Raw genomic sequence first — 225631 nt, forward strand, 5'->3', positions numbered from 1 at the left:
GCGCTCCAGCTGGTAATGGCAAAATCGCCAACATGTTGAAAGCGGTTTCTGACCCCCGCCTGTCTCGTTTGATCGGTAAAGTATCCGCTCAAGCTGCAAAAAGCGGTAACGTGATTGTTTCTAACGGTGTGAAAGCCGGCGCTGGTGCCAGTGGTCGTGCCTTGGCTGCTGTTGGTAACATCGACCGCTCTGGCCGTGACTACGGTACAGACTCTACAGCTCAAGGTGTGATGATCTCCACTGCGGGCCGTGGTGGCGGTAAGAACACTTCTGGTATCGGTGGCCTCGGCGCAGGTAACACTGGTAACGGGGGCGTTGGTTTGATCGAGGAAGAAAGTGAAATTGTCGGCGGTCTCGACCGCGAAGTGATCGCTCAGTACATCAAGTCCCAATTGGGTCAGATCTTGTACTGCTATGAGCGCCAACTCAGTGCTCACCCAGATTTGTTTGGTAAGGTAGCTGTTAAATTTACTATTGCTGGAACTGGATCGGTAGAAACACAGGCCATTGGTGATACCACACTTAAAAATGCGACCGTCGAAGGATGTATCTTGAATAAGGTTGCTAAATGGAAGTTCCCTGCCCCAGCCGGAGGGACGAAAGTGCTCGTCACTTATCCATTCTTATTCAAGAGTACTAACTAAGACGGAGGAACTAAAATCATGAAAACTCTCACGCTCACGTTGATGCTATTAGGGAGTTCCTTAGCATACGCACAAACAACCGCCCCTGCTGCTCCTAAAGCGGCCGCTCCTGCTAACTCAGGCAGCGACAAGCTTGATATTAAAAAGCTTGAGCAAAAATATTGGTCTGCAAAAGACGACGACTTCGCAGTCGTACAGAACCGCCGCTATACAAAAGCCGGCCGTTTCTTCTTGAGCGCCAACGGTGGTGTTCCATTCAATGACCCATTCTCTTCAGGTAATATCTATGGTGGTACTTTCGGTTACTTCTTCAACGAACGTTGGGGTATCGATGTAGACTATAAATCTGGCAGCTTGCATGATAATGATGCAACTTCGCAGTTCATCAATCAATATGGTACTTACCCAGACCATAACGTATTTAAATCTTCAATGATCGCTTCTGTGACGCTGGTTCCGTTCTACGCAAAAATGAGCTTCATGGATAATTCAATCATTTACTTCGACATGGGCTTCTCACTTGGCGCCGGTACTTTGGCTTACGTTGTTAAGCAAAAAGAAGGCGATTTGAACGAGAACGCAGCCGTTGCAAAACTCTCTGTATTCCAGCAGATCTTCTTCACAGAGCACTTCGCTTTGAGAGCAGATCTTTCAAATACATGGGCCAATGAAAAACGCATGAAATACTACACACCTGGTGACGCGCAACATGGTTACTCTGGTGACCGTGATCTCGGCACTAAAATGACCAACGATACTTCACTTTTGTTAGGTGTGACTTACTGGTTCTAAGGATTCTAGGTAGCTGTAAACGTTATTTCTAATTCTGAGCTACTTTAGGGGGACGTATGAAGACAAATAAAATGGTACTAGCTTTATTGGCCGCGAGCGTGTCTGCAGGGACTACGGCTCATGCGCAAAAAGCAAAAACGTACATGAAAAGTAGTAACGTCCCTGCTTACAATCTCGTTAAAGCAAAAAAAACAAACGAAGTTCCTCGTTTGACCATTGGCGCTGAAAGAGAAGTCACGGCGAACATTAAGCCTTTGAACCTCCCGGAAGCAGGTCAAGTGAACCTCACTCCTGTTTCTAGAAAAGCTTCAGCTCCCGTTTTGCAATTTCCAATGGACTACGGCAAAATCCTTCCGGCAGAAGCTGCAAAGGCTGTGACTGGTAAAAATGCTATTGCCAACGTTCCAGAGCTCAAGGTTCTGAACGAAGTTGGCGAACCTAATCTTGAAACAGTGGAAGCAAAACCTGCATTGCAACCAATGATCGAGATGCAACCTAACGATTACAAAATGCTTCAAGCTTTGATCTTCCTTGAATACCAAAAAAACTACGAATTGGCTCTAGGCCTTTTCTCTGAGTTGATGGAAGACCCTGAATATCGCACAGAAGCTTGGTACAACTATGCTTTGACTGCAAAGGGCCTCGGTATCAACTCTGAGTTCCGTATGGGGATGATCAAAGTTGCGACGGATGCAAAATCTAAAGAATGGCAGGAAAAAGCTGTTCACAACCTGATTGATAATATCGGTATCCTCAAAGTATCTGACGTAAAATACATTGATCCATTGATTACTAAATATGACATCGACACTACTCAGAACGAAACATACCAAATGTACCGCGCTAAATACTATCTTGAAGCCGGTCAGTTGGGCCAAGTTGAAGATGCTTTGATCTTCATTGGTGAAAAATCTAAAAACTATCCTGAAGCGACAATGATCAGCGCTCTTTCTCTTTACCGCCAAGGTAAAGTAGATGATGCAATCATGACTTTGAACCGCTTGATGGAAATCACTGATGGCGACAGAAAAGGCACTATCCGTAACGTAGGCGCTTTGACTCTCGGCCGCATGTACTTCCAAAAAGGTGCTTACAAAGACTCGTTCCAGGCATACTTGAAAGTCGACAAGACAAACCCTATGTGGTTACAAGCAATGACTGAGCAAGCTTGGACACAGATCATGGCTGAAGACTATGAAGGTGCTTCTGGTAACATGTTCTCATTGCACACAGACTTCTTTAAAAACGCCTTTGCTCCAGAGTCTTACACAGTTCGCACTGTGGGTTACTTGAACCTTTGCCAATACGGTGACGGTATCCAGGTATTGACTGAAATGAAAAAGAAGTTTGGTCCTTTAAAGACAAAACTCTCTGCTTACCAGGCGGCAAACGACAAGGCTCCTCTCCACTACTATGACACAATCAAAACGTGGATGAAGAACAGTGATCGTAAGGAAGTTGATGGCATCCCACGCGCCTTCATCGTCGAAATGGCCCGCCATCCTTCATTCACAGTTCCACAAACTGAGATCAACACAACTGAAGACGAAATTGCTCGCTTCAACAAAGTCACTTTGACATTGCTTGAGCGTGAAAAATCAACAATGAAAAAAGCCAACGAAGCCGGCAAAGAAATCAGCGAGATCCGTAAAAAGTTGATTGATAACAAGAAATCAACATCTTTGACGGAAGCTTTGGCTAAAGCTGAGAAACGCCAAATGAGCTTCAAGATCCAGCAATTCATCGCTCAAAAAGCTCGTACATCTATCAAAAAACTCCGTGAAATGGGTATCGCCCGCATGGAGAAAGAAAAAGCTGATCTTCGCATGGAAGCCGGCAATGCATTGAAAAACCGTATGACTCAATTGGCAGGCGGTTTGAATCGCGTGCTTGAGCAAAATGAAGTGCTTGCTTACGAACTTTACTCTGGCGCCGGTGAACACATCCGCTATCAAATGGCTGGTGGTGAAATCACCGAGAAGGAACGTCCGGAATTGAAAGTTGAAGCTAAAAAGAGCCTCAACTGGAAATTCCAGGGTGAAATCTGGGAGGACGAAGTGGGTCACTACCGCTCTTCTCTCAAGAACGTATGCCCTCAGGACGACAAAGTAACTAGCTTGGATCAAAACTAAAAGGAGACGACCATGAAGAACGTAATGAAATCCAACAAATTAATCGTGAGCTTCCTGATTGGCGGCTCTTTGGTAATGGGCCTCACTGCTTCTGCTGAAACAACAGCAAAAGAAGGTTTGGCTAAGATTAAGTCTAACGTAGACAACTCAAAGGCCAATTTGGGCGAATATAAGCGCAATTTGGGCACCGTTGATAAAAACATCGGTGAAATTCAAAAGGCAAAATCTCAAGTCGATGAACAACGTAAAGCTGTTCAAGCTTCTTATGAAGAAAATAAAAAGTCGATGATCAAAGTTGACGCTCAAGAGAAGGAAATCCAAGGCTTGATCGCTGATGAGAAAAACAAAAAAGCTCAGGAAGAAAAGAAACTTCAAGAGCTTCAAGCGATGGCTCAGAAGCTTCAAGAAAATATCGCAAAACGTGATGCAAATATCACGGATTACGAGACTCAATTGAGCTCAGTCCAGGAAGAAAAGAAAATCTGGGCGTCTCGTGGCGACCAAATCAAGCAACAAGGCGCGCTTGTAGACCAGCGCACTCGTTCTTTGGCAACATCTGAGAACGATTGGAAGAACAAGAAAAAAGGCTACGAAGCTGAAGTGAACCGTTGGACTAAAGAAGTTGACCGCCAGCAGAAACTCCAAGACAATTATACTTCATTAACAGAAGTGAGAGACTAATTCTTGGTTTCATAGAACTTTCTAAGAAAGCTCTCCTTCGGGAGGGCTTTTTTTATGTCCGAAACGCGCGCACCTATCAGCAGTCTTAAAGCGAATCTCTTCTTGAAAGCCTACGGCCTGTTTAAAATCCCTCTGCTCGCCTATGTCGGCCCGAAGTGCCTCGAGCTTTCCCCTACTCGCAGCGTGATTCGAATCAAACTCCGCCGTCGCACCAAGAATCATCTGAATGTGATGTACTTTGGCGCCCTCGGCATCGGTGCGGAGCTTTCCATTGCGATCACGGCTGTGGCCTCCATCTACGAAAGTGGCCAGCGCATTGATTTCATCTTTAAAGACTTTAAAGCGAACTTCCTCAAACGCTGCGACGGCGACGTGCACTTTATCTGCGATGAAGCCGACAAAGTCCGTGCACTGATTGAAAAAGCCACAAAAACCGGCGAGCGCCTCGAAGGAACTTTCAAAGCTTATTCGACTGTGCCATCGACAAGTGAAACTGACAAAGTGGCGACGTATGAGCTGACATTGTCAGTGAAGAATCGCTCAATGAAGTCTTAAGTTTCTAAAGATGTTCTAAAATATTTACTAAACGGCCAAAGGGATCGCGGACAAAAAATCTTCGCACACCCCAAGGCTCTTCCGTTAACGGATACTCGATTTTAAAGCGGCCTTTTTTCATTCGCCGAAAAGCTTCATCGACGTCGTCGACTTCGATGGACAAATCAGGAACCGGAGTTTTAGATCCGCCCTGAGAAGCAAAGCTCATTTGCACCTGCATTTTGGCTGAAGATCCATAGGTCACAAGCCATCCATGATCCATCAGAATTTCCATCTCGAGAATGGAGCCATAGAATCGTTTGGCAGCTGATATCTTCTTGGTCTCGATATTGGCGATGATGCGTTTTACTTTCATAGATTCTCAAAACCTAAGGCAGACTCGCCTTAGCCGTCTGGTACTCACTGATCAGTTTTTGATAAATCTCAGCCGTCGTCAGGATATCATCTACAAGCCCCACAGACTGCCCCGCACTCCAGACGGTTTTCCAAGAAGGTTTATTCGCAGACTCTTCGAGCGATTTCATTCCCATCAAGTGAATCAAAGGAACGACGTATTTTTTGGTTGCAGGATTGTCTTTCAATGTTTTCAAAATCCACGGCAAATCTGTGCCGAGCTTTTTAACATAGTCTGTGTTAATAACTGCTGCAGGAGTGCCCGACACCCGCGTTGTCATCACAATGTCTTCTGGAGTTGAGTTCACAACCGCATTCTTATAAGACGCATCGACACTAGCTTCTTTTGAAGCGATAAAGCGCGTCCCCACACTGACACCCGCCGCTCCGAGAGCAAGACATGCAGCGATTTGCGAACCATGCGAAATACCACCAGCTGCAATGATGGGGATTTGCAACTGAGTTTTCAGCCACGGTACCAGCACCAGCGGCGAAATCGGTCCTGCATGGCCACCGGCTCCTGCCCCCACGGCAATGACACCATCCGCGCCGAGATCTTGAACCTTTTTAGCGAATTCCAAATTCGTCACGTCACAAAGAACCTTCGCACCATTTTTGTGCGCCTCTTCAATCACATGCTTTGGACTTCCCAAAGAAGTAATGAATAGGTCCACTCCGGCATCCAGTGCAATCTTGAGATCGCCTTCAGCACGGTTGTTACTTTTGTTGACGATGATATTTACGCCAACAGGTTTCTTTGTGCGTTTTTTGATATTTTCGATGGCTTCTTTGAATTTCTCTGGCGGACGGTAATTGAGTGACGGAACCGTCCCGATACCGCCGGCTTCGCTAGCGGCGACGACAAGGTCTTCATTGCTCACCAAAAACATAGGCGCGGCAATGATCGGATTCTGAATCCCCATCAAACGAGTAAATGATGTTTCAATGGATTTGTTATCAGCCATAAATCCTCCGGATGTTCTCTAACTCTAGAGGATTTTTTATGCTTATTGAAGCTTTTTGCACTGACGCGCATAACTGCGGTCACATTCAAGAGTGTCATCGCTTTGGCAGGACTCCGCCTGGTCGGTCTTCCACAGAATCGCATTTTGGCATTCACCGGCGATTTTTCCAACCTCTGCACTTTGCACATAAGAACTGAATCTTTGATTTTCAAATGAATCTGCGATCGGAGTCGGTGTCGGCGCAATCACCTCTGCCGGAGCCGAAACTGGAGTCGCAACCACTGCAACTTGTGGAGCCGGTGTTGGTGAAGGAGTGGCCACCACGGCCTCCGTCGTTGCCGCGGGCTCCTCCTCCGCCGTGACCATTTCAACCCCTGAGGTCGACTCATCCCCAGAAAGCACCTGCTGAGCGTCGACTCTTTGCTCTACTGGAGCAATCACTGGCGAATTGAGAAGCTTTTGAGTTTCAGTAAAGGTCTCAACAAGGTCTGCTGTAAACTTCGCAATATCGGTCACGCCCAAGGACTTCCACTCATCCAAAAGAACCTGCGGATCTTCGCCGTACTGAAAGCGATCCATTTCATCTTTGGTCGCCTGAAGAACGCGCATCACGATTTCTTTCTTGTTCTGATAATCAAGTGGAGCTCTTTGCACTTGTTCAAAGTAGCGGGCGCCATCCAAAAGCAAAACCATGCGCTCCACAGAACCCTTCACAGAGATCCCGAGTTGCTTGTTCACTTGTGTTTCCGGAAGAGAGCTTTGATAGAGGTTGTAAACTTCTGCTTGGCTCATCTGCTGAGCCTCGGTGATTTTACCGAACCAACGGAGGCTGCGCGGGAGATCCTTCTGTAACACCTGTGAGGCATACTGGTCTGGCGTGTAAGCCAAAGCCACCGCCATAGTCCCCAAAGAAATCATCCAAGCTGCAAGGAAAAGTACCACCCGTTTCATAGCGCTCATGTATATCACAGAAGCACCGCAATCTCTGTCACTCGAGAGCGCGAATGAAACCTCTTCCCGACTGTCAAAACTATTGACGCCATACAGGCCGCTTCAAACGCCTAACTATTGTTTTCAGAGCTAAAAACATGCTATCTAGAGGCTATGAAAGTGCTCCGCTGGGTCCTTATTAACTTTGGCGTTCTAATTCTATTCCAGGCAACCAAGTATTTCTTGGGCCTGCAATGGGCAATAGGGGTCTCTATGGCTTATGCCATTGGCGAGATCCTTTGGCTGAAAATTCGCAGAAGAACCATCTCACCGTTTATGCTCTTTTCCCTTGCCGTAGTTTTACTATTTGGAGTTCTCGATCTGTGGCTCACCAATGACTTCTTTATGAAGCTCGAATCTGCAGTGATGAATCTCATGATGGCTGGATTATTTGGTTTATCGTTATTCCGCGAGAAAACCATCGTCGAAGAGCTTGCAGAAAATCAGGGCCGTATTACGAAAGAAAAGACGCCTGACAAAACTTTCTTTTTCCACTTCGTCACTGCTATCTGGTTTTTGTATTACATTCTTCGCGCCTTTGCCTTTACCTGGATGAACTTCGCAATGGCAGATGGCGAGTCCTTTATTCTCAAGACCTTCCTTGGCACAGCCAGTTTTTATATCTTACTAGCTGCTTCCATAGGACTGAGCCAACAGCTTTGGAACTTGCTTCTTAAGCTCCGCCTTATGCCATCTACGCGCAAAAATCCAATGACGGAAACTTCCATGCAACGGCCTTGCATCGGAACTCAGAATTTGGAATCCTAAGTAGGAGCAGACGGGCTCATACGGATACTTTTGAGCCTACGGAGGGGGGAAGGCCGCGCTTGGTTGCTATGAGCACCAGGAGCGAGCGCCCCGCTGCTATAAATCAGTTTCGCCAAATAAAAAAAGCCAAGGTTTCCCTTGGCTTTTCATTTCTATTTTCAAAATTTATCTTAGTGCGTGTTGTTTTCGATCACAGAAGCTGGAGCACGTGAATTTGGGTTTTCCATTGAACCACTGCGCACAGAATTTGGTGCTGCCACTGTCGTGGAAACATTGGCTTTCACTTTAGCACCCTTCACACCGCACTTGCCGTCTTTACCTTTTGTGTAACCATCGGCACATTCCTTTGTCGCTTCAGACTTAGCCTTCTTTGAATAGCCAGCCAAAGCAGATCCAGAGATTGCACAAACAAACGTGAGTAATGCTGTTGCCAATAGTTTCACAAATGCCTCCTGAGGTCACATGTCAGTGATTTCAGAATATCATCGAGTTTTTGAAGGACCTAGGGAAAATCTCAAAATGGGATCTCAGGAACCGATCTAAGGTCTAGCCAGGCGCTTAGCAAAGGCTTTAAGAGCCTCTCCGTACTCGCCGAGGTCCTTGATAATCGTCTGAGCATGCCATTTAGAGGGCTCAACGAACTGGTTATGCATGGGGCGTACCTGAAGCTCAAACTGCTTCTTTACGCCGTCAGCCGTGCGTCCGCGCTCATGCACATCGCGCTCAAGGCGGCGGCTAAAACGGAGCTCTTCCGGAGTGTCAAAGAAGACAGCCTCATCCAGCACTGCACGCACTTCAAGGGAGTGAAGGATCAAGATGCCGTCCACCAGAATCACTGGTTTTGGCGGGCTCACGAGAACTTCTTTTTTGCGGGAATGGGTCACGAAGTCATAGATCGGAACATCGATGGTTGCGCCGGTTTTTAATTGGCGCAGACCTTTTGCCATTAACGGAAAGTCCAAAGAATCCGGGTGATCGAAGTTCACCGAGCCCCCATCACCATCAAACTTTGCCGATTGATCAATGTAGTAGTTGTCTTGATAGAGGATCATACAATGCTCATCGCCGAGAGTCTTTTGCAGCTCTTTTGCGAAGTGGGTCTTACCCGAACCACTTCCTCCAGCGACACCAATAATATGAGGCCTCATCATGCAGTCACCTACTTGGTTTGGAATAAACGATCCCCGGCATCGCCGAGGCCTGGTACTAGATAGCCACTCTCGTTTATCTCATTTTCGATATTTACAGTATAAACTTCGACGTCCGGATGGAAGTATTGAACTTTTTCCAGACCGGTTTTGCTCGCCAAAATGCTGATCACTTTTACTTTGCCCGCACCATAGTTTTTAAGGCGGTCGATGGCAGCGATGATCGTGTCCGCCGTCGCAATCAAAGGATCGCAGAGCAGAACCTCACGGCCGGCGATATCCTTAGGCATTTTGAAATAGTACTCCACCGTGTTGTGGATAAACTTATCGCGATAGATACCGATAAAGCCCGTGCTTGCAAACGGAATCATCGATAGAGCCGCATCGAGCATCCCATTCCCCGCGCGCATGATCGACACCACCACCGGCGGATGAACGATTCTCTCTACTGTTGTCTTCGCAATCGGTGTCTCGACAGAGATTTGCTCCAGCTGTGTCCAATCCTTCATCGCTTCATACACGAGGATTTTTGAAATCTCTTTCACGATCTCGCGGAAATCCTGAGAGTACGTGTTTTTATCACGGAGGTATCCGAGTTTATGTTTCAAAAGCGGGTTTGTAATAACTTTGATATTTTTATTCATAAGTAATTCTCTTTTTCTACTTCAGTTCTAGAAAACCGTTCCATCGCTATCAATTTTCAAAGGCGGCGACGAGTCCGCGCGCAAAGCCTTCGCCGCTTTACGGCCGGCCCACCAAGTGCCACCTTCCAAAACTTTCGCGAGAGGAAATTCCGACGCTGACTTGCCTAATTTCTTCTGAACTTCCGCACCGATGCGGTCGAGCAATGAAATTGTCAACCCCCGCCATTCAATAATGAGTTCCGAATCAGGGCGATGGCTCAACGCCGCCATTCCTGGGTCTCGCAAAGTGATCAAACCACGATCCAGTAACAATCCGCCATTACGGTACTCTGCAAGTCCTGTCAGTTTTTCAACATCGGCGATCTCAAAACCAGCCTCAGCAATCGGTTCCATCAGAGAATAAGTCATCCACTGCGAAAGCTTGTGGAAAGCTGCAAGGCCCCCTGGTACTTTCGAGTAATTCCAAATATCGCCCAAGTTCACACCAGCCACGCGCACGCGCCCTGGCCAGATTTCACCAAGGCCATCGAGCACCGCACGCAAAACCTGCGGCCCTGTCAGTTTTTTGCCGTGACGTTTTTGCAAGTAATCAATGATGCTGCCAGGTCGACCTCCCGGGAAAATATCTTTCTTCGCTTCAATGGTTTTTCCCAAATTGCGCAGCAAAGACAAACGTCCCTCCACACCGATCAGCGGATTTTCTGCTGTGACTTGGAACGCACTAGAAAGCTTTTCAGCTGTGAGGTTTTGCAAACCCTTCGCCGTTGCACGCAGTGGATGAGCGTTGTCATCCGAAAGCGCTCCCTCCATGAAAAGATAAAAACTCGCAACGCCTAAGCCCTCAGAACGGCCAAAGCTTTTGCCGGTGCTCTTTTCTTTATAAGACCAAACATTGCCAGCACCCGCATCCAACAAAACCGAAGTGATCACAAGATCCAGTTTCGTGCGTGCTTTTTCCATCGCATCCATACCGGACATTTTAGCTTCTAAAGCCTGTACACGGTCCACGCCGCCGACACGGAAGTGCCCCCAGCGGGAGTGAAACGGAATATTCAATGTTGGATAATTTTCGCGAATCACTTCCACAACGTAATCTACCACCGGAGTTAATTTCTCGGGGTGGTAATTGAAGTGTGTCTCGCCTTTTTGCGTGAGTTCTAAAATCTTCTCGGCACTTTGGCGAATCGCCACAGGTGACAAAAGAAAATCCAGATCTTTTTCAGTATAAGAATTATTCATCGATCGGTCTTCCTTTCACTTTATCGAGCTGCTCGGCACTTTTCTTTTCGCCAGGATTGAAATAACCCGCGGCTTTCTTCGCTTCGATTTCAACTTGTGCGTCGGCCGGGATCAGTTCCGCTGGAATTGAAATACGGTTCACGACTTCAATACCGCTCTTCACGATGGCATCGTATTTCATATTCGACATCGAATGCAGGTTATGGATCTTCGTAATACCGAAGAAATGGAGGATATCCGGCATAAGCTCTTGGAAACGAGCATCTTCAACCCCCGCCACACACTCCGTGCGGTGGAAATAAGTTGCGGCAGAGTCCCCGCCTTTTTGGCGCTTACGAGCGTTGTAAACCAAGAACTTCGTTACTTCGCCAAGCGCGCGGCCCTCTTTACGGTAGTAAGCGATAAAACCAACGCCCCCACGCTGAGCCGTTCTAGCCGCATCTTCAATACCGTAAATCAAGTAAGGACGGCATGTGCAGATGTCAGAACCAAACACGTCAGAACCATTACACTCATCATGCACGCGGCAAGTAAGTTCAACATCTGGCTTTGATAGATCGTGCAAGTCACCAAAAATATAAACCGTCGTGCTGCCAATAGGTGGAAGCATCACTTTGATATCCGGACGAGTCACAAGCTCAGGGAACATCCCTCCGGTTTCTTGGAATAAGATCTTACGAAGCTCCCCTTCATCAACACCGAGACGTTTCGCAATCCCCGGCAAGTACCATACAGGCTCCAGCGCCACTTTCGTAACACGGATATCGCGGTTTTCTTTGATGATCTTCCCATCAATGTGCAGACGGCCGGCATCGATCGCATCGTGAATTTCAGGAATCTGCAAATGCGCCTGAGTCACTGCGATCGTCGGACGAACATCGTAGCCTTCGTCGTAGAATTTTTTAAAGTGAATTGGAACGTCCAAGCCCCATGGATCGATCGAAACCATTTTATCTGGATCAGACCATGATGGGAATGGACCGACTTTCACCGGGCTTTCCGTATTATTCAAATCCGGCTTATGACGAGTGGAGTACTTACCTTGAGCAATCGAAAGTGCGCGATAAACCGCGTAGCTTCCACTGTGCGTGCCGATGGCGTTGCGTTTTTTCGTGTCCGTCAAAGAACCGATGATCGGTCCACGCTCTGTAGGATTTTTTGCGCCCCAATGAATTGGCAAACTGTCTTTGAAAACATGTTGCGAATGCGACGTCAGAATAACATGTGCTGATCTTTTCATCTCGCTCATAAGTGAACCTCTTACGACATCCAGTTGTTGTCGTCTTGTTTTTCCCATTTAACTGTGACTTTTTTAATATTGCTCCAGAAATCCAAAGAGTGGTGGCCGGTGATATCACCGTGACCAAACTTGGAGGCGTTCACGCCGCCGAACGAGAACGGCTCGCGCGGCACTGGAACGCCGACGTTCACGCCGACCATTCCTGTGGATGCCATACGAATGACCTTCTCAGCGAGATTTCCGCTGGAAGTAAATACCGAGCAGGCATTGCCGTACTCGACACTGTTTTCGATTTCCATGGCGTGTGAAATGTCTTTGCAACGAACGATGCTGAGAACCGGACCAAAAAGTTCCAGCGTCGCAGCCTCACTGCCCGGAGTGACATTGTCGATCACTGTGGGACCGATCCAGTTCCCGCCTTCGAGTCCCGCCGGCGCTTTCGCCTTGCGGCCGTCCACCAGAATTTTAGCGCCGTTCTTCTCGGCATTGCCGATGGCTTTAGTTAAGAACTCCACTTGAGACTTGGTGATGATGGCACCCATGTCTTCGCCCAAAACCAAAGACTGCGCCCGTTCAACGATTTTTGCGATGTGTTTATCAACGTCACCGACAGCGAGCAAAACGGCTGCGGCCATACAACGCTGACCCGCGCAGCCCGTGAAGGAGTCGCTGATCCCCATACCAGAAAGTTCCGGATTCGCATCCGGCAAAAGAACGATGTGATTTTTTGCGCCTCCCAAAGCCAGCACGCGCTTGCCTTGGCGAGTCCCCCGTTCATAAACAGCCTTTGCCACCGGAGTCGAGCCGACGAAGCCGATCGCCTTGACGTCTTTGTGATCAATGATGGCTTCCACAGTTTCGCGGCCGCCTTGCAGAACTTGGAACAAACCATCCGGCAAACCAGCTTCTTTCAAAGCCGCCGCAATTCGCATAGACGTGAGAGGAGTTTTTTCAGACGGCTTCCAGATGTAAGCATTTCCCAAAGTCAACGCGATCGGAATCGTCCACATCGGCACCATCGCCGGGAAGTTGAACGGCGTGATATTCGCAATCACACCAAGAGGCTCACGGCGGTATTCACAGGAAACCCCGCGAGAGACTTCGACTTTGCCACCGAGATCCATGTTCTGAAGTGCAATCGCAAACTCCAAAACTTCGATCCCCTTCATCAGGCCGGCTTTGCCTTCAGCAAAACTTTTTCCAGACTCAGAACTTTTTAAGTGAGAGATTTCATCAAGATCGCGCAGCAAAATTTGGCGGAAGTTGAACATCACTTTCGTGCGTTCTTTGAGTGGCACGTTCGCCCACTCTGCTTGGGCTTTTTTGGCGGCTTTTGCGGCCGTATCAACTTCAGCTGCTGTGGTTGCATTCATCTCGCCAATGACTTTGCCGTTGTAGGGGCTCAGAACCGTCATCGCGGTGCCCGATGCTTTTTGGAATTTCCCATTCACGAAGTTTTCAACTTGAATTGGTGTCCCTGGAATCTTCACGCTCATACGAACCTCTTTGCTTTCACGAAGGAAAACAAAAAGTGTATTTATACTGCTTCATATTTGCCAACGAAAAAGAGCAATTATACTATTACGTAACACTCCCTGACGTGACGCCACAAAATAACTAAATGTTCGTTACTTCTCCCATAGTTTTTTCAAGCAGTTCAAGGCCCTTGTAGTCGTTCTTAACGATGGTGTTAGCATGGATAACGACCGCATTCATGAGCTCGCTTTCTCTTGCTCCTCAATCCAGGCGTTATAGGACGCGCGACTGATCTTGCAAGACTGAACGCCAAACTTGGCAGAGGCCTTTTCCTTCGTTTCATCTACTTGCTGAACTCTTGAACCGTGGCTTTAATCCAATCAGTGTAAGCATTCACCTTGGTGTAAATGCCGTACTCTTCGCAATTATCACTCCCGCGGCTAGTAACACCGGCGACGACGTACTTTTCACCCAAGCGCAAGAACACGGGTCCGCCGGAGTCCCCTTCGCATGTACCGGTATTCACCTCATTGGTAGCAAACTCGGAGCGACCATAGTAAGGCTCATCGATCACCACATGGGTTTTACGAAGTGGCCCAAGGCCCGATTTTTTCTTCATATTGGTAAAGCCATAGCCATAGGGAATAACCACCGTGCCCTTATCAAGCTCTGGCGGGTGAATGCTCGGCGCTTCGAACAACTCAGCCGGTACGTACCCTTCCGGAGTGCCGCCATCAAACTTCACGATCATGAGATCCAAAGCGTCGGTTTCCACTGTGAAGTTATTATCTTTATCAACCTTAAAACCATCGGGTCTCTTTGTCGCGGTAATCAAATGGCGACGTAACTTAGGAACATTCTTATCGGTGCCATCAATACTGAAGCCAACATAGAGCTTGCCATCGCCAGCTTGCATACAGTGCCCCGCCGTTAAAACGATGTCCTTCGCAATCAGAGTTCCCGTGCAAAAAGCAACCTTGCCGTCAGTAAGCATCACGATACTTTTCGCGAGAGGGTCGTCTTGCTTCACGTCGATGCCATTGACAATCCCCTGCCCTTCGCTCGTTGACAGAACGTTCGAGGTGTTTTTAGGGCTGCATTGAACTAATAGGAATGAACAAAGGATCGCAAAAGATGCTAGGAATGATTTCATCGGCTCTCTCAAAGGGTTTAGAATTTCGTTAGGAACGAGGTTCTAAACCACCTTGAGCGAGAGGACCACGGGATTTTGTAAACTCGGTAAACTTTACTTCTTGTCAATCTCAACTTGGTCTTCTTTGAACACGAACTGACCGAAGTTATTGTCTGTGCTCATGATTCTGCGGACATCTTTAATATACTTGGCTGGATTTTCGTTGTAGCTCGAAGCTAAAGCTTCTAGTAAGACATCGCTATTTAAAGCTTTTCTCTCCGCACGCATTTTTGCACGAGCGTCACGGAACTTCTGATAAGGGCCGCGATTCAAGAGCTCAATATAGGCAGCAACGTTATCGCTGATGGTATCAAACTTCCTCATGCAGGCATGGTCGTAACCGTATTCGCACGGCTGAGTCTTTGGGTTCCCGTGCATGCCAAAAAGATTCTTAAGCTTGCGAGCCACGGTGCTGCGGCCCCAGCCACTTTCCAGTGCAGCCATCGTCAAAAGCAATGGCAATGGGACGATATCAACGCGGGCCAAGATGTCGGCATAGCTGCCCTTCTCATCGACGTAGTAGTCTTCCTTGATTTTCTTCAGCCAAGCCTGATCTTCGGCTGTCAACTGAACATTATCCGCCTGCTTTTTTTGAAGACGGAGGACTTCTCGGCGTTGTTTGTAAACGGCTTCTTCCATGCGGATCGCGATCGGGAGCAAAACGCAAACGAAGCGGTTCTTCTTTTCTTCAGAGCGTAAATTCTCAAGCTCTGCTGTTGGCATGGACTTCGCCAACGCTGAGTCATCATTGTAAAGCTCTTTCAAATCCATTTCGCCTTTACCAGTAACGACTTTCAAGCGACGGCAGAAATCACCCGCCGCGGGCGCCTGTTCAGCCGGAGCTGGCGGCTGAGCCGGTTGCTGGGGCTTCTTGGCTGGTGCCGCCGGAGCGCCGCCCTCTTTTGGAGTGGTCGGCGTCACCGGAGCTTCCGGTTTTTGCGGAGTCTTCGGCTTCGGCTTTGCTGGAGTTACAGGCTGAGACGGTTTCTCAGGCTGGTAACCAGTGCCATGACCATTTTTACCAGATTTTGCAGGTTCAGGTTGCTCATCGGGCTCTTGCTGCTCACTCGGCTGACCGCTCTGCTTCTGGTGCTCATGCTTTTTCTTTTCTTCACGCTGTTTTTCGAGCTGTTTTTGATATTGATCTTCGGCATCTTGGGCAATCTCCTCATCACTGTAAGTTGGGTTTTGTTCTGTTAAGTCATTCATGAAGCTGTCACGCTCAACCGGCGTTTCAAGCTGAGAGTATTGCGAAGACTGGGGGTTTTGCAGCTTTTGCAGGTCGTTTGCGACCTTCGGATTCGCAGATGTCGGCGGGCGAAGAATCTCCGCCCCGTTCGTGTTAAAGCCGCCGCCTTGGCAGGCTGAAAGCACGAGGCTTCCGGTGACAAGAGCCGTTGTTAAGAGACTCAAAGATTTGTTATTACGTGCCGCCAGTCTTTTCATAGTGGCTTCCACAGTTGCAACGCTTATGCCGCAATCGGCACTGTCAAACTATCAGACAGCCCCGCGAAAAAGCCCTCACTAACAACCTGAAACCCTTGCAGCTTTTGCTTTGTGAAAATTCTTTCCGGTGAGCAATTCCCCTCTGAAAATGCCGAAATCCCCGCCCATTCTCGGCGCTCGAGTAACGTTTCTGGGCGACTCTCTCGAGGTAGATTTTATTTTTTAATTTTCTTCAGGGCTTGCAACTCTTCAAGTTTGAGCACAAAGCTCATCCCACCATAGGTTGCAGCGCCCAACGCGATGGTCACCGCAAGAATCACGATCTTTGCCATCACAGCTTCTCCGACCTGCGCCTGTAGCAAAGGGTGAAGTTGTAGCACCACAGCCATCACAACAGCCGCGAGAGTAAATTTAAATACTTGCTGAATGAACTTACTAAAATCAAAAACTCCGATGTACTTGCCATAAGCACCGAGCAAGGCCGCCATATTCACAGCCGCACTGACAAACGAAGAGATCACAAGACCCTCAAGACCCCAGCTTTTCATTAAGACCGGCGCCAGCACAATATGCAACAAGAGCGCGGTCCCTGCTGCGATGGCCGGGAACCAGGTATTTTGAATCGCATAGTAAGCCGGCACTAGCACACGCACACCGCTCGTCGCGACTAAAAGCCACGCATAGACGCGCAAAACAGTGGCCGTCGCCTCCGCATCAGCGGTATTAAACTGCCCACGCATAAAAAGAACTTCAACAATCGGACGCGCGAGAAAGAAAAGCCCCAGCGCCGCTGGAATCGCAATAAAAAGATTCAGTCTTAAATAGTAATTCACCGTCTCGGACATCTGCTCGCGCTGACCTTTGCTCCACAACGCTGCGAGTGTCGGCAACAGCGCCGTCCCCAGGCTCACCGAAACCAGCGACAACGGCAGCTCCAGCAATCGGTCCGCCCAATAGATGTAAGAAATCGCCCCATCCCCCAGGCCGCTTGCGTACTTCAGATTCACAATCGTCACAAATTGCAGAAGCCCCATTCCTAAAAGCCCCGGCACCATATTGCGCAAGACCTTGCGGATATCAGCACTCATCCCGGTCCACTGAAACCGCGGCAGAGCCCCCAGCCGTCGCAATGCCGGGATCAAGATCCCCATCTGCAAAGCCCCGCCGATTAAAACACCCCAAGCAAGGCCATCGCCTTCAAAGGCAAACGCCGAACCCGGAATCAGTGTCGATAGGATCATGGAAATATTAAAAAGCGTCGGCGCCATCGCCGGCAGAGCAAACTTTCCGAGGGCGTTCAAAATCCCCATAAAGTAGGCATAAGTAGTGATGAAGAAGACGAAGCTAAACATGATCCGCGCCATGCGGACCGTGATCACGAGCTTTTCGGGCCCATAATCTGCGTCTAAAAGCAGCCGCATGATGGGATCCGCGAGCAAAATCCCCAAAGCCGTTAAAATCGCCAAGAAAACCAGCAAAAGCGTGTAAAAGCCATTGGCCAGGTTATGCGCCCGCGCGGGGGACTCCATACGGGCCTCTACAAAGACCGGAATGAAGCTGACGGACAGCGAGCCCTCCCCGAAAAGGCGTCTAAAGAGATTTGGCAGGCGAAAAGCCGCCGTCCACGCGTCTGTAATCCCCCTGGAAAACAGGGCCGCCAGCGCCATATCCCTAATAAGACCGAGGATTCGGCTCGAAAAAGTCCCCAAAGACATGGATAAAGCCTGTCGAATGATACTTTTAGGAACTTCTTTGCTTGAAACGCCGGGGGCCATGTGTTATCACCTGTGTTCGTTTAAAAAAGCTTAGTGTGGAGGTTATCCCTTGGCAAATCATAAGTCTGCAGCAAAAAGAGCTCGTCAAGCTACTCGTAGAACAGCAGTTAACAGCAAACGTAAAGGTGCAGTTCGCACTGAAGAAAAAAAGCTTGTTAAAGCTTTGGAAGCTAAAAATGTAAAAGAACTTCCAGCATTATTGAGCGCTTTGACTAGCAAATTGACTCGCGCAGCTCAAAAAGGCGTCTTCGGCAAGAACACAGCTTCTCGCAAAATCGGTCGTCTTTCTGCACGCGTTCACGCTTTGATCGGTACTAAGTAATTAGCCGACGGCCGCAGAGCATAGCCCGGTTCCGGTTAATACCCGCCGACGCTAAAGCAGCACCGTTCTAATTATTAAATTTACGATTGAAATCTCGACGTCATCCGAGCTGATACAAAGGCTCGGATTTGTCGTTTAAAGGCCAATGGAATTTGATCAAATGCAATTCCATGGGTGACCAACCCGTCTTTGGCTACAACAGATTTAATCTGCCCCCGCAAAGTCACAAATGTTCCATCAGGAATTTGAAAGCTGAGAACCAGGTCGCGGCCTTCCGTGAGTGCATACTCACTCAGGATCGACATTCCACCCTCGCCGATTTCTCCGGAATTACAAATAAAGTATTGGCCGTCGAATAATACGCCGACCTTCTTCGCCAATGCCCGGCGAGGAAACTTTCGTCTGTAAAAACCTTTGTCTTCGTGAGCGTTCATATTGAAGGTATCGGAATTTTGACGCTTTTCTTGATGGCCCGGCCCTTCGCCCGGCGCAAAACCCGCCCTAGGCCTAAGAAAGCTCGACCTTCAGCGATTCCAAGAAGCCTTCCATGACTTGGAGGCGTCTCTGCCCCTCCGCCTTTGCTGACTTCGTGTTCAGGGCCTCATGCAAGCGCAGGAGCTTTACATAGAAGTGATCCAGAGTGTTCGTACTGTCATCCGGAGTGCGTGTTTCACAGAAGGGATCTTCAGGCCAATAAAGCGCCCGGCGCGAAAGACCACTGAAAGCAAAAACACGGAAAATACCAACGGCCCCCATGGCATCGAGGCGATCCGCATCTTGTACAACTTTGGCTTCGATGGTTTCCACAGGAATCTTCGCCGAAAAACTATGAGCGGCAATCGCATGGTGAATCGCCGGTAAAAACTCCGCCGGATAATTCCAGCCTTTTAGTAACTCCATCGCATGATCCGCAGAAAGGCGCGAAGCCTGCGTACGGCGTGCATCGGCTTTTGAAATGTACACACAGTCATGCAAATACGCCGCAGGAATGACGACCTCAAGCTTCGCACCCTCTTCGTGCGCGAGCTTTTTTGCGACCTTCACGACACGTTCAACGTGCAAAATATCGTGCGACGGATCCGGATTTTCGACACAGACTTGTTTCATGTAATCATGAAATAATTTTTCGAAGGATTTCATAAGAAACTCCCTAGCACAAAGCGCTTTCGCAAGAAACGTCTTTCTAAACTCTCTCGGCTCGGGATAATCAGTCCTTATCCCTGGACCTTAGTAACTAAGTCACTTAAGACACAAAAGCCATTTTACAGATCTCTAAACTATTGCAGCTCTTTGAGTATTTTCAGAATAAGCAGGATTAAACTCAAAATGCCTTTAATAATTACTAAGAAACGCCGATATGATGCTTGTCGTAGCTTCATACGGACCTCCTTTGAGTTTTGAGCTCAAGAGGTTCATCCAGGGCGATCTTGCGAAAGCAAAATCGCTCTTTGCATTTCTGGCACCAAATTATTCTCTTTGTATTTTAATTCTGACGTCCGAAATCATCGGATGTTTCGGAAGTCCGGCGGATCTAGGCGTGAGCGTGTTGGGATTGACTGCAAGTTTTGAGAACCAAATTCTCAAGCCAGATGTGCGAAGACAATGGTGATGACTTCAACGCCTTGTCGGTTTCAGCCAGAACAACCAAAGTTTGCTCCAACTTCTTCACCGTCCAAAGACGGCTTTGCATAACGTAGTTATCTAAGAAATATGGTGGGACCTGCGCTGCGTGCGCGAGCTTGGCCCCGCTCAAGCCTTGTTCAAGACCGCGCTTCACCGTCAGCAACAAACGAATGTGACGAGCGAGCAAAGACACGATCCCGATTTCGCTTTGGCCTTGATCAAGCAAATGAACCAGATGTTCCAGTGCACGCACACGGTCGCTTTCGCCAATCGCACGCGTGAAATCAAAAACGTTTTCTTCTTTCGAGCGAGAAACCACTTGAGCCACATCGCTGACTTCGATGCGTTTGCGATCTCCGACGAAATCCGCGAGCTTCTTCAGTTCAGCTTCGATCTCAGAAAGGTGACTGCCGACGAGTTTTGCCAAAAGCAAAATCGCATCGTCTGCGATATCCAAACCCAAAGTGCCGGCGATGTATTTCACCCAGCCTGGAATTTGGTTGTCGTAAGGTTTTTTGAACTCCACACAATCAGCTGTTTCCAGCATCAGGCGGATTTGCTTTTTACGTTTATCCACGCGAGACGCGAGGATCACGAACACGGTGCTATCCACAGGGGTCGTGATCAACGTCTCAAGCTCAGCCCATTCACGATCCGAAAGCTCTTGCGCTTCTTTCAAAATCACCAAGCGCTTTGGCGCCATCATTGGCAGAGTTTCAACCGCATCACGCACCGTGGAGATGTCAGCATCAGACGCATAGAAAAGAGAATAGTTAAAATCGACCGCACCCTCAGTGAGAACGGCGTACTTAAAACGTTCAATGCTCTGATTTAAAAGATAAGGTTCTTCACCAAACAAGAAATACAACGGAGATAGATCGCCCTTTTCCAAGTCGCGATAAAACTTTTGAGCATCGATCAGTGCCACTCAATTTGCTCCGTGAATCTTAGTTCGTTAAACAACTCAGTCATCCGTTAGAAATTTTCCGTAATACGATCGTGGGCTTCGGCCATCATGTCGTTCGCAACGGAATCAATGTTTTGCCTGCGCGCAGAAAGATTGTAAAGTGGATTCACGGAATTGACACCAGCTAGCGTGACCTGAGGAGCATTGTACGTGCGCTCCCCTGAGAACGATCCGCTCCAAATTGAAGTGTTATCGGCTTGTCGAATAATACTCACTGTGACTGTGACAAGAATACGATAGTCCGACGCTAAAACAGCTCCTTGAGAAAGATATGGAGCAGCTTCAGAACCTGAAGTGAGTTTTGACCCTGGCAAATATTGAACGGAAGTCACAACTCCCACAATTTTCACATCGGATAAATTCTCAGAGGTCACTTTTCCCACTTGAGAACGTTCGAACTCTTGAATCAAAGCGTTGGTGAAACCAACCTCAATGCCTGTTTCCTGCGTGGAGTTTTTAAACACCGGAATCGAGAGATATTTGTATCCCCCCGGAAGGCTGCGGCTTGACATGCCAACGCGATAAGCACAACTGCTTAACGTAGAGGCAATTAATAGTAAACTCAGAGCCAAAAATCTTGAAGTCTTCACGGGATTAGTTGAGTATAGCAAGGTGGAACTTTCAAGGAAGAAATGACCGAAAAGAGCGAAAATGCAGCCTAATGACCGAGCACAACAAAACAATGATTACAGTCTCCTTGCTCCAGGCCCGGTGAGCCTCCATCCTGAGGTGCGAAAAGCCCTGGCGTTGCCAATGATTCATCACCGCACCCCGGAATTCGATAAAATTTTGGCGCGGGTTTTAACGGGACTGAAACAAATCTTCCAGACCACGCAAAGCGTTTACATGCACTCCTCCACAGGCAGCGGCGGAATGGAGTCTTTACTCGTGAACGTTCTCAGTCCCGGTGACACCGTCATCGCTGTTGTCTCCGGAAAATTCGGAGAGCGCTGGGCGCAAATGGCCGAAGTTTTCGGCACGAAAGTCATCACCCACAACGTCCCGTGGGGAGAGGCCGTGAAGGTTTCTGATGTGAAAGCCCTGCTTGAAAAACATCCTGAAACTCGCGCGGTTCTCTGCCAAGCTTGCGAAACAAGCACCGCGGTCGTTCACCCGATCCGCGAGTTGGGAGCGCTCACCGCGAATTTGCCAAACACCTTGTTGCTCGTTGATGCGATCACCGCACTGGGGGCATTTCCACTGCCAATGGATGAATGGAAAATAGACGGCATTGTCGCAGGCTCGCAAAAAGCTCTGATGCTGCCCACAGGCCTTAGCTTCGTTGCATTTTCAAAGAAAGCTGAAGCGTTTTTTGAAAAGGCCAGTTGCCCACGATACTACTTTGATATCCGCCGCGAGAAAAAAGCCAACGCCAGCGGTGAAACCTTCTTTAGTTCGTCTGTGACCCTGGTTCGCGCGCTGGATGTGGTGCTGGAACTGATGGGCAAACAAGGCGTGGAAAAACTTTTTGCCGCCAATCACCGCCGCGCTGAAGCCACTCGCATTTTCGCTCAGAAACTGGGTTTTGGCTTGTATGCAAAAGCGCCGAGTGATTCCGTGACAGCACTGACCGTGCCCGCTGGAATGGACGGACAAAAAATTCGCAGCTATCTCGAAGAAAAATACAATATCACTATCATGGGCGGACAGGATCAGGCCAAGGGCAAAATCATCCGCGTCGGCCACATGGGATACATTCAGGATCACGAGATGGTTCGCCTGATCGAGTGCTTGGGCTTGACGCTTCAACACTTTGATGCGACATCCGTGTCCAGCGAGAAAATTCAGGCGACAGTCTCTGAACTCAAACGCTGGCTGGAGTCTCACTAATGAAGAAAAAAATCCTCATCACCGATCGATTTGCTCAGGATGTTTACCTCTATTTGCAGCAACAGCCGCAATTCGAAGTCGTGCGTGCGGATTCACCTAAACACTTGCCGCTGGAGCACATTATCGATGCGCACGCGCTCATCATTCGTAGCCGTACGCCTGTGAATGAGGAGTTGCTTAAAAAAGCGCGCAACCTGCAAGTGATTATCACAGCGACCAGCGGCTTTGATCACATTGATCTTGCCGCCACCCAAAAGTGGGGCGTCACAGTAATGCACACTCCGTCTGCAAATATCGAAAGTGCTGCCCAACTCACATTAGGTTTAGTGATTTCTTGTTCTAATAATTTGGTTCAGGCTCACAAGATGATGAAGGCCGGCGACTGGAACCGCGATCAACTCATTGGTATTGAGTTGAGTGGTCGCACTTATGGCATCATCGGCCTTGGTCGCATCGGCACTCGCGTGGCTCAGCTGGCGCAGGCCTTCGGTATGAACGTGATTTCATTTGATCCCTACCAAGAAGATGAACACTTTGAGAAACACAAAGTCGCACGCCTCAGCTACGAAGAAGTTTTAAAGACCGCGGATATTTTGAGCTTCCATGTCCCGAAAACTCTTGAAACCGACTACATGCTGAACCGCTCACATTTTGAATACATCCATCGTGGGATTACTTTGATCAATACTTCGCGTGGCTCCGTGATCCATGAACTGGATTTGTGTGAGGCGCTTGAGAACGGCTGGATCCGGGCTGTCGGCCTCGATGTCTTTGAAAAAGAACCTTTGCCACGGACCTCCAAGTTGCTGAGTTATCCCAATGTTGTTTTAACGCCTCACATTGGAGCCACCACAGAGGATGCTTTTTATAAGGCCTCGAATATCGCTGCTCAAAAACTAGTCGGTTTTTTCCTCGACGGCTCTACATCAGACACTTTACCCCCGCAAGTTCCCTGGTATGGTGCAACACCTTTCAAATCTGACACTTAGATTTCTTGCCAAGACTGCAGCGATAAGCGAACCTTTTTGCGAATCCCAAACAGTTAAAGAGGTATCAAGTGTCTGGAACAGTCGTAGTCGGTGCTCAATGGGGCGACGAAGGCAAAGGAAAGCTCGTCGACGTCTTTGCAGCTAACGCTGATTTTGTAGTTCGTTATCAAGGCGGCGCCAACGCCGGTCACACGCTGGTTGTTAACGGCGTAAAGACTGTCTTGCACCTTGTACCTTCCGGCATTCTTCACCCTGAAACAACGTGCATCGTTACATCCGGTGTTGTTGTCGATGTTTTCGGCATCCTCGATGAAATCAAAAAATTAAAGGCAAATGGTCACCTGCAAAATCCAAAGCAGTTACTTATTTCTGATTCTGCAACGATCATTCTTCCGTATCACAAAGCCATCGACGCTGCTCGCGAAGATGCCCTTGAAGACGAAAAAATCGGAACCACAGGCCGTGGCATCGGTCCTGCTTACGAAGACCGTGCTTCTCGCCGCGCGATCTTGCTCGGGGATCTTTATGACCGCGCTTCATTGAAGAAAAAACTCGAGCTCGGTCTGCGCGAGAAGAACTTCCTCATCGAAAATTACTACAAAGGCACTCCGGTTAAGATTGATGACTTGATGGCGCAGCTTGAACAAGTGGCGCTGGATCTTGAACCTTACCGTTGCCGTGATACTTCTTCAGTGATCGCAAAAGCCCTCAAGGGTGGCAAACGCGTTTTGTTTGAAGGCGCACAAGGCACGATGCTCGATTTGATGCACGGAACTTATCCGTACGTCACAAGCTCTTCAACTCTTGCAGGTTCTGCTTGCGTGGGCGCAGGGATTGGTCCGACTCATATTCAAAAAGTTATCGGCGTGTTTAAGGCTTACACGACTCGCGTCGGTTCTGGTCCATTCCCGACAGAACTCAAAGACGAAGTGGGTAAGAAAATCCAAATGGATGGTAACGAGTTCGGCTCGACAACAGGCCGTTCACGTCGCTGTGGTTGGTTGGACTTAGTAGCACTGAAGTACGCAATCCGCGTCAATGGCGTGACAAACTTGGCATTGATGAAATTGGATGTGCTTTCAGGCCACGAGCGTGTGGGCGTCTGCACAGGATACAAAATCAACGGCGAAACGATCAGCGAGCTTCCACCGAATTCTTATGAACTTGAAAAAGTGGAGCCAGTAATCGAGTATCTTCCAGGCTGGAAAGAAGACATTTCTAAGCTGACTACTTTGAAAGATCTGCCTCGCGCGACGATGAACTTCATCGACTACATCAACACTCAGTTAGGAACTCCGGTCGATGTGATCTCCATCGGTCCAGGCCGCGATCAAACACTTTGGGTGAAGCCTCTGTTCACAAAATAGTTTTTAAGCAAAAAGGATTTTGCCTATGAAACAGCTCTCTTTATTTTTTTGCGCAGCACTCCCGTTCCTGTTGAGTGCCTGCGCTGGAATGACAGTCATTAATCCCAACGAAAAAAGCAACAAAGGTACCCTTGCTCTGGATACAAGTGGCGGCCAAGTAAGACTGGTTGAGACTTACACCTGCAAACTCGATTCCATGGGTAAGCACTATCAAGCCGTTGGCAAATCAGAATCTGAAGCACGTGATGAAGTATTAGCAAAATGCCGCGACAATGCAGTTCTTTCCTTCTGTAAACCTGAGAAAACCACCTGCGCAAAAAACTAAAACTCCGACCTAGGTTGGGGCCAAACTGACTTCGGAATTTCCTGAGAAAAATCGGGATGTTCCTACATGTCTTCGGACCAAGGTCTTTGGTCCAAATCACGAATGACAGGACTCTTCCCTTCGATGGTTTTTATTTAGACTGAGAGACATAGAAAACAACTCAAAGGAGTTCCGCTTGAAACTAGTTTCGTTACTTGCTATCGCCCTTTTCCTCGCGTCGTGCGCGACGAATCCAAACTCGGCTACAACAACAGCCAGAAATACTGAAACCACTTCAGGTGTGCGCTCTCCTTCAGCAGCTACCGACCTGTCCGGTACATACTTGGGTGAAGGTCTTTATCAAAACCGCACTCAGGGCCTGCGTCGTCCCGCAATGCGCATCTATTTTGATCGCGTGCCTGGTGAGTCTGATAGCTACTACAGCGTGCTTGTTGAGTACGATCAGTTGTTCAGCATGGCGGCGCCATACCTTGCAAGCCAAAAACTTCCAATCGCAAATCATGTGATTGGTTATTTGAATAATATCTCCACCCGCATCTCTGCTTACAAAGTAGTACCGAGTCAGAAAGCCGGCTCCTACGAATTCCACAACCTTGAAGTACAAAATGGCCAGATCGTTCCTGCTGCAGCGGCAACGATGGTGTTGAACCTTGATCCTAAAAACAACAGCGCCAATGTTCTTGCGGGCGCAAACATCACCGGCAATGTTGATGGCCTTATCGTCTTCCCTTCTGCAGAGCCCGCAAAAAAAGGTTTGATAGGCAGCATTGGTGACGCTTTAAACTTAACTCAGCTAGAACTTGCGACGACGGTTTATAAGTTAGGCCACTTGGCTTCTACTTGGCGCGGAAACTGGAATGACCTCGAAGGTTCTTACTTATCTGAGTATGGTAAATTCAAAGACGGTGTTCTTGAGTTGTACTCAGCGAACGGTCAAAAGAAAATGCGCTTCTTGAAAAGCAACGTGACTCTCGCGAAGCACTTCACAAATCCAAAATCGGCACCTATCGAAGGCGACTTTGTTTCGACAGAGCCGGTTCCTAAAATGTACGTCTTGGTGCCAGCAGTTCGCAAGAACACCCCTAGCGAAAAAGAAATGGGCGGCCGTATCGGTCTCTTCTTGGACGTTTTCGACGGCTCAGCTCCTGAAGCTGGCAGCCACTTGGTGACGGAACTTGCGTTCACGAACCCAGCGGATCCAGAAGACTTCATGATGTACTACGAACACCCACAGCATTTGAAAAATGTGGGCGTAGAACCTGCAAAAGCTAAAAAGTAATCCACACACTCTGCGGTAAATTCAAAGCCCTCAGGAGAAATCCTGGGGGCTTTTTCTTTTTGTCACAAAATCTTCACCATTCCCCTCACGGCCTTCATGATAGGCTTTTTCTTTGGAGGGGTGACATGTGTTTTTCAGCCGAAGTCAGTTACGGCTCAGCCGCATTGCTTGTGACAACGGGGGCTGTCGCTACCATCGGAAATAATAAATCTTCTCAGCGTATGATCGCTGCGATTCCTTTTCTTTTTGGGCTGCAACAGGCGGCCGAGGGCATCGTCTGGCAGACCATGGGACCTGATCCTTCTGAGTCTCTGCGCCGGGTCGGCGTTGTGATATTTCTGACCTTTGCTTACCTCATATGGCCGAGCTGGATCCCCTGGTCTTTTTACTTCATTGAGACCGGAGAACGGCGACGAAAAATCCTGATGGCGATTGGCGGTTTAGGGCTCGTGGTTTCAGCCCTCGTCGCTTCCATACTGTATGGCTTGAAAGTCGACGTCTATGTTTCGGGTCACAGCCTTGCTTATGTGTTTCCAGATTACAACAGGCACTGGCCCGCAAATTTAGAGGCCCTGCTGTACTTCACGCCAACAGTGATCCCCTTTTTCATCTCAAGCTCCCGCACAATAAAACAAGCCGGTCTCCTGATCTTTGCCGCCATGTTGCTCGCAAAATACATCAACCGCGAAACAGAAGCCTCTGTCTGGTGTTTCTTTGCGGCCGTGATCAGTTTCTATATCGCTGTGAATGTCCTGTGGCTTAAAAAAGGCGAGCTTCGTTAAACTCAATAATATTTAAAAGCCGGTCCTCTTTGTTTTGTCATTCACGATTTTCCGCAGTATCCTCGAGGGATATTTTAATTTACGTTTAAATTTTGTAACACGGATGGAACAAATGGTTTACGACGTTATTATTTCCGGCGCGGGCCCCGTGGGACTTTTCCTTGCTTGCGAACTTGCATTAGCAAAGTGCTCGGTCCTCATTCTTGAAAAAGCAGAAACTCCCCAGGCACCGACGAAACAAATTCCTTTTGGCATCCGCGGTCTTTCAGCTCCGACGATTGAAGCTTTTTACCGCCGTGGACTCCTCAGTGAATTAGAAATTCACAAGCGCATGAAAAATCCTCATCAAAACAGCGGCGAAGGGGCTCGCCGTCAGGTGGGACATTTCGCCGGCATTCCATTTCACGAGGGCGATGTCGACGTGACTCAATGGAAATACCGCCTACCAAGCTCGCCTGAAGCAAGTTTGATTTCTGAAATGGCAGAACTGGAAACGGTCCTTGCCCGCCGTGCAGAATCCTTAGGAGTCCAAATCAAGCGCGGAGTCAGCGTCACGGGTCTTCAGCAAGATGCTGATGGAGTCACCGTCTACGCTGGTGATTTGTCTTTTAAAGCGCAATGGCTCGTCGGCTGTGATGGTGCTCGCAGCGCGGTTCGCAAAGCCGGCGGCTTTGAGTTCGCCGGCACCGAGCCCGAGTTCACCGGCTACTCTACGAAGATCGACATCGCCAATCCCGAAGTCCTCCGTCCTGGCAGAAATTTGACGGACAAAGGCATGTACATGCAATCGCAGCCAGGCTTTGTTGTCATTCAAGAATTCGATGGTGGAGCTTTTCATAATTCCGGCGCCCCTCTCACAGCAGAGCACGTGCAAGGGGCTCTCCGTCGCATTTCAAACACCGACGTGAAAGTCACAGCCCTGCATTTTGCCACAACGTGGACCGATCGTGCCCGTCAAGCGACTCAGTATCGTAATGGCCGCGTTCTTCTTGCCGGAGATGCTGCTCATATTCATTCTCCCCTTGGCGGCCAAGGCCTTAACCTGGGCTTGGGAGATGCGATGAACTTAGGGTGGAAGCTCGCGGCGACGATTCATAAGAAAGCGCCTGCAGGCCTATTAGACACTTACCAAACGGAGCGCCACCCGATCGGCGCGCAAGTGCTGGATTGGTCGCGGGCGCAGGTTTCTGTGATGAAACCAGATCCGGCAGCACGTGCGATGAACACCATTCTTCGCGACATCATGAACACACGCGATGGCGCAACCTACTTCGCAAGCCGAGTTTGGGGCATCCATACGCACTACGATATGGGCAGCGAACATCCTCTCGTAGGCTACAGCGTTCCGAATTTTGAATTCGAAGACGGCTCAACTCTCGGCGAACTCATGCGTGACGGCCGCGGCATTCTGTTGGATTTTAGCACGAATGGCGCCCTTGAAGGCATGACCAACGAGTACGGTGAACAGATGAAATACGTTTGGGGAAAAGCCGCCGAGCAATTGGGTCTGAGTGCTGTCTTGATTCGTCCTGATGGAATCGTGGCATGGGCCTCAGATGAGGAGCTTGATAAGTCTTCCATCCAGCAAGCAATGAATGAGTGGTTCACGAATTGAGAAAATAAAAACCCGATCTTTTGGATCGGGTTGAAATATCAGAAAAAATTTGGCGTTCCCAAGGGGATTTGAACCCCTGTATCCTCCGTGAAAGGGAGGTGTCCTAGGCCCCTAGACGATGGGAACGTGCTTAGGAAAAATACAGTCTTGTCTTACCTACTTCGGCGAAGCCGAAGTGTATAAAATGGTGGCTCGCGATGGATTCGAACCATCGACCCCTTCATTAAAAGTGAAGTGCTCTACCAGCTGAGCTAGCGAACCACGTCCGTTACAAGGATTGCTAATCTCTTAGAAACTGCTCTTTATGTCAACCCGAATTATTGAAGAAAATTAAAAAACTTCCAGAAAAATTCATGAACTTTGCCGTTCACCCATAAAGTGCCTAGGAAAAGAGCTAAGTGTGCTTAATTAGCGAGCTTTCATAAACAGCCGACGCCACACTTTTGTGTAAAACCTCCCCGGCTGCCCACCTTTCTAGCAACCCTTCGAAGACAAGATCCCCCACTTGCCTACCGACAAGAGACTTCTTAAGCTAACAACTATGAAAACGGTTCTTCACGAGCAAGGTAGCAAACGCATTGTCGAAATCATCGCTGACGGAGTTGTTATCAACAACGCGCAGGATGCATTGGATTTGCTCTACAATCTGCCAAGTCCTGAAGACCGTCAGATTATTTTTCATAAAGCCAATATCACTCCGGCGTTTTTTGATCTTAAGACAGGGATCGCCGGAGAGATTTTGCAGAAGTTTGTAAATTATAAAATTCGATTCGCCGTCGTTGGCGATTTTCAAAACATCAAGAGCGAAGCCCTGCGAGCTTTCGTGATTGAAAGCAATCGCGGCCGCCAGGCCTTCTTCGTTGAAGACCTCGAGACGGCTAAGCAAAAGCTTTTTGCAATTTAGCTAACGATTTTCACATCCAGAGCGTCGAGTTTCTGACGGTCCATCACTATTTCGATATCGACGACTTTGCCGTCTTCCACTTTAAAGCAGAACGCAACCACCGGCTTTCCACCCGGAGCCCATGTCATGCCCGCCATGCCATTGATCAGTGCTAATTGCGCGGCCGCCGCTTTGCCTTTAAGCGTATTCGCCACGTCTTTCGCACCACGGATTTCACGTTGGAACTGCGGAGCCCCTTTGTCTTTGTTCGCTTGCGCCACTTTAATCGCCGTTTCATCCGCACGCAGAGTCGCATCCGGGTGAAGCAAGTGCATCAGCGCTTCGAAATTGCCCTCGCGCGAAGCCGATAGGAAAGCTGCAACGATTTCATTGCGGCGCTCGAGATTTTCTTCAGGGGTCTCTGCCCCACGCACACGGCGACGCGCGCGGCTTGCAAGCTGGCGCGTGGCCTCTTCGGTACGGTCGATGATCGGCGCAATTTCTTCAAACGACAAATCAAACAGATCATGCAGAACAAAAGCGATGCGTTCCGCGGGTGTGAGTAAATCTAAAACGACGAGCAATGCCGGGCCCACGGCATCTGCAATCATATAGTCCGCTTCGGGATTGCCTTCTTTAGCGGACTCAGAGCTTTGATCACTGAGAGGAGCTTCCCCTCGGGACTTACGCGTACGAAGCATATCAAGGCAGACGCGCGAAACCACCGTCGTCAGCCAGCCGTTGAGATTTTCAATTTTCTCAGATTCGGAGTGATTCAAGCGAATCCAAGCCTCTTGAACGGCGTCTTCGGCTTCGCCCACGGAGCCCAGCATTCGATAGGCCACTGATTTGAGGTGACCACGGGTCTCTTCGAAATTTTTGGCAAGCCAGTCTTTCTTTTCCATCTCTTTATGATCCATTCGTTGAGTTGAGGTCTATCCCCGGTATGACGTTTGCGACCCCTCGCCTGTGACAGGAAATCTCAATTATTTTAGTGACCATCCTAAGCTGTTGAAAAGACAAAATAATCAAGCCTGGCCGTTTTTTCATGATTTTTTCGGTCACAAAAGCAAAGTCCGTTTCGTCATATCCACAAAAAAGGAGCTCGTATGAAATTCGTTCTACTTATATACCAAGGCACAACTCCCCTTCCAGAATCAGATCGTTGGAAAGCGATGCCTGAAGCTGAACAAAAAAGAATTTATATGGAGTATGCCGAGTTCAACAAAACTCCGGGACTGTCCGCCGGACTTCCCTTGGGCTTACCAAAAGCCGCTCACACCGTTCAAGTCAAAGATGGCAAAGCCGTTGTCAAAGAGGGAACATACTTGCCTGAAGGCGTTGGTGGGTATTGCGTGCTCGAAGCTGACAATATCGAAGCCGCGATTGCAGTGGCGGCGAAAATTCCAGCTGCACGTCTCGGTGGCGCGATCGAAATTCGTCCGGCCGACAAATATTGGTAAATTGGCGCTTTTAAAAATTAAGACTTACTTATTAGGAGGCCTTTATGAATATCTTCTTATGGATCGTACAAGTTTTGCTCGCCTTGCACACAGCGATGGGGGCCATCTGGAAGTTTTCTCGCTCTGCAGAGCAGACGATGCCGTCTCTGAAAGCCATTCCGCACGGTGCTTGGCTTACGCTGTCCGTGATTGAATTGATTTGCGCGATCGCACTGGTGATTCCAGCACTCAGCAATCATCTTGCGATGCTGACTCCGGTTGCGGCGATCCTCATTGCCGGCGAGATGCTGCTCTTTTGTGGTTTGCACATGGCCGCCGGTGAAGGCAGCAACATCGGTCCGATGATTTACTGGCTCGTCGTCGCCGTGGTTTGTGCTTTTGTCGCTTACGGCAGATACGCCCTGAGCCCACTCACCTAGCACGCGGGACTTAAGGCAGCTCGTAGTTGAAAGTGTAAAAGTGTTTTCCGTCGATGATATCAATCACCATATCACCCGAAAGTCCCTGCAGCTGTTCTGTGCCGCTGTCTGGGACAACGGTGATGATCTGCGACGGAGTCCCGCGCTTCATGGTGGAGCTATGCTGCATGCAGAAGCTGCCACTATGGCCCTCAAGAACGCCGGTGATTTTTTCCATTGCGACATAACCGCCGGACCCCAAAGACTGATTCATCATCCCCATCATCGAAACGAGACTCTCGGCCGCGAGAGGACCAACGAACCGTTTTTCAAATTTCATTCGCATGGCCCCGACGGCCTGGCTGGTTTCATCCACTGGCAGGGGTTTGCTTTTAACTTCAAAAAATCCTTTGATGGTTTTCTTCATAGAAACTCCAATTTTTATGTCCGAACTATCGCTTGGTTTTTCCCGCGAAAGATGCTGCAATGAGCTCATGCAAAAACTAACGACTTTCTTGATGTTTGAAGGAAAAGCCGAAGAAGCCATGAACTTCTATATTTCCCTTTTTAAAAACTCGAAAATCAACTCAATTTCGCGTTATGGGGCGCAGGGCCCAGGCCCCGAAGGCAGTGTGATCCACGCCGTTTTTAGCCTCAACGGCCAGGATTTCATGGCGATTGATAGTCACGTAAAGCACGCATTCACATTCACTCCGGCAATGTCGATCTATGTTCAATGCGAAAACCATGATGAGCTGGAATCCCTTTATGGCAAGCTCAGCGAAGGCGGCAAGGCCCTAATGCCTCTCGGTGACTATGGCTTTAGCAAAAAATTCGGCTGGGTGAATGACCGCTTCGGTGTCTCTTGGCAATTGAATTTGGCATAGGATCAGCGCCTCTGGGAGCACCCAAGAACGCTCACTTCTTTGACATAAAACTAGCATTCCATATTTGAACTTCTGAAATTTCGTCAGAATCATTACATCTGCTGAAGGACCTCTGCCTTTGATAAAATAGAGGCATGAAGTGGCTTCTCTTTTGGATGATTCTTCTAGTTTTTGTAAGCCCCCTAAGAGCGCAGCAAAACCTTGCTGGCGTTAAGATTCGTGCTTTCACAACCGACGGCTGCAGCATGTCCCCTGATGGGAATTTTCGCAGCGATTGGACTGAGTGCTGCGTGGATCACGACTTTGCTTATTGGCTCGGCGGCACCAAGGCGGAGCGCGCAGACGCGGACCAACACTTGATGGCTTGTATTACAGAAAAATCAGATGCCGTGACTGCTGAAATTTATTTTGCCGGCGTGCGCGTCGGCGGGACCGCCTACTCTATCACGTCGTATCGCTGGGGTTATGGCTGGAATTATCTGCGCAGCTATCGCCCCATTACCGACCAGGAGCTTGAGCTGATTAAAACTCAGTTAGGACAAAGTCTCGAAGAGCTTCGCAAGACTTATCGTAATACACCTATTACGCGATCGCTGTTTTGATTTCTTACGAAGTCCCGTCGAGCCGCTAGATCTTACTTAGAGAATATTGGAATGCCGTCGAACATGAAACCAATCAGCAAATAAGACCCTGAAAGATCGATTGCTGTCACATTGCCGTTGATGTTGCCGGAGCTTTTAAAATCATTGATTTTATTGCTCTCATACCCGCCTTCCATAAAGAAGAAGTACTTGCTATAACCGAAAGCCACCGAAGCACCCGCTGCCATATTTGGCGTCGCGCTCTTTTCAAGCGTTCCGTCCTGACCAGCTGTTTTTATTTTGTAAGTCGTCGTCGCAACACCGACGCCGGCAAAAACGTCTGCTTTCACATAATCTGACTTGAAGAAAGGAACGCGCGCAATCCCCATCATGCTCTGTTGAGTCAGTCCCGCGGTGTAGTCCGTCGCTGAGTTCGATGGATCTTCATCTTGGCTGATGAGATTGTACGTGTAACGAAGACCTAATTGAAGATACTGAAACGTCGGGAAAGTAATCTCGATCCCGAAGTGGTTGTTCAGTTTTACGTTTTTAATACCTTGAGTGGTCAGCTCGGTGTTGAGCTCTTTAGGATCTGCTGTTGTCGAACCCAAAAACAAGCGGCCTTGCCCCAAGCCCATGTCGCCTGCATAAGTCACAGAAGCCGAAATAATCAATACGAATCCCAATAGAAGCTGACTGCCTAAGCCCATCGCGCCCTTCCTTTTGTGTGGTGTACAAACAGCTTAAGGGATCGCGTTGGACCTCACAAGATGGGCGCTTTAATTTCCGACTTAAAACCTGATCGCGTGCGCTTTGTTCTTACGACGGTCGATCACAACCGAGATTAAAACAGAGCTTCCAATCAAGAAAGCGATGATTCCCAATGACCAACTGATCGGGAATTTTCCGCCGAACAGGTGGTTTAGGTAAACCATCTTTAGGCCTACAAACAAGAGGACCGATGCTAAACCGTATTTTATGTAGGCAAAGCGATCCATCACCCCGGCCAGCATAAAGTACATTGAACGTAAGCCCAGGATTGCAAAGATATTCGAAGTGAACACGATCAAAGGTTCTTTCGTAATCGCAAAGATCGCGGGCACTGAGTCCACGGCAAAGATGATGTCACTGAGTTCTAAGAAAACCAGAGCTAAAAACAGCGGCGTTACAAAGAGCATGTTGCTTTTCTTGATGAAGAACTGCTGCCCTTCGATCTTCGGATGAATCCGGAAGATCTTTTGTAAGCCGCGAATAATAATATTCTTACTCAGGTCTTTTTCTTCAGTCCCGGCAAAGAACATCTTAATCCCCGTTAAGATTAATAAACCGCCGAAGAACATGACGACCCATTCGTATTCCATCAGCACCGAGCCCAGGGCGATGAAAATTGCACGGAATAGGAGGGCGCCAAGAATGCCCCAGAAAAGGACTCGGTGCTGATAGATTTTAGGAATACCAAAATAAGCAAAAACGACGGCAAAAACGAAGATGTTGTCGATCGCAAGTGACTTCTCGACCACAAAGCCCGTCAAAAATTCTAAAGCAGAGTTTTTCGCCTGTAAGCCAGGATCAAATCCTGGAATCTCGAGATACCGTGGATCGGTTGAAAACTTATAGAGCGCAAATTGATAAAACAGATAACTAAAAACAAAGGCCATGCTGATCCAGATCGTCGTCCAGATCGAAGACTCTTTAAAACTCACCTCGTGAGCCTTCTTGTGAAAGACTCCCAAATCCAATGCCAGCACGGCTAAAACGAATACGATAAAGCCGACGTAAAAATACCAGTAATCAGCAAATGGGAAGAGTAACATTGTAAAGCTCCTTGCTTCTCCTCCTTTATCGCCGTATTTTCAATATTGCTCAAATCGATAAAAATATTGAGTAGTATCGTTTTATTAGATACAAACGCATCGACTGATTTCTGTGAGGTTTTTATGACTCCGTGGATTAACTATCACCATTTATTCTATTTTATGACGATCGCTGAAGAAGGATCTGTCTCAAAAGCCGCTGAAAAACTGCGTGTGGGCCAACCGACTCTGTCCGCGCAACTTAAACAATTTGAAGACACTTTAGGTGTGCAACTCTTTGAGCGGCAGCACAAAAAACTCATTTTAAGCGAACAAGGCAAGGTGGCTCTCGATTATTCTAAAAATATCTTTCGCATGGGTTCTGAGATGTACGAGGTTTTGCACGATCAGTTAAAACCCCTCAAACCATCTTTACACCTCGGCGCCATCGACAGCGTGCCAAAGCAAATCGTTTTGCAGCTGGTGCAAGAGGCCTTTAAGATTTCACCGTGCCAGATCACTTTGTCCGAAGGAAAGTCCGATGAACTTTTACGCGAGCTCACGTCTCATCGTATGGACCTCATGGTCACGAACTTTATGCCAACGGGAGTGGATGCCAAGGGACTCTATCCCCGCTCCATCCTCAAAAAGAATGTTTCTTTTTATGGCGCGCCGAAATTTAAATCTTTAAAGAAAAACTTTCCGAAATCTCTTTCGGGCGAGCCGTTAATTTTACCAACATACGATAGCAAACTTCGTCAAGATCTGGATCATTGGGCGAAACTGCATAGTGTTGACTTAAATATCATCATCGAAAGCCAGGATGTCTCCGTGAAAGAATTAATGGCGATGAACGAAATGGGATTGATGCCGGCGGCCCCTCACACGGTGGCAGATCAGGTATCGCGCGGCGAACTGGTCGAGATCGGAAAGCTTCCTGGAGTCTACGAGGAGTTCTTCTTGGTTTCTGCTCAGCGCCGCATTGAAAACCCGATAGCCTCAAAGCTGAAAAACTCTTTCGTGGTTTAACCTAGACCTGACATTTTTTGATTTATATTCCTGGCGGGACCAAGTAAATTCGAAGAAGCCAAACATCCTTCTTGAAATGGTCCCCCTATGAAACAAAATAATGCTCTTCTGATTCTGACTCTCGGCATTTTCAATGCGCTGACTCCCTTTTCCATTGATATGTACCTGTCGTCATTTCCAAGCATCGCCAAAGATCTCGGCGTGCCGGTAGCGCAAATGGCGCTCTCAGTGTCTTTCTATTTTATCGGGTTTGCCTTAGGCCAAGTTCTGTACGGTCCGTTCTTAGATCGCTTCGGCAGAAAAAAGCCACTCTACATTGGCCTGGCGCTTTATATAGTAGCCACGTTTGGCTGTATGACAGCTCAATCCTTTGATGCTCTTTTACTTTTCCGCTTCTTGTCTGCCTTGGGCGGCTGTGCCGCGGGAGTTGCTGCAACGACCATGGTGCGTGATTTTTTCCCGCCAGAGCAAACAGCGAAAGTGTTCTCGCTATTAATGCTGGTTTTGAGTGTTTCACCACTGCTCGCCCCTACGATCGGAAGTCTGCTTGTCGCCGTTGCGAGCTGGCGAACGATCTTTGCTGTTCTCGCCGGCCTTGGAATTTTAAACGTCTTTCTTCTTGCGACGGTGATTCCGAACACTTACGCTCCAGATGAAACAGTGGAGATCAAACTCAAACCGATTTTGCAAAACTTTAAGAAAGTCTTTTTGCAACCTCAATTTTTTACTTACACACTTGCAGGCTCATTGGGCTTTGCCGGGCTGTTCGTTTATGTTGCGGCTTCACCGGCAATATTTATGGAAGGCTTTGGCCTGTCCGCGCAAGGATTCGGCGTCGTCTTCGGAGTGCTGGTTTTTGGCATGATCGGCGGCGGCCAAGTGAATTTGCTGATGGTAAAACGACACGGCGAGCGGCAAGTATTTAAAACATTCCTGACAGCCGAAGTGATTATTAGTGCCCTCTTCCTCGCAGGAACAGCAACGAATACTTTAGGTCTTTATGGCACCGTTGCGATGATGTTCGTGATTCTCTTCTGTGTCGGCGCAACTTACCCCAATGCGGCAGCGCTTGCTTTGGAACCTTTTACGAGCAACGTCGGCAGCGCCTCGGCCCTGCTCGGCTTTATTCAGCTTGGAATCGGCTCGATTGTTTCGGCGGGTGTCGGCATGCTCGATATGAAAGGCAGTCTGCCAACGGCCTTAGCAACTTTCGTTGCGTCGACTCTTGGTTTAATGCTTTTACTCAGCCGTCATAAGTTGCATCTCTCAGAAAAACAGCTATCCTCTTAAACAAGAGGAGGCTCTTCATGAGCGGTAGAAATACTCTTATAGCCATCGCTGTGATTCTTTTAGGTATCTTTTTGGGCGGAGTGATTTATTTAAAATCAAAAATCCACGCTGTGACAGAGGCCACAGCCCCTCTGTTTATTGGGCCAACACCGACGGCCGGAGCAAAAAATCCCGGATCACCGGTTACAGCTCCCCACGAGATCACCTTTTCAAAAACTCTTGTATTGCGTGAAAAAACCATGTCTGTCGACGGCGGCGATTTTATGCCGATTGCCTGCTCGTCGGGATCTAACGAACCGGTGATCTTTGGTTACATTCAGCTGACAGAACAACACCGCGCGGACCTCACCTGTGCTGAGGAGTACATGGGCGGCGTTGGCATGACCTTTATCGATCCTGATGGAAAACAAAAAACTCTGAAATTAGTTTCCAGTGACGGAGATGCGGGCGATGCTTGGGAGTCCCGCTCATGGATCATCAAAGACGGCGGCAGTGTGAAAATCAGAACCGTCAGTCTTTCAAGCTCTAATGACACTGAAAGTGGCGAGCTGCTTAAGTGCGACACTTCAAAAGTTTTTCTTGCGTGGGACGCAAAAACTCAGGACTTCGCTCAGTCCGTGGATGCTCCCGATTGGAGTCTTTCGGCCTTCACTCCGCCGATTGGAATTTCAAAGGACTGTCTAAATCCTGACGGCACTTGGAAAGGCAAATAGAGATGACAAACACGGATCCCAATTTACTGATCAACGATGTGACAGATACGGCTCTGTGGGTCGCGACCTATCGTGCGATTGAGAGCGAAAGACCGGATGCCATTTTCCACGATCCTTACGCTGCAAAACTGAGTGGCGACAAAGGCCGTCAAATTGCCGAAGCCATGCATAAGCGCCTCCCGAGCATGAAATACACTTCGTGGTCGGTGGTGCTTCGCACTTACATCATTGATAACTTTATCAAAGAATTAATTGCTCAAGGAGTTGATACGATTGTCAACCTCGGTGCGGGCCTCGATGCCCGACCTTATCGCATGGACTTGCCTGCAACTTTGCGTTGGATTGAAGTCGACTACCCGTCGATGATTGAGCGTAAGCAGAATATTCTGTCAGGTGACCAGCCGAGATGTCAGTTGGAACGCGTATCGATGGATCTCGCCGACCGCCCCCTTCGCAAAAAACTTTTTAGCGATATCAATTCAAAGTCACAGAAAGTGGCGATCCTTACCGAGGGCGTTGTGCCTTATCTGACAGAAGAACAAACCGCCACACTGGCTGAAGATCTTCGCGAGCAAAGTCATTTTGATTTCTGGATCGTCGATTATTTTTCGCCAAAAGTTTACAAGTACATGCAATCGGCGCAACGCCAGCGCCAAATGAAAAATGCGCCGGTGGTTTTCTATCCGCAGGATTGGTTTGGTTTCTTTAAAGGTAACGGCTGGGTGCCGAAAGAGATCCGCTATCAAACGGTGGAGTCAATCAAGCTCGGCCGCGCAACCCCGAATCCTTGGTGGGCAAAGCTATTAAGTTTTTTGATGCCGGCCGCTCAGCGCGAAGAGATGAAGAAGTTCACAGGCTATGTTCTACTCACGCCGGCGCCTAAAACCTAGAAGGTCACGATCATGACGAAGGCCGGATCCAGTTTGTCTTCGACGTATTTCACGCCCATGGCGGCGCCATTGGCTTTATCGTAAGTGATGTTTCTTTTACTCAACTGAAACCCGAAGGCAATTCTGCGAACGGCGAACTTGTAGCCGACATCCAAACCAAAACCGGATCCTTCCATCGGATCCATCTTCGCTGTATAGAAGTAAGTCGCCATAATGTAAGGGCCGTTATCTTTGTTGCTGATCCAACCGATGGAGGGACCCATCGCCGTGCGATTCAGTGAGCCCCCACCGGATGAAGTTGAATCCGTCGAATACAGCACTCCGTACATCCAGCCTTTGGGATCCAAATATCCGGCCGCAAAATCTATCACTTGCCGAACAGTGCTCCCTTGCGACCCTTCAGATCCGCTCTTGTTATTCTGGTATAAAAGGGCCCCTTTAAAGTAGCCGTCGGCAAAAGCAGAGGTCGTAGAAAAAAATGCGACAAGGAACGCGAAGGTTAATTTCTTTGGCATAAGACTATTTTAGGGCCCTGAAAGTCGTTTTCAAGTTCTAAAAGGTCGGGTTCTACCTACGCCGATTCTAAAATCGCTGCGATTCCCATGCCGCCCGCCGTACAAATAGAAATAAGCCCGCGTTTTTTGCCGTTTTGAGAAATCAGTTTCGCAAGAGTTCCCACAATGCGAGCTCCCGTTGCTGCAAACGGATGACCTAAAGACAAACTGCTACCGACAGTATTCATTTTATTCCGGTCGAGCACTCCGATGGCCGATGATAAACCCAACACCTCTTTGCAGTATTTCTCATCTTCAAGGGCTTTCAGATTGCAAAGCACTTGCCCCGCAAAAGCCTCGTGCAACTCGAAATAATCAAAATCCGCGGGAGTTAGTTTATTCCTTATCAATAACTGAGCAATTGCTTTGGTGGGGGCCATTAAAAGGCCCGCACCATAAACAAAGTCCACGGCTGCAACTTGAACATCCACAAGTTTTGCTAAAGGTTTCGCACCGATTTGTGCGGCACCGTCTGCATTTCCTAATAAAACACTGGCGGCGCCGTCAGTCAGTGGTGAACTGTTTCCGGCAGTCAATGAACCCGCGACCGGATCAAATGATGGCTTTAGCTTCGCCAGTTTTTCCAATGAGGTGTCCCCGCGAAGCGGGCCATCGCGTTTTAGGCCGTGGAACGGAACTACCAAGTCTTCATAAAATCCCGTTTCATAGGCTTTGGCGCCGTTTTTGTGGCTCGCAAATGCAAACTCATCTTGTTCTGCGCGAGAAATTTTCCACTCTTTCACCATGATTTCACAGTGCTCGCCCATGGACATGAGCGTGCGCGGCTCATTCACGTTCGGAACCACCGGTTTTAAGTCACCCAGTGAAACACGGCTAAAGACTTTCATCTTGTCGCCAAAAGACTTTGCTTTATTCGCATCGAGCAAAGCTCGTTGTAATTTCGGAGACACTTCAATTGGAATGTCGCTATTAGTATCCACTCCGCCTGCAATCCCAAGATCAATCGCTCCCGTATGTGCTTTCAAAGCAATTTGCCAGGCCGCCTCAAGGCCCGTACCGCATGCACGTTGCGTATTATAGGCCGGAGTTTCAGGATGAAGGGCCGTTGATAAAATCGCCTCACGGGCGAGATTAAAATCTTTTGAGCTGTTCATCACAGCGCCAAGTGAAACATCGCCGATTAGCTTTCCTTGAAGCTGGTGACGATCGACCAATCCGTTCAACGCGGCCACCATTAAGTCTTTACGGGTGACGTCATTGTAAGCCGTCTGGCTTTTGACAAAAGGAATTCTGCTGCTACCTAGAATGTAGACATCTTGAGCTTTTGATCTCATAACAACCTCTTTGTTAGATCATTTTGAGTAACTGATTTTTGGTTGTACTTAATATTGCATGGACAGCTTCGGGAGTTTTCAGTGTACGGGCAAAAGTCATGGCTCCGACCATTGCTGAAAAAGCAAAGCGGGCTTTCGCCAACTTCTCTTCTCGGCTGCCGGAAGAGAAGCCTTCAGCGATGGTTGCAAACAACGCTTCAATCTTCTCTTCGTACATGGAGCGAATGCCCGCTTTTTGACGATGCATATCCGCCCCCAAGGCTGCAAAGACACAACCCTGTCCGACGGCATTCACGTGTTTATCAGAAAGATATCTTTCGATAAATTTCGGGAATGCCTGCGCCCCATATTTTTCAATTTCCTGACGATGCACTTCGCGCTGAAAATCTAATTCGCGCAAAAGCACTTGAACAAAGAAATCTTCCTTCGATTTAAAGTGACTGTAGAGCGCACCGGAGGTGAGCCCCACATTCTTCATAATCTCATCCACTGGCGCCCCGCTGCTGCCTGTTTTTTTCAGAAACGGAATCGCTTCGGTCAGAATTTTTTCACGGAGTTTTTCTTTTTCCTCAGCACTAATGCGCATAAATTATTCCTATAGCTGGTTAAAACCGCCATCGACAAAGAGCTCAGAACCTAAAACATAGCTGGACTCTGACGATAACAGGAAAGTCACCGCAGCTGAAACTTCTTCTGGCCTGCCGTAGCGTTTCATTGGATTGGCTTCAGCGATCGCCGATTTCATGCTCTCTGCACTGCCCGTAGGAGTGCCGTCTTTGCGGCTCCAGATCGGAGTTTCAATCGGACCAGGACTGACAGCATTAAAGCGCAGACCTTGAGCGACATACGAAGTCGAGAATGTTCTTGCCATGGATCTAACCGCGGCTTTGCTGGCTGCGTACACGCTGTTATAAGCGCCACCTCGGCTTGCAACCACTGAAGCGTTCAGAACCACGGAGCTACCGGGCTTCAACAAAGGCACTGCTTTTTGCAAAGTGAAAAACACGCCTTTGACGTTCACATCAAAGACCGAGTCGAACTCTTCTTCTGTGACCATTTCAACCGGCGCGAACTTCGCAATCCCGGCGTTGGCAAAAAGCCCGTCGATCTGACCGTGTTTCTGTTTTACCTGTTCAAACAAAGACGTGATGTCTTTGAGATTTGCAGAGTCCGAGCGAATCGCTTCGGAATTGGGACCCAATTCCATCTGCGCACGGCGGAGACTTTCTTGATCGCGGCCTGTGATAATCACTTTGCCGCCTTCGTTGATGATTTGTTTTGCGACGGCGTAGCCGATACCGCTGTTACCGCCTGTCACTAAGATGATTTTATTTGAGAAACGTGCTGCCATGGTGGCCTCCATATTATTAATAACGATCGTTATTAATAATAACAGGCTCCGCGGGATTGTCAATGGGGCCCCCTCTGGCCTAAATATTAAGCCCCTATTTAATTGATTTTATTAAAGTTTTAAACCTACCGCCCAGCTTCACGGTGCCTAAAAATGACATCTTTGTCAGCAGGGCTTGCTTAAAAGCAAACAGAAGCCTCCCCACTTTGGAATACTCTTCGCAAGGAAGAACCACTATGAGATTCACCCTTTGCCTGCTCTTTTTAGTCTTATTAGGCCATCAAACGATGGCGGCAGAGGCGCTTTGCAGTCAGGTTTTTAAAATCAACCTCACTCCAGCGGAGCGCCTGTCGAACCTCGAGAAAAAATTCAGCACGGAAATCAAAGTCGTGCTTGATGAAAAAGGCCACAAAGAAGACGCCAAGGAATATAAAATCCGTCTCAAACATGCTGATGGCTATACGATGGGATATGTGCTGTTTCTCTACAACCCGAAAAAGCATCTGCTTGATATTGAATCCATGGATGTGCTGACCGACTTTAAAAAATCTGGCGTGGGCGAAGTCTTAATGGATCAGGCGCTTCTGCGGTTTGAAACAGAACAAATCGCCGTGGAAAGCCTTGCCTCAGACAACGACGCAATTTTGCAGCATGGACTGATGCACGGCCTTTCTCCGATGGAGGCGATCCAGCAAACTCCCGCCTATAAGATCCGTCAAAAATTGGGCTTCACAGAGATCATTCCAGAATCCATCAACGCTCACTTTGGATTTATCGTCCGCCGCCGATAAGACCCAAACCTTTATGCTGCCAAAGCGAACTATTTCGTCCAAGGGGTTTGCGCAAGGCCCCGCACCGCTATTGTTTGCTGACGGGGCCCGTCGTTGCTAAGATGGGTCTCACTTAAAGGAGACTCTTATGGTTTTGCTAAAGGTCTTCAACTCCCGTCAGGAAGCTGAACTCGTTAAATCCCTTCTCGAATCTGAAAACATCTGGGCGTTCGTCGCTGCCGATGATCAAGCAGGACTTGTCCCTGCGACGGCTCTCACATTGGGCGTGAAGCTCATGGTGCAGCCTGAAGACTTCGAAAAAGCTCAGAAACTCATCATTCCAGTAGAAAACGAAAAATCCTCTTGAGTCTCACACTGTGTGAGGTCCGATCCTAAGGACAGGAGGACTTATGTACATTGGACAGATTTCAGAACTGAGCGGCTATAGCCAGCGCATGATTCGTTACCTTGAGGATCAGGGACTTGTGGTTCCTGATCGCTCCGATTCCAACTTGCGGCGTTTTTCTGACCAAGATCTCACACGCATTCTTAAAATTAAAAAACTCAAAGAACTCGGCTTCACTTATCCCGAGATCAAAGACCTCATCGACAAGGACGAGCATGTTCTTGCAGGAAAAGGCGGCGAACTTTTAAAACGCCACCATGCCGAAGCTCAGGAGCTGCTTGAAAAAATCCAGCAGCTCGAGATGATCTGCTATGGAGAAACAAAAACGGCGGTTCCGCCGGAAATAGTCCATACCCTCGTTCCTCCGACAAGGACCGCTTACAGAATTAAAAAACTCGAAGCCGTCGCCGGGCAACTAGAAGCCCTCGCTCCTGAACTGAAGTGTGAAGTCGTTCTTTGGAAGTTCGGGTCCTTTCTGAGTATGCAGGAGTTTCAATCAGGACAAAATGTAAAGATCGTAGAAATTTTTAGAGGCTCGAGCCAAATCGCCATTTTGGTGGGCGAATGCCGGTTTCACCTGTACGAAAAAGCTTGGACAGAAAACTCACTCCCTTTTAATTCGAATCCTTTGGGAACTTTTGCGGCTCAAGAGCTTGAGTTGTTCTTCGGTAAATATGAAATCGTTATAGAACACAAGCTGCTAGCGCCGACAGGAGAACTCCTCTTCCATGCCCTGCTCCCATATCAGGCGATCTACATCGCATCTGGAGAAAGTCTCGCATAATTAGCGGCGTCATCCCGGCCGCACTGACACCGGTTTTTGCGGCACGAATCTTGTAATAGCTTCGATATCCGACAACCGGGCTTGCAATCCGGTGTCGATATGATACTTGCTTCAGCAGTTCTGAGGGGGACCATGAAAAATCAGCTTTCTTCGATCGTACTTTCTTCTTTGCTTTTCGCAGCCTGCACAGGTTCCAAAGCTCCACAAAATCAGTTCGAAAATCATGGGTTCATGGACGGCATTTACAGCACGCGTCCTCAGACGTCCCACCCGGTTATTGCCATCATTAAACTTAAAAACCCGGCTTTGCTTGAAACAGCGACTCGCGATAACGGCGTCCTTAAGATCGATCAGGATCTTTTGACGGCGATCCAAGACGAGCAAACTTCAACGATTGCTGAACTCCAAAAAATCAGCCCTGATATCCGCATCCTTTTGCGCTACCGCTTGGTGCTGAACGCCCTGACAATCTATGCCCCCCAAGAGGTGCTTGAAAAAATCCAGGCTTTGCCAAACGTGATCACAGCAGAACGCTCTGCAAACTTTGCCCGTCCTCGTCCTTTAGATACTGATAAAAAAGCCGGCCTCGTGGGCACTCACACTTCTGTGAACTTTATCGGAGCCGATGCGGCTTACGCTGAAGGCTTCCATGGCGAAGGCATGCGCGTGGGTATCATTGATACGGGCGTTGACTACACTCACAAGATGTTTAACGGCGAAGGCACGGAAGAGGCTTACAAAGCCAATGATCCGGCTCAAGCCAATGCCGCTTTCCCGAACAAAAAAGTTGTGGGTGGTTTGGATCTCGTGGGAACTGCGTTTGACTCGGCTTCTCCGAACTTCGACAAACACATCCCGGTTCCTGATGTGAATCCACTCGATGAAGCTGGTCACGGGACACACGTTGCCGGTACGGTTGCGGGTCTGGGCGATGGCGTAAATACATACAGCGGTGTCGCTCCTGAAGCTTCTCTTTACGCAATTAAAGTTTTCGGCGCGAACGGTTCAACAAGTGATGAAGTTGTGATCGCAGCCCTTGAATACGCGGCAGATCCATCAGGTGACTTGAGCTTTAAAGAACAGCTCGATGTCGTGAACCTTTCTTTGGGAAGCGGTTACGGCTCTGCTCACAATATGTATAACCACGCCATCAAAAATCTTTCTCGTGGTGGCACTGTTGTTGTGGCTTCTGCCGGCAACTCAGGTGATAAACCCTACATCACGGGTTCACCAGCAGTGAGCGACGATGCCATCTCGGTTGCTTCAAGCGTTGATAACCAAGATCAAAACATTCTTTTCCCGACTGTTCAGTTTGCGGCGGGCGGTGAAACTATCACAACAGAGATGATGGAAGCGGCGGTTTCTAAACCTCTCGCGGACGTTGCTGATGCTAAAGGTGAAATCGTTTTCGCAGGCCTTGGCGATGCGGACTTCGAACAACCACTCAAAGATCAAATCACCGGCAAAGTGGCTTTGATTGATCGTGGCAAGGTCAACTTCTCTGAAAAAATCCGCCGTGCACAAGAAGCTGGCGCGATCGCAGTCATTGTTGCAAACAACGCTGACGGCGACCCGTTCACAATGGGTGGCGACGGGCACTACGACATTCCTGCCGTGATGATCTCTAAAGATGCCGGCGCTAAAATTAAAGCGAAGCTTGCTTTGGGTGCCGTGGTTGCAGACCTTAAAACAACTGCGAAGTTGGATAAGCCTTGGTTGATCGATACAATTTCTGACTTCTCTTCTCGGGGTCCTCGTTCTGAAGACGGCTTGATCAAACCAGAAATCTCAGCTCCAGGCTCTAACATCATCTCTGCTGGAGTGGGTGGCGGCGCGAAGGGCGTTTTGATGTCTGGTACTTCTATGGCGGGCCCTCACATCACGGGTGTCATGACACTTTTGAAACAGAAATTCAAAACTTTGAACTCTCAAGAGCTCAAGTCCATTGCCATGAGTCACGCGAAAGTGATCACTGATGGCAAAAAGAACATCTATCCAGTGGCTCGCCAGGGTTCTGGTCGCGTGCAAATCGCGGACTCTTTGGATGCCAAAATCGTGACAGTCCCTGCCGCATTGTCTTTCGGAATCACTGACAGTGAAAAACAAAAGACTCTGAGCCAAAAAATCACAGTTAAAAACTTAAGCACTGACACGGTAAATTTAAAAGCAGAGTGGAGCGGCTCGAGTGCCCTTCAGTTCTCCGTTCCAAGCATCAGCCTTGCTGCGGGTGAAACGAAGACGGTGACAATCACTGTCAAAGTTTCGGCGGCACAAATGACAGCGGCGAACCAAGAGCTCGATGGCTTCTTGAAGCTTTCGACTGATAAAGAAACTCTGGCTCACTTGCCGGCTCTGGTGGTGGCTCGTCAGATTTCAAACATCAGTGCTCAGTCTTTGAAAGTACACGCAACGTCTGCAGCAGATGCTGCCGGGAGCGATGCGGATGTTGTTTTGCAGAACGCTTCTGCCAACAAAGGCTCTGCATACCTTTTCAACTCTTTGGGGATCGATGGCCGTAAGAAAGATGCAAAACCTGATTTGGCTCACAACCGTAACTGCGACCTGCAGTCTGCCGGTTACCGCATCGTTGAAAAAGACGGCGCGCGCATCTTGCAAGTGGCTGTGAAGCTCTATGAGCGCATGACGACTTGGAACAGCTGTGAATTGAACGTCCAAATCGACTCTAACGGTGACAACCTCCCGGACCAAGAGATCGCTGGCGTTCCCAAAGAAAGCCTTCCAGGTTTGACAGGGGATGCTTTCGTAAGTCTTTTGCTTGATGGCAATAAGGCCCGCGATTTGCGCCATCAGTACGAAGCAGATCTTGCGGCAAACAAGAAAGACGCCAAAGAAGATTACACTTCGGCTCTTGTTGATATGCGTGGCATGCAGGTGTTTGACGGTTCGACTCTGGCGATTGTGGAGGCCGATGTTTCTGCTCTAGCGATTGCCGACTCTGGCGAATTGAATATCAAGATCTCGACAACTCACCAGTCCGACAATGCAGTTGAGTACGACGATTACCTCGGCAAACAAGAAACTGAGTGGAAGAAGATCTCTTTGGGTGCTCAGGCCGCGGGCTACGTGAACCTTCCTGAGGTGGTAGACCTCGGCGCTCAAGAAACTCAGACCGTCAGCATTCAAAAAGGCTACGGCGCTGAAGACCTGATCATCTATGCTCCGCAGAACCGTTCCGTGGTAGACGTTTTGCTTGAAGATTCACAATCTCAAGTGATTGCTCCTGCCTTCGGCGACTAAAAGACAACGCCCAAAGTAAAATGATTTTCGATTTATCTTTGGGCGTTTTCCCTCTGACCTCAGCAGCATAATTGATATTGCAAATGTATTTAGTCTAAAAAAAGAGCGATTTCCTGCTCTATATTCGTTCTCGGGGCTCGAGCGTCGATGAGTATTTGACGATCCGTGTTTGATTCGATACTCCGTTATGTATGAACATTCAAAAAACTTTGACCACGTCTCCGAAGACCCTTCCTCCTTCTGATAAATTAGGTTTTGGTAACTTCTTTACCGACCACATGTTTGTTGCGAAGTATCGTGAAGGCAAGGGCTGGTATGATGCGCACATTACTCCGTATGGTCCGATCAGCATCGACCCGGGAGCTTCTGTGTTCCATTACGGTCAGGCGCTTTTTGAAGGGATGAAGGCCTTCCGTCAAAGCGACGGCCGTGTTGTCTTCTTCCGCCCTGAGTTCAATCACACGCGCCTTGCAGAAGGTGCGGCTCGTATGTGCCTTGAAGCTCCCCCAAAAGAGCTTTTCATGGAAGGCATGAAGGAGCTTGTGAAAGTGGATCAGCGCTGGATCCCGAATGAGCCAAATACATCTCTGTATATCCGCCCGACTCTGATCGGCACGGAAGCCTTCCTCGGTGTTCGTCCGTCGCAAGAAACGACCTTCTTTATTTTGCTTTCACCTGTGGGCTCGTACTACAGCGAAGGGACAAAGCCGATCAAAATTTGGACTGAAGAAAAATACCTGCGTGCAGCTCCTGGTGGCCTTGGTCACGTGAAAGCCGGCGCGAACTATGCTTCCAGTTTGAAAGCGGCTTACGAGAGCAAACAAAAAGGCTATGCCCAAGTTTTGTGGCTCGATGTGGAGCGCCAAGGAATTGAAGAAGTCGGCACCATGAACGTGTTCTTCGTCTTTGATAACGAGATCGTGACTCCGGCTTTGAACGGCAGCATTTTGTCTGGCGGAACTCGCGATGCGATCATTCAAGTTTTGAAATCTAAAAACTTACCCATCGTAGAACGTAAGCTCACGATCACAGAAGTGATTGAGAAACTTCAAGCTGGTAAACTGCGCGAAGCTTTCGGCACGGGAACTGCCGCAGTGATTTCACCGATCGGCGTTCTTGCTTACAAAGGCAAAGAATTTGTTATCAATGGTAACGAAAATGGTCCTCTTAGCAATGAGCTTTATAAAGAAATCACCGAAATCCAGCGCGGTGCTCAGCCAGATAAATTTAATTGGATCACGCCATTGGCGTAATGCCGTTCTCGGCGAGAGTTTTCCACTCTTGCAAAGTTCTAACGTAAATCATTTTGTTTTTGAGATTGTCCCGGGCGAAAATTCTTAAGAGCTCCGGGCGCATCTTCGTGTGCATTTGCCACAAAGTTTTATAAAGCTTTACGGTGTGCTCATACGTCAGCTCGTTACAACCTTCGGGTAATTCTTGGCGGCGGCTCCAGAGATTCTTGATTTGGCGTTTGGTGCACCACCAGTAGTGACGCCAAATCGGAAAATCAACAAACACCACATAGTCTGAAGCCTGAAAACGTTTTTCAATCAGATCGAGCGGACCATAGCCGTCAATCAGCCAGTGCTCCTGACTAGTGACACTAGCAAGAGCAGCACGAGTCTCAGGCATCGGACGGATTTTCATTCCCGGAAGAAACTGCAGAGAATCCACGTGAGTTGCGGGAACACCGTGAACACGACTCAAGTGTCGGCAGAGCTCTGTCTTTCCTCCAGCAATGTTCCCTACTACGGCAATCTTCATAAGATTCATCTTTCCAAGTTTCTGTGAAGCTATTATCCTGCAAATCAGATGATGAAACTACTTAAAAGTACGTCCTATCAAGTGATGCCATGGAAAAACGGCTTGGGCTCAACGGCTCAAATCGCCATACATCCTGCAGACGCTGATTTTTCATCAGGAGATTATCTTTGGCGCGTAAGCTCCGCAACCGTTCGCACGGAGAGTCCTTTCTCGCAATTTCCAGGATGTGACCGCTGGCTCACTGTTTTGAGTGGCGAAGGATTGCTGATCAATGGTTTTCCGCTTTTGCCGCTGAGTCCATTTCACTTTTCCGGAGATGAACTCATTCACTCGGAGCTGATTGATGATGCGGTCACGGATCTCGGCATTATTTATCGCCGCGACAAGGTTCAGGCGAGCATGATGCTCAATGATTTGAAGGGCACACAGACTTTAGCACTCACCAAAGGCCGTCATTTTTTGTTCTGCGTTCAAGGTGGTTTTGAAGCAGGAAGCCTCACCGTTTCTGAAGGTGATACACTCCAAGCCGATGGGCCGGTGATGTTGGAATTAAAAACCGCAAAAGATGCCTCTGCAAAGTACCTTCATCTGAAACTCAGTGAGTTTTAAATCCAAAAGCTCGACCTAAGATTTGTCGAAAGTTTTCACAGGACTTACGTCAGACAAACCCATAAAGATTCTGTTAAGTACTGGTAAACACGGGCCGATAAGTGGCTCATGGTATCTCTCTGGATTGTCATCGGACTCATACTTGCGACCGTCAGTGTTTCTACACTTGGCGCCGGCTTCTCCGTGGTGGGGCTTGCAGCTCTGTTCTCGGGAGCTGCTGTTGCGGTTATGGCGATGGCGGGATCTCTGGAGCTTGCAAAGTTTGTCCTAGCGGCTTACTTGCACCAGCGCTGGCAACAGCTCAACGCCATTTACAAATACTACCTGGTTGCAGCGATTGTGATTTTGAGCTGTATCACGAGCTTGGGGATCTTTGGTTTCTTGTCCGATGCCTACCAAGGTGCGACGGCCGCGCTTGCGACGGAGGGCGTGAAACAAGATTCTTTGAAGAAGCAGCAAAATAGCGCACGGGCGGAGATCGATCGCTTAAATAAATCCGTTGAAGAGATTCCTGCAACCCGTATCACCAAGCGTATCGAAGCCCGCAAACAAGTCGAGCCTGAGATCGCCCGTCTGACAAAACAAATTGAAACTCTCGAATTGCAGGTGACGGATTCCAACTTGCATGTGCTCGAGCTTCAGAAAAAAGTCGGACCGCTCGTATATATTTCAAAAGCTTTCAATGTCGACATCGATACTGTGGTGAAATACCTGATCCTTCTTTTGGTGACGGTGTTTGACCCTCTCGCGATCTGTCTTGTGATTGCGACAACCGGTGCTCTTGAGACTCGCCGCCAAGCCAAAGAACAAACTGCCGCCGCCGGCCCTGCTCCGGATCTCGCGAACCACCCGCATGGTGGCACAGATGAGGTTCTGCAAATGCGCTTCGTGGATGATAATAACGATTCTGCGGGGTAGCCATGTTTTTGGTGAAAGTCCTCGAGAAAAAAGGCGTCATCCAAACATTCGGGCTCGCTCTTGTTTTAGCTCCTATCGTGAACACTCTGGTGAAAATGGCGATGCTGACAGGCATTCCCAATCGCTGGTCGTTTGCGATGTTCTGGCGAATCATTGCTGTGGGCTCAGTACCAAATCAAATTCTGTACGTAGCCACGATCATCATCGGAATTCTTATGTTGCGTGGAACCACGACGGTATGGAAATACGCACTCATGCTTCTCGGGGGTTATATCCTCTTGCAGCTCTCGGATTTTAAACATGTGAAATCAAGCGCTGTAACGTGGATGTTCTTTATCACAAATATCTTGGCTTTTATGTTCGTCGCCGACCAGTTGGTTTGGAAGGTCAAGGCGTCGGCTCCGAAGAAGAAGGCCAATCCGAACAAGGATTTTGTCGCTCCGAAAGCTCCGGCTCCAGCTATGAAAGCGGCTCCGAAGCCAGCCTATCGTGTGATTCCAAAAGTTCGTAAGAAGATTCTTTTTCAATTTGCCGGCCGTGGTCCCTGGGGACAGCTCATGGGAATTTCAAGCCAGGGCATTCACGTGCGTGGTTTAGCAGAGCCGCCGCCTGATATTGCCACTCGCGAGATTGAAATTTCACTCAATAATGGACTGACCTTACGCACACGTCTTGCACGCCGCAAAGAACATGATTACTATTTCGACTATACAAGTTTGTCGTCGGAAGAAATCAAGTCTCTGAACAAGTGGCTGCACTCACTTTCTGACGTCGCTTAGAAAGTGATTTCATCATGGGAAAAGGAAGACTCGAGGCATTCAGTGACGGCGTGATCGCCATCATCATCACGATCATGGTTTTGGAGCTGAAAGTTCCCCATGGCCACGATCTCGAAGCTATTAAACCACTCCTTCCCGTTTTCTGTAGCTATGTTTTGAGCTTCATCTACGTTGGCATCTATTGGAACAATCACCACCACATGCTGCATGTGATTCAAAAAGTGAACGGCAAAATCCTGTGGGCAAATTTGTTTTTGCTCTTCTGGCTGTCACTGATTCCGGTCACGACTGCCTGGATGGGTGAAAATCCGACTGAACCGTGGCCGTTGGCATTGTATGGTTTCGTATTAATGTGTGCGGGTATCGCCTACTTTATTCTGACAAAGGCGCTGATTCACCTTCACGGCAAAGAATCGACGCTAGCAAAAGCCCTCGGCGCGGATTTCAAAGGAAAGATCTCTGTGATTATTTATGCGGTGGCCATCGCCTGCGCTTTTGTCCACGTCGGAATCTCCTACGCATGTTACATCGGCGTTGCAATTATGTGGCTCGTCCCCGACACCCGCATCGAACACGTCGCCGAGAAAAAGTAATTGAAACTGGCCAAACTCGAGCCCTCTGATTATGGTCAACCTATAAGTTGACCATAATCAGAGGGAAAAAGATAACGTGAGTGATTCCGTTATTTTGATTTATTTTGGGAGTTTTGCTCTTTGCGACTCCAGCGCCCGCGCGCTCAAGGCGCGAACGCTTCATCCGGCAAATCGCGCGAAGTATCGCGGCCCGGAAGCTTCTCGGCGAGCACGTCGATTTTCACGATCTCAGGCTCCCGCGCCAGCAGATCCAGATCCTTTGCAAACAGCGCTTCGGCGACTTTCCCAGTGAGATGCGCTTTTCTACCCGACTCATCCGGAAACGCATCGAAAATCCCAAACTCATGCGGGCCGATTTTCAGAGCGAACCACGCGGTTGTTTCAGGCTCATCCTCGACCATTGCTAAAGCACTTTGCAGAAACGCTTCGACTTCTTGTTCTTTTCCTGGTTTGGCTTCGAGCCGCACCATCAATGCACAGCGAACCATAAACTTCTCCTTAGTATTCTTGGATTCTAAATTTAAATCCCAGAAAAGTGGTAATTTCTGATCCACGACATTGTTAAGACTCAATCGCGAAATCCACGTCGTCATTTCCCGATTTTTTCTTCATGGACACTCGATAGCAGACCGCAAACCAATACCTCATACTGGCGACGGAGGTTTTTATGAATGCAATATACTATTCCGACAGTCCTCGAAGCGGGTCTTCGCGAATTATTTTTTTAGGCAGTGTCTATGTTCTGCTCGGCATCTTGGCCCTTGCGTTTGCCTCGGCAACAACTCTTGCCGCGATCGTCACACTAGGCGTTGTTCTTCTCTGCGCCGGTGTCGCTGAGATCATCTACGGCATTCAAGGGAGAAACAGAGGGCAGCTTTGGCCTCACTTGGCGTTTGGCTGTCTGGCTCTTATTTGCGGCGGGCTCGTCCTTGCCAATCCGATTGAAAACACACTCGGGTTCACGCTCATTGCAGGCTTTTTGCTCATCGCAAGTGGCCTTGCTAAAACCATCGGCGCCATTGCTGAGCGCTCTGCCGGCTGGGGTTGGTTCTGTGCCAATGGTATCATCTCCATTATTTTGGGCGGCATGATCCTCAGAGCCTTCCCAGTTTCGGCATTTTGGACGATCGGTGTCTTTGTCGGAGTGGACTTGATGGTGGCAGGCGCCACTCTGATCGGCTTGGGAGTGTCTGCGAAACGCGCAAGACGCGAACTCGTGGGTCAAATGTATTCCACATTAAATCCAGAGCCCGAAAATCGCGAAATTCATCGCGAAGACAGACCGCTTCATTAAGACGCGAGCTTCCTTTGGGAGCATTCCTTTGTTATAAAAGGGTATGGCTCCAAAGATATTATTACTTTCTCTGATGCTGACTTCCGGAGCGGCCTTGGCCGCTCTGCCGGCGGAACTTTCTGGTTCTAACTTGATGCCCACTCCAGTGGACGTCAAAATCGCAACGGCGAATAAAGAAAACAAAGGCACCGTGGTTGTTTTTCTTTCGGCGAAGTGCCCTTGCTCTGACAGCCACATCACCGAGCTCAAAAGTCTTTTCGAGAAATACAAAGACTTCAAATTTGTCGGGATTCACTCGAACGTCGATGAGGACCTCGAATTCAGCAAGAAGTATTTCGTAGCTCAAGCGCTTCCGTTCCCAGTTTTACAGGACGAAAAAGCCACACTGGCAGACACTTTCAAGGCGTTTAAAACGCCACATGCCTATGTTCTTTCACCTGAGGGCGAGATCGTCTTTCAAGGCGGCATCACCAATAGCGCCAATGGAAAGGACGCTAAAGTTCACTACTTAGCGGATGCCTTGGAAGACATTCAGCAAGGCCACAAAATCAAAACAGCCTCCGTTCGTACCTTGGGATGCGTGATTTTGCGCGAGAAAAATACTTGGTAGCAAACCATTCTCTGACAAAACCCTGACTTCTCTTTGGGTGGGATTCCGTTATATTGCCTCCAAAACACCCCCTAAGGAGTCTTTCATGAAAACAGTTTTCACTATTGCCGCTTTGACTTTGGTTTCTGCAACGTCGTTTGCAGTGGATTGCCTGACTCAAGATGGCCTTGTTATCGCTCACGGCACAAGCGCCGTTATGTACCACACACAATCTCCACGCACTGAGTTCGGCCCAATGTATGATTGCGCGCGCTCTTCACGGGTCAGAACCTGCAACAATGGTCAGTTGTCTGTGATTCCTCGCGAGTGTTCGCAATACGATTCTGGCGGTTGCGTTGACAGCTGGGAGGAGAGTCTTGAAGACACTCAGTTTATTTTCGCCACTTGCAAGGACTAAGATCCAGAAAGTAAAGACTTAGGTCCGGGGCTTGCCTTGGTTTTTGTGCCGATCCTTCCTACAATGGACGCATGAGAAACATAGCAAGCCTTTTTATTTTAGTAGCAGCGGTTCTTTCTTTTAACTCTGCCCAGGCGTTCGTCTCTCCAGTTTCAGTTTCCGTGATTCCGCCTGTCCAGTTCCCACCGAACGACTTTACTGTCACCGGAGTTCGCGCCAGCGTCGGCTGGGGCCAGCACCGCAATATGTACGGGATCGACCTCGGTCTCTTGGGAAATATCACAGAGCAAGACTTTACCGGTATCGCGGTTTCAGGGATTTTCAATAACACCCGTGGCACAACCAATATCATTGGTCTTCAGTTCGCCGGTATCACGAACATCAACACCAACAAAACAAGAGTCATCGGTCTCCAAGCGGCTCTCGGAGCGAACTACCAAGCCGCAGCGAGCACTGTTGCCGGTGTTCAGTTGGCTTTGCTTGCCAACGTGGCGCCATTTACAGATATCTACGGTCTTCAGCTCGGTCTTTATAACCGTGCAAAAGAAGTTTACGGTTTCCAGATTGGCCTCGTGAACATTGCTGACAATCTTCACGGTATCCAGATCGGTCTTGCGAACTTCAACCACAAAGGTCCGTTCGCAATTTCTCCGATCATCAACGTTGGTTTCTAGTTTTTAAATTTTAAGACAAATTAAAAAGGACGCCTCGACAGCGTCCTTTTTTTATTTCTGGGAGCTTCAGATTACTGGCACTCGATACTGAAAGAATCGTACTCACCTTTGCCGATGTAAACCGTGCCGCCAACGATGTTACCGTCGCCGATTTTTCCGTAGAACGAAGACGATTTGCCGGTGTCTTTGCTGATAATATTCACCACACCGTAGCCGCGGCTCACAGCCACAAAGCCCGTCGCATAGGCGCTGCTGAACTGAGTAAAGCTATGCGATGATGTATCGTCGTAATTGTGCTGAACTTTGGTTTCTTGTTTGGTCGTGCCGCCTTCCTGGATCGTGCAGTTCATTGTTCCTGCTGTTGCCTGTGAAAGACCTGCTGCAAAAGTCAAAAGTGCCAATGTCGTTTTCATTTAAACCTCCTGGTTTGAATGCCGAAAATCCTATTCCATCAGGGTCCCAAGTCCACCCACTTTTCCTTCACATAAGGCACCGAGTCCCATGAAAAAGGACCCACGGAAGCCCCCGGGAGCAAAGTCGGAGTTAATCAAGCGCTTGAACCCCCCTCGAGTTCCATGGTTTTTCCGCGTTTTGGTCTCCTTTTGACGCTGAAAACGGCCGCTTTTGCCCTCGAAAGAGGCGTTGAAGCTTGCAACTGCAAGTGAGTCGATTTGAAGCTTGAAAAGTTTACCCTTTTTGAGGAATGATGTCCCCGCAGCAGCCGGCCTGATTTATAGTGCCGACACAGAATCACATATGGGAAATGCTATGAAACACTTCATCAAGTCTTTGAAAGTCGCAGTACTCAGTTTCGCACTCATCACTTCACCAACATTCGCACAAGGTCCGACAAACGCTTTCGTTTTAAACCAAAGCACTTTGCAATCTCAATTGCTGAGCGGAAACCTTGAGGTGCTTAAAGCCCTCTACGCTGTTCACGATGCAAAAGATCAAGTGAACATCGCCCGCGCGAATCTTCTTCCGTCTTTGAACTTGGGCGCGATGCTCAGCTTCTCTGGTGGTGGCTTCATCATTTCTTCTGTCGACATCTTGATGCCGTTCTTATTGCCATCAAACTGGTACAACTACTTCTCTGAGAAAAATCTCTTTGAAGCTGAAAAGATCTCTTACAACACGGTTCAGTTGAATCTTGTGAGCTCTGCGGTTTCTGTTTACTTCACGATGATCGCGGACCGTCAGATCTACGGAATTTTCCAGCAGCAATATCAAGACTTGCAAGACATCTATGAAATGCAAAAAAAGCGTGCGGCTGTTGGTTTGATCCCGGTTTCAGATGTGATGCAAACTCAAGCGCAAGCCCAAATGGCCGGCGTGAAGGCTTCTCAATTGGCTGAGCTTAGCAAGCAAGAGATCGCGACAATCCGTAAGGCTTTGAACTTGCCTTTGGAAACTCTGATCCAGCTTGAGAACTCGACAATGGTGAACTCACCATTCGAGTTCCAACCAATGCAAACAACGATCTCTAAAGCCAATGCGGTGTCTTTGGAAAGACAACAGATCAAGTACATGGTGAAAGCTGCGACAGATGTTAAGTGGTCGAAAGTTTTTGCTTTCATCAACAGCGCGTCTGTGGGTAGCCGTGGTACGACTGGCAACGCCAGCTTCGATAATATGCAAGCTTCTGGCAGCATGAACTTAGGCTTTGCCCAAGTTCCAACTTACGAGTTGAACGAACGCCGTATTAAAGAAATCCAGTTGCAAGACACTATGCTGCAACAAGAAAACGTCCGCATCATCGAAGCGACAATCGGTAGTATTCAAGAAGCAAAAAGCCAGTTAGATTTGGCAACTCAAGCCGAAATCCAAATGGCTCAAGTTTACCAAATGCGTTTGCAAAATTACGAACAAGGCGCAGCGACTTTGATCGAAGTTCTTCAATCACGCAGCCAAATGGCGGATGCTTCTGTAGCGAAAATCAAAGCTCAGTTGGACTTAAACCTTCAACGCGTTGTTTTGCACCGTACATTGTTGTCAGCTCAGTTCGGCACAATCAAAGGTTGCAACCCTTCTCGTTTGCCACCTGAAGAAAAGAAAGTCGGCGTGATCGGCCGTCTCATCGGTAAAAAACCGTCTGAGAGCCACACGACTCTGGATCTCATCTGCCGCGGTCAGTAGTTATATCCCATCGCAAAAGCCCTGCTCTAAAATCAGGGCTTTTCTTTTTTATCGTCTCAGAGCAGGACTTCTCACTAAAAAAAATCGATACACTCAGCTAGCGCCGAGGGCCTTAAAAACCATCCGTGTTGAGTATTGGTTCATCTTCAAAGAAAAGATGGCTCATTTTCATTCACCAACCGAAACAAGTAAATATAATTTGTTTAAATTCACATGAACACTCCCTGTATTCTAAAGATGCGAAGGGGGTTCAGAGTCTATGAGCGATACAGAAAAGAACAATAAAGTACGTCCACTCAGTGTCTTTCTACGCGAGAGCCGAATGCGAGCCGGGTTGTCTCAAGCCCAGGTCGCTCGAAGGCTTAAATATGGTACCGCCCAATTTATATCGAACTGGGAACGCGGAGTCTCAGAGCCACCGCTGAAGGCTATAAAAATTCTTGCGAAAATTTATAATATTCCCGCTGAGGAAATATTTGAGGTGGTTTTACGGACTACTCTTGAAAAAGTAAAAGAGGATCTGACCGCAAAATTCAGAGACGCGAAGTAAGCAGGTTTTATCTTAAGGGGACGTCACTTTCCAAGTGCCGTCCTGCTTTTGCAATTTCATCTTATAGACGATCAACTCAAATCCCTCGGCTTGTACTTGCTGGTGAATGAGGTTCAGCGCATTTGAAACGTTGAATGTCGCCTCTTTTTTTTCATCAAGCTTTGCCATGATATCGATCAAAGCTTCGCGTTCTTTTGTAGGAACCGTTTTTAAAGCGGCTACGACATGGGCCTCTTCGCCGGTGATCTCCTGGCGCTGAATTTCGACATCCGATTTATCAACCAGAGTTTTCACGGCGATCTTTTGCAAGTTCGCTTTTCCCGTCACTGCCTTACCAATCTCTTCACGCAACTGCGTTTGATAGCGCTCTTTGGCGCCCTCGATCGAAGCATCTTTGACTTTGGATTCATCCGAGCAGCCGACAAGTGCCAGCAGCAAACCTAGAACTAATAAATATGTTTTCATGGTTTAAGCTTAACGAAGGACCTCGAGGACTTCAAGGCTCGAGCGTAAAGCTGGACGGATGCGCTTCTTGGCGTGACGGCGTTCTTTGTGGTCGGCCTTACGGACAGACTTAGGCTGATCAAAATACTCACTCAAGACTGTGAGATCGTGACTTTTACCCAATTGATCCTGCAGGCCCTTAAGCTGTTCTACCGGTATATCCATGCACTCAAATGCATAACGGATCTTCTTCGTCGAGATTCTGAGCCGATGCAGCTCTTTTGCCGAGAACTTTTTCTGCTTCAACCACGATTTAATCTGGCTTCGCATTTTCTTGAGTTGATCGGGGTGGATTTGAATCTTTTCGTTCTTGAGAGTTCGCTCAAATGCGGCAAGCTCCCTCGGCAGAGCTTTGACCTCGGCACTATGTAAAAGTCTACGGAGTTTGGCTCCCGCCTGTTTTTGATCTTCGCGAAGCCTTCCATCTTTGAGATGATACTTGTGAGCACCTTTCAAGGTAACATCCCACTGACGACGCTCGCCAAGTGCACGGGCTAACTTTTTAAGACTATTTTTAAAATTCACAAACAGATGGTGAGCCGTGTTCTGTTCAATCATCTTGATCTGCACACGCAGACGACGCGTACTCACACGAAGATCGTGTATTCCTTCGTAAGTTAAAGATTTCGATTGAGCACGCAAAAGACGACTGAAAGTTTCAATTTCGCCTTTAAATCGCGCCTCAATAAATTCCATACTACCCCAGGGAGTCTTTTTTATACCCTAAATTTTTCAGAGCTTCCTCGAGACTTGAAACTCCCTCTTTCTGACACTGACTGTCCATCCATTCTTGGTGAAGTTTCAAATGCTTGGTCACGATCTTTAAGACCTCAATACGGGCATAGTCTTTGTCATTTGCCGGAACCAAATACCACGGCGAGTACTTTTTTGAGGTCCGCTCTAGCATCTCATCGCCAGCATTGACGTAGTCTTTCCACTGAGAGCGCGCCTTCACATCGTCTTCTGTGATTTTCCATTGTTTGTAGGGATCTGTCAGACGCTCTTCGAAGCGCTTCAGTTGTTCCTTCTTGTCTATTGCCAGAAAAATCTTAACGATCTCAACCCCATCATCAACGAGCATTCTTTCAAACTCGCAAATTTCACCATAGGCGGCTTCAATACGCTTCTTCGGTGTGAGTTCATTGACTTTTTCAACAAGCACACGCCCATACCAAGAACGATCAAAAATCGCAATCGTTCCAGGGGATGGCAGGCGCTGCCAAAAGCGATAAAGATAATGTTTTTGCTGTTCATCCCCCTCTGGCGGCCCGATGGGATGAACACGGAAGCCCCGTGGATCCAGGGTTTCTACCAAGCGCCGGATCGAGCCCCCTTTGCCGGCGGCATCAAAGCCCTCAAAGACAATGATTGCGCGTTTTCTCTGATGCCAGATCCCCTGCTGAATGCGCAGCATTTGAAACTGCAGATCACGCAAGCGACCCTCTGTTTTTTTACTGTCTTTAAGTTCTGGGAAGTCTTTGTCGTGCAAAAGCTTCGAAAGTTTTCCATGCTGAGACAAGAAGTTACTCCTTTGATGAACCTAGTGGCTGTGAACGACGACGACGGGAATTTCCGCCTGTAATATGGTATCTCGAGCCGTGCTGCCAAGGAAGGCCCGAAGAAGCGCGTTACGTTTGCTGTGGGTTCCCAGCACGATCAGGCAATAGTTCTTCGCCGCCTGGATCATCAATGCTTCATTAAGCGGTTTCTTCGGATCAGCGACAATAAACTCGCAGTCCACCATGGATTTACGCATACGATCCCGCTTTGCGGCGAGGTTCTCAATAGCATCGCGCTGCATTTTTTGAAAAATGCGATCTAAGTCAAAGTTCGCAAACCCAGACATAATACTCGCCTCGTGAACTCTTTTAATTTTGTCATAGGCTGAATGAAACAACGTGACTTCAGCTCTGGTACGAGCCGCCAGTGACATGGCATATTCTTCCGCCGGCTTGCTATCCCGGCTTAGATCCGTCGCCACCAGAATTTTAAGATTCTTGGTGTCTCTAAGACGAACGAATTTTTCTTGTACGTGGGGGCCTGCCACCATGACCGGCCGTTCGGAATTGAGTAAAACTGTCTCTGCCACACTACCTTCGAGTATTCTTTCAAATCCGACATGACCTTGGGTTCCCATAATGACCATTTCCGGCCGTGGCCATTGATGAACGGCCTTAAGAATTTCATCGGCGGGACTGCCTGCACGAATTTCGAACTTCGTCTTCGGCGACACTGCTTTTGCCAGGTCCTTCAACATCCGTTCGTGCTGAATCTGCCAGGTTTTGAAGTAGGGATCGTTATGAATATTTTTATTGGGGTAGGTTTTAGGATCTTCAACGTAAACCAGCTTGAGATCTTCGTGCAATAGACGAGAGAAGTCTTGAGCCAAGCCGCGGACTGTTTTTCCGCGGCGCTGGCCTTGTTCAGAGAAGTTATCTAAATCCTCAGCTACAAGAATAGAACGAGGGATCATACAAATCTCCTTTTCAGAGACCCGGGATTTATAGAACTCGATTTATGGTCTGAGCTCAACCTCCCGCACTGACGACTTAGGCCAAAGCAAATGTGGTAATTCATGATCCGAAACATGAATCAGATCTTTGCGTAAAGTGCCGCACACAGCGTTGGCCGTTTTTTTAGACAAAGCAGCTCGCACCTTTCCTAGAAAGTTGGGTTCGCTGACCAAAATCAATTGTTCAAATAGATGTTCGTTGGATGCACGATCCAACTCTTCTGAAATGGATTTCGCAAAAATCTGCGCAACCCGGTCCGTCGGTGACTGAGGATTAATACGACTGCCTCTCCCATAACTGAAGCCTCCCGAGTACATGCCCGGGCGGTCTGCGTTAATCTCTTGATCCTTAAGTCGGCCTTTAGGGTTTTCAAGTCGCTTCACAAGTTTCAGTTTCTTGTCAAAGACTCCATTCTTATCGTTGGTTTCATAAAGTCTTGCTTCAGTTCGATTGACAACCGCTACCCAGGTTTTCATCGTGCCTCCTTTGCTTAGACTTTATTTTACCTTCGTTCTGCACTCCGAACACTTTACGTTTTGGGAATCTTGCCCTGAAACTGCATTTCCAAGCCAGTCACTAAGCAGATTGCCGTCTGATCTCGTTGTATAAAATTCGGATTTGGTGATGGAGCAGTGCTGTTTTCCTGGAGCCACGAAATAGCGGAAATTCGCAGTCCCAACTGAAATATTATCCATGCTTTGGAACATTCTCTGAGACCAATCAACTCCTGGTCCGCCAGTGGCCGCGTAAAACATCGTCTGGATACGATCTTGATCATGATTAAACTGAGAAAAGTTGGCATTCGGGTAGAAGCTTGCGATGTGCTTATAAACATCAACAAGACTGATGGTTTGCCAGTTGATCACAGCAGGATCCAGTCCTGGCACCCATGCCGGTAAATTGGCATTAATGCCCCACTGAGGGAAGAAGAGTGATTTTGCAACGCCAGCACCCGAGTCACCAAATTGAAGAATTTTTGCGGTCTTATAGGTTTCAGCGATTTTTGGCGTCCAAACAATTGAACCATAAGAGCCCGCACTACACCCATCAACATTGATATCTGTCGCTGTTGGATAATTCTGCGCCATCCACATCAGAACCGCGCGGGCATTATTACCGCCACGATGATGGATGACGAACGTGTTGCCGTTACCATCTTTATAGTTTGTGTCGGCACTGCCAAGGTGAACGTCGCCGGTGCAGTAAGGAACAAAGATATGAGTCCAATCCTTGTAAGGATTGTTCGCATTGGTCATGTCATAGATGCCCTCTTGGCTGTTGATAGGCCCGTAAGTTCTTTCAACCGTGTCAGTATAGATCTGATTGCGAGCGCAAGTGAAATCATCCCAGCACGCACCGCCACCGGCAAAGCTCACCAGGATTTTTTGCGGATCACCGGTGTGAACGAGAAATTTATAAGGTGCTCCTCGCGCACAGAGAGTGTCTCCTCCTGGGGCAATTTCTTGCCAGCCACTCGGCAGAGCGTGAGCGAATTGAAATGCAAATAAAACCGCGACCAAAGCGAAAATGCTTCTCATAATCCCCCTCCTTGGATGTGATCGAATGTGCATCAACCATATAAAGGTCCAGGCCCCGAAGCAATGACTTCGCGAAAAAGACAAAACAGAAGAAGCTAGACACCACGGTCCAGACCTTCGCCCGTTCACTGATGACTTACAAATGCCGAAATGAAAGAGGATCGTTTTGCATTTTTGTATTTAAGGAGGCTTAGCTTGAAACAATGGGTAAAAAAACTCGTTGATCAATTGGATTGGAATGAGCACGAAAAAGGCTCCGCTCCACCACATGAAGACATGACGGAAGACAGAGCTACGCTCCTCTATATTCTTGATACTTATAGCAAACATCTCTTTGAAGTGGACAAACAGCCCGTGCGCCGTGTCCGCGAAACCTTCGACAATATTGTCAAAGGACTGGTGAATCCGGAAAACTCTTCGGAAAAAATTCTTTTCCAACTTCGTCAATTTTTTTCCAGTTATCGTATTGATGAGTACACCTTCATTCAAAATACTTTCGATGATTTTAAACGCATCATCTGGGACTTTGCAGAGCAGTTGAGCGATGACATTCAGTACGAACAAGCCAAAGATGCTGAAGCTGCAAAGAGTCTTGAGCAACTCCGCGAAGCCGTCGACGCCAACTCGATTGATGCTCTTCGCTCGAAATCACGTGAGTTCATCGATTTCTATATCAAGTATCAAACGCAAAAAGACGAGCGCCGTACAAAGCGCATGTCGACTATGAAGAAGTCCCTGAGCTCAGTGAAAAAGCAGCTGATGGAAGCCAACCACAACATGCGTGTGGATCACCTCACCCAAGCCTACAACCGTAAGAGCTTCGATGAGCAGATGAAAAAGCACATGCAAATGTCGGTGATTTCTCAGTACCCTGTCACACTGATTACGCTGGACATCGATTTTTTCAAAAAGATCAACGACTCTTACGGCCATGATATCGGTGATTTCGTCCTGAAAGAGTGCGTGGCCCTGCTGAAGGAAGTCTTTCACCGCGAGGACGATTTCGTCGCCCGTATTGGCGGCGAAGAGTTCGCGGTGATTCTGCCGAGCTTCAATGTTGAAAGCGCCCTGGTGAAGGCCGAAGAGGCCATGAAGAAGATCCGCAGCGAAGTTTTCGTCCATGGCGAGCTGAAGATCAATTTTACAGTCTCAATGGGGATCGCCCAATGGACTCAAAATGAGACACTGGATCAGTGGATCAAACGTGCCGACACGGCCCTCTATACTTCGAAACAAACCGGTCGTAACAAATATACTGTGTCTACGCCCCTCGAGGCTGTGAAGAAGACGGCCTAAGCCTGTTAGAAGTCTCACACCCTGTTCTACGATTGGTGATTGCTAACCAGTGAATTGACACCACGGCGAGAGTAACATCTCGCCGCGATTTTATCGGCCCCTCATGCTGGCCCCGTGCTTGCAATGAGGTCAGGCATGAAGACTGCTCTCCTCCTCACACTCCCTCTCCTCACTACAACTCTCCAAGCAAATGCTGATGTGAATATGAAAGACGCGAGCTACTACAAGACCTGGATCGATCTTGAGATCCAGCGAGGCTCGAGGGTCTTCCAGCTACGGCGGACCTACTCGAGCCGGTCCTTGCATCAAGGACTGTTTGGCTTCGGGTGGTGCTCCGACCTCGAGAAGAGCTTGGATACCAGGAGGAAGAACGAAGAAATTGTCCTCCAAGATTGTAGACTGAATGCCCCGATAAAGTTCCGAAAAATTACACCTACCTTGTACAAATCCGCCTCCCACGAAACTCTCGAATACCGCGACCAAGAATACCTCAGAACGACTTCGAAAAAATCTCTTCAAAAATTTAATAAAAATGGAAAATTAGTGAGCCTCGTCGATGCTAGCGGAGACCGCCTGGATCTCAGCTACGATCTCACCGGCTTCTTGAGTAAGCTCCGCTACAACAACTCATCAGAGATCCTGGTGAGAGCCGACGCCACCAAGAAGCGCATTCTGCAAATCACCACTCCCCACAATCCAGGCGTCCTATATACCTACCTCGGACAGGATTTAGTCCGCGTACGTAATGCATGGAAGAATGTTTTCGACTATCAATACGATGGGCTCCACAACTTAACACGGGTGCAGTATCCAAACGAAACCCAGGAGCTCATCGTTTACAATACCGAGAAAGACTGGGTCGTGAAAGTTACCAACCGCGACCTCTGCGAAGATCGCTTTAAGTTTGAACGCCAAGGCGCAAGCGACAACTACACTGCCACTGCTGAAAAGCACTGCAAAAACAAATTAGTTACAAAGACAGTTTATGAATTCCGGCACAAGGCCCGTGCCGATGGATCAAAGTATCTGGATCAAGTGAAGTTTTCACAAGGAAACAAAGTCCAGAGAGTTTCATACAAACTTCCGGGGCCCCTCGATGTCACTCAGTAAATTTAAGTTAGCCGCTTTAGTCCTCTCTTCACTCTCTACAACCAGTTATGCAAATTCCTCACCTAAGGAGGTGCTCAACTACAGTCTGCAAATGACGGAGGCATTCCTCGCTTGGCCTCTCAGTCAAGGCAGCAAAGAGATCCTTGTCGCTGTGATCGACACCGGACTGGACACTCATCACCAGGTTCTCCGCGAAAACTTATGGACGAACCCCGGTGAAACCGGTGTCGATGCCAGCGGCCGCGACAAAGCCAGCAACGGCGTTGATGATGATGGAAACGGTTTTATTGACGACGTTCACGGCTGGAACTTTGCCGGCAATAACAACGATCTCTCGGACAATCACGGCCACGGTACTCACGTGGCTGGGATCATCGAAAGTGTGGCACCCAAAACTGGTATCATGGTTCTGAAATACTACGACCCCAACGCTAGTGGTGAAGACAATCTGACCAATACTGTAAAGGCGATCCGCTACGCCATTAAAATGAAGGCAAAGATTATTAACTACTCAGGAGGTGGCACCACCAAGTATCCCGACGAGGAGCTCGCCATTCGCGAAGCCCAACAAAAAGGAATCCTCATCGTCGCAGCAGCAGGTAATGAACGCACTAATTCCGACATCAATGGTTTCTATCCTGCCGACTACGGGCTCCCAAACATCATCTCTGTCACGGCCGTCGATGAAAACCGCAAGATACTTCCTTCCAGCAACTTCGGCGTAAGCACAGTAGACATCGCAGCACCCGGCAAAAACATCGTCTCTACACTTCCAGGGGGGAAATTCGGGACGATGACCGGGACCTCGCAGGCCACGGCCTTTGTCACCGGCACTGCGGTGCTTTTGATGGCCCAAGGTTACAAAACCCCTGAGAGCATCATCCAGCAGATCACATCCACAGGTTCTGATAACAGCTTCCTCGTCGGGAAGACTAAATATGAAACGACTTTGAATGCATACCGCTCCCTTGTCATGAAGGGGGCCGGCCTCGGAGCCTTCGGTGCTGGGGTCCTCAATAGCTCAACCGATCAAGACTTCTCCTCCAAGCTTGATCCGGACTCCGAGGACCCTGGCGCCGAAGAGCTGCCTTTTAAGCGCATCGTGCAAAATCCAAAAATGCACTAAGGCCCCGGCGGCTCTTCTAGCCTGCGGCTAACAATTTAATCTGTAAGAAAAAATAATTAATTCTCTCGGCCATCAAAAAGAAACCGTCAATCAGGCGGTCTCTGATGGTCACTTCTTCTTTGTAACGGCTCACATCCCACAAAGCATCAAAATTACGCCTGCTGAGATTTGCAAGATCGTGATCCTTTGCGATAAAACCCAGATCAACACTCCCCTGAAAGCTTCTCTGGACAAAATCGGCACTACTGCCATAGACGACGTCATCAAATAAGCCAAAGCGAGAGTGATTGTACTGGGTTTCGTTACCGTAAACACGAACGTCGATCCCGGCTTTCATCAGAGCATCGAGAAAGCGTGCATTTTTTGGAATTTCAAAATTTTTCCCCCACAGCCGTACCGGCAGTTTACCAACACATAAAACGACACGAATATCGATCTCGGGAAACTGTCGCTTTTTATCGATGAGGGTTTTTAAAATTCCGGTATCCGTCGCCTCATACGCTGAAATCAAAATCTGGCGCTGAGCCGCCCCAATCTGCTGCAGCAATAGAGATCGCAAATCCGGATACTGAGTGCCTGGGCCCACAAGTTTTACAGAATCATCTTTAAATTGGATCTCAGGGTTTTTCCGAGCTTTGTAAGCTTCGTTCTGCCAGGAGTCTAAAGCCGCATGGAAATCACTTTCAAAAACTTTTTTAAAATCAGCAGAATTCTTGGTCGGGCCGAAGTAACCCATTTCCTGATTCATGTCATAAACAGTGAAATTGGAACTCCCGATATAAAAATATTTATTATCCACCAAAATCAATTTGCGATGAAATACCGCGCCCGGAAATCCTCGCGCCTTGATCAAGGCCTCTTTGTCAGAAATCGCGTATTCAACACCTAGAGATCTTAGCTCAGCGAGAACTGCGTCCCAGGTCGCACGATGCTTTTCAGACTTATTGGCGCTGCGATTATCAAGAACGACTCGGATCTTCACTCCTTGCTCACGTTTACGGCGGAAGAGGTCAAAAAGTTCCTTATTCGGAGCCAAGGACATTTCCATATCGATGGATTCTTGGGAGCGCTCTAGGATAGCCACTAAGTGAGGACGAATGCTGTCGCCCATATACATATAACCGGCCTCAAGACTCTGCGGATTTTCATGGAATACCGAGGAGCATACGGGAGCATCTGCACGGCTCGAAATCGCCGCCAGCAATAGACCTGCTATCAAAAGAAAAGGGCGCGCAAAATTGTCACGTAGCTGTTTAAGCCATGACATTCTATTCCTCAATAACCTCGAAAGAGAGATTCTCAAACTAAAGCTGCAAGGCCGGAGCCATCCAAGACTATTCCTCGAGCTCCGGAATGCGCGAGAAGGCAATTGCTGACGGAGCTGCATCGATCTTATCCTGAAGCACGGCAAGGTACACAGTGTCCTTGCCGAATTTTTCGTTGATCTTATCAACCACACCAAAGAGCTGCTCACGCTTGGTGTTCTCAAAGAACGAAAACTGATGATTTTCAGCTTTTCTAAAATCAGACAAAACCACCGAAACCATGAACGGCTTATAGGTCTTCGGCATTTCTTTAAACATCTTCGTCAGGTGAGACATAAGTAATGCCGTATCCTGAGTCTCATCGAGCTTCACTGAGCGCTCAAAGCGCTCGTGATGATTCATGAACTTCACCGACACACTCATTCGCTTTGTTAGAAAGTTCTCTTTACGCAGGCGCACGGCGGTTTTTGAAAGCAGCTTCTGGCAAATACCGAAAGCCCCCTGCCAGTTGCGAGTGTCTGGCGGTAGCACGTGCTGATGACTGATACTTTGGCTTTTATTACGCGGAACCAGCAGGTTCTCGCCGCGCAGAAGATAGTAATAGCGGCTCCCGACAAGACTCCCCCACAGGCCGTGCATCTGGCGTTCGTTCATCGCCAAAAGCTGCGGCATCGACGTCACACCCTTGGCATTTAGGCGGGATTCCATCTTTGCGCCCACTCCTGGAATGTCCCGGAGTTTCAAAGCTCCCAGGCGTTCCGCGAGCTCTTCTTTTTTAAGGACGACAAAACCGTCGGGCTTTTGCATGTCGCTTGCCATTTTTCCAAGCAGCATATTTGGCGCAAGGCCGATCGACGAGGTCAAGCACTCGCCCACACGCTCGCGGATTTCCTGCTTAATCTTCATCGCAAGAGCTGTCGCCACATCAACATTCTGCTGAGAGCCTGTCAGTTCGCAGGCAAACTCGTCCACAGAGCACACCGAATGGATCGGCACGCAGCTTTCAAGCACCTCGCGAACTTTGTGGTGGTATTCAATATAAGTACGGTGGCGCGATTTCACGAGTTGCAAGCCCGGGCACATCTTTTTGGCGTCACCCACGAGTGTCCCCGTCTTTATTCCTTTGGCCTTCGCCTCATAACTTGCGGCCAAAACCGCCGTTGTGTTTGCCATCATCGGAACGACGGCCACGGGCTTTCCTCGCAGTTCAGGATTTTCCTGCTGCTCGCACGAAGCGAAGAAAGAATTTAAATCGAGGTAAAGCCATCTCACCATGTAAATTAAACTAGTCCATTCTCAGTTAGTTCTCAATCAGCTTGTAGGCTATTTTCACTTAGAATGCCTCACGTTGCCCGCTTTGACATTGCGTTCCCAGAGGCCTAGAAACGCCGGGATATCACGGAGATCCCATGAAATTTCTAGTCCTATTCGCCACACTCTTCGGCATCCAGCTCAGCACCCTGGCTTTTGCGTCCTTGGCTCAAGCGCAAGAGTATCCTTACTTCGAATACACCGCTTACGGTTACTTCACAGCTCGTCAGTACGACACTTTCAAAACGGTGCAAAACCTGAATCCCTATACCAAACGTGAAATCGATCCTACCGAGTTCTCTTTGGAAGGGAAACTTTATTTAACAAATTCCTCGGCCATCGAATTTGAAGTGGAATTTGAACACGGCGGTGCGGGCTCCGCGATGGAGTTTGATAACTTCGAAGAATTTGGCGAATTTGAAACCGAAATCGAAAGAGGCGGCGAAGTTGTTCTTCATGAGATCTATTACGAAAAGTACTTCGACAACAAAGTAGAATTGAAGGCCGGTAAAGCTCCCCTTTTCATTTCTTTGGGTTCCATCCTGACGAGTCCAAAATCCCGTCTAGCGGTGAATGCCTCTGACGCTGAACTTCGCATGCTTCCTGAAGGCTGGACCGAGCTTGGTGTCCAAGTTGAAAAGCGCTTTGGTCCGATTAAAATTGGTGCCGGTATCGTGAATGGTTTGGATTCTGAGTTCTATAACTCACCGACTTGGATCGGCAACGGTTATCAGCGTCGTTTTGAATCCACCAACACCGATGACGTTGCCGGCTTACTTAATATCGAGTACGGCTCTGTGAAAGAAGCTTACGGGATGGCGATCGCCGGTTACTACGGCGATAGCCAAAACAATCGTTACAAAAAAGACAAGCTCACAGTTCCGGCCCATGTCGGTTTGGTATCTGCCATTGTGAACTACCGTTTTGGCCGCGTGGGTATCATGGGTCAAGGCATCTGGGGTCAACTCGAGAACGCGGACAAGATTTCTGCTGCTAATAACAACATGGCCAACGTCGTGAAACCAAAGCAGCCGAACTTGGGCTCGAGAGCCGCTTTGCAAACAATTCAGTTATCTTACATGCTGACGGACGACTTGGGTGTCTACATTCAGCGTGAACACGTCAATACTTTTGAAGATGTTGTCGGTAACAATTTCGTCGATCCCCGCTATGACTCGGAGACAAACTCTATCGGTCTTTCTCAGTGGTGGGATCAGTACTGCTTCGTCAAAGTTCAGTACGGCAAAGAGAAAACTCAGCTTGTGGGCTTGCCAGAGACTTCGAATCTGCGCATCGCTTTCGGTTTCGATTTAGATCAGCTTACAGATTAATTTTTAAAACGTTTATAAAAAAACCTGACTCTGTCAGAGGAGAATAAAATGAAAAACTGGATCGTAGCATTGGTATTATCCGCGGGCGTGACTGCTCATGCGGCATCTAACCAGGAAATCATCAATAACGTCGCTGTGAACGTCATCACTCAAACTTACAAAGACTTGGCTTCACACGCAGCTGATTTGAAAGCAAAAGTAGATGCCTTTGCTCAAGCTCCAACGGAAGAAAACTTGGCAGTGGCTCGTCAAGCTTGGCGCGACACGCGCGTTCCTTGGGAAGCTTCTGAAGCTTTCTTGTTCGGTCCCGTAGAAGGTTTGGGTTTGGACCCAATGATGGATACTTGGCCTTTGAACAAATTGGATTTGGACGCCGTTTTAGCTTCTAACCGCAATTTGACGCCTGATTTCGTTCGCGGCTTGGGCACAAACGTCCAAGGCTTCCACACGATTGAGTATCTTCTCTTTGGCGATGGCGTGAACGGTCCAAATAAAGCACTTGCGGCTTTCAACGTGAAACAACTTCAGTACTTGCAAGCGACTTCAACGCTTTTGGCTGAATACACGGGCCGCTTGGCTTTTGCTTGGACAAACAACTACGATCCTGAAAATCCATCAGCCCCTGGCTACATGGAAATCATCCGCAATCCAAATATGAGAAACCCGGTTTACACTTCTGAGCGCGCCGTTCTTGAAGAGCTGATCCGCGGTATGATGGGCATCGCTGATGAAGTGGGCACAGGTAAATTATCTGATCCTATGGGTGGCGACATCCATGCCGCAAACCCTGCGTTGGTTGAGAGTCCGTTTGCTTGGAACTCTTTGACAGACTTCGCTTACAACATCCGCTCTATTAAGAGTGTCTACACTGGCGCTTATGGCACCACTCAAGGTGCGGGCATCCGCGACTTCGTTGCCGACCGCGACCCCGCTTTGGCGGCAAAAGTAGATGCGAAAATCGATTCTTGCATCGCTTTGATCTTGGATATTGCAGGCCCCAACAAAATGGATTTCCGCCAAGCGATCTCTGATCCAGCAGGCCGCGCTCGTACAAATACAGCCATCGCCGCTTTGGGTGAATTGCACTTGATGTTGCAAGACCAAGTCTTACCTCTTCTTGATCAATAGTAACGGAGAAAATATGAGAAGACTCGTCTTCCTCAGCTTGTTCATTTCTATTCCGGCGTTGTCACAGACAATGCCGGACTTCGTTTCCGTCAAAGCCCTTGGCGGCGACACCACGGTTTATTTTAAGGGACAATCGATTCAGTCCTTCAACCAGCCCGCTGCTAATCTGACTGCTGATGAAGTCGCTCGCCACGTCGATGGCGATGCTCAATTCGAGAGAAACTTTTCTGACGACCCTTCTAATTTTAATTATGGCTTAGGCCCGGTGTTTAACAACACGAGCTGTGCTTCATGCCACGCAAAAGACGGCCGCGGCGCTTTGCCGGTGGTACCAGGTGGCAACACTTGGGTGCAACTGATGCAAAATGAATCTGTCTTCTTGCGTATCAGTATTGAAGACGGCTCCGAAGCGACTCAGCAAAAAACAGCGACGAATCACTGGGGCGCTCCAAAAGCGGTTCCTGGTTTTTCGACGCAGCTGTTTCATTTAGGCTCATACGGTCTGCGTGAGGATCTTCCGGGCGTTGGCCAGGCTCAAGTGTTTATGAACTATGAAAAGTTCACGTTCACTTATCCAGATGGCCGCGCGGTTGAGCTTCGCCGCCCGATCTTCCGTATTGAAAATCCTTACGACATGGTGGTGGACCAGTACACCGGCGCAAAACGCAGCCGTATCTATGAGGCCGATGTTCGCACCGGCGCTCGGATGGGCACACCGATGATCGGTTTGGGTTTACTTGAAGCGATCAATGAATCTGACATCCTGGCTTTGGCTGCCCGTGATCTTTCAAACGAAGGCGTGCATGGAAAGCCAAACTACGTTTTAGACATTGAAAAACAAATGGCTGGCAATCCTTATCCGGTGAGCCTCGGCCGATTTGGTTTAAAAAACAATACACCTAGCGTGTTCCATCAATCTTTGGGGGCACTTCAAGGCGACATCGGTGTCACGAACTATGCTTTCCCGATCGAAAGCATTTTCAATACTCCGCTCTTTGATGCTTTCAAACAAAAGCTTGGAACTCTAAAAATTGAAGCCACTAACGAAGTTGCCGATGCGTTGGTTTTCTACTCACGCACGCTGGCTGTTCCTGGACGCCGTGACACTGAAAGCGAAATCGTTCAGCGTGGTGGTCAACTCTTTGCCGATGTCAGTTGCACAAGCTGCCATCAGCCAAGCTTCACAACCGGCAATCACAAGATCGTGGCTCTTGCGAATCAGAAGATCTATCCGTTCACGGATATGCTTTTGCATGATATGGGCGACGGACTTGCCGATGGTCGCCGTGATTTCGATGCCACTGGCCGCCAATGGAAAACTCGCCCGCTTTGGGGGATTGGGCAAACTCAGACCATCAACCCACGCGCTGGTTTCTTGCATGACGGCCGCGCTCGCACGCTGGAGGAAGCAATCCTCTGGCACGGTGGCGAAGGTGAATACTCGAAGAATAAATTCGTGAACCTGTCGCAAGACAATCGCGATGCTCTAGTGGCTTTCTTAAAGTCGCTCTAAAAGAAAAAGCGGCTTAGGCCGCTTTTTTTATTTCCCCTTGGCCGTAGACCACTTGATTCAGGTCTTTGACCACGTTTTCCATCAACACTGACTGATTATGGATCTCATCGGACGTGCTTGCAATCTGCTCGGAAGAGGCCGCGTTTGATTGCACCGACGAATCCAGCTGATTCATCGCACTGCTGATCTGACCGATGCCGTGCGATTGCTCTTCGCTCGCTGTGGCGATCTCGTCGTTGAGGTCTGCCACCTTCTTGACGGAAGACACGATGCTCTTAAGCACGGTGCCGCTGTCATTGGCTTTCTGTGAGCCATGCTCAACCTTTACAACGCTGTCCTTGATGAGGTCGCTGATATCTTTCGCAGCCACAGCACTCTTTTGTGCGAGGGCACGAACGGCGTCGGCGACAACGGCAAAGCCTTTCCCTTGCTCGCCGGCACGTGCGGCTTCAACCGCCGCGTTGAGTGCCAGCAAGTTCGTCTGGAAGGCAATATCGTCGATGACGTTAATAATTTCCTCGATCTTATGTGAAGACTCGGTGATTTCAGCCATTGAAGTCATGAGCTGCTGAATCTCGTTTTCACCTTTTTGAGCGGCATCAGAAGACTGCTTTGAAAGTGACGCGGCTTCTTTCGCATTGGCCGCGTTCATTTTCACCATGGAACTGAGCTCCTCAAGAGACGCCACGGTTTCTTCAAGCGAAGCGGCAGAGGCTGTTGACGACTCTGACAAAGACTGCCCGGCCGTCGAGAGCTGCTGGATGGCCTCGGTCACTGTGTTTGAAGACTGACTGAGCTTCTTTGAAAGAGCGCTGACTTGATTTGCAATACGGCGAGATACCAGCATCACAGTTCCCAAAAGAAGAACCAGACAAACCACAGACACTGTGACTTGGAACACCGTTGCCTTGTTCGCTTCTGCAAGAATCGCCGAGGTTGGAGTGCGGATCACAAGACCCCAGTTCTGTTCTGACTCTGCTAACTTCACGGGCACAACCACGTAGTGATAATCCGTGGAGCTCTCTGGATCTTTACCACTAACAGAGAACTCTTTACCCTCTTGAATGGATTTCATGATCTCATCCTGGCTGAAGCTGAACTTCGCAGGCTTGGTGATCAAATCTTCATTGGGATGAACGACATAATTCCCGTTGGTTGAGATCAGATAAGCTTCGCTCTCAGAGTACGGTTTGATTTTGGCTATTTGATCTTTCACTTTCAGCAGTGGAAAATCCACACCGGCAACGCCGACAAACTGGCCTTGGTAGAAAATCGGCACAACCGCCGAAGACATCAACACCATTTGGCCGTTCACAGGATACTTATATGGCTCGACCATGGTTTCTTTTTTTCGCTGGCGAGGAACAACGTAGAAGTCGCCGTCACCCGGCTTTTCGTAATCAACAAGGGCCGCGAGTGAAGGTTTCCCTTCTTTATCATAACTCCAGTACGGCACAAAACGGCCGGTGGCATCGTGACCCGGAGTGTTTGCATAACTCGCATCTTTTCCGTCGTAGGCGTTTGGCTCCCAACCTGTCCATGTGCCAATCAGAGTTTTATTACGAATTAACGTTTCGCGGAGGTCCAAGTTCATCTCTTCACGATGAGCAATGCCATTGGCTTTTTCTGCCTCTTCAATGATCGCAAATGAGCGAGCCACCGTGAACGCATGTTCAAGATCAATGCGAATTTCGTTGGCGCTGGCGACGGCTGCTTTTTCCGTAATGGTTTCAGCATCGCTCAATGATTTTTCGCGGCTGTTTTTAGTGTTGATGTACGCGTTGAATCCCATGGCGGCAGAGGCGATCAAAACGATCGGCAGGGCCATCTGCATCTGAATCGACATTTTGCTAGACATGAACTCCCCTTGTTAAAAGGACCTCTGTTTATTCGGATTTTGCGCTGCAAAGCTTCAGTGAAGGGCCGGATAAATTTCTGTCAATGTCTGAGAATGAGACGATGACTCGTGAGGACCGAACGTGGTAAACAATCCCTCGTATGTCATTAAAAATTAGAAAAGCCGAAACTACAGATTGCAGTTTGATTCTTGAATTTATCAAAGGTTTGGCCGAGTACGAAAAGCTCTCTCACGAAGTGGTGGCGACACCGGAGCTTTTGCGCGAAAACCTTTTTGGCCCGCAACCAAAGGCGGAAGTTGTAATCGCCGAATGGAATGACAAACCTGCGGGCTTTGCCCTTTTCTTTCATAACTTTTCGACCTTCCTGGGGCGCCCCGGAATTTACCTCGAAGATCTTTTTGTGCTGCCAGACCTTCGCGGCCACGGCATCGGCAAAGGCCTACTAAAGCACCTCGCCCAAATCGCCGTCGAGCGCGGCTGCGGCCGCCTTGAGTGGTCCGTCCTCGACTGGAACAAACCCGCCATTGATTTTTACGTCAGCATCGGCGCGGGCCCGATGGATGAGTGGACCATGTATCGTCTGACCGGCGACAAGCTTCGCGGCTTTGCTCAGAGTTAGGGCTGGCGGGCCGCGGCTGGGCTTCCGCAGAAAAGCGGCCCGTGCGAGCGGTAAGTCTTAGCGTGAGATAGCGGCCCCCTCTGAATAAGGTCAACCTATAAGTTGACCCTATTCAGAGGGAGGCACTGAGAACATATAAACTTACTTATTCGGTCACTTCCGCAGGGGCTTTGGTTTATTATTCGTGTGTTTTGATTTCTTCTCGGAGCTTTATGCCAGCTATAGCGGGCCGACTTCGATCGTTGCAGGGAGTCCTAGTTTTTTGGCGTCAGGGCTTTTTGTGAAATCGATCTTCACTGCTCGCAGGGCGATGCCTGGTTTTGGGAACTTCAATTTTGAGCCATAGAGATCGTCGCCAACAATCGGGAACCCATGCGAGCTCAGTTCATAACGAAGCTGATGCGGGCGTCCCGTCAGAGGATGCAACTCCCAGCGAAGCCACTCGCTGCTCGCAGGCTTGCCGCCTTCGCCCGCCGCCGCTGCGACAGGACCTAAGTAAATCGCCTCTGTCTCGCTCGGTTTTCCAGTGGCGTGATCGTAAGCACGGCGCTTGCCGCGCAAAAGACGGCTTTTCCACAGAAACCGATCCCCTGAATTCAACGACAAAGCTTTGCGGTCGTTTTTTACGTTGGCTGGAATATGATCAAAGTTTTGATCGCTCGTGAAAGCCTGATAAACTTTGAAGACGCTCTTGTGTTCAAACCAGGCGTTGGCGATCGCGTGAGCCTTTGCATTCCGCGCAAACATCACCAAGCCCGACACTTCAAAATCCAAACGATGCACCGGAAAGATCTGCTCGCCCATCTGGTTTTGCAATGCTAAGCCCAAACACTCCCGCTCATCGCGCGCGCCTTCGCGGCTCGGAGTCGTCAGCACCATCGCAGGCTTATCCAGCACCACGAAGTTTTCGTTTTGAAAAACGATTTCTAATTTCATGATTTTTTATTCAGCCCGACGAGGAAGATCTCTTTTGAAATCTTGCGCGTGCTGTCTGGCTTCACGGCTTCGAATTTTTGGAAATCTTTTTTAATTTCATCACGAAGTTTGCCGAACTCATCACTATGGAAAAGCTTGCATACAAAGTGTCCGCCCGGCTTCAAGAATCTGCGAGCCACGTCCAACGCAAGCTCACAAAGAGCCATGGAGCGCGCCTGATCCGTGAAACGATGGCCGGTGGTGTTGGGGGCCATATCTGACATCACGATTTCAAACGGCGGCTGAAAACCGTGCTCTTTGAAAATATCCTCAAGCTTCAGATCATAAAGATCGGCTTGGATAAAGACCGCGTTTTTGAGCTTCACTGTCACAGGTTTTAAATCCACACCGAGGACTTTGCCGCCGGCACCGACTTTTTGCGAAGCATACTGAGACCAGGACCCTGGAGAGGCCCCGAGATCCAAAACCACCTGATTTGGTTTAAAGATTTTGTACTTCTTGTCGATTTCTTCGAGCTTGAAGACTGAGCGGGCCGCGTAATTCTCTTCTTTGGCCTTCTTAAAGTAATGATCTCGGGGGTTGTAAGTCATGGCGCGCACTATATCAGACTCCCCGGGTTGAAAAAAGCACCCTTTAGGGCTATTCTCCCAAATGTAAGAATTATCAAGGGGTTCTCATGGAAATCGCACTGGTGATGGGTCTGTTTTTTCTGGTTTGTACGATGATCTTCGTGTTCATCGCGATTTTCTTACCAGAATGGGTCGGCATCACCGGCAAGAAAGCCCACGAGGTTATGCGCGAGCACGTTGAGTCCCCGCCCCAGGATAGCAAAGCCTCCGAAGAAGAGTCTTCCAAAGAAGAAACTCCTAAAAACTAGGCATCGAGCTCGCGGACCTTCCACAGAAGGGCCCCGCCAGCTAGGAACAGCACCAAAAGGCCCATCATGCCGTAGCGGTGCTCACCTGTCAGGTACACCGTCCAACCAACAATGAGTGGACCCAAGATCGAAGCAAACTTACCCACCAAATTGAAAAGTCCAAAGTACTCGCCGCTGGATTCGCGCGGGATCATTTGCGCAAAGAAGCTGCGGCTTAAAGACTGCATGCCCCCTTGGAACATGCCGATGAAAATCGCCAGCACATAGAAGTGCCAGTCTTTGCTCATCTGAGTCGCAAGAACCACCGTGATTGCATAGGCTCCCACGCACATCAAGATCGGCTTACGGAGGCCAAAGCGATGTGTAACCGTACCGAAAGCCCATGCGCAGGGGAATCCCACGAACTGAGTGATCAGCAACGCAATCATCAGATTCTGCGCGCCAAGGCCAATCGCCACACCATAATCCACCGCCATCGTCATCACCGTGTAAACGCCGTCGATAAAGAGCCAGTATGATAGTACGAAATAGAAAAGATTTTTGTGGCGAACGAGATCCTTCATCGTGCGCAACAAGCTTGCGAAACTCAGGCTCATCATTTGACCGAAAGAGCCTTTAAATTCTGAGCGCGGCTCTGGCACATTTTTCATGAGTGGGAAAGTAAAGATGAACCACCACACACTCACCGTTAGGAAAGAAAACTTCACAGCCCCCTCTTTGCCTTCAAACCCGAACTTCTCTGGGAAAAGGAGCATGATCACGTTGATTAAAAACAAAATCCCGCCGCCCAGGTAACCAAGGGCATAACCCACCGAAGAGGCGTAATCGAGTTTACGGCCCTCTGCCACGTAAGGCAGGAGCGAATCATAGAAAACGCAGCTCGCGTTAAAGGCCATCATCGAGATGCCATACGCAAGAATCGCCGGCCACCAGTCGCCTTGGCCGATAAAGTAAAGCCAGCCGCAACTTACCACGCCGAGGAGCATAAACAGAAAAAGATAAAGTTTTTTGTGAGATCGCAAATCTGCGACAGCCCCAAGGATGGGACTCAGCATCGCAATCACGAGACTAGAAACCGAGATCGCCGTTCCTAAACGATTGGTGGTGAGTGTAGAGTCAGCCCCTGCGCTCCAGTATTTTTGGAAGAAGAGCGGGAAGAATCCCGCCATCACTGTGGTCGCATAAGCACTATTGGCCCAGTCATACAGGGCCCAGCTAAAGACTTTTTTATCTTTGATCATGTCAAAGATCAAAACATGGAAAAGTCAGCGAATCAACCTATCGAGGCAAGTTCACGCAGCTTCCGCCGCCCTGCTTTGCAAAATAGCAGACGATGCCCTTCTCGTCGTCGATCACACGGGTGTAATCACCGCTGATCTTTACTTTGAAGCCTTTGCTTGCCGCCGCTGGCTTACGGCCATCGGCTTTCGCGTGCTTTGCTGTCTTCTTTTTATTAGCCGCATAAGTTGCCGGGGTCGCAAAGCAAAGCCCTAACGCAACGATCGCAGCCATCAACTGAGCTGTTTTCATAAAATCTCCTCACACAGCAAGCTCTTCGTCCTAAAGGCCAGATAACATTACAGCTCCATATCGTAATAATACGAATCTGATTTATTTTCTGGATAGAGCAGTCATTCCATCTCAGAAGGACACATTTTCTGTCTCAGTTTATGACGAGAACATCATTCGACTCTGCCATCTGTTTTTCTGAAAATGCTGCTATCAGGAGGATTCTTATGGAAACAACTCAAACCCCACAGACACGCAAAGCCCGCAGCGTCCCTAAAATTCCGCTGCCAAAAACATCACGACATCTCAACAATCTTCTGGAGTGGCTCGCCCATCCGACAACCCGCAATTTAAAAAACGTCCCGCACCATTATTCGCGCGATGCTTTCTTTAAAGATCCGTTCACCGAGATTTATACAGCGGCCGAAATTCAAAAATATTATGAGCACACACTGTCGCGCTTGAGCGACGTGCGCTTTGTTTTTGAAAACATCATGGAGGAAGACAAGCAAGCCTTTGTCACCTGGGTGATGACCGCACGATTTATGGGCCGTGAGTTCTCGGTTCAAGGAACTTCGCATTTGAAATTCGATGCCAGCGGCCTCTGCGAATACCATCGCGATTACTTCGATCTCTCTGAAGAGATTTATGAGCAGCTGCCGCTTTTAGGTTATTTGTTCCGCGGTCTGAAACGCGTTTTAAACTAAACGTCGTCAAAATTCTGACATCGTCAAAATTACGTCGGCAAAGACGCCAACAAACGGGTCTTTGCCGAATTTTTTTCTGAGTCATTCCCATCACTTGCGGACTGCCTCGACGCAAGTCTGCTGAGCACCGTGTTTGCTGCAAATCCCCCCTGTAAGGGGGATGAATGAATCTGAAAACCACACTGGCGACTCTCGGAGTTTTTTTACTGCTCACGGCGAATATCAGCTGCGCCAATAAACAGGAAAGCCCAAACCCAAATCAAGAACCCGCAAAATATAATGTCCTTCCCGGTTATGATGCGTATCCCCTGGCCTGGGAAAGCCAAAAGAGCGACGGCAAAGATTGGACGAATTATCTTTTCGAGCTGATCCAACAACAAGCGCCGGAGCTGATCCAAGGCGCTGACGATGTCACTCTCTTTTGCCCGCGCTACTTTAGCCTCACCACCAATGAAAGAGTCAACTTCTGGGGCCTTTTAGTTTCTGGCATCGTGAAGTACGAAAGCAGCTTTGATCCCACAAGCCGTATGCGCGAAACCACGATGGGCACGGATCCAGTCACGGGCAAACCGGTGTATAGCGAAGGTTTGATGCAGCTTTCTTATCAAGATGGCCGCAACTACGAATTCTGTGATCAGTTCGACTGGAACGCCGACAAACACCTTGATCCTGCGGATCCTCGCAAAACCATCTTAGACCCCTATAAAAACCTCCAGTGCGGAGTGAAAATTCTAGCCCTCCAAGTCCGCAACAGAAACCGCATTACCCTCTCTAAAGGGGTTTATTGGGCCGTGATCCGCACCGACGGTAAAACCAACAAGATTGCGCAAATCTCTGCGTTGACCAAAAAGATGCCTGGCTGTACAAACTAGATACTTAAAACCAGGATTTGCTATGACTAAAACGCGCCAAAAAGAACTGAAAAACTTCTCCCTCGGATCAGACAAAACGGAGTACCCACAAACGTATTCTCCAGAGCTTTTGGAAGCCTTTGATAATAAGAATCCTGGTAAAGTTGCTTGGACGAGCTTCGTCTGCACGGAGTTCACAAGCCTCTGCCCTAAAACCGGCCAGCCTGATTTTGCGAAGATCTTCATCAACTACATCGCTGATGAAAAGATGGTCGAATCTAAATCTTTGAAGCTGTATCTCTTTAGCTACCGTAATCATGGCGACTTCCACGAAGACTGCGTTCAGAAAATCTGCGACGACCTCGTGAAACTGATGAAGCCAAAGTACATCGAAGTCATCGGTGAGTTCACTCCACGTGGCGGTATTGCGATCTATCCTTTTGCGAGCTACGCGAATAAAGAGAAAACGTTCCGTTCCCTTTACGAGAACCGCCTTGCTGGGTACGCTCCTGGCAAATACAGCATGGAACTTTCAAAACTGTACTAAGTTCAAGCCTTAGGCCCAGTAAACAGCCAATTCTAGCCTTAAGACTCCCTGCAGGACACCGATGTGTACAACATGTCCTGCACCAAGATGTTATTCATTACGGCTAGCGCTCTGCTTTTCCTCTTCATTGGAAAACCGGTCGCCTTTGCACAAGATATAGAACCCGATTTCTCTAACTTCGATGATCCGAACGCAAAACCCGTGAAGAAAGCTAAATCAGTCACTGAAGCAGAACCGCCATGTCTGACTTGTAATACCAGCCATCCAAAGCCGAAGAATCTCACCGACAACGAAGCCGTCGCTAAAGCAGGAATGAATCAAAATAAAAAAACAGCGGCAAAAAAATCTCAATCACAAAGAAAGCAAGTGGAATGTATCACTTGCAATGCTGAGAAAGAGCCTGAATACCCGAAGGGGAAAGTCGATAGCTCTTGGAGCCAATTCCCTAAGATCGCCGCTTACAGCAACTCTCCGCAAGTCGCAAAGATGCTGGAGGTTGCTAAACGCAACAAATACTCGACTTCGCATAAACGCTGTTATCGTTTCGTAAAAGGGGCCCTTTGTGGTCTCGATAAGAAAACCGTCCAAGGCACCTCTACTTCAAAATGTGCTCCGGGCTCTATGGTGTCTTCTTATCCTTCAGGCAGCCGCGTTTCTACAAGCAACTCAAGCGCCATTACGACTCTTGAAAGATACGGATTTACAAACTTGCTGACGCATCCTGAAACCAAAGGCTTGATCAAAAATCCTGCGTCGGCTCCGAAGGGTGCGATCCTGATTTATAAAGGTGGTAGAAACGGCGGTCACATCGAGATCAAAACCGGTGTTGGCAGTGACCCGGATTACATTAGCGACTTTAGTGCACCGAATTCAATTCTCCGCAACGACTTGGCAGGCAGAGCCAGCAAAAATTATCAGCTCGTTGGCGTGATGGTAAAGGAAAACCTCTGATGAAAAAACTCACTTTAGTTTTTGCATTTCTGATCTCTTCTTCTGCTTTCGCAGGATTTAAAACTGTCGCTGAAGCCGAGAAAAAATTAGCGACCTATACGGTTGCTGATATTAGAGGCGATGTGAACAGATTGGCTGAGGGCAAGCCGCTAAAGATCGATGAAATCTTCGATGACTTGGACTCTACGGTAGAGCTCTTGAAGAAAGACACTCTCACTGAAGAGTTGGCTCTCCAAATGGAGCGCGCTTGTCTCCTGGCTTCTCTCCACGACCCATCAAACCATGCCATCGAAATCATTCTGCCGGTGTTCATCAAGAACAAAGCCGTCTTCGAAAAAGCGGCCGAGAGCCTCCACCCGGTGGACCGCAAGAACGTGATGGAGCCCATGAGAGATGCTGCCGTCTCTTCTCTGGCAGGCGATAACTAAGCAGAAATTCAATCCATATTAAATCCACGAAGGGCTGTCTCATATTGAGACAGCCCTTTTTTGCTAATCCGTGTACACCTCGTGCACACGCAGACCCGTTTCATTTTGATCTAAGCCCCATTCCGAGCGGCATCCCGTTTGCTTTGTAATACTTACATAGATAGGAACCCTATGAAGAAGTGGTCTGCATTTGTCATTTCATTGATTCTCGTTAGTCAGTCTTGGGCTGAGCTCCAAGGCAATGGCTATCGTGTAGAATCAAACCTCGGAAGCGAGTGTATCGACTGCCAAAATGGCGACTCTCCTATGGATGCGCTTATGCGCTTTACCCAGAATATGAGCGTTATTACTGACGGCGTTCTCGATATTGAGATCATCTCTGATAAATTCAACTACGCAGAAAAGTGCGATAATTTCGCGGCAAAAGAAAATGGCGAGCTCAATAAATGGGGCACCGTTATTACCCGTGAAATCGAAAAGGAGCGCTGCGCTCCCCTCTTAAACCAAGGCCCTCGTGATATTAAGAACTATTGCCCGAATTTCAAAAACATGGATCCGCTTGATAAAAAGGCTCTGTATGTTTTGATTATGGCGGCGATGACTCACTATGAAAGTTCTTGTAACTTCCGCGAGAAAGCTCCGGGTCCGAACGGAACGGCTGCAGGTCTCTTGCAATTGCATAAAGGCAAAGAGCAAAAATACTCTTCTGGCTGCCGTCAAAACGATTCCTTGAATGCCGAGCGCAGTCTTGCTTGCGGCGTTGCCATGGTTTGCGATCAAACGGCCGGTCGTGGAGAGAATCTCTTTAGCTCGGCATCTTATTGGGAAGTTCTCCGTCCCCGTGGTCGTTCGCAAAAAGCGAAAAAGATCATGGCGGCTATTCGTAAGTTCGGTCCTTGTGACCCGGCTTCAGCAAACGCAAAGCGTAACAACAATACAAGAGTCGCACAAAAGTAGCTTAAGCCCTTTTATTTTCATTCAGGGTTTGTTTAATTCTCGGATAGGCTCTAAGCTTAATTCTATGAAAAGCTTTGCAGAATTTTGGCCATTTTATCTTCAAGAGCATTCAAACCCAACCAATCGTAAGCTGCATTTTATCGGCACCTCGTTGGTTCACTTAATCCTTATCTATGCCGTCGTCACTCAGCAGTGGAATCTCCTCTGGATCGTACCGGTGATGGGTTATGGCTTCGCCTGGGTCGGTCATTTCATTATCGAAAAAAACCGCCCTGCGACCTTCAAGCATCCGCTCTGGAGCTTGATGGGAGATTTTAAAATGTTCTACCTCATGCTTTTCGGGAAATTGAAATAGTCATGCAAGATAAAATTCATCACGTTATCAATGAGGCCTCGCAAATTCTGCTGGATAAAAATGCCGAGATTGAAAAATCCGTGATCTGCATTCTGGCTCAAGGGCATTTGCTGATTGAAGACGTTCCTGGGGTTGGCAAAACCACGCTGGTTCAGTTGCTGTCGCGCCTGATGGGCCTGCAGAGTTCTCGCGTGCAATTCACTAACGACCTTTTGCCGGCCGATGTGCTGGGCAATATGGTTTACGATAACGATAAAAAAGATTTTAGTTTTCACAAAGGCCCTGTATTTGCGCAGCTGGTATTAGCGGATGAACTCAACCGCGCCAATCCCCGCACGCAGAGTGCTTTACTGCAAGCGATGGAAGAAAGCGAAGTCACTCTGGACGGAGAGCACTATCCCCTGCCGGAGCCCTTCTGCTTGATTGCGACGCAAAATCCGCGCTCGCAGATCGGGACCTCGCCTTTGCCGGAGAGCCAGCTCGATCGTTTTTTAATGAGCCTTGAACTTTCACACGCCAATCCCCAAGCCGAGATGAAAATCATCCAAGGCATGGATGCGCGTGAAAAACTAAAGTCCGTGAAAGCGGTTTTAAGCGCTCAGGATGTCATCGGCATCCAAAAAGCTGTGAGCGAAGTGCATGTGTCTGAGAAAGTCGCTGCTTATATCAGTGCTTTGCTACAGAAGAGCCGTCAAAAAGGCCACGTGCCGTTGTCTATTCGCGCCGGGATGGCGCTTGCGAAGGCCGGCCGTGCTTGCGCGTTCTTGGATAAACGCGATCATGTATTGCCGGATGATATTCAAAAAATCGCCATCGAGGTTCTTGCTCATCGCTTAGGAAGCATCGAAGGCGTCGCCAAAGGACGGGGGCTTGCCCATGAACTACTTCGCGAAGTTGCGGTCCTCGCCTAGATTCAGGGAAAAACACGAAAAGACCTACATCATGCCGACTCTGTACGGAGTCGCCTTTGGTTTCGTTTGCCTGTTGCTCTTTGGAATTGGTTTTGCCAGTACCAACAATGCGGTTTATTTCTTGTGCTTCTTCATGGTGGCGCTTGGTAGCCAGAGCCTTATTCTTACCAATCGCACCACTGACAAAGTGCAAATCGCGCAGAGCTCAGCTGAAGACTTTTTTGCCGATGAAACCGGCCGCCTTCGTTTAGCACTTCACAATCCGACGCAGGAGGATCTGCAGAATCTGCAATTTTCGCTGTCGAAAGAATCTGTTCTTGAGCTCGAGCGCCTTCGGGCTGGAGAACGCCGTGATGTCGGCGTGCCACTTTTTATGAAAGAGCCCGGAATTTATAAACTTCCGCGCTTAAGCATCTCGTCGGACTTTCCTTATCACTTTTCGCGCAGCTGGAAGAAGCACCAACTCGAGATTTCGGTTTGTGTCTTCCCGGCTCGCCGCGGTTCCCTGCAATTTCCGGCTGCGGCCTATACCTCGCGCAATGCAGAGAGTTTGAATCTGGATGATTTCAAAGGTCATCGCGAATACCAAGAAAGCGACTCGCCTCGGAGCATTGACTGGAAGGTCACCGCGCGCGTTCAAGAACTCATGGTGAAAGAATACGATCCGCACACATCGCGAAAACTCACTCTACGCTGGGAAGACTGTGCGCAGACTTCAGATGCTGATAAAAAATCACAGTTGAGCCTTTGGCTTGATCTCGCGGAAAAAAATAACTTTGAATATGCCTTGGAACTTCCGACTCGTTATATTGGCTATTCACGCGGACCTCAGCACCGCAGTGAATGCCTGAGGGCGCTCTTATGAATTCATGGCGCCTGCTGATCGGACTTGGCATCGGTATCTTTATGGTGGGGCTCGAGGTTGAATCCTGGGTTCTTTCGGTCTGTTTGTTTTTTCTTGCCTGGAAAAGCTCGATCGAATTGTGGCATATGCAAAAGCCACCGCGCTGGTTTATCAATGCTCTTGTGATGGTCTTTCTGTCAATTCTTTGGTTTCGCTACAAGACCATCTTCGGCCAGGATGCATCTTCAAGTTTCCTGATTATTCTAACAAGCCTCAAACTTCTTGAAGAGCGGACACTGCGTGATCAGAAGTTTTTATTTCTCTTAGGCTTCGTGCTGATCTCGGCACTGTTCTTGTTCTCGATCGAAGCGCCGTCACTCGTTGGCGGTATCGCGTGCTTCTTCTTCTTGTGGAGCGCTCAAGGCCGCGAAATCAAATATTCATCGGTGTTTTTAAAATCCCTGCCGCTGGCTCTGTTTTTATTCTTGTTTTTCCCACGCGTGCAGAATCCTTTTGGCTTGCAAGGCCTCACGTCGACTCAGGGATCCACCGGCTTTTCGGATGATTTAAATCCAGGCAGCATTTCACGCATTCAAAATTCCAAAGAAGTTGCCTTCCGTGTGCAATTTATCGGCGACAAGAAATACCGCCCGCATGATCAGTACTGGCGCGGCCAGGTTCTGACTCTATCAGACGGTTTGCGCTGGATGAAGCCGACCGTCCCGACAATTGAGCGCGTTTTCGAAAGACTGCCAAGAGCCGACTATGAGGTCGCCCTGGAACCGCAGGGCAAGCGCTGGCTTTTTGTTTGGGAACCCACCAGCGGCATTCAAACCGCGCGCACGCCCTTTGTTTTAAAACGCGGTCAGTATTATGAAAGTGTTGCACCGATCTATGAGCGCCTAACCTATCAAGGCCGTATTGGCGATGATTCAGGTATAGCGAAAGCAGAAAAATCTGATTTGCAGGTCCCACAAGTAAGCGTCAGAATTCAAGAACTTGTAAAAGAGTTTATCGCAGGCTCTCCTCATCGCGAAGCCATCAGCGAAAAGATCCTCGCCTATTTCAAGGACCAAAAGTTCACTTACACCAAATCTCCAGGAACTGCGAGCTCTTCTCTGGATGCTTTTCTTTTTGAAGGCAAGAAAGGCTACTGCGAACACTATGCCGCGACTTTTGCAACCTTGCTGAGGCTTGCCGGCGTTCCTGCCCGTGTGGTGACCGGTTATCAAGGAGGCGAGTACAACACTTACGGCCGATTCTGGAAGTTCAGTCAATCCGATGCTCATGCATGGACTGAGTACTTGAACGAAGAAGGCAAATGGGTGCGCGTCGACCCAACAAGTGCTGTCGCTCCTGAGCGCCTCGAGCTTGGTGGTGTGATGTTTGAAGACCTCCCGGAAGAGTGGATCGGTCAAAACAAAGCCCAGGACTATTTAAAGACCCGCGAGGCCTGGTGGATTCAAGCCCGTGAGACGGTTTTACAAAGTATCGAGAGCCTCAATTATGAATTGGTTTTGTTCTTGATTGATTTCAATCTCGAAAAGCAAAAAGAAATCTTCGCGGAATACCGCTTCTGGGTTCTTGGTGCCGGCGTTTTGCTGATTGGCTTATTCCTTTTCCAATCCTTCTATCGCCGCGACCGCCGCACCTATGCCGAATGGTTGCTCGACGAGCTTGAGAAAAAAGCCGCACGCACGAACTTATATCGCGAATCTTCGGAAACTCTGAGGCAGTTTGTAAATCGCTGGGAGCAATCGCGGCCAGATCTGCACGAAAACCTTGAAAAGTTACTCGCTGTTTATGAAACCAGTCAGTATGCCACCGGCACACCGAAACTTTCCGCCAAAGATGTGCGCCAGATTTTGAAAGGCCTCAAATAAAAAACCCGGATTTTCGCCGGGTTTTAGAGTTTCTATCAGAGCTTTAAACTAGTGCTTCTTCTGAGACAAGTAATAATCCCAGGTCCCATCATAAGTCGTCAGATGGCTCTTATCGACTTCAAACACCCGTGTCGTAATCTCACGTAAGAAGTGTCTATCATGGCTTACGATCATGACGGTGCCCGGGAAGGTCTTAATGGCTTCAAGTAAAACTTCGCGCGACACGATATCCAAGTGATTCGTCGGCTCATCCAGCACGAGGAAATTCACAGGCTTCGCAAGGATCGTGGCTAGAACCACGCGGCTTTTTTCACCACCCGACAAGACCGAAATCTTTTTGTCCGCCTCTTCGCCGCTGAACTTGAACGCACCGAGAAGATTTCTCACGAAACCCACTGTTGAATTTGGAATGCGCGAGTGAACTTCCTCGATGATGGTCGCATTCGGATCCAAGACATCCAGAGAGTTCTGCGAGAAATAACCCATTGAAATCGACGCTCCTAAGTTACAAACGCCGCTTGTGAGGTCCGTTTGACCTGTGATGATTTTAAGCAACGTCGATTTACCAGCACCGTTCACACCGACAACCGCCACACGGTCCAAGCGTTTTACCAGCGCGCTGGCATTTTCAAAAACCAGCTTCTCTTTGCCGTCGTCGCGTTTGTAAATCTTTGTGAGATTTTCAAACTTCACAACTTCATCCCCGCCACGAGGCGGCTCGGCCCACTCGAACTTGATGGCTTTTTCCTCAGCCGGAATTTCGATACGGTCGATCTTTTCCAATTTTTTAACACGCGACTGAACTTGTGCCGCATGCGAGGCCCGCGCTGCAAAGCGAGCGATGAACTCTTCTTCTTTCGCGAGCATGTCTTCTTGGCGTTTCGCGGCCGCAATCAACTGCTCAAGGCGAATCGCCTTTTCTTTTTCATAGAAATCGTAATTGCCACCGTAAGTCGTGATAGTTTTATTGGCAACTTCGACAACTTTGCTGACAAGTCTATTCATGAAATCGCGATCATGCGAAGTCATCATCAACGCGCCTTTAAAATTCGTCAGCCACTCTTCAAGCCAAATGATGGATTCCATGTCCAAGTGATTCGTCGGCTCATCCATCAGCAAGACATCTGGGTTCAAAGCCAGGATCTTTGCCAAAGCAATACGCATTTTCCAACCACCCGAGAAGCTCTCGGTCGGACGGTGATAGTCCTCAGGTCCAATCCCAAGGCCCGTCAGGATCTCAGCCGCTCGCGTATCGAGGTCATAACCTCCTAAACGCTCATACTCGGCCTGAACTTCGCCATAGTTTTCGAGTAATTTTGCCATGGCATCGTCATCAATCGGATTCACTGCTGAATCTTCGAGCTGACGCTCATACTCTTTGAGTTTAGCGCCCAACTCAGGGAGCTTCCCGGCAGCGGATTTAACCTCTTCCAAGGCGCTACGGCCGCGCATATCCTCGATGTTCTGAGAGAAATAACCAATCACGGTTCTATCGGACTTAGAAACCATGCCCTCATAGCCCTCTTCGCCTGTAATCACGCGGAAAATCGTGGTTTTACCGGCTCCGTTAGGGCCTACGAGACCGATTTTCTCTCCGTCGTTGATCTGGAAAGAGGCATTTTTATAGAGGATCTTACTACCGTATTGTTTAGTGATATTTGAGAGATGGATCATGGACCACAAGGTACGGGTTTTCCCGTCTATTTGCAAGACAGCCGCTGAATAAAATACAGCTTTCATTATTTTAAGGCGGAGAGCCTGAAAATAGTCTAAATTGCTGTTTTCTTTTCGAAAGGTCCCCATGCAATCTGAGTCTTCACCCGATAATTCTACTTCTACTCCTGTTGAATCCACGCCAAATTCTTTTGAAGCTTTTGGTCTCAGCTCTGACCTGATGAAGGCTATGAATGAGATGGGGTTCACTTCGGCGACTCCTATCCAGGAAAAGGCGATCCCGATGCTTTTGGGCGAAGCTCAAGACATGATCGGTTTGGCTTCTACGGGCACTGGTAAAACAGCGGCTTTCGGTATTCCTTTGATTGAAAAAATCGACGCGAGCTTGAAATCGACTCAAGGCCTTGTCTTGAGCCCGACTCGTGAGTTGGCTCTCCAAGTTGCGGATCAATTGCAAAAATTGGGTAAGTATAAAGGCGTTCGCGTTGTGACTATTTACGGTGGCTCTAGCTATCGCACTCAGATGGAGGGCGTGAAACGTGGCGCTCACATCGTGGTTGCAACTCCAGGTCGCCTTGTTGATTTCTTGGAACAAAAAGTTGTTCAACTCACCAACGTCCAAACTCTTGTTTTGGATGAAGCCGATGAGATGATCAGCATGGGTTTCAAAGATGACCTCGAGTTCATCTTAAAACACACGCACAACGAAAACGCAGCGGCTTCCGGCCGTGCTGCCTGCAAGACTTGGCTCTTCTCTGCAACTATGAGCCGCGATATCCGCCGTGTTGCTGATGCTTACCTTGAAAATCCTGAAACGATTGAGATCGCGAAATCCCAAGGGATGTCTGATCTCGTGAAGCAGCTTTACTACACAGTTAAGGACGAACACAAAAACGAGGTGATCAGTCGCTTGCTGCAAATGTACGACGATTTCCACGGCATCATCTTCTGCCAAACTAAAATGGAAGTGATCGAGCTTGAAGCAAAACTTCAACAACGTGGTTATGCCGTCGCTTCTTTGCACGGTGATAAACAACAACGTGAGCGTGAAATCACTCTTAAGAAATTCCGTTCTGGGGAAGCCAAAGTGTTGGTTGCGACTGACGTTGCAGCTCGTGGTTTGGACGTAAAAGATCTTACTCACGTTATCAATCACTCGTTGCCATGGGATGTGGAATCTTACGTTCACCGCATCGGTCGTACAGGCCGTAACGGTAAAGAAGGGATCGCGATCAGCTTGATCAACCCACGCCAAGTAAGCTCTCTCCGCCGTTTGCAAAACGTGACGAAGAAGACTTTGGAAAAGGGCAAGATCCCGACTGCAGACGAAGTAGCACTCACTCGCTTGCAGAAATTCATGGGTCAGTTGACGGGCGTGCCGACTGAAGGCCGCAAGTATCAATTGGCTTTGGAAATGTTTAAAGAATTAGTTCAGAAAGATGAAACGGGTTTGATGACTTTGGCTTCGCCGGAGTTATTGGCTCGTGTAATCACAGCTTTGCATCCTGAGATCTTGGCTGAAAAAGACTACGACCTCGACTTCATGAAAGGCGGCCTCGAACAACGTGGCGGCGGCCGTCGTGACGATCGCGGTGACCGTGGTGGCCGCACTTTGAGCGGTGGCTACCGTAACGATTCACGTGGTGGCGGCTATTCTCGCCGTGACCGCGATGACCGTGGTGGCGACGATCGTCCACGCACAAGCGGCTTCGGCCGTCGTGACCGTGGCGGCGATCGCGAAGAGCGCAGCGAGCGCACTGAGCGCAGAGAAAGCTTCGCTCCACGTGCTGAGCGTGGCGAACGTTCTGAGTCTCGCGATCGTGGTGGCTACATCCCGCGTTCTGAGCGCAAAGATGGGTCTTCGTACATCCCTCGCGGCGACCGCAAAGAGCGCGGTGGTTCTGATGACTCTTACCCACGTCGTGACCGTGGCCCTCGTTTTGACGGCTTCGATTTCGGCGACGGTGGTTCTGAAGGCGGCCGCAAAGAAAAGAAATCTTTCGGTGATCGCAAAGAGCGTAGCGGCGGTAGCGACCGTCCAAAGCGCGCTGACCACCCAGGCGTAAAACGCCACAAGAGTGGTGGCTTCAAACGCCGCCCTGCCAGCGACAACGCTTAGTCACGGATAAAAATGAAAACCACCAAAAGGCCTCGGGAATTCCCGGGGCCTTTTGTTTTTCCGGGGGCTCGCGGACGTGTGGCGTGACTTAATTGGCGGCGACTCCCGCCCGGCGTCCGTCCTTTCGGCATTTAGTACAAGCTTTCTTTCAAAGCCCCAATAAGAATCAAAGTACGACACTTCGGCAGATGAAGAGATTTATCTCATCCCTCTCCTAAAATATTTAAACCCGTCCCCTTATGCTTAGCCTGGCCGACCACGATGGTCGGACAACCCCGTTCTCATGGATGGATGGCCGACGTGCGATCCTCGACTGGGCGTGTACGCTAAGTACTAGCGTGTGAGAAAGGAAACTATCTCCCCTCTGATTATGGTCAACTTATAGGTTTACCATATTCAGAGCGTAAGCCTGACAATAGATATATCTCTTTATTCCGTGACATCTGCACATGTTTTTCTTTTGAGCTCTCAGTCTTTTTCTTTGAGTTACTTGCGTTCTTCTTTGGTCTTTGAAACCCTCGAGCTTCCATATCGTTAAGTTCATGGTAGTTAAGTACGTTTTTAAAATCTCTTCCCCAGGATAAAATCCTGGTAAAGGGGCGAAGGTCAAAAAGACCTTTTAAGTTCTTTCCTTTAAGCTTTGAGAGCAAGCTCACAAGAAGAGAAGTAAGCGTTCTAATAAATGCTAAATAGGCTTTCTTTGATGGGAGTAGCATCACCATATGAATATGAGACCAGTTTAGAGAAAACTTATAAAGCTTAATGCCGTATTTGTTTGCTTGAGAGTTTATAAGAGATTCAATCTTTCGAGAATCAGGAACAAAACAATGACTGCCTGTGCTTTTTAGAATTAAGTGAGTTGGATTTTTAAATGAAAGTGGACGCGCGGTTTTTCTTTTGCCAGTTAAAAGGCTTCCACCAAATTCTTTTTTGTAGTTATGAATGAAATCAAACCCTGTCTGTCTCATCTCTCACTCCAATTAAACTTAACTATTCTTTTAAGGTGAGAAACTTATAACACGAGTTTTGAGAGTGAATTTCTAAGAGCAAACCTAACGCGAATCATATCACTCATTAAAGAGCGTAATCCCTTCGCCCCGAAGAGATTTCTTACTAAAATCAAAATCCAAACCCCCACGCAAAATCTCCCCGCACAAGCGAAGCCAAGCACGCGAAAACCACGTCAATACTATTTTATATAATTCGTATCCCGGACATTGGAAGAAAAGGCGTTTGGGGATGGTTGCTCTACCTCTGCTTGCGATAGAATCATCGGCGCGCGGAATATTGGAAGGCGGTGCTGTTCGAAAGAAGGCGCCTGCGAACTTCAGGGGAGTCGCAGACTTCGGCTGTAAATGGTTTTTCTTACCTAGGCCAGGCCAGACCAGGCTCGGTGTCAGTGTTGAGTCACCGTCGTGCTCTCCTGGATTTCGGGAGTTTGCTGTTGCGATTGCATATGCGGCCGGCCCTCGCCTTCTCGGGATTTGAACATGGCTTGTGCGTAGACTAAGCCTTGACCGTAGGCTCCCAAATGATGAAGAGCTATGTCACGCACCTTTGCCGCTGTTTCTTTACGGGCCCAGTCGCGCTGCCACTCACACATGACCTGCGACCACGTCAGCGGCGATGCGCCCGCTTGAATCATTCGATGACAACCCATGTGGTGAGTCTCCACTGTTTGCCCACCCGAGGCATCCGCAACAAAAGCCACGTCAAAGCCATCATCGAGCGCATGCAACACCGGAAATACCAAACAAATCTCCGTCCACAAGCCCGCCATAATAATTCGGTTTCGGCCCGTTGCCCGGATCGCATCAACGAACTTCTCGTCCTCCCACGCGTTCATCGAAGTTCGGTCGATCGGCTCCTGCGCCGGAAAGACCGCCTGCAACTCCGGAAAAACGGGGCCCGCAAAACCCTTTGCGCCAATTGTACTCACAACCGTGGGAACCTCGAAAGCCTTCGCCGCCTTCGCCAAGCCCACCACGTTATTGATCACCAACTGCCGGTCATGGGACTGCACCGCAAACAACATCTGCGGCTGATAATCAATCAAAGCCAAGCAACACTCCTCGGGAGCAAACAAGCTGTCCATAAATGATCCTTTCTGTTTTTAAAGTTATTGCGCGGCAGTTTTTAAATATTGGCAATGCCAAGGAATTCCAATATTTGGATTTTTTATTCTCAAAAGCTTGCAATATAGGGTACCCCCCTATATTATATGAAGCTGGAGACCTTGCTATGGCACACACTCTCAAAGACAAAGATCGCCTGATTGGACGGGTCAACCGCCTTCAGGGTCAACTAAAGTCCGTGACCAATGCCCTTGAGAATGAAGACGATTGCTATAAGGTCATGCTGACTCTGGCCTCCTGCCGTGGCGCTCTCAATGGATTGATGTCTGACATTATGGAAGAACATATCCGCGAACATATCGGCACTGCGAAGAACAGCAAAGAAGCAGCTCAGGCCAGCGAAGAGGCCATTGAAATTCTCAGAAGTTTTTGGAAATAGAGGTTCCTCATGTCAGGTGGTCATTCTCACTCTCACAGTCATTCACATAATCACGGTCATTCCCATGGACATGCCCACAGTCATGCAGCTCCGAAGAGTTTCGATCGCGCTTTCGCCATCGGCATTGGGCTCAATTTACTTTTTGTCGTCGTGGAAGCCACTTACGGTTTTATCGCCGACTCCCTCGCACTTGTTGCCGACGCCGGCCATAACCTGAGCGATGTGATTGGACTGGTACTCGCATGGGGCGCCGTCTGGCTTTCGCGCAAGAAGCCAAACAATCGTTACACCTACGGCCTTCGCCGCTCGTCGATTTTGTCAGCCCTGCTCAATGCGGTTCTTCTCTTAGTCGCAGTCGGCGGCATCACCTGGGAAGGCATTCGTCGCTTCTGGCATCCCACTGAAATTCAAACCGGCATGGTGATGGCCGTTGCCGCCGTCGGCATTCTGATCAACGGCTTTACGGCGCTGCTGTTCATGTCGGGCCGTAAAGAAGATATCAACATCCGCGGCGCTTACTTGCACATGGCTGCCGATGCACTTGTTTCTGTCGGCGTTGTGATTGCAGGATTCATTATTCAAAAAACCGATCTCGTGTGGATTGATCCTGCAATCAGTATCGCCATTGCCGTCATCATTACTTGGGGCACCTGGGGCCTGCTTAAAGAGTCCGTGAACATGGCGATGGACGCGGTTCCTAACGGCATTCATCTTCCGGATGTGCGTCAGTACTTTACCCAACTCACAGGCGTGATTGAAGTGCATGACCTTCACGTTTGGTCGATGAGCACTACAGAAAGCGCCCTCACCGTTCACCTGGTGATGGATAAAGAACATCATAACGATGCCTTCCTTGCGAAGATCACTAGAGAGCTGAAAGAGAACTTCAAGATCGATCACCCGACAATCCAAGTAGAGTCCGGCGATCTGGAAAACTTCAACTGCGCTCTGAAGCCGGATGAAGTTGTCTAGATCGGCAAACTCTTAAACGACCGAGTTTCAGGTTTCGTCGAACTTTTGCTCAGCAAGTTTTCCCTTCAGTCCTTTGGTCCAGTCTCCGAAAAGTTCAGGGATGGACTTACTTGGACGTAGACTTAAATACTTTTATTTCGGCACTGGGTGGCTCGCCCTCGTGCTCCTCTTTCAAAACATGACTCACGTGGATTACAGCCAACGGGAGCTGCCTAAAATCAACGAGCAAACGCGGATCAGCCAAGCTCAAGAGCTTTTAGGGCAGAAATACAAAACCAGCCCCGTTCAACGCATCGAGGGCAAATACAATCTGCAGTATCATATCTATAGCAAGGTCCACAGTTCCCTGCCGCAAAAATACAAAGCCAAAGCTGACGAAATCACCGCCGCCATTATTGAAGAAAGCGAAAAACAAGGACTCGATCCTGTGTTTACGCTGGCCGTGATTCAAACCGAAAGCGCCTTTAATCCGAATGCCAAAGGCAAACTCGGCGACTCCGGCCTGATGCAAATCCTGCCTGAAACTGCGAAGTGGATTGCCGAAACCTACGACATTCCATGGGAGGGAAAGAAAGCCCTCTTCGATCCGGTTTACAATATTAAAATCGGCACCACTTACTTTGCTCACTTACGTTCAGAGTTTGACAGCGTCCCAAGAGACTACGTGCGCGCGTACAACTCGGGGCCGACAGCAATCCGCAAAGAACAGGCTCGCAAGACCGCGGCACTCAAGAAAAATCAGAGCAAACAAATGAACGCGCATATCTTAAATAAGATCTACGCCCGCAAGGTGATGAAGAACTATGCTTTGCTTTATAAGTCCTTCGGTAAAACCATGGACCCAAAAACGAAGCGCGTGGCAGTGTCAAATAATTGATCAAGCCTGTTTTTATCTCCCGAACCGGGTTGCTCCAACCCCCTCAAATCCCATTCGTTCGAGTTTAGGCCATTGAATTTGGCCTGAACCTTGTAATTGTCACGAAGGCATGACGATTCAAAAAATCCTTTTAAGCATCCTTGTGATCGCCGCTTTCACCGCCCCTCTCCTGTCCGAGGGACGCGAGCAACCTTCTCAGGAAGAGCTGGAAATGCGTGAGAAAGTCATCCAAGATATCGTCGCTGAAAGTTATGGCCATCGAGAAAGCCCTTATGGGCCTTATAGCTACCGCCCGTCTCGCCGTGCGATCTACCGCTGTTACCGCGCGAGCACCGACCGTATTCACGTTCAGCGCGCCAGAGAATCGGAACTCGAAAGCACTTTCAATTTTGGCAAATTACCGGCCGAAGAACAAAGTGCGATTTTTACCACGCGTAACATGGCGATTGCCGGAATCTCCGCCGGCGGAATTCTCTATTTCATGCCAAACCAAAATATTTTTTTCTGGGAAACCGATGAGAGCAACCTGCCTGAGGGTTCCATCCGCGATGGCATCTTGATGAACCCGGTCATTGGTGGAATTCTGAGCGGCGTCCTGAGAAGCGCGCAGAGAGATCTAAAAAACAATAATTATAAATTCATGGGCTCTGCTAAACTGGGATCCATGGCCCTTGTGGTCTTGAATCCTGCGGAAGCCTTCGTACTAAACACCAATTCCGCCGCTGGCCATAGAGTTTTTACGAGCGGCACTACAAAGATCACCACAGAATCTCCGCAAAGACCTTATGGACGTCCGTACGAATCTGAAAAGCCAACCAACTATATCGGTTTGCAATTTCAGATTCGCTTTTAAGGTTCTAAGCGACGATCCCGCGGGTATAGACCTCTGCCAGAAAGTTCACAAACTGCCCGCGCTGCTCCGGCAAACGATAAGCGTCTTTCAAAATACTCATGCCACGTTCTTGCAACGAGAAGTATCCCCAAATCGACTCAATCAGAATGGTCAAGAACGAACGGATGTTCAAATCCGCGCGGATGAGCTTCTTATCTTGAATCTCTTGAAAGAACGCCGTCAGCGCATCACCGACTGGCTCAGTAATCGTCACAAACGCTTCTTGAACGCCGGGAATATTGCCGATGCTTTGCTTCTGCAAAACAATCGCAACTTCTGGCTCTTCAGCCCGCATGTCAACGATGCTGCCGATCAAATCGCGAAGCGCATTCTCCATTTGCTCAGGAGTGCTGATCTTGCCTTCGTGAGTAACCAATACACCTTTGATTCTTTCACTGATTCTTTCCGCGTAGCTTTGGAAAACCTCTAGATAGAGGCCCTCTTTGCCGCCAAAGTAATAACTGATGGCAGCGACATTGACCTCCGCTTTGTTGCAGAGGTCTCGGGTACTGACCGCATCAAATCCTTTTTCAGCAAACAGTTCCGCGGCTGCCCGTAAAAGCTTTTTTCTATTGTTGTCTACGACCGCAGTTGTCATACAAATCTCCTATTTCGCAAGTATCTGCTCATCCACTTTACGTTTTGAAATAAAGCGGCTGCCGATTTTACGAATCCAATGTTTCAAACGATCAATATAAATAAATACCGAAGGAAGTACGATGAGCGTCAGCAACGTCGATGAAATCATACCGCCGATGATCGCAACACCCATACCGGTACGCGCTTTCGAAGCCTCGCTCAAACCGATCGCGATTGGCAACGTACCTGCGATCAACGCGAAGGACGTCATCAAGATCGGGCGAAGACGTGTCTTACCGGCTTCAATCAGAGCTTCATTGCGACTCATACCCTTTTCATTAATCATCTGCAAGGCATAGTCCACCAGCAAGATACCATTCTTACCGGCAACCCCGATAAGCATGAAAAGACCCAGGATCGCAAAGATACTGATAGTCTCTTTCATTATGAACAATCCCAAGAACGCACCGCTCAATGCCAGAGGCAACGCGATCATAATCGTGATTGGCGTAATGAAGGACTCGTACAAGCTTGCTAAGATCAAGTAAATGAACAAGACCGCAAAGCCCAACGCCAGAACCGTTGAAGTCACAAGGTCTTGCATGTTCTCGGCTTCACCGGCAAAGCTGTAGCGAATGCTTGAAGGCAATTGCACTTCACCGCCCGGGCCGAGCATTTTATTAATATCATTTACAACCGTGCTCAATCCCACACCTGGTGCAAGACCTGCGGTGATTTGAATGTAACGACCACGGTCTTGACGCTCAATCGAAGCCGGGCCTGATTTCAAATCGCCGTTCGCCACGTCTTGCAGACGCACGAGCTTACGATTGATGTTTGGAATGTAAACTTGCGCGAAGGTCGCTTTCAAATCGCGTTGGTCTTCTTGCAAGCGAACACGCACATCGTACTCACGGCCTTTTTCACGGAACTTCGCCGGAGTGAAGCCCTCAACCTGCGCACGGAGCTCAGAACCCATCGTTTTGGTATTGATACCATAACGTTTGCCGGCGCCTGGTTTCAAGTGAACTTGCAACTCAGGTTTACCAGGACGGTAGTTCGAGTCCACGTCTTTCAAACGAGGATCTTTTTTCAATTTTTCGAAAATTTGTAAACCGTATTTCTCGAGATCCTGAGGATCGGCAGAGATAATATTCAGCATGATGGGCTGACCGGCCATACCACCTGTCGCATCGTATTTCTTAATGACCGGATTTGCAAATTTGAAGTCTTTCAATTCATCACGAAGCTTGTCACGGAAGACTTCCGTCGTCATGCCACGCTCTTTACCTTTTTTGAGGCGAACGTAGTAGCTGGCTTTATTGGCCTCACCGAAGACGGAACCGATCGTCATCGTCGTATAATCTACTTGTGGATTGCTATGGATGATCTTATCGATTTGCGTACCGACTTTATTCATCCCATCCAAGCTCGTGCCGGGCTCCATCTCGAGGGTGATACTGATCTCACCGCTATCGTCATCTGGCACGAAGCTCGCTGGAACTTTCGTCACCGAATAAATACTGGCGAAGAACACCACGAGTGTTGCCAAGATCGTCAAGATCGGATGGCGCAAAGTCACACGCAGAAGCTTTTCGTACATTTTCTCAAGCCATGTTTGGAAACGATCAAAGCCCTTCATCACACGGCCAATGGTTTTATCATAGATCGATTCTTTGATTTTCTCGCCATGGTGACCGCCGTGGCCTTCGCCACCAAAGTAAGCTGCCATCATCGGAATGATCGTCAGCGCCACGAAGAGGCTGACCGCCATCGCAAAGGCCACGGACAAACCGAAAGATTTCAAGAACTGACCGATCGTCCCTGACATCATACCCACCGGTACGAATACGGACACCACCACGAGAGTGATTGCAAACACCGCCATCTGAATCTCTTCAGTGCCTTTTTCAGAGGCCGTGAATGCATCTTCACCTTTTTCCATACGGCGATAGATGTTTTCAATAACCACGATCGCGTCATCGATCAAAAGACCGACCGCCAAAGTCAGAGCGAGCAATGTAATGATGTTGATCGAGAAACCCGCAAGTTTCATAACCATAAATGCACTGATCAATGAGATCGGCAACGAGAGCGCTGTAATCAAAGTCGTGCGCGGCGAACCGAGGAAGAAGAAGACCGTGATCACCGTTAGAATAATACCGATGATGATCGTTTCATAAACCTCAGACACGTTGTCTTGAATTTTGACGGAAGCATTCGTCACCGTTTTCAAATCCAGTTTCGGATTCATTTTCTTAAGCTCAGGCGCCATGCGTTCCATTTGTTTCAGAACGTCTTGGGCTACTTTCACGGTGTTAGAGCCGGATTGACGATAGACTTGCAAAAAGAGCGCTTTATCCCCGTTCACAAAGGCACGGGATTTTTCGTCTTCAAGCGTATCTTTCACGATCCCTAAATCCGCCACGCGAGTCGAAACTTCGTTACCGTACAAATTGACGAGCGTATCAGAGATCTCAGGCACGGACTGGAACTCGCCCAAACCACGGAACACGAGTTCCTTTTCACCTTGAGTCACTTTACCGCTTGGAACGTTTTCACCAGAGGCTCCGATTTGGCCCGCCACTTGAGAAACCGAGATTTCACGGTTACGGAGTTTATTGCGATCTAACAGTACGTGAATCTCTCTTTTACGACCACCGAGAATATCGATCGCGCCCACGTTATTCACCTGCTCAAGACGTGGCTTCACGAATTGATCGGCGATATCGAAGAGCTCGGCATCGTTCATACCCGGTCCCGCGAGCGACAACATCAAAATCGGCGTATCCGACGGGTCGAACTTCTTAATCACAGAATCTTCGGCTTCGGTCGGCAGCTTCGCTTTAGCGATATTTACTTTATCGCGCACTTGTTGTTCCGCGTACTTTGAATCGATATCACTGCGGAACTCAACGATGACTTGGCTGACGCCCTCGAGACTTTTTGAAGTCAGACGTTTAATACCGGAAATAGTACTCACTTCTTCTTCAATCGGACGGCTAATCAGTGTCTCAACCTCGGAAGGGCCGGCTCCGGCGTAAACCGTTTGAACGGTGACAACCGGTACGCTGACATCCGGAAAGAGGTCGACGCTCATTGATTTAAAGCTTGCCCAGCCGACAACGACCATCGCGATAGTGACACAGGCAATGAAGATAGGTCTTTTAATGGATGTACTAGCTAAGCTCATGACTATTTTCCTCCTTCAGAGGATACGGGCGCTTGGTAAAGTTTCACTTGGGCCTGCAGGCCAAGAATGTTTGCTGCGGATTTCACACGGGTCAGAGACGCTGAAGTATAATCCTGTTCAAAGAGCAGAACTTGGTAAGTCGTTGTTCTGCCCTGACGCAAGCGAGTGCGTTCGTTTTCGAGTTTTGATTTCTGCACTTCCTCAATACGGCCGATGAGGCGCAAATTATCGCGGGCATCGTTCAAGTTGCGAGTCAGGCTCGCCCAGTCTTGCTCTTGAGCATAGCTGGCGTACTGGTAGCTGAGCTCAGCCGCTTTCTCGGCTTTCAAAGCTCCGGATTTCGCATCCGAAGTCGCACCGACATTCAAAGGCATTTTAAAATTGAATCCGACAAATGCCGTATCTCGCTGGGATTGTCCGGCGTTTTTCAAAGCTTCATTTAGCGCCGGATCACGGCCATTCAGAGAATAACTTCCAGAGAGATCTAAGGTCGGACGGTTTCGCTCTCGCACCAAAGTGGAAGAAGCACGGGCGGCATTCAACTGAGCCTCCGTCGCTTTCACATCCAAACGGTCACCCGGGCGCTGAGCCGGTACCACGATGTTTTCAAGCGCCTTGTAATCTACCGGAGTTAAGTTTGTTGCTGGTGCATAAGTATCGGCATTACGCAGTCTATTGAAAGTGCGAAGAGCATCTTGAGCTTCGTTCTTGGCAACTTGCAACTCCAGGGTACGACTCTCTAACAGAGCTTGTGCCTGAATCACGTCGGCTTTTTCACCGAGGTTCATTCTTTGCTTCCGTGAAACATAGTCATAGATATTCTGAGCCGCTTTCAAGGCTTGCTCTTGAATCTTCACGACGTCTTGCCATGCTGAGAGTCTCCAGTAAGCCGCCTCCGCATTCACTGCGATCGTGCTTGCTTGAGAACCGTTATTGAAGGCATCGGCGTAGTTTTGTTGGCGAAGAATCTCTTCGTTTGCCTGAGAGGTTCGTCCGAAACCGCCGCCCCAGACCGGCATCGTCAACTCCAGCTTAGGACTCGCGTCCCAATACTCTGTCATAACGCCCTGACCGAAGTTGGCGCCGACGAAGTCTGATTTGTTGGCTTCATAATAAACACGACCTTGCAAACCGAAGCTAAACTGCTGACTGACGCCCAAGCGATACAGCTGGCTTTCGAATCTGTCATAGACCATCACCGGCGGGCTCGAAGGCTTACCATCGTGACCTATACGACCTTCAGCAAAAAGCTGCGGCGTAAAGATCAGATCCGCTTCACGGGATTTCAAATAAGAGGCTTCCGACTGAATGCTCGATCCTTTATAGGCATTGGATTGGCCTTTTACCTGATCGAGGTACTCATTGAGGGTCAGCGCCTGGGCGCCGCTACCCAACCCCACACTGAGCACGAGAGCTAATATTTTGGTGGTGGTTTGTTTGGTGGTCATTTCTAAACTCCTGATTTAAGTAATCACTTACATACATATATTTACGGCATTTTAAATTAGTACTCAAGCGATTACTTCGTTGTATTTTTTTAACAGCTATGTTAAATTCATCATATATAAGTACTTTCAATAATTTAGAGGTTTTTAATATGAATGAAACATCTCAAATTAAAACAGACAAAAGTGCCTCAAAGGACCCGGCCAAAGGCAAGAAGAGGGACAGGTCTGCCTCAGAACGGTCCCTTTTGAAGGCCGCCGAAGAGGTCTTTTCAAAGCACGGCTTTAAGGGTGCAACGACCCGTATGATTGCAAAGAAGGCCGGCGTGAATGAATCCCTGATTGGTCGGTACTTTGAAGGTAAAATGGGCCTCCTCGTGGCTATTATAGAGCGCTATGTCCTGGAAGAAGACGTTCATACAAAACTCACCTACCCTCCTCAGGAAACTTTGGAGGCGGAGCTTTTGGGCTTTGCCAAATTTAAATACGAACTTGATTGTAAAAAGAATTTCGACTTTTTTAAAATTGTACTTTCGCAAGCGATCGTTGATGCGAAGTTTGCCAAACGTATCCGCGAGACTATTCCGATGTTCTTTCAGCCACAACTTGAAGAACGCCTCACGAACTTACAAAAAAACGGCAAGATACATAAAGAAGTCGACGTGAAAAACCTGATCAAGGGCCTTGATATCTTTATGTTCGGAAATATTATCTCCCAGCGACTACTCGCCGGAGTTTCAGATCTCGAGACTTATAAAACCCTCGAGGAATTCATCAAACGATACTGTCGCACCTGCGACAGAGCTTAAGATGGATTCGACGTTTCTGGAATAGCCTCTGCTTTTCCGAGCGTTGATGGAGTTTCAATATAAGTCTTTTCTATGTCTTCACGCAAAACCCGTGCAAGCTGCTCGGCTCCTTGACGAGAAATATCGATAAAAACTTTTTCATCGTGGCGGACTTTATATTGTTCTTCCACCATCAGCAAATCATGAGTACGGAAGCGGTCCACCAGCGCATTCGAGCGTTCACGTGGGAAGCCCAGCTCCAAGAGCAATGCCTTTGTCAGGGCAAGACTGGATTCAAAGGTTTCACGCTGAATAAAGTGAACACCAAGATCTTTGAGATCAAAGACATGCTGACGGTTTCGAGCCCGGGCAAAGATTTTCAGGTTCGGAAATTCATCTCGGGCGACACGGGCGATGTTCAAAGCCGTCTCTGTATCATCCACCGCAATCACAAGAAATTTTGCTTTTTTAGCGCCGGCAGATTCTAGCAACTCGGCCCGTGAAGCATCCCCGAAATAAACTTTCTGACTAAAACGTCGGAGCAACTCAATCTGTGTCGAATCGTGATCAATCGCCGTGAAGGGAATTTCTTGTGTACGTAAAATACGGCCGAAGATCTGACCGAAGCGGCCAAAGCCTGCGATGATCACTTGGCTATTGTTATCTTCGATGTCATCATACTTCGGCATTGGCGCTTTCAGAGCACGCCATTCATCTAATTTATCGTGCACCAGAATAACGAACGGGCTTAAGATCATCGACAATGTCACAATCAAAGTCAGATAATCGGAAGCTTCGTGCGATAAAACACGCGAACCCTCACCGACACCAAAGATAACGAAGGCGAACTCCCCGCCTTGCACCAGATACACCGCCAAATTGCGAGAGCCATCGGCATTAAGCCGCATCAGACGACCCACACCGTAGACCAGAATACCTTTCACCACCATATAGAGCAGCACAAGGCCTGCGATCTTTGCCGGATCATCAATGAAGAGCTTCCAGTTCACGGCCATGCCTACTGAAATGAAAAACAGACCCATCAGAAGACCCTTGAAAGGCTCTAAGTCCGCTTCCAGCTCGTGACGAAACTCTGATTCAGAAAGAAGCACACCTGCGATAAACGCACCGAGAGCCATCGAGAGGCCCACTTCAAGCATGAGGAAGGCAACTCCCATCACAATGAGCAACGTGACACCTGTGAAAAGCTCGCGGCTTTTGGCATTGGCTACAAGTCGTAAGAAAGGCGTCATGACAAACCGGCTGACCAACACGAGCCCGACAACCACAAGCCCCGCTTCAAGCCAGTTGGCCTTCGGAACAGAGTCCGTCATCACACCCAGTGTAGGAATAATCGCTAACGCCGGGATCGCCGCCACGTCTTGCATCAGAAGAACCGCAAATGCTGAACGGCCGTATTGCGTGTTCAAAACTTTTCGCTCCGTCAATGTTTGCAGAGCAAAAGCTGTCGAAGAGAGTGCCAATGAAAAACCAATCACGAAACTTGCTGAATTTGTGAGATCCCATAGTTTACCGAGAAGAAAAAATGCCACCGTGCAAATGACGATCTGCAATCCACCAAATCCCAGCAAAGTCTTACGCAAACTCCAAAGACGTTTTGGCTGAAGCTCAAGACCAATCATAAAAAGCAGGAACACCACTCCGAATTCAGAGTAATGGCGAACATTCTCGGAGTTTGCGACCCATCCCAGGATTTGCGGGCCGATCAGGCTTCCTGCTGTCAGGTAACCAAGAACGGTTCCCAGTCCCAAACGAAGAAAGAGAGGCACGAGAATCACAGTGGCACCCAGGAAAACCAAGGCTTCTTGCAGAGGTGTATGCAGTGTCATAGATCTCAAGGTTAAGGTGTTTACTCTCCAAGTCAATCGCAGATTGTTGGACTTTACGCAGCCTGGGTTATTATCATCGTCTTATGACAAATCTACTTCCCCTGATTCCGGCTTTGATTCACATCTACATTTTCATTCTTGAGAGTTTTCTATGGGGAAGAAAGCGCACGAATAAGATTTTCGGAGTTCGACCTGAGGATGTGGCGGTGACAAAACCTCTGGCTTTTAACCAGGGCTTTTATAATCTTTTTTTAGCCCTCGCGATTTTTCTGGGGCTGCATCTTCATAGCGCCGAAATGACCCGGACCGCTGGAAGCACTCTTATTATTTATGCTCTGGCATCCATCTTCGCTGCGGGTTTGGTACTTCTTATTTCTAAGCCGAAACTCTGGCGAGGGGCCTTGTTGCAAATGATCCCGGCACTTGTCGCCGTTATTCCCTTCCTTGCTTAAGATCCCAATAAGACTTGATAATCATAAGTTTGTTTAAACGCGCCTAGCCCTCAGTTCTGATTTTTCTCAAAATGGGCGGGCCCCAAAAAATAGGACAAAATGTCTCGAGTCATTATGTCCCCTTCTTAGGGTCGTTTCAGGCGAAACTCGTCCCGGCTCTATTTGCGGAGTAAATTGATCTTACTGTTATGGATCAATTATCTTCATCTCCGGCATATGCTGGCCACGGACAATGTGTTTACTGCAAGAGCCTCGTCTCTGACGGTTCACAATTCTGCTGCTCTGCTTGCGAGGCTTTGTACAAGCTTGAGACCGCTGAAGATAAAGGCATTAACTCTGGTCATTTCGAAAAACTCCTGGAAAAGCACCAGGCCCTTTCCCAAATTCCTGCAAAGAGTCTTACATTTTACGCAGAAGGGCTTCACTGCTCTTCCTGCGTCCATCTTTTAGAGCGCCTTCCAGAGTTTAGCGCTCACATCGCCGAAGCCCGCGTTCATTTCGGCGAATCCACCGTGCATGTCATTTTAAAACCGGGCTCTCCGGCGACCGCATGGGTGGAAGTCGCCGCGATGATCGAAGAGCTCGGCTATCGCCCCACAGCCTTGATTGCAAGTCAGGACGTGCGTGAGAAACAAAAACGAGAAAACCGCCTTGCTTTGCAACGGATTGGCGTCGCCGGGGCCTGCGCCGGAAACATGATGCTTTTTGTGGTGCCAGTGTACGGCGGCCTTGAAGGTTCCATGGCCGTGCTCTTTAACTGGATGAGCTTTGTTCTTTTTTTGCCGATTCTGTTCTATTCAGCCCGTCCCTTTTATCAGGGCGCATGGAATTTTCTTAAATACCGCGTGATCAACGTTGATTTACCCATCGTGATCGCGATGTTCTCAGGATTCTTCTTATCTACTTACAACTTGATTCGCGGCGAAGGACCGGTCTATTTCGATTCAACCGCGAGCTTCTTGTTCTTAATTCTTGCCAGCAGATATCTGCTGAAGCGCGTGCAGCAGAAATACTTGCACCAAGATGCCCTGCTTGAAGGCATCGAAGGCCGCCGCGATCTTCAGCCCGGAACTGAAATCACGATTCTTCAAGGAGAGAAAATCCCCGCCGACGGCATTTTACTGAGTCCGCAAGCCGAAGTGGATATGTCTCTGTTTAATGGTGAATCTCTTCCAGAACAATTCCGCGAAGGCATGACTTTGTTTGCGGGAAGCCGACTTCTAAGTCCTGAAGCCCGTCTGCGTGTTGAAAAAACCGCTCTCGAGACTCGCTGGGGCAAAATCCTTCAACAATTGCGCTCTGATTCTGTTCAAAAAAGCCGCTTCATCACTCTTTCAGACAAACTCGCGCAAGGACTGATCGCCGGAGTCACGGGCCTTGCCATTTTATTTTTCATCTTTTATGCAAGAATTGATTTCAATCAAGCTCTCGAGCGTGCGTTAGCTCTGATCGTCATTGCCTGCCCTTGCGCTCTTGCGTTCGGTTCACCCCTTGCCTATGGGCTGTCATTACGGAAAGCACAGAAAGCCGGCATCCTTATCCGTCACGCCGATGTTTTTGAAAAACTTCAGGATGTTAGAAATATCTTTTTTGATAAAACCGGCACTCTCACTGAAGGGACTTTGACACTTTCATCGATTAAAGGCGATCTTTCAGAGGAAGATAAGAAAATCATCTTGGCACTTGAAGGTCAAAGCACTCATCCGGTCGCGTTTGCCCTTCGTCGTGCCTGGAAGAATCTTGCGGGCTTATCCTCTTCTCTGGAAGATCGCCGCGAACTTCTTGGTCAAGGAGTCTTTGGCCGCCTCGGGAACCGACGTTATTCCCTGACCCGCTCGCAAAATTCTCATAATCAAGACTCACTGGTTGTGGAGTACAGCTGTGACGGACTGGTTAAAGCACATCTTTTCTTTTATGATCCTCTTCGCAGCGAAAGCAAAGAGATTCTAACAAAGCTACAAGACTTCGATTTGCATATTCTTTCGGGAGATAAAAACCAACGAGTCAGTAAGATCGCTCAAGAGTGTGGAATTCCCAATAACCAATGCTATGCCGAAATGAGTCCCGAACAAAAACTGGATGTCATTCAATACTCTTTTCATAGCTGCATGATTGGTGACGGTGCCAACGATGCCCTTGCTTTAAAAGCCGCCGATGTCGGTATCGCTGTCAAAGGCAGCGTCGATTTGAGCCTGATGTCGGCCGATGTCTATTTTACCCGCGGTGGTTTGGCTCCTTTCTACGAGCTTTTGCAAATCGCCCGCGATGCTCGTTTCACTGTCAGACGTAATCTCGCCATTTCTCTTATGTATAACACTTTCGGCGGAGCTCTCGCGCTCGGCGGATTCGTCAGCCCCATGGTGGCGGCGATTCTCATGCCGGTGAGCTCCGTTCTGATTCTTTTGTCATCCATCCGGGGGACCCGATGAATATTCTTGCACTGATGATCCCGATGGCACTGATCCTTGGCTTTGGCTTTGCGGCAGCCTTTTTCTGGGCCACCGCCCGAGGACAGTTTGATGACGTTGAAACTCCAGCACACAGAATTTTATTAGATGATCCACAAGAAAGGACTGAACGTGAAAAACCCCGCAATTCATAACGACACGATTCTGGAGAAAATCTTGTACGATGATGACATCGTTAAAAAGTTTCTCCTAGCAACAATGATTTGGGCCGGAGCCGCCTTTATTTTCGGCTTGATCGCAGCTCTACAATTGGCCTGGTGGCCGATGAATATGAATTTGGAGTGGGTGACTTTTGGTCGTCTTCGTCCGCTTCACACCAATGCCGCGATCTTTGCTTTTGCCGGGAATGCGATCTTTGCCGGGATTTATCACTCGTCGCAAAGACTTCTGAAAACGCGCCTATTCTCAGATGCGCTAAGCCGCCTGCACTTCTGGGGCTGGCAATTGATCATTATTTCCGCCGCGATCACTTTGCCGCTGGGTTATTCCCAGTCCAAAGAATATGCAGAGCTTGAATGGCCCATCGATATCGCGATTGCCGTGATTTGGGTTGTGTTTGCTGTGAACTTCTTTGGGACCATCAGCAAGCGTCGCGAAAGACATCTGTATGTTGCGATTTGGTTCTATATCGCAACCATTATCACTGTCGCCACCCTGCACATCGTGAATTCGATTGAAATCCCCGTGAGCTTCTTGCAAAGCTATCCGGTGTATGCGGGTATTCAGGATGCGCTTGTGCAATGGTGGTACGGTCACAATGCGGTGGCTTTCTTCCTCACAACTCCGTTCTTGGGACTCATGTATTACTACGTACCGAAGGCGGCCAATCGCCCGGTGTACTCTTATCAGCTTTCGATCATTCACTTCTGGTCGCTGGTATTTATCTATATCTGGGCCGGTCCTCACCACTTGCTTTACACTTCACTGCCTGAATGGGCGCAAACTCTGGGCATGGTTTTTAGTTTGATGCTCTGGGCCCCAAGCTGGGGTGGCATGATCAACGGCTTGCTCACCCTGCGCGGCGCTTGGCACTTGCTCAGAACCGATCCGATCATCAAGTTCTTTGTGACGGCTTTGACTTTCTACGGGATGGCGACTTTCGAAGGCCCGTTGCTCTCGATTAAATCCGTCAGTGCTTTGGGTCACTACACAGACTGGATTATCGGTCACGTTCACGCCGGAGCCCTTGGCTGGAACGGAATGCTGACTTTCGGTATGATTTACTTCTTGGTGCCTCGTCTCTGGAGAACAAAACTTTACTCTGAGAAATTGGCAACCAATCACTTCTGGATCGCGACTCTCGGGATTTTGCTCTATTATATTTCAATGGTGACCGCAGGGATTACTGAAGGTCTCATGTGGCGCGCGCTGACTCCAGAAGGCAAACTGGTTTATCCGGACTTTATTGAAACGGTTGTGCGTATCGTACCACTTTATTGGGTGCGTGCTCTTGGTGGAGCTTTGTTCATCGTCGGTTTCTTCATGATGATTTACAATGTCTACAAAACGATCAAGTCCGCGCCGGCAGAACAGTCTGATAGCGAAGCCCACGTGCCAATGCGCCACGCGGTTTTTGCAAAGCCTGACACAAAAGAAGGTCACAGCAAACTTGAAGGCATGGCCACTGTGTTCTCAGTTTTAGCTTTTGTTGCCATTGCTGTCGGCAGTATCATTGAGATTTACCCAACTCTGTCATTGCATAAATACATCACGCCCACCAATATGATTGAGCCTTACACTCCGCTGGAGCTTGCTGGCCGTGATATTTATGTCAGCGAAGGTTGTTATGTCTGCCACTCGCAGCAGATCCGCCCGATCGCTGCTGAAGTTCTCCGTTACGGAAAAGCTTCGACGGTTGAAGAGTCTATGTACGATCATCCATTCCAATGGGGATCAAAACGTATCGGTCCGGACATCGCTCGTGTGGGTAAGAAGTATCCAAATCTCTGGCACTTTCAACACATGATCGATCCCCGTGCGGTGACGCCGAAATCGATTATGCCGTCTTATAGCTGGATGGTGGAAAAGGACACGGACTTTATCATGCTTCGGAAGAAACTCTCAGTCATGAAAATGCTGGGTGTGCCTTATGATGATGAAACTGTCGCCAACGCCGACATCAAAGCTCAGAAAGAAGCGATGATCATCGCTGAAGATCTGAAAGCCAATGGCGTGAATATTCCGAAACTCGAGAAAAAACAAATCGTTGCTCTCATTGCTTACTTGCAAGCACTGGGACAAAAAGGAAAACAGCCATGAAACAAGATGGATTAGCTTTTTTCACTGACACTCATTTAACAGCTCTCGGCTTGGTGATCTTTTTTGGTTTCTTCATCGGCGTCCTCATCTGGACGTCGCTGAAAGAGAACAAAGCGAATTACCAAAAGATGGAAAAAATCCCTTTGATTGACGGAGACAACTAATGAGCGACGACATCAAAAACCAAATCAACGATCCTCTGACAGATCATGAATACGACGGGATTCAGGAGTACGACAATCCACTCCCAACCTGGTGGCTTTGGACTTTCTTTTTCACAATCATCTTTGCCTTCCTCTACTTCATTCACTATGAAGTAGGTGGTGGACCGACTTTAAAAGACGAACTCGCTGTCGCGATGAAGAATCTGGAATCGGCAGCGGCTCAGCATGCACCAGCTGTGACTGAAACTGAAGAGCTGCTTGCTGAAGAAATGAAAAATCCAAAATTGGCTGAGCTCGGCGCAGTGACTTTCACCAATAAATGCGCCGCCTGTCACGGCCCTCAACTGGGCGGACTCATCGGTCCTAATTTGACCGATAATTTCTGGCTCCATGGCAAAGGAACTCGCATGGACATCGCCGGCGTCATTCGCAAAGGCGTGCCTGAAAAAGGAATGCCGCCCTGGGAAAGCATGCTGTCAAAAGATGAAGTCTACGGCTTAACCGCGTATATTTTGTCGAAAAAGGGCAGCAACCCGCCAAATGCGAAAGCACCTCAAGGTGATGAAATTAAATAGACGAGGATAATATGGCTTTAGATCCGGAGAGACTCACAAGTATCGATGAATTCGGCGACCGCACGTATATCATTCCTGCAGAAGTGCGGGGCTTTTTTCATAAGCATCGTCGCTGGACACAGTTTATCCTGCTTGCAATCTTTCTGGGTCTGCCTTGGACGCAAATCAACGGTGAGCAAAGTATTTTACTCAACATCCCCGCCCGCAAGTTTGCGATTTTCGGAATCACTTTCTGGGCCCACGATGCGCCGTTGATTTTCTTTGTCCTGGCAACACTCACTCTGGGGCTGGCCTTTGTGACTTCGATCTGGGGCCGTGTGTGGTGCGGCTGGGCCTGCCCGCAGACGGTTTTTATTGATGCGATTTTCCGCCGCATTGAACAGCTCGTCCAAGGAAATTACATTCAACGCCGCCAGCTTCGCCAAGCAGACATGAGTTTCAAAAAATTTATAAAGCTCACTCTGACCTGGATTCTTTTTACTGTGGTTTCATCTCTCATCGCACATAGCTTTGCGGCCTACTTCGTCGGATCCGAGGCCCTCATAAAAATGATCCAAGAAAGCCCGTCACAGCAATGGGATACCTTCTTGTTCGTGAGTTTTATGACAGCCGCCGTGCTATTTGACTTTGGCTGGTTCCGTGAACAGTTCTGCATCATCATGTGTCCTTACGGGCGTTTTCAAAGCGTCCTGCTGGACCAAAAATCGCTCGCGATTGTCTATGACGAATCCCGTGGCGAACCACGCAAAGGAAAAGTTCCTCCAGGAGAAAAACAAGGCGATTGCGTGAGCTGCAATCGCTGTGTGCAAGTCTGCCCGACAGGAATTGATATTCGCAAAGGCCTGCAAATGGAGTGCATCGCCTGCACAGCGTGCGCGGATGCCTGCGATGAGATCATGACGAAAGTCAAAAAACCGACAGGACTCATTGGTTACAAAACACTTGATCGCAGCCCGGTGAGTTTGAAAAAACCACGCTCGATCATTTACATGGTCGCCATTCTTCTTTCTGTCTCGGGTTTGGCTTACAATGTGGCCACTCGTGAAAAAGCGCAGGTCTTTGTTCTGCGTGCAAAAGAAGCCCCTTATACACAAATCAAAAATGACACCGGCGAAGACCTGATCCTCAATCACTTCCGCTTGCAGATTCAGAATCAAAACTTCAAGAAGGCCATCTATCTGCTGCGCCCGCCGACAGACTGGGCCGCTCAAGGCATTGAACTCACCGTGGCGCAAAATCCGCTCGATATTGAACCAGGCAAAATGACAGAGTGGCACTTCTTTGTGCGCTTTAAACCAAGCCTCGTCGCAAAAACCGGTCAGCTCAAAACAAAGATCCTTCTGCATGATCAAAATGAAGTTGAAAAACCGTTTGAAGCCGAAAAAGAAATTATTCTTGTAGGACCCAAACAATGAGCCAGCTTCTGTTGCCTTTGGCGATCCTCACCTCGAGTTTTCTCGGCAGCTGGCACTGCGCCGGGATGTGTGGGCCATTTGCGGCTCTGACGGGATCGCGCGGGCAACTCTGGCATTACCACCTCGGCCGTTTGCTGGTGTATGCAAGCCTCGGTGTGCTTGCCGGATTCTTCGGAGACTTCGTGATGAGCTCTGAGTTTGGCTGGGTCCGCATGATCGGCGCGGTTCTGCTGGGCTTCACGTTGATTGCCCTCGGTTTACAGTACTTGTTTGCTTTTGATTGGGGAAAGCGCTCGCACTTTTTTGCGGCGACTTTTTTTCAAAACCTCTATCGGCGTCTTCGCGCCTGGAAATTCGGCCGCAGCAGTTTTGTCATTGGGCTTCTTGCCGGTCTGCTCCCATGCATGTGGCTTTACACCTACGTCATTGCCGCTTCCGCGAGCAAAAGCCCCTTTGCCGGGGGCCTTCTGATGGTTTTGTTCTGGCTGGGAGGACTCCCGGCTTTGAGCGCCGTTTCCTTGATGGTGCGCCCGTCTATGCTCAAATCAAATATACGCAAGCAGAGGATTGCCGGCGGCGTCCTCGTCGTGTCTGGGCTCTATGCTTTGGGCTCCCATTGGCTGTTTTAAGCTTTGACGCTCCTGCAATTTTAACAAATCCCCCTTGGCTCCCATAGCGTCGCTCCAGAAGCCATGTTAAAAAACAGGATCTTATCTAAAGAGGAGTTTTTATGAAGGCGTGGGGCTTTGCGGGTCTGCTTTTAGCGGGATCTGTTTCATGGGCGGCGACAGACACAATTCCTGTGGTGCAAATTAAAAAAGTTGAACTCACGGAAAACTCTGAGTCTTTGTCTTACCCTGCCCGCGTAGAATCCCGTGTGAGCGGCGCCATCCTTGCCGAAGTTGAAGGCGTTGTCCGTGATGTGGTAACACTCGGGACACACGTTAAGAAAGGCCAAGTGCTTTTTAAAATTCAGCAGCTTGATCCGGTTTACCAGTATGCTCCGGCAAAGATCGTTGCTCCGGTGAGTGGCGTTGTCAGCCAAATCGAAGTGACTGTGGGCACGCAAGTGACTCGCGGTCAGCGCATCGCCACTGTTGTGGACCCTAGTCAGTTGCGCGTGACAGTTGAAATTCCAGGAAGCGATCTTGAAAAGATCACTCACAATGCGCAAGTTTCTTTCACGACAAGCCTCATGGAAAAAGCGGAAGACCTGTCTTTCGAAGGTATCAGCCCGCTGGTGAACCCAACAACAGGCACGGCAACAGCGAACTTGCTTTTCAAGAACAAAAACCCGCGTCTTTCCGCAGGCAGCATCGGCAAAATCCAAGTCACTTTGAAAAACGGCTCTGCGATCCGCGTATCTGAGCAGGCTGTGGTGTATAAGGGCGCAGTCCCTTACGTGCGCATTGTTGATGACAAAAATATCGCAAAGTACAAGGCGGTGGAGCTCGGCACTCGCCAAGCCGGCCTTGTTGAAATCAAAAAGGGCCTGACTGCGAACGACAATCTGATCGAGCGTGCCAGCCAGTACGTTCAAGATAATAAAGCTGTTAAGATCGAAAAAGACTAAAAATGAAATCTCTGTATGCAAGCCCGCTTCGTGTTTATCTTCTCTTAGGGGTTTTGAGCCTTATTGGTATTTTCTGCGGCTTGAGTCTGCCGATCTCGCTTTTCCCAAATAGCAGTAAGCCTGTGATTCAAGCGCAGATTCCTTACGGTGATATGACCGCGCGCCAGTTTCTGGATAGCTACGGCCGGAATCTTGAGTACAGCCTCGGAGCGCTCAACACCAAACTGGTAAAAACCGAAAAGATCGAAGCCAACTACAACAAGGGCCAAGTTTCTTACACGATCGACTTCCCTTGGGACACTCCTCCGAACGATGCGATTAAAGAAGTTCAGAACCTTGTCAACCAAGTGACGGCTTCGATGCCGGAAGAGGTTCGCCGTGGCACGAATGTCTTCACATGGAGCGAAAACACCGGTTTCTTTGCTGCGAGCTTCTATAGCCCGAAGCGCGACCTCGATGATCTTTATAAGATCCTGGATCCGATCTTCAGTGCCGAACTTAAAAAAGTTCAGGATGCTTCCGAAGCCGTGATGTGGAATCCGGCGAATAAAGAAATTCAAATCGAGATCAATCCGGATGCTCTGACTGAATACCAATTACTGCCGGTGGATATTACCCGCGCCGTCATGGTGGCGATGGAAAGTTACCGTGGCGGTAACGTTGAGGTCGCAACCAAGCGTTTGCAGGTTATTTTGCGCAGTGCTGTGATGACGATTGACGATCTGTCGCGAGTTCTAATTACAACTCCACAAGGCCGTACGATTCACCTCACGCATGTGGCGAAAATCGACTACACGACGCCAGTCGATCAAACCCGCGTGATCCGGACCAGCGGAGCGCTCAGTGTGATTCTGTTTGCCTCGCCCAAGTCCGGCGGCAATATCAAAAAAATGTCTGAAGATATCATTCAGATTGTTGAATCTAAAAGACACCTCTTGCCTCCGGATATTGAGTACCGTGTCATCGTCGATCCTTCAGAGTTTATCCGCTCTTCCGTGAACAACGTCGTTCACGAGGTCGGCATTGCTGCGGGCCTTGCGGTGTTGGTTTTGTTCCTCTTCATCGGAAGCTTTAAGAATGTCGTGACGGCGGCGATTGAAATCCCGATGAGTATCGTTTTGGCCTTCATTCTGATGAAGCTCACCGATATGAACTTGAATTTGATTTCTTTGGGTGGTTTGGCTCTGTCTGCCGGGATGAACGTCGATGGCTCGGTCGTTGTGATGGAGAACATCTTCCGTCACTTCGAAAAAGCTAAGGCGAATATCAGCTATAAAGAGAAACTCGATATCTTACTTGAAGCCGTGAATGAAGTGAAGCTTCCGATCATTGCTTCAACGATTGCTTCCATCGTGGTGTTTGCGCCGCTCATTTTCACCCGCGGCCTCAGTTCTGCGATCTTGGGCGACTTGGCTAAAGCCGTTGTGTTCTCGCACGGACTTTCGGCGATTGTGGCGTTGATTTTAGTTCCGACAGTGCGCCTACAGATGATGAAGAGCGAAAGTCATTTTCATGTGACTTCGCCAATTGAAAAGTACTTCGTGAAGCTTGAAAACTTCTACGCCAGCACTTTGGATTTATTTTTGAAAAAATCCAACTGGCGAAAAGGCGTTTATGCCGGCCTCGTTGTTTTGTTACTTGTTTTGATCCAGTTCGTATTGCCGCGCCTGCCGAAGGAAATCATCGGCACGCCGGACACTGACTGGGTGATCGTGGGCATGAACGTTCAGGGGAATACTCTCGTCCGTCAGATGGAAACACAGAGTGAAGAGACTGAAGCGAAACTCCTCAAATATCTAGAGGGCCAGGTGCTTTATACTTTCACGCAAGTCAATAGCCCGAATAATTGCAGCATCATGCTTCGCCTGAAAGACAAAAAAGATGTCGCGACGATCGTTAAAAACATCGAGAACGAGTTCCCGAACTCGCCGACTGTGAACTATTGGGTGAATCAATGGAATCCGTCCGAGCTTCCGCTCCCGGATCCTGAGAATCTGTTAATTTCTGTTCGTGGTGAAGACGCCGATAAAGTGGTGCTCGCAACGAAGGAAATCAACGACACTCTTCAAGAAAAGCAATACTACCGCAGTCTCTGGGCGAAGCCTGAAACCAATAATCCTGAAGGGATTTCCGTTCAGCCGCGCCTCGAACTCTGGCCTGAAATTGCCAAGGCCGGCTCACGCGTAAGCCCTTCGGACTTAGCGGACTACACCCGTGTCGCAACCGATGGCAGAACGATTGCTTACTTGACGATGGACAACCGCCTGACGGGGATCGTTTTAAAATACCCGACGGGTTATGTGAAAAGTGTTGAGGATCTGAGTGCGCTGCCACTCAGTGTTGCCGGCAAATTAATTCCACTCAAAGCGCTGGCGAATATCAGCATTGAAAAAACACGCCCGTCTATTTTGCGGATCGATCAAGAAGAACAATACTTGATCCGTGGCCGTTTGAAAAAAGAAGAGAAATCAAAATCGAAAGACATCCTTAAAAAAGCTCAAGCCGACGTGGAAGAATGGCAAAAGAAGAGCGCTGTCGCGAAAGCGGTCTCTGTGAACTTTGAAAATCCAGAGAAAGAAGTCGACGATGCGATTCACCAGCTGACTTGGGCGCTGGCGATCAGTACTGGATTGATTTTGTTGACGATGATCCTTCAGTTGGGTCACGTGGCGAACTCTGTTCTGGTATTTATGTCGGTGCCACTCGGTCTGATCGGCGTGCTTTTGTCGCTCTTTATCTTTAGAAGTACGTTGTCACTGAACTCTTTACTGGGTGTGATCCTTCTCAACGGGATCGCGGTGGCAAATAGTATTATCCTTGTCGATTTCCTGACCCGCCTTGTGGAAAAAGGCATGAAGCCTCATGAGGCCGCTCTTGAAGCGGCCCGCACTCGTTTACGCCCGATTCTGATGACGTCTCTGACGACAACTCTGGGGATGTTGCCGATTGCTTTGGGATTTGGTGAAGGTGGCCGTATTCTTCAACCCCTCGGCATCGCGGTCAGCGGTGGCTTGGGTGTTTCGATGTTGTTAACCCTCTACGTAGTCCCTGCCCTGCAAGTGAGTTACTTGAATTGGACGGCGAAAAGGAATCAGAAATAATGAAACTTATCGCAGCTATCGGAATTTTGACACTGTCCACGCAAGCTTCAGCCCAAGTAAAGCTTGGCTTTGAAGAGGCCGTGAACAGTGCCGTCAAAAAAATCGAAGAAGTTCAAGCCAAGGAATCCGAGCTCCGCTCCGCGGAAAGTGCCCGCCTGCAATCGCAAATGCGTTTCTTACCGGATTTGAGTCTTTCGGGAACTTATTCGGAGATCGGCCCTGATCTCGACAATCATTATGTTTCACGCAGCTATGGGCTTCGCTCGAACTGGAATCTCTTCCGTTTTGGCGGCGATTATTTTTACTACCGCGCAGCCGATTCGGCGACCACAAGTCTTCGCTGGGATTTGCAGGCTACAAAGATCCGCATGGAAGAGACCATTGCCGGTAAAGCGTTGGATTATATCTCGGCTCACTTAGAAACCGAGATCCGCAAAAAGATCACCGAAGCTCAGAGAGTTTACTTTAACGTCGCTGAAAAACGTTACAGCAAAGGGATCCTTTCCCGCCAGGAATTGGATCAGGTCACCATCGACTTGAAGAATGCCGAAGCCCGCGTAACGGATGCGGAACTTGCTGAAGTTCAAGCTAAAGAATCTCTTCAAGTATATATCCCAGGTGTCGAGATTGAAACAGCTTGGCCCTGGACCACCCAACTGAGGAAGCTGAAGAAGAAGACTTTAAGCTTCTCTGTGCAAAACCATCCAGAATGGCAGACTTTCCAGAATAAAACCGAGGCGGCCGACTATGCACGCAAGAGCAAATTTGCCGAGATCTTTCCTTCTTTGGATTTCACCCTGACTTACGGGAACGAGCGCAGTGCCGCGACCAATGATCTTTGGACACCTCAATGGGTGGGTGGCGTGACTTTAACAATTCCACTGTTCAGCCGTTTAGAAAACTACACTGCGTACCGCCAGTCGGCCGAGATCAAACTCCGCAGCGACCTGGACCTCGCGCGTTCACAAAGAGACCTCGAAGCGCAGTGGAAGGTGTCTGAAAACGATTTCCGCGTTCAGCTCGATTCGGCCTTGATTCGTGAACAGACCCTGAAGATTTCAAGCAACCTGTATCAGGACAACTTGAAGCGCTTCCAAGCCGGCCGCAGTACTGCCAATGACCTCTTGAACGACCAAGAACGTTATTACCAGTCGCAGCTGTTATCGATTCAAGGCTGGAAGGCGGCACACTCTTCGTACATCCGCCTTTGCCATGCTCTCGGCAAACTTGCCAGCGAGTGCAGTTTATAGATTAGCAAAAGTTTTCACAGCCCTTCGCGCGTTGTGCGCCCGACATAGTAGCCGTAAATTCTGCAATTCATCGGTGCCACCAAGAGCCAGCGGCTTAATATGATCGATCTCTAAAGCATGTTTTGACCCGCAACGCTGGCCATTTTCCCGGTCGCGATACTCGCAACTCGCTTGTGCCCGCTGCCAAATTTGTTTTTTAACCCGAGCACCGATATATTTCCTGTACGGAGTCCGATTCACCTTCGGCGCCGATGGTAGTGGTGCAGCATGAGAAGGTGGGTCATTTAAAACTTTCGATGATCCTTTTTCAACTCCGGTGGCAATGTCAGCTTTAGAGTTTATTCTTGGTACAGCATTGGTGTTTTTAAGTTCTTTTGCATTCACTGTTTTTACAAGACCAAGCTTTTTCTTTTTAAACTGAACTGCTTTTTCAAGTAAGAAAACAAGGACCGAACCATTGCCAGAGTCTTTAAGCTCATGGGCATAGAGATTTCTAAACTCGGCTAAAAGTTTCTGATGCTCTTTAGATAATGTAGCTTCAAATTTTTGAAACTCTTCTCCCAATAAGCTAGACGCCTTAGCACCTTGAAACTTCTCAGCCAAAAGGGCTGGCTGATGGGACCTCCCCACGAGTTTTTTCTCAACATCTCGCGTGGATTTATCCGTAAGCTCTAAAATCATCTCAAGCTTCTGCTCTTTTGTGAGCGGATGCGAAGCCGCTTTTTCCGTGCGCAAAAAGCTCTGGATCTTAGATAGATTTGTCACATTCAACGCGCCAGTTTCAATTTTGCCTTCGATCTCGGGAAGCTCCGTTAGAAGTCTCGCAGAAGTAAGGCGGCGCTGGGTTTCGCCTTCAGAAAATTTGAGCTTATGGATGCAATACTTATGCATGGAGGCAAACCCCAAATCCACAAAGAGCCTACGAACCTCAACCTCACGAAGATGCCGAAGAAGCAAGACCGAATTTTTACGATGCTCACAAGCTAAGAGATCCGTCTGCTCTAGTAAGTTTTTATCAGAAAGCTTTTTGATGTTCTCATCAATTTGGTAACTAACATGTTTCATTCGCGAACTCCTTTGATCGAAAAGGAATGTATCATGAGTTTTTAAAAATGAATTCTTCGTTCTAAAATCCCATCTCAGAGGCGATTTGAAGCCGCACGAAACCCGTGATCTCTTGGAAAAATTCAACGCTCAAAATGGCGTTAATATGCTTATAGGCCCCACAGAGAACACGCCCTACGAGATGAAAAACTCACGCAAAAAATTATTAAAACTACCGTCAAATGAAAAATCGGTAACGATGAAATTAACGCAGCACTACCTTCGGCGACGAAGGTGAAGTCATTTGATCACTCCAATGTTTAACAGGCTCAGTCCAAATCATTTTCTTTGTTGAACACTTACTGTTGAGTGTTACTATTTTTTTATGAAATTGTTTTTTGGAATTATAGTTTTTTATATAGGCACTGTTTCAGTTGCGAGCACAAAATATCAATGTGTCGGCAGTGCCAAGTTGAAATCTAATCCTCAAGCGGTCAATGCAAAAGATTTACCTAAAAACCTTGAAGTTTCTTCAACGACAACTAAGTTGAACTTATCCATAGAGAAAATTTATTGTCCTCAATCAAAGAATGACACCGTGAAAAAAATTGGTCAGAGATTTCAGAAGATGAATTTTCTAAAGAGTACTCTGAACAATAACCCTGCTTAAAAATGCAGAGTATGTATTGGGGAAGCACTGGGTTCTAAGCCAGTGCTTTTTATTTCAAACACTTTAGGGCTTAACAAATATACCTAAACCAGATCGCGGCCATTGAACTTAATGATTTCGAAGCTGTCGACATCGACGTTGTCGAGGCAGCGGGCATTGATGGCGTAGGAAATTTCGCCACCTGGTTTTTTGCCCATGCCGAAAGGACCGATTCCGCAGTTGGTGCAGAAATAGTGGTGAATGACTTTTTTATTGAACAAGTATTCTTTGATAGAATCTTTGCCTTTTAAGAGTTTGAAATTATCTGGCCCAGCAAAAGCCAGCAGGTGGCCCTTCTTTTGACAGATGGAACAGTTGCATGAAATCAACTTATCAATTGTCATTTCTACTTCGAAGCTAACGTTGCCGCAGTGGCAGCCACCGGTGTATTTCATAAATTCTCCTTCATGAATTTGATGCTATTATCTGGGATCATCGAGAGCAATAAATAAGAAGATTTGATTTCTGGATAATCTGTTTTCACAAAACCTAAAGAACACTTTATCGCACAAATGTAGTGTCTCAATTTGAGACCGCTAGGGACAACAGTGTGTCAACGGTAATATACTATTTGCGGGGGAAAGTTTTATGGCTCATCATTCCGCAAAAATTCTCAGTATAATTGGTTTTTTATCTTTAGCTCTTGCTTATCAAGCTTGCGGAAGATTCAGCTCAGGTTTTGATGCCTCGTACTCAGGAACGGACCTCGGTTCGACGGCAGGCCTCGCGGATGCCGATTTAAAATCTCAAACATTGAGTATTTTGGAGAAAAACTGCGCTTCTTGCCATGACAGTCGCAATGCTAGTGGCACAGCCCTCACCTATGTCAATGACTTGAATCTGTTGGCGGCTTCTTCCTATATTGTGAAAGGCAATCCCTCTGCTTCGACTTTGTATTTAGAAATCATTAATGGTCAGATGCCCCCAGGAAATCCGATGAGCTCAGCAAATGCTGCGATCATTCAAGAGTGGATCCTATCTTTGGCAACGACGCCGACACCAACTCCGGCCGTGTCACCGACACCTACGCCAGTCGCTTCTGCGACACCGATGGTTTCACCGACTCCAAAACCAACGACAACTCCGACTCCCACTCCTACTCCTACTGCAACAGCGACTCCGTCGATGGCAACTTTTACCTATATCTATAATAATATTCTGAAGCCGAAATGCGTGAACTGCCATGGCAGTGCCGGTGGTTACTCTTTTGCGAATTATACTTCTACGTTAAAAGCCGTGGTCGCGAAAAATCCTGCCGCAAGCCCGCTATATACTGCTACAAATAGTGGTAAAATGCCCACTAGTGGAAAGCTCAGTGCCCAAGAAATCAAAGCTATTTCTGATTGGATCACGGCGGGTGCATTGAATAACTAGTTCAATAAAAATACTGCGTGGGCTCTAGCGGCAACGGCGTACTGTCTAAGTGCGCCGTATTCCACACAGGTTTTACCATATCCACAAGCAAGCTCGTGGTATTTCCGTCCTTCTGCACCACTCCTCCCACCGTAATGAAGCAATGATTCAAAAATACTTCGCGATACTTTTCAAAATTCTTGCGCCACAGAATAATATCAATAAATCCAAACTCATCTTCCATTGTACAGAAGCAAACGCCCTTAGCTGTGGGTGGCTTTTGCCGGACAAGAACCAAGCCTGTGACCGTGATCCTTCGGCCGTTCACGGAATCACGCAATGTTTGAGAAGTGCCTTTAGCAATCCCCGGCATGTTCTTGCGGATTTCTGCCATCGGATGCCCATGCGTAGAAATCGAAAAGGCCTCGTAATCGGTTTGAATTTTTTCAAAGCCGTCAAGTTTTTGAAACTCGATCTGCGTTGATGACATCGGAATGATCTCTAAATCATTAAAGAAGCTCAGCTGATTTTCTACTGGCTTTTGAAACATATTTTGATATTCAAGCACCGCCCACAGAGCTTCGCGCGTGTCCCACTGAAACTCTTCAAAGCGGCCGGCCATGGCCATTCTGTGCAGAACATCCTTTTTCAGTTTTGAACGACGGACAAAGTCGCCGAGACTGCGGAAGCGTTCCTGCTTGCGCTCTTGTATCAAAAACTCGACATCTTTCTTGGCAATACCGTTCGTCACTCGGAAGCCAAGCCGAATCGTATTGGGGCCCGCAATCACGCAGTCCCACTCCGAGTGCAACACCGACACCGGCAAAACTCTGACACCATGCCTGAGAGCATCATATATAATAGTATCGTTGCGATAAAAGCCCATCGGTTGGCTATTCACAAGCGAGCACGCAAACTCCGCCGGGTGATGGCATTTCAAATAGCAACTAGCATACGCCAGCAGCGCAAACGAGGCCGAATGACTCTCAGGAAAACCGTAATGACTGAAGCCCTGAATCTGATCAAAGATCTGATTGGCGAAGGCTTCGGTCATTCCGTTATCGAGGAGTCCTCGCTTAAGTCGGTCGGCCATAACACCAATAGGAGCACTACTACGCCAAGCATTGATAGATTTACGAAGGACATCGGCTTCTCCTGGGGTAAAGTTCGCGAGATCAATCGCGAGTTTCATAATCTGTTCTTGGAACAGAGGGACTCCCAATGTCTTACCAAGAACACGTTTCACCACTTCATTTGGGTATTCAATTTTTTCAAGTCCCCGACGGCGCTTGAGATAGGGATGAATCATATTGCCGACAATGGGACCAGGGCGAACAATGGCCACTTCCACAACGAGATCATAAAAATTCCGTGGTTTTAATCGTCCCAGCATCTGCATCTGCGCGCGCGACTCGATCTGGAAAGTTCCGACAGTATCGCGCTCACAAATCATGTCGTAGGTCGGCTTGTCATCCTGGGGAATTTCATAGAGCTTCTTCCCCGTCAGCTTCAAAGCTTTTTGAAGGCAGCTCAACATCCCTAGCGACAACACATCGACTTTAATCAAACCGAGGGTGTCTAAGTCATATTTATCCCATTGAATAATAGTGCGCCCATCCATACGAGCAGGTTCAACAGGCACAATATCCACAATTGGGTCTGCACTGAGTGTGAACCCTCCGCTATGAATGGAAATATGGCGTGGGAAATTAATAATCGCATCGGCAATTGTGTCGATTTTTTGACGTAACTTCTCGGGCTCTGGTATATCCTTAACGATTTCATCGAAGTCCCTTTCTACTTTCTTTGCTGAAAGCGTGCCTACAGGCAGTCCAAAAGCTTTACAAACCTCACGGAAAGCACTGCGATTCTGATAAGTAATCACAGCACTGACCATGGCCGCGCGATGACGGCCATATTTTTCGTAAATATACTGAATCACTTCTTCACGGCGTTCGTGTTCAAAATCGATATCAATATCTGGCGGCTCTCCGCGCTCGACACTGATAAAGCGTTCAAACAAAAGGTCCATTTGTATGGGATCGATCGCCGTAATCCCTAGCACGTAGCACACCACCGAGTTCGCTGCCGAGCCCCGGCCCTGGCAGAGAATATCTTTTTTCTTTGCAAACTCGACGATGTCATAAATCGTTAAAAAATAATCTGCGAACTTCAGCTCCTGAATGAGATTAAGCTCATGCAGGAGCTGACGCTTTACCCGGTCGGACATTCCTTGCGGGTAGCGCTCGGGAGCATTTTTCCAGATCAGGTGTTCCAAGTAGGACTGCGCCTCAAACCCCACTGGAATCCATTCCGAAGGGTAGCGGTAACGCAACTCCGACGGAGAAAAAGTACAGGCGTGTGCGATTTCCAGGGTCCTTAAGAGCGACCCCGGGAAATCCTTATAGAGCAATTCCATTTGCGCAGGCGTTTTGATGTATCTCTCAGCGTTCGGCTGAAGCTTAAAGCCGATCTCTTGCAACGTCTTTCCTTCGCGGATCGAAATCAAAACATCCTGAACCATCTTTCGCTTACTCTCGTGATACTCCACATCGTTTGAAGCCACGAGCGGCAGATCAAAATACCGTGAGTACTCCGTCAGTTCGGCGACACGCTTTTTATCATTGCCGTCCAAGTAAATGGTCAAAGGCAAAGACACTTGCGTGACACCGAAGACTTCTTTCAGATCGCCGATACGAGTCTCTTTAGAAACTCTTGGCAAGACAAAAACCTCTGGCGACTTTTGCATTCCCAAAAATTCTAAAAAGGTCGCGAACTCCAAATGAGTCTTCCCTTTCTCACTGCCGCGCTTTGCTTTTGTGAGCAGTTGGCAGATTCTCCCGTAGGCCGCGCGGGTCTGAGCGAGCACCGTGATATTCGGGTGATCTACAAACACGCATTCAGTACCGACAAGATACTTAAAATCAGGATGACTTTTAGCAATCTGGTAACCTCTTGGCATTCCATACACACCATCCATGTCTGTGATCGCGATTCCGCTTAATCCCTGCGAAATGGCGGTTTCAACGAGCTCCGCCGGGTGAGAAGCACCCGTTAAAAAACTAAAATTCGATTTTGCGCGTAACTCGACGTAACTCATGATGAACCTATGCTGATAAAACTTCGTTAATTCTTGTTGCTGAATAAAAAACTCTTGCTGTCTTCGAACTATCCTGAGCGTCCTGTCAATCGAGGCTCCCGCCTCGAGCTCCGCTTCCTGCCGGCCGTCCAGGCCGTCAGGTTCCTGTACCTCAATACAAGTACAAACGCCGTAATTTACTTCCCCATTTACGTCGGAAGGTCGGCCACGATGGCCGAGCTTGAGCTTCGCTGCCCTTCGGGTCAGGGGTTCGGGGACAGAGTCCCTGATTGCAGGATGCAGGAAGAAGTGCGAAGCCACCTCCAATCCACACAATCATTGCAGGCTCAATCAAACTCCCCCTGCAGAAAATCCCCCTGCGCCGTCCGGTATAACCAGAGCTGACGTCCCTTACTAGTCGTCAGCCGGTAGTACACGCGTTCAAGCGAATTCTCCCACCATTCTGAGAAAACAATCTCGCGGTTATCGAGGCTTTCAACCTCATCGACATTGTCATCCCAGCAGATGTGCTTCCCCCAAAAGTGCACCTGGCTTGGCGTCGGAAGCAGACGCAAGGGCCGTTCAGCCAGGCGGTCCACGGGAGGAGGGATCTTCGGCGGCTCGGCCTCCCTCTCCCATGTCTTCTCGGGTATATAACTCTCCCGCATCCGCGCAAAGAAAACTGCTTTCTCTCCAATTCGCGTTGCAACCCGGGAAACAAATTGGAAGAAAGACTCTTCGTTCTCTTCTCGTCGCTGGTTGAAGAGATCCTTTTGGTTCATCGCGTACGGGATCTCTTCGGTGACCACCAACGAGAACTCCGTGATTCGATGCTTGATCGGTTTCGCCGCCACTTGAGCATCGACCATTTCCTTTGCCACTTGCAGAATCACCTTCTGCGAAACATACGGCAATTGCAGGCAGATCGAGATTTTATAATCTTGCTCTGCAGGAGTCAGCGCGTGTTCTTGGCGAAGAATAATATCAAACTGCCGTGCCCGTTTGCCTTTACCTCGCAATCGCAACTGCATACGATCGAGCATCGTCTTCATCTTGAAATAGATCGGCTCGAGATTGTCGACCGGACTTTCCAAGTCAAATTCATGACGCTCCGTAATCACTTCGCTCGGCTTAAACGCTTTCCATGGCACCGGGCTTTCACCCATCACTCGGTAATAAGCCATCAGGCCGACAGTACTGAATCTTGTACTGATCTCACGCACAGAGAACTTTAAGAAATCCTTCAGTGTGCGAACGCCGAGGCTTTTTAAAAGCTCCGTCATTTTTACGACTTTCTGAGTGAGTTCCATTTGTTCTCCGAGAGGATCGAAATAATATTTCAATGTATCAATCGGTAACGCGAGCTTATCCCGTTGATCCAACACCGCAAACGACAAGGCCGTGGGCACGTCCTCGCCGACTCCGATCTTGGCCCGTATTCCCGCTTTCCGCAGAGTGACCAGGGTCCGTTTAATAAAAGTATTCACCGAGTAAAGCCCCAAGCATTTCGATATATCCATGAAGAGGAAGCGATCCCCTCGGGTCATCACCTGAGGAGTTGCGCGGTAAAAAATTTCTGCAAGGGCTTGCAGGTTTTGCGGCTGTTCGAATTCTAAGCATACGACTGTCATCCCATCCTCCTTTTTGTGGTTTCGATATTGAAACCAAGTTTTTTCTTCGAAACCTTTAATTGTAAATTCGGCACCCAGCTTTGATGGAGATCCTCAGACAAAAGAAAAAAGTGGGCCCCGTATCTCTCAGAGAGAAGCTGATAGCGTCTTAAATCTTTTTCGTCAGTGGAACGGTCTACATCGAGATTAGTTACTAAGGCTTGAAAGCATCCTGATTGGAGAGCTTGATTGATACACCAAGCAAGTTGCTTTCCAGCTTCAATAAATAATACATTTTCTGTCTTCACCCCTTTTTGAAAAAGCGCATAGGGGTTGATCGTTAACTCCTTTTCGATCCAGGCCACTTTCATGTCTGGATGTTCTTTCAAAAACAAACTTACTAATTCTGTTTTGCCAAAACCGCTGATTTCAATAATCGAGCCCTTTGGGAAGCCCTCGCGAAACAGAGTAAAATCGCTTTTTTCTCTCTCAAGATGCTGGGCGGAGCCAATAAGCTGCCTTAGCTCCTCGAGAGAGGGCTTCACTAGAACTAAGCTCATATGAGGGTTTACCTATTTGTTATTGAAAGCGCAGCAGTCCGCAGTAAATTCCTGCAATCTTCAGTTGCCGATCCTCTTCCACGATAATGGGCTTGTATTGAGGATTGGCGGAATGTAATTCGACATGATCCCGCTTCTTATAGAAACGCTTGATCGTCGCTTCATCATCAACTTCAGCAACGACGATCTCGCCGTTGGTGGCAGATTCTTGACTGCGAATCACAACGTAATCGCCGTCAAGAATGCCCTCACCGATCATCGAATCCCCAGAAACCTGCAGAGCAAAATACTCGCCAGCTCCTTTTAGCATGCTGAGAGGAACTTCGATGCGTTCGTTAAATTTACGGTTCTCGATAGGGCGGCCAGCGGCCACCTTACCGAGCAGAGGAACCAGGTTCCCCTCTTTGTGAACGGTCAGACTCTGAGAAAGATGACGCTCTTTGGTCAGGTAACCTTTCTTTGTCAAAGCTTCGACGTAGTGCTGTACCGAAGACTTTGTCGCATAGCCAAAATGCTTCGCGATGGTTTCGTAGGTCGGAGGGAAGCCGTTTTTTTCTTGATACTTCTCGATGTACTCGAGAACTTTCTTTTGATTCGCAGTTAAGTTTTGCATCGCACTCTCCTTACTACTTTCTTCATCACACTTTGCATCTCTGACTCGCTCTTGCGGGCGTCTGCCTTTTAGGAGGCTCTTTCACACTCGTACTTTTAACGCACTTTCGTGCCCGTACATTTCCCGTACTTTGAATATAACCGTACATTTCCCGTACCCGCAAGAGGGGTCTCGTGTTTTTTTTAACTTTTTTCGTAAACCTTTGAAATCACGTGATAGATGCACTACGGTAGGACCTTATGTGTGCACAATACATTGTGAAACTCCAGGCCCTAGATCTAGAAACCCTCTTCGGAATTTCCATTTCGAACGACATTCCCCCCTGGCTTGAGCGGATCACCCCGTACACCAGCGCCCCGGTTTTGACCCACGATGGATTGCACATGATGAACTTCTCTCTGATCCCCTCCTGGGCGACGGAGAAGAAGCAGAAATTCGCCACTTATAATGCACGGATTGAAACAGTGATTGAAAAACCGACGTGGCGAAAACCTTTTGAAGCCAACCGCTGCCTCGTTCCTATCAGCAAATTCGTCGAGCCGATCTATGAGCATGAATACGCCGGCAATATGGTGGCGTTTGAACGCAAAGATCACGAACCCCTTTTTGCTGCAGGAATTTATGATCACTGGATCGACAAAAAAACCGGCGAAGAGATCGCAAGCTTCGCCATTCTGACCTCACCGGCTCTCGAATTCGTTCATCGTATCGGTCATGACCGCAGCCCCATTTTTCTGCCGAAAGAATCTTTCACCGAGTGGACAAAGCCGGAGAAACAAAATCCGCAAAAACTTGTCCAGTACTTACGTGAGCATCGCCTGAACCCGCCGCTCATCGTGGAGAAAGATCGCCCGATGAAAGCCGGCTGGGAAAAACGCAAGCCTCAAGAAAGCAATGCATGAGCCAAGAAATCAAAACTCTTTGGACGGAAAACTACAAAATCAACAGCCTTCTTGTAAATGCCATGGGACGCCTTGGCCTCTATGGAGTTTTGAACCTCATGCAAGAAACCGCGTGGATGCACGCGGAGACTCTCGGTTTCGGCATGAAAGCGATGGAAGAGAAAAATCTTTTCTGGGTTGTGACTCGGCAGACACTCAAAATGACGGAATGGCCTGCATTTGGAAAAACCGTGCAAGTACAAACTTGGTTGAGACCGCCAGAAGGCGCGTTCGTTGCACGTGAATTCCGCATTCTCGATGACAGCGGCAAAGAGATCGGCGCGTGCGTGACATCTTGGCTAGCACTGGATCGCCAAACGAAACGCATCCTCCCCGCTCAAGATCTTTACCCATGGGCTCAGATCGCCCGTCAAGAAGCCACCGGGCTCGTCGCCGATAAAATCCCGGTGGAGGGAACTTACGAAACGCTTGCGAAATTTGGAGTGCGTAACTCCGATCTCGACACCAATCAACATGTCAACAATACGAAGTATGCGCAGTGGATTCTGGATTCCATCCCCTATGATCTCCACCGTTCACTCCGACTGAACTCGTATTCAGTGAATTTCCTAGCAGAGACTCATTTAGGGGACGAAGTCCAAGTCGATCGCAACTGTGAGCATGCGAACGGCTTCACCGCAAATAAAGGAGAATCCTGGTATCGCGGCTTACGAGCAGCCGATGAGAGAGTTCTCTTCACCGCCAAACTCACTTGGGAAAAACGTTAACTAGTTGCGGTTGATGGCCTTGTTTAAGCGAGCCGCAAAGCCGCTGGTAAATTTCGTGATATTTTGTGTGGCTTGCTGAACACAATCAGCGCCTGGGTATGCCGCCTTCACGGTCGAGCTTTGTGTTGCTCCGTCACCTGAGCTGACATTGATAGATGTCGATGAAGATTGAACGCTCTGTTGCTGAAGATCTTCTTTTACAGCCTGCTCAACTGTGTCTTCTTGGGCGGGACTCATAGGCTGAGAGCTTTGGCAAAGACTAGAAACTTCCGGCAATGATTTACAACGGCGCTCAATGAGTTTTTTTGCGAGTTCCGTGCCTTTATATTTCTCTATAAGTTGAAGATCGAGCTTGGCTTTTGATGAATCACTCTGAGCCAAAGCCTGCGAAGCTCCCACAAAAATGAAGGTAAAACTGATTGCAGACATGATGATATTTTTCATTGAATCCCCCCGCATGATAAGCGAACCTGACTAAGGTTGTTGCAAACACGAGACCAACTAAAAAGCGATCTCCACAGACTTTGTTGTTAATTAACTGAACGCGTGTCGAGGATTTTCTAGTCGTGCTAAAACCGAAGCTTGAAAAAATCTTGCTGATTATTATAGTGCTCACTTCAAGCTTCTTCATCTATCGGTACGTTAATAAGCCGCTCCCGAGAAAAATAAAAAAAGCAAATGGACCGTCTCAAGTTGTTGCTCCTCGCAAAGCTATCGTCAATGATGACTCAGAGACAAAAACACCTTCGCCACCTGGTCCCAAAATCACGAACACGCCAATGGTTTCGCCTCAAACTGAGCAGAGCGCTGAATTTAAAAAATACCGAGAGCTTTTAAATAACCCTGCGGCGGGGATGGAGCGCTTGCATTTGATTGAGCTTCTCAAAAAGCAAGAGACACCTGAAAACATCGCGCTCTTTGCGATGAATGAAGTCCTAAACAGTGGACCTGACATCAAATTCTCTGCGCTTGAAAATCACGAACGCCGAAACATCGTCGCTATTGCCTATTCTATGTATCTTGATCAGTGCACGGATTTTAAAATATGTTACCAATACGGGGTCGTTGCAATGGCCCGACACCGGGATCCCGAAACTCGCAATGATCTCTATCAGCAGACGATCGAAAGATACCCCGAGCCCTGGCAGCAGGAGCTACTCGAGAAAGAATTGCGAAATTACGGCCTCAAAGTCACTCAGGGCGCTCCCAAGTAAGCTTGCGTCTCAGTGGAAAATCCCTTACGATGAATTTTCCAGGAAGGACGTACAGCCATGATGAACGGACGCATTCTTATCTACCGCGTATTTGATATCGGCCGCGATGTAAATCTCGAGGCTGCTCAAAAGATTTTTGAGACCACGACAATGGCTCAAAGATTCCGTCTGAATCGTTCTTCCAAAGCCATGATCATCAATAACGCTCCGTTGTCTCTGAATGTCGAGGTCTCGAAGTACGATGCTTTGGGACACCCCCTCGATCTTGAGATCTCGGCAAAGATTTGGCACTTCGGCGCACTTTCGATCACGATGTCTTTTGGAATACCCGAAAGCATGTCATGGAATCGACTGATCGAGCTCGGCAATTTCCTCGAAAATGATAACAACCTCGATTTGCTCGCCAGACAAAAAGTGGAACAGATTCTTCTGACGATGAACCCCGAGCGCGTGCAAACCACAAACTGGGAAACTTACGAAGACTACATCTGTTACTTCTTCCGCAAATTGGATGGCTGCGAAAAAAATGCGATGGAAATCTTTAACCGCTATGACATCTTCCGCTTAATCCTGTCGGAGAATAACGAGAATCTGTCGGAGCAAACAAAGAAGACCATCTTAGACAGCACCTTCCAGTACAGCAACGATGACCTTGCGGTGATTGATTGGAACTCGGCTTTGATTATCGAACCCTCAGGCTCGCTGGATATTGTGGATGTGATTGAGTTCTCACTCTGCCAGCTGCTTGAGATGCGCCACTACGACGATTTGCTCGATGAAAAGCTGACCTACTTGTACAACGCCCTTGAAAAACAAAAATTCAACATCTTCCAAAGTTATTACAACAAGCTTTCGAAAGAAGCCGCAAAGTTTTACCTGGATATCGCGGACACCGTCGAGAGTGTTGAGAACAGCATGAAAGTCGTGGGGGATTTTTATCTTGCCAAGATCTTCCGTGCGGCTTCTCAGCGCTTCCGCTTTAAAGACTGGCAGGACAGTGTCAATCAGAAGCTCGAGAACTTAGCGCAGATTTCAAAGATCTTCGTCTCGGAAGGCAATGAAAAGAAGAACCAGCTTCTCGAGATCATCATTATCGTGCTGATCGCGATCGAAGTGGTTCCTCTGTTCTTTAAGTAAGTCTAACGAATCACTTCAAACTCAAGACCGGCGCTGACTTTGATGCCAGCGTCGTCGATCTGATCGCCGCTGATTGGAACGGACAAAGTCAGTGTTTGAGTATCAAACATGATTGTGCCAGTCATCGCAAAGCCCTTAAAAGCCGCGTGAGCATCTTTATTGCCGTCAGAGTCCCAAAGTTCTAATTCTTTACCACGGAAAGCATTTTTGCTCTTTGCGCCCGCGGTATTGATAAGTTTGACGTCACCAATTTGCGTTCCCCAACCTGCCGGAACTTTGGCATAGAAACGTGCAATCGCCAGAATATCGTTGTCATGAAAATAAGCGATGCTGCCAATATAGTCTTTGCCGTTACGAGTTTTTGGCGCTGTCGGATCGTCGATCTGAGCCATGTAACGATTTCCATTCTGAGTATTCGGAACAGAGATCGTATAAAAATCTTCATCGAGGTAGGTCGCAGGGTTTTTGCCGTTGGCGACGTTGTACAAAGCCGACCGCGTGAAATCGCCACAGCAACCGTATTTGACGGCCTTAATGAGATAATCATTTTCGTAAGCCACTTCTTGAGCATCATTTGTTACGGTCCAAATCGGTGCTGCAAAAAAATCATTCTGCGAACGCGCTTCGATCACGCTTTGCCCCTGAACGCCGTCCATCCCCGTATTGTTTTTCAAATCCGTCGTCACTTTGATAAGAACTTTCTGCAAATATTCCGGCAAATAACCCGTCAGGTATTTCACTTCTTTTTTGTGCACCTCGAGGCCGCCGTTGCCATCTTCCTGAATTTGAATGCTGGATTCAGCTTTATCGCTAAACGCCCTCCCGGCCGCCCAAGCCGTAGCTGCAATCAAAAGTGCGCCACAAATAAGCCCCCATTTGCTCTTTCTCATAGTCCTCCCTTGTTTTTAAGATAGAAGGCGTATAACAAAGACCGTCCACAGACTCAACATCAGTCGAGGCCGGCGCAAAATCCTCTGGCAAAAAGCAGAGCTTAGTACCTGTCCCGTTCCGTTCATGCTAGGATGAAACTTCTTATGATGGATTCCTTTACAAATACAAAGCCACTCAAAGCCCTCTTGGTCGGCGTCCAATTGCCACGAGTCTCCGATGAAGAGATTCAAGGCTCTCTTGCGGAACTGTCCCGTCTTGTTACGACACTGGGTTACAATGTTATCGGACAAACCTCCCAGCGCCGAAGCTCCGAGCGTGGTGCCACCGTTCTCGGCGATGGCAAACTTAAAGAACTCGCGACGTGGACTGGCGGTACCGGCGTTGTCGGCCCGATGGTGGTAAAGAAGAAACATAAAGCCGCCTTGAAATTTGAAAAGAATCAAGAGGACGATGACGACGACGAATCTTCCGAAGATTCTACAGCTGAAGAAGAAGATCTCGATAATAGTTTGGACGAAGCTCCGAAAGAACGTGCCGAAGTCGTGATCTTTGACTGCGATCTTTCGCCGTCTCAGTTGCGCAATTTAGAAAGTGCCACGGGCGTGCAGGTTTTAGACCGCACCGGTGTGATCATTGAAATCTTCAGCCGTCATGCGCGCACTCGCGCGGCCCGCTTGCAAGTTGAAATCGCACGACTCACCTACGTGGCTCCTCGCCTGCGCGAAACCGGCGGTGGCGAAGACCGCGGCGGTGGTGGTGTCGGCGGCAAAGGCGCCGGCGAGTCCACGGTGGAACTGGATCGCCGCAAAATCCGCGATCGCATTAAGGAGCTTAAACAGGAACTTTCGTCGATCTCACAAGAGCACGACACTCGCCGGGCCCGCCGCGGTCAGGAAATTTCTGTGGCGCTTGTCGGCTACACCAACGCCGGCAAGTCTTCATTGATGCGGGCCCTGACCGGCAGCGAAGTGCTTGTCGCCGATAAACTTTTTGCAACACTTGATACAACGGTGCGTGTTCTTTATCCTGAATCCGTGCCGCGTATTTTAATCTCAGACACCGTCGGATTTATCAAAAAACTGCCGCATGATCTCGTAGCTTCATTCAAATCCACACTTGATGAAGCTCTGAACGCCTCTTTGCTGCTTTACACAGTGGATTCCTCGGACCCGACCTTTCGCTCGCAGTTAGAAGTTACGAAAAACGTTCTTGGCGAGGTCGGTGCAAGCGAAATTCAAAGTTTACTCATTCTTAACAAAGTCGACCGTCTGTCAAAAGATGAACGAACAAAACTTGAACAAGAATTTCCCGACGCCCACTTCATGTCGGCAACAAATCCGAAAGATGTGGCCGAATTGCGCCTAAAGCTCATCAGCTATTTCGAAACTGACATGGTCGATGAAGATCTGCTGGTTCCCTATAATGTTCAGGGCGCCATCGGCGAAATCCGTGCAAAAATGCGCGTCCTTGGTGAGTCTTATGACGGTCAAGGCGTGACTCTTAAAGTTCGCAGCCATCCTGAGATGCTTGCCAAGATCAAAACACGTTTCGGTCTGTAAGAAACGTGTTTCTGAAAGTTTACAAAAAGTAAAACACGACCTCGAAATGTTTGCCCGCGGAACGGTTTCCGTCTCTGCTAAGTAGATTAGGCCTGATGTGGAAACGACTCGTCCGCTTATGATAAAAGCATGGGAAACATTCGCACACAGCTCACACTCACCGTTTTTTTTTCGACATCTCTTTGGCTCACGGGCGCCCATGCACATCTCATTCCATTTTCATTTTGGAAAAAAACTGGCAACCCGGTCTATGTCGTCCTCACTTCGGGGACAAGTTGGACCGTGCCCGCCGACTGGAATAGCAGCAACAACACGATTCACTGTATCGGTGGCGGCGGCGGTGGCGCCAATCGCAGCAGCGGCCGTGCCGCCGGTGGTGGTGGCGGAGCTTATGCAAAAATCTCTAACGTCACACTGACTCCGGGAGCCAGCATTCCTTACTCCATCGGCGCCGGCGGGACCGGCGGCGTGTTTAGCGGCACCACAGCTGGTGGCGCTGGTGGTGATACTTCCTTCAACAGCGGCGCTTGTCTTGCCAAAGGTGGCAGCGGCGGCAACGGCACCACCGGTGGAGCCGGCGGCCTGAGTGCATCCTCCGTCGGCGATCAAACAAATGCCGGAGGAACTGGCAATAATGGCACGAGCGGGGATGGCGGCGGCGGCGGATCTGGCGGGCCTAACGGTGTTGGCAGCACCGGAGGTTCCGGCGGAAGCCAAACAGGTGGTGGCGGCGGAGGAGGAGGCGGTGGCCAAGTCGGCGGAAACGGCGATAGCGGCACCTACCCGAATGAACACGGCGGCACAGGTGGAACCAATTACGCGGGCGCTGGTGGCGGTAACGGCGGCAGCAGCGGCGGCAACGGAACTGCAGGAACTGTCGGCGGCGGCGGTGGTGGCGGCGGCTACATCGGCACCGGCGGTAAAGGCGGTGCTGGAAATGACTTAACGACTTCTCCTTCAGTTGCTGGGAGTGGCGGCGGCGGAGGAGGCGGGGCCGGTGGTGGTGGCGGCGGAGCCGGTGGAAATTATGGTGGCGGAGGCGGCGGCGGAGATAGCGGCTCTAACGGCGGCGCCGGTGCTAAAGGCGTCATCGTCATTGTTTATACTCCTTGAGAAACACTCTCTTAGAGAAATTTGTTCACTTGCGGAACGAAGAGACCATGACTGTCCACTCGAAAATTGACAAGGGTTTGTCCGCGAGGCAGATCAACATTCATGGCGCAAAAATCAGATGGATATCGTAAATTTCTCCTCGACGAACTTCGTCGTCGTGAACGCAATAACCCCGCTTACTCACTCAGAGCTTTTGCTCGCGACTTGAATGTTTCAGCTTCGCGTCTCAGCGAAGTTTTCAGCGGCAAGTGCGGCATTTCCCGCAAACGTGCTTTGGATTTTTCGAAAAAGCTGCGTTTAACTTCCGAGGACGAAGCGATCTTCATCGACATGGTCGACCTTGAACACACTCGCAGCCAGTTGTCGCGCAAATGGGCTGAGGAACGCCTGCGAGCAAAACTTCTCGATGCGAAAGCTCTTCGCGAAGAAGAGCTCTCGGCACTTTCTGAATGGTACTACCTCCCCCTGATTGAGTTGCTACAAACTAGCAATGTCGCCTCAACGCCTGAGTTTATTGCTACCCGCCTCGGCATCACCCCAGAGCAAGCGACAAAAGCGATTGAAACTCTGTTGGAAATGAATTTGGTTGCTTGGCGTGAAGGACGCCTCGTTCCGGCTCAACCGGATCGCTCGATCACTCCGACGATCCCAACACCGGCATTGCGAGAGCACAACAAACGCTATTTGCAAATGGCAGGAAACGCGATCGAAAGCAAACCTCTGCCAGAGCGCGATTTCTCAACGATGATCATGGCGATTGATAAATCCAAAATGGAATTGGCAAAAGAACGTATTCGTACTTTCCGCCGTGAACTCATGAAAGAGCTAGAAGCTCTGCCAAACAAAGACGCTGTTTACTGCCTGTCGATGGGGTTCTTTGAAGTTACGGAGACCGCGAAATGAAATTCCTAGCCACACTCCTCGTTCTGCTCCTCGCAACCCACTCTTTTGCCGGCACCGAGCTTGGTGATGGTGGTGGCGGTGTTTTCAAAGATGGCCGCTACATGACTTATCACTCGGCCCGCATTCCGATTAAGACGGCACCTTCGACGATCGCGCAAATCCCCGGTATGAGCCTGCTTTTGCAGCGCATGACTTCAGCTCCAATTCTCGATGCGGCAAAGACTCAAATTCTTTCTGCGATCATTCCTTCTGGAAACCGTGAGTATCACGCCGTGCCTGCCGAGTCGCTCAACCCCGAGCTTCGTCAGAGCATCACCGAGCAGTACGCGCAGATCTTTCACTGCGACCCGAGCGAAGTTGTCCTGTTCGCTGTAACAGACCCGGTCAGCAAAACCACAGCTTTGTTTCCGGAATTTTTTAAGCTCACTGATACCGAGCAAGCGGCGATCCTATTCCACGAAACGATGTGGGTCCTCGGCAAAAGCTTTACCTATCAGGATGTTCTGGGTTTAGAGGGAGCTGCTCAGGCTTACTTTGAAAATCCTCAGAACGGTGATGCATTCTATAATTTCTTTTATAAGTTTTCGACGACGATTGATTCAGGTTTCAAAAACTTTTTGATTGCGACACTTCAATTCGACCGTCAAAATCCTGCCACATCCCTTGCAAAGGGCGATGGCAAAATCTCTTTGCAGGAACTCTTCGGCGAAAAATGGCTGAACTGCATTTTGTTCGGCGACACGAAATGCAAAGACATCTTGCTGCCGGATCTTTTGCAGAAATCACAGCAAGATCCAGCCTCGCTTTTCCGCCGCGCCCTGGTTGAGTTTGCAATCCGCTCAAAGAGTCAAATCATGGCCACTCGCCTGATTGGCTACGTCGGAAGCGACTCCTCTGCGCCCACAGTGAAGCTGATTTTGCAAAAAGGTTTCTATATTGACACCAATGACCTTGGGTTATCAATCCCCGGCGGACTCTTAGAATTCCCAATTCTTGTGGGAAAAGACGGCCCGAAAATCGCCGCGGTTGAGTTTTTCTACTAAGGCAGATACACGGCGATTTGTTTTAGCACGCGTTCAATGAAATCCTCTTGGGTGGCTTCAATTTTCTCTTTGGAGCTATCCGATGGAATGTCGATCGAAATCAGCTCTTTGATTCTTGCGACTTTCCCATAGCCATTTTCCAAAAAACCTAAATCCAAAAGCGCGCATTTCATGCGAATGCGTTTTGCATCCGTGTATTGAGCAATATCGACTTGCTGGCGCTTCCCGATACGGAAAGACAGCAAAGCCCAGTGGTCGGTGTTCATAAAGCGCTGATAAGGGGAATCTGAGCCTACACGCGCGGCCACCGTAATCTCAGGCACTCCTTTTGACACGATCAATTTTAGGACCTCTGAAGACAGCGCATAAAAACTGAGTTTCGGCACAAGCTCCATCTGTTCCCAAAACGGCGGATTACGAGGATCGCTGTTCGCAATCGAGACGACAATTTCTTTCTTGAAAAGATTTGTCAGATCCGAAGTCAGAATTCCCAAATGCACAGCCAGAGAATTTTTCCAGCTGTCTGTGATACGGAAGCGAGCCTCCGGATAAAAAACCGCACATAGTTCGTTGAAAGAAAATTTATAACGACATTGATTGCCGGGATCTTGAATCGTGATTTGCGCGGAATCTTCATGCCCGTCGCCGCTCACGATTTTTGCGAATGAAACTTTTTGAGGCGCAAAAATATCAATCGTGCGGGTCACTGCTGCCGGAGCCACATCTAGATTGTATTCGTGGCTGGTTCTTAGAAAATGAATCGGTGACTGCACTTTTGAACAAAATTCTTCTAAAATGACGGCGTCAAACTCATTTGAAAGCACCTGATCGATAGATTTGCCAAGTTCTTGCATTTGCATGTTAAGACTTTTACATTGAATGACTCCGTTGTCTACCTAACCTCGGCACGCGGCAGTAGGACTTTAGCCTCCCATGAAGATACTTTTTCAAGACGAACATTTTTTTGCTATCGATAAACCCGCGGGCCATTTTGTTCATCCACCCGAGCGTTCACGCTACCCTGTTCCCAGAGAGAAAATCAGCCTCTACACACTTCGCGAAATGATGAAAAAAGAAGTGTTTCCTGCTCATCGCCTCGATGCTCCTACCAGTGGAGTCGTGTTATTTGCTATGTCGCGGGAGGCCGCAAGCGAACTAGGCCGACTTTTCATGGAACGCCGGATTCAAAAAACTTATCACGCGGTGGCTCGTGGACACGTGGCTGAGGAGGGAGTTATCGAGATCCCACTGGAAATCGCGGGATTCGATCATTTGATGGAGTCTAAGACTGTCTTTAAGCGACTTAGGACCATTGAGCTCCCATTCCCGGTCGGGAAAAAATATCCGACCGCACGTTACTCCCTCGTTGAGGTGAACCCGGTCACAGGCCGCTGGCATCAGATTCGCCGTCATTTTGATCGCGTTGCCCATCCCCTCTTGGGTGATATTGAACATGGTGACTCTCATCACAATCGCTTTTTTAGGGATGAGTTGAAAATCCAAGGTCTTTGCCTCAGAGCATCCTGCCTGCAATTCACACACCCATGGACCGGTAAAGAAATGAAAATTGAAGCTGAAGCTTGTGAAAAGTGGAATAAAATTTATTCCCTCTTTGAGCATTCCTAGACATACTGGATCCATGCGATCAGTAAGACTTGTTCCCATCATCATTGTTCTAAATATTTTGGTCTTTCTCATGTGGTCTACCGGAGGCGATGAACGTCTGTGGTTCATGCACAATAACTTCGCGGTCAGCTGGGAAGCTCTTCAACAAGGGCGATGGTGGGTGCTGGTCACCTCTGTTTTTTCTCATGAAATGTTTTTTCACTTGTTACTGAACATGTATGTGCTGAATGGCTTTGGCGATGCGATCGAATCTATCTTAGGAGCCAAAAGATTTTTCGTGTTCTACATGGCGGCGGGCATCTTTAGTTCTTTTGCCCACGCCGCGGTTTCGGCATTTCTTCTTGGCAAACCGGAACTTCCTGCGGTCGGTGCTTCCGGCGCCATTGCCGCCGTCTTGATTTTATTTTGCCTGCTTTACCCTAAAGAAAAGTTATTGCTATTTGGTATCATTCCACTGCCGGCAATGTGGGGCGCACTGGCTTTTGTCGGTTTAGATGTGTGGGGACTTATCAGCCAGGCTGAGGGCGGAGGCTTACCTATCGGTCACGGAGCGCATTTAGGTGGCGCTCTATTCGGACTGATTGCTTATTTCATTTTGCGTCCCCGCCTTGTTCGTGTTCAAAGATAAACACACTTATCAAGCCGCACAAAATAAATGAGGGAAGAACTTTTGTCTTCCCTCATCCGCTACCGAACTATTAAGCGTTTTGGTTATCAAAGAAACCGTTCGTGTTTTAAACTAGGGCTTTAAGTTATCCATTTTACGCTTTCACAGTAGCTTTCTTTCAAGAATGAGTATGCCCGTTTTGCGCAGCTCACTTCAAGCCTAAAAAGCATAAACAACGATCCTCTTTTCGCGATTTCTTAAGCCGCTTTATCACGTAGCAAACTCTCACACCGCTCGATGATCGTGGCCCGGATATTTTCTCTGTGCTTCACCAAATCCGGGTGCTGTGCGGTTTGTACGATCCGATACAGATTAATCGCCCGCTGTAATTCAATCAGGCGTTGCTTCTGCGGACCGCGTGAGAGTGGAAATTTCGGAATCGAAGCCGATGCGAACGCTGCCTTATGAACAGCGATCGTCCAATCGATCTCGGTTTGAGTTAAATAGATGGTCGGATAAAAACCTTTTTCCTGAGCTTCATGATCCGCTTCACGAATTTGCGCATTCAACCAACGCAGCTCGCGCAAAATAGCGTTCAATTCAGAATCGTATTTTTTGCCGAAGACTTTGTAGACGATTTTTTTCCAGGCATCACAGAAATCTTCGAATTCGATATTCTGATCTTTTTCAAAGTGCGGAGGATTCGTGATGTAGTTCAATGTTTTTGTGAACACATCTTCAGAAATAATCACACTGTTCGTTTTGTAGCCAACGCGCACGAGGTGATGAGCCCAACTTGCAATATCAATCAATGATTTATTACTCACAAGCGCCGTTCTGAAAGTTAAATGAAAATCAGCGTAGACTTCGCTACCCATAGGCCGTTCAAGACAAGCATCAAAAAAGCTCTTCTTTCGCTCTGCTTTCGGCATTGCGAAAAAGTCGCGTAAGTGATTGGAAAATTTCTCGAAAGTGCCCGTCCAGAGCCTCTCGGTCTGACAGGTTTTATAGAGGTGAAAGGCCTTCATGGCGCTCGGCTCCGCCTCATCAAGAAGACCGTTGATCCGTTCAACCAGCATACGTGGGAAAGCATTCCATAGCTCTGTGATCATGCTTCCATTTTACCTCGACCCGCGACAAAACTCGAACTTTGGTATTTTGTCGAAGGAGTGGACGCTTTTCTCAGAGTGAGAAACGAGGCGCTCCCATTGAAATTTCAAAAGAAAAATCGATACAAAATCTGCCAATTGACCGGAGTGTTTCGCTGGGTAATTATTCTGCAAAACACTGAACTGGGAGGATTTAATATGAAAACATTGATCGCTATGATCGCTGTTCTTTTCGCTGCTGGCACTGCTAGCGCTTTGGAATCACACTACGGTACAATTTCTTACCAAGGTGGCAAATACAACTGTTCTTACACTAACAACGGTGGCGCTAAGAACTTCAAATGGGTTTACTTCGCTGTTGAAAGACGCGCTGGTAAAGACCGTGATGTGTCTGCTCAATACAAAGTAGACCAAGTTGTACAACCAGGTGAGACAATCACTGTTGCTTCTGACTTCGGCGGCAACTACGCTGGTTGGTACTGCAAGTTCCTCGCTCGCTAGTTTTTAACTCGCGCAGACGAAAACTATAAAGCCGGAGCAGGTCTCCGGCTTTTTTATTTCTGAGAGCTATTACGGAAAGCGTCCCATATCGAATTCTTTGCGGGCCTGAATCGAGCCAATAAATTCATCGCTAAAGCGAGCGACGTCATTCCATTTCGTGAACTCATAGTCTCTATGCGTGTCGGGTATGTCACCCGATCTCATCGCAAACCACTTCATCACGGACTTTAAGAGCCAATTGTAGCGCGTAAATCGAACCGCTCCAGCAAAGACCTTACGGCGTTTCGGATACCACCCTGTCTTCTTAAAGAAGTTCTCTGAAATCATCAAAAGATCACGTTGTGACCTTTCGTCTTTTCTTAGGACCTCCATACAGACCGAGAAAAAGGCCGAGGGTTTGCGGTTTAAGTTTTCTGAGTGATCGATCACCCACTGGCGCAGTTTGCGCGGATAGCTGCGCATATAGATCGGAGCACCGACAATCACGCCATCATAGTTAGAAAACGCCACCGCCCGCAGATGACGAGCATTCATCATCTCGACCGTATGACCTTGGGAGTTCATACGATCACAGAGGTACTTGGCAATTTTGTGGGTTTGACCGTACTTGGATTCGTAGACGATGAGAATTCGGACCGCCATAAAGCCTCCTCACGGATCTTCGAGGACCTCTTGATTATAATCCAAGAGGCCCCGCAGAAAACCGGTGTTTTAGCAAAGACGGCCGACAAATTAGTGTTTAACCGGAGCTTCAGAAACCTGACGATGGATAAAGTACATCATGATCAGTGCAACAATCGCGATCACCACCATCACATAGCCAAGTGTATCGAAATGCTCAAGCACACCGTCTTTTCCTTCAACGACGATAAGGCCCGCAACCACCGACGCAAGGCCGCCGGCGATCTGTTGCAACGAAGAACTCACGGACATGAAGGCCCCGCGATTTGCCGGATCGGGAATCGCCGACATCAGCGCTTGTGAAGGAATCATGCGCGAGAAGATTGACACAAACATGATCACGTTCACAATGATCACCGTCATGATCGGCGTGATGCCAAGATTTGTGTAGATCACCACCATGATCATGCTGAGAACGCTGCCAAAGACAAACGTATTAAACTTGCCAAAGGAATCACTCGCGCGTCCCACCAACGGACCGATAAAGATCGTCAAAATACCTGTCACGAGATAGATCATCGGCAGCTGATCCATATGGATGCCAAGATTTTTCACCGTAAAAGTACTACCGAAGGGCATCAGCATGTAGCCACCAATGGAAAGCATCGCCGTCACCATAAACGCAAAAAGATACTTCGGATAAGTCACCGTCGACACCAAGTGCTTCACGGCACTGCGATCTGATTGCAGCTTTAAATGCTCATCAATCGGTTTCATGTACATCACGATGGCGACACCGACAATTGCACTCACTGCCACGATCATTAAGAACGGTGCGTGCCAGCCCCACAGGTTTGAAAAATACAAACCCGCCGGAATTCCCAGAATCTGACTAGCGGCGAAGGCTGTTTGCATCAAGCCCATCACCCGACCACGCATCTCGAGCGGAAATAAATCCGTGACGATTGCAAAAGAGACCGAGCCAATCACCCCGCCAAAAAGCCCCGTGATCAATCGAGCCGCCACCAGGAACTCAAACGTCGGCGCAAGACCGCAGAAAAGAGTGCCTAAGATAAAGCCACCATAGAAAAATAACAGCAGCTTTTTTCTGTCATAGCGATCGGCGAAGCCCGCCGCCAGCAATCCTGAAATCCCCGCACTGAAGGCATAGACCGACACCACCACGCCGAATTGTGACGGCGTGATCTTCAGCGCAGGCATCAGCATCGCCCCAAGCGGAGAGATGATCATGAAGTCCAGAATAATAGTAAATTGAAGGAAGGCCAGAAGTGCGACAACGAACTTCTGGTATCCCGTAAACTTATTTGTCATTTGAGATCCCCTGCTATTTCATTTTCTTGAGAAGACGGTCCCAGGCGGCGGCATCCTTGGGCTCGACCCAATTATTGCCGACCAGTTTAAGATCCGCATCATCCACATCAATATTAAGACGGTTTACGTAGTGAATGTCACAGATAAAAAACTGTTTTTGATAGGGAAGCAGAAATCGTCCTTCGCGTTGATTGAGATCGCGAACGGCGTCTTCATACGACGAATACCAAACATTCCAGACCGAAGACCCGAGATGCCGCACGAGGATCGCATTGGCATCAAGATTTTCTTTGAGCTCGCGCCACGAAGCAAAGTTCGCGTGTTTGGCGATGATCTCAAGAGCGTCTTTGAGTGCAATCGGCTTCCCGGCTTTAGCCTTGGCCTTTTGGAGTAGTTTCGCTTTGTTTTTTAAATGCTGGATTTGTGAAATGGCCACAAAATCTCCTTTGTCTTGTTACCTATAACCGCGTTGGTAACCAAAAGAGTTTATTTGTGTTGGCGTGTGAACGCCTGTCTTCGCGAGGTGAGCTTCTCTTTGGCGGTAGAGGCGTCCTCGTCAGCCTCATAATAGAATATAACCGCAAACTTTCAAAAAGTCAAAGTGGGCAGTAAGTAATGACAATCACTCCGTTTGCTCCGGCTCCGCCCGCTGGCGGACTCTTCGCGCAGAATCCATTTCCACCGCCGCCTCCACCGTAGTTTCCGGCGGCACCACCGGCGCCTGAGTTACCAACACCGGTTCCACCACCACCGCCACCACTTCCTGCCACTGAAGGGGAGGTTGCTAAGTCATTGCCCGCACTGCCCGCTTGAGGATTCGGAGTTCCAGCATTGTCAGCACCGCCGGCACCACCGCCGCCGTTTGCGGGACTCGCCCCTCCACGCACGCCGGCTCCGGCGCCGAGATAGTTTTTGCCGCCTGTGGATCCGCTTCCGACAGCACCGCCGCCATTCCCACCGCCACCGCCTCCGCCCGCACCTGAACCAGGAGTGACACCGTTCGCGCCTGGACCGTTGGGCCCTCCGGCTCCGCCACCACCTCCTCCACCGGAAGTCGAAGATTTCGATCCGCCATTTCCGCCGGAATAAGTGACATCGCCGATGGAAGTCGCTGCACTGCCACCAGCACCACCGCCGCTCGTTGAACCTTTAAGTCCTGCCTTTGCGAGAAGTGTCGATGTGTCTACGAACCATGTGTCTGTTCCATCGGTGCTGGAGTTTCCTTTCGCGCCAATTTGATAAGTGACGGTGCCCGGGTATGTGACCTGCAAGTTGTTCTTACGTGCGTAGGCGCCGCCGCCACCGCCACCATTTGCATCATTTGAACACCAACTGCCGGCACCACCACCACCGCCGCCACCGCCGATGGCTTCGATGGAGTTATCGTCTTTATTCCAGTCACTCGGGATCGCCCACGAGGTGCCTGAAGTTAATATGACTTTGGTGTAGGTGCATCCGGCTGTCTTTGATTTCCAAAAGGCGAACGGAATCAGACCTGCGAAGGATTTCCCTGAGAGAAAAACGACGGCCGCTGAAATAATGAGGTTTGTGATTTTCATGTGTCCATTTTCACCGTCCACACTTTTGCTTCCAGTGAATAACACAGATCAGGACGTGTTTCCGTTACGTTCCCTGTGCACTACTTAACCTAGGTAGGTACATAATCACCTTCGAAAAAGAGAGCAGCTCATTATACAATATATTGAATAATCTTTACAGATTATACTGGCTAGTCAGGGTTCACAAAAAACAGTATATTAGCTTTAACAGAAAGGACGGTTTTATGAAGAAACTATTATTCTCTCGAAAAAATGAACAACGCCACTGGGTTGGCGATGGGTTCCCCGTCCGCTCAATCTTTACTTATAATGATTTGGCCAAAGAGATTTCGCCATTTCTGTTAATGGATTACGCGGGCCCGGCAACCTTCCCGCCGACGAATGAACGTAAAGGCGTTGGTGAGCATCCTCACCGCGGCTTTGAAACCGTGACGATAGTCTATTCAGGCGAAGTGGAGCATCGCGATTCCGCTGGCGGTGGAGGTCTCATTGGTCCCGGTGACGTGCAATGGATGACGGCGGCTTCGGGCCTTGTACATGAAGAGTTCCATGGTCCCGAGTTCGCAAAACGCGGCGGCAACTTTGAGATGGTACAGCTTTGGGTGAACTTGCCAAGAAAAGATAAAATGTCAAAACCTCGCTATCAAGGTTTGAAAGATGCGAACATTCCGGCAGTAGCCCTGCCTGATGGCGCCGGAACTTTGCGCGTGATTGCTGGAAACTATCAAGACGCCAAAGGCCCCGGCATGACATTTACTCCGATCAATCTTTGGGACTTGAACTTGAAAGCTGGTCACAAAGTCACTTTGAAAGTTCCTGCCGGTCACACCGCAACGGCGTTTGTCTTAAGTGGCAAAATCGAAGTCGGTACTGAAGCGATTGGCGAAGCAGCCCTCGCGGTGTTTGAACGCGACGGCGACGAGCTCACGTTCAAAGTCCTTGAAGACACGAAGTTGCTCTTCATGGGAGGAGAGCCGATTGAAGAACCGATTGTCGGCTATGGCCCGTTTGTCATGAACTCCATCGGCGAAATCAAGCAAGCCTTCATCGATTTCGAAGAAGGACGCATGGGATCTTTTGGCTCGATCAGCGGATCTGAAAACTAAAAACACAAAGCCTTCACTGGAGCCCCAGGCAACGCCTGGGGCTTTCATTTCTTCATGGGTTGATTTAAAGATTTCAATATTCCGTAACAACGTTGTGAAGATCTCTTCTAAATTGCCCATTTACCAGGGCTTCCTCAAGATTGGTTTTACACTTTCTTCCTCCTCCGCTACAGAAAAGTTATATGAAAGCAACAATCGTATTTCTTTTTACGTCCTCTTTGATCCTCAATGCTGCCAATGCACAGCCTAAACCCACTACCAGCGAGCTTCGTGAGATCAGTCTCGTAACGATGGAGATCCCGCCTTTTATGAGCGAGCACATGCCTGATCAAGGAGCGGGTTCCTATGCACTCAAGATGCTGTTTAAAAAACGCGGCTATGATTTGAAAATGAGTTTTGCGCCCTTCTTGCGGTCAAAAAACCTCGCGACGCACGATCGGGACTTTGTCGGCTATGCTCCCAGCACAAAGTATAACCTCATCAAAGGCTTTGTCCTGTCGAAAATTTTCTATCAATCCCCTTGGATGATTATTCAAAACAAAGAAAATCCGATCCAGTGGAAGAAGATCGAAGACTTGACCAAATATCTTGGCGGCAACGTGAACGGCTATGACATGGTTCCAGAAGCCACACAGCTGTATGAAGCCGGAAAACTCAAAATTGAAATGGCTCCAGATGATGTCAAAAATATTCTGAAGCTTGCTCACAAGCGTGTCGATTACATCTTTATGGATGAGAACATGTACAAGTTCTTGATGGCGACGAATCCGACCCTAAAACCGTTTGCCGACAAATTAGAAATCCATCCACACCGAGTCGAAATGCTCAACTACGGGATTGCCTTCCGTAAAACCCCGCAAGGCATGGACCTGCTAGATGAGATCAATAAAGTTCTGAATGAAGAGGAATTTACGAATTACGTGAACGCCTACATGAAGAATCTCACGGCAGGCGCTCCGAAGTAATTATTTAAAACGCTTTTGCACACCCACGCGCATCATGTCGCGATCGTTATTGTCACTCGAAACGACGCGGCTGAAATCCACGAAGACTTTAACACCCTTCTTTGAATCACCTACGGTGCGCTCTGCACGAACACTGATCAAGGCGTTTGTCTGAAGGTTGTTGGAGCCACGCTTGTTGATTGCAAAGTAAGGACCGACACCGGCGCTCATACTCCATTTTTCGCTGATCGGTTGAACAAACCACACTTGGGTTGCAACACCGTTACGGTCTGTGCGAACGCCATCATCCCCTTCATGAATTCCTGAAACAGACAAGGCCATGCCGTTGCTATAGTATTTCTTAAGCTCAACGGCTGCGTTCTTCGCGGACTCCGTGCCACCGTGATTTGTGATCGTATTGCCACCCATCACATCGAGCCAAACAGATCCATCACCCGCGTAGTCTGCAGAATCGCGGAAGTGACTGGCTGAAAAGTCTTTACCAACACCCACAAGGACGGCATCTGAACTTGGCGCGCCCGGCATCTGTACACGGTTGTACTGGGCACGAACATGCCAGCCGTTATTGCCGAGGTAATACAACACCGCCGCTGTCGCCAAAGCGCCGAGTCTTTGATCGTCCAGCTCGACGCCATCAACAGTGGTTGTATTCATCGAGAAGTAAGGACCTACGCCGACTTCTGCTTTCATTCTGTCAGAAATGTCTTTTCTAAAGACGATTTGGCCGGCAAAACCATCGCGGTGATTGTTCTGAGGGTGACCTTCGTTATAGTGAACGAAGTCGATGCGAACGGAGCTATCACTTGGCAGCCCCGTCCCACGGAGCTCTTGACCGAAACGCACCTCCAGGGCACGATTCTGCATATCATCGCCATTGCTGTTACGGCCGTTGCCATAAGTGTTAGAGACATAAGCGCCACTGAGACGGAGGTTCCGCTCAGCAACGCTCTCTTCATATCCTGCACGTCCCGGGAGGGACACCGTTTGAATCGCGGCCAAAAGTGCCAACGTCCACGCCTTATTCATGTTTAGCTCCGATCATTTTTTTTATTTTTCGGGAGCCTAGAGAGCAAGACGTGTTCCACGCTAAAAATGGGATAGCTTAGAGCCTGTCAAACAACGGCCAAAGCTTCGACGTTTCGACGCTTAAAAACGTCACGCTTTTGCCCAACCTAAAGCAGTTGATATTGTTGGCAATTCACGGACGAAGATCCCACGGCACTGCTCGGCGATTTCACGATGTTCGAGCTGGGTGCCGGCTTCACTTCTCAATTGAATGTAGTGTATCCAACTGCGCACAGTTCCGTTCATATAAAGCCTTGTTGAAGTGTTTAACGGCAGCAGCATGCGGGCGCATTCTTTTGCAATGCCGCGCTCGAGGGCCTCTTGATATTTGCCGTGAGCGGCCTCCCAAACGTGCTTCTGAGCCTCTAAAAACCACTGCTTGGTCTCTGGGGAAAGATCATCGAGGGAGTTCTGGCGGTTTTTCTGATCCTGCCTGCGGGCTCCATACTCTATAAAGCCATCCACGGCCGCGTAGCGCTGCGAGAACTCTTGAAACGAAAAGGAGCGATGCCGCAGAATCTGGGCAGCCACCGCCCGCGAGGTGGTGACCTCGAGGACCAAGTTCGCCTGCTCGAAAATCGACCAGTGGCCGTGCTTAATGCAGTAATGAATCAAGCGAGCAAAGTCCGGGTTGTCTTGGTTCACGGGATTACTGACCCGGGCGCAATAGGCCATGGTTTCTTCGGCTTTTGGCGAGATCGAAATCAGTCGAACGGCGTTTTCAGTCATGGGGCCTCCTTAGATCAGTTATACAAAATAGTGCAGCCCGAAATAAGGAATATGATTTCATATTTAATATTCTTTAAGTTATATGACTTAAATGACGAATATTCCTCTTCAGCATCTTCAGGCGTTTGTGGTTTTCGGCGAGTCCGTCAATATCGTAACGGCGGCAAAAACTCTGGGTATCACTCAGCCGGCTCTGTCCAAACAACTCAAAGCACTGGACAAAAAAATGCCTCAACCTTTATTTACTTTCAGTGGCCGCAAGAAAGTGCTGACTCCATTTGCTCAGGATCTTCTGCGTGAGTTAAGCGCGCGACTCAATGGCATTCAAAGCCTGGTTCATCAAACAGAGCTATTACACGATGACGGCCAAACGGCTCGTGTGCGCTTTGCCGCCCGCCGCGGAGTTCTTGACCGCTGCAGTGATCAGATTCGCTTTCCTGGGCAGATTTATTTCTCTGAGATGACCAATGAGGCGATGATCGAGGCACTGTTGCAGCGAAAAATTGAAATCGCAGTCCTTCATGATCCTCCGAGTTCGCCAGAGATTATTGCAAAGAAATTATTTAACGAAAATTTTCAGCTGGTGATTCCGAAATCACTTCTGCGCGAAAAACGCGGGCTGGGAAAAAAGCTCTTTACGGAACTCGCAATTCTTCCAGGGATTGCTTATAAATCCCAAGACGAAGTCCTGGCAAAACTCTGCGGGGCCTATGAGATGGACTATCAGAAATTACGGATCCAAAGAGTCACAGAGAGCTACTCTAGCATTGCCTCGATGGTGGATGCCGGAATGGGCTGGGCAGCCTTACCCGCCTATCTTTCAGTTTCAAATACAAAAAACTGGATTCTACCGATCCCGGTGGAGCTTGTGACTCTGCGGGAGTTTTATCTGACCTACCGTAAAGAGTTCCACAAGACGAAATGGTTTCAAAATCTTTTAAATGAGATCAAGACCTGTTTTTAGCGACAACCTATTTCAGCGCACATCTCTTCAGGGGTGGAAGAGCGCTTTAACATGTCGGCAAGGTACTTGTCACTGTAGGTGGGCGAGTTCGCCGCCATCTTTTTCGGAATCTGGTTTAAATTTTCCAAGGACTGCAGGCGTGAGAAAATCATGCGATGGAATTTTTCTTTCGCGAGGCACTTTTCACCCATGCCGGCAGGCTGTTCTTTCGTTTCAAGGTTGCTCGACCAGAAACAGATCTTTGCGCCGTTCTCTTTTGTTCCGGTGAAAACCACCGAGTGGCCTCTTTCTTTCACACCGATCTCGTCGCTCCAAAAGGCTTTCATAAAATCCCCGGGCTGTGCCAGTGCGATGTCCGTGAAGTTGATCCCAAGACCGAGTTCATGAAACAGCCTTGCAGTCCCAGGGCCGTTTGCATTCCACCGCCCCCAAACGCCAGAGCCATCCGGCTGGCCCGTGATCATCAGCGTCTCTGGAATATCTTTTCCGAGAGAAAGTCTTTTCTCAGTTTGCATTTTTTCAATCAGTCGCAAAAACACCTGATAGGTCGAGGCGCTGCAGAAGCTCGGCGTTGTGTTCTCTCGAGCAAAAACTAGGTGGCCGTCATGAACAGTCATTGATGACTTCAATAATTTAAATGTTGAGTTTGAGGTGTCGTAACCTCCGCCCACGGGCATTTCTTTGATGATCGATAAAATCAAAGAATTGTAAGGAGATCGCATCTCTTGCGCAGACAAATTTTCAGCAACAAAAAGAAATGTAACGACGATAAAAAGCCGGCTAAACTTTGACATGCCGTCATCGCATCACAGGATCCGCAGACTGTCGAGTCCAATTCAGCAACGACAAACAAAGCCGTGTTTTTACTCGGCCCGGTCTTGAGTCACCACAGTTCTACGCACCGTTGGCTTTTTGACGGCATTGCCTTGCTGTGCAGCCCCTGGCTGTGGCTGAACTGCTCTTGCACGAGGAGCCGCGTAACGTTGCTGCTGTTGTTGCTGTCGCTGAACAGTTCGTGCAGGCGCGCGCCGTTCGGGGGCCACGGCTTGAACTTGCCCCGCCATCTTGCCTTGGGGAATTAAGAAATCAAAAAAGCCATAGGATTCATCTAATTTCAGCATGATCACTGACAGCAGATAAAATGCAAACAGCATGTAGTGACGAGTGGATGCTTTCTCCTTCATCATCTTCTCAATACCACGCAGACGTTGATCCACATCGACGTTGGGACTCACCGCTTTTTGCGAAGCCGGCGGCGGAGAAGCATGCGTCTGAATCAAAACAGTGGCAGCCTCGCCGTTTGCGGAAAGGGCCGCTGAATTGCTAAGGGAAAGTTGCACATTCATATTGAGAAGACGTACTTCGTTACGCTCTTGCTCAATTTCTGTCTCAAACATTTTTTGTAGCAACCGCGCATTCTCAGAGTAAGAATAATCCGGGTAGTGAGTCTGCATAATCTGACGAAGGGCCGCCTGAAATTCTGCGGCACTTGAGTATCGTTCATTGGGATCCTTGCGCAGAGCTTTCAGAATAACCTGGTCAAGCTCCGGCGGAATCGCGCCGTTATAGTAAGACGGCGCTTTGATGTTGTAATCGCAATTTGAAATCGTTGCGAGGATGGTCATCTCGGAATCGCCAGTGCGATAAAATGGGCGACGGCTTGTGAGGAGCTCCCACGCGACAATACCCAAAGCAAAAATATCCACACGCGCATCAAGATGCTCGCCGGCGATCTGTTCCGGCGACATGTAGGCGAATTTTCCCTTAATCGTGCCGGCGCGAGTGGCCTCAATCATCGTACTTGCAGCCTTTGCGATACCAAAATCGATGACTTTCAAATTGCCGTCATAGCTCACCAGCAAGTTGTGCGGAGAAATATCGCGATGAATCGCTTTGACTTCTTCACCAGTGACTTTGTTGACAAAAGTATGGGCGTAACTCAAGCCGGAAGCCGCTTGCGCGAGCAGGCTGAGCGCCATCGGTATCGGCATGAGTTCGCCCTTTTCAACAAATTTATAAAGAACATCCTTAAGATTCTTACCTTCGATATATTCCATGGAAATATAGGGCTGGCGGTTGCATTCTCCGAAATCGTGGATCTGCACCGTGTGGGGATGATTAAATCCCATACAAACCCTAATTTCACCCTGGAACATTTTAATAAACTCAATGTCGTTAGCGGCATGAGGTAAAATGCGTTTAATAACTACAACACGGCCATTGCCTTTATGGCTTGCAGGACGGGCCAAGAACACTTCAGCCATTCCTCCGGTAGCGATTTTCTTCAGTAATACATAATTGCCGAAGTTCTCAAAATTCGGGAAATCATTTGAGTTCATGTTCGGACCTCCGTGTGTACCCTGCTCTTTAATATCCATTGTAGACCATCTTTGAAAAAATATTTAAGTTTCTACGAACGTCATTTTTTTTGACAGCGAATCTTCTCAATCAGTCAAAGTTTCAGACAGTTCTTTTTTGATGTTTCTGACCAAATCTTTCCGAGAAATAAGCAGGTACGTTTGTAATCTCCTGAAACCTTTTTAAGTCAAAATACTCATACATGCGGCTTGCATAGAACACGAGGAAGTCATTTTTCTCGTGGCACCAAGCGGTTATAATCCAATCTTGGCCTTTCTTTTTTACGGACTCTATGGTGATTTGCCAGATGTATCTTTTCCCAGCCATATTCATATAGCAAATACGGGCGTCAGGGCCATGGATGCTGATTCTATTGATGCGTTCAGTGCGCTCCTGGATTTTCTTGCTGTTCGCTCTGTACCAGGTATAAAAAACCACCACACATGCGATGGCGATATATAACGGGTTCATGACTCACTCCTTGTGTCTTGCTTTTAGTATAAAAGCCCGAACCCAAGCTGTGAAACCCATCGCCTTATTTTTTTCAGAATAAAACACAGCGGTTTTGAAGTTTTACACTTCATAAAAAACTGCTGAAAAGTATTTTTACACATCTCCGGAAAGCCTTACGGGGCGTTAGTTTGCTGACTATGACTCTGACAGTATTTTGGAAAAATAAATCGCGGGCCCGTGAAAATCCGGGAGCTCTAGATGCGTGTAAATTCGCTTACAGCAAGTGAATGCCGCCGAAAGCCTCGGCTGCACGATAGATATATTCCTGAAGAAGCTGCTGATATTTGCCAACACTCGAATCACGGGCCTGCTTCCACTGCGGGCTGCCCCACTCATAAGACCTGGCAATGAGGTCCCTCGTGTAGCCTTGGAACTGCTCAACTGTTTGCGCACCATTCAACCACACGCCAACTTCTGTATTATGAATACGCGAGCGATGATCAAAGTTAGAAGTGCCAATCAGAACCTCTGCGCCGTCAATGATCGCGATTTTCGCATGCAAAAGATTTCCTTTAACCTCGGGCTTATTTGGATCCATGCCGTGATAGGCATAGACATGAACGCGATTCCCGATCGCCGGATTTTTTCGCAGCTCCAATAAGGCCGGCGCCACATACTGGTCAAATACTGCCAGCGTCACAACACCGTCACTGGTCAAAAATGAGTTACTGATAATTTCAAATTCAGCCTGAGGATTTTTCAAAAGCCAGCTCTTCAGCATACGAATGTCACGCTTACCTAAAATGAGATAGGGCGATACAAGTGTGACTTTTTTATTGGCCTTTAAAATACTTTCCTTGAGCGACCGCATCAGCGAATTTGGGTTCGCTTTCCTATTCCAGGTTTTCCAGCGTTGCAGGAAGTGCTCATGATTATGGGTCAGATTCTGCACTTCATGCACGAGGCTCGCGGTTGAGTCTTCAAAACCTTTTCTGAGGAAGTCTTCTTTCTCCATTTCCTCCATACGGTTTTTCACGACATCCCGTCCGGCGTACTCGTTATAGGTCTTTTCCATCTTGTCGAGCTCAAAACCATAATCCAACTTAAAAAAGCGATACAGTTTATCGGCGAGTTCCTTGTTGAGGTAATTAAAATAAATTTTGTCGTAATAGCTTTGCAAAAGATCACTGAGCGAGGCGCTGCCTTCTGACGAGTTGGGGCGGATCATCAGCTCTACGTCTTGGATGGATTCGCGACCATCACGGTTGAGGCCATAGTAACCGTCGCCAATATTACGTCCGCCCATAAACGCGAGTGCCTCCGAAGTTCCCGCGTCGATCAACAGAATCTTATCATGCGAACGATTGTTCAAAGTTAAGCGGCTATCTGATGCACTTGAGGACCAACGGCCCGTCAGGATATAAGCCATCCGCGACATCGCACGGCTGATGGTTGTAAATGGATTGATGGTCACGACTTCCATCTTACCCATTCCCGGCTGTTTGCTGAATTGGATCAACGCCAAAAGTTCGGTATGAGTAAAATGCATCGAACCGACGGAATCCACCATCAAGCGGACATTGACTCCGCGACGGAGGGCCTCTTTCAGCTCGTTCAAAATCAAATAGCCAGCCTGGTCACGTTTGAAAATATAGTAAGTAATATCGATGCTTTTTTTCGCACCACGGATCGCGAGGATCTTCGCCATCAGGGCCTCTTCACCCGATAAGAGCGACTTCACTTGAGATTTGTGCTGCTCAAGGGCCCCCCGGATGGACTTCTTCTCAAGAGCGACTTCAGGGCTGGCCTCTGGGCTAAACAGACCACCTTCGGTGAAGACCTTTGAGCACTGAGGAGCGTCCGCACGGCTTTCGGCAACCGGGGCAAGAGCCAGCGCCAGGGAGAAAATAAACAGCCCCAGGACGCGGGAACGCATCTGAGTATACAGCTGTCTAAGGTTTAGCCAGGAAAACCCGCGCACAATCTCTCCTATAGGGGTGAACTCACCCTACAGAATGACAATACAAAAGCTATGCTCAGAGGGGTTGCGCTAAACCTCTGTTTAGGCCATGCTAGCGCTATGGCAACACCGCAAGAGATTCTTCATTTTTGGTTTCAGGAGTTAGATGCGCAAAAGCGCTTTGCAAAAAGCGATGAATTAGACCAAACGATCCGCGATCGTTTTTTGCAAACTTATAAAGATGTCGTGAATGATAAAACGGCCTCTTGGCGAACAACACCAGAAGGACGGCTTGCCGAGATTATTGTTTTAGATCAATTTTCACGCAATATGTTCCGAGATACCGCGAAAGCTTTTTCTTCCGACGGCTTAGCTCTCGAGCTTGCTGAGGCCGCGGTGGCTGTTGGCGATGACCAAAAACTTCCGGCGGAGCAGAGGGCCTTTATCTATATGCCCTACATGCACAGTGAGAGCCGCGCTGTTCACGAAACCGCCGTGACTCTGTTTTCGCAAAAAGGCCTTGAGTACAATCTCAATTACGAAATGATGCATAAAAAGATTATCGATCGCTTTGGCCGATACCCGCATCGTAACGCGCTCCTTGGCCGCATTTCGACTCCTGAGGAAACCGCTTTCCTCAAAGAGCCGGGTTCTTCGTTTTAACCCCACCGGATGGCGACGAAATAACATCCCCAATTGACACACTTAGCTTTTCATTAGAATAATTTTGCATGATCCGAGTACTCACATTTTTGCTACTTCTTGCTTCGGCGGTGGTTCCTCAGGCGGCTCCTGCGGCCTATGATAAAGAAAACCCTCTGAAGCGCCGGGTGGCCAGCGTTTTCATTTCAAAGGCCTTTATTAACGAGCAGCTCAAAGCCCGCACTGTAAAAGCTCCGATGTTCAAGGGCCTGAAAATTGAACTCGATGACAAAAGCGACGAGATGTATTTACTGGGTAAAATTCAGGTGCCGCTCGAAGAAATGCGCACTATGAATGTCGAACCGGGCCTCGGCGAATTTAAATTCCGCCTCACGATGAAGCCTTCCGTCACCAAAGACGGTCACCTCGTTTTAGAATTTCCGCTGCAAGAAACTTATTTTTATCCAGCGAGCACAAACGGTAGTAAAAACGATCGCATCATCGTGCCGACAGAGCTCTTGTCTTTGGGACTGGCTTCAGCGCGCGGCTATCTATCGGCTCTTTCCGGCGATATGTCGACCTATGACCGCAAGACGGCCAAGCTGAAATCGGAATTGTCAGCCCTCCAGCGTGATATCAAAAACGAAAAAGATTCCGCGAAGATCGAAGACCTCAAACTGCAAAAAAAATTGCTCGACCTGCAAATCCAGGCCGTTCCCATTGAGCGGGCACGCATGGAGGCCACCGCAAAATCGGTAAATACGATCCTCGCGTTTAGCGGTGAAACAGATATCGACCTCAATGAAGAAATCAGTGCTCGCAAGAATGCCATCACGCTGAAACTAAAGCTCAGTAAGCTCCTGCCTTATCTCAAAGATATCGAACTCGGCGGTGTCCGCGTCAGTCATGACAAGGTCGATGGCGGTGGCGAAGATTATCTGGTCGTTGACGTCGACTCCCAGCTGGAAGAGGTTCCAGCTCCTTCTCAGCGCGGTCCTCGTCAACAGCGCACAGCCCTGAAAACGGCTCCATCACTTTTGATTCGCTTGAATCAGAATATCTTTAACAGCAAAGCGCTGGGAGATATTAAAAAAAGTAAAATGGCGGATATCCGCGATTTCGAAATGACATTGAAAGATGACGGCCTTCATGTCTCGGGAAAGTGGCACAAGTACTTCTTTAACATTCCCTTCGACACAACCGTCGATTTTGAAACGACCGCTCCCGACGTATTTGAGATTCGCCTCCGTGAACTCAATGTTGAAGGCATTGACCTGAAGTTCCTGACAAAATTTGCATTGGATGCCGTGAAGGATCGCTTAGATGCCGCCCTTGCCGGCATTTGTACGTTTGAGTACTTAGGTGAAGACAAAGATGCAAGCCACGTTTTAAAAGTGACTGTAGAACCTAAAAAGCTCGTCCCTGCTTATCCGAACCTTCACCTCGTCGCCGTAGATGTCGGCAACCGCCAATTCATGCTTAAGATCGGCCACACTGAAGAGGAAAAACCATGAAGAACGTATTCACAAAAAACCCTCAAGATCCTGATGAGCAAAGAGAGTATCGCTATGGCCTTCGCACTATCATGGAACTTTTCGACATCGGTCCGACTGTGGCGATTACGGTTCTGTCGATTGCCCTCCTCATCATCCTTGGCGGCGTGGTTGCGTTTATTCAAAGTGCGCCTCCGACAAAGATTAATTTCTCTGCCGGCCCCGAAGACAGTTATTTTCAAAAAACAGCGCTTCGCTACGCCAAAGCACTTGCGAAGAACGGCGTCACTGTCAACGTTTTGACTTCAAACGGCTCTTTGCAAAATCTTGAGCGTCTTGCCGACCCCAAAGCCAAAGTCGATATCGGCCTGGTCCAAGCCGGCATTCGCGATAAAGAAATTAAAACCGACAACCTCGTTTCTTTGGGCAGTATCACATATATGCCGCTCATGGTGTTTTACCGCGGTAAGAAGATCGAACTCCTTTCAGAACTTGCCGGTAAGTCGATCGCCATCGGCTCTGAAGGTTCTGGCACTCGCAAATTTGCTCTCAGACTTCTGAGCTCGAATGGCATTAAAGAAAAAGATCCTGGCACGACAAAGCTTCTGAATATGGATGCGGATGACGCGATTGCGGCTCTCGACAAGAAACAAATCGATGCGGCCTTCATTATGACCGAAAGTGCCTCAAACGATGACGTCCGTAAGTTGCTTAAGTCTGACGACGTGAAACTTTATAACTTTAAGCAAGCCGCAGCCATCAATCGCAAGATCGACTATCTCAATGTCTTGGAACTCCCTGAAGGCTCGATTGATCTTGGCCAGAATATTCCAGATCACGATATCCAACTCGTCGGCCCGATGGTGGAGCTTATTGCAACAGATGATCTGCATCCCGCTTTGTCGGATCTGATCCTTGATGCCGCGACTGAGATTCACACACGCCCGAATCTTTATCAAAAGCGCGGCGAATTCCCTGTGGCAGCTGAGCACGCGATCAGAATCAGCGAAGACGCACAGAGATTCTACAAATCGGGTAAGTCGCTCTTCTATAGAAGCCTGCCGTTTTGGCTTGCAAGCCTTGTGAGCCGATTTGTCGTGGTCTTCTTACCGATTGCTGTCTTGTTAATTCCCGCGATCCGGGCCGTGCCGGCGTTCTTCCGCTGGCGTACACAAATCAAGATCCGCCGCCGTTATCGCGAGCTTCTGATTTTAGAAGAAAAATTTAAAAACGAAACCAACCCAGAGCGCCTCAAAGCCCTTCGCCGAAGCTTCGAGCGCATCGACGCCGAGATTAGCAAGATGCGTGTCCGCGCTGCTTTCGCCAACGACTTCTATTCCCTGCGTGGGCATATTGATTACGTGAGAACTCTGATGATGAGTAAGTTCGCTTAGATTAGTTCGAAAGAGAAAAAGGGATTGAGGAAAAACCCCAATCCCGCCGTGCAATAAATAATTGTCAATTAAAGGCCGCTCACTCTACTTGGCTCTTTTAAAAATTTCTCAAGAGCTTCGATCGTTGCTTTTGGATTTTCTTCCATCAACCAGTGACCTGTATTTTTCAAAGTCACACCTTCAGCCTGAGGCGCTACGAGTTTCATCGTTGCAGCCAATGGACCCCCCATCGCTTTTTCACCACCGATCGAAAGAACCGGCATTGAGAGCTGATTTTTAGCGAACTCTTTATTGTCTTTCGCATCCTGAGGGAAGGCTTTGAACCATGCCATTGCGGCTCTCATGTGACCTGGAGCTGCGTATTGTTTGGCGAAGTAGTTTTTCTTAGAATCGGGGAATGTTTTAGGATCTGCTGAGAACGTCGTCCACAAGTGATCCAAGTACATTTTCTCGCGGCCTTTCACAAGTTTCTCGGCACTTGGGCCATAGAAACGGAAATGCCAGATATCAGGACTGTTGTAGATATCATCGCCAGGACCAACTCCGGGTAAGAAAGCATCCATCACCACAAGTTTTGAAGTCATCTGAGGATACTTAACTGCAAAAGCGTAAGCCACCATAAGCCCGATATCATGACCAACGATATCCGCCTGAGCGATGCCGTAGTGGTCAAGCAAGGCTTTCACATCGGCCGCCATTTCGGCTTTAGTGTAACCGCTCTCGGGCGCTTCACTCAATCCGCCGCCGCGAAGGTCAGGCACAATCAAAGTGAATTTTCCTGAAAGAGCTTTCATCACTGGCTCCCACATCAAGGCAGACTCGCCCATCCCGTGAAGTAAAACCACCGGGCTGCCGACACCGCCTTTGTACACATTCATTTTAAATCCATTGATTTGGACTTTCTCTTGTTTGAACCCTTTAGGGATGTCGATCGCACGCGCGGAAATCGTTGCTAGTAAGATCAAAGTTGTAAGCAATAGTTTTTTCATAATCTCGATCCTTTATAGTTTTGAAGCCTCTTTAAGAGCCTCAAAAGTTTGTTGCGTTTCTTGAATATGAGATTAACAGGATTTTATTGTTTGAGTATCCCCGAAGATTGGTACAGACTGTCCGTAATGGCGGACAATAAAGCACTGATTGACCTTAGCAGCGAAGGAATTGTTTTTTACCACGTAGCCCTTTTACACGGCTTCAGGGCGGCGGCCGCTCATTTGGGCCTGTCAAAATCTGTCGTAAGTAGTAAAGTTTCATCTCTAGAAACGCGTATAGGCCGTAAATTGCTTTATAGATCCACTCGCGACGTCAGCCTGACTCCCGAGGGGGAAGTATACTTTGAGTCCTGTCGTACACTCTTTGCCGCTACACAAAACCTGCAACTGAGTGAAAGCAAATTCAAATCCGAGCTTTCGGGAACCTTCACGATATCCGCTCCTCATGATTTTATGACGATCTGCCTGATTCCAGCGTTACAGAAGCTCCACTCTTTGCATCCGAAGCTGCGTTTAAATTTTGTCGCCGCAGATAATGTTCTAAACCTCGAAAAGAATAAAATAGACCTTGCCATTCGTGTGGGCGCTGAAGGTGCAGGTCACCTATATCGCACGAATTTCTTTAACGTCGACTTTGGTTTCTATTGTAAAGCCTCGCTGGCTCCGCCAAAGAAATCAGAAAAAGAGATTTTAGAGTGGATCCAAGAAGAAGGCATTTTTGCCTTCCGTCCGAGCCGGGAAAAGTCCTTCACCTTCAATGGCAAAAGCCAAGATGTGAAAGTTCAGTCCAAGATTCAAGTGCACGATGTGCTTTCGCTCAAAAGCCTCATCATGGCGGGTGCTGGTATTGGTATCTTGCCTCATTTCGCGATCGCGAGCGAAATGGCTACTGGCGAGTTAGTGCAACTCCTCCCCGGAGCAGAATTCAAACAAGTCAGTTATATTTTTCTCTCGGGAGTGCGGCGCCAAGAGGATTCTCGCCTCAATGCAATTATTGAGTTCTTGCAACAAGCAGTGCCGACGTTTCAGATATAAAAATTGAGAGGACTCAAACCAAAACCTGCCTCACCTGCCCAACGACAGTCTCCGCACCGATCGTCAGATCGCACTGCCCTTGCTGTACTAGCAAAGACCATCGGTTGTTCTTTTCGACGCTCTGACCGAGTTTATCCAAAAACTCGGATTCAAAAGCAAAGATTTGCAGATCCTGTGCACGATGAACATCGCCTTCGCGAATTTCACTTAAAAGAACTTCGGGATTTTTATATGTAAAGACCATCACGTCTTTGGCGGCCTTGCCTGCTTTGTGAAGTTTGCGCGGCGATGGATTGCCAATCTCGATCCACAGATCGACAGAGTTATGAAGCCCGAGCTTTCGCAAAGCCGGAGCTTCAGGATCTGCCAAACCACCCGGCGTAAACTCAAGTCCCTCTTGATAGGCTAAGCAATACGCAAGGACGCGGCTTAACATGTAAGGGTAAGTTTCAGATGGATGCTGAGCCACGCGGAAATCCAACGACTCATAAACGCCGCGATCAATATCTGATAGCTCAATTTGGAAACGGTATAGCATTGAAAGGCCTCTGAGGGATTTTAGGCGAAAAAAGACCGAGTGTCACGGACTCGGTCTTTACCCTCGCTAGACTTTTTAAAAATTCACTTTGCGGCGTCCTGCTGCTCACTGGTTTGTCCGCTTGCAGGCGCAGACTTTGGCGAGGAGCCGTCAACGTCTTTACCGCAGGCCAAGTTCGAGACCGTTTTTGCGATGCGGGCTCTCACCGCCCCGCGAACCAGCGGGCAAGAAAATCCGCGATCACCGGTACGGCAGACCGTCGCAAGATCATCGGTATCGGGGCGAGGATTGGGCACATTCGCTGGATGAATCCGGCTGTACTGACCTTGCATCTCTAGCGATGCCTTTTTGTCCTCATTTCCGCTTTGATCATAGATCTTCACAAATCTAAAGTCTGGATATAAGAGCTCTTCAGAGTAAGGAGCCTTGTACACTCTACTTCCATCGTTGTACTGAAAGACTTTATCACTGCTCACTTGGACATTAGTGTCTTTATAGTTGTCACAAGAAATCACAGGGGCAATGCTTTGCTCACCTATTAAGTTATCCAGCTTCTCATCACCGAGCCTGATTATATTACAGAGTCCCGGCGGTACCGAGCCATACTTGCGCATAGCTTCTTCGATCGTCTTTTGTGGGTTTTCAAGAACCAACGAATCACAATCATACCCCTGACGGGCAGCTTTGGCCGGCGCCAGCCACTGATCATTGCTCAAGAACTTAATCTCTTCATCGGAGAGTCCCAAAGTTTTCTGACAAGCACGAATATCAAACTGCCCTCGAGTATAGAGGCCTAGTGAAACCGCCGTAGCGAAACCCACTCCGGCAATCCCCACTTTCGTAGCTTTGACTCCGTCACCTCTTCTTTTATCAAAGCTTGGCTTTGCATCTTGCATCGCAAGGGCTGCTTTACCAATGTGAAAATCACTTTTGGAAAGCTCTTGAATTCTTAATAGCACCGCCATCTTTGGATTTTTTCCCATAAACTTTTCGGCGACACTTTTTCTGACCTCAGTAAGAGCTTTATCATTTGCTTGCTCCTGGGCTTCTATTTTTTCGTACTCCGGCATCATCTTCTGACGGATTTTAGCTTGCTCGTCGGGAGTCTTACCCTCTTGCGCTTTTTTTAGATCTGCGTACCAGCGATTCTTTTCTTTGGTAAAATCTTTTTCCTCGAGAGCGGCAGTTTCTTTCTTAATCATGTCCTCGTAGGAAGCATATATTTTTTTAAATTGCGGATCATCAGGGAAAATATCCTTAAAGATCTTGCTTCTTTCCACCCGTATCTTGTCATCGACGGCCTTCAATCTTTCGTCGAAGGTTCCGTCTTTGATAAATGTTTCTCTGAACTCCTTGATAGTTTTTGGGGTTTCGGTCGGAGTCTCATCAAGGAATTCTTTAGCGAGCTCGATCATTTTGCGATCGCTGGATTTAGCGCTGGAAACTGGTGCATTTGCAGCCTGTCGAACGCGCTCTTTAGTTCTTTCTAGAGAATTTAATTCTGCAAGGCGAGCGAGGTTTTTCTCAAAACCTTTTACAAACCTCGCATCCCCCGCCAGCCCCTTTAAAGCTGCCGCCGCATAGGACGCTGAACCAACAGCTATACCCGTCCCTAAAGAGGCACTGCCTACAGACATGAGGCACTGAGCCGGATCACCGTCGACAACACAACCGGCTTTGTAAACATACGCCATGGCTTTGAGATCACAATTGCCGGCATTTACCGGCGCCGCCATTGCAGTAGACAATAAAATCTCTAACAGAAAATCCATAAACACACCCCCATCTACTAAGCATAGGTGTGAAGAATGATTTCTACCTAAGAAAAACTTCCACATTTGGCAGAATCAAGACAGCAGTACGTTTCGGAGCAAAGAGAACTATTTTTAGATTTCAGATGATCAATATCTACTTCGGCACAGACCCAGCCGCCTCGGGCTTTTCAGCTTTCGAAGCTGCTGGCGACTGATCAGTGTCTTTACTTGCTGCCGCAGGTGGAATCTCTGGTGTGTCGTCAGAGCTATCCGACTTATCGTCATCGTCGGACTCTGCGGCCTCATCCGGTGGAAGCTCTTGCTTTGCATCCTTCAGGGACTTGTTGGCAGACGAAGGAGTTTTCGCGAGGATCGCATTGCAGGCGCTTTTCGAATTGAAGAAATGCTTCCACATTTCAGCTTCGTCTTTGCTCTTGATCTCGAATGTCTGAACTTCGGAGCCCAAGTAAGAGCCGGCTTTCGCATATTCTTTAAGATGTTTCATCTTGCGAGGAATTTTGCGCTCGCCATCGCATTCTTCTTGAGAGGCTTTGCCGCCTTCCATGAAAAAGCTGAAAGCTCTCGGCGGTCTCTTCTTCGCCAAAGCGAAGGAGCCGGGGCTCAACATGGGTTGAAGGAAGAGTACGCTCGCCACGATCGCCAGATACTTGAATTTGATTTTCCGCATATTCAGAAATACTAGCAGGACTTACCTTCGCTTAACATAGAAAACCCGCAGTTATGGACTCCGTACCCGCCAAGAAGACATTATGTTACCCAAGTTAAGCCCTCCTCCTAACCTAAATCTGATCAATCCATGCGGCGGCTAATGAACCGAACCCGCTAGATACTCTTCCAGTTTATCGAACGACTCGGACCACCCTTGAATGCAGTCTTTCTGAAGTTCATTCGGAATGCCTTGTTGAGATAGTTTTAGAAGGCTGGTGTTCTTATCAAGCGATTCGAATTCGAAGGTAATGTATGTTAGCTCAGGCCACTCCCCGGGCATTTGCGCCTCGGCGGCGGAGATCACCCGGCCTTTTTCATCGGTGAACTGGTCGGTCATCACGATGCACTCATTAGGCACAATCTCTTCAAACTGACCGGTCATTCCACCGCCGCCTTTGTCATAGCCCTTCATGTTGATGAAATACCGTCCACCCTCACGAAAATCTAAATCGACATGATCAGCATAAAGACCTGAGGGCCACCACCAGACTTTCAAGCTTTCAGATTTGGTGAAGGCATCAAAAAGCCGCGCAACGGGCACAGTGAACTCGCGCTCGATCACCAACAACTTAGACTGAGGGGTTGAGTTTTTCCTGCTCGCTGGCTGAGTTTCTTTCGTTTCGGAAGTTTGCATAGGAGCTCCTTATTTTGCCGACGGGCCTACTTGTTGTTCGCGACTCCGGTCTTAGATTCTACACTGGCATAAAAGTTAACTTTTCCCGAAGAGATGTCGTACATCGCCCCGACAATGAGGATTTTGTTTTGCGCCTCAAGATCGCGAATAATTTTGCTTTTCTTTCTGATATTTTCGACTGTCATTCTGACATTCGCTTCCGAGACGTGATCAATATCGTCGTAGGATTCCGGGTTGAATTTAGGATTCGACTTTTTGACTTGCGCAACGGCCGGCTGAATTTTATCCAGCACGCCTGTCAAAAATCCCAGCTTCACATTCTGACAAGCCCCTTTGACCGCGCCACATTTCGTATGCCCCATCACGACGATAAGTTTTGCCCCGGTGACCGCGGTACCGAACTCCATACTGCCAAGAATGTCGTCGTTTTCAATATTGCCAGCGACACGCGCAACAAATATCTCACCGATGCCTTGATCAAAAACGATCTCTGGAGGAACGCGCGAATCAAGACAGCTTAAAACCACCGCGTAAGGTTTTTGGCCGTCTTTAGTTTTATTAATCTGATAGTGAAAATCATGGCCCGCTTTTTCATTGTTTATAAAACGCTGATTGCCTTCCTTCAGGGCGGCAAGTTCTTCCTGAGGCGTCTGTGGCGGCGCCTGAACTTGTTTCGCAGCCCCCGCAGAGCTAATAAATACCCCGGCAATCAAAAACGGCATTACGACCGCAATACTTTTTTTAGTCATGGTCTCCTCCTGATTTCATTCTATCGCGGAGGCAATCGTGCAAAAGGAGAATATGGAAAGGCTGCTGCGAAACAAGAGCATCAACGTCTTTTTCGCAACTCATCTGTGAGAGCACAATTAAAAATTCAGTTTGTAGATTTCGACAAAATTGAAGTGAATAAATTTGGGCACAAAAAAACCGAGTGTCACGGACTCGGTTTCTACTTCGGCGGAGCCGAAGTGTAGACAGCATTTTTTTATCAGCCTACGGCTGGTAAAAAAATGGCGGGGTGGACGGGACTCGAACCCGCGGCCTTCCGCGTGACAGGCGGACGTTATAACCAACTTAACTACCACCCCGCATATGTGAGGCACCATTTATACTGATCTCGTGCGCCCAGTTCAACAAGTTTCTACAGCTTTTTCTTGAAAATCTGCGAGAAAATCGCCCGCTCTCGGGACTTTTGCACGCCCTTTAAGCATTTTAAGCGCACCCGATGGCTTCGGCCCCCGCTTCACTTCCCGCGAGACCCTTGAACGACCGTCAGCCTCCCTGCTGCTTCCACAATGTTTGTGCCCGCCTCTCAATAGGGCTCACAGGCTCTACGCATTTGTCGACATTTCGTGCGTTGAAAATTCTGAAAAACTCCACGTATGGTATTTTGAAAAATCCATGACAATACTTTTCCTTGAGTGTCTCCTCCAATCAACTAAACAATGAATGTTTATTATTCAAGACATGCTCAAATAATCGTGTGTTCGTCACATCTTCGCGATGTGTTTGCGAACAAAACCCCGTCATTCGAAGCACTTACAAAAGTCTTAACAGGAATTTGTTTGCGACGAGACTTCACTCTTCTTGCATTGAGTTCAAACATTCATTTAAATCATAGGTAATGATGACTCAAAGAAGAGGACGACTCCTTATTATCGATGATGAGGCAGAACTGCGAGAGGTTCTGATTGCCTTGCTAGAGGACTATATCCTCGAGATCGTCCAAGCTTCTAATGGCATGGAGGGTATCGATATTCTTGGATCCCAAGATTTTGATGCCATTCTCTCTGACGAAAAAATGCCGAAAAAATCCGGTCTCGAAGTTCTAAAGTGGATGCGCGAGAAGGGGCTTAAAACTCCTTTCATCATTCATTCAGGTTACCGTCATAAAGACATGGTTTCTGAAGCCAGCCGCCTCGGAGCCTTTGCTTTTATCGATAAACCATGGGATGAAAATAAGCTCATTCAAACTGTCTGTGACGCAATTGACGTCGGACTAGCAAAGAAGACTTAATGGAAAAATTATTCTGGTTGGATATGGAGATGACGGGCCTCGACGTCAATAAAGAGGTCATCATCGAAGTGGCCGCTATTATTACTGACTTCGAATTTCAGGAGCTCGATCAATTCGAAGCTGTCGTTCGACAACCACAACACTACCTCGACAACATGGACGCCTGGAATACAGAGCATCACAAGAAATCAGGCCTCACTGCAAAAGTTCCTTACGGAATGGCGCCAGATTTGGTGGAAGCGAAACTCTGCGATCTGGTGAAGAAACATTTTCCAGATACGCGCAACAAGCCCATCCTTGCGGGCAACTCGATCAATCAAGATCGTCTCTTCATTGATAAGTACATGCCCGAATTCGGCCAGCGCCTTCACTATCGCGTGGTCGATGTGAGTTCTTGGAAAGTCATCATGAATACAAAGTTCAACTACAAGTACAGCAAGTCGAATCAACATCGTGCATTGGATGACATCCGCGAGAGCATTCAAGAGCTGAAACACTACTGCCGCTTTATCGAAATTCCTAAAAAATAGATTTGCGAAGTTTACTCACTTAAATTTCGCAGATATAGGATCATCCCTCATTCTTGCATCGGACTAGAATGGGGGCCATGAATCGCCTTCTAGCTCTCCTTATTTTAACTCTGCTCTGTATCCCCTCGGCCTTCGCCACGCAGGGATCGCTGAATGTCCTCACCGAGGAATGGGGACCCATTACCTTTGAAGAAAATGGCAAAGCCCAAGGCTTTGCTGTGGATGTCGTAGAGGCCATTCAAGCACAAATAAAAAATGATGCTCATATCCAAGTAGTCCCTTGGACTCGCGGTTATCATGAAGTACAAAGCCACCCCAATGTGGTTTTGTTCACTGTTATTCGTTCAAAAGAGCGCGAGAAACTCTTCACGCTGCTCGGCCCCCTCGGCGGCTGCGAGATCTCCTTCTATGGCCTGGTAAGGCCAAACTTGAAAATTAAAAACATCGATGACGCCAAAAACCTGCCGGCAATCGCGGCCAACCAAGACACACTGTTTGCCACCCTTCTCCAGAGCAGTGGCTTTAACAACATCATAATGACTAAAAATCCCCAGCAAGAAGTGCAGTTACTGGTGGCCGGTCGCGTGGACCTTATCACCAACGACCCCGTCGCCATTGAAACAGCTTTCAAGAAAATGGGCCGCAGTGATTTGAGACTCAAAAAATATCTGACCTTAGAAAAAAGTGAGCTCTACATTGCCTTCTCAAAAGGAACTCCCTACCCAGTGATGCAGCAATGGAAGAAAGGTCTGGAAGAAATAAAGCAGAACGGAACCTTCGCTAAGATCGTTCACAAATGGCTTCCTGACAGCCAAGTTCTTCCAGGCACTCAGCTCGTCGGCCTTGAATCAGAAAATCCATCACGGGCCAAAAATTAAAAAGCCCAGATCTATCGACCTGGGCTTACCATTTTCATTTCCGAAATGAATTAGTAACGGTAGTGTTCTGGCTTGAATGGCCCCTCAGCATCCAAGTGCAAGTACTTCGCTTGCTTGCTTGAAAGCTTCGTCAATTTCACACCGAGTTTACCCAAGTGCAAAGCCGCCACTTTTTCATCAAGATGCTTCGGCAAGCGGTAAACTTTGTTCTCTTCGTACTTATCACGGTTCAAGAACAATTCCATCTGAGCCAACACTTGATTCGTGAAGCTGTTCGACATCACGAAGCTTGGGTGACCCGTTGCACAGCCCAAGTTCACCAAGCGGCCTTTCGCCAATACGATGATTTGGTTGCCGTTTTTCAATGTGTGGATATCAACCTGAGGTTTGATCTCACGCATTTTTGAATTCTTATTCAACCAAGCCATATCGATTTCAATATCGAAGTGACCGATGTTACAAACAATCGCGTTATTTTTCATTTTCGCGAAGTGTTTGTCAGTCACGATGTCGCAGCAGCCAGTTGCTGTGACAAAGATATCAGCGATTGGAGTCGCCTCTTCCATTGTTGTCACTTCGAAACCTTCCATAGAAGCTTGCAAAGCACAGATTGGATCGATTTCAGTGACGAGTACGCGAGCGCCGAAGTTACGCATAGAGTGAGCGCAACCTTTACCTACGTCACCGTAACCCGCAACAACCACGACTTTACCCGCGATCATTGTGTCTGTTGCACGCTTGATACCGTCTGCCAAAGACTCACGGCAGCCGTACAAGTTGTCGAATTTAGATTTTGTCACAGAGTCATTGATGTTGATCGCAGGAACTTTGAGTTTCCCCTGCTTCACCATCTGCTCAAGATTGTGAACACCTGTCGTTGTCTCTTCAGAGATCCCGATGATGTTTTTCATTTCTTTTGCAAAACGTGGCTCGTGCATCATGTTTGTGAGGTCACCGCCGTCGTCGAGGATCATGTTGTAGCCTTCTTTGCCCCAGCCAGTGATCGTTTGTTCGATACACCAGTTGAACTCCTGCTCTGTTTCGCCTTTCCAAGCAAAAACCGGGATCCCTGCAGCGGCGATTGCAACCGCCGCGTGGTCTTGAGTCGAGAAGATATTGCAAGAAGACCAACGGATCTCAGCGCCCAACTCAACAAGTGTTTCAATCAACACGGCTGTTTGGATTGTCATGTGCAAGCAACCCGCAATGCGCGCGCCTTTCAAAGGCTTTTGCTTGCCGTACTCTTTACGAAGAGCCATCAAACCTGGCATTTCAGTTTCAGCGATCGAGATTTCTTCGCGGCCCCAACGAGCAAGCTCAGCGAAGACTTTTGGGTTGTCCATGGCTTCTTTGCAAACCATGTAGTCTACTTTTGTAGTGGCTTTAGCTGGCGCCTTCGCCGGAGTTTTTGTAGCAGCTTTTGCAGCCATTGCTTTCGCGTTTTTCTTCATAGCTTTCCCTGAATTTGTCGTAAGAGACATGTGTGATTACCCTTGTAACGTTAAAATTTCATAGCCCGTGTCGGTCACAAGAATCGTATGCTCGAACTGCGCCGACAAGAGGTTATCTGCTGTTTTATAATATTTGATCGAAGAGCCTGGAATATCAAACTCTATAAATTGATCTGTGCCTTGGTTGACCATAGGCTCCACAGTGATGCAATGGAACGGAACCAGGCGCTCGCCCTTCCCTTTTTTACCAAAGGCTGGAACAAACGGTTCTGTGTGGAAGACGCGGCCAATCCCATGGCCACCGATTTCGCGAACAACGGTGTAGCCCTTACGGGTCACGAATTTGTCCGTAACGAAGCCTATATCGCCCGTATAGCCGTTCGGTTTGATCGCCTCGATACCAAGGTCCCGCGCTTGTCTCGCCGTTTCTACGAGGTCTCGGGCCTCTTCAGATACGTTCCCCATCATATAAGTCTTAGACGTGTCGCCGAAGAAGCCGTCAATAAATGCCGTCACGTCGACGTTGATGATATCGCCGTCTTTAAGTGGCGTGTCATCAGGAACCCCGTGGCAGACCACTTCGTTCACCGAAGTGCATGAGTATTTAGGATAGCCGCCGTAGCCTAAGCACGCCGATTTCGCTCCACGGGTCAGCATGTAGTCGTTCGTAAGGATGTCGATCTCGTTCGTGGTCATGCCGATTTTGATGTATTTATCGAGGTAAGTCAGGGTGTCGGCAGCAATCCGGCAAGCCAGAGTCATTTTTTTGATTTCATCGAGCGAGAGTGGTTTTATGGCCATAACGGTGTCCCCTAGAGCCACCTCTTATAGCACGGGCAATAAAAAAAGCCTAGGGGTGTGCCCTAGGCTTTTTCAATTTAAAAGCTATAACTAGCTTCTAAGGACTATTTCAAGTGCTTAGAAACAAGTTTAGTCATTTCAAACATAGAAACAGTGCCTTTGCCGAAGATTGGCTTCAATTTGTCATCAGCATTGATGTTTCTGCGGTTTTTAGTGTCTTGAAGACCGTTTTTCTTGATGTAAGCCCAAAGTTTTTTAACAACTTCAGTGCGTGGGAGTGGAGTTGCACCAACTACAGCAGCCAAAGTAGCGCTTGGAGTAAGTGGTTTCATGAAAGCTGGGTTTGGCTTACGTTTGCCAGCAGCTTTTTTAGGAGCAGCAGCTTTTTTAGAAGTTGCTTTTTTAGGAGCAGCTTTCTTAGTTGTAGCTTTTTTAGTAGCAGCTTTCTTTGTAGCGGCTTTTTTAGTCGCTTTTTTTGCTTTTGCCATTATTTGATTCCTCCATTAATGGTGTTTGCTTTTTATTACTCGAATGACCCCAGTGTAACCAACTCTCAGTGTTTGTCCAAAAAAAAATGCAGCCTCATTAAAGATTTTTGATTTTTCCTCTGAAACTCGCCTTTTTCAGAGGAGAAATTGTAATTTCCCCTCTGAAAATCACTCAATATCCCCCTTTTCGCATGCGTTTTCCCTCTGAAAACACCTGTTTTCCCCTCTGAGAATCCTCTGAAAATGACATTTTTTGCGCCCTTTAAGTCAGGTCTTGGAGCTTTTTTCAGAGGAGAAATCAGCTTTTTGAGTGACTTTCCCTTCTGGGACCAGTGAGGAAATCGTCAAATCAAGACTCTGGACTCAAGCTTTCCCATTCTGAGACCGATGTATACACCATGCAATCCAGAGTGAGTTTCCACGAAATTCTCGAGAGAAAAATGAAGGCCGCAAGCAACGGCCAAAGCCATGAAACTCAATCTGCACAAGGCTTCGAGCAGCCTCCACACTCCGCCCCTCACTCCCAAGATCCGGCCCACCTCGCCTATCTGATGGGGACCCTTGGACCAGCTTACTTCCGCCCTCAAACCAGTCGTGCCTATCCCTCAAGACCTAAGCCGCCTCCACCGCCACACGCTCTCAGCGAGGCGCAGAGGGCCGCCTACGACTTCTTTGCACTCCATGGGAACACCCTGAGTCCTGCGTTTTCGCAGAAGGAGCTCAAGAAGGCTTTCCGCGTTTTAGCTCTGAAATTACACCCAGATACGAATAAAGGCGCTGTTGCCAGCGCCTTTATCGAACTCAAAAAAAATTATGAAACATTAATGGATCTATTTTAATTGATAGATCTGAAACGAACACGCTTCGGAGCAGCGTCAGCTCCCAGGCGTTTTTTGCGGTCTTCTTCATACTCAGTGAAGTTTCCATTGAAGAACTCCACCTTCGAATCCCCTTCAAACGCCATAATATGAGTGCAAATACGATCCAAGAACCAGCGATCATGGGAAATCACGATGGCAGAACCACCGAATTCAAGGATTGCCTCCTCGAGGGCACGCATTGTATTCACATCAAGATCGTTCGTCGGCTCATCCAGCAAGAGCAAATTGGCGCCTTGCTTCAAGATCTTTGCCATGTTCACGCGGTTTCTTTCACCACCCGACAGAACGCCGACCTTCTTCTGCTGATCGGTGCCTGAAAAGTTGAACCAGGAAACATAGGCACGTGAAGGCACTTCCTTCTGACCGAGCTGAATCATCTCGTTACCACCAGAGAGCTCTTCCCAGATGGTTTTCTCTCCATTCAGAGTCTCGCGCGTTTGATCGACGTAGGCCATCTTCACGGTCTCACCGACTTTGAAGCTTCCACTGTCTGGTTTTTCTTGGCCTGTAATCATACGGAACAGAGTTGTTTTACCCACCCCGTTAGGACCAATGACCCCAACGACTGCTCCACGCGGAATCGTGAAACTGACATCATCAAAGAGCAACTTACCGCCGTAGGCCTTCGTGATGTTCTTTGCTTCCACCACGATGTCACCGAGGCGAGGTCCCGGTGGGATATAGATCGACATCTCTTGGAGCTTCTCAGGAGTTGGCTCTTTCAAAAGATTTTCGTAAGCAGAGATGCGGGCTTTGGCTTTGGACTGACGAGCCTTCGCACCTTGACGGATCCACTCAAGCTCACGCTCCAATGTGCGAGCACGCTTTGAAGCGGTCTGCTGTTCTTGCGCTAAGCGCTTATCTTTTTGTTCGAGCCATGAAGTGTAGTTCCCTTTCCAAGGAATGCCTTCACCGCGGTCAAGCTCCAAGATCCAGCCAGCAACGTTATCAAGGAAATAACGATCATGCGTGACCGCGATCACAGTGCCCGGGAATTTCGCCAAGTACTGCTCAAGCCATGCAACAGATTCTGCATCCAAGTGATTCGTCGGCTCATCCAGCAACAAGATATCTGGGTTGCTCATCAGAAGACGGCACAAAGCTACGCGGCGTTTTTCACCACCTGACAATTGAGTCACTGGCAAGTCGCCATCTGGACAGCGAAGAGCATCCATCGCAACTTCGATCTTTTGATCGACTTCCCATCCACCGAGTGCTTCCAGTTTTTCTTGGATCACGCCTTGCTTTTCGATGAGTGTGTTCATCACATCTGGGTCCAAATCAGGATCGTTGAACTTTTCGCTGATCTCGTTGAACTGCTTCATGAGGACCGGCAACTCACCCATGCCTGAGAAAATGTTTTCTTTCACAGTCATGGTTGGATCAAGATGCGGCTCTTGCTCGAGGTAGCCGACTTTCATTTGGCGTGCTGGGAAAGCTTCGCCGAGGAAATCATGATCTACGCCTGCCATAATTTTTAGCAAAGAGGACTTACCAGAACCATTCAATCCTAAAACGCCGATCTTCGCGCCATAGAAATAAGAAAGATAAATGTTTTTTAAAACGTAACGATTGGGAGGATAAACTTTAGAAACACCCTTCATCGTGTAGATGATATCTTGGGACACTTTCAAGCTCCTTTAAGTATTACTTTAAGAGTGACGAAGGGACTAATTTATCAGGCCGAATTCCCTTGTCAAATGGTGTTATATTCTCTTACAAATTAAGTACGGGTGCAAATTAATGGATAAGCAGAATAAAGCAGACAAAACCGCCTCTACCGGCGCGACATCAGACGCGGCGGCGGGCAAACCTTCTTGGGATCATATCAATTCAGATCTCAAGAGCGCCCTCGACACCTGGGAAGAACTCACTGACAAGATGGCCAACAAGCTTTCCCCTGAGGAAGAGCAATTGCGTGAGATTAAGAGCATTTTGGGTTCTTTGAAGGACAAGTTGAAGGCCTTCGAAGAGGACGATGCGCCGGCGGCGTCACCGGCCCCTGCTCCGAAAGCTCCTGAAGAAAAGGCTTAGTTTTATTGCCATGTGGCTGTGAATGCGGCACTAAATTCGCCGAATCCCGGCCTGCTGTCGATAGACCTCTCGGTTATGATTAGCGCAGAGAACCCGGAGATTTTCTAGTTCATTGCCTCCTCCTGCCCAACGGGGCTGAATATGATCCGCCTGCAGATTCCACTGAGATCCGCAGATCTTGCCAGATTTTTGATCTTTATATTGGCAACACCCATCCCTTAATAGAACTTGGCGCTTAAGACTCTCGCAGATATTTTTGTTTGTCTCATCTTGAGTTTTCACTGGAACCGCGCCCTTCCTTTGACCCTTCACTGCTTTTTCCGCGGAACCTTTGGATCCTTGAGATCTGGACGCCTTTGTTCTTTGTTCAATGACTCTAACTGCGACGTACTCCAGAACCTGATCCCATTCCCCACTTGGCAAGGCGGAGGACAACAATTCGCGCATAGTCTTCATCTTTTCCCACTGCTCTTTTGATAGAGTCACCTCGAGACGGACCGACTCATTGGCCTGACAACTGATTTTCGGGCTCTCTTTAACTTCAATATTGAGCCTTTTACAGACAGCGACTTGAGTTTCAGCGAGTGTTTTGTATTTAATTGCCTCCACCATCGTCGCTTTGGCCTCGGTGGAGATTTTCTGCTCTTTGGCTTGGCGAAAAGATTTTTGTAAGAATGTAATTTGAGCCAGGGTAATTTCACCTTGATCAATACTCTCGATAACTGAAGGCACTTGCTGCGCGAGTCTCGCGGCATCGATCCGGCGCTGGGCACTTCCACCATCATAGCCCATACGCTCAGTGAGGTAGCTATACAAACTAGAATAGCCAAGTCTCAAAAATAGCCTTCGGCGATCAATCTCTGCAACATGCCGAAGGATTTCTTTAAGAGCTTCTTTTTCTTTTTTGATAAAGCTTAAAAGACTCTGATCCAAACTTTCATCTGAAAGATATTTCAAGCTCTTGTCTGACATAAAAACCTTATTCATAGCCGAACCTCCTCTTTGAAAAGGTTCTAACGTCAGTTTTAAATATCGATTTTTGAGATTTTATCAAAAGCGAAACGCTGTATGAAATGTCTATGAAAGGCCCAGTTATACATCCTGCCCACCCCTATAAACCCTTGGTAATTATCTAAAAAGGAGGACCGAATAGCCTCTGAGAACAACCACTATATCCAAGATTAGAAATCGAAAAACTACGTCAAACTATTTTTAAAAGATTCGTATTTCGGACCCTTAACCGGATTTCACAGCCATGTGGCAGTGGAACTCTGAATTATCGAAGAGGCTCAATAATCAGAGAGCGCCCCTCGGGATCCTTGATTTTAAAATAATCCGCGTTGCCACCAAGGATTTTAATTCCCGCTTTTTCAATACGGCTGCGAAAACCCGAGAAGTCTTTCACACTGAAAACAATCGTGCCGATGTCTGTGCGAGTGGCCTCAGACTCAAAACACAAAAGACCGCCCTCAAGATAATAGTTCACATAACTATCTGAAAAGTCCGGCACAGTTTGATTTTCTTTAACATAAGTGCCCGTTGGCAAGTTTAGCGTTCCCTCGTAAAAATCACGGATTTCTGAAAGCCTTCCAGTATGGAAAATAACTGAGTTTAATTTCATAGCATCCTACTTCTTATCAACGAGAGAACCACCGCGGCACTCAGGCGAAACCATTTTGAAGGTGTCTTTGACCTTGTCCCACTCAGGCGGGGTAAAGGTTCTTTGCGAAAGGGCATGAAGACCCTTTGCCATATAGGGCTTGATGAGGTCATTCACAAGGCGGCTGCGGTCGATGCGGGATTTTCCCTCGAAGACATCCGCTACTACGAGAAGGCGGAAGTGCGTTTCTGAATTCGGCGGGACCGAGTGCATATGACTTTCGTTCTCGAGTTCAAAGTACTCGGGTTCAAAAGTCTGCTCTATGCTGGCTCTGAGAGCCTTTTCCATCGGTCCCATTCGACACTACTTCTTATTGATTTTCATTTTAGCGTACTCGATCCCCATTTTTGCCATGGCAAAAACGCCTTTTTCTTCGAGTTTCTTTTCAACTTCCTTAGCCTTGCGAAGGCCTGCTGCCACCGTGATCTGCGCCAAAGGATGGCCGACAGGAATATTTTCAAAGTTTCCGTCATTCACCCACTCTTCAGCGACATTCTCAGCCACCTCAAAAGCTTTTGGTACTTTTGCGCGAACGAGTTCACTGTAAGGAAATTCAATATGAATTTTCTTACGATTCATTTCATCAAAGCCCGATGTCTCGTCAATAGTTTCATCCGCTGTGTGAGCAGCCTCTTCAGCGTGCTCTGAAGCTTCATGAGCGTTGCGAACAGTTTCCTCAGTCTCATCGACGATCTCTTCGGCCATCTCTACAAGTTCCTCATGAGACTCTTCTTGAGTGTCTTCATGGATTTCTTCGTGAGTTTCCTCGCGGCCTGGACGGCGACGGGCTTTTTTCTTTTTAGATGCATAGTCTTTTACTGTTGGCATAACAACCTCGATTAAAATTAAAACTTACAATTTCATTTCCAACACTTCGCGAGTAACTAAGTCATAGTCCTCGCGCGCGTTGGACTTAGAGTGATAAATCGTCTTTCCCGTGCCGATGGTGTTTTTCACCTCGGTGGAAGTTCTTATATAGCTCTTCATCAGCAAATCCTCAAAGGAATCCATGCATTTCTGTAAAAGCTCATGGCTGACCTTTTCTCGGCCATCAAAACGTGTGAACAGAATTTTCTCTGTCAAGTCGAGGTCAAAATCTTTCTTGATTTCGCGAAGCTCCTCGAGATGTTTTTCAAGCCCCATATAGGAAAAACGATCCGGATTTACAGGCAGAATCACCATATCGGAAGCCACCGTCACCGCCGTATTCGTCGCGCTGAGCGCCGGAGCCGTGTCGATCAGGATCAAATCGTAGTTTTTACGAATGGTCTCAAGCGGGTTCTTCACCGCCTGGGACCAATTGCGATTGGAGTTCAAAAGCACACGGTCTAGCACTGAGTTATTGAGATTCGACGGAATCAAATCGATTTTGTCCGTTAACTTAACGACAGCCTCTTGAATCGTCGCTTTCTTTTCCACGATATCGAGCCAAACAGGTTTTTCTTCGGCCTCGTCGATATCCATACCGAGAGCAAAGGTCAGATTGGCCTGCTGATCCATATCGATGAACAAGACGCGTGCACCATACTGAACGGCACCGAGGCCAATATTCATGGCTGTAGTGGTCTTTGCCACTCCGCCTTTCAGCATTTGCACAGAGATGATTTTATGTGGAAGGGTGTTTTTGGCTCTAGCCATGGGATCTCCTTCGTGAATGGAATAATCCCATCGCGCGAGCCCCTTTAAGTCAAGGCAGGTTTTATTTAGTTTGTGATTTCTGCTCGAGTCCCTTTAAGAAGCTCGATACGAGGTCGTCACGCTCTTGTCCTGACACAGGACGTGCACCCATCGGATATTCCTTATAGAGCTTTTGCTGGATTTCCAAGAGGAATCTTGACGCCGTCACAGGACGAACCACGCCGTGACGTTTGCGCTGCTGGCAACGGGACATCACAAGGCGTTTTTTAGCACGAGTGACACCCACGTAAAAAAGTCTGCGTTCTTCGTCGATATCCGAACCAAGAGTTTTGTGTGGAAGCAGATCTTCTTCAACTCCGGCCAAGATAACAACCGGGAATTCCAAGCCTTTGCTGGCGTGAAGAGTCATCAACTGCATTTTATTCGAATTATCCTCTTCATTGACGTCATCTCTAAGCATCATCGCATCGATGAAGGATTTCAAATTTTCAAGATCATAACTGCGACGCCCCAAGTAGGCATCCAGAATGCGACCGACGATCTCTACGACTTGCCATTTTTTCTCGGCGACACTCGGATCTGCCGTGCCATTATAAATGAACTGGCGATAGCCCAAGAGTTGCAAGATCTCGATAAAGTGAGCTCCAGGGCTCGAACCGACTTTGTAATCTAAAATCTGCGATGGCAGCGCATGACAGAAATTGAGCAGATCATCAATCGCTTCACCGGTTTTGTCTTGGATTCCGGCCTCTTTCCACTGCTGGCAGGCTTCCATGAAGGTGACTTTATTCGTGAGCGTATACTCGGTGAGTTTTTCAATGGTCCCCTCACCGATTCCACGCGGCGGAACATTGATGATTCGACGGAGCGAAACTTCATTCGGCGCGAGAGCCTGTTTAAGGTACGCCATGACGTCTTTGACTTCTTTACGGTCAAAGATCGATGTGCCACCCGTGATTGTGTAGGGAATATTCGCGCGACGGAGCGAGCTCTCGATCAAGCCCCCTTGGGTGTTTGATCGGTAAAGCACCGCGAAGTCTTTGTAAGTGTATCCTTGGCGCATGAAGTGCTGAACTTCGCTGACCACGAAATCACACTCATCTTCTTCGCGCTCCAAAACGAAAACTTCAGGTAATTCACCGGTGTTTTGGGCGTTTTCAGCTCTGAGGACTTTGCCGTGACGGTTCTTATTTTGCGCGATTGCCGCATTGGCCACCGCCAAAATCTCGGCACTCGAACGGTAATTACGTTCGAGCTTAATCACTTCGCAGCTTTTAAACTCTTTTGGAAAATTCAGAATATTTTTTACTTCAGCTCCGCGCCAACCGTAAATCGACTGATCGTCGTCACCGACGGCCGTAATATTATTATGCGTTTTAACGATCTGATGGATCAACTCCATCTGCAGACGATTAGTATCTTGGAACTCATCCACCATGACTTGCGTAAATGAGTTCTGGATCTTCTCAAGGGTTTCAGGGTGCTGTTTGAAAAGCTCTAACGGCTTAATCAAAAGACCCTCAAAGTCCACGACGCCTAGAAGTTCTAACTTTTTGTTAAATTTTGGAGCCAGGGTTTCGACCATCTCATGATACTCATCGAAGGCTTCCGTTTTATTGGCCATCCCTGTGCGATGATCATTAATCATGTTGAGAAGCTTATCGACATCGAATTTATCTTTGCCTGAGTTGGTAACGTCTTTCAGAAGTTCTTTGATGATGGCATTGCAATCGCTTTGATCAACAATACCGAAGTAAGGGCTGAGGCCTGCATGCTTATGGAAACGGCGGAGAATCTGCAAACCAAACGAGTGAAAGGTTCCGGCCCAGAGGCCCTTTTTGGTTTGCGATCCAACTTTGGCAGAAACACGGTGCTTAAGTTCCTTAGCGGCTTTATTCGTGAACGTGAGGACGCAGATCTCGTCGGCCTTTGCGATGTTATCCGCAATAAGGCGACCGGTTCTGGAAACCAGAACCGTTGTCTTGCCAGAACCAGCTCCCGCAAGAATGAGCAGCGGGCCAAAATCGTGCTCGACGGCTTTGACCTGCTCAGGATTGAGACCTTTTGTCCAATGACTCATTATTCGCGATTGTGAACGAGATTACGAACTTCGTCAGAGAAAACCACTTCTACTTTTTCAGGCTGAACACCACGAACGATGCCAAGACCGAATTTTGGGTGGTTGATTTTCTGGTTCAAAGAAAACTTAGCTTTAATAGAGTAATTCACTTCAGAAGCGCTTTCTTGAGCCTGCATCAACGCTTCGTATTCAGCATTATGTGAAGACCTACGCGCGCTTTCAGAACCTGCACGAGCACGAGTGACTTTAGCCGCGCCTGTTGCACCGCCAGCTTTAGGCAATGAATAAGATTTTTGGCTGCCACAAACTTCACATTTGATTTTCGCAGTTTTAGAAGTCGTGTGCGCTAAGACGACATGGTAACGGTCGGCATTACACTTTTTGCAGAAAGTAAAAAATGATTTTGCGACTGGAGGTAACTGGTTCACTGGCATCTTAGTATCCCTTTGGTTTATAGATGTTTAAAGAATCGGTTAAATTTTTAGCAGCAATTTCCATGGCGTTGAGATAGAAGGGGCCTTCTTCATTCTCAATGCGCTTTTGCAGATCAATCATGCTCTGCTCTTCTTTTGGGTCGATGATATGGCCGCTCGGACCATAGTTTTCGAGGAATCCCAAATCTTCTTCTTTCGTGAAGAACTGTTCCCAGCAATGGGTGTTTACCTGGGCACGATACGTGATCGTCTTTGCGTGAGAGTGCACTGGCGCGTAGCCTCCGATGACTTCTAGATGTCCGTAGTGACTGTGTAACTTCAGCGCGGGGCTCCCCCATTGAGTCATGCCGGAACATTGCTCAACGTTAGCATACCACAGACCGAACGCTTTAGATAGGAAACCTAAGCCATAAAATTGATCTTGTTTCGGCAAAAGCGAATTCACAGAACACAGGTTGTGGGCAACCCACTCCCCTTTGTGCATCGTTGGAATAATAATAAACAACGAAAGCGGAATCCAATCCATCTCATCCAGTGATTTTGCAATCACCTTTTGAGCTTCAGGAGTTTTGCTATTGTGAATCGGCGAACTGGTCGCTGGATACTTTTGCAAATCCAGCATTTCGCGAACCGCAGGGCTTAGTGCTGAAGGTTTCGCGGCGAATCCCGCAACGAATCCTGGCATCACTGCACAGTCATAAAACACCCAACGAGGCATCGCCATGTTAGATGGACCAAAGGCACGCTCTTCAATCGAGTAAATGCGGTCGGCGAAATTCACTTCAGCAATGTCGAGAGGATCTTTGTAAACAGGCGGATGGCAAAACCAATCCAATTTGTGGCGCGTGCCTGGATGGGCAATCTGATTCTCGGGACGCACAAACACATACGGTCTGATATCCCCAGATTCCATCCAACTCGCTTTACTCAATAAAGGATTCAATTTAGCCATTTTCGCTCTATTCTCTATTTTCCAGATCTATTTTCCAAGTGGGTGGACCATGTCTTCAGGTCTCACCATTGTATCAAACTGCTCGGCTGTGAGGAGTCCTAACTTGACTGCTTCCTCTTTCAAAGTCGTGCCATTTTTGTGAGCTGTCTTCGCGATTTTAGCTGCATTATCGTAGCCAATGTGCGGATTCAGCGCCGTCACCAACATGAGCGAGTTATCCAAATGCTTTTTGATTTGTTGCTTATTAGCCTCAATGCCAACTACACAATGGTCTGTGAATGATTCACAAGCATCCGCAATCAAACGGATCGAATTCAAAACGTTGAACACAATCACTGGCTTAAATACATTCAACTCGAAGTGACCGTTAGAGCCACCAATGCTGACGGCCACATTGTTCCCCATCACCTGAGCACAGACCATCGTCATAGCTTCAGACTGAGTCGGGTTCACTTTGCCCGGCATGATGGATGAGCCTGGCTCGTTCTCTGGCAGATTCAACTCGCCAATGCCGCAACGTGGACCTGAGCCCAACAAGCGAATGTCATTCGCGATCTTCATCAAAGAAACCGCGATCGCGTTCAAAGCGCCGCTGACTTCAACCAATGCATCATGAGACGCCAAAGCTTCGAATTTGTTTTCTGCACTGACGAAAGGAATTTTTGTTTCAGCAGCAATCGCTTTAGCTGCTTCTACCGGGAAATTGATGTGAGTGTTCAAACCCGTTCCCACCGCCGTTCCGCCGAGAGCCAACTGATGCAAATGCGGAAGTGTGTTTTTCACGCGTTGGATAGAGTACTTCATCTGAGTCGCGTAACCGGAAAACTCTTGGCCCAATGTCAGCGGTGTCGCGTCCATCAAGTGAGTACGGCCGATTTTTACGATGTCTTTGAATTCGTTTTGTTTCTTTTCAAGTGCGTGGTGCAACTTTTCAAGCATTGGCAACAAGCGGTTGTGAACTTGATCCGCCACTGCAATGTGCATTGCTGTGGGGAAAGTGTCGTTTGAAGACTGGCCTTTGTTCACATCGTCATTCGGGTGAACTTCTTTATTCGGAAGTTTAATTCCTTGCATATCCATCGCGCGGTTGGCGATCACTTCGTTGGCATTCATGTTTGTCTGCGTGCCAGAGCCAGTTTGCCATACAACGAGTGGGAAATGCTCATCAAGTTTTCCAGAGATTACTTCGTCCGCCGCTTTCACGATGAACTCAGATTTTTTCGGATCAAGCAAACCAAGCTTCGTGTTGGTGAGTGCCGCGCACTTTTTAAGAACGCCGAGGGCTTTGATCATCTCACGAGGGAAACGGTCGCCACCGATTTTAAAATTTTCGCGGGAACGCTGTGTTTGGGCTCCCCAGAATTTATCTGCAGGAACTTTCACTTCACCCATGGTGTCTTTTTCAATTCTGAAATCCATTGTTGGATCCTTCCTATCTTCTCGTTACTTGACCAACTGATGCTTGATCTGTTGGATAAATCATAATTTCTTGAATGTTCACATGCCCCGGTCTTTGCAGGCACCACAAGATGGTCTCTGCAATGTCCTTCGGCTCAAGTGGCGTCATGTTCGCATAAACCTGCGCTGCCTTCTCAGGGTCTTCAAAGCGCACGAGAGAAAACTCTGTGCTGACCATTCCTGGTTCGATGTTAGTGACACGAATATTTGTGCCCGCGAGGTCCATGCGCAATCCTTCAGAGATCGCACGCACTGCAAACTTCGTCGCGCAGTACACAGCGCCACCCGGATAGACCAAGCGTCCTGCCACAGAGCCAAGGTTCACGATATGACCGGCTTTCTTTTTCACCATGAACGGTAAAATTGCACGCGTCAGGTACAACAAACCTTTGATGTTGGTGTCGATCATCGTATCCCAGTCGCCAACTTGTGATTGCTGCATTTTCTCGGTGCCCTTGGCAAGGCCCGCATTGTTGACAAGCACGCTGACGTTTTCGAGTGCCGAAGCTTCTGACTGAACAAAGTCATCGACCTGCGAACGTTTGGTGACATCGAGTTGAATAGTTTTGAATTCTTGTTGCTTCGAATTTTGTGAAGTAGATTTAACCAAGCGGTCGCGAAGCTCTTTCAAGCGGTCGGCACGGCGACCGATCAGGATCAGGGAGTAACCCGCTTGAGACAGCTCTTCCGCCGTCGCCCAGCCAATACCCGCCGTGGCCCCTGTAATGATTGCCCATTTATTGTGCATTTCGGATCTTTCCTTAGAGGGAAGAACATATAATTTTTTCTCCTTGAAATCACCCCTACGAATCAATATAACGCAAGACATCTTTAGAGAGAGGCCCTATGAACTACTGGCTGATGAAATCCGAACCCGATGTCTACGGCATCGAGACCCTGAAAAAGGACAAAACCACGTGGTGGGAAGGCGTCCGCAACTATCAGGCCCGCAATTTCATGATGAAGGATATGAAAGTCGGCGACCTCGTGCTGTTTTATCACTCTAACGCAGAACCTTCGGGGGTCGCAGGCATCGCTAAAGTTTCTCACGCGGCGGAACCTGACAAATCTCAGTTTGACAAAAAGTCAGAGTACTTTGACCCAAAAGCCACGAAGGAAAAACCGCAGTGGTACTGCGTTCAGGTTGAGTACGTAAAAGAGTTTCCTGAAATCGTTTCTTTGAATGATCTTCGCGAACAGGCATCACTGGCAGATATGTTGGTTCTAAAAAAAGGCCAGCGCTTATCCGTACAACCCGTCGACAAAAAACATTTCGAAATTATCAAAAAACTCGGAGGACTTTAGTTGTCAGCTCCAGTGCGTTTGCTTTTAGCTCCGATGGAAGGTGTCGTCGACTGGGTTATGCGCGACACCCTTTCACAGATTGGCGGAATCGACCAGTTTGTGACGGAGTTTTTGCGCGTCACTGACAAGCTATACACTGAGGCGATTTTCTATCGCAATTGTCCAGAGCTCAAAACCGGGTCGCGCACTCGCAACGGCACTCCGGTCTTCGTGCAACTTCTAGGCGGCCATGCAGAACCTCTTGCGTTGAATGCTCAGCGTGCGGCCAAACTCGGAGCACTGGGAGTTGATCTCAATTTCGGTTGCCCGGCAAAAACCGTGAATCGTCATGATGGCGGCGCGACGCTGTTAAAGTCTTGCGACCGCCTTTATGACATCGTGAAAACCGTGCGCCAAGCGGTTCCTGCACATATTCCCGTCACAGCAAAAATTCGTTTAGGCTTTGACGATCCGGCAAAGTGCATCGAAAACGCCAAAGCCATTGAAGAGGCCGGAGCGACTTGGGTCACCGTCCACTGCCGCACAAAAACCGATGGCTACAAGCCGCCGGCTTACTGGGAGTGGATCCCGCGCATGAAGGAAGTCACAAAAATCCCTATCATCGCGAATGGCGAAATTTGGAATGCGACGGATTTCCACCGTTGCCGCGAAGTCACAGGCTGCAGCGACTTCATGATCGGCCGTGGGGCCATGAGCAATCCGTATATTTTTAAACAAATTCGCGAGAGTCTCGCGCAAGATTCCGTGACCGAAGCCCACTGGCAAAACACCAAGAACTTGCTGCCAGGCTTCTTTGAAGCGAGTACTTTTCACATTAATGAGTACTTTGCCGTGAGCCGCACCAAACAGTGGCTCCGCGCCCTCTCATTAAAGAGTCCTGAGGCCAAAACAGCCTTTGATCAGCTCAAAGTGTTACGAAAACCTGTGGAATTCCGCTCTTTGCTGGAAAATTTCTGTTCTTAATGTTATAGTAAGAGTCACATTAAACAGACCGGGCGTAGGCCCCTCTGTAGATTGAGGTAAAAATGGAAAATCAGACAGCTAAAGTTGTTATCTACTCTAAAGATCCATGCCCGTACTGTGTGCGCGCGAAGAACTTCTTTGAAGATCAAGGCATCAAGTACGAAGAGATCGACCTCACAGACAAACCTGAAGAAATCGATCGCATTAAAAACGAAACTGGCTGGAGAACCGTCCCTATCATCATGATCAACGGAAAACTCATCGGCGGCTACAGCGACATGAAAACCTTGCACGACGAGGGCAAACTCGAACCAATGCTAAAATCCTAATCGATTTTCGATTGTCTACTGACGCAAGTCAGTTCGGCGGCACATTTCAATCGGAGCTTGGAAGAAATCTTTTACGAAAGCCTGCATCTCCTGCAGGCTTTTTGCTTTTGCACAGAGACCCACGAGCGACTGACCGAAATCCAACCACACTTCTGTGGTGCGCACGTGGAAACGAATTTTTCTCATCGCGAGATCCTCGCGGAAATACTGACCGCTATATTCAATCAAACTAAGCAGTGCCCGACCGTACTCTTGACCTTCTTCTTGCGGCGTTTGCGGAGCACGCTGCCCTTCGCGGCCAGCTGGCGGAGGAAAGCCCAGCATCTCGCCAAACTGCCACATCATCCATGGACGAGCTGCAAGTGCACGCCCCGCCATCGCCATGTCGCAGCCGGTTTCCTGCAACATCGTCATAGCGTCTTCTGCGGTTTGCACGTCGCCATTGCCAATGATCGGCAAATCAATCACCTCACGCAGAGACTTAATCTGCGACCAGTCGGCAACGCCACGGCGTTTTTGTGCAGCCGTGCGCGGGTGAAGACAGACCCAGCTCGCGCCGGCATCTTTGAGGCCATTTACGAAATTATGCAGATAAGTAAAATCTTTTTCAGTATTACCGTTGATACCGTCGTCCACTTTTCCCGGCTGAGGCGCTGCACGCAGCTTCACACTCACCGGCACTGTCGAATTTTTGACGGTCATCTCGACAATACGAGCGGCGTAATCGGGATCTCCCATGAGTGCCACACCGTAATTGTGCTTGAGGGCTTTTTGCACCGGGCATCCCATGTTGATGTCGATACCTTCAGCTCCCCACTCGTGAATCAATTTTTTGACGCTATCACCGATGGGTTTCTCTTCATTCCCAAGAATTTGCGGAACAAGTTCAGTCTCATGAGGCGCACGCAAAGTTTCAGGCGTCGTCGTGAGATCTTCATAAGGAAGACGGCGCGAATTCAGCATCTCACTCGGCCAAATCGTCTTCGCTCCCACGGGCATATAATCACGAACCGTCAACCGCAAAGCCACATGGCTGAGCCCCACCATCGGAGCTAAACAAAGCGGAAAATTAACATCAGAATTAAGAATAGGCTTCGTAAGCCCCGGCCGTGCGCGCATAGCCAATACCTACCCGCAATCCGCCCCCAGGACAAGGAGATCCGATTTCAGCCCACTTAGCCAGCCCTTTTTACACGAGATAGGCCACTACAGCGGTCATCCATTTGCAAAGTCTATAGAGAGACACCCTTCCGGCCAAAGTAGCACGATACGCACCTTTGGTGCGAATAACGCTTCCTTGCCGGTAAGGGTCTTTACATACAGAGGCCCCAAAAGGTTCACATGAATAACGAAATCTACCAAAACATCGCATGGAATATTATCAATCTTCGACAAAGTCAGTGGCTGACTCAAGAGCAGCTCGCCGAAAAAACCAGTCTTTCTAAATATCAAATTAAACGTATCGAGAAAGGCCAAGGAGACACCACCTTGGAAAATATCAACCAGCTAGCGCAGTTTTTTGAAGTGCCGATTGAAAGCCTCTTTCAAAAAGAAAAGAAAGTAGATGTTGCAATTAAAATCAGAGAGGAGATTTTGGAGAAATCTCCAAATAGAGTCCTGGTAAAGAGTTATAAAAAGTCCTTCATGGGCACCGGACAAATAAGATGCCTTGATCTCCCCTACAACTCGACAAGAAGCATTCGAATTGAAAAAGGAACGAATTATGAAATATGTGTATTAGCCGGTAGCACAACGATTCTAACCACCAACGATATGTCTCTCATGGAGTCTTCTCAAATTTTAACGGCCCAAGGACACGGCAGTTTGAGAATAAATAATGTTCACTCTCAAACTGCCAGGATTTTAATTTTTGCTTACTGATTTAGGCGGTTCTTCACTAGGTCTTCGACGACGCTCGGATCCGCTAGCGTCGAGGTATCCCCTAGTTGATCGGGGAGATTCTCCGCGAGCTTGCGGAGGATCCGGCGCATGATTTTACCTGAGCGGGTTTTTGGCAGGCCTGGCGCCCATTGAATCAAATCCGGCTGCGCAATGGGGCCAATCTCTTTGCGCACCCATTGGATAAGTTCTTTTTTAATCTCATCACTGCCCTGGAGACCCGAGCGCAAAGTCACGAAAGCATAAATACCCGTGCCTTTGATATCGTGCGGGTAACCAACTACGGCCGCCTCGCTGACACCTGCATGCCCGACAAGCGCACTTTCGATTTCCGCCGTACCGATACGGTGGCCTGAAACATTTAATACATCATCCACGCGACCCGTGATCCAATAATAACCGTCCTCATCGCGACGGCAACCATCACCGGTGAAATAGTAACCCTTGTAGCTAGCAAAATAAGTTTGTTCAAAGCGCGCATGATCTTTGTAAACCGTGCGCATTTGGCCCGGCCAAGAATCTTCTATTGCAAGGACGCCTTCCGCGGCCGTTTCTTTTTGCAAAACACCTTCGGGTGACAACACCACGGGCTTGATTCCAAAGAACGGTAAAGTGGCTGAGCCGGGTTTTTGCTTCATCACTGCCGGAAGAGGTGAAATCATAATCCCACCGGTTTCTGTCTGCCACCATGTATCGACGATTGGACAACGCCCCTCACCGACAACATCGTGATACCAATTCCACGCTTCTGGGTTGATGGGCTCACCGACCGTGCCAAGAATACGCAATGACTGGCGCGAAGTTTTCTTCACCGGCTCTTCGCCTTCACGCATGAGCGCGCGGATGGCTGTAGGTGCCGTATAGAAAATGCTGACTTTGTGCTTATCAATCACATCCCAAAAACGAGAGTGCGTCGGATAACTCGGAACCCCTTCAAACATCAGTGTCGTTGCGCCATTCGCAAGAGGCCCATAGACCAAGTAGCTATGACCTGTAACCCAGCCCACATCGGCCGTACACCAATAGATGTCATTTTCTTTAAGATCAAAAACATACTCGTGAGTCATGCTCGCGTAGAGCAAGTACCCACCCGTTGTATGCAAGACCCCCTTGGGTTTTCCCGTCGAACCCGAAGTATATAGCAAAAAGAGCGGATCTTCGGCATTCATATGTTCCGGCTCACATTGGTCATTCACTTGAGTCCGCTCGTCTTGATACCAAATATCGCGGCCCGATTTCATATCGACCTTGCCGCCCGTGTGACGAACAACTAAAACTTTGCGCACGCCTGGAGTCTTCGTGAGCGCTTCATCAACGTTTTTCTTTAGCGGAATGACTTTCGAAGCTCGCAGACCTTCGTCCGCGGTGATCACGAAATCAGAATCGCAATCCAGAATACGATTGGCAATGGAGTCCGGAGCAAAACCACCAAAAATTACTGAGTGCATAGCTCCGATACGCGTGCAGGCGAGCATTGCAAAGGCCGCCTCAGGAATCATTGGCATGTAGATCGTCACGCGATCGCCACGCTTAACTCCATGACGTTTTAGAATGTTTGCAAACTTACAAACCTCGGCATGCAATTCTCTATAGGTGATTTTTCTATTCGGAGTTTTAGGGTCATCGCCTTCCCAGATAATCGCAGTTTTATCGCCACGTGAGGGCAGATGGCGGTCGATACAGTTATAGGAAACATTCAGCTCTCCACCTTCAAACCACTTGATATGAACCGGAGAATTGAAAGAGGTGTCTTTGACCTTGTTCCACTTTTTAAACCAGTGCAGACGCTCCGCTTGATTGGCCCAGAAAGTCTCTGGGCTTTGAACAGATTCGTCGTACATTTTTTTGTATTGTGCAAAATCCATGGCGTACGTCCTTCGCTATAAGTTCACTTTTAGAACGAAGCCTTTTAAAAAACAAAAAGGCTGGGAGATATAAAATTCTCCCAGCCTTCTTATTTATAAATCAAGTACTAATGTGTCGTTGCTTAGTTGACGTCTTTATAGTCTGCGTCGATCACATCGTCGCCGCCTTTGTTAGCGCCTTCGGTTTCGGTTGAGCCACCGCCTGCGCCGCCACCACCAGATCCGTCACCGCCAGGTTGGCCGCCTTGCTTTTTGTAAAGCTCAGAAGACAACTTGTGAGTCACAGTTTGCAACTTATCGAACGCCGCTTTCAACTCAGTCGCTGGGGCACCTTTGTTCTCGAGAACTTTACGTGCTTCTGCGATGGCTTCATTAGCAGATTTTACTTCTGCCTCTGGAAGCTGCGTTCCAGCATCTTTGATCACCTTCTCTGTTTGGTAGATCAGGTTGTCCAAGTTGTTGTGAGCTTGAACTGCTTCCGCTTTTGCCTTATCGGCATCCGCTTGCAATTCCGCTTCACGAACCGCTTTTTTAACTTCTTCTTCGCTCAAACCAGATTGTGCAGTGATCTTGATCTGCTGTTGCTTGCCAGAAGACAAGTCTTTCGCAGATACGCTCAAGATACCGTTGGCGTCGATGTCGAAAGTAACTTCAACTTGAGGAACACCCCGTGGAGCTGGTGGAATGCCAGTCAACTCGAAGCGGCCCAAAGTTTTGTTATCCGCAGACATCTTACGCTCACCCTGCAACACGTGGATGTCCACCGCTGGCTGATTATCAGCTGCCGTCGAGAACACCTGCGTTTTCTTCGTAGGGATCGCTGTATTTCTCTCGATCAACGCTGTCATTACGCCGCCAAGGGTTTCAATACCGAGGCTGAGCGGAGTTACGTCGAGGAGCAATACGTCTTTCACATCACCAGCAAGAACGCCCCCTTGAACAGCGGCACCGATTGCAACCACTTCGTCAGGGTTCACAGTGCGGTTTGGTTCTTTACCGAAGAAATCTTTAACTGCTTTTTGGATCGCAGGAATACGAGTTGAACCACCCACGAGAACGACTTCATCGATCTCAGAAGCTTTCAAACCAGCGTCTTCCAAAGCCTTACGGCATGGATCCATAGAACGTTTTACCAACGCCTCAGTCATTTGCTCGAACTTCGCGCGAGAAAGGCGCGTTTGCAAATGCTTAGGACCTGTTTGGTCCGCCGTGATGAACGGAAGATTGATCTCTGTATCTTGCGCAGAAGAGAGTTCAATTTTCGCTTTCTCAGCCGCTTCTTTCAAACGTTGCAAAGCCATTTTGTCGTTTTTCAAATCAATGCCTTGGTCTTTTTTGAACTCAGTGATGAGCCATTCCAAGATCACTGTATCGAAGTTATCACCACCCAAGTGAGTGTCACCGTTCGTCGAACGAACTTCAACAACACCGTCACCAACTTCAAGGATAGAGATATCGAATGTACCGCCACCGAAGTCGTAGATTGCGATCTTCTCGTCTTTTTTCTTATCCAAGCCGTACGCCAACGCAGCCGCAGTCGGTTCGTTGATGATACGTTTGATCTCTAGACCCGCGATGCGACCGGCGTCTTTCGTTGCCTGTCTTTGAGAGTCATTGAAGTACGCTGGAACTGTGACAACAGCTTCAGTCACCGGCTCGCCCAAATAGTCTTCAGCAACTTTTTTGAGTTTTGCCAAAACAGCCGCACCGATTTCTTCTGGAGAAACCTGCTTACCGTTTGTCAGCTTGAATACGCAGTCATTGCCTTTAGCAACTACTGTGTACGGAACGAGTTTGATCTCTTCGCTGATTTCGTCGAATCTGCGACCGATAAAACGTTTCGCAGAATAAATTGTGTTTTCAGGATTTGTCACTGCCTGACGTTTCGCGATTTGACCCACGAGACGATCGCCGTCTTTCGTGAATGCAACCACTGAAGGAGTCGTGCGTGCGCCTTCCTCATTCACTAGAACTTTCGGTTCGCCACCTTCCATGATCGCCACGCAAGAGTTGGTCGTACCTAAGTCAATACCAATAATTTTTCCCATTGTTCACTCCTTAAAATACTAAACTATCTAACACTTTAAACATGTGTCGGCCGCTGCCGACGTCAAGGTCGCGGACCTCTTTTTTGGCTACTTTTTCTTGCCGAAAAAGCCGCCGCCTTCACCTTTGACTTGAATACCCTCTAATTTTGCCAAATCGCGTAAGAGTTTTTCTTCTTCTTTTGAGATTTTTTCGGGAAATTCGACCTCAAGTGTGCAATAGAGGTCGCCACGGCGATGGCCTCTGAGGGACGGTAAACCTTGGCCTCCCACCTTGAGGGTTTTGCCGTTTGGCGTGCCCTTAGGGATGTCCAAAGTGATGTCGTCGTCCAGGCTTTCTACCGGCAATTCCGCTCCTAAAAGCAATTGGAGATAGGAGACTTCGACTGTGGTATGAAGGTCATCCCCTTCGCGCTCAAAATTCGCATGATCTTTTACACGAATCTCAACATAGAGGTCGCCCGCAGGCCCCCCGTTGTAACCGCCTTCCCCTTCGTTGCCGACGCGCAAACGAGTGCCAGTGTCGACACCTGGAGGAATGTTGATGCGGATCTTACGATGCTCAGGCACACGGCCTTTTCCCTTACAGGACTTGCATGGATTTTTGATCGTCGTCCCTTGCCCGTGACAGGTTGGGCAGGTTGAAGCGACGCTAAAGAAGCCCTGCTGACGGATGACTTGGCCTTGGCCATGGCAGGTCGGACAGGTCACAGGTGCAGAGCCTTTTTCAGCTCCGCTGCCTTTGCACTCGCCACAAGAGGTGTCGGTATCAAATTCGATGTCTTTTTCAAGGCCGCGGAGAACGTCTTTCAGAGTGATCTCCGTCACGTAACGAAGATCCGCCCCTCTGCGAGGTTCTGTACGAGAACGAGTGCGACGTTGCTGGCCGCCTCCGAAGAAGTCGCCAAAGATGTCGCCGAAGTTGGCGAAAATATCTTCCATGTCTGGATGGCCACCACCGCCGCCCATGCCACCGCGGAAAGCCGCGTGGCCGAAGCGGTCGTACTGCGCCCGCTTTTGCGGATCGCTCAGAATTTCATAGGCACTGGCGCACTCTTTGAACTTTTCTTCGGCTTCGGGATTGCCGGGATTTTTATCAGGATGGAACTGCATGGCCAGCTTGCGATAGGCCTTCTTAATCGTATCTCCATCGGCATCGCGAGCGACGCCCAAGACCTCGTAGTAATCCCTTTGATTCGACATGTCATTTCCCGTTTCAGAATTTTGCTAGTACAGGGAATATGAGACATTTCCGGGAGGTGTCAAGAACGGGGTGCGATTTTTTGAAGTTTTACTTCGTAGGAGCTTCACGAATTTTTGCGAGCTTATCTTCTAAGCGCTTGATGATTATTGGGTCTACTTCCGTTTTAATCATTTCAGCTAAGACGGCCTCAGCAGCAACACGATCGTTAGACTCATTGTAGAGACCACCAGCAAGAGAAAACACCCATGGAGGCGCCCCGTTGCGGCCCGCGCGAATAAAAAGATCCGCTGCCTTCTTCTTATCTTTCACTTCGTAGAGAGAATGATAGGCTGCTCGATAAAGGATTGGCCAATCATTAGGAAATTCTCTGACGCCTTTGTCGAAAATTTGTGCGGCACCTTCAACATCCGAAACCATCACACTTAATGCTACAGCACCCGTCGCATACGGCATGCGAAACTTAGGAGAAAGCTCTGTAATCGCGTTCAACATGCGATAGAGCCACCCCTTGCCGACACATAGATTTTTAGCAATTTGCTGATCGCAATAGTCAAAATCTTGAATCGCCCGTATCCAAAGAAAATCTGCCGTCACATCCTTATGACCGAAAGTAAAATGCTCTACTCCTGATGGAGGAGACAAAAGATCACGTGGCTTTTCTAAAAGACCTTTACTGGCATATATCTGCGAATATAAAACTAATAGAAAGGAGAAGACCCCAAGCAAAGCAAAGCTTGGGTGAGTCTGAAATTTCAACAATCTTTGCAGTCTAGTGTTATCCAAAACATTCTCCCTCTAAAAATACTAATGCCAAAATAAAAAAAGCCCAAGTATTTCTACTTGAGCTTCTTTTTTCTGTCTTAAACTCGACTAAACTAAGGAATACCGATACGTGTATTCAATAATAGTTTTTGTTCATTGATTGTCCAGTCGTCGTTACCACCAGATTGGTGCACTACTGCGGTCGCTCCAGCAACAAAAGTATTCGTAGTCATAGCTGCCATACCAGTCACCGCAGAAATTGCCGCGGGAGCCGTATTAGTAGCACCATTTAGAGTAGAGCAGTTATTGGCCATTGCACCCGCAGCACCACAATACGCTGAAGTTGAAATAGCATTTCCTGGCGCTGTCGTTGGAGCCGTATTATAACCATTGGCTGCCGTAGCTTGAGACGTTACAGTATTGAAACCGACATTATAACGAAGACGACCTTCAGGAGAATATCCTACTGCACCAAACATAGAGTGATACGCCGTATACTCCGCAAAGAACGCCTTCTCTGCAGTATACAGAGACGACAACTGAGTTTTCGCCTCAGATTGGCGCGCCTTCGCCATGTATTTGCCGATTGACGGGATTGCTAAAGATGCCAAGATACCGATGATCGCGACTACGACCATGAGCTCTACAAGCGAGAAACCCGCTTGGTTATTACGTACGTACTTCATTAGAGACCTCCAAATGGTTCTGTTTTTAATTTCGTATTTTGAAGACCCATACTTATCGTCAGTTATAAAGATTTTGTTAAACGCTAAATATGTGTCACTTTAAAATGGTGCCAAAAAGACCTTATCAAAGCAAGATTGCTTCTCAAAACAAGACATTCATTTTATAATAATCTTAAGATTGTTGGGTGTGTCCACTTGGACACCACTGGAGTGAAAACTCAGAAAGAAAACACCCACCTGGACTTTAGCCCTTGAAGACACATATTTACCTGGCGATACCTTTTCCCCATGGAAGCACTTGAAAATCCAGAGGGAAACTTGAGAAAAACGACTAAGGGGTCGACGATGCAAAACAAACTAGTAGGGAATGGAACTCTTGTCAGTGATAACAGTCCGAAGCCCTACGTCTCTACTGATGGAGAAACTTCTGTTCAAACGGTCCCTCGTGTAGAGACGCCGAAAATGTACAAAGTGCTTTTATTGAATGATGATTATACACCGATGGATTTTGTGGTCCTCGTACTACGCCGTTTTTTTGGGAAGGCTGAAGAAGAAGCGAACAAGATCATGCTCGACGTCCACAAAAAAGGTTCCGGCATTGCCGGAGTATTCACTCTGGAAGTCGCCGAAATGAAAGTCATGCAAGTAAATCAGTATTCGCAGATGAACGAGCATCCGCTCAAAAGCACGCTAGAGGAAGAATGACTTCAGCCGCCCCAGGCGGTTGTGTATCAGGAGGAATAGGTTATGATGACACGAGAACTTGAACGTCGCCTCTCAGTTGCCACTGAAATTGCCAAGCAGGCTTACCATGAGTTTGTCACTCTGGAACATATCCTGCTCGCACTCACCGAATCCCCATTCATGGTCGAAATTCTGCAGGCCTGCGGAGTGAACGTCCAGAAACTCAAAGCCGATCTCAAAGCGTATCTCAAGAAAACAGTTCCGCGCATCACCCAGGAGCAACTAGACTCTTACGGTGGCTACGACAGCTGGAATCCCGAGTTCACCCTCGCCTGCCACCGCCTCATTCAGCGCGCAGCCATTCAGGTCAAAAGCTCTGGACGAAATCAAATCAATGAAGGCAGTTTGCTCGTCGCCCTGTTCTATGAGCAGGACTCCCATGCTGTCTTTGCTTTGGCTCAACAGGGCCTCAGCCAATTCGATGTGATCAATTACCTCTCTCACGGAGTGGCCAAAGACGTCAGCGGTACCGACGAAGAAAACTCTTCCTCGCCGGCTCCGCGCATGGATATCGACGGTCAGCCGATGGATGAAAGCAAGAGTTCTCCGCTCGAAAGTTTTTGCACAAATTTGAACGAAAAAGCGAAGAAAGGTAAAATCGACCCGCTCGTTGGACGCGAAGATGTTATCGAGCGCTGCGTACAGATCCTTTCTCGCCGCACGAAGAACAATCCGCTGCTCATTGGTGAACCCGGTGTTGGTAAAACGGCGATTGCCGAAGGCCTTGCCGCGAAGATCGTTCAAGGTGAAGTGCCTGAGAAATTAAAAACGGCGATCATTTACTCTCTCGACATTGGCACCTTGCTTGCGGGCACGAAGTTCCGCGGTGATTTTGAAGGGCGCTTGAAAGCAGTCATCAAGGAAATCGAAAAGCACCCGAACGCCATTCTCTTTATCGATGAAATCCATAACATCGTTGGCGCCGGCGCGACCAGCGGTGGATCGCTCGATGCTTCGAATCTTTTGAAACCGGCACTGGCCAGTGGCGATATCAGCTGTATTGGTTCAACCACTCATAGTGAGTATCGACAGTACTTCGAAAAAGACCGCGCGCTCAACCGCCGTTTCCAGCGCATTGATGTGAATGAACCGACTCCTTCAGATTGCGTCGCAATCCTGAAAGGCCTTCGTAAATCCTACGAGGAATTCCACAACGTGGTGTTCACCGACGAGGCGCTCAAGGCAGCAGTTGATCTTTCGATTAAACACATTCACGGAAAACTGCTTCCGGATAAAGCCATTGATGTGATGGATGAAGCCGGTGCCTACTTCCGTCTACGCCATTTAGGTGAGGACAAAGTTGTGATCGGCATTCCTGAAGTCGAAGAAGTGATCGCGAAAATGACGGGCCTTCCGATCGCGAGCATTTCTTCCAACGAAAAAATGCAGCTTCGCGATTTGGACAAAAAACTCAAGGCGCTTATTTACGGTCAAGACGAAGCCATCGATCGCCTCGTGACAAGCATCAAGCTTTCACGCAGCGGCCTGGCCCGTCCCAACAAACCTATCGGCAGTTACCTCTTTACGGGCCCTACCGGTGTGGGTAAGACTGAAGTTTGTAAACAACTCGCAGCTATTCTCGGTATTCACTTCCATCGCTTTGATATGAGTGAGTATATGGAGAAGCACGCCGTCGCTCGTCTCGTGGGTGCACCTCCGGGATATGTGGGTTACGAAGAAGGTGGCTTGTTAACGGAAGCCGTGAATAAACATCCGTATTCTGTTTTGTTGTTGGATGAATTAGAAAAAGCTCATCCGGATATTACAAACGCGCTCTTGCAAGTCATGGATGCGGGTCGCATGACTGATTCCCATGGCCGCGTTGCGGACTTTAAGAATGTGATCCTTGTGATGACGAGCAACGCCGGTGCTTTAGAAGTCGCTCGCGGTTCGATTGGTATCGTTGAAGACAGCCGCAGCTCTCAAAGCATGGAAGCCATCAAGAAAGCCTTCTCGCCGGAGTTTATCAACCGCTTGGATGCTGTGGTGAGCTTCCGTGACTTGTCAGAGGACATCATTCTCAAAGTTGTTGGTAAGTTTGTTGATGAACTGAAAATGACTTTGGCCGAGAAAAAAGTCGATCTGCAGGCTACACCAGAAGTTTTGAAATGGCTTATGAAAAAAGGCTACGACAAAGTTTACGGGGCTCGTCCTCTAGCTAGGACTGTGGATGAACACCTCAAGAAACCACTTGTCGATGAGTTATTATTTGGTCGTTTGGTCGATGGCGGCCGCGTCAGCGTCGAGGTGGACGGCTCCGTTGGAGGCGGCGTATTGCGGTTCCAATTTAGTACCACTCAGAGCGGCAATAACTCTAAAAAGCCCAAAGAGACCGTCACGACTTGACATAATTTAGAGAGATGCCAAATTAACCTTAGGGGTGAACGTGGCGCGTGACCGCGCCACCAAGGTTCAGCCCCCTAAGGAGTTTGCAACATGCAATTTTTCAAACGTTTCGGCTACTTCATTCTGACTAACGTTCTTGTGATGGTGACGATTGGTATCGCATGGACGATCATCAGTCATTTCCTCGGACTTGCCGGATTTAATCAGTACCTTCCCACAATGCTGGCGTTTTGCTTGGTTTGGGGTATGGGCGGCGCCTTTATTTCTTTGCTTATGTCTAAGTTCGCCGCGAAGTCTTTCCATGGCGTTCAAGTGATTGACCCAAATACCAACCAGCCGGAGCTTCGTGCCCTTGTTGAAAAAGTTCACGAGCTCGCTCGCCGTGCGAAACTTCCTAAAATGCCTGAAGTCGGCATTTACGAGTCTTATGACGTCAATGCGTTCGCAACCGGCCCGAGCAAGAGCAATTCGCTCGTGGCGGTTTCAACCGGTCTTCTTCAACGCATGAACGACAAAGAAGTTGAAGGCGTTCTCGGCCACGAAGTTTCGCATATTGCTAATGGCGACATGGTGACGATGACTTTGATTCAAGGTGTGGTGAATGCGTTTGCGATGTTCTTCTCGCGTATTTTGGCAAACGTTCTTGCCAGTAACGTCGATGAAAAGTTCCGCAACATTGTTTACTTTGCGTGTACGATCCTCGGCGATATCGCTTTCACATTGCTAGGTTCCATCGTCGTGAACTTCTACTCGCGCAAACGTGAGTACCGTGCTGACGCCGGCAGCGCTAAGATCTCATCATCAGGCAACATGATCGCGGCCTTGCAGCGCTTGCAAAGCCTGCATGAAGCTCCGCCATCAACCGATGATGCTTACGCGAGTTTGAAAATCTCAGGCCGTGAGAAAAAAGGCAGCATCGCTGACTTGTTCATGACTCACCCGGCTCTTCAAGACCGTATCAACGCTCTTGAGAGAGGTCGCGTGGGCTAATGCGCAAGGCAATTTCTTCAGCCATTTTTGTAACCGCTTTTTTGGGGTGTACCACAACGTCTGTGAACCATACAGGTGCAGACACGAAGGTCACCCCTTCTTCTATGCCTCCAAGTTATGACTTCATCGTCCAAAACCGTGATCATAACCAAAAAGAACTCGAGGCCCTGAAAACCACTGACGACAATCAAACATGGTGGAAGAAATATCGCATTGGACTTTTGAATCTCGATAAAAATCCGGAGGTCTCTTGCCCTCAGTTTACGGCCCTTTCTAAAGAAGCTCACTTTCCACTCCGCGATTTGGCATTACTGCGCGCTCATCAAACGTGCGCTGATACCAAAGACCTCGCGAAGCTGGATCCAGAGCTTTATAAAAGCAACTACAAATGGAGCCAGGACGTTCTTGCCGATGTGAATTTGAAGCAGGCACGCAAAACAGACGACAAGCTCGATGACATCGAGGCACTGAAAGAAAGTGCCCGCCAAGAAGTGATTGCCAAAAAGAAAGAGCAATACCTTCTCGATGCACTCAAGATCGCTCAAGACTTAAAATCAGAAGAAGAAATCAAAGCCGTTCAAGCTCAGCTCTATAAATCATCGCCGCGTTTAAAGCCGGATCTGACTTTCAAAGAACTTCCAGCGGCAGCCATGGATTATCGCCAGCGCCGCGAATTTGAAAAGGCTCTTGCAATCTACCGCAAGATCCTGAAAGATCCACAAGCTTCGACGGATGATAAATTCCAAGCGCTCAAGAACATCCGCATGACCTATAAGGTCGCGCAAAATAAAAATGCCTATATCGATGCGACCACGCAACTCGTGAACGCAACGAAGGCTGATTTTAAAGAAAATAAAAAGGATCCACAAAATATCAAGCGCCTGCATGAAAGCTATGTTCTGCTTGCGCGCACGCTGTGGACTGAAGACCGCGTAAGCCTAGCACTGAAATACCTCACTGAAGCTCAAAGACAGCTCAAGGGTCAGCATTCGCTAGACGAGATCTACTTTGTTCTCGGTCGCATGGCAGAGGAAAAAGGCGACTTACAAAAAGCCGCTGACTACTACGAAGCAAGTCTTAAAGAGCCGCTTTCAAGTTCTAGCATCCGCGAACGCGTTCAGTGGCTGCACCCCTGGGTGCTTTACAAAATGAAGCAATACGACGAAGCGGCTACGAAGCTTCAAGAATACGCGAAAAAAGCCAAGGACAATTCCGATAAGACTCGAAGCACGTTCTGGGCGGCTCGCGCTTTAAAGAACAACAACAAGTCGGAAGAAGCAAAAGCGCTTTTACAGCAGCTCGTTAAAGACGACCAAATCGGTTACTACGGCATGCTCGCCGTGCGTGAACTCGGCCAGACTTACAATCCGATGAAGAGCAATGAGAAAGACTTCTCTTACTCTCTGACAAGCTTAAAGGAACTGAGCCCAACATCAGCGATGCAGGCTGAATGGCTGATGGCAGTCGGTGAAAATACGTTCTCAGAAAAAGTCATCGACCAGCTGGCGCAAGAGCTTCGCCAAAAAGGCCGCGCGGATGAAGACACATGGCTTGTTGTTCTAACAAGCTATGCACGCGCCAACCTTTATCTGCCGCTTTTTGCCGCCTACAACAATCTGCCAAGTGGAGTAAAAGAAAAGATGATTCAGAAACATCCTGAACTTCTTTTCCCGCGTAACTACAAAGACATTATCCAGCAGGCAGCCGGCACCGAGCAGATCGCGCCGGAATTTGTGTTCTCGATCATCCGTCAAGAATCTGCGTTTAATCCACGCGCCCGCAGCCCTGTGGATGCCTTCGGTTTGATGCAGCTTTTGCCAAGCCTTGGAAAAGAGCTCAGCAAAAATGCGAAGGTCTCATACAAAGAGCCGGATGACCTTTTTGACCCGGAAGTGAACGTCCCCCTCGGGGCGCGTGAGCTGAAGAATTTGCTGTCGAAATATGACCAGCAATACATCCTTGCAGTGTCCGCTTACAATGCCAGCGGCAGTGCGATCCGTGGCTGGCTCAAGACTCGCTTCCGTGATGACTCCCTTGAGTTCATCGAAGAGGTCCCCTACGACGAGACCCGTGCCTATATTAAGCTCGTTATGCGTAATTTCGTGTTCTATAAGCGTCTAGGCCAGGATGCACCCGTGCCATTCCCGGAGGAGTGGCTCAAGCTCGTGAAGAACTAGACCAAGGCCCGCAGAGGCACCGAAATTCGGTGTCTCAATTTGAGAAGAAAAGCCAAGAAAGTTTAAGAGCGCCCTCGGAAATCCGATAATTATACGGTGGAGGAAACCTCATGCGCTCTCAGAAAATGATATTCCTTGTTGGCGGCATCTTTGTAGTTTTCATCGGTGCTTTCGGGACTTACCAACATCTCAGTGGGGAAGCCTCTTCCCGTTCTACGAACTCCGTCAAAAAAGCCAGCGGCCGTTTTGAGGAGTCCAAGATCACTTCAAAAACTGAAAGTGTCGATGATGAACAAAGTGCCTTGTTCAATGACCCTGCCATTGCTCAAGCATGGGGCCTTAAGAAAGCCGATGCAGCTCGCGCATGGTCGGTCTCTAAAGGCAGCAAGAGCGTTGTCGTTGCCGTCATCGATACGGGCGCCGACGTCAAGCATGAGAACCTTTCAGCAAATCTCTGGATGAACCCTGGTGAAACCGGCAAAGACTCAAAAGGCCGCGACAAAGCCAACAACGGAGTCGATGACGACGGCAATGGCTTCATCGATGACGTTCACGGCTGGAACTTCGTTTCTAACAACAATAATCTGACGGACAACCATGGCCACGGCACTCATATCGCCGGCATCATTGGCGCGAATGCGGTGAACGGAAAAGGCTTCCGAGGGATCTCTCAAGACGTGAGCCTGATGATTTTGAAATACTACGATCCTAAAGTCGCTGGCACGGACAACTTAAAAAACACAGTGGCTTCGATTAAGTACGCTGTGAAAATGGGCGCGAACATCATCAACTACTCTGGGGGCGGAACTGAGTTCAGCCAAGAAGAGCATGATGCGATTGTCGAAGCCGAGAAAAAAGGAATTCTGTTTGTCGCAGCCGCGGGTAACGAAAGATCCAACTCGGATCAATTCCGCTACTACCCTGCTGACTATGGTCTTTCAAATATCATCTCAGTCACGGCGATCGACCCGAGCACAGAAGTTCTTTCTTCCAGCAACTACGGAACTGAGACTGTGGATATCGCAGCTCCAGGCCAAAACATCTTGTCACTGCTTCCGGGTGGTTCTTACGGGATGATGACAGGCACTTCGCAAGCAACGGCTTTCGTTTCGGGCGCTGCGGCCTTGGTGATGGCTCGACGTGAAGCTTATAAAGCTGTCGACGTGAAGAAATACATTCTTTCAACCGGTGATGCGATGGCTTCGCTCAGCGCAAAGACGCGTACTTCCCGTCAGCTGAATCTTTACAAGTCGCTGACGATCCTCGATCAGGGCTTGGGACTCACAGGGGTTGCGGCCGCGAACAAAGGCAGCGCGAGCAATCAAGAGTTCACAGTTCGTGCCAAAGACGAAGCAAACACTCCGCACGAAGATCCGAACCTTAAAAAGGATTCGGCGACTGAGATGGCGACCTTCGGAAAGTCACTCATTAAGAGCATGGAAAAAATGGGCCGCATCGGCGAAAAGCAGGCACCAGCAAGTCAGTAGCTTTAAAGGTACCAGGTCGCTTTTCGGAATTGACATTAAACTAGAAAAGAAAAACCCCCGAGATTATCGGGGGTTTCTATTTGTAGTGTCCGAGTTTCGGAGAAACTAAGATGTCAATTCTGAAAAGCGACCTGGTACCTTTTAGAAGTCGTTGATTTTATCGACGAGTTCTGGGTAGTCGATGAATGGGTTGCGGTTACCCTGAAGCTTCATGATCTTTTCGTTGCGGTCGCGTTCTTCGTCGTCAACAGGGTCATCTTTGTGCCACTTGCGAAGAACTGCTTCGAGGCGAGGATCAATCGGCAGATCGTAACGAGTTGAGAAGTAGAACAATGCACGTGCCACGTTTCCGCGGTGCTCACGAGGTGGCTCAAAAACATCTTGGCCGCCGCCATCAGGTTTACCGAAGCGAACATTTTTGCACTTCAATGTTTTTGTATCCTTCACGACTTCACCAAACCAGTTGTTGCCGCGAACGGAATTCATTTCAGAATCCGTTGGGAAGAGGTGATGAAGATCCGATTTTTGCAAATCTGTAGGATATCTGCCGGTGAAACGACTTTGTGGCCACGTGTGCTCCGCATTGATTACGGTGCTGTCAGGAATCACTCCCGGCCCTGGGCGTCCACCATTGCTGAACTCTTCAGGTGTCGCATTGTGATCGCAGTAGACGTCCTTCACTCCGTATCCGCTGCCTGTATCAGGAATCAGATAAAAGCTACCGAAAAGAAACTTGCGAGCGTTGTTGTATCCGAAAGCCGTGTGCTGGTAACAGCCACTCTCTTCACAAGAGGTGCCCAATGTATCGAGACCGTCTTTATGTGGATTGTGATAAACCTTCAAGATGACTTTCAAACGCATCAGCAAACTTTTATCAGTTACGCCAGCGCCGAGTTCGCTATAGAACTCTTCACCATAATAAGGAATCTTTTCTGTCAGAGCCGCTGCATGAACAACGCCTGAAAAGAACATTGAAAAAAGGATCACTGTCTTAATGAAGTTTGTCTTCATTCGGGTCCGCCATTTCTGTTGGGGGTGATGTTTACAGCCTCTGGGCGGAACTATTGCGTTTCGGTAATAACGAAGTCAATTAAGAACGCTCGAAATTCTTTGTTAGAATTCCGTTAGGGAAAAATCATGGAAATGATTTTGGATTAAATTTTTTTAATAGAAGTCGGAAAGAGAGATTCTCCCTTTCCAAAAAAGAATAAGTCCGAACGTCAGCAACGCCACGGCTACTCCGGCTCCCACGAGATTGCGGAGACTTAAACTGAAGTAGCCCGTAAGGATCATTAAAAGCGAAAGACTCAGCGGTCCCCACAAAACATACTTGTGCCATTTCTTTCGTGGCACCGTCGGCTTTTGCGCAAAGCGTAAGTCGCCATCAGCTTTGCTGGTAAGCGTTACTTGCAACAAACCATGGGCCTTAAAGATCATTCGCTCACAGACATCATCAGAGCCGCCCTGAGCACTCTTTAATTCTTCGTATTTTAAGATCGCAAAGCGCAGAGCATCCAGTTGATGGCAGCTCTTCAGAAAATCATCATGCAAACTCAAGTTATCGAAGTTCATGATGAGGTTCTTCCACTTACGCACCAAACTTGGCTGCGCTTTCAATGTCGGATCCAGAGGCAATTGCTCGAGACGCGCGAAAATCACATGGCAAGAATAGCATTCAGAGTTTTTCTTTTCATTGATAGCGCCACACTTCGGGCAAGCTTGAGTGCTTGTCTTTTCAGCAGAGTCTTCGATTTCTTGTTGCAAGGCTGCAAATGATTGAGCCTCCAACTCTTGCTGGAACGTGCGTGCTTCCTCCATCTCAGGAGATGCCTGCACTAGATAGGTCGCTACCGACATAGGATTTGTCACAGGATAAGCGAATGAAAAGCGGCTTGAGCAGGAAATGCAGTCAAACTGAGGAGTGTGACTTTGGATGTCGCCCTCACTGACTTCGTAGAGTTTGCTGCAATTCGGGCAGCGCACTCTGAATTTTCCAAGCTGTTTTTCAGTCGATAGTTCGCTCAATCCGAGCTTCTCCTATTCATTCCTTAGTGTTACAAAGTCTATGATGGGTAAGATTCTCGCGTTTTTCAAGAACTATTCTCTACGAAATTATTTATGGCCATTCATCGCCGGCGTGTTGATAGGCACCAGTTACATTCCGTTCCCTCCGTGGGCGCTCCTTTTTTGTTACGCTCCCCTCTGGGTTTTCGTTTTTCGGAGCGGAAAAAATTGGAAACAAGGTTTCGCCGCCGGCTGGTGGACTCAATTCGTTCTTACTCTGATCGGTTTTCATTGGATCGCCTACGTAACCAAACAATTCGGCGGCTTCCCGTGGCCTTTCGCGATTTTCGTACTGACGATTTTCGCGGCCTTTATGCATCTCTACATTCCAGTGACAACCGCTCTAGTGGCGTACCTCAAGGAAAAATACTCTTGGAGTGCGGGAAAATCCCTCCTGGCGTGTGCGCTTCTTTTGTCGCTGGCTGAGCGAGTATGGCCGAGCATTTTTCAATGGAATTTAGGTTATACCCTGCTCGCCGCAAATATCCCGGCCTATAATTGGGCCGACGTGATTGGCTTTGAGGGCCTCTCAACAATTATTCTTTTGTTGAATGCTTGGGTTGCCTGGATCTGGTTGCACCGTGAACAGCGCGGAACTTTGCAAAAACACGGAGTCCTCTTGGCCCTTTTCTTGGCTGTATTTAATATCAGCGGCCACTTCCATGGCGAGCGCTGGAATGAGTTTGATCGCAAGTTCAATGTCTCGATCATCCAAGCAAATATCGGTGACCTCGAAAAAGTCGTCGCTGAAAAAGGCCAAGGCTTCCAGGACGAAATCGTTACGAAGTTCCTGAACCTAACCCGTCAGGCAGTTGCAGCCACTCCCAATACGGAGCTGATCGTGTGGCCGGAAACCGCTTTTCCGGATTACCTCAACGCCTATAACACCAATTCCCGCATTCCCCGTCTTTTAGGATCTGGCCTCACGCCGCTTGGAAAAACGTTGCTGACAGGAGCCTATGGCAAAGATGCTCCGGGCGAACGCTCACCGCGCCTGACTTACAATTCTCTTTTCTTGGTGGACTCAAATGCACACGTGATTGGCCAGCCATACAACAAAACCAACTTGCTGGCGTTTGGCGAGTACTTGCCGTTCAGCGAGCGCTTTCCGTTTTTGCTCAAGTTGTTGCCGTTCATTTCCAACTTCGGCCGTGGTCATGGGCCAGAGATTTTGGTTTACCCTCATCCTGAAGGGGATATTAAAATCGGTGGCCAGATTTGCTATGAAGGACTGTACCCTGAATTCACTCGTGGCCTCGCTGAGAAGCAGGCCGACATTCTTGCCAACGTCACCAATGATTCTTGGTTCGGCCGTCCCTTTGAACCGCACCAGCATATGGAAATGACATTAGCTCGCGCAATCGAAGTGCGCCGCCCGTTGATTCGTTCTACGAATACCGGCATTAGCACGGTGATTCTTGCGAATGGAACTGTCTTACAACAGTCACCATTGCACACGGAGTGGTTTGGCAGCTTTGACGTCGAGATGAAGAAAAATGCCCCAACAACGGACTTTGTTCTTTGGGGACACTATGATTGGATTTTGATTTTACTAGGCTTATTGGCCGTTATCGCTAAAGGTGTTATCGATGCAAGACCTCATCGCTCTTGATTGGATAGAAATTTTAGAAAAGATCCGTGGCTATGCCACGAGTGAATCTGCCAAAAATAAAATTTTGGAGATCAAACCACTTGCAACCCCGGACGAGGCCCAGAAGAGCTTTCAGGAAATCTTTGATGCCGGCGCTGTTCTTGCTGAAGGGGTGCGCCCTTATATGCAGAGCTTGGATCTGTTTGCGACATGGTTTCCGCGCCTTAAAAAACGCGCCACACTCAAAACACTCGAGATCAAAGACGTTCGCAGCTTCTGTCTAGAAGCCCTCGCCTTGAAAGAAGCTCTTTCGCCACTCGACAATATGTGGGGCAGCCGCATCCGCGAAAGCTTGATGGAGGCTGAAGAGCCCCTCTCCGCGATCGACCAGATCTTGACTCCGGGGGGAGAGATCCGCTCTGATGCGAGCGAAAAGCTGTACAATCTTTTCCGCGAGAAAGAACGTCTTGCGCGGGATGTGCAAACAAATCTGGACCGCTTGGTGAAAGATCACCAAATGGAAAACAATCTTCAGGATAAGTACGTCACCACTCGCGAAGGACGCTGGGTTCTTCCGGTCCGCGGCGGCATGCAACACTATGTGCCCGGCGTGATTCACGGCTCTTCACAAACAAAGCAAACTGTTTTCATTGAACCTGAAAAAGTCATTCCGATGAACAACCGTCTTCGCCAGATCGAAGTCGAGATCGAAGACGAGATCGAAAGACTCCTCGTCGAACTTTCACATTATCTTTCAGCCAAAGCCGAAGACTTTCAGAATACTTTTACCTTGCTTGAAGAGTCCGACATCCGCTTAGCGCAGGCGCAATTGACCAGCATGATCAAAGGCTCACCGATTGAATTCACCACCGAAGGTTTTGAACTCGTCGATGTTCGCCACCCGCTTTTGCAACTCTCTGGCAAAAACGTTGTCGCTAATACGGTGATTCTCAATCAGAAAAAATCGATCCTCCTTCTATCTGGCCCGAACGCCGGCGGTAAGACAGTTCTCCTCAAAGGCATTGGCCTCGCCGCACAGATGGCCCGCTGTGGCCTTCCGATCTGTGCCAGCGAAAGCTCCAAAGTGCCGTTCTTTAAAGATATTCTGATCGGCATCGGCGATGCTCAAAGCGTCGATGAAGAGCTCAGTACTTTTGCGGCTCACTTAAAGATCCTCACCAAAGCCGCGCAAATGCAGGGCGCAAACCACCTCATCTTGATCGATGAGATCTGCGGATCGACAGATCCGGAAGAAGGCAGCGCCCTTGCTCGCAGCTTTATCGAAACGTTTTCTAAAAATAATGTCTATGCCGTTATTACTTCGCACTTAGGACCTTTGAAGGCCGGCTGGACCGATCAAGATCACGTTTTAAATGGAAGTCTTGAGTACGATCCTAAATCCGGCCGCCCGACATATCAGTTCTTGTCCGGCATTCCCGGCGATTCGCTCGCGATTCAAACGGCAAAGCGCGTGGGCGTGAGCAAAGAGATCGTCGAACGCGCCATTGAAGTGCTGTCACCGACAACTCGTGCGCGCCTACAAGGTCTTGAACAGATTGAACAGCTCAAAGCCGACATCGCGATTTTACAAGAACATCTGCGCAGCGAAACGAAAAAGGCCACTGCCACTAAAAACAAGTACGAAACCTTGCTGGCACAGTTTAATAAAGAAAAAGAAGACCAGCTCGCAAAGACTCTCAAAAAAGCCGAAAAGAAAGTCGACGAGGCCATCGGCCTTGCGAAAGCCGGCGATATTTTCGAGCGGCACCGCAACCTGCAGGATATCAAGTACAATTTGCCTGAGATCGTCAAAGCAAAACCGATCAACACCGGCGGCATTGAGAGTGTTGAAGACTTTGCCAAACGCTATCCGACGGGATCAAAAGTATTTGTGCCGTCTCTCAATCAGGACGGAATCGTGCAAAGTGCGCCGAACTCAAAAGGCGAAGTGATGATCCTCTCGAACTCAATTCGTCTGCAGCTGCCTTGGCAAGAGCTGCGCTCTCCGGGAAAACCGCAGAATCCGACGGCGCAGTTAGTGCGCAAGAGTTCCTCTTTCACGGTGGCTTTGAACGAAGATGAGACGGTCCTAGATTTGCGCGGAAAAACTTCTGAAGACGCGATCGAGGAGCTCGAAGTGGCTCTGGATAAAGCCGTTCAGACCCGCGAAGACCGCTTGAAAATCATCCATGGTCACGGCACCGAGGCCCTGAAAAAAGCCGTGCGAACCTATCTTTCCCGTAGCATCTACGTGAAAAAGTGGAAAGCCGGGGGTCCGGATTCTGGCGGAGACGGCATTACATGGGTGGAGCTCAGCCTTGATTAGATTTCCGAGTCTTTGCCTTTTGATTTTTGTTTTTGCTAGTCACGCCACTGCAGCGACAGTGCAAAAATACTCTGACAGCATGTCACTGGGGGCGGGTTTCATCTACGTCAACAACAAGCAGCTGGACATGAATAGCGCGATCGACGATGCCAACAACATAGGAGCTGGCGTCCCTAATCTGGGACACGCGTGGGAATTTTACGCCCAATGGACAACGCTCATTCAGTACTCAAATCTGACCTTGATCCTCCGCCCGTCTTACTTTGAGCAGTCAGCGCACAACGGCAGCATCCTTTACAAACTCAGCGGCACAACGATTTTTCCGATTGTACGAATGCACGTAACCGATTTGCCGGGCATGAACTTGTTCATTCAAGGGGGCGTTGGCTACGGAGAACTTCGCGGCGAAATCGACATCAGCAATAAAACTCTTAATTTCAGCGGCAACGGATTGGGAGTTCTCGCCGGTGTCGGCGCTGACACTTGTGTGAGTGACCGCCATTGCTTTAATCTCGAGCTCAACGTACGCAATCTCTCAATCCCTCGCAATACTTCCACGGGAGGCAATTGCGTCAATAGTGGCGATATTCCAGGGATTACTCGTTGCTATGTCGACTCCGAGGTCGAACGCAACTATTCAGATTTAAAAACCAACATGTCAGGCACGCAGATGCTGCTAGGTTATTTTTACCGCTACTAAGAACAGACATTTCCGCTGTGCAGTTGATTATTTATTTTTATTGTGTCCAGGAGCATTGGCAGAATTGCCGCGATCGCTATTCTTGGGTGACGAGACTTTCGCATCTTTATCGCTATTGCCGGAATTTCCGCCAGCGCCCAGAGATGCTCTCTCTGCTTGATCTCTGGGATCGAGGGCCCCTTTACGAGCTTTTTTCTTCTGAGCCGTCGAGTTTTGCAAGTTGCGTGCTTCCTCAGAAATCTTCGCGCCAAATTGCGAATCCGTTGAACTCTTATGGGCCTGATTAATCTGACTGTCAAATTCACTGAGATCTTCTGAAGTCGCAGGTACCAGCGTCTGGGCCATAGACACAGAACTTAAGAAAAGAGCTACGAATGTAGGTATCAGATTTTTTATCAGAATTTTTCTCATAACTTCTCCCATAGCCACTTCTAGAAAACGACTGAGTTTCCTTGCTTCGCAAACGTGAGCTTCAGTACCTGCTCACGAACCACTTCATTTTTCTCATTCAAGAGGCGCACGCGAATACTTTTCTCACCAGAAATATCCGAGGAAACCACAAACGGCAGCTTGCCACGTCCGAGAGCTTTCACGCTGACCGGCAAAGTGAGTTTACGCTCTTCACGAATCTCTTTATTTGAAGACACAAAGTGAACGTGCTCTGGAAGTTCGACTTCCGCTTGAGCCACCATTTCTTTATCGCTTTGGTTGAAATCAATGTGAATCACATAAGCTTGTTGAGTCAGACCATCGCTTTTCTTTTGCTGAAGCAACTGATAGCTCACAAAGCTCAAGGTCAAAACGCCGGCCAGAGAAATACCTGAGAGCCACTTCCAAAAAAGCAGCCCCTTCGGAGTGCGTCTCTCACGCCAGTGTGCTAGCACTCGGGTCTTTAAATACGGCGAAGGCTCAAGAGGAGCCTTCTGAACTCTTGCAAAGAGCTCATGAAGCGCCTTTTGGTCCTGAGAGTCTTCTCGTCCGTGTTCTCGCCCTTGTTTGTCTGACATAAGCATCAACCTCTAATATAAAGACGAATCAGCACCGGAAATCGTTTCAACAAAAAGTGTCTTATTTTGAGACTTTTAACTCTTTTTATTTGAGCTGTATTTCTGCATAAATAGCTGGCGGAGACGATGGAGTTTCGATCTGACGGCATCCTCGCTCATACCGGCGTGCTCTCCGGCTTCCTTATAGGAGCAGCCACCTAACTCAATAAGCAATAATAGAAAGCGCTCTTCCGGGTCAAAATCGGCTAAAACCTTATGAACAATAACGACCGCTTCCAAATCTGAGCCCGAGGCCGCTTCTGGCATTTCCTCTTCGGAGACATTTTTCCGGAAAGCCGCACTCCGGGTCAGATCAATATACAAATTTTTAGCGATTTGATAAAGCCAGCCGACGAAGGTTGCCGGATTCTGCAGTTTGGAAATACTCTCGAGGGCTTTGATGAAAGTTTCCTGGCAAAGGTCTTCAGCAATCTCGCGATTGCGACTGAGCAAAAGGCAGAACTTGTATAACGACGCCTGCGTGGCTTCGATCAACTCACCACAGGCTCTCTCATCGCCATTTTGTACCCGCACCACCAAGTCCGTGAGTTCGGGGGTTTCTTTTGTCTCAGCCATGCATTTCCTTAGACTCTATCAAAACACATCCCACCCAAGTCCCGCCAGAAGATTTGTGTTATCATAGTTTTTATCCCGGACGTCGTCACTTCCGAGCGTCGACTTATTCGGGTTGTATTCAGCCAACAAATAAGCCACCCAGCCTTGCGAAAATCCGTAAACGTACTTGAGCGAAGCGCTCAGCTCATGATCCTGACGATGCTTGTCCCCGGGCAGAGCATTGTTTGTATAATTGCGCTCGAGGTACAGCATCTGCGCGAGCAATGATGACGACGACGTAAGACGCCAAAGACCGCGCAGACCCGGCCCTTGATAGTTATGTTGCAATGGCAAGCGCGACCCGTCGGAGTAGACGATGTCCTGAGTCCCGTCACTTCCTAATAGCCAATAAATCTGCAGAGTCCAAAGGCCCGCACCGTAGCTGAAAAAAGGTCGAACCGAATAAGAGGACCCCGTCAGGTATGAATACGTATCATTTGTTCCTCTCTGAGAATAAACTTCGAGATCAAAACCGCCGCCCCAGGCGCTTCCTAAAGTTGCGGTCCTTACGAGAGCCCCCGTCTTTTGTGCGGCAAAAGTTCCGTTCCATATCTCCGCCTGAGTGAACGGAACCAGACCGAACTCAAAAAGGCGGTTTTGATAAACCAACGGCACCTGAAGAGAGTGATTTTGCGTATTGAGCTCCGGCGCATTGGTCGGATTTTCGTAGTCGAAAAGATAAGAGACCTTTTGCTGCCACGAAGGGCTTTGATAAAAACGATAACTCGCACCGATTCCTGCTCGCACAAGCGGGCTTGAAACCGGAGCATAACTTCGCCCTTCCAAATACGCGTTGGTTGTCGTACCCGCAGCAAGATCCAGAAAAAGACCGTAGGTTTTTGCTGAGGCCTCTAAGGGTTTCAGCGCCGCTACTAAGTCACGAGCCGAAGCTTTGTCTGTCGCCGGTAAATCCGTTGCGGCCGCGACACTTTTCAAAACCTTCTCTGCTTCGCTGTTTTTATTTTCCTTCATCAGAATCATGCCCAAGAGCAGCTGGGTTTTACTGTCCAGCGGCCGGGGCATTTGCCTTACCTGCGCTTCGGCCTGTGCATACATCTCTTGTTGATAGAGCTCTAGAGCATAGTCCGCACGCAAGCCCGGCGGTAGGGATTCACTCTGCATCTCTGCCAGAGCCTTGCGGGCTCCTTCCGTCTGACCCATCTTCAGCAAAGCTTTGGCTTTATACAGTTTGGCCGCCGGAGTCAGAGGACTCTGAAGCTGAACGACTTTGTCATAGGAAGCGACAGCCTTGTCGTAGGCACCTGACATAGAAAAGCAGTTACCGATATTAAACCAATAAAGACCTTTTTTCGGCTGCAGCCTCAAGAGCGCGGTGAGATTGCTGACGCAGGTATTGAAGTCATTTTTTTGATAGGCCTGCATCGCAGTTTTAAACAGGACTCCTTCATTCGGCGCGGCCCAAGCCTGGTCGGGCCCGAGATTCGAACAAACTAAAAAAAGAAAGAGAACTACTGCTCGCATGGAACTCAAATAGTAAGAAACTTTTCAGATGAAATACATAAAAAAAAAGAGGATCCATTTCTGGATCCTCTCACACGGGGTCACACACACTACACCTAAGAGCACCTTAGGATTCTGTTATCTATTTCATTTCACCCATCTTCTTTAAAAGCTCGCTCACTTGAGCATCAGTAACAATTGAAGCATTATGACAAGTGCCTTTGCTGCCAGGAAAGATCTCAGTACACTGGCGGCCAGCATCTGCCTGAGCCATCGGCGCGCTCGCATCGAGGCTGCAGCTGTGCTGAACAGCGAAGGCGTTAATCAATTTCAAGCAGGCATTCTCAGACATACAGACGCGAACTGAGGTTGAATTGCCGTGCTGAACAAAGAGCTCATAACTCAAAACAACTTTCTTATTTGGGTGCAACATCTGACACTCAACCAAACCACTGACATCAGTGCCATCTGAAGTCTTGTCTTTATCCTTACCACCGGCTTGTGGTGGCAGTGATGACGGATCTTTTGGGCCACCTTTTTTATCATCCGGTGTCGCTGTTGGCGCCGGAGTTGGCGTTGCTGTCGGAGTTGGTTGCACACCGTCCCCTGGAGGCATCAATACTTGTCCATCATCACCTGCTGTATGGCCGTCGTCAGGAATTGCTTCAGCCTTCAAAACCGCGCCGTCTAAGTCTGAGCTGAAGTGAGTTTGTGAACAGTTTTGATAACCGAACAAAACAACCAACGTAAGGCTCGCAGACGTGAGGTAAAAAGAAAGCTTATTCCATTTCATGACATTCCCCCTGTTACATGAACTTATATTAGAAAGACGAGGCGCCCGGACGATTCGTTTCCATCTTTTTTAAATATTTAAAAAAATGTCAGCCCAAAACGTCACTTTGTTAGGAAAAAGTGCCCCATCCCAAGACGTCTCAAAGAGAGCCATGCCAGCCCCTTCTAAGTGCATGAATTCCGATCATAAAACCGCTGTTTCAGAGCGAAACGCTGGCACCCTCGTTGCTCTAATAAAGAGTATCAAACGAATTTTAAACTTAGGGGGATTCAATGACGACTCAAACAACACTTAAAACAGCTCTTCTTCTGACAGTTCTTGCGATGCTCACAGCTTGCGGCGCTCAAAACACCGATGTTTCAAGCGACTTCGCCAGCCGCACACCTGTGACATCAACGACAGTTCAGCCTGTTGGCACAACCGTGTTGTACTGTAATCAAAGATCCAAAGACGGCCTGACTGCAAAGTTGATGGTCTATACAGATGCTGCCAACCAAGTTCGTAACGACTATATGAAATTAAAAATCACTCAAATGCCTGCAAGCTTCGGTTCTGGTGACTACATTCAGCTTTTCCGCTGGCAAGCAAACACTTCAAACACCGTCTACGTAGATCCTACTCCGGTTCAGGCTCGTTTTGAGACTCTGGATGGCCGTTTGATCACGAACTTCTCGTCATCTCTTTATTGGAGCCAAGTTTCTGCCATCGCGGCCGCTTGGGGTATTAGCGACGTAAACACCTTCTTCCAAAACGTTCGCTTGGTCGTTGATATCCGCGACCCACAAGCTAACTTCGATGCTTTGAAAATCGCGATGTACAACACCAGCAATACGAACACGATCAACATGGATATGTTGCTGCCAGCTTTCGCTGCAAGCCCAAGCGTTTACGCAAATGATGGCGGCGCGGTTCGTTCCAGCTACTTGCAAAAGCTCCACCCCTTCGCGGCTTACATCAATTCTGGTTACACTCCAGATCAATTCCTCAGCATGGGCAGCAGCTATTGCTTCTAGTGCGAACTTTCCTGAACGACTTCTTCAGCCTGAAGATTTTCACCCTGGCGGTAACGATCGACCAGGGTGTTGTCGTTTGTAGGGAATGAGAACAGCAACGAATGCACATTGCTTGTATCATCCTCTTGGGTGACAACGATGTAGGTTAAATCCTTCACCGTTTCATGATCCGGGTATTCCTTGATAAAAGTCACAAGCACATTCCCCTCAAGGTCGTTCTTGCGCCAGATTTCATCGGCATTTTCGATGGTATCTTCGCGGAAATCTGCAAAGTCACGGAACTTGGATTGATCAATGTCCTTTTCTCCGCGCACTTTCATCATCGCAATGTAAAGTCCCATCGAGAGCGGGTCCCCCTCGCCGAGGGCATCTCCGTCGATCGCCCCGTCTTGGACGTATTCGTACTTTTTATCATAAACCAGGTCGCCGCGTTGATAGTTCTGCAGAACGCGGAGGTCTTTGGTCGGAAAGTGAATAAACACAAAGCTCGGGTAGGATTCTTCGGAGGTCACATAGGCAATCGCCACGTAATGGAAAACCTGGTCCCCCACCTCAAACGAGCGGACAAAGTGATGTATCGGCAGCTCCGGGAAGGTCTTCGTGTCTTGCCAAATCTCATCCGGCTCATCCAGGGTGCTTTCGAGGTAGTCTTGAAGCCCCAGTTGCTCGTCATCGGTAAAGTCCTCTTCAGAGCGGACGGACTGGTACTCCTCTTCGAGGGCGCGGATGTTTTGTTCAAAGTAACCAAACAAATCGGCCTCATTCTCAAAGATAAGCCCATTTGTTTCGTCTATGATGATGTACTCCTTCTCGGGACTGGACTTCACTGACGTCACTTTTTTGGTGCCGCGAGATTTAGATCTGCCTTTACTTGCTGTCGACTGTGCTGCTTTTACTTTTGCCATTTATTCATTCGCCCCTGTCAGAGTGACTAGACTCATTATCAGTGATTCATCGACAGAGTCACAAGGTTAAAAACTCCCTCAATGACAAACACTGTCATGCTTAATGTTTTTGTCTTGCAAGGAGAATTCTTTTTCTTCACCATTTGCTTAAGACCATCGCAAGGAGGCGGGTTTTGTCAATTATCGAAGAAAAAAGCTTGGAGCGCATGGAAGCTCTTCTTTCTCATTCGGCCATGGGTGTGCACGTACTCTTCGACAATAAATCCATCGCGGATGTTCTCAGTCAGGTGAAAGACGACAAAGACTTTTACGACTTCAACAAGATGAAGAAAGTCCAAGACGTCATGACGGAGCTGATCGCGAAACGCACCTACATCGAGAAAGTGGCTTACTTGAAGTCCTTGGAGCAAGAAGCTTACGAAATGGTCGTCCGTGCATATTTCCACATCGTGGAAAATACGGCGCGCGCGAACCAGGATTTGGCTCACTAGCTCCCCAGGCTCACGTAAATTCTGAAATCTGACTTCAGTGGCCTCTCCTGGGCCGCTTGGAATTATTTTTCCCCGTTTTTTGTAGAAATCTTCATGTTGGGTTGGCTTTCTTGCTGGCTACCGCACTTCTTTCTCCGTCCGTGAGAATCGAGGACTCTGTCCTCGAGCTCCAGCTACAGCCGGCCATCGTGGCCGTCTGTCCAACGTACGGTGGAGACAAGTACTGACTGTCGTAGAATTTTCCCCAGTGACACTAGAAGGTCGGCCACGATGGCCGAGCTTTCGGGGGTTCGGGGCGCGAGCCCTGATTGCAGGATGCAGGAAGACCTGCGGAGCTATCCCATTAATCCAAACTATTCCAGACACTTAACCACGATACCTCGACCTTTGGCTAAACTGTTTAAGGAGCATCTCACTCTTTCCGATAAAGACACATGCGAAAGCTTCTCGGCGGTCTGATTTTAAGCATCTGCGGTCTTGGCGTGATTGCTCACGCGGAGTATCGCATGTTCACGCTCAAAATCACCAATACCCAGACAAAGGACTATCGCTTGGTCGATAGCACTCTCGACCCAATTCAATATCCGTACTATCACACCGTGCAAAAAGACGAGATCGTGCAATACACTGATACTTGGCGCTGCTATGGCGACACCGGGGGTTTTAAACCGCCGTGCCCGAATCCGAAGCTCAAGCCCGCAGAGGGTTCTGAGCAAAACCAAGGCCCAGCACCGAGCGCGAATCCTTAGAGCGTTCCTCTAAAAAATGCTATTCTAGGAATGAAACGACTTTTCCAGGAAGGAGATGCGTTCATGTCCGTAGAGTCTTCAAAAGCCCGTCATAACCAACAGGCAGATCTGAGCGATCTTCAATCTGAGTACGCCCAGAAAAAGAAAAAGTATGCGCGTGAGCAAGAAGAACAGCTCGACGATTTGAAAGACTATTACAACGGCCGAAAAGAAGAGACTCGCGAACAGGGCGAAGCTGCCATCAATCATATTCGCAAACGCCAAAGCGAAAACGTCGCCGCGGCTGAAGAAAGCCGTCACGAAATCAATGAACGCGGCCAGAAGCAGCTGAATGAAATGGAAACCGACTATCGTAAAAAGATGGCCGACACCCGCCTGAAACGTCAAGCGCAGCTCGATGAAGCCCGCACGAACAGCCGCGATAAGATCAACGAAATCACTGAGAACCAAGAACAAAAAGTTCAAAAGGTTCGCGAAGAATCCAATAAAGAAATTCAAACTGTTAAAGATAAATACAATAAAGAACTCCACAACACTCAAGAGTTCACCGACAAACGCCTGGCTCAGATTAAAGACACCAACCAAACTGCAGTTAAGAACGAGCAAGAAAAAGGCCGTCAGGTTCAGGCAAAGCTCCACGAGAATTTGCAAAAAGAATATAACTTCACCAACGAAACCGGCGAAAAGCGCATTAGTGAGCGTAAAGCCATTCAAGACACTCAGTACAATCGCCAAGAGAACGAGTACGACAAGCGCTTCCATCAACAACAAGATCAATGGGATGCGCGCGAAAAAGGCCAGAACGAGCAATACCAAAACCGCATTGCTCACAGCAAAAAAGCTTACGAGAACCAACTCAAAGATCAGCACGAGCGCTTTGAATCGGTTTACCAAAAAAATGGTGAAGCCAACCGCGAATCTTTGAATATTCAAAAAGGCAATCTGCTTAAAGAACAAGTTGAGATGAAAAAGAAGTTCTTTAAAGAAAACGAAAAGTACGCCGGCAAAGAAGATGATCCGTTCTACAAACTTCAGGATCGTGGCAACCGCCTGCGCGAAAATCCGGATTTTTATATTATTGAAGCCTATGTTCCGCACCACGAAAAAGACAATATCAAAGTCACCATCAAGGACGATGTCGCTTCGATCTCAGGCAAGCGCGCTTTCAAAGATCAAGTGGAAGAAGACGGACGCAAGCTTTCAACCAGCAATTATCAAACATTCCGTGAAGAATTCAGCTTTGAAAAGCCTGTCATCACCGAGGGCATGACCCGAGAACGCAATGGCGACTATGTGACATTCTGGGTGCCAAAACTGAATAGCTTTGACGGAGTTCGTAAACTCAGCAAAAAAGTTTAGCGCCCCCCACTTTTCCTGTTAATCTTTGGCCATGACACCAACCTCATGGAATCTCGAAAATAAAAATGCATTAGTCTGTGGCGCTTCTCAAGGTATCGGAGAAGCCACGGCAAAACTTCTTGCGGAGCGCGGCGCACGCATCGTGGCTCTCGCACGCAGCGAAGACAAACTTGCAGAGTTGATTAAAAACCTTCCTGGCAAAGGCCATAAGTACTTTGTGATTGATTTCGCCGACACTGCAAAGCTGCAGTCCGAAATCGCGCCGCTCGTTGCAAAAGAAAATATTCAGATTCTCATCAACAACGCCGTGGGCCCCAAAGGCGGCCTGCTGTCAGATACCAAGCCGGAAGAATTCGATGCGCCGATGCGTGTGCACCTCTTGGCATCGCACATTCTGACTCAAGCTTGTTTACCGGCAATGAAGACCGCGGGCTATGGCCGCATTGTCAACATCATCTCTACCTCTGTAAAAACGCCGATTCCAAATCTCGGAGTTTCCAACACGGTTCGCGGCGCGATGGCCAATTGGTCTAAGACTCTTGCTGGCGAACTCGCGGCTTTCAATATCACGGTTAATAATATTTTACCTGGCTACATCCGCACAGGACGTTTTAATTCCCTCGTCGAAGCATCGGCTCAACAAAGAAAGGCCTCGACCGAAGAGATTGAAAATCAATGGCAAGAGACGATCCCGATGAAAAGAATCGGCGAACCTCTAGAAGTTGCCGAGGCCATTGCTTTCCTCAGCAGTCCTGCGGCATCCTATATTACAGGGATCAATGTTCCAGTGGATGGCGGACGAACGCCTTCTTTGTAGCTTAACGGAGTCCACATGAAATTTTTGACATTCAGTTTTGTTTTACTCGCCGGTATTTCGTCTTTTGCCGAAGAAAATACTAAACAGACTTTTAGAATTTTCGGCACCGAAGGCCCCTATTCTCCGATGAAAGAGGCCGCAGACGCTTTTGCGGCCAGCAATAATCTCAAAATCGAAATCACCGGCAAGGCCGTTGAAAGCTGGAAAGCCGCCGCCGCGAAAGACTCTGACATCATCTACAGCAGTTCTGAAAACGTCATGGACACTTATAACGACACACTGTCGTTGCTTGATGCCGGCACGATCACGACTGTGTTCATGCGCCCTGCTGCGATTCTTGTTCGCCCGGGCAATCCGAAAAAAATCAAAGGCGTGAAAGATCTCATTCATCGCGATCTTAAAGTGATTATCGTGAATGGCCAGGGTCAAGTGGCCCTCTGGGAAGATGTTGTCGGCCGCCTTAAAGATATCGAAGCGATGCAAGAATTCCGCAAGCACATTGCATTTACGGCACGCACCACCTCTGAAGCCATTCAATACTGGAAAAATCACGATGAGGTCGAAGCTTTTCTGACATTCAATACTTGGGGCAAAGAAGAAGGCCTCTCGGCGGACATCGTGAACATCGAAAAAGATTTAGTGATCTATAGAAGCATGGGCGTCGCAGTGACGAGCATCACCAATCAGCGAGAGACAGCTTTGAAATTTATTGATTACTTAAAGACCGCCGAAGCAGAGAAGATTTTTAAAGCCAAGGGTTGGTTTAAAAAAGAGAAGTAGGAAGGCCGAACTTAGTCGACCTTCATCATGTAACGGATTTCGCGGTTCAAAAAAGTTAAACGCGAAGCTAGATCCGTTAGAACTTGCAAATTCGTTTTCAACTGAGTCAAAGCATCCACCTCGAGAACGGGAGTATCTTCCATCTCGTGATAAGAACGGTGTTCCGCCATAGAATCGGCCATCAGCTCGGCTTCCAAGACATCAGCAATTTGCAGATTTTCAGCACTTTTTTCGTTTAATCTCATCTGCACTCCTTTGTTTTCGTTAGCGCACAATCAACAAGTCTAGTGACATTCATTTGAGCTCTTCAACTTAAATAATCTTACATAAATTATTTACAAGATTAGAGCTAGTACTCACATTGCAGAGCCGATTTATCCGTATCCGCAACGTTCACGCGATCTGTATTACTCGCCAGATAAGTGGCCATCACACTGCTATCGCGATCTTTATGTTTTAAACCCAATACGTGGCCCATTTCGTGAATGACGAGGGCTTCGATGTTAACTGAATTTGGGACGGCCGTTGATGCAACTCCAGGCTGATTCCAGTAGTAGGTAAAATTCTTCGCATTGATTCGCATATCAGCTTCTTTGATCTGATCTCCGATCCAGTAGATCGAAGTGCGAGCCTGCTCTGAACTCTTATCTGACTCCCAAGAATTGAAAAAGTATATAATATTTCTTCCATCTTTCTGTGGATTGATGGGGCCCGTCACTCTTTGATCGGTAACAATGTTGATCAAACGCTTTCCTGTCGCATCCTGCCAGGTGGCCGCGGCGGCTTCGATGGCGCCAACATATTGTTGAGGGACAGACTCATGCAGATACATGGTCACAGGCACTTCGCCTTTCCATGAGATACGCTCGCCGTAGACGTTCTGAACAAAACCGCAGTCGTCTTGCGATTTCGGCGCACAGCCTTGCAGGCCGAACGCAATAAGAACGAGTAAGAAGCTGAAATACTTCCGCATGAGTAAAGTCTCCTACAGCTATTCCTTAGCATGTCCCGAGCCAGCTCATTCCAACCGGTTTTTATGCGCTACACGTCTGATTTGATTGATGTTTTTTAGATTCTCTGGATTTTCCACTTTTGCCACCCTGAACTGTTTAGATTTGAAGGAGTCCCCGTGAAAACACCTAAGTGGTGATTTTACTTAGGGAAAGGTGCTGTCGAATTTCTAACAGGGTGTGGGACGTGAATTGTTCCGGGGGACTCGTCTAATATAAGAAAATATTTGGGAGTCTATAATCCCCTGCCCAGAGACAAAAGCACACTGTATTTAGCCACTTACAGAACCTGGCCCAACATCCAGAGTGACACCACCCCACTAAGTTCTTGGAATCACTGCAAATCTCATTTTGGTACAGCCCTTGCTTAAGCATATCTATAACTTACCCAGCTCCTTCCGCAGTCGCGGAAACCTAGAGGGCTGACCATCCAACCTAGACATCCTACCCATCGGCCGGAGGAAGCGAAAAGCTCCCCACCCCGGCTTCGCGCGCCGAAAAGGTACCAGGTCGCTTTTCGGAATTGACTTGGCTCTTTGGGGGGCTCCGCACCTCTTCCTACATCCTGATAATCGAGGACTCTGTCCAACATATAGTGGAGACAAGTACAAGCGCTGTAGATCGGCTCCCAAACCTGAGCCAACAAACTCCCTCTCTTGTTTAATTCGAATTAGTCCGGAAAAGCGACCTGGTACCTTTTGCCTTTTCCGAAATTCTTCTATACTTAGAGCCTCTCCAAAACTCTTACCCTAGAAGGAAACCTCTGTGAAAAAAGTGACGATTATTCCTGGCGATGGCATTGGTCCCGAAATCATGGCGCAGGTCGTGCGCGTTCTGAAGCAAGTAAATGCTCCGTTTGAATACGAAGAATTCGATGCCGGCGAAGTCGCACTTCATAAACACGGTTCTCTGTTACCGGCTTCCACAGTGGCTTCGATTGAAAAAACCAAGCTTGCGATTAAAGGTCCGACGACGACTCCGGTGGGCGGCGGCCATAAATCTATCAACGTGCAAATGAGACAGCAGTTTGATCTCTACGCAAACGTGCGTCCAGTGCGCGTTTTGCCGAATATCCCTTGCGTCACTCAAACGGTGGACCTCACGATCGTGCGTGAAAATACAGAAGACTTGTATGCAGGGATCGAGCGCATGGTGGATAACGACACTGCAGAGTCTATTAAACGCATTACTCGTAAAGGTTCTGAGCGCATCGCTCGTTATGCTTACGAGCTTGCACGCAAAACCGGTAAAAAGAACGTCGCCATTGTTCACAAAGCCAACATTATGAAAATGTCTGACGGTTTGTTTTTGAAAGTCGCACAAGAAGTCGGTGCTCAATATCCAGAAATCACGACTCGCGATGTGATCGTGGACAACTGCTGCATGCAACTTGTAACAAAGCCTCAGCAATTCGAAGTGATTGTGACCGAAAACTTGTACGGCGATATCTTGAGTGACCTCTGCGCAGGTCTTGTCGGTGGCCTCGGTGTCGTTCCTGGTGCTAACATCGGTGACCGTGCGGCGATCTTTGAAGCGGTTCATGGCTCTGCCCCGGATATCGCTGGCCAGAATAAGGCAAATCCAACGGCGCTCTTACAGTCTGCCGTGATGATGCTTCAACATGTGGGAGAAACCCAGAAAGCGGATGCGATCATGAAGGCCCTGATAGAGGCGTTGAAAGATCCAAATGCGCGTACAGGTGATTTGCAAGGCCGCGGAAATACCGTCAGTTTTACGGATGCGATTCTGCAGCAGCTTCGCTAGATTGACCGAAGCGCTTTTGCATATTCGGTGAGAGATGTGCTTTCAACTCCGGATGTTCTTTCAAAGACGTCCGGATATACTCAGTCCACTTACGCACGTTCGCTTCATTTTTCATATCTTCGCTGGCACGTAAGAGGCCTTCCGCATCGGAGATATCTTTTCGCACATTGAAGGCCTGTTCAAAACTATGAGCCGCTTCTGACGGCTGTTCTAAATACAGATAAACCCATGCCTTTAAATTATAGAACGCCCCTTGATCAGACACTGGCAATGTTTCAAGACCGGTGGTCACTGATTCCATCGTCGCTTTTGCTTCGGCAAACTTCCCCGTGCGCAAAAGCCCGCGGGCTTCTGACATCGCCGCTTTAGCCTGCTCTTCTGCTGATGGAACTGGCGCCGCCGGTGCTTTCGCGGCTGGAGATGCCGTGGGAGATGTCGTCGGAGTTACAGACGCTGTCACCGTTGCTGACGGCGCAGCCACAGGCGACGGTGACACTGTTGGCGAAATCACAGGCGTTGGTGAGGTCGCCGGAGTTGGCGACACAGCAGGTGCTGCCGTTGCAGCGGCCGGTGTCGGCGCTGGAGTGGCTGCGGCGACGGCTTCTTTTGCCGCCGCTCTGGAAACTGTAATCGGCACAGCCTTGGACAGTAGCGCTTGCAAGCCTTCGCCCGCAGCAATAGTGTCTGCGGCGGCTATGAGTGGCTTAATGATCTCGAGTTCTGGCGGCTGCAGACTTGCAACGGGCTTTTGATAGCAAAGATCCGCCACCATTTCTTCGTGATTTGCAAAATGCGGCGCCATTTGCTTTTTGCCGTGAATTTCATAGAGAAAAATCTGATCCAGAGTCGCATCTTTTGAGAATAGCACCTGGCTGAAATTCTCAACCGGGCGAGGCATCATCTTAAACTGGAACTGACGATCCGCACGCACCAAGGTCGGCCCCTGCTCTGCGTCTGGTTTAAACTCATTACCACACACTTTGATTCCATACTCGATATTCAGCGACGACATCATCTCAAGCGCGTTTTCACCTTCAGCACTGAGCTTCATGTCGAGGTCTTCGAGCGGCAGAGCTGTCTTAAACATCTCATTTAAAAGCAACTTATCCACTGTCATGGCGAGCTTGCCGCCTTCGTAAGAAAACTTGATCTTGTCGATCGTCATTCCGCCATCAAACTTCGTCGTCTTGGGATTTTTGCCAATAGCACCCTTAATATGGAAATCCACCGGAGCTTTAAGGATCGGCAAAAACTCAGGCCCCATGCCTCCTGTTGCCGCCACGACTTCGATGCGACCAAACGCGGATTTAAAATCGAGTGTCTTTAAAGTAAAGCCAGGGATTTTGAATTGAGCTTCGCCAATGCGTAGCTCTTTATCTGCCATCTCAAGGTTTTTAACCGAAAACTCTTCAAGTTCTGAAACCGGTTTCTTCTGATGCTCGAATTTGATATTTTTGAGGTTCATTTTCGCCATCTTAAAATTGCCAAGAGATGGTCCGTCAGAATTTTCGGTATGGCCAATCGCCATCAAGTTTAAGAAGATCGTTGCCCATGAGAAATCCGGCGGCACTTCGACATGCCCCTCTTCCGCGGTCAGTTTTTCAATAATAAAAATACGCTCATAAACCAAAGCAGACAGACTGAATTTCAGATCCACGGATTTAAGCGAAAAATCCTGATTCTGATCATGGCGACGGATCTCTGAAAAATGCATTCCGCCGGCAATACTTCCCGTCAATGACCCCACTTGGATGCCCGAGGCTTCGATTTTTTCTTTGATGGAATCAAGCGGCATCGATGTGTATAAAAACGCAATCAGAATCAGCGCCACGCCCAGTGGAATCGATAAAATCCCCAGCATCACCTGCTGGATTTTCTGCAACGTTGTTTTTTCTTCTTCATAAACGAGCGACACGACGTGCGTGCGGCTCATCATATCGTGCCATGCACGCTGATCCGGGCTAAACCGTGCCCACAGGTAACCCAAGAAAAACGGAATCGAGCTCAACATCTTACCAACGATTTCCCGCATGAAGGCCTGGCCCCAGCTGACCGGCGCCTTTTCATTCGCCTGGGGAACCACTTTCAAGCCTAAAAGCTTTTTTCCCAGCGTCTGACCAGTGGCCTTTGTCGGATAAACAAAATAGCCGATCGCAAACACAAAACTCAGCACGATGAGATTGCTCAAGGTTGCGAGTTCCGGAGCGTTTCGCTCGAGCACCATGCTCACGCCCTGCCAAATGGCGGTGTAAATGAGCATGTCCAAATTCATCGCGGCAAAACGTGAGGAAAAGCTAGCTGGCTGCATTCTTTTCCTCCCGGTGAATTTGGTGAATCAACTGACGAATCTGCGTCTGGAAATGATTGTCCGGATGATGATCCGAATAAACCATCAATGTATCTAAAAGATGCGCTTTGGTTTCAGTATCAAACTTCTCGATATCATCAAAGATGCGCATCACTTTCGAGTTGATGTCTTGAGCCATCGGATGTGCCGCAAAACTTGCAAAAAAGAGGTCGTAATATCTGAGCGTCTGAACCAGATCGCCGACTTCGTAAAACTCTTCAGCGCGCTCGATGATTTCATCCGGCGTCACTTTCAGTTCAAGCTCGGCCATATTCCAAGTGACCGGCACCATGCCGAGAATCTCGCGCGACAAGACATACTTTTCGTTCTTGCGGTCCACATAGTGGAAGCACGAGACCATGATTTGTTTTACAAAAGCAAGGTCCTCTTTATTAAACGTCGACAGCAAAAAACCTTGCTTATGGAAATAGATAAAGAGTCCACGAAACGCATAGAAGCTTTCGTGATTAAGAGCATAAATGCGTTTAAAGATTTCTAGCTTCTCTTCAATCACATCTGCGGATTTGGCCTGATAGTAGAGATCCTGCTCTTGTGCAAATAAGAAACTTTTCTTGAGTGGAAAGACATCCATCTGCATGAAGGCAAAAATAAAGCCGATCGCAAACCCTGTCAGATGGGCGAGATGTGCAACACCACTCCCCGCTCCGACGGCGCCTACGACATCGCTAAACACCATGAACAAACCGATGTACATCCATGCCGGCATATAGATCATGCGATTGTATACGACCGCCGTCAGCAGGCAGCGCATCTTCTCGCGCCAGAAGTAGACGGCAAAAGCGCCGATCACAGCACTCACCGCACCTGAAGCTCCAAACAGACGAACACCCATCGGCAAGAACGGCAGCTGCAAGAAGTTCGAACCAAGGCCACCCAGCACATACAACAACATCAAACCAAAAAAACCAATGCGTTGTTCAACGAAAACCGAGAACAAGGCAAAGATCAGCATATTGCCGATCAAATGCACCCAGCCTTCGTGAGTTACCATCGCTTTAAGAGCCGCAACGAGCTTACCGTTGCCGCGAATAAAGATGTGCTCTTCTTTGGATTTCTGCAGACTTTTCTGTAGGTATGTTTCGCGAGCTACAAGATAAGCGCCGTACTCCGGAAGATTTGCTGCATCCGTTGATTTTAATTTTTTATCAATACGATCATCATTCAACCAGCCAAAGAGTGTACGGTTTTCCATGAAAGAAGCTTTTGGGAACTCTTTGCGATAAGCCTTACCGAAACTTTGCAGATCAAAAAGATCCTCGGGCGTCAGATGAGCTTTAAGATAATCACAGGTCTCGGTTTCAAATTTTGACGAGCACGAAGCGATGATCAAATTTTTGCGAGCATCCAGGATTTTTGAATCGATCATCGCCTGACGAACATGGCGAATGTACAAAGCATTTTCTGAAAAATAGAAAACCGAAACGGCGCACGTCACGACGATGAGAAGTAAAGTGGCAATAGGCCACTTTACGATTCGGCTTTGAAGTCCTAATGGTATCAGAAACATACATATATTTATCGCCCACGAAAGCTGAGCACTTGAGCAAATCGACCGCTTTTTGTCCGCGGAATAGGTCTAGAACTCTGGGTCCTGCCAGAACTTAGTCGAGGCCTGCTTAGTGAAGGCTGCCTTTATGGATTTTCTCGGCGAGTTCTGAAAGTTCTTCCACCGGAACTTCGTAAGGACGTCCGCACATTTGACAGACAACTTCAGCCGGCTCTTTCTTCAAGATCATGTCTTCAAGCTCCGCCAATCCGAGAGTCTCCAGCGCACGTACGACGCGATCCTTTGTGCATGGGCAGAAGTATTCCACGCTGTGATCGTGCTCGAGCTCCGTGAATGGAATTCCATCCATATAAGGCTTCACAAGATCAATCGGCTGGGCCCCGTCTAAGAGCATTTTTGAAATATTCTCTTTGAAGGCCTCTGCATTTTTTTGAATTTTATCAACGAGCGATTCTTCCACACCCGGCATGACTTCAAGCACCACACCACCTGCCGCACGCACTTTACCATAGGTGTCCAAGTAAACTCCCAATGAAACAAGGCTGCGGATCTGATGGGATTGAATCAAGTAGTGAGCGATATCGTCGCCGATTTCACCCGTCACCATTTCAACCGTTCCGTTGTGCGGCTGTTTTTGGAATGGCAAGTGACGAGTCACCGTGAGCATCCCTTTACCGAAATGAGGCCCGAGCTTGAGGCCGGTGTCATAATTTGCCGGCTCATAAACCGGCACCGGAGAATAACCGCGGACTTTTCCTTCGAAGCTGGCTTCTGCGTAAACAGCCGTGAGTGGGCCGTCGCCTTTAAAGTAAAGACCAACTTGTTGACCTTCTTTCAGGTGACTTGCCATGAGAAGCGCCCCCGTCATCGCGCGACCGACGGCCACCGTTGGCAACGGATAGGTGTCCTGGAGCTTCTGCATTTCCGCAACAACTTCTGTGGAGTTCACCGCTGCGATGCGGATTGTAAAATCATTCGATACGAAACGGTGGACTTTTTCTTTCATGACTCTCCCCAGACAGTAGGTGTCAAAGGTATCAAAGACGGCCAATAAAGGCAATATTGAGAGACATGAAAGTCTACCTTTTTCGCCATGGACAAAAAGACTCCCAACCCTTTGAAGACCCTGATCTCACGGGTTTAGGCCATCAACAAGCAAACAAGCTGGCAGAGCTCATCCGCAATGGGACTCTTCTGAAAGGCACGCAGTTCTTGGCTTCACCGCGAAAACGCGCTCAGAGCACACTCAATCCAGCGGCGGCATTTTGCGCGGCTCCGATCCAGGTGATCAGTGGCCTCGATCAACGCACAACATTTGAAAACAGCGACGCGTTTCGTTCACGCATTCAACAAACAGTGAATTCACTCGAAAAGAAATTTTCCAACGACGACGTGATTTATTTATGTTCTCACCACGATTGGATTGAAGAATCTCTTTCAGTGATTCCGTCAGACACGGACCTGCTGGATCCGCGCTACTGGAGCTGGAGACCGGCTCAGTACATGCACTTTGAAGTCGCCGAAGGGCTGTGGGTTTTAAAAACTTTCAACAAGGTAGAACCATGATCATTAGAAATATTTGGGCCATCGGACGTAACTACGCGGAGCACGCAAAAGAGCTCGGCAATGAAGTTCCCACGGAACCGTTGATTTTTTTAAAGGCCGGTAGCACCGCTGTAATGAACACTTCTGACTTTGCATTGCCGAAGTGGGCAACCGATGTTCATCACGAAGTCGAATTGGCTTTGCTTTTCGATGATCAGCTGAAAGTACACAAAGCCGCCGTGGCTCTGGATCTGACAGAAAGAACTTTGCAATCAAAACTCAAAGCCAAAGGTTCACCATGGACGCTGGCAAAATCGTTCACGAACTCCTGCCCGCTTTCTGATTTTTTCCCAGTGGGTTCCTTGGATGAACTCAAGAAGCTCGATATCTCGCTCACTGTGAACGGCGATCTTCGCCAAAAAGGCAATACCTCACAGATGATCTTCTCTCTTGAAAAGCAGATTGAGTACGTACTGGCGCACTTTCCGGTCGGCCCTGGCGACGTGCTTCTGACAGGGACTCCTTCAGGCGTTGCGGGCATTAAGCCCGGCGATGCGCTGGTCGCTGAGATCCACGGCAAAGTTCAGAAGCGCTGGACAGTTCGCTAGACTAAGAGCCAGGCACCCTTGTAGACCTCTCGTGCCCATAGAATAATCATTCTGTGGGTCATCACTCCAAACAACATCCTTGCCTGAGCTGCGGCGCCTGCTGTGCGCATTTCCGCGTTGCTTTTTATTGGCGAGAGGCCGAACCCGATGGCATCTGGAAAGTTCCGATCAAGCTCACTGTGGATTTAGATTCCACATACCGCTGCATGAAAGGCACAGAAGTAAAACACCAAAACAAGTGTATCGCCCTGACCGGCCGGATCGGGCGCGATGCCCATTGCAGTATTTATCAAAACCGCCCCACTCCGTGCCGCAACTTTATAGCCTCCTATGAGGACGGCAAGCACCATCCGCGCTGCGATGAGGCCCGTGAACACCACGGATTACGCCCACTTCGCAAAGATGATTACGCAGGTGTGGAACTGCCTCCGCCGCCAAGTAAATCGCCTCAAATTGAGACATAGTTTTTTTTGAATCTTCCATCGTCATTCAAAGCTTGATTGCTAATCTAGCTTCATCACGAGGAGGTTCTTATGAACACATTCTATACCGGCGCCAAAATCTTCGCAGTCAGTTTTCTGATGGCTCTCACGGCCTATGCGCAAGAACAACAAGACGGTGACTTCCCACCACCACCGCCAAAATTCTCTGCCGAAAAGAAAGCAGAAATGGATAAAAAAATCGAGACACTCAAAACAGCTTGCGCAACGGACATCGCGAATTTGTGCGCACAGGATGAAGGCCACCGCATCATCGGCTGTCTGAAGCACCAAAAAGATTCAATCACGGTCAGCGCTTGTTCGGATGCTTTGGCATCATTCCCGGATCGTCCACCACGTCAATAACACATCTCCCCATGAGGAAAGGGAGTCTTCCTACCCGCTCCCTTTCCTCCTCCCACCTGGAAGATCCTGAGAAGTTCGCTTTCGCTTTCGACGAAGCTACGATTAATTCCCCACAGCAAATTTGTACTTAGTCATATTACCGGAAAGGGATTCAACGCCTTTTGGCTTTCTGACTATGCTGGCAGCAGTTTCCAACCACAAGGAGCATTGACATGAACACAACTTCATTAGAGCACCCTGAATTTGACTGGGCCCGCGAAGGCAACCGCGTCGCACTCGCCGAATTTTTCCGGCATGGCGGTTCGGTGAATGTCAAAAATGCCAAGGGCTATTCACTCCTGATGCTGGCCGCTTACAATGATCATTGGGGAACTTGTGCGTGGCTCATACAAAAGGGCGCCGATGTGAACTCGATTGATATTTCTGGCAATAGTGTGCTGATGGGAAGCTGCTTTAAAGGTCACGTGCGCATCGTGAAGCTGTTGCTGAGCTCGGGCGCGGATCCGTTTTTACAAAACTGTTATGGAATGACGGCGTTAGATTTGGCGAAAGCCTTTGGCCGCCACGAAGTCGTGCGAGTTCTCACAGGCGACACCTTCACCACCCCCGAAAGACTCTCGAATGTGGTGAAACTGATTACGCGAAGAATTGCGTCGCAACCTACTTCGTCATACAAGGAAAGGTCGCAAGACGATTCCCTAAACTGAAGAAGACAATATTGCCTTTACCGTCATGAATAAATCGGAGCCAGTGATCGTAACCATCATGGGCTTCGATTTTCACCTCTTCACCCGTGCCGCTCCAGTGATTTGAACCGTAGCGAGTGCCGTAAGTGGCAATCTCCGCCGGGATCAAAACTTTCACCTTGGTATCAGAGTAAATGCCGCGCGGATAATAAACGACTTCAATCAACTCAACAAGTTTTTTGCCTGTCGTGAACGTCCGCTCTTCTTTGATGGTGCGAACCTTCAGATCGCACTTCAGATGGGGCGCGAGCTTTCCGGCATAGAGCATTTTGGTAATGCCATCAAACTCATCCATCGTCAGGCGCTTGGTGGCTTGAGCCTCTTCAGAGGCAAACTCTTGAGAAAACGCCGGCAGCGTTAACATGGCCACGATGGTAAACACTAAGAAACGCATAAACCTCTCCTTGTGAGGAATATTTAAGCGACTTCCATAATATCGGACCAATCAATTAAATTGATGAGAACTATAAGATTTTTACCGGACCCCACCCGTTGTCCTGTCTATGAGTTTGTCGAATACTCGGACTTTAGCAGACCATAGACTGCGAGATCGACGAACACTCCTTCGGAGAACATCTCTTGGCGGAGAGTGCCCTCGTAGCTCATCCCCAGCTTCTGCATGACTTTCCCCGAAGCTGGATTCGTAACTTTGTGGCGCGAAGTGATCTTGTTCAGTTTCAGTTGTTCGAAAGCATATTTTACAAGGACTTGCCCCGCTTCAGTGCAATAGCCTTTGCCCCAGTGATCGACGGCCACCCAGTAGGCGATCTCACCCTTTTGGTGTTTCTTGGAAATACCCGCAAGAGACATGCAACCTACAAGTTCGCCGTTCCCTTTCAGAGTTATCGCGCAAACGACCTCCGTGCCATTCGCAAAACCTGTGGGAT

The 225631-nt window shown here is 48.5% G+C and carries 229 protein-coding genes and 3 tRNA genes (2 of these 232 cut by a window edge); 121 read left to right on the forward strand and 111 right to left on the reverse strand.

The annotated features are described in order from the left end of the window. The 5 genes in view from JSU04_09790 to JSU04_09810 are tightly spaced (at most 56 nt apart) and all read left to right on the forward strand, a layout consistent with a single transcriptional unit that may run on beyond the window. On the forward strand, positions 1-644 hold the final stretch of the coding sequence (locus JSU04_09790; protein MBS1970590.1) for an AgmX/PglI C-terminal domain-containing protein. It extends 808 nt beyond the left edge of the window; the window shows 644 of its 1452 coding nt (coding positions 809-1452); the start codon falls outside the window, past its left edge; the stop codon is at positions 642-644. Between the two features lie 18 nt (positions 645-662). Beyond that, positions 663-1436: an outer membrane beta-barrel domain-containing protein gene (locus tag JSU04_09795; GenBank protein ID MBS1970591.1), complete on the forward strand. Its 774-nt coding sequence runs from the start codon at positions 663-665 to the stop codon at positions 1434-1436. Positions 1437-1492: 56 nt separating this feature from the next. After that, positions 1493-3568, forward strand: coding sequence for a hypothetical protein (locus JSU04_09800; GenBank protein MBS1970592.1), 2076 nt, complete (start codon positions 1493-1495; stop codon positions 3566-3568). Between the two features lie 24 nt (positions 3569-3592). Then, positions 3593-4249 carry a hypothetical protein gene (locus tag JSU04_09805; protein MBS1970593.1) on the forward strand — a complete coding sequence of 219 codons (657 nt, stop codon included), beginning with the start codon at positions 3593-3595 and terminating at the stop codon, positions 4247-4249. A 54-nt stretch (positions 4250-4303) separates the two neighbouring features. Next, the gene (locus tag JSU04_09810; protein ID MBS1970594.1) at positions 4304-4804 is read left to right on the forward strand and encodes a DUF4442 domain-containing protein; all 501 of its coding nucleotides are present in this window, start codon (positions 4304-4306) and stop codon (positions 4802-4804) included. A gap of 4 nt (positions 4805-4808) precedes the next feature. On the opposite strand, the gene JSU04_09815 is transcribed toward JSU04_09810, so the two are convergent. Genes JSU04_09815 through JSU04_09825 form a run of 3 tightly spaced genes read right to left on the reverse strand, consistent with a single transcriptional unit; the run spans position 4809 to position 7113 of the window. After that, positions 4809-5159 carry a VOC family protein gene (locus JSU04_09815; protein ID MBS1970595.1) on the reverse strand — a complete coding sequence of 117 codons (351 nt, stop codon included), beginning with the start codon at positions 5157-5159 and terminating at the stop codon, positions 4809-4811. A gap of 13 nt (positions 5160-5172) precedes the next feature. Continuing rightward, positions 5173-6162, reverse strand: coding sequence for a nitronate monooxygenase (locus tag JSU04_09820; GenBank protein ID MBS1970596.1), 990 nt, complete (start codon positions 6160-6162; stop codon positions 5173-5175). Between the two features lie 42 nt (positions 6163-6204). Beyond that, complete coding sequence (locus tag JSU04_09825; GenBank protein ID MBS1970597.1) at positions 6205-7113, reverse strand: hypothetical protein; 909 nt, start codon at positions 7111-7113, stop codon at positions 6205-6207. Positions 7114-7266: 153 nt separating this feature from the next. Between JSU04_09825 and JSU04_09830 the strand changes: the two genes are divergently transcribed. Continuing rightward, positions 7267-7920: a septation protein IspZ gene (locus tag JSU04_09830; GenBank protein ID MBS1970598.1), complete on the forward strand. Its 654-nt coding sequence runs from the start codon at positions 7267-7269 to the stop codon at positions 7918-7920. Between the two features lie 170 nt (positions 7921-8090). On the opposite strand, the gene JSU04_09835 is transcribed toward JSU04_09830, so the two are convergent. The 9 genes from JSU04_09835 to murJ all read right to left on the reverse strand — a co-directional run bounded on the left by JSU04_09835 (position 8091) and on the right by murJ (position 18080). Next, positions 8091-8363: a hypothetical protein gene (locus JSU04_09835; GenBank protein MBS1970599.1), complete on the reverse strand. Its 273-nt coding sequence runs from the start codon at positions 8361-8363 to the stop codon at positions 8091-8093. Between the two features lie 96 nt (positions 8364-8459). Further along, on the reverse strand, positions 8460-9071 hold the full coding sequence (gene udk / locus JSU04_09840) for a uridine kinase (GenBank protein ID MBS1970600.1): 612 nt from the start codon (positions 9069-9071) through the stop codon (positions 8460-8462). Positions 9072-9079: 8 nt separating this feature from the next. Next, a complete protein-coding gene (gene upp, locus JSU04_09845) occupies positions 9080-9712 on the reverse strand; it encodes a uracil phosphoribosyltransferase (GenBank protein MBS1970601.1) in 633 nt (210 codons plus the stop codon). Positions 9713-9739: 27 nt separating this feature from the next. After that, a complete protein-coding gene (locus JSU04_09850; GenBank protein ID MBS1970602.1) occupies positions 9740-10951 on the reverse strand; it encodes a URC4/urg3 family protein in 1212 nt (403 codons plus the stop codon). Continuing rightward, entirely contained in the window at positions 10944-12191 is a 1248-nt protein-coding gene (locus JSU04_09855; GenBank protein MBS1970603.1) for a GTP cyclohydrolase II, read from the reverse strand. The genes JSU04_09850 and JSU04_09855 overlap by 8 nt, the downstream gene beginning before the upstream one ends. A gap of 20 nt (positions 12192-12211) precedes the next feature. Further along, complete coding sequence (locus JSU04_09860) at positions 12212-13687, reverse strand: aldehyde dehydrogenase family protein (protein ID MBS1970604.1); 1476 nt, start codon at positions 13685-13687, stop codon at positions 12212-12214. 323 nt (positions 13688-14010) lie between these two features. Beyond that, on the reverse strand, positions 14011-14820 hold the full coding sequence (locus tag JSU04_09865; protein MBS1970605.1) for a trypsin-like serine protease: 810 nt from the start codon (positions 14818-14820) through the stop codon (positions 14011-14013). A 93-nt stretch (positions 14821-14913) separates the two neighbouring features. After that, positions 14914-16305, reverse strand: a complete 1392-nt coding sequence (locus JSU04_09870; protein ID MBS1970606.1) for a glucosaminidase domain-containing protein — start codon at positions 16303-16305, stop codon at positions 14914-14916. Between the two features lie 215 nt (positions 16306-16520). Beyond that, on the reverse strand, positions 16521-18080 hold the full coding sequence (gene murJ, locus JSU04_09875) for a murein biosynthesis integral membrane protein MurJ (protein MBS1970607.1): 1560 nt from the start codon (positions 18078-18080) through the stop codon (positions 16521-16523). Between the two features lie 49 nt (positions 18081-18129). Between murJ and rpsT the strand changes: the two genes are divergently transcribed. Further along, a complete protein-coding gene (gene rpsT, locus JSU04_09880; GenBank protein ID MBS1970608.1) occupies positions 18130-18402 on the forward strand; it encodes a 30S ribosomal protein S20 in 273 nt (90 codons plus the stop codon). Between the two features lie 80 nt (positions 18403-18482). On the opposite strand, the gene JSU04_09885 is transcribed toward rpsT, so the two are convergent. The 4 genes from JSU04_09885 to JSU04_09900 all read right to left on the reverse strand — a co-directional run bounded on the left by JSU04_09885 (position 18483) and on the right by JSU04_09900 (position 21504). After that, positions 18483-18836, reverse strand: coding sequence for a PilZ domain-containing protein (locus tag JSU04_09885; protein ID MBS1970609.1), 354 nt, complete (start codon positions 18834-18836; stop codon positions 18483-18485). Between the two features lie 73 nt (positions 18837-18909). Next, the gene (locus JSU04_09890; GenBank protein ID MBS1970610.1) at positions 18910-19542 is read right to left on the reverse strand and encodes an HD domain-containing protein; all 633 of its coding nucleotides are present in this window, start codon (positions 19540-19542) and stop codon (positions 18910-18912) included. Between the two features lie 391 nt (positions 19543-19933). Further along, positions 19934-20953, reverse strand: a complete 1020-nt coding sequence (gene holA / locus JSU04_09895; protein MBS1970611.1) for a DNA polymerase III subunit delta — start codon at positions 20951-20953, stop codon at positions 19934-19936. A 47-nt stretch (positions 20954-21000) separates the two neighbouring features. Beyond that, positions 21001-21504, reverse strand: coding sequence for a hypothetical protein (locus tag JSU04_09900; protein MBS1970612.1), 504 nt, complete (start codon positions 21502-21504; stop codon positions 21001-21003). Positions 21505-21643: 139 nt separating this feature from the next. Between JSU04_09900 and JSU04_09905 the strand changes: the two genes are divergently transcribed. The 7 genes from JSU04_09905 (at position 21644) to JSU04_09935 (ending at position 29179) form a co-directional block, all read left to right on the forward strand. After that, positions 21644-22822: an alanine--glyoxylate aminotransferase family protein gene (locus JSU04_09905; protein ID MBS1970613.1), complete on the forward strand. Its 1179-nt coding sequence runs from the start codon at positions 21644-21646 to the stop codon at positions 22820-22822. Then, a complete protein-coding gene (locus JSU04_09910; GenBank protein ID MBS1970614.1) occupies positions 22822-23811 on the forward strand; it encodes a D-2-hydroxyacid dehydrogenase in 990 nt (329 codons plus the stop codon). The genes JSU04_09905 and JSU04_09910 overlap by 1 nt, the downstream gene beginning before the upstream one ends. Before the next feature lie 68 nt (positions 23812-23879). After that, positions 23880-25178 carry an adenylosuccinate synthase gene (locus tag JSU04_09915; protein ID MBS1970615.1) on the forward strand — a complete coding sequence of 433 codons (1299 nt, stop codon included), beginning with the start codon at positions 23880-23882 and terminating at the stop codon, positions 25176-25178. A gap of 88 nt (positions 25179-25266) precedes the next feature. Then, a complete protein-coding gene (locus tag JSU04_09920; GenBank protein MBS1970616.1) occupies positions 25267-25503 on the forward strand; it encodes a hypothetical protein in 237 nt (78 codons plus the stop codon). Between the two features lie 175 nt (positions 25504-25678). Continuing rightward, complete coding sequence (locus JSU04_09925; GenBank protein ID MBS1970617.1) at positions 25679-26782, forward strand: hypothetical protein; 1104 nt, start codon at positions 25679-25681, stop codon at positions 26780-26782. Between the two features lie 125 nt (positions 26783-26907). Then, on the forward strand, positions 26908-27564 hold the full coding sequence (locus JSU04_09930; GenBank protein MBS1970618.1) for a hypothetical protein: 657 nt from the start codon (positions 26908-26910) through the stop codon (positions 27562-27564). A gap of 112 nt (positions 27565-27676) precedes the next feature. Then, on the forward strand, positions 27677-29179 hold the full coding sequence (locus tag JSU04_09935) for an FAD-dependent monooxygenase (protein ID MBS1970619.1): 1503 nt from the start codon (positions 27677-27679) through the stop codon (positions 29177-29179). 50 nt (positions 29180-29229) lie between these two features. Here JSU04_09935 and JSU04_09940 read toward each other — a convergent pair. Continuing rightward, positions 29230-29305, reverse strand: a tRNA-Glu gene (locus tag JSU04_09940). A 59-nt stretch (positions 29306-29364) separates the two neighbouring features. Then, positions 29365-29440, reverse strand: a tRNA-Lys gene (locus JSU04_09945). 280 nt (positions 29441-29720) lie between these two features. On the opposite strand from JSU04_09945, the gene JSU04_09950 reads away from it, so the two are divergent. Then, entirely contained in the window at positions 29721-30083 is a 363-nt protein-coding gene (locus JSU04_09950; protein ID MBS1970620.1) for a DUF4180 domain-containing protein, read from the forward strand. Here the strand turns inward: JSU04_09950 and JSU04_09955 are convergent. Further along, complete coding sequence (locus tag JSU04_09955; protein ID MBS1970621.1) at positions 30080-30982, reverse strand: sigma-70 family RNA polymerase sigma factor; 903 nt, start codon at positions 30980-30982, stop codon at positions 30080-30082. The two genes, JSU04_09950 and JSU04_09955, sit on opposite strands and share 4 nt — an antisense overlap. Positions 30983-31171: 189 nt before the next feature. Here JSU04_09955 and JSU04_09960 point away from each other — a divergent pair, with 189 nt between their 5' ends. Together JSU04_09960 and JSU04_09965 are read left to right on the forward strand one after the other, a co-directional pair. Beyond that, positions 31172-31525, forward strand: a complete 354-nt coding sequence (locus JSU04_09960) for a hypothetical protein (GenBank protein ID MBS1970622.1) — start codon at positions 31172-31174, stop codon at positions 31523-31525. 44 nt (positions 31526-31569) lie between these two features. Continuing rightward, positions 31570-31944, forward strand: a complete 375-nt coding sequence (locus JSU04_09965) for a DoxX family protein (protein ID MBS1970623.1) — start codon at positions 31570-31572, stop codon at positions 31942-31944. A 10-nt stretch (positions 31945-31954) separates the two neighbouring features. Here JSU04_09965 and JSU04_09970 read toward each other — a convergent pair whose 3' ends face one another. Then, a complete protein-coding gene (locus JSU04_09970) occupies positions 31955-32350 on the reverse strand; it encodes a DUF3224 domain-containing protein (GenBank protein ID MBS1970624.1) in 396 nt (131 codons plus the stop codon). 16 nt (positions 32351-32366) lie between these two features. Between JSU04_09970 and JSU04_09975 the strand changes: the two genes are divergently transcribed. Together JSU04_09975 and JSU04_09980 are read left to right on the forward strand one after the other, a co-directional pair. Beyond that, positions 32367-32810: a VOC family protein gene (locus JSU04_09975; protein ID MBS1970625.1), complete on the forward strand. Its 444-nt coding sequence runs from the start codon at positions 32367-32369 to the stop codon at positions 32808-32810. Positions 32811-32944: 134 nt separating this feature from the next. Further along, positions 32945-33412 (forward strand): helicase, encoded by a 468-nt coding sequence (locus tag JSU04_09980; GenBank protein ID MBS1970626.1) that lies wholly within the window; start codon positions 32945-32947, stop codon positions 33410-33412. A 32-nt stretch (positions 33413-33444) separates the two neighbouring features. Here the strand turns inward: JSU04_09980 and JSU04_09985 are convergent, their stop codons facing one another. Together JSU04_09985 and JSU04_09990 are read right to left on the reverse strand one after the other, a co-directional pair. Next, a complete protein-coding gene (locus tag JSU04_09985; GenBank protein ID MBS1970627.1) occupies positions 33445-34101 on the reverse strand; it encodes a hypothetical protein in 657 nt (218 codons plus the stop codon). Between the two features lie 81 nt (positions 34102-34182). Next, positions 34183-35205 carry a TerC family protein gene (locus JSU04_09990; GenBank protein MBS1970628.1) on the reverse strand — a complete coding sequence of 341 codons (1023 nt, stop codon included), beginning with the start codon at positions 35203-35205 and terminating at the stop codon, positions 34183-34185. A 123-nt stretch (positions 35206-35328) separates the two neighbouring features. Here JSU04_09990 and JSU04_09995 point away from each other — a divergent pair, with 123 nt between their 5' ends. The 4 genes from JSU04_09995 (at position 35329) to JSU04_10010 (ending at position 39106) form a co-directional block, all read left to right on the forward strand. After that, positions 35329-36213, forward strand: coding sequence for a LysR family transcriptional regulator (locus JSU04_09995; protein ID MBS1970629.1), 885 nt, complete (start codon positions 35329-35331; stop codon positions 36211-36213). A gap of 87 nt (positions 36214-36300) precedes the next feature. Continuing rightward, a complete protein-coding gene (locus JSU04_10000; GenBank protein ID MBS1970630.1) occupies positions 36301-37503 on the forward strand; it encodes a multidrug effflux MFS transporter in 1203 nt (400 codons plus the stop codon). A gap of 17 nt (positions 37504-37520) precedes the next feature. Continuing rightward, complete coding sequence (locus tag JSU04_10005; protein MBS1970631.1) at positions 37521-38216, forward strand: hypothetical protein; 696 nt, start codon at positions 37521-37523, stop codon at positions 38214-38216. A 2-nt stretch (positions 38217-38218) separates the two neighbouring features. Beyond that, positions 38219-39106 (forward strand): class I SAM-dependent methyltransferase, encoded by an 888-nt coding sequence (locus tag JSU04_10010; GenBank protein MBS1970632.1) that lies wholly within the window; start codon positions 38219-38221, stop codon positions 39104-39106. On the opposite strand, the gene JSU04_10015 is transcribed toward JSU04_10010, so the two are convergent. The 4 genes from JSU04_10015 to JSU04_10030 are packed head-to-tail and all read right to left on the reverse strand — an operon-like array spanning position 39103 to position 42306. Then, the gene (locus JSU04_10015) at positions 39103-39621 is read right to left on the reverse strand and encodes a hypothetical protein (GenBank protein MBS1970633.1); all 519 of its coding nucleotides are present in this window, start codon (positions 39619-39621) and stop codon (positions 39103-39105) included. The two genes, JSU04_10010 and JSU04_10015, sit on opposite strands and share 4 nt — an antisense overlap. A gap of 56 nt (positions 39622-39677) precedes the next feature. Beyond that, a complete protein-coding gene (locus JSU04_10020) occupies positions 39678-40955 on the reverse strand; it encodes an acetyl-CoA C-acetyltransferase (protein MBS1970634.1) in 1278 nt (425 codons plus the stop codon). Positions 40956-40968: 13 nt separating this feature from the next. Continuing rightward, on the reverse strand, positions 40969-41541 hold the full coding sequence (locus tag JSU04_10025) for a TetR/AcrR family transcriptional regulator (GenBank protein MBS1970635.1): 573 nt from the start codon (positions 41539-41541) through the stop codon (positions 40969-40971). Between the two features lie 9 nt (positions 41542-41550). Then, positions 41551-42306: an SDR family oxidoreductase gene (locus JSU04_10030; GenBank protein MBS1970636.1), complete on the reverse strand. Its 756-nt coding sequence runs from the start codon at positions 42304-42306 to the stop codon at positions 41551-41553. A 236-nt stretch (positions 42307-42542) separates the two neighbouring features. Here JSU04_10030 and JSU04_10035 point away from each other — a divergent pair, with 236 nt between their 5' ends. The 5 genes from JSU04_10035 (at position 42543) to JSU04_10055 (ending at position 48777) form a co-directional block, all read left to right on the forward strand. Next, a complete protein-coding gene (locus JSU04_10035; protein ID MBS1970637.1) occupies positions 42543-43097 on the forward strand; it encodes a hypothetical protein in 555 nt (184 codons plus the stop codon). Positions 43098-43224: 127 nt separating this feature from the next. Next, complete coding sequence (locus JSU04_10040; protein MBS1970638.1) at positions 43225-43443, forward strand: DUF2007 domain-containing protein; 219 nt, start codon at positions 43225-43227, stop codon at positions 43441-43443. Between the two features lie 43 nt (positions 43444-43486). Further along, entirely contained in the window at positions 43487-44266 is a 780-nt protein-coding gene (locus tag JSU04_10045) for a MerR family transcriptional regulator (protein MBS1970639.1), read from the forward strand. Between the two features lie 132 nt (positions 44267-44398). Next, on the forward strand, positions 44399-47524 hold the full coding sequence (locus tag JSU04_10050; GenBank protein MBS1970640.1) for a S8 family serine peptidase: 3126 nt from the start codon (positions 44399-44401) through the stop codon (positions 47522-47524). Positions 47525-47715: 191 nt separating this feature from the next. Further along, on the forward strand, positions 47716-48777 hold the full coding sequence (locus tag JSU04_10055) for a branched-chain amino acid aminotransferase (protein MBS1970641.1): 1062 nt from the start codon (positions 47716-47718) through the stop codon (positions 48775-48777). On the opposite strand, the gene JSU04_10060 is transcribed toward JSU04_10055, so the two are convergent. Beyond that, positions 48761-49288, reverse strand: coding sequence for a hypothetical protein (locus JSU04_10060; protein ID MBS1970642.1), 528 nt, complete (start codon positions 49286-49288; stop codon positions 48761-48763). The two genes, JSU04_10055 and JSU04_10060, sit on opposite strands and share 17 nt — an antisense overlap. A 48-nt stretch (positions 49289-49336) precedes the next feature. Between JSU04_10060 and JSU04_10065 the strand changes: the two genes are divergently transcribed. The 4 genes from JSU04_10065 (at position 49337) to JSU04_10080 (ending at position 52187) form a co-directional block, all read left to right on the forward strand. Next, on the forward strand, positions 49337-49897 hold the full coding sequence (locus JSU04_10065) for a HutD family protein (protein ID MBS1970643.1): 561 nt from the start codon (positions 49337-49339) through the stop codon (positions 49895-49897). Positions 49898-50005: 108 nt separating this feature from the next. Beyond that, on the forward strand, positions 50006-50815 hold the full coding sequence (locus tag JSU04_10070) for a hypothetical protein (protein MBS1970644.1): 810 nt from the start codon (positions 50006-50008) through the stop codon (positions 50813-50815). Positions 50816-50817: 2 nt separating this feature from the next. Beyond that, positions 50818-51594 carry a hypothetical protein gene (locus JSU04_10075; GenBank protein ID MBS1970645.1) on the forward strand — a complete coding sequence of 259 codons (777 nt, stop codon included), beginning with the start codon at positions 50818-50820 and terminating at the stop codon, positions 51592-51594. A gap of 14 nt (positions 51595-51608) precedes the next feature. Further along, the gene (locus JSU04_10080; GenBank protein MBS1970646.1) at positions 51609-52187 is read left to right on the forward strand and encodes a DUF1211 domain-containing protein; all 579 of its coding nucleotides are present in this window, start codon (positions 51609-51611) and stop codon (positions 52185-52187) included. A 143-nt stretch (positions 52188-52330) separates the two neighbouring features. Here the strand turns inward: JSU04_10080 and JSU04_10085 are convergent, their stop codons facing one another. Beyond that, a complete protein-coding gene (locus tag JSU04_10085; protein ID MBS1970647.1) occupies positions 52331-52675 on the reverse strand; it encodes an antibiotic biosynthesis monooxygenase in 345 nt (114 codons plus the stop codon). 179 nt (positions 52676-52854) lie between these two features. On the opposite strand from JSU04_10085, the gene JSU04_10090 reads away from it, so the two are divergent. From JSU04_10090 to JSU04_10105, 4 genes are all read left to right on the forward strand, one after another. Continuing rightward, the gene (locus JSU04_10090) at positions 52855-53481 is read left to right on the forward strand and encodes an HdeD family acid-resistance protein (protein MBS1970648.1); all 627 of its coding nucleotides are present in this window, start codon (positions 52855-52857) and stop codon (positions 53479-53481) included. Between the two features lie 43 nt (positions 53482-53524). Then, entirely contained in the window at positions 53525-54091 is a 567-nt protein-coding gene (locus JSU04_10095) for a redoxin domain-containing protein (GenBank protein ID MBS1970649.1), read from the forward strand. Positions 54092-54176: 85 nt separating this feature from the next. Then, a complete protein-coding gene (locus JSU04_10100; protein MBS1970650.1) occupies positions 54177-54488 on the forward strand; it encodes a hypothetical protein in 312 nt (103 codons plus the stop codon). 71 nt (positions 54489-54559) lie between these two features. Further along, complete coding sequence (locus JSU04_10105; GenBank protein ID MBS1970651.1) at positions 54560-55162, forward strand: hypothetical protein; 603 nt, start codon at positions 54560-54562, stop codon at positions 55160-55162. Between the two features lie 71 nt (positions 55163-55233). Here JSU04_10105 and JSU04_10110 read toward each other — a convergent pair whose 3' ends face one another. After that, positions 55234-55575 (reverse strand): hypothetical protein, encoded by a 342-nt coding sequence (locus JSU04_10110; GenBank protein ID MBS1970652.1) that lies wholly within the window; start codon positions 55573-55575, stop codon positions 55234-55236. 355 nt (positions 55576-55930) lie between these two features. On the opposite strand from JSU04_10110, the gene JSU04_10115 reads away from it, so the two are divergent. Beyond that, on the forward strand, positions 55931-57298 hold the full coding sequence (locus JSU04_10115) for a TolC family protein (GenBank protein MBS1970653.1): 1368 nt from the start codon (positions 55931-55933) through the stop codon (positions 57296-57298). Between the two features lie 259 nt (positions 57299-57557). After that, positions 57558-57848, forward strand: a complete 291-nt coding sequence (locus tag JSU04_10120) for a helix-turn-helix transcriptional regulator (protein MBS1970654.1) — start codon at positions 57558-57560, stop codon at positions 57846-57848. Positions 57849-57860: 12 nt separating this feature from the next. Here JSU04_10120 and JSU04_10125 read toward each other — a convergent pair whose 3' ends face one another. From JSU04_10125 to JSU04_10150, 6 genes are read right to left on the reverse strand one after another with little or no spacing between them, the layout of a single operon-like run. Beyond that, entirely contained in the window at positions 57861-58313 is a 453-nt protein-coding gene (locus JSU04_10125) for a hypothetical protein (protein ID MBS1970655.1), read from the reverse strand. Between the two features lie 9 nt (positions 58314-58322). After that, the gene (locus JSU04_10130; protein ID MBS1970656.1) at positions 58323-59048 is read right to left on the reverse strand and encodes a CHAD domain-containing protein; all 726 of its coding nucleotides are present in this window, start codon (positions 59046-59048) and stop codon (positions 58323-58325) included. Position 59049: 1 nt separating this feature from the next. Further along, positions 59050-59871 carry a hypothetical protein gene (locus JSU04_10135; GenBank protein MBS1970657.1) on the reverse strand — a complete coding sequence of 274 codons (822 nt, stop codon included), beginning with the start codon at positions 59869-59871 and terminating at the stop codon, positions 59050-59052. 21 nt (positions 59872-59892) lie between these two features. Next, positions 59893-60825 carry a universal stress protein gene (locus tag JSU04_10140; GenBank protein MBS1970658.1) on the reverse strand — a complete coding sequence of 311 codons (933 nt, stop codon included), beginning with the start codon at positions 60823-60825 and terminating at the stop codon, positions 59893-59895. A 42-nt stretch (positions 60826-60867) separates the two neighbouring features. After that, positions 60868-61341, reverse strand: a complete 474-nt coding sequence (locus tag JSU04_10145; GenBank protein ID MBS1970659.1) for a host attachment protein — start codon at positions 61339-61341, stop codon at positions 60868-60870. 21 nt (positions 61342-61362) lie between these two features. Further along, on the reverse strand, positions 61363-62403 hold the full coding sequence (locus tag JSU04_10150; GenBank protein MBS1970660.1) for a hypothetical protein: 1041 nt from the start codon (positions 62401-62403) through the stop codon (positions 61363-61365). A gap of 195 nt (positions 62404-62598) precedes the next feature. Between JSU04_10150 and JSU04_10155 the strand changes: the two genes are divergently transcribed. The 3 genes from JSU04_10155 to JSU04_10165 all read left to right on the forward strand — a co-directional run bounded on the left by JSU04_10155 (position 62599) and on the right by JSU04_10165 (position 65935). Then, positions 62599-63699, forward strand: a complete 1101-nt coding sequence (locus JSU04_10155; GenBank protein ID MBS1970661.1) for a GGDEF domain-containing protein — start codon at positions 62599-62601, stop codon at positions 63697-63699. Positions 63700-63834: 135 nt separating this feature from the next. Next, positions 63835-64809, forward strand: a complete 975-nt coding sequence (locus JSU04_10160; protein ID MBS1970662.1) for a hypothetical protein — start codon at positions 63835-63837, stop codon at positions 64807-64809. A 91-nt stretch (positions 64810-64900) separates the two neighbouring features. Beyond that, entirely contained in the window at positions 64901-65935 is a 1035-nt protein-coding gene (locus tag JSU04_10165) for a S8 family serine peptidase (protein MBS1970663.1), read from the forward strand. Positions 65936-65951: 16 nt separating this feature from the next. Here the strand turns inward: JSU04_10165 and JSU04_10170 are convergent, their stop codons facing one another. Further along, positions 65952-67202 (reverse strand): phosphatidylserine/phosphatidylglycerophosphate/cardiolipin synthase family protein, encoded by a 1251-nt coding sequence (locus tag JSU04_10170; GenBank protein ID MBS1970664.1) that lies wholly within the window; start codon positions 67200-67202, stop codon positions 65952-65954. Between the two features lie 67 nt (positions 67203-67269). Beyond that, on the reverse strand, positions 67270-68475 hold the full coding sequence (locus tag JSU04_10175) for a hypothetical protein (protein ID MBS1970665.1): 1206 nt from the start codon (positions 68473-68475) through the stop codon (positions 67270-67272). A gap of 134 nt (positions 68476-68609) precedes the next feature. On the opposite strand from JSU04_10175, the gene JSU04_10180 reads away from it, so the two are divergent. The 3 genes from JSU04_10180 to JSU04_10190 are packed head-to-tail and all read left to right on the forward strand — an operon-like array spanning position 68610 to position 72483. Beyond that, positions 68610-69842, forward strand: a complete 1233-nt coding sequence (locus tag JSU04_10180; protein MBS1970666.1) for a hypothetical protein — start codon at positions 68610-68612, stop codon at positions 69840-69842. Between the two features lie 48 nt (positions 69843-69890). Further along, positions 69891-70970: an iron-regulated protein A precursor gene (locus JSU04_10185; protein ID MBS1970667.1), complete on the forward strand. Its 1080-nt coding sequence runs from the start codon at positions 69891-69893 to the stop codon at positions 70968-70970. Positions 70971-70983: 13 nt separating this feature from the next. Continuing rightward, positions 70984-72483, forward strand: a complete 1500-nt coding sequence (locus JSU04_10190) for a c-type cytochrome (protein ID MBS1970668.1) — start codon at positions 70984-70986, stop codon at positions 72481-72483. 13 nt (positions 72484-72496) lie between these two features. On the opposite strand, the gene JSU04_10195 is transcribed toward JSU04_10190, so the two are convergent. Further along, positions 72497-74341, reverse strand: coding sequence for a methyl-accepting chemotaxis protein (locus tag JSU04_10195; GenBank protein MBS1970669.1), 1845 nt, complete (start codon positions 74339-74341; stop codon positions 72497-72499). A 140-nt stretch (positions 74342-74481) separates the two neighbouring features. Here JSU04_10195 and JSU04_10200 point away from each other — a divergent pair, with 140 nt between their 5' ends. Next, on the forward strand, positions 74482-74961 hold the full coding sequence (locus JSU04_10200; protein ID MBS1970670.1) for a GNAT family N-acetyltransferase: 480 nt from the start codon (positions 74482-74484) through the stop codon (positions 74959-74961). A 219-nt stretch (positions 74962-75180) separates the two neighbouring features. Here the strand turns inward: JSU04_10200 and JSU04_10205 are convergent, their stop codons facing one another. Continuing rightward, positions 75181-75897, reverse strand: coding sequence for an RNA pseudouridine synthase (locus JSU04_10205; protein ID MBS1970671.1), 717 nt, complete (start codon positions 75895-75897; stop codon positions 75181-75183). After that, the gene (locus JSU04_10210; GenBank protein ID MBS1970672.1) at positions 75894-76487 is read right to left on the reverse strand and encodes an RlmE family RNA methyltransferase; all 594 of its coding nucleotides are present in this window, start codon (positions 76485-76487) and stop codon (positions 75894-75896) included. The genes JSU04_10205 and JSU04_10210 overlap by 4 nt, the downstream gene beginning before the upstream one ends. A gap of 86 nt (positions 76488-76573) precedes the next feature. Here JSU04_10210 and JSU04_10215 point away from each other — a divergent pair, with 86 nt between their 5' ends. Further along, positions 76574-76774: a hypothetical protein gene (locus JSU04_10215; protein ID MBS1970673.1), complete on the forward strand. Its 201-nt coding sequence runs from the start codon at positions 76574-76576 to the stop codon at positions 76772-76774. Here JSU04_10215 and JSU04_10220 read toward each other — a convergent pair. Beyond that, positions 76771-77943 (reverse strand): MFS transporter, encoded by a 1173-nt coding sequence (locus JSU04_10220; GenBank protein MBS1970674.1) that lies wholly within the window; start codon positions 77941-77943, stop codon positions 76771-76773. The genes JSU04_10215 and JSU04_10220 overlap by 4 nt on opposite strands. A gap of 109 nt (positions 77944-78052) precedes the next feature. Beyond that, positions 78053-78304: a hypothetical protein gene (locus JSU04_10225; GenBank protein MBS1970675.1), complete on the reverse strand. Its 252-nt coding sequence runs from the start codon at positions 78302-78304 to the stop codon at positions 78053-78055. Between the two features lie 206 nt (positions 78305-78510). On the opposite strand from JSU04_10225, the gene JSU04_10230 reads away from it, so the two are divergent. The 10 genes from JSU04_10230 (at position 78511) to JSU04_10275 (ending at position 86717) form a co-directional block, all read left to right on the forward strand. Continuing rightward, positions 78511-78990, forward strand: coding sequence for a nuclear transport factor 2 family protein (locus tag JSU04_10230; protein ID MBS1970676.1), 480 nt, complete (start codon positions 78511-78513; stop codon positions 78988-78990). Positions 78991-79154: 164 nt separating this feature from the next. Then, the gene (locus tag JSU04_10235; protein MBS1970677.1) at positions 79155-79862 is read left to right on the forward strand and encodes a hypothetical protein; all 708 of its coding nucleotides are present in this window, start codon (positions 79155-79157) and stop codon (positions 79860-79862) included. A 22-nt stretch (positions 79863-79884) separates the two neighbouring features. Further along, positions 79885-80388 carry a preQ(1) synthase gene (gene queF / locus JSU04_10240; protein MBS1970678.1) on the forward strand — a complete coding sequence of 168 codons (504 nt, stop codon included), beginning with the start codon at positions 79885-79887 and terminating at the stop codon, positions 80386-80388. A 72-nt stretch (positions 80389-80460) separates the two neighbouring features. Beyond that, complete coding sequence (locus JSU04_10245) at positions 80461-81339, forward strand: hypothetical protein (protein MBS1970679.1); 879 nt, start codon at positions 80461-80463, stop codon at positions 81337-81339. Beyond that, positions 81339-81767 carry a hypothetical protein gene (locus tag JSU04_10250; protein ID MBS1970680.1) on the forward strand — a complete coding sequence of 143 codons (429 nt, stop codon included), beginning with the start codon at positions 81339-81341 and terminating at the stop codon, positions 81765-81767. Before JSU04_10245 ends, JSU04_10250 begins: the two co-directional genes overlap by 1 nt. 171 nt (positions 81768-81938) lie before the next feature. Next, on the forward strand, positions 81939-82724 hold the full coding sequence (locus JSU04_10255) for a hypothetical protein (GenBank protein ID MBS1970681.1): 786 nt from the start codon (positions 81939-81941) through the stop codon (positions 82722-82724). Between the two features lie 64 nt (positions 82725-82788). After that, on the forward strand, positions 82789-83079 hold the full coding sequence (locus JSU04_10260; GenBank protein ID MBS1970682.1) for a DUF962 domain-containing protein: 291 nt from the start codon (positions 82789-82791) through the stop codon (positions 83077-83079). A 2-nt stretch (positions 83080-83081) separates the two neighbouring features. Beyond that, the gene (locus tag JSU04_10265; GenBank protein MBS1970683.1) at positions 83082-83990 is read left to right on the forward strand and encodes an AAA family ATPase; all 909 of its coding nucleotides are present in this window, start codon (positions 83082-83084) and stop codon (positions 83988-83990) included. A 31-nt stretch (positions 83991-84021) separates the two neighbouring features. After that, positions 84022-84855: a DUF58 domain-containing protein gene (locus JSU04_10270; protein ID MBS1970684.1), complete on the forward strand. Its 834-nt coding sequence runs from the start codon at positions 84022-84024 to the stop codon at positions 84853-84855. Further along, positions 84852-86717 carry a DUF3488 domain-containing transglutaminase family protein gene (locus tag JSU04_10275; protein MBS1970685.1) on the forward strand — a complete coding sequence of 622 codons (1866 nt, stop codon included), beginning with the start codon at positions 84852-84854 and terminating at the stop codon, positions 86715-86717. Before JSU04_10270 ends, JSU04_10275 begins: the two co-directional genes overlap by 4 nt. 48 nt (positions 86718-86765) lie before the next feature. Here JSU04_10275 and JSU04_10280 read toward each other — a convergent pair whose 3' ends face one another. Next, positions 86766-88391 (reverse strand): ABC-F family ATP-binding cassette domain-containing protein, encoded by a 1626-nt coding sequence (locus JSU04_10280; GenBank protein MBS1970686.1) that lies wholly within the window; start codon positions 88389-88391, stop codon positions 86766-86768. A 127-nt stretch (positions 88392-88518) separates the two neighbouring features. Between JSU04_10280 and JSU04_10285 the strand changes: the two genes are divergently transcribed. Beyond that, entirely contained in the window at positions 88519-90510 is a 1992-nt protein-coding gene (locus JSU04_10285) for a DEAD/DEAH box helicase (GenBank protein ID MBS1970687.1), read from the forward strand. 374 nt (positions 90511-90884) lie between these two features. Here the strand turns inward: JSU04_10285 and JSU04_10290 are convergent, their stop codons facing one another. Together JSU04_10290 and JSU04_10295 are read right to left on the reverse strand one after the other, a co-directional pair. Next, positions 90885-91478 carry a hypothetical protein gene (locus tag JSU04_10290; protein MBS1970688.1) on the reverse strand — a complete coding sequence of 198 codons (594 nt, stop codon included), beginning with the start codon at positions 91476-91478 and terminating at the stop codon, positions 90885-90887. Positions 91479-91906: 428 nt separating this feature from the next. Continuing rightward, positions 91907-92605 carry a hydrolase gene (locus tag JSU04_10295; GenBank protein MBS1970689.1) on the reverse strand — a complete coding sequence of 233 codons (699 nt, stop codon included), beginning with the start codon at positions 92603-92605 and terminating at the stop codon, positions 91907-91909. Positions 92606-92751: 146 nt separating this feature from the next. Between JSU04_10295 and JSU04_10300 the strand changes: the two genes are divergently transcribed. The 4 genes from JSU04_10300 to JSU04_10315 all read left to right on the forward strand — a co-directional run bounded on the left by JSU04_10300 (position 92752) and on the right by JSU04_10315 (position 95726). Beyond that, positions 92752-93024, forward strand: coding sequence for a metal/formaldehyde-sensitive transcriptional repressor (locus tag JSU04_10300; GenBank protein ID MBS1970690.1), 273 nt, complete (start codon positions 92752-92754; stop codon positions 93022-93024). 9 nt (positions 93025-93033) lie between these two features. Continuing rightward, the gene (locus tag JSU04_10305; protein ID MBS1970691.1) at positions 93034-93996 is read left to right on the forward strand and encodes a cation transporter; all 963 of its coding nucleotides are present in this window, start codon (positions 93034-93036) and stop codon (positions 93994-93996) included. Positions 93997-94096: 100 nt separating this feature from the next. Beyond that, complete coding sequence (locus JSU04_10310) at positions 94097-94873, forward strand: lytic transglycosylase domain-containing protein (GenBank protein ID MBS1970692.1); 777 nt, start codon at positions 94097-94099, stop codon at positions 94871-94873. Between the two features lie 109 nt (positions 94874-94982). After that, a complete protein-coding gene (locus tag JSU04_10315; GenBank protein ID MBS1970693.1) occupies positions 94983-95726 on the forward strand; it encodes a hypothetical protein in 744 nt (247 codons plus the stop codon). 4 nt (positions 95727-95730) lie between these two features. On the opposite strand, the gene JSU04_10320 is transcribed toward JSU04_10315, so the two are convergent. Genes JSU04_10320 through JSU04_10330 form a run of 3 tightly spaced genes read right to left on the reverse strand, consistent with a single transcriptional unit; the run spans position 95731 to position 100985 of the window. Further along, positions 95731-96363 carry a TetR family transcriptional regulator gene (locus JSU04_10320; GenBank protein MBS1970694.1) on the reverse strand — a complete coding sequence of 211 codons (633 nt, stop codon included), beginning with the start codon at positions 96361-96363 and terminating at the stop codon, positions 95731-95733. Between the two features lie 9 nt (positions 96364-96372). Continuing rightward, positions 96373-99537, reverse strand: a complete 3165-nt coding sequence (locus JSU04_10325) for an efflux RND transporter permease subunit (protein ID MBS1970695.1) — start codon at positions 99535-99537, stop codon at positions 96373-96375. Between the two features lie 2 nt (positions 99538-99539). Further along, the gene (locus JSU04_10330; GenBank protein ID MBS1970696.1) at positions 99540-100985 is read right to left on the reverse strand and encodes a TolC family protein; all 1446 of its coding nucleotides are present in this window, start codon (positions 100983-100985) and stop codon (positions 99540-99542) included. A gap of 149 nt (positions 100986-101134) precedes the next feature. On the opposite strand from JSU04_10330, the gene JSU04_10335 reads away from it, so the two are divergent. Then, the gene (locus JSU04_10335; protein ID MBS1970697.1) at positions 101135-101791 is read left to right on the forward strand and encodes a TetR/AcrR family transcriptional regulator; all 657 of its coding nucleotides are present in this window, start codon (positions 101135-101137) and stop codon (positions 101789-101791) included. Here the strand turns inward: JSU04_10335 and JSU04_10340 are convergent. Further along, positions 101788-103620, reverse strand: a complete 1833-nt coding sequence (locus JSU04_10340) for a cation:proton antiporter (GenBank protein MBS1970698.1) — start codon at positions 103618-103620, stop codon at positions 101788-101790. The two genes, JSU04_10335 and JSU04_10340, sit on opposite strands and share 4 nt — an antisense overlap. An 83-nt stretch (positions 103621-103703) precedes the next feature. Between JSU04_10340 and JSU04_10345 the strand changes: the two genes are divergently transcribed. The 11 genes from JSU04_10345 to JSU04_10395 all read left to right on the forward strand — a co-directional run bounded on the left by JSU04_10345 (position 103704) and on the right by JSU04_10395 (position 116877). After that, entirely contained in the window at positions 103704-104072 is a 369-nt protein-coding gene (locus tag JSU04_10345; GenBank protein MBS1970699.1) for a DUF1304 domain-containing protein, read from the forward strand. A gap of 188 nt (positions 104073-104260) precedes the next feature. After that, positions 104261-106501 (forward strand): heavy metal translocating P-type ATPase, encoded by a 2241-nt coding sequence (locus tag JSU04_10350; protein MBS1970700.1) that lies wholly within the window; start codon positions 104261-104263, stop codon positions 106499-106501. Beyond that, positions 106498-106674 (forward strand): cbb3-type cytochrome oxidase assembly protein CcoS, encoded by a 177-nt coding sequence (ccoS, locus tag JSU04_10355; protein MBS1970701.1) that lies wholly within the window; start codon positions 106498-106500, stop codon positions 106672-106674. The genes JSU04_10350 and ccoS overlap by 4 nt, the downstream gene beginning before the upstream one ends. Further along, positions 106628-108799 (forward strand): cytochrome-c oxidase, cbb3-type subunit I, encoded by a 2172-nt coding sequence (gene ccoN / locus JSU04_10360; protein MBS1970702.1) that lies wholly within the window; start codon positions 106628-106630, stop codon positions 108797-108799. The genes ccoS and ccoN overlap by 47 nt, the downstream gene beginning before the upstream one ends. Continuing rightward, the gene (locus JSU04_10365) at positions 108796-108963 is read left to right on the forward strand and encodes a cbb3-type cytochrome c oxidase subunit 3 (GenBank protein MBS1970703.1); all 168 of its coding nucleotides are present in this window, start codon (positions 108796-108798) and stop codon (positions 108961-108963) included. Before ccoN ends, JSU04_10365 begins: the two co-directional genes overlap by 4 nt. Then, on the forward strand, positions 108963-109538 hold the full coding sequence (locus JSU04_10370; protein ID MBS1970704.1) for a c-type cytochrome: 576 nt from the start codon (positions 108963-108965) through the stop codon (positions 109536-109538). Before JSU04_10365 ends, JSU04_10370 begins: the two co-directional genes overlap by 1 nt. Before the next feature lie 11 nt (positions 109539-109549). Then, positions 109550-110953, forward strand: a complete 1404-nt coding sequence (gene ccoG / locus JSU04_10375) for a cytochrome c oxidase accessory protein CcoG (protein MBS1970705.1) — start codon at positions 109550-109552, stop codon at positions 110951-110953. Next, positions 110950-111582, forward strand: a complete 633-nt coding sequence (locus tag JSU04_10380) for a sulfite exporter TauE/SafE family protein (GenBank protein ID MBS1970706.1) — start codon at positions 110950-110952, stop codon at positions 111580-111582. The genes ccoG and JSU04_10380 overlap by 4 nt, the downstream gene beginning before the upstream one ends. A 101-nt stretch (positions 111583-111683) precedes the next feature. Continuing rightward, positions 111684-112526 carry an efflux RND transporter periplasmic adaptor subunit gene (locus JSU04_10385; protein MBS1970707.1) on the forward strand — a complete coding sequence of 281 codons (843 nt, stop codon included), beginning with the start codon at positions 111684-111686 and terminating at the stop codon, positions 112524-112526. Positions 112527-112528: 2 nt separating this feature from the next. After that, a complete protein-coding gene (locus JSU04_10390) occupies positions 112529-115627 on the forward strand; it encodes an efflux RND transporter permease subunit (protein MBS1970708.1) in 3099 nt (1032 codons plus the stop codon). Continuing rightward, positions 115627-116877, forward strand: a complete 1251-nt coding sequence (locus JSU04_10395) for a TolC family protein (protein ID MBS1970709.1) — start codon at positions 115627-115629, stop codon at positions 116875-116877. The genes JSU04_10390 and JSU04_10395 overlap by 1 nt, the downstream gene beginning before the upstream one ends. Here JSU04_10395 and JSU04_10400 read toward each other — a convergent pair. Both JSU04_10400 and JSU04_10405 read right to left on the reverse strand, forming a co-directional pair. Further along, positions 116872-117942: an HNH endonuclease gene (locus tag JSU04_10400; GenBank protein MBS1970710.1), complete on the reverse strand. Its 1071-nt coding sequence runs from the start codon at positions 117940-117942 to the stop codon at positions 116872-116874. The genes JSU04_10395 and JSU04_10400 overlap by 6 nt on opposite strands. Before the next feature lie 732 nt (positions 117943-118674). Then, positions 118675-119025 (reverse strand): GFA family protein, encoded by a 351-nt coding sequence (locus tag JSU04_10405; GenBank protein ID MBS1970711.1) that lies wholly within the window; start codon positions 119023-119025, stop codon positions 118675-118677. A 193-nt stretch (positions 119026-119218) separates the two neighbouring features. Here JSU04_10405 and JSU04_10410 point away from each other — a divergent pair, with 193 nt between their 5' ends. Beyond that, positions 119219-120004 carry a c-type cytochrome gene (locus JSU04_10410; GenBank protein ID MBS1970712.1) on the forward strand — a complete coding sequence of 262 codons (786 nt, stop codon included), beginning with the start codon at positions 119219-119221 and terminating at the stop codon, positions 120002-120004. Position 120005: 1 nt separating this feature from the next. Here the strand turns inward: JSU04_10410 and JSU04_10415 are convergent, their stop codons facing one another. The 4 genes from JSU04_10415 to lexA all read right to left on the reverse strand — a co-directional run bounded on the left by JSU04_10415 (position 120006) and on the right by lexA (position 125845). After that, on the reverse strand, positions 120006-123083 hold the full coding sequence (locus JSU04_10415) for an error-prone DNA polymerase (protein ID MBS1970713.1): 3078 nt from the start codon (positions 123081-123083) through the stop codon (positions 120006-120008). Positions 123084-123409: 326 nt separating this feature from the next. Beyond that, positions 123410-124693 (reverse strand): hypothetical protein, encoded by a 1284-nt coding sequence (locus tag JSU04_10420; protein ID MBS1970714.1) that lies wholly within the window; start codon positions 124691-124693, stop codon positions 123410-123412. Further along, on the reverse strand, positions 124690-125232 hold the full coding sequence (locus JSU04_10425) for a hypothetical protein (protein ID MBS1970715.1): 543 nt from the start codon (positions 125230-125232) through the stop codon (positions 124690-124692). The genes JSU04_10420 and JSU04_10425 overlap by 4 nt, the downstream gene beginning before the upstream one ends. 19 nt (positions 125233-125251) lie before the next feature. Further along, complete coding sequence (gene lexA, locus JSU04_10430) at positions 125252-125845, reverse strand: transcriptional repressor LexA (protein MBS1970716.1); 594 nt, start codon at positions 125843-125845, stop codon at positions 125252-125254. Between the two features lie 239 nt (positions 125846-126084). Between lexA and JSU04_10435 the strand changes: the two genes are divergently transcribed. Further along, the gene (locus tag JSU04_10435) at positions 126085-126747 is read left to right on the forward strand and encodes an SOS response-associated peptidase family protein (GenBank protein MBS1970717.1); all 663 of its coding nucleotides are present in this window, start codon (positions 126085-126087) and stop codon (positions 126745-126747) included. Continuing rightward, entirely contained in the window at positions 126744-127514 is a 771-nt protein-coding gene (locus tag JSU04_10440) for an acyl-[acyl-carrier-protein] thioesterase (protein ID MBS1970718.1), read from the forward strand. The genes JSU04_10435 and JSU04_10440 overlap by 4 nt, the downstream gene beginning before the upstream one ends. Here JSU04_10440 and JSU04_10445 read toward each other — a convergent pair whose 3' ends face one another. After that, positions 127515-127958, reverse strand: a complete 444-nt coding sequence (locus JSU04_10445) for a hypothetical protein (protein MBS1970719.1) — start codon at positions 127956-127958, stop codon at positions 127515-127517. Positions 127959-128080: 122 nt separating this feature from the next. Between JSU04_10445 and JSU04_10450 the strand changes: the two genes are divergently transcribed. Both JSU04_10450 and JSU04_10455 read left to right on the forward strand, forming a co-directional pair. Continuing rightward, on the forward strand, positions 128081-128728 hold the full coding sequence (locus JSU04_10450) for a hypothetical protein (protein MBS1970720.1): 648 nt from the start codon (positions 128081-128083) through the stop codon (positions 128726-128728). 57 nt (positions 128729-128785) lie between these two features. After that, positions 128786-129865, forward strand: a complete 1080-nt coding sequence (locus JSU04_10455) for a hypothetical protein (GenBank protein MBS1970721.1) — start codon at positions 128786-128788, stop codon at positions 129863-129865. 2 nt (positions 129866-129867) lie between these two features. On the opposite strand, the gene JSU04_10460 is transcribed toward JSU04_10455, so the two are convergent. Then, entirely contained in the window at positions 129868-130755 is an 888-nt protein-coding gene (locus tag JSU04_10460) for a hypothetical protein (protein ID MBS1970722.1), read from the reverse strand. 147 nt (positions 130756-130902) lie between these two features. On the opposite strand from JSU04_10460, the gene hflX reads away from it, so the two are divergent. From hflX to JSU04_10480, 4 genes are all read left to right on the forward strand, one after another. Continuing rightward, the gene (hflX, locus tag JSU04_10465) at positions 130903-132315 is read left to right on the forward strand and encodes a GTPase HflX (protein MBS1970723.1); all 1413 of its coding nucleotides are present in this window, start codon (positions 130903-130905) and stop codon (positions 132313-132315) included. Between the two features lie 129 nt (positions 132316-132444). Continuing rightward, positions 132445-133428 (forward strand): hypothetical protein, encoded by a 984-nt coding sequence (locus JSU04_10470; protein MBS1970724.1) that lies wholly within the window; start codon positions 132445-132447, stop codon positions 133426-133428. A gap of 102 nt (positions 133429-133530) precedes the next feature. Continuing rightward, on the forward strand, positions 133531-134331 hold the full coding sequence (locus JSU04_10475; protein ID MBS1970725.1) for a TIGR02147 family protein: 801 nt from the start codon (positions 133531-133533) through the stop codon (positions 134329-134331). Beyond that, complete coding sequence (locus tag JSU04_10480) at positions 134328-135374, forward strand: hypothetical protein (GenBank protein MBS1970726.1); 1047 nt, start codon at positions 134328-134330, stop codon at positions 135372-135374. Before JSU04_10475 ends, JSU04_10480 begins: the two co-directional genes overlap by 4 nt. Here the strand turns inward: JSU04_10480 and JSU04_10485 are convergent. Further along, complete coding sequence (locus tag JSU04_10485) at positions 135371-136234, reverse strand: hypothetical protein (protein MBS1970727.1); 864 nt, start codon at positions 136232-136234, stop codon at positions 135371-135373. The genes JSU04_10480 and JSU04_10485 overlap by 4 nt on opposite strands. Before the next feature lie 73 nt (positions 136235-136307). On the opposite strand from JSU04_10485, the gene JSU04_10490 reads away from it, so the two are divergent. Both JSU04_10490 and JSU04_10495 read left to right on the forward strand, forming a co-directional pair. Further along, the gene (locus JSU04_10490; GenBank protein MBS1970728.1) at positions 136308-137000 is read left to right on the forward strand and encodes a tRNA pseudouridine(65) synthase TruC; all 693 of its coding nucleotides are present in this window, start codon (positions 136308-136310) and stop codon (positions 136998-137000) included. Between the two features lie 13 nt (positions 137001-137013). Beyond that, positions 137014-137628, forward strand: a complete 615-nt coding sequence (locus JSU04_10495) for a rhomboid family intramembrane serine protease (GenBank protein MBS1970729.1) — start codon at positions 137014-137016, stop codon at positions 137626-137628. Between the two features lie 236 nt (positions 137629-137864). Here the strand turns inward: JSU04_10495 and JSU04_10500 are convergent, their stop codons facing one another. Further along, positions 137865-138719 carry a hypothetical protein gene (locus tag JSU04_10500; protein ID MBS1970730.1) on the reverse strand — a complete coding sequence of 285 codons (855 nt, stop codon included), beginning with the start codon at positions 138717-138719 and terminating at the stop codon, positions 137865-137867. 195 nt (positions 138720-138914) lie between these two features. On the opposite strand from JSU04_10500, the gene JSU04_10505 reads away from it, so the two are divergent. After that, positions 138915-139217, forward strand: coding sequence for a hypothetical protein (locus JSU04_10505; protein ID MBS1970731.1), 303 nt, complete (start codon positions 138915-138917; stop codon positions 139215-139217). Between the two features lie 69 nt (positions 139218-139286). Here the strand turns inward: JSU04_10505 and JSU04_10510 are convergent, their stop codons facing one another. The 4 genes from JSU04_10510 to JSU04_10525 form a co-directional block, all read right to left on the reverse strand. Further along, complete coding sequence (locus JSU04_10510; protein MBS1970732.1) at positions 139287-139859, reverse strand: flavodoxin domain-containing protein; 573 nt, start codon at positions 139857-139859, stop codon at positions 139287-139289. 90 nt (positions 139860-139949) lie between these two features. Beyond that, positions 139950-141170, reverse strand: a complete 1221-nt coding sequence (locus JSU04_10515; protein ID MBS1970733.1) for an MFS transporter — start codon at positions 141168-141170, stop codon at positions 139950-139952. A 13-nt stretch (positions 141171-141183) separates the two neighbouring features. Then, on the reverse strand, positions 141184-141606 hold the full coding sequence (locus tag JSU04_10520; GenBank protein ID MBS1970734.1) for a hypothetical protein: 423 nt from the start codon (positions 141604-141606) through the stop codon (positions 141184-141186). A 160-nt stretch (positions 141607-141766) separates the two neighbouring features. Then, positions 141767-142729 (reverse strand): hypothetical protein, encoded by a 963-nt coding sequence (locus JSU04_10525; protein MBS1970735.1) that lies wholly within the window; start codon positions 142727-142729, stop codon positions 141767-141769. A gap of 224 nt (positions 142730-142953) precedes the next feature. Here JSU04_10525 and JSU04_10530 point away from each other — a divergent pair, with 224 nt between their 5' ends. Together JSU04_10530 and JSU04_10535 are read left to right on the forward strand one after the other, a co-directional pair. Then, on the forward strand, positions 142954-143835 hold the full coding sequence (locus tag JSU04_10530; protein MBS1970736.1) for a pirin family protein: 882 nt from the start codon (positions 142954-142956) through the stop codon (positions 143833-143835). Between the two features lie 182 nt (positions 143836-144017). Continuing rightward, a complete protein-coding gene (locus tag JSU04_10535) occupies positions 144018-144800 on the forward strand; it encodes an ABC transporter substrate-binding protein (protein ID MBS1970737.1) in 783 nt (260 codons plus the stop codon). Here JSU04_10535 and JSU04_10540 read toward each other — a convergent pair whose 3' ends face one another. Both JSU04_10540 and JSU04_10545 read right to left on the reverse strand, forming a co-directional pair. Beyond that, entirely contained in the window at positions 144801-145826 is a 1026-nt protein-coding gene (locus JSU04_10540; GenBank protein ID MBS1970738.1) for a hypothetical protein, read from the reverse strand. Positions 145827-145955: 129 nt separating this feature from the next. Continuing rightward, on the reverse strand, positions 145956-146594 hold the full coding sequence (locus JSU04_10545) for an FAD-dependent thymidylate synthase (GenBank protein MBS1970739.1): 639 nt from the start codon (positions 146592-146594) through the stop codon (positions 145956-145958). Between the two features lie 91 nt (positions 146595-146685). On the opposite strand from JSU04_10545, the gene JSU04_10550 reads away from it, so the two are divergent. Beyond that, the gene (locus tag JSU04_10550; GenBank protein ID MBS1970740.1) at positions 146686-147558 is read left to right on the forward strand and encodes a LysR family transcriptional regulator; all 873 of its coding nucleotides are present in this window, start codon (positions 146686-146688) and stop codon (positions 147556-147558) included. Here JSU04_10550 and JSU04_10555 read toward each other — a convergent pair. The 4 genes from JSU04_10555 to JSU04_10570 form a co-directional block, all read right to left on the reverse strand. Next, positions 147555-148352, reverse strand: a complete 798-nt coding sequence (locus JSU04_10555) for a hypothetical protein (protein ID MBS1970741.1) — start codon at positions 148350-148352, stop codon at positions 147555-147557. The genes JSU04_10550 and JSU04_10555 overlap by 4 nt on opposite strands. A 69-nt stretch (positions 148353-148421) precedes the next feature. Further along, positions 148422-149897 carry a serine/threonine protein kinase gene (locus JSU04_10560; protein MBS1970742.1) on the reverse strand — a complete coding sequence of 492 codons (1476 nt, stop codon included), beginning with the start codon at positions 149895-149897 and terminating at the stop codon, positions 148422-148424. Positions 149898-150018: 121 nt separating this feature from the next. Next, positions 150019-150387 (reverse strand): hypothetical protein, encoded by a 369-nt coding sequence (locus JSU04_10565; protein MBS1970743.1) that lies wholly within the window; start codon positions 150385-150387, stop codon positions 150019-150021. Between the two features lie 256 nt (positions 150388-150643). Next, positions 150644-152305 (reverse strand): phosphatidylserine/phosphatidylglycerophosphate/cardiolipin synthase family protein, encoded by a 1662-nt coding sequence (locus JSU04_10570; protein MBS1970744.1) that lies wholly within the window; start codon positions 152303-152305, stop codon positions 150644-150646. 144 nt (positions 152306-152449) lie between these two features. Between JSU04_10570 and JSU04_10575 the strand changes: the two genes are divergently transcribed. The 3 genes from JSU04_10575 to JSU04_10585 all read left to right on the forward strand — a co-directional run bounded on the left by JSU04_10575 (position 152450) and on the right by JSU04_10585 (position 155858). Next, positions 152450-152992 (forward strand): DUF924 domain-containing protein, encoded by a 543-nt coding sequence (locus JSU04_10575; GenBank protein ID MBS1970745.1) that lies wholly within the window; start codon positions 152450-152452, stop codon positions 152990-152992. Between the two features lie 68 nt (positions 152993-153060). After that, positions 153061-154485 carry a hypothetical protein gene (locus tag JSU04_10580; protein ID MBS1970746.1) on the forward strand — a complete coding sequence of 475 codons (1425 nt, stop codon included), beginning with the start codon at positions 153061-153063 and terminating at the stop codon, positions 154483-154485. Continuing rightward, complete coding sequence (locus JSU04_10585) at positions 154482-155858, forward strand: ABC transporter substrate-binding protein (protein ID MBS1970747.1); 1377 nt, start codon at positions 154482-154484, stop codon at positions 155856-155858. The genes JSU04_10580 and JSU04_10585 overlap by 4 nt, the downstream gene beginning before the upstream one ends. Before the next feature lie 68 nt (positions 155859-155926). Here JSU04_10585 and JSU04_10590 read toward each other — a convergent pair whose 3' ends face one another. After that, positions 155927-156847, reverse strand: coding sequence for an alpha/beta hydrolase (locus JSU04_10590; protein ID MBS1970748.1), 921 nt, complete (start codon positions 156845-156847; stop codon positions 155927-155929). Between the two features lie 90 nt (positions 156848-156937). On the opposite strand from JSU04_10590, the gene JSU04_10595 reads away from it, so the two are divergent. After that, positions 156938-157882, forward strand: coding sequence for a LysR family transcriptional regulator (locus tag JSU04_10595; protein MBS1970749.1), 945 nt, complete (start codon positions 156938-156940; stop codon positions 157880-157882). Between the two features lie 13 nt (positions 157883-157895). Here the strand turns inward: JSU04_10595 and JSU04_10600 are convergent, their stop codons facing one another. The 6 genes from JSU04_10600 to JSU04_10625 all read right to left on the reverse strand — a co-directional run bounded on the left by JSU04_10600 (position 157896) and on the right by JSU04_10625 (position 162625). Next, positions 157896-158420: a YaeQ family protein gene (locus tag JSU04_10600; protein ID MBS1970750.1), complete on the reverse strand. Its 525-nt coding sequence runs from the start codon at positions 158418-158420 to the stop codon at positions 157896-157898. A gap of 83 nt (positions 158421-158503) precedes the next feature. Then, on the reverse strand, positions 158504-160192 hold the full coding sequence (locus JSU04_10605) for a hypothetical protein (GenBank protein ID MBS1970751.1): 1689 nt from the start codon (positions 160190-160192) through the stop codon (positions 158504-158506). A 136-nt stretch (positions 160193-160328) separates the two neighbouring features. Next, on the reverse strand, positions 160329-160862 hold the full coding sequence (locus JSU04_10610; protein ID MBS1970752.1) for a hypothetical protein: 534 nt from the start codon (positions 160860-160862) through the stop codon (positions 160329-160331). A gap of 138 nt (positions 160863-161000) precedes the next feature. Further along, complete coding sequence (locus JSU04_10615) at positions 161001-161537, reverse strand: SRPBCC domain-containing protein (GenBank protein ID MBS1970753.1); 537 nt, start codon at positions 161535-161537, stop codon at positions 161001-161003. A 26-nt stretch (positions 161538-161563) separates the two neighbouring features. Beyond that, positions 161564-162286, reverse strand: coding sequence for a hypothetical protein (locus JSU04_10620; GenBank protein ID MBS1970754.1), 723 nt, complete (start codon positions 162284-162286; stop codon positions 161564-161566). 262 nt (positions 162287-162548) lie between these two features. Beyond that, a tRNA-Asp gene (locus JSU04_10625) sits at positions 162549-162625 on the reverse strand. A 536-nt stretch (positions 162626-163161) separates the two neighbouring features. Here JSU04_10625 and JSU04_10630 point away from each other — a divergent pair. The 3 genes from JSU04_10630 to JSU04_10640 all read left to right on the forward strand — a co-directional run bounded on the left by JSU04_10630 (position 163162) and on the right by JSU04_10640 (position 164962). Continuing rightward, a complete protein-coding gene (locus JSU04_10630) occupies positions 163162-163554 on the forward strand; it encodes a response regulator (GenBank protein ID MBS1970755.1) in 393 nt (130 codons plus the stop codon). Next, a complete protein-coding gene (gene orn, locus JSU04_10635) occupies positions 163554-164084 on the forward strand; it encodes an oligoribonuclease (GenBank protein ID MBS1970756.1) in 531 nt (176 codons plus the stop codon). The genes JSU04_10630 and orn overlap by 1 nt, the downstream gene beginning before the upstream one ends. 77 nt (positions 164085-164161) lie before the next feature. Next, positions 164162-164962, forward strand: a complete 801-nt coding sequence (locus tag JSU04_10640; GenBank protein ID MBS1970757.1) for a transporter substrate-binding domain-containing protein — start codon at positions 164162-164164, stop codon at positions 164960-164962. A 50-nt stretch (positions 164963-165012) separates the two neighbouring features. On the opposite strand, the gene JSU04_10645 is transcribed toward JSU04_10640, so the two are convergent. The 3 genes from JSU04_10645 to JSU04_10655 form a co-directional block, all read right to left on the reverse strand. After that, a complete protein-coding gene (locus JSU04_10645; protein ID MBS1970758.1) occupies positions 165013-166323 on the reverse strand; it encodes an adenosylhomocysteinase in 1311 nt (436 codons plus the stop codon). A 126-nt stretch (positions 166324-166449) separates the two neighbouring features. Then, the gene (map, locus tag JSU04_10650; GenBank protein ID MBS1970759.1) at positions 166450-167214 is read right to left on the reverse strand and encodes a type I methionyl aminopeptidase; all 765 of its coding nucleotides are present in this window, start codon (positions 167212-167214) and stop codon (positions 166450-166452) included. A 104-nt stretch (positions 167215-167318) separates the two neighbouring features. Further along, on the reverse strand, positions 167319-167702 hold the full coding sequence (locus JSU04_10655) for an SWIB/MDM2 domain-containing protein (GenBank protein MBS1970760.1): 384 nt from the start codon (positions 167700-167702) through the stop codon (positions 167319-167321). A 440-nt stretch (positions 167703-168142) separates the two neighbouring features. Here JSU04_10655 and JSU04_10660 point away from each other — a divergent pair, with 440 nt between their 5' ends. After that, positions 168143-168541: a DnaJ domain-containing protein gene (locus tag JSU04_10660; protein ID MBS1970761.1), complete on the forward strand. Its 399-nt coding sequence runs from the start codon at positions 168143-168145 to the stop codon at positions 168539-168541. Here JSU04_10660 and ettA read toward each other — a convergent pair. Further along, positions 168538-170211, reverse strand: coding sequence for an energy-dependent translational throttle protein EttA (ettA, locus tag JSU04_10665; GenBank protein ID MBS1970762.1), 1674 nt, complete (start codon positions 170209-170211; stop codon positions 168538-168540). The two genes, JSU04_10660 and ettA, sit on opposite strands and share 4 nt — an antisense overlap. Positions 170212-170326: 115 nt before the next feature. Between ettA and JSU04_10670 the strand changes: the two genes are divergently transcribed. After that, positions 170327-170617, forward strand: a complete 291-nt coding sequence (locus JSU04_10670) for a hypothetical protein (protein MBS1970763.1) — start codon at positions 170327-170329, stop codon at positions 170615-170617. A 30-nt stretch (positions 170618-170647) separates the two neighbouring features. Here JSU04_10670 and JSU04_10675 read toward each other — a convergent pair whose 3' ends face one another. The 10 genes from JSU04_10675 to JSU04_10720 all read right to left on the reverse strand — a co-directional run bounded on the left by JSU04_10675 (position 170648) and on the right by JSU04_10720 (position 179587). Beyond that, on the reverse strand, positions 170648-171604 hold the full coding sequence (locus JSU04_10675; GenBank protein ID MBS1970764.1) for an HNH endonuclease: 957 nt from the start codon (positions 171602-171604) through the stop codon (positions 170648-170650). 289 nt (positions 171605-171893) lie between these two features. After that, positions 171894-172238, reverse strand: coding sequence for a hypothetical protein (locus JSU04_10680; GenBank protein MBS1970765.1), 345 nt, complete (start codon positions 172236-172238; stop codon positions 171894-171896). Positions 172239-172244: 6 nt separating this feature from the next. Next, positions 172245-172565 (reverse strand): BolA family transcriptional regulator, encoded by a 321-nt coding sequence (locus JSU04_10685; protein MBS1970766.1) that lies wholly within the window; start codon positions 172563-172565, stop codon positions 172245-172247. A gap of 15 nt (positions 172566-172580) precedes the next feature. Next, complete coding sequence (locus JSU04_10690; protein MBS1970767.1) at positions 172581-173105, reverse strand: hypothetical protein; 525 nt, start codon at positions 173103-173105, stop codon at positions 172581-172583. Positions 173106-173129: 24 nt separating this feature from the next. Then, positions 173130-173915, reverse strand: a complete 786-nt coding sequence (locus JSU04_10695) for a ParA family protein (protein MBS1970768.1) — start codon at positions 173913-173915, stop codon at positions 173130-173132. 61 nt (positions 173916-173976) lie between these two features. After that, positions 173977-175995: an ATP-dependent helicase gene (locus JSU04_10700; GenBank protein ID MBS1970769.1), complete on the reverse strand. Its 2019-nt coding sequence runs from the start codon at positions 175993-175995 to the stop codon at positions 173977-173979. After that, positions 175995-176429 (reverse strand): hypothetical protein, encoded by a 435-nt coding sequence (locus JSU04_10705; protein ID MBS1970770.1) that lies wholly within the window; start codon positions 176427-176429, stop codon positions 175995-175997. The genes JSU04_10700 and JSU04_10705 overlap by 1 nt, the downstream gene beginning before the upstream one ends. Before the next feature lies 1 nt (position 176430). Further along, positions 176431-177372, reverse strand: a complete 942-nt coding sequence (locus JSU04_10710) for a hypothetical protein (protein MBS1970771.1) — start codon at positions 177370-177372, stop codon at positions 176431-176433. Positions 177373-177408: 36 nt separating this feature from the next. After that, complete coding sequence (gene fumC, locus JSU04_10715) at positions 177409-178800, reverse strand: class II fumarate hydratase (GenBank protein MBS1970772.1); 1392 nt, start codon at positions 178798-178800, stop codon at positions 177409-177411. 13 nt (positions 178801-178813) lie between these two features. Beyond that, a complete protein-coding gene (locus tag JSU04_10720) occupies positions 178814-179587 on the reverse strand; it encodes an SDR family NAD(P)-dependent oxidoreductase (protein MBS1970773.1) in 774 nt (257 codons plus the stop codon). 98 nt (positions 179588-179685) lie between these two features. Between JSU04_10720 and JSU04_10725 the strand changes: the two genes are divergently transcribed. The 3 genes from JSU04_10725 (at position 179686) to JSU04_10735 (ending at position 181436) form a co-directional block, all read left to right on the forward strand. Further along, complete coding sequence (locus JSU04_10725; protein ID MBS1970774.1) at positions 179686-180144, forward strand: EVE domain-containing protein; 459 nt, start codon at positions 179686-179688, stop codon at positions 180142-180144. Positions 180145-180156: 12 nt separating this feature from the next. Continuing rightward, a complete protein-coding gene (locus tag JSU04_10730; protein MBS1970775.1) occupies positions 180157-181107 on the forward strand; it encodes a tRNA-dihydrouridine synthase family protein in 951 nt (316 codons plus the stop codon). Between the two features lie 62 nt (positions 181108-181169). Further along, on the forward strand, positions 181170-181436 hold the full coding sequence (locus JSU04_10735) for a glutathione S-transferase N-terminal domain-containing protein (GenBank protein MBS1970776.1): 267 nt from the start codon (positions 181170-181172) through the stop codon (positions 181434-181436). Between the two features lie 15 nt (positions 181437-181451). Here the strand turns inward: JSU04_10735 and JSU04_10740 are convergent, their stop codons facing one another. Beyond that, positions 181452-182555, reverse strand: a complete 1104-nt coding sequence (locus tag JSU04_10740) for a tRNA-dihydrouridine synthase family protein (protein ID MBS1970777.1) — start codon at positions 182553-182555, stop codon at positions 181452-181454. 222 nt (positions 182556-182777) lie between these two features. On the opposite strand from JSU04_10740, the gene JSU04_10745 reads away from it, so the two are divergent. Then, positions 182778-183317 carry a helix-turn-helix transcriptional regulator gene (locus JSU04_10745; protein ID MBS1970778.1) on the forward strand — a complete coding sequence of 180 codons (540 nt, stop codon included), beginning with the start codon at positions 182778-182780 and terminating at the stop codon, positions 183315-183317. Here the strand turns inward: JSU04_10745 and acs are convergent. From acs to JSU04_10770, 5 genes are all read right to left on the reverse strand, one after another. Next, positions 183311-185200, reverse strand: a complete 1890-nt coding sequence (gene acs, locus JSU04_10750; protein ID MBS1970779.1) for an acetate--CoA ligase — start codon at positions 185198-185200, stop codon at positions 183311-183313. The two genes, JSU04_10745 and acs, sit on opposite strands and share 7 nt — an antisense overlap. A gap of 122 nt (positions 185201-185322) precedes the next feature. Next, positions 185323-187248, reverse strand: coding sequence for a molecular chaperone DnaK (gene dnaK, locus JSU04_10755; protein MBS1970780.1), 1926 nt, complete (start codon positions 187246-187248; stop codon positions 185323-185325). Between the two features lie 87 nt (positions 187249-187335). Next, entirely contained in the window at positions 187336-188448 is a 1113-nt protein-coding gene (gene dnaJ / locus JSU04_10760; protein ID MBS1970781.1) for a molecular chaperone DnaJ, read from the reverse strand. Positions 188449-188536: 88 nt separating this feature from the next. Then, the gene (locus tag JSU04_10765) at positions 188537-189043 is read right to left on the reverse strand and encodes a hypothetical protein (GenBank protein MBS1970782.1); all 507 of its coding nucleotides are present in this window, start codon (positions 189041-189043) and stop codon (positions 188537-188539) included. A gap of 281 nt (positions 189044-189324) precedes the next feature. Then, positions 189325-189897 (reverse strand): prepilin-type N-terminal cleavage/methylation domain-containing protein, encoded by a 573-nt coding sequence (locus JSU04_10770; GenBank protein ID MBS1970783.1) that lies wholly within the window; start codon positions 189895-189897, stop codon positions 189325-189327. A gap of 345 nt (positions 189898-190242) precedes the next feature. Between JSU04_10770 and clpS the strand changes: the two genes are divergently transcribed. The 5 genes from clpS to JSU04_10795 all read left to right on the forward strand — a co-directional run bounded on the left by clpS (position 190243) and on the right by JSU04_10795 (position 197641). Next, positions 190243-190602, forward strand: coding sequence for an ATP-dependent Clp protease adapter ClpS (gene clpS, locus JSU04_10775; GenBank protein ID MBS1970784.1), 360 nt, complete (start codon positions 190243-190245; stop codon positions 190600-190602). A gap of 42 nt (positions 190603-190644) precedes the next feature. Further along, a complete protein-coding gene (gene clpA / locus JSU04_10780) occupies positions 190645-192987 on the forward strand; it encodes an ATP-dependent Clp protease ATP-binding subunit ClpA (GenBank protein MBS1970785.1) in 2343 nt (780 codons plus the stop codon). Between the two features lie 90 nt (positions 192988-193077). Beyond that, entirely contained in the window at positions 193078-193977 is a 900-nt protein-coding gene (htpX, locus tag JSU04_10785) for a protease HtpX (GenBank protein ID MBS1970786.1), read from the forward strand. Between the two features lie 62 nt (positions 193978-194039). After that, positions 194040-196154 carry a transglycosylase SLT domain-containing protein gene (locus JSU04_10790; GenBank protein MBS1970787.1) on the forward strand — a complete coding sequence of 705 codons (2115 nt, stop codon included), beginning with the start codon at positions 194040-194042 and terminating at the stop codon, positions 196152-196154. 125 nt (positions 196155-196279) lie between these two features. Then, the gene (locus JSU04_10795; protein ID MBS1970788.1) at positions 196280-197641 is read left to right on the forward strand and encodes a S8 family serine peptidase; all 1362 of its coding nucleotides are present in this window, start codon (positions 196280-196282) and stop codon (positions 197639-197641) included. A gap of 141 nt (positions 197642-197782) precedes the next feature. Here JSU04_10795 and JSU04_10800 read toward each other — a convergent pair whose 3' ends face one another. After that, complete coding sequence (locus JSU04_10800) at positions 197783-198652, reverse strand: endonuclease (protein MBS1970789.1); 870 nt, start codon at positions 198650-198652, stop codon at positions 197783-197785. Positions 198653-198805: 153 nt separating this feature from the next. Then, a complete protein-coding gene (locus JSU04_10805) occupies positions 198806-199666 on the reverse strand; it encodes a hypothetical protein (protein MBS1970790.1) in 861 nt (286 codons plus the stop codon). Positions 199667-199706: 40 nt separating this feature from the next. Here JSU04_10805 and lnt point away from each other — a divergent pair, with 40 nt between their 5' ends. From lnt to JSU04_10820, 3 genes are read left to right on the forward strand one after another with little or no spacing between them, the layout of a single operon-like run. Continuing rightward, positions 199707-201317: an apolipoprotein N-acyltransferase gene (gene lnt, locus JSU04_10810; GenBank protein ID MBS1970791.1), complete on the forward strand. Its 1611-nt coding sequence runs from the start codon at positions 199707-199709 to the stop codon at positions 201315-201317. Next, a complete protein-coding gene (locus tag JSU04_10815; protein ID MBS1970792.1) occupies positions 201295-203622 on the forward strand; it encodes a Smr/MutS family protein in 2328 nt (775 codons plus the stop codon). The genes lnt and JSU04_10815 overlap by 23 nt, the downstream gene beginning before the upstream one ends. After that, positions 203615-204322: a hypothetical protein gene (locus JSU04_10820; GenBank protein ID MBS1970793.1), complete on the forward strand. Its 708-nt coding sequence runs from the start codon at positions 203615-203617 to the stop codon at positions 204320-204322. Before JSU04_10815 ends, JSU04_10820 begins: the two co-directional genes overlap by 8 nt. Positions 204323-204349: 27 nt before the next feature. Here the strand turns inward: JSU04_10820 and JSU04_10825 are convergent, their stop codons facing one another. From JSU04_10825 to JSU04_10845, 5 genes are all read right to left on the reverse strand, one after another. Further along, positions 204350-204733 (reverse strand): hypothetical protein, encoded by a 384-nt coding sequence (locus tag JSU04_10825; GenBank protein ID MBS1970794.1) that lies wholly within the window; start codon positions 204731-204733, stop codon positions 204350-204352. 20 nt (positions 204734-204753) lie between these two features. After that, on the reverse strand, positions 204754-205329 hold the full coding sequence (locus JSU04_10830; protein ID MBS1970795.1) for a hypothetical protein: 576 nt from the start codon (positions 205327-205329) through the stop codon (positions 204754-204756). Positions 205330-205404: 75 nt separating this feature from the next. Then, complete coding sequence (locus tag JSU04_10835) at positions 205405-205944, reverse strand: RNA polymerase sigma factor (GenBank protein MBS1970796.1); 540 nt, start codon at positions 205942-205944, stop codon at positions 205405-205407. Positions 205945-205962: 18 nt separating this feature from the next. Beyond that, entirely contained in the window at positions 205963-207465 is a 1503-nt protein-coding gene (locus JSU04_10840) for a hypothetical protein (protein ID MBS1970797.1), read from the reverse strand. A 121-nt stretch (positions 207466-207586) separates the two neighbouring features. Further along, entirely contained in the window at positions 207587-208237 is a 651-nt protein-coding gene (locus tag JSU04_10845) for a hypothetical protein (protein ID MBS1970798.1), read from the reverse strand. A 272-nt stretch (positions 208238-208509) separates the two neighbouring features. Between JSU04_10845 and JSU04_10850 the strand changes: the two genes are divergently transcribed. Continuing rightward, positions 208510-209250 carry a hypothetical protein gene (locus JSU04_10850; GenBank protein MBS1970799.1) on the forward strand — a complete coding sequence of 247 codons (741 nt, stop codon included), beginning with the start codon at positions 208510-208512 and terminating at the stop codon, positions 209248-209250. On the opposite strand, the gene JSU04_10855 is transcribed toward JSU04_10850, so the two are convergent. Beyond that, positions 209247-210155 carry a peptidase gene (locus JSU04_10855; GenBank protein MBS1970800.1) on the reverse strand — a complete coding sequence of 303 codons (909 nt, stop codon included), beginning with the start codon at positions 210153-210155 and terminating at the stop codon, positions 209247-209249. The genes JSU04_10850 and JSU04_10855 overlap by 4 nt on opposite strands. 206 nt (positions 210156-210361) lie before the next feature. Here JSU04_10855 and JSU04_10860 point away from each other — a divergent pair, with 206 nt between their 5' ends. From JSU04_10860 to JSU04_10880, 5 genes are all read left to right on the forward strand, one after another. Further along, a complete protein-coding gene (locus JSU04_10860; protein ID MBS1970801.1) occupies positions 210362-210646 on the forward strand; it encodes a hypothetical protein in 285 nt (94 codons plus the stop codon). A gap of 434 nt (positions 210647-211080) precedes the next feature. Beyond that, the gene (locus JSU04_10865) at positions 211081-211395 is read left to right on the forward strand and encodes a hypothetical protein (GenBank protein ID MBS1970802.1); all 315 of its coding nucleotides are present in this window, start codon (positions 211081-211083) and stop codon (positions 211393-211395) included. Between the two features lie 63 nt (positions 211396-211458). Beyond that, positions 211459-212754, forward strand: a complete 1296-nt coding sequence (locus JSU04_10870) for an Hsp20 family protein (protein ID MBS1970803.1) — start codon at positions 211459-211461, stop codon at positions 212752-212754. Positions 212755-212785: 31 nt separating this feature from the next. Beyond that, a complete protein-coding gene (locus JSU04_10875; protein ID MBS1970804.1) occupies positions 212786-213571 on the forward strand; it encodes an SDR family oxidoreductase in 786 nt (261 codons plus the stop codon). Between the two features lie 15 nt (positions 213572-213586). Continuing rightward, entirely contained in the window at positions 213587-214351 is a 765-nt protein-coding gene (locus JSU04_10880; protein MBS1970805.1) for a substrate-binding domain-containing protein, read from the forward strand. An 11-nt stretch (positions 214352-214362) separates the two neighbouring features. Here JSU04_10880 and JSU04_10885 read toward each other — a convergent pair whose 3' ends face one another. Continuing rightward, entirely contained in the window at positions 214363-214596 is a 234-nt protein-coding gene (locus tag JSU04_10885) for a hypothetical protein (GenBank protein ID MBS1970806.1), read from the reverse strand. Positions 214597-214700: 104 nt separating this feature from the next. Then, positions 214701-215324 carry a matrixin family metalloprotease gene (locus tag JSU04_10890; protein ID MBS1970807.1) on the reverse strand — a complete coding sequence of 208 codons (624 nt, stop codon included), beginning with the start codon at positions 215322-215324 and terminating at the stop codon, positions 214701-214703. Positions 215325-216126: 802 nt separating this feature from the next. On the opposite strand from JSU04_10890, the gene JSU04_10895 reads away from it, so the two are divergent. Further along, positions 216127-217125, forward strand: a complete 999-nt coding sequence (locus JSU04_10895; GenBank protein ID MBS1970808.1) for an isocitrate/isopropylmalate dehydrogenase family protein — start codon at positions 216127-216129, stop codon at positions 217123-217125. On the opposite strand, the gene JSU04_10900 is transcribed toward JSU04_10895, so the two are convergent. The 3 genes from JSU04_10900 to JSU04_10910 all read right to left on the reverse strand — a co-directional run bounded on the left by JSU04_10900 (position 217094) and on the right by JSU04_10910 (position 222006). Next, on the reverse strand, positions 217094-219433 hold the full coding sequence (locus tag JSU04_10900; protein ID MBS1970809.1) for an RDD family protein: 2340 nt from the start codon (positions 219431-219433) through the stop codon (positions 217094-217096). The genes JSU04_10895 and JSU04_10900 overlap by 32 nt on opposite strands. Continuing rightward, the gene (locus JSU04_10905; GenBank protein ID MBS1970810.1) at positions 219420-221000 is read right to left on the reverse strand and encodes a rhomboid family intramembrane serine protease; all 1581 of its coding nucleotides are present in this window, start codon (positions 220998-221000) and stop codon (positions 219420-219422) included. The genes JSU04_10900 and JSU04_10905 overlap by 14 nt, the downstream gene beginning before the upstream one ends. A gap of 109 nt (positions 221001-221109) precedes the next feature. After that, positions 221110-222006 (reverse strand): Hsp33 family molecular chaperone HslO, encoded by an 897-nt coding sequence (locus JSU04_10910; GenBank protein ID MBS1970811.1) that lies wholly within the window; start codon positions 222004-222006, stop codon positions 221110-221112. A 65-nt stretch (positions 222007-222071) separates the two neighbouring features. On the opposite strand from JSU04_10910, the gene JSU04_10915 reads away from it, so the two are divergent. From JSU04_10915 to JSU04_10935, 5 genes are all read left to right on the forward strand, one after another. Next, entirely contained in the window at positions 222072-222566 is a 495-nt protein-coding gene (locus JSU04_10915; GenBank protein MBS1970812.1) for a histidine phosphatase family protein, read from the forward strand. Then, on the forward strand, positions 222566-223153 hold the full coding sequence (locus tag JSU04_10920) for a fumarylacetoacetate hydrolase family protein (protein ID MBS1970813.1): 588 nt from the start codon (positions 222566-222568) through the stop codon (positions 223151-223153). The genes JSU04_10915 and JSU04_10920 overlap by 1 nt, the downstream gene beginning before the upstream one ends. A 53-nt stretch (positions 223154-223206) precedes the next feature. After that, the gene (locus JSU04_10925; GenBank protein MBS1970814.1) at positions 223207-223617 is read left to right on the forward strand and encodes a YkgJ family cysteine cluster protein; all 411 of its coding nucleotides are present in this window, start codon (positions 223207-223209) and stop codon (positions 223615-223617) included. Between the two features lie 69 nt (positions 223618-223686). Further along, entirely contained in the window at positions 223687-223998 is a 312-nt protein-coding gene (locus JSU04_10930) for a hypothetical protein (protein ID MBS1970815.1), read from the forward strand. A gap of 212 nt (positions 223999-224210) precedes the next feature. Beyond that, a complete protein-coding gene (locus tag JSU04_10935; protein MBS1970816.1) occupies positions 224211-224705 on the forward strand; it encodes an ankyrin repeat domain-containing protein in 495 nt (164 codons plus the stop codon). On the opposite strand, the gene JSU04_10940 is transcribed toward JSU04_10935, so the two are convergent. Beyond that, positions 224659-225138, reverse strand: coding sequence for a hypothetical protein (locus tag JSU04_10940; protein ID MBS1970817.1), 480 nt, complete (start codon positions 225136-225138; stop codon positions 224659-224661). The two genes, JSU04_10935 and JSU04_10940, sit on opposite strands and share 47 nt — an antisense overlap. A gap of 107 nt (positions 225139-225245) precedes the next feature. Beyond that, on the reverse strand, positions 225246-225631 hold the 3' portion of the coding sequence (locus JSU04_10945; GenBank protein MBS1970818.1) for a GNAT family N-acetyltransferase. 136 nt of this gene lie beyond the right edge of the window; only the last 386 of its 522 coding nucleotides appear in the window; the start codon falls outside the window, past its right edge; its stop codon occupies positions 225246-225248.

This window comes from Bdellovibrionales bacterium, assembly GCA_018266295.1.
In the GTDB taxonomy this organism is placed as follows: Bacteria; Bdellovibrionota; Bdellovibrionia; order Bdellovibrionales; family Bdellovibrionaceae; genus JACMRP01.

What these genes read in the sequence shown, in the direction of transcription:
- JSU04_10930 (MBS1970815.1), top strand. Translation starts at nt 223,687, where the DNA reads ATGAACACATTCTATACCGGCGCCAAAATCTTCGCAGTCAGTTTTCTG.
- JSU04_10000 (MBS1970630.1), top strand. Translation starts at nt 36,301, where the DNA reads ATGAAACAAAATAATGCTCTTCTGATTCTGACTCTCGGCATTTTCAAT.
- JSU04_10350 (MBS1970700.1), top strand. Translation starts at nt 104,261, where the DNA reads ATGGATCAATTATCTTCATCTCCGGCATATGCTGGCCACGGACAATGT.
- JSU04_10485 (MBS1970727.1), bottom strand. Translation starts at nt 136,234, where the DNA reads ATGCAAATGCAAGAACTTGGCAAATCTATCGATCAGGTGCTTTCAAAT.
- JSU04_09995 (MBS1970629.1), top strand. Translation starts at nt 35,329, where the DNA reads ATGACTCCGTGGATTAACTATCACCATTTATTCTATTTTATGACGATC.
- JSU04_10475 (MBS1970725.1), top strand. Translation starts at nt 133,531, where the DNA reads ATGGCGCAAAAATCAGATGGATATCGTAAATTTCTCCTCGACGAACTT.
- JSU04_10655 (MBS1970760.1), bottom strand. Translation starts at nt 167,702, where the DNA reads ATGGCAAAAGCAAAAAAAGCGACTAAAAAAGCCGCTACAAAGAAAGCT.
- JSU04_10455 (MBS1970721.1), top strand. Translation starts at nt 128,786, where the DNA reads ATGATGAACGGACGCATTCTTATCTACCGCGTATTTGATATCGGCCGC.
- JSU04_10055 (MBS1970641.1), top strand. Translation starts at nt 47,716, where the DNA reads ATGAACATTCAAAAAACTTTGACCACGTCTCCGAAGACCCTTCCTCCT.
- JSU04_10590 (MBS1970748.1), bottom strand. Translation starts at nt 156,847, where the DNA reads ATGAAAAAACTATTGCTTACAACTTTGATCTTACTAGCAACGATTTCC.
- JSU04_10325 (MBS1970695.1), bottom strand. Translation starts at nt 99,537, where the DNA reads ATGAGCTTAGCTAGTACATCCATTAAAAGACCTATCTTCATTGCCTGT.
- JSU04_10495 (MBS1970729.1), top strand. Translation starts at nt 137,014, where the DNA reads ATGCGATCAGTAAGACTTGTTCCCATCATCATTGTTCTAAATATTTTG.
- JSU04_10175 (MBS1970665.1), bottom strand. Translation starts at nt 68,475, where the DNA reads ATGGTGAGATGGCTTTACCTCGATTTAAATTCTTTCTTCGCTTCGTGC.
- ccoN (MBS1970702.1), top strand. Translation starts at nt 106,628, where the DNA reads ATGATCCACAAGAAAGGACTGAACGTGAAAAACCCCGCAATTCATAAC.
- JSU04_10080 (MBS1970646.1), top strand. Translation starts at nt 51,609, where the DNA reads ATGGGAAAAGGAAGACTCGAGGCATTCAGTGACGGCGTGATCGCCATC.
- JSU04_10580 (MBS1970746.1), top strand. Translation starts at nt 153,061, where the DNA reads ATGATCCGAGTACTCACATTTTTGCTACTTCTTGCTTCGGCGGTGGTT.
- JSU04_10215 (MBS1970673.1), top strand. Translation starts at nt 76,574, where the DNA reads ATGGAAATCGCACTGGTGATGGGTCTGTTTTTTCTGGTTTGTACGATG.
- JSU04_10005 (MBS1970631.1), top strand. Translation starts at nt 37,521, where the DNA reads ATGAGCGGTAGAAATACTCTTATAGCCATCGCTGTGATTCTTTTAGGT.
- JSU04_10630 (MBS1970755.1), top strand. Translation starts at nt 163,162, where the DNA reads ATGATGACTCAAAGAAGAGGACGACTCCTTATTATCGATGATGAGGCA.
- JSU04_10830 (MBS1970795.1), bottom strand. Translation starts at nt 205,329, where the DNA reads ATGTCAGACAAACAAGGGCGAGAACACGGACGAGAAGACTCTCAGGAC.
- map (MBS1970759.1), bottom strand. Translation starts at nt 167,214, where the DNA reads ATGGCCATAAAACCACTCTCGCTCGATGAAATCAAAAAAATGACTCTG.
- JSU04_10010 (MBS1970632.1), top strand. Translation starts at nt 38,219, where the DNA reads ATGACAAACACGGATCCCAATTTACTGATCAACGATGTGACAGATACG.
- JSU04_10490 (MBS1970728.1), top strand. Translation starts at nt 136,308, where the DNA reads ATGAAGATACTTTTTCAAGACGAACATTTTTTTGCTATCGATAAACCC.
- JSU04_10195 (MBS1970669.1), bottom strand. Translation starts at nt 74,341, where the DNA reads ATGTCTAGCAAAATGTCGATTCAGATGCAGATGGCCCTGCCGATCGTT.
- JSU04_10705 (MBS1970770.1), bottom strand. Translation starts at nt 176,429, where the DNA reads ATGCCAGTGAACCAGTTACCTCCAGTCGCAAAATCATTTTTTACTTTC.
- JSU04_10500 (MBS1970730.1), bottom strand. Translation starts at nt 138,719, where the DNA reads ATGATCACAGAGCTATGGAATGCTTTCCCACGTATGCTGGTTGAACGG.
- JSU04_10115 (MBS1970653.1), top strand. Translation starts at nt 55,931, where the DNA reads ATGAAACACTTCATCAAGTCTTTGAAAGTCGCAGTACTCAGTTTCGCA.
- JSU04_10735 (MBS1970776.1), top strand. Translation starts at nt 181,170, where the DNA reads ATGGAAAATCAGACAGCTAAAGTTGTTATCTACTCTAAAGATCCATGC.
- JSU04_10085 (MBS1970647.1), bottom strand. Translation starts at nt 52,675, where the DNA reads ATGGTTCGCTGTGCATTGATGGTGCGGCTCGAAGCCAAACCAGGAAAA.
- clpA (MBS1970785.1), top strand. Translation starts at nt 190,645, where the DNA reads ATGATGACACGAGAACTTGAACGTCGCCTCTCAGTTGCCACTGAAATT.
- JSU04_10070 (MBS1970644.1), top strand. Translation starts at nt 50,006, where the DNA reads ATGGTATCTCTCTGGATTGTCATCGGACTCATACTTGCGACCGTCAGT.
- acs (MBS1970779.1), bottom strand. Translation starts at nt 185,200, where the DNA reads ATGGATTTTGCACAATACAAAAAAATGTACGACGAATCTGTTCAAAGC.
- JSU04_10560 (MBS1970742.1), bottom strand. Translation starts at nt 149,897, where the DNA reads ATGAACTCAAATGATTTCCCGAATTTTGAGAACTTCGGCAATTATGTA.
- JSU04_10505 (MBS1970731.1), top strand. Translation starts at nt 138,915, where the DNA reads ATGAAAACATTGATCGCTATGATCGCTGTTCTTTTCGCTGCTGGCACT.
- JSU04_10230 (MBS1970676.1), top strand. Translation starts at nt 78,511, where the DNA reads ATGGAAACAACTCAAACCCCACAGACACGCAAAGCCCGCAGCGTCCCT.
- JSU04_10395 (MBS1970709.1), top strand. Translation starts at nt 115,627, where the DNA reads ATGAAACTTATCGCAGCTATCGGAATTTTGACACTGTCCACGCAAGCT.
- JSU04_09980 (MBS1970626.1), top strand. Translation starts at nt 32,945, where the DNA reads ATGAAGTGGCTTCTCTTTTGGATGATTCTTCTAGTTTTTGTAAGCCCC.
- JSU04_10050 (MBS1970640.1), top strand. Translation starts at nt 44,399, where the DNA reads ATGAAAAATCAGCTTTCTTCGATCGTACTTTCTTCTTTGCTTTTCGCA.
- JSU04_10170 (MBS1970664.1), bottom strand. Translation starts at nt 67,202, where the DNA reads ATGTCATGGCTTAAACAGCTACGTGACAATTTTGCGCGCCCTTTTCTT.
- JSU04_10125 (MBS1970655.1), bottom strand. Translation starts at nt 58,313, where the DNA reads ATGAAAACATATTTATTAGTTCTAGGTTTGCTGCTGGCACTTGTCGGC.
- JSU04_10865 (MBS1970802.1), top strand. Translation starts at nt 211,081, where the DNA reads ATGCGAAAGCTTCTCGGCGGTCTGATTTTAAGCATCTGCGGTCTTGGC.
- JSU04_09810 (MBS1970594.1), top strand. Translation starts at nt 4,304, where the DNA reads ATGTCCGAAACGCGCGCACCTATCAGCAGTCTTAAAGCGAATCTCTTC.
- JSU04_10345 (MBS1970699.1), top strand. Translation starts at nt 103,704, where the DNA reads ATGACAAATCTACTTCCCCTGATTCCGGCTTTGATTCACATCTACATT.
- JSU04_10875 (MBS1970804.1), top strand. Translation starts at nt 212,786, where the DNA reads ATGACACCAACCTCATGGAATCTCGAAAATAAAAATGCATTAGTCTGT.
- JSU04_10700 (MBS1970769.1), bottom strand. Translation starts at nt 175,995, where the DNA reads ATGAGTCATTGGACAAAAGGTCTCAATCCTGAGCAGGTCAAAGCCGTC.
- JSU04_09900 (MBS1970612.1), bottom strand. Translation starts at nt 21,504, where the DNA reads ATGTCAAGCCGCAGCCTTCCGGGGGGATACAAATATCTCTCGATTCCG.
- JSU04_10060 (MBS1970642.1), bottom strand. Translation starts at nt 49,288, where the DNA reads ATGAAGATTGCCGTAGTAGGGAACATTGCTGGAGGAAAGACAGAGCTC.
- JSU04_10690 (MBS1970767.1), bottom strand. Translation starts at nt 173,105, where the DNA reads ATGCCAACAGTAAAAGACTATGCATCTAAAAAGAAAAAAGCCCGTCGC.
- JSU04_10265 (MBS1970683.1), top strand. Translation starts at nt 83,082, where the DNA reads ATGCAAGATAAAATTCATCACGTTATCAATGAGGCCTCGCAAATTCTG.
- hflX (MBS1970723.1), top strand. Translation starts at nt 130,903, where the DNA reads ATGGATTCCTTTACAAATACAAAGCCACTCAAAGCCCTCTTGGTCGGC.
- JSU04_10310 (MBS1970692.1), top strand. Translation starts at nt 94,097, where the DNA reads ATGGACTTACTTGGACGTAGACTTAAATACTTTTATTTCGGCACTGGG.
- JSU04_10570 (MBS1970744.1), bottom strand. Translation starts at nt 152,305, where the DNA reads ATGCGTTCCCGCGTCCTGGGGCTGTTTATTTTCTCCCTGGCGCTGGCT.
- JSU04_09970 (MBS1970624.1), bottom strand. Translation starts at nt 32,350, where the DNA reads ATGAAGAAAACCATCAAAGGATTTTTTGAAGTTAAAAGCAAACCCCTG.
- JSU04_10410 (MBS1970712.1), top strand. Translation starts at nt 119,219, where the DNA reads ATGGCTCATCATTCCGCAAAAATTCTCAGTATAATTGGTTTTTTATCT.
- JSU04_10905 (MBS1970810.1), bottom strand. Translation starts at nt 221,000, where the DNA reads ATGTTTCTGATACCATTAGGACTTCAAAGCCGAATCGTAAAGTGGCCT.
- JSU04_10670 (MBS1970763.1), top strand. Translation starts at nt 170,327, where the DNA reads ATGGATAAGCAGAATAAAGCAGACAAAACCGCCTCTACCGGCGCGACA.
- JSU04_10545 (MBS1970739.1), bottom strand. Translation starts at nt 146,594, where the DNA reads ATGACTGAAAACGCCGTTCGACTGATTTCGATCTCGCCAAAAGCCGAA.
- JSU04_10140 (MBS1970658.1), bottom strand. Translation starts at nt 60,825, where the DNA reads ATGATCCCTCGTTCTATTCTTGTAGCTGAGGATTTAGATAACTTCTCT.
- lnt (MBS1970791.1), top strand. Translation starts at nt 199,707, where the DNA reads ATGATGGGTAAGATTCTCGCGTTTTTCAAGAACTATTCTCTACGAAAT.
- JSU04_10270 (MBS1970684.1), top strand. Translation starts at nt 84,022, where the DNA reads ATGCCGACTCTGTACGGAGTCGCCTTTGGTTTCGTTTGCCTGTTGCTC.
- htpX (MBS1970786.1), top strand. Translation starts at nt 193,078, where the DNA reads ATGCAATTTTTCAAACGTTTCGGCTACTTCATTCTGACTAACGTTCTT.
- dnaK (MBS1970780.1), bottom strand. Translation starts at nt 187,248, where the DNA reads ATGGGAAAAATTATTGGTATTGACTTAGGTACGACCAACTCTTGCGTG.
- JSU04_10295 (MBS1970689.1), bottom strand. Translation starts at nt 92,605, where the DNA reads ATGGACAGCTTGTTTGCTCCCGAGGAGTGTTGCTTGGCTTTGATTGAT.
- JSU04_10480 (MBS1970726.1), top strand. Translation starts at nt 134,328, where the DNA reads ATGAAATTCCTAGCCACACTCCTCGTTCTGCTCCTCGCAACCCACTCT.
- JSU04_10845 (MBS1970798.1), bottom strand. Translation starts at nt 208,237, where the DNA reads ATGAAATGGAATAAGCTTTCTTTTTACCTCACGTCTGCGAGCCTTACG.
- JSU04_10275 (MBS1970685.1), top strand. Translation starts at nt 84,852, where the DNA reads ATGAATTCATGGCGCCTGCTGATCGGACTTGGCATCGGTATCTTTATG.
- JSU04_10365 (MBS1970703.1), top strand. Translation starts at nt 108,796, where the DNA reads ATGAAACAAGATGGATTAGCTTTTTTCACTGACACTCATTTAACAGCT.
- JSU04_09870 (MBS1970606.1), bottom strand. Translation starts at nt 16,305, where the DNA reads ATGAAAAGACTGGCGGCACGTAATAACAAATCTTTGAGTCTCTTAACA.
- JSU04_10190 (MBS1970668.1), top strand. Translation starts at nt 70,984, where the DNA reads ATGAGAAGACTCGTCTTCCTCAGCTTGTTCATTTCTATTCCGGCGTTG.
- JSU04_10260 (MBS1970682.1), top strand. Translation starts at nt 82,789, where the DNA reads ATGAAAAGCTTTGCAGAATTTTGGCCATTTTATCTTCAAGAGCATTCA.
- JSU04_10110 (MBS1970652.1), bottom strand. Translation starts at nt 55,575, where the DNA reads ATGAAAACGACATTGGCACTTTTGACTTTTGCAGCAGGTCTTTCACAG.
- JSU04_10250 (MBS1970680.1), top strand. Translation starts at nt 81,339, where the DNA reads ATGAAAAAACTCACTTTAGTTTTTGCATTTCTGATCTCTTCTTCTGCT.
- JSU04_10305 (MBS1970691.1), top strand. Translation starts at nt 93,034, where the DNA reads ATGTCAGGTGGTCATTCTCACTCTCACAGTCATTCACATAATCACGGT.
- JSU04_10380 (MBS1970706.1), top strand. Translation starts at nt 110,950, where the DNA reads ATGAGCCAGCTTCTGTTGCCTTTGGCGATCCTCACCTCGAGTTTTCTC.
- JSU04_10555 (MBS1970741.1), bottom strand. Translation starts at nt 148,352, where the DNA reads ATGTCAAAGTTTAGCCGGCTTTTTATCGTCGTTACATTTCTTTTTGTT.
- JSU04_10220 (MBS1970674.1), bottom strand. Translation starts at nt 77,943, where the DNA reads ATGGCGGGATTCTTCCCGCTCTTCTTCCAAAAATACTGGAGCGCAGGG.
- JSU04_10800 (MBS1970789.1), bottom strand. Translation starts at nt 198,652, where the DNA reads ATGAAGACAAACTTCATTAAGACAGTGATCCTTTTTTCAATGTTCTTT.
- JSU04_09950 (MBS1970620.1), top strand. Translation starts at nt 29,721, where the DNA reads ATGAAAACGGTTCTTCACGAGCAAGGTAGCAAACGCATTGTCGAAATC.
- upp (MBS1970601.1), bottom strand. Translation starts at nt 9,712, where the DNA reads ATGAATAAAAATATCAAAGTTATTACAAACCCGCTTTTGAAACATAAA.
- JSU04_10610 (MBS1970752.1), bottom strand. Translation starts at nt 160,862, where the DNA reads ATGCGGAAAATCAAATTCAAGTATCTGGCGATCGTGGCGAGCGTACTC.
- JSU04_10890 (MBS1970807.1), bottom strand. Translation starts at nt 215,324, where the DNA reads ATGCGGAAGTATTTCAGCTTCTTACTCGTTCTTATTGCGTTCGGCCTG.
- JSU04_10385 (MBS1970707.1), top strand. Translation starts at nt 111,684, where the DNA reads ATGAAGGCGTGGGGCTTTGCGGGTCTGCTTTTAGCGGGATCTGTTTCA.
- JSU04_10575 (MBS1970745.1), top strand. Translation starts at nt 152,450, where the DNA reads ATGGCAACACCGCAAGAGATTCTTCATTTTTGGTTTCAGGAGTTAGAT.
- JSU04_10100 (MBS1970650.1), top strand. Translation starts at nt 54,177, where the DNA reads ATGAAAACAGTTTTCACTATTGCCGCTTTGACTTTGGTTTCTGCAACG.
- JSU04_10370 (MBS1970704.1), top strand. Translation starts at nt 108,963, where the DNA reads ATGAGCGACGACATCAAAAACCAAATCAACGATCCTCTGACAGATCAT.
- JSU04_10940 (MBS1970817.1), bottom strand. Translation starts at nt 225,138, where the DNA reads ATGCGTTTCTTAGTGTTTACCATCGTGGCCATGTTAACGCTGCCGGCG.
- JSU04_10180 (MBS1970666.1), top strand. Translation starts at nt 68,610, where the DNA reads ATGAAATTTCTAGTCCTATTCGCCACACTCTTCGGCATCCAGCTCAGC.
- JSU04_10445 (MBS1970719.1), bottom strand. Translation starts at nt 127,958, where the DNA reads ATGAAAAATATCATCATGTCTGCAATCAGTTTTACCTTCATTTTTGTG.
- JSU04_10680 (MBS1970765.1), bottom strand. Translation starts at nt 172,238, where the DNA reads ATGAAATTAAACTCAGTTATTTTCCATACTGGAAGGCTTTCAGAAATC.
- JSU04_10900 (MBS1970809.1), bottom strand. Translation starts at nt 219,433, where the DNA reads ATGCAGCCAGCTAGCTTTTCCTCACGTTTTGCCGCGATGAATTTGGAC.
- JSU04_10825 (MBS1970794.1), bottom strand. Translation starts at nt 204,733, where the DNA reads ATGAGAAAAATTCTGATAAAAAATCTGATACCTACATTCGTAGCTCTT.
- JSU04_10550 (MBS1970740.1), top strand. Translation starts at nt 146,686, where the DNA reads ATGACGAATATTCCTCTTCAGCATCTTCAGGCGTTTGTGGTTTTCGGC.
- JSU04_10620 (MBS1970754.1), bottom strand. Translation starts at nt 162,286, where the DNA reads ATGACTAAAAAAAGTATTGCGGTCGTAATGCCGTTTTTGATTGCCGGG.
- JSU04_10255 (MBS1970681.1), top strand. Translation starts at nt 81,939, where the DNA reads ATGAAGAAGTGGTCTGCATTTGTCATTTCATTGATTCTCGTTAGTCAG.
- queF (MBS1970678.1), top strand. Translation starts at nt 79,885, where the DNA reads ATGACTAAAACGCGCCAAAAAGAACTGAAAAACTTCTCCCTCGGATCA.
- JSU04_09905 (MBS1970613.1), top strand. Translation starts at nt 21,644, where the DNA reads ATGCAGCCTAATGACCGAGCACAACAAAACAATGATTACAGTCTCCTT.
- JSU04_10210 (MBS1970672.1), bottom strand. Translation starts at nt 76,487, where the DNA reads ATGACTTACAACCCCCGAGATCATTACTTTAAGAAGGCCAAAGAAGAG.
- JSU04_10565 (MBS1970743.1), bottom strand. Translation starts at nt 150,387, where the DNA reads ATGAACCCGTTATATATCGCCATCGCATGTGTGGTGGTTTTTTATACC.
- JSU04_10015 (MBS1970633.1), bottom strand. Translation starts at nt 39,621, where the DNA reads ATGCCAAAGAAATTAACCTTCGCGTTCCTTGTCGCATTTTTTTCTACG.
- JSU04_10720 (MBS1970773.1), bottom strand. Translation starts at nt 179,587, where the DNA reads ATGCACAATAAATGGGCAATCATTACAGGGGCCACGGCGGGTATTGGC.
- JSU04_09820 (MBS1970596.1), bottom strand. Translation starts at nt 6,162, where the DNA reads ATGGCTGATAACAAATCCATTGAAACATCATTTACTCGTTTGATGGGG.
- JSU04_09815 (MBS1970595.1), bottom strand. Translation starts at nt 5,159, where the DNA reads ATGAAAGTAAAACGCATCATCGCCAATATCGAGACCAAGAAGATATCA.
- JSU04_10400 (MBS1970710.1), bottom strand. Translation starts at nt 117,942, where the DNA reads ATGAAACATGTTAGTTACCAAATTGATGAGAACATCAAAAAGCTTTCT.
- JSU04_10290 (MBS1970688.1), bottom strand. Translation starts at nt 91,478, where the DNA reads ATGAGACAGACAGGGTTTGATTTCATTCATAACTACAAAAAAGAATTT.
- JSU04_10415 (MBS1970713.1), bottom strand. Translation starts at nt 123,083, where the DNA reads ATGAGTTACGTCGAGTTACGCGCAAAATCGAATTTTAGTTTTTTAACG.
- JSU04_10740 (MBS1970777.1), bottom strand. Translation starts at nt 182,555, where the DNA reads ATGCGCGCACGGCCGGGGCTTACGAAGCCTATTCTTAATTCTGATGTT.
- JSU04_10515 (MBS1970733.1), bottom strand. Translation starts at nt 141,170, where the DNA reads ATGACAAATAAGTTTACGGGATACCAGAAGTTCGTTGTCGCACTTCTG.
- JSU04_10030 (MBS1970636.1), bottom strand. Translation starts at nt 42,306, where the DNA reads ATGGCAGCACGTTTCTCAAATAAAATCATCTTAGTGACAGGCGGTAAC.
- JSU04_10860 (MBS1970801.1), top strand. Translation starts at nt 210,362, where the DNA reads ATGGAAGCTCTTCTTTCTCATTCGGCCATGGGTGTGCACGTACTCTTC.
- JSU04_10200 (MBS1970670.1), top strand. Translation starts at nt 74,482, where the DNA reads ATGTCATTAAAAATTAGAAAAGCCGAAACTACAGATTGCAGTTTGATT.
- JSU04_10745 (MBS1970778.1), top strand. Translation starts at nt 182,778, where the DNA reads ATGAATAACGAAATCTACCAAAACATCGCATGGAATATTATCAATCTT.
- JSU04_10300 (MBS1970690.1), top strand. Translation starts at nt 92,752, where the DNA reads ATGGCACACACTCTCAAAGACAAAGATCGCCTGATTGGACGGGTCAAC.
- JSU04_09865 (MBS1970605.1), bottom strand. Translation starts at nt 14,820, where the DNA reads ATGAAATCATTCCTAGCATCTTTTGCGATCCTTTGTTCATTCCTATTA.
- JSU04_10075 (MBS1970645.1), top strand. Translation starts at nt 50,818, where the DNA reads ATGTTTTTGGTGAAAGTCCTCGAGAAAAAAGGCGTCATCCAAACATTC.
- JSU04_09805 (MBS1970593.1), top strand. Translation starts at nt 3,593, where the DNA reads ATGAAATCCAACAAATTAATCGTGAGCTTCCTGATTGGCGGCTCTTTG.
- JSU04_10585 (MBS1970747.1), top strand. Translation starts at nt 154,482, where the DNA reads ATGAAGAACGTATTCACAAAAAACCCTCAAGATCCTGATGAGCAAAGA.
- JSU04_10645 (MBS1970758.1), bottom strand. Translation starts at nt 166,323, where the DNA reads ATGGTTTGCAAAGAAGCCATGGACAACCCAAAAGTCTTCGCTGAGCTT.
- JSU04_09935 (MBS1970619.1), top strand. Translation starts at nt 27,677, where the DNA reads ATGGTTTACGACGTTATTATTTCCGGCGCGGGCCCCGTGGGACTTTTC.
- JSU04_10150 (MBS1970660.1), bottom strand. Translation starts at nt 62,403, where the DNA reads ATGAGAAGCATTTTCGCTTTGGTCGCGGTTTTATTTGCATTTCAATTC.
- JSU04_10330 (MBS1970696.1), bottom strand. Translation starts at nt 100,985, where the DNA reads ATGACCACCAAACAAACCACCACCAAAATATTAGCTCTCGTGCTCAGT.
- JSU04_09960 (MBS1970622.1), top strand. Translation starts at nt 31,172, where the DNA reads ATGAAATTCGTTCTACTTATATACCAAGGCACAACTCCCCTTCCAGAA.
- JSU04_10425 (MBS1970715.1), bottom strand. Translation starts at nt 125,232, where the DNA reads ATGAGCTTAGTTCTAGTGAAGCCCTCTCTCGAGGAGCTAAGGCAGCTT.
- JSU04_10035 (MBS1970637.1), top strand. Translation starts at nt 42,543, where the DNA reads ATGAGATTCACCCTTTGCCTGCTCTTTTTAGTCTTATTAGGCCATCAA.
- ccoS (MBS1970701.1), top strand. Translation starts at nt 106,498, where the DNA reads ATGAATATTCTTGCACTGATGATCCCGATGGCACTGATCCTTGGCTTT.
- JSU04_10390 (MBS1970708.1), top strand. Translation starts at nt 112,529, where the DNA reads ATGAAATCTCTGTATGCAAGCCCGCTTCGTGTTTATCTTCTCTTAGGG.
- JSU04_09930 (MBS1970618.1), top strand. Translation starts at nt 26,908, where the DNA reads ATGTGTTTTTCAGCCGAAGTCAGTTACGGCTCAGCCGCATTGCTTGTG.
- JSU04_09985 (MBS1970627.1), bottom strand. Translation starts at nt 34,101, where the DNA reads ATGGGCTTAGGCAGTCAGCTTCTATTGGGATTCGTATTGATTATTTCG.
- fumC (MBS1970772.1), bottom strand. Translation starts at nt 178,800, where the DNA reads ATGGATTTCAGAATTGAAAAAGACACCATGGGTGAAGTGAAAGTTCCT.
- JSU04_10915 (MBS1970812.1), top strand. Translation starts at nt 222,072, where the DNA reads ATGAAAGTCTACCTTTTTCGCCATGGACAAAAAGACTCCCAACCCTTT.
- udk (MBS1970600.1), bottom strand. Translation starts at nt 9,071, where the DNA reads ATGATGAGGCCTCATATTATTGGTGTCGCTGGAGGAAGTGGTTCGGGT.
- JSU04_10885 (MBS1970806.1), bottom strand. Translation starts at nt 214,596, where the DNA reads ATGAGATTAAACGAAAAAAGTGCTGAAAATCTGCAAATTGCTGATGTC.
- orn (MBS1970756.1), top strand. Translation starts at nt 163,554, where the DNA reads ATGGAAAAATTATTCTGGTTGGATATGGAGATGACGGGCCTCGACGTC.
- JSU04_10160 (MBS1970662.1), top strand. Translation starts at nt 63,835, where the DNA reads ATGAAGACTGCTCTCCTCCTCACACTCCCTCTCCTCACTACAACTCTC.
- JSU04_10910 (MBS1970811.1), bottom strand. Translation starts at nt 222,006, where the DNA reads ATGAAAGAAAAAGTCCACCGTTTCGTATCGAATGATTTTACAATCCGC.
- JSU04_09830 (MBS1970598.1), top strand. Translation starts at nt 7,267, where the DNA reads ATGAAAGTGCTCCGCTGGGTCCTTATTAACTTTGGCGTTCTAATTCTA.
- JSU04_10605 (MBS1970751.1), bottom strand. Translation starts at nt 160,192, where the DNA reads ATGGATTTTCTGTTAGAGATTTTATTGTCTACTGCAATGGCGGCGCCG.
- JSU04_10530 (MBS1970736.1), top strand. Translation starts at nt 142,954, where the DNA reads ATGAAGAAACTATTATTCTCTCGAAAAAATGAACAACGCCACTGGGTT.
- JSU04_10835 (MBS1970796.1), bottom strand. Translation starts at nt 205,944, where the DNA reads ATGGCTGAGACAAAAGAAACCCCCGAACTCACGGACTTGGTGGTGCGG.
- JSU04_10660 (MBS1970761.1), top strand. Translation starts at nt 168,143, where the DNA reads ATGAAGGCCGCAAGCAACGGCCAAAGCCATGAAACTCAATCTGCACAA.
- JSU04_09990 (MBS1970628.1), bottom strand. Translation starts at nt 35,205, where the DNA reads ATGTTACTCTTCCCATTTGCTGATTACTGGTATTTTTACGTCGGCTTT.
- JSU04_10020 (MBS1970634.1), bottom strand. Translation starts at nt 40,955, where the DNA reads ATGAGATCAAAAGCTCAAGATGTCTACATTCTAGGTAGCAGCAGAATT.
- JSU04_10245 (MBS1970679.1), top strand. Translation starts at nt 80,461, where the DNA reads ATGTCCTGCACCAAGATGTTATTCATTACGGCTAGCGCTCTGCTTTTC.
- JSU04_10280 (MBS1970686.1), bottom strand. Translation starts at nt 88,391, where the DNA reads ATGATCCATCTCTCAAATATCACTAAACAATACGGTAGTAAGATCCTC.
- JSU04_10315 (MBS1970693.1), top strand. Translation starts at nt 94,983, where the DNA reads ATGACGATTCAAAAAATCCTTTTAAGCATCCTTGTGATCGCCGCTTTC.
- JSU04_10600 (MBS1970750.1), bottom strand. Translation starts at nt 158,420, where the DNA reads ATGCTATACCGTTTCCAAATTGAGCTATCAGATATTGATCGCGGCGTT.
- JSU04_10640 (MBS1970757.1), top strand. Translation starts at nt 164,162, where the DNA reads ATGAATCGCCTTCTAGCTCTCCTTATTTTAACTCTGCTCTGTATCCCC.
- JSU04_09975 (MBS1970625.1), top strand. Translation starts at nt 32,367, where the DNA reads ATGTCCGAACTATCGCTTGGTTTTTCCCGCGAAAGATGCTGCAATGAG.
- JSU04_09920 (MBS1970616.1), top strand. Translation starts at nt 25,267, where the DNA reads ATGACAGTCATTAATCCCAACGAAAAAAGCAACAAAGGTACCCTTGCT.
- JSU04_10695 (MBS1970768.1), bottom strand. Translation starts at nt 173,915, where the DNA reads ATGGCTAGAGCCAAAAACACCCTTCCACATAAAATCATCTCTGTGCAA.
- JSU04_09955 (MBS1970621.1), bottom strand. Translation starts at nt 30,982, where the DNA reads ATGGATCATAAAGAGATGGAAAAGAAAGACTGGCTTGCCAAAAATTTC.
- JSU04_10675 (MBS1970764.1), bottom strand. Translation starts at nt 171,604, where the DNA reads ATGAATAAGGTTTTTATGTCAGACAAGAGCTTGAAATATCTTTCAGAT.
- JSU04_10470 (MBS1970724.1), top strand. Translation starts at nt 132,445, where the DNA reads ATGGGAAACATTCGCACACAGCTCACACTCACCGTTTTTTTTTCGACA.
- JSU04_10405 (MBS1970711.1), bottom strand. Translation starts at nt 119,025, where the DNA reads ATGAAATACACCGGTGGCTGCCACTGCGGCAACGTTAGCTTCGAAGTA.
- clpS (MBS1970784.1), top strand. Translation starts at nt 190,243, where the DNA reads ATGCAAAACAAACTAGTAGGGAATGGAACTCTTGTCAGTGATAACAGT.
- JSU04_09855 (MBS1970603.1), bottom strand. Translation starts at nt 12,191, where the DNA reads ATGAAAAGATCAGCACATGTTATTCTGACGTCGCATTCGCAACATGTT.
- JSU04_09965 (MBS1970623.1), top strand. Translation starts at nt 31,570, where the DNA reads ATGAATATCTTCTTATGGATCGTACAAGTTTTGCTCGCCTTGCACACA.
- ccoG (MBS1970705.1), top strand. Translation starts at nt 109,550, where the DNA reads ATGGCTTTAGATCCGGAGAGACTCACAAGTATCGATGAATTCGGCGAC.
- dnaJ (MBS1970781.1), bottom strand. Translation starts at nt 188,448, where the DNA reads ATGTCGAATCAAAGGGATTACTACGAGGTCTTGGGCGTCGCTCGCGAT.
- JSU04_09860 (MBS1970604.1), bottom strand. Translation starts at nt 13,687, where the DNA reads ATGAGCGTGAAGATTCCAGGGACACCAATTCAAGTTGAAAACTTCGTG.
- JSU04_10770 (MBS1970783.1), bottom strand. Translation starts at nt 189,897, where the DNA reads ATGAAGTACGTACGTAATAACCAAGCGGGTTTCTCGCTTGTAGAGCTC.
- JSU04_10460 (MBS1970722.1), bottom strand. Translation starts at nt 130,755, where the DNA reads ATGAGAAAGAGCAAATGGGGGCTTATTTGTGGCGCACTTTTGATTGCA.
- JSU04_10840 (MBS1970797.1), bottom strand. Translation starts at nt 207,465, where the DNA reads ATGCGAGCAGTAGTTCTCTTTCTTTTTTTAGTTTGTTCGAATCTCGGG.
- JSU04_09795 (MBS1970591.1), top strand. Translation starts at nt 663, where the DNA reads ATGAAAACTCTCACGCTCACGTTGATGCTATTAGGGAGTTCCTTAGCA.
- JSU04_10535 (MBS1970737.1), top strand. Translation starts at nt 144,018, where the DNA reads ATGAAAGCAACAATCGTATTTCTTTTTACGTCCTCTTTGATCCTCAAT.
- JSU04_10540 (MBS1970738.1), bottom strand. Translation starts at nt 145,826, where the DNA reads ATGAATAAGGCGTGGACGTTGGCACTTTTGGCCGCGATTCAAACGGTG.
- JSU04_10440 (MBS1970718.1), top strand. Translation starts at nt 126,744, where the DNA reads ATGAGCCAAGAAATCAAAACTCTTTGGACGGAAAACTACAAAATCAAC.
- JSU04_09890 (MBS1970610.1), bottom strand. Translation starts at nt 19,542, where the DNA reads ATGAAATCCTTCGAAAAATTATTTCATGATTACATGAAACAAGTCTGT.
- JSU04_10615 (MBS1970753.1), bottom strand. Translation starts at nt 161,537, where the DNA reads ATGCAAACTTCCGAAACGAAAGAAACTCAGCCAGCGAGCAGGAAAAAC.
- JSU04_10065 (MBS1970643.1), top strand. Translation starts at nt 49,337, where the DNA reads ATGATGAAACTACTTAAAAGTACGTCCTATCAAGTGATGCCATGGAAA.
- JSU04_10105 (MBS1970651.1), top strand. Translation starts at nt 54,560, where the DNA reads ATGAGAAACATAGCAAGCCTTTTTATTTTAGTAGCAGCGGTTCTTTCT.
- JSU04_10815 (MBS1970792.1), top strand. Translation starts at nt 201,295, where the DNA reads ATGCAAGACCTCATCGCTCTTGATTGGATAGAAATTTTAGAAAAGATC.
- JSU04_10095 (MBS1970649.1), top strand. Translation starts at nt 53,525, where the DNA reads ATGGCTCCAAAGATATTATTACTTTCTCTGATGCTGACTTCCGGAGCG.
- JSU04_10120 (MBS1970654.1), top strand. Translation starts at nt 57,558, where the DNA reads ATGAGCGATACAGAAAAGAACAATAAAGTACGTCCACTCAGTGTCTTT.
- JSU04_10130 (MBS1970656.1), bottom strand. Translation starts at nt 59,048, where the DNA reads ATGGAATTTATTGAGGCGCGATTTAAAGGCGAAATTGAAACTTTCAGT.
- JSU04_10935 (MBS1970816.1), top strand. Translation starts at nt 224,211, where the DNA reads ATGAACACAACTTCATTAGAGCACCCTGAATTTGACTGGGCCCGCGAA.
- JSU04_10725 (MBS1970774.1), top strand. Translation starts at nt 179,686, where the DNA reads ATGAACTACTGGCTGATGAAATCCGAACCCGATGTCTACGGCATCGAG.
- JSU04_10335 (MBS1970697.1), top strand. Translation starts at nt 101,135, where the DNA reads ATGAATGAAACATCTCAAATTAAAACAGACAAAAGTGCCTCAAAGGAC.
- JSU04_10880 (MBS1970805.1), top strand. Translation starts at nt 213,587, where the DNA reads ATGAAATTTTTGACATTCAGTTTTGTTTTACTCGCCGGTATTTCGTCT.
- JSU04_09800 (MBS1970592.1), top strand. Translation starts at nt 1,493, where the DNA reads ATGAAGACAAATAAAATGGTACTAGCTTTATTGGCCGCGAGCGTGTCT.
- JSU04_09825 (MBS1970597.1), bottom strand. Translation starts at nt 7,113, where the DNA reads ATGAAACGGGTGGTACTTTTCCTTGCAGCTTGGATGATTTCTTTGGGG.
- JSU04_10040 (MBS1970638.1), top strand. Translation starts at nt 43,225, where the DNA reads ATGGTTTTGCTAAAGGTCTTCAACTCCCGTCAGGAAGCTGAACTCGTT.
- JSU04_10420 (MBS1970714.1), bottom strand. Translation starts at nt 124,693, where the DNA reads ATGACAGTCGTATGCTTAGAATTCGAACAGCCGCAAAACCTGCAAGCC.
- JSU04_10685 (MBS1970766.1), bottom strand. Translation starts at nt 172,565, where the DNA reads ATGGAAAAGGCTCTCAGAGCCAGCATAGAGCAGACTTTTGAACCCGAG.
- JSU04_10795 (MBS1970788.1), top strand. Translation starts at nt 196,280, where the DNA reads ATGATATTCCTTGTTGGCGGCATCTTTGTAGTTTTCATCGGTGCTTTC.
- JSU04_10870 (MBS1970803.1), top strand. Translation starts at nt 211,459, where the DNA reads ATGTCCGTAGAGTCTTCAAAAGCCCGTCATAACCAACAGGCAGATCTG.
- JSU04_10435 (MBS1970717.1), top strand. Translation starts at nt 126,085, where the DNA reads ATGTGTGCACAATACATTGTGAAACTCCAGGCCCTAGATCTAGAAACC.
- JSU04_10145 (MBS1970659.1), bottom strand. Translation starts at nt 61,341, where the DNA reads ATGAAAACCTGGGTAGCGGTTGTCAATCGAACTGAAGCAAGACTTTAT.
- JSU04_10510 (MBS1970732.1), bottom strand. Translation starts at nt 139,859, where the DNA reads ATGGCGGTCCGAATTCTCATCGTCTACGAATCCAAGTACGGTCAAACC.
- JSU04_10855 (MBS1970800.1), bottom strand. Translation starts at nt 210,155, where the DNA reads ATGGCAAAAGTAAAAGCAGCACAGTCGACAGCAAGTAAAGGCAGATCT.
- JSU04_09910 (MBS1970614.1), top strand. Translation starts at nt 22,822, where the DNA reads ATGAAGAAAAAAATCCTCATCACCGATCGATTTGCTCAGGATGTTTAC.
- JSU04_10025 (MBS1970635.1), bottom strand. Translation starts at nt 41,541, where the DNA reads ATGCGCATTAGTGCTGAGGAAAAAGAAAAACTCCGTGAAAAAATTCTG.
- JSU04_10185 (MBS1970667.1), top strand. Translation starts at nt 69,891, where the DNA reads ATGAAAAACTGGATCGTAGCATTGGTATTATCCGCGGGCGTGACTGCT.
- JSU04_10850 (MBS1970799.1), top strand. Translation starts at nt 208,510, where the DNA reads ATGACGACTCAAACAACACTTAAAACAGCTCTTCTTCTGACAGTTCTT.
- JSU04_09850 (MBS1970602.1), bottom strand. Translation starts at nt 10,951, where the DNA reads ATGAATAATTCTTATACTGAAAAAGATCTGGATTTTCTTTTGTCACCT.
- JSU04_10225 (MBS1970675.1), bottom strand. Translation starts at nt 78,304, where the DNA reads ATGAAAACAGCTCAGTTGATGGCTGCGATCGTTGCGTTAGGGCTTTGC.
- JSU04_10235 (MBS1970677.1), top strand. Translation starts at nt 79,155, where the DNA reads ATGAATCTGAAAACCACACTGGCGACTCTCGGAGTTTTTTTACTGCTC.
- lexA (MBS1970716.1), bottom strand. Translation starts at nt 125,845, where the DNA reads ATGCAAAACTTAACTGCGAATCAAAAGAAAGTTCTCGAGTACATCGAG.
- JSU04_10045 (MBS1970639.1), top strand. Translation starts at nt 43,487, where the DNA reads ATGTACATTGGACAGATTTCAGAACTGAGCGGCTATAGCCAGCGCATG.
- murJ (MBS1970607.1), bottom strand. Translation starts at nt 18,080, where the DNA reads ATGGCCCCCGGCGTTTCAAGCAAAGAAGTTCCTAAAAGTATCATTCGA.
- JSU04_09885 (MBS1970609.1), bottom strand. Translation starts at nt 18,836, where the DNA reads ATGAACGCTCACGAAGACAAAGGTTTTTACAGACGAAAGTTTCCTCGC.
- JSU04_10525 (MBS1970735.1), bottom strand. Translation starts at nt 142,729, where the DNA reads ATGAAAATCACAAACCTCATTATTTCAGCGGCCGTCGTTTTTCTCTCA.
- JSU04_10205 (MBS1970671.1), bottom strand. Translation starts at nt 75,897, where the DNA reads ATGAAATTAGAAATCGTTTTTCAAAACGAAAACTTCGTGGTGCTGGAT.
- JSU04_10320 (MBS1970694.1), bottom strand. Translation starts at nt 96,363, where the DNA reads ATGACAACTGCGGTCGTAGACAACAATAGAAAAAAGCTTTTACGGGCA.
- JSU04_10165 (MBS1970663.1), top strand. Translation starts at nt 64,901, where the DNA reads ATGACGGAGGCATTCCTCGCTTGGCCTCTCAGTCAAGGCAGCAAAGAG.
- JSU04_10340 (MBS1970698.1), bottom strand. Translation starts at nt 103,620, where the DNA reads ATGACACTGCATACACCTCTGCAAGAAGCCTTGGTTTTCCTGGGTGCC.
- JSU04_10285 (MBS1970687.1), top strand. Translation starts at nt 88,519, where the DNA reads ATGCAATCTGAGTCTTCACCCGATAATTCTACTTCTACTCCTGTTGAA.
- JSU04_10090 (MBS1970648.1), top strand. Translation starts at nt 52,855, where the DNA reads ATGAATGCAATATACTATTCCGACAGTCCTCGAAGCGGGTCTTCGCGA.